At 47.2% G+C, this 230,686-nt stretch carries 197 protein-coding genes and 1 other RNA gene (2 of these 198 running past the window's edge); 92 read left to right on the forward strand and 106 right to left on the reverse strand.

Annotated features, from left to right (window positions below):
- The 3 genes from EXU85_RS11075 to EXU85_RS11085 all read left to right on the forward strand — a co-directional run.
- On the forward strand, positions 1-108 hold the 3' portion of the coding sequence (locus EXU85_RS11075; protein ID WP_142772141.1) for a threonine/serine dehydratase. The gene continues 840 nt to the left of window position 1, outside the view; only the last 108 of its 948 coding nucleotides appear in the window; its start codon lies beyond the left edge, outside the window; its stop codon occupies positions 106-108.
- A gap of 15 nt (positions 109-123) precedes the next feature.
- The gene (locus tag EXU85_RS11080) at positions 124-531 is read left to right on the forward strand and encodes a GNAT family N-acetyltransferase (RefSeq protein WP_142772142.1); all 408 of its coding nucleotides are present in this window, start codon (positions 124-126) and stop codon (positions 529-531) included.
- Positions 532-607: 76 nt separating this feature from the next.
- The gene (locus tag EXU85_RS11085) at positions 608-1,939 is read left to right on the forward strand and encodes a sorbosone dehydrogenase family protein (RefSeq protein WP_142772143.1); all 1,332 of its coding nucleotides are present in this window, start codon (positions 608-610) and stop codon (positions 1,937-1,939) included.
- An 81-nt stretch (positions 1,940-2,020) separates the two neighbouring features.
- Here the strand turns inward: EXU85_RS11085 and EXU85_RS11090 are convergent, their stop codons facing one another.
- Complete coding sequence (locus tag EXU85_RS11090) at positions 2,021-3,742, reverse strand: hypothetical protein (RefSeq protein WP_142772144.1); 1,722 nt, start codon at positions 3,740-3,742, stop codon at positions 2,021-2,023.
- Positions 3,732-4,340, reverse strand: a complete 609-nt coding sequence (locus EXU85_RS11095) for an RNA polymerase sigma factor (protein ID WP_142772145.1) — start codon at positions 4,338-4,340, stop codon at positions 3,732-3,734. The genes EXU85_RS11090 and EXU85_RS11095 overlap by 11 nt, the downstream gene beginning before the upstream one ends.
- Before the next feature lie 175 nt (positions 4,341-4,515).
- Between EXU85_RS11095 and EXU85_RS11100 the strand changes: the two genes are divergently transcribed.
- Positions 4,516-5,220 carry an SGNH/GDSL hydrolase family protein gene (locus EXU85_RS11100; RefSeq protein WP_142772146.1) on the forward strand — a complete coding sequence of 235 codons (705 nt, stop codon included), beginning with the start codon at positions 4,516-4,518 and terminating at the stop codon, positions 5,218-5,220.
- A 68-nt stretch (positions 5,221-5,288) separates the two neighbouring features.
- Here EXU85_RS11100 and EXU85_RS11105 read toward each other — a convergent pair whose 3' ends face one another.
- From EXU85_RS11105 to EXU85_RS11125, 5 genes are all read right to left on the reverse strand, one after another.
- Positions 5,289-6,470, reverse strand: coding sequence for a glycoside hydrolase family 88 protein (locus EXU85_RS11105; RefSeq protein ID WP_142772147.1), 1,182 nt, complete (start codon positions 6,468-6,470; stop codon positions 5,289-5,291).
- Positions 6,471-6,670: 200 nt separating this feature from the next.
- On the reverse strand, positions 6,671-10,489 hold the full coding sequence (locus EXU85_RS11110) for a P-loop NTPase fold protein (RefSeq protein ID WP_142772148.1): 3,819 nt from the start codon (positions 10,487-10,489) through the stop codon (positions 6,671-6,673).
- A gap of 12 nt (positions 10,490-10,501) precedes the next feature.
- The gene (locus tag EXU85_RS11115) at positions 10,502-11,275 is read right to left on the reverse strand and encodes a hypothetical protein (RefSeq protein WP_142772149.1); all 774 of its coding nucleotides are present in this window, start codon (positions 11,273-11,275) and stop codon (positions 10,502-10,504) included.
- Between the two features lie 335 nt (positions 11,276-11,610).
- On the reverse strand, positions 11,611-14,721 hold the full coding sequence (locus tag EXU85_RS11120; protein WP_142772150.1) for an efflux RND transporter permease subunit: 3,111 nt from the start codon (positions 14,719-14,721) through the stop codon (positions 11,611-11,613).
- Positions 14,722-14,827: 106 nt separating this feature from the next.
- Positions 14,828-15,967 (reverse strand): efflux RND transporter periplasmic adaptor subunit, encoded by a 1,140-nt coding sequence (locus EXU85_RS11125; protein WP_142772151.1) that lies wholly within the window; start codon positions 15,965-15,967, stop codon positions 14,828-14,830.
- Between the two features lie 471 nt (positions 15,968-16,438).
- On the opposite strand from EXU85_RS11125, the gene EXU85_RS11130 reads away from it, so the two are divergent.
- Positions 16,439-18,598 carry a hypothetical protein gene (locus EXU85_RS11130; RefSeq protein ID WP_142772152.1) on the forward strand — a complete coding sequence of 720 codons (2,160 nt, stop codon included), beginning with the start codon at positions 16,439-16,441 and terminating at the stop codon, positions 18,596-18,598.
- Between the two features lie 7 nt (positions 18,599-18,605).
- Here the strand turns inward: EXU85_RS11130 and EXU85_RS11135 are convergent, their stop codons facing one another.
- Both EXU85_RS11135 and EXU85_RS11140 read right to left on the reverse strand, forming a co-directional pair.
- Entirely contained in the window at positions 18,606-19,235 is a 630-nt protein-coding gene (locus EXU85_RS11135; protein ID WP_142772153.1) for a CoA pyrophosphatase, read from the reverse strand.
- Between the two features lie 103 nt (positions 19,236-19,338).
- Positions 19,339-20,922, reverse strand: a complete 1,584-nt coding sequence (locus EXU85_RS11140; RefSeq protein WP_142772154.1) for an NAD(P)/FAD-dependent oxidoreductase — start codon at positions 20,920-20,922, stop codon at positions 19,339-19,341.
- A gap of 288 nt (positions 20,923-21,210) precedes the next feature.
- Here EXU85_RS11140 and EXU85_RS11145 point away from each other — a divergent pair, with 288 nt between their 5' ends.
- Positions 21,211-23,178 (forward strand): DUF4350 domain-containing protein, encoded by a 1,968-nt coding sequence (locus tag EXU85_RS11145; protein WP_142772155.1) that lies wholly within the window; start codon positions 21,211-21,213, stop codon positions 23,176-23,178.
- Positions 23,179-23,415: 237 nt separating this feature from the next.
- On the opposite strand, the gene EXU85_RS11150 is transcribed toward EXU85_RS11145, so the two are convergent.
- Both EXU85_RS11150 and EXU85_RS11155 read right to left on the reverse strand, forming a co-directional pair.
- Positions 23,416-25,128 (reverse strand): GMC oxidoreductase, encoded by a 1,713-nt coding sequence (locus EXU85_RS11150; protein ID WP_142772156.1) that lies wholly within the window; start codon positions 25,126-25,128, stop codon positions 23,416-23,418.
- A gap of 32 nt (positions 25,129-25,160) precedes the next feature.
- Complete coding sequence (locus EXU85_RS11155) at positions 25,161-25,706, reverse strand: adenylate kinase (protein ID WP_142772157.1); 546 nt, start codon at positions 25,704-25,706, stop codon at positions 25,161-25,163.
- A 122-nt stretch (positions 25,707-25,828) separates the two neighbouring features.
- Between EXU85_RS11155 and EXU85_RS11160 the strand changes: the two genes are divergently transcribed.
- Positions 25,829-27,037, forward strand: a complete 1,209-nt coding sequence (locus tag EXU85_RS11160) for an acyl-CoA dehydrogenase family protein (protein ID WP_142772158.1) — start codon at positions 25,829-25,831, stop codon at positions 27,035-27,037.
- Between the two features lie 100 nt (positions 27,038-27,137).
- On the opposite strand, the gene EXU85_RS11165 is transcribed toward EXU85_RS11160, so the two are convergent.
- Both EXU85_RS11165 and EXU85_RS11170 read right to left on the reverse strand, forming a co-directional pair.
- Positions 27,138-27,569 (reverse strand): SRPBCC domain-containing protein, encoded by a 432-nt coding sequence (locus EXU85_RS11165; protein ID WP_142772159.1) that lies wholly within the window; start codon positions 27,567-27,569, stop codon positions 27,138-27,140.
- Positions 27,570-27,634: 65 nt separating this feature from the next.
- On the reverse strand, positions 27,635-28,594 hold the full coding sequence (locus tag EXU85_RS11170; protein WP_142772160.1) for a YafY family protein: 960 nt from the start codon (positions 28,592-28,594) through the stop codon (positions 27,635-27,637).
- A gap of 97 nt (positions 28,595-28,691) precedes the next feature.
- Between EXU85_RS11170 and EXU85_RS11175 the strand changes: the two genes are divergently transcribed.
- Together EXU85_RS11175 and EXU85_RS11180 are read left to right on the forward strand one after the other, a co-directional pair.
- A complete protein-coding gene (locus EXU85_RS11175; protein ID WP_371731998.1) occupies positions 28,692-28,991 on the forward strand; it encodes a GNAT family N-acetyltransferase in 300 nt (99 codons plus the stop codon).
- A 7-nt stretch (positions 28,992-28,998) separates the two neighbouring features.
- Entirely contained in the window at positions 28,999-29,955 is a 957-nt protein-coding gene (locus EXU85_RS11180; protein ID WP_142772162.1) for a polysaccharide deacetylase, read from the forward strand.
- Positions 29,956-30,010: 55 nt separating this feature from the next.
- Here EXU85_RS11180 and EXU85_RS11185 read toward each other — a convergent pair whose 3' ends face one another.
- Positions 30,011-30,757, reverse strand: a complete 747-nt coding sequence (locus EXU85_RS11185) for an ion transporter (RefSeq protein WP_142772163.1) — start codon at positions 30,755-30,757, stop codon at positions 30,011-30,013.
- Positions 30,754-31,485 carry a hypothetical protein gene (locus EXU85_RS11190; RefSeq protein ID WP_246859518.1) on the reverse strand — a complete coding sequence of 244 codons (732 nt, stop codon included), beginning with the start codon at positions 31,483-31,485 and terminating at the stop codon, positions 30,754-30,756. The genes EXU85_RS11185 and EXU85_RS11190 overlap by 4 nt, the downstream gene beginning before the upstream one ends.
- Before the next feature lie 135 nt (positions 31,486-31,620).
- Between EXU85_RS11190 and EXU85_RS11195 the strand changes: the two genes are divergently transcribed.
- Positions 31,621-32,940: a TolC family protein gene (locus EXU85_RS11195; protein ID WP_142772164.1), complete on the forward strand. Its 1,320-nt coding sequence runs from the start codon at positions 31,621-31,623 to the stop codon at positions 32,938-32,940.
- A 38-nt stretch (positions 32,941-32,978) separates the two neighbouring features.
- On the opposite strand, the gene EXU85_RS11200 is transcribed toward EXU85_RS11195, so the two are convergent.
- The 4 genes from EXU85_RS11200 to EXU85_RS11215 all read right to left on the reverse strand — a co-directional run bounded on the left by EXU85_RS11200 (position 32,979) and on the right by EXU85_RS11215 (position 38,975).
- Positions 32,979-33,893 carry a sterol desaturase family protein gene (locus tag EXU85_RS11200; RefSeq protein ID WP_142772165.1) on the reverse strand — a complete coding sequence of 305 codons (915 nt, stop codon included), beginning with the start codon at positions 33,891-33,893 and terminating at the stop codon, positions 32,979-32,981.
- A 142-nt stretch (positions 33,894-34,035) separates the two neighbouring features.
- Positions 34,036-36,264 (reverse strand): transcription termination factor Rho, encoded by a 2,229-nt coding sequence (gene rho, locus EXU85_RS11205; protein ID WP_142772166.1) that lies wholly within the window; start codon positions 36,262-36,264, stop codon positions 34,036-34,038.
- Between the two features lie 516 nt (positions 36,265-36,780).
- Positions 36,781-38,613, reverse strand: coding sequence for a M64 family metallopeptidase (locus EXU85_RS11210; RefSeq protein WP_142772167.1), 1,833 nt, complete (start codon positions 38,611-38,613; stop codon positions 36,781-36,783).
- Positions 38,610-38,975 carry a hypothetical protein gene (locus EXU85_RS11215; protein WP_142772168.1) on the reverse strand — a complete coding sequence of 122 codons (366 nt, stop codon included), beginning with the start codon at positions 38,973-38,975 and terminating at the stop codon, positions 38,610-38,612. Before EXU85_RS11215 ends, EXU85_RS11210 begins: the two co-directional genes overlap by 4 nt.
- A 247-nt stretch (positions 38,976-39,222) precedes the next feature.
- On the opposite strand from EXU85_RS11215, the gene EXU85_RS11220 reads away from it, so the two are divergent.
- The 3 genes from EXU85_RS11220 (at position 39,223) to lptC (ending at position 41,915) form a co-directional block, all read left to right on the forward strand.
- Complete coding sequence (locus tag EXU85_RS11220) at positions 39,223-40,020, forward strand: type III pantothenate kinase (protein WP_142772169.1); 798 nt, start codon at positions 39,223-39,225, stop codon at positions 40,018-40,020.
- A 28-nt stretch (positions 40,021-40,048) separates the two neighbouring features.
- Entirely contained in the window at positions 40,049-41,290 is a 1,242-nt protein-coding gene (locus EXU85_RS11225; protein ID WP_142776682.1) for a hypothetical protein, read from the forward strand.
- A 130-nt stretch (positions 41,291-41,420) separates the two neighbouring features.
- Positions 41,421-41,915 (forward strand): LPS export ABC transporter periplasmic protein LptC, encoded by a 495-nt coding sequence (gene lptC, locus EXU85_RS11230; protein ID WP_246859520.1) that lies wholly within the window; start codon positions 41,421-41,423, stop codon positions 41,913-41,915.
- A gap of 57 nt (positions 41,916-41,972) precedes the next feature.
- Here lptC and EXU85_RS11235 read toward each other — a convergent pair whose 3' ends face one another.
- From EXU85_RS11235 to EXU85_RS11280, 10 genes are all read right to left on the reverse strand, one after another.
- On the reverse strand, positions 41,973-42,392 hold the full coding sequence (locus EXU85_RS11235) for a cytochrome c (protein WP_142772171.1): 420 nt from the start codon (positions 42,390-42,392) through the stop codon (positions 41,973-41,975).
- Positions 42,389-42,976, reverse strand: a complete 588-nt coding sequence (locus tag EXU85_RS11240) for an SCO family protein (RefSeq protein WP_210422459.1) — start codon at positions 42,974-42,976, stop codon at positions 42,389-42,391. The genes EXU85_RS11235 and EXU85_RS11240 overlap by 4 nt, the downstream gene beginning before the upstream one ends.
- A gap of 49 nt (positions 42,977-43,025) precedes the next feature.
- The gene (locus EXU85_RS11245; protein WP_142772173.1) at positions 43,026-43,478 is read right to left on the reverse strand and encodes a viral A-type inclusion protein; all 453 of its coding nucleotides are present in this window, start codon (positions 43,476-43,478) and stop codon (positions 43,026-43,028) included.
- Between the two features lie 69 nt (positions 43,479-43,547).
- Entirely contained in the window at positions 43,548-45,215 is a 1,668-nt protein-coding gene (gene recN, locus EXU85_RS11250; RefSeq protein WP_142772174.1) for a DNA repair protein RecN, read from the reverse strand.
- Positions 45,216-45,333: 118 nt separating this feature from the next.
- Positions 45,334-46,236, reverse strand: coding sequence for a DUF4835 family protein (locus tag EXU85_RS11255; protein ID WP_142772175.1), 903 nt, complete (start codon positions 46,234-46,236; stop codon positions 45,334-45,336).
- 81 nt (positions 46,237-46,317) lie between these two features.
- A complete protein-coding gene (gene coaBC / locus EXU85_RS11260; protein WP_142772176.1) occupies positions 46,318-47,565 on the reverse strand; it encodes a bifunctional phosphopantothenoylcysteine decarboxylase/phosphopantothenate--cysteine ligase CoaBC in 1,248 nt (415 codons plus the stop codon).
- 153 nt (positions 47,566-47,718) lie between these two features.
- Positions 47,719-48,030: a DNA-directed RNA polymerase subunit omega gene (locus EXU85_RS11265; RefSeq protein WP_142772177.1), complete on the reverse strand. Its 312-nt coding sequence runs from the start codon at positions 48,028-48,030 to the stop codon at positions 47,719-47,721.
- A gap of 81 nt (positions 48,031-48,111) precedes the next feature.
- Positions 48,112-49,005: an outer membrane protein assembly factor BamD gene (locus EXU85_RS11270; protein WP_142772178.1), complete on the reverse strand. Its 894-nt coding sequence runs from the start codon at positions 49,003-49,005 to the stop codon at positions 48,112-48,114.
- Between the two features lie 124 nt (positions 49,006-49,129).
- Positions 49,130-49,792, reverse strand: coding sequence for a T9SS type A sorting domain-containing protein (locus EXU85_RS11275; protein WP_142772179.1), 663 nt, complete (start codon positions 49,790-49,792; stop codon positions 49,130-49,132).
- Between the two features lie 95 nt (positions 49,793-49,887).
- A complete protein-coding gene (locus EXU85_RS11280; RefSeq protein WP_142772180.1) occupies positions 49,888-51,726 on the reverse strand; it encodes an OstA-like protein in 1,839 nt (612 codons plus the stop codon).
- A gap of 32 nt (positions 51,727-51,758) precedes the next feature.
- Here EXU85_RS11280 and tilS point away from each other — a divergent pair, with 32 nt between their 5' ends.
- Positions 51,759-53,114: a tRNA lysidine(34) synthetase TilS gene (gene tilS / locus EXU85_RS11285; protein ID WP_142772181.1), complete on the forward strand. Its 1,356-nt coding sequence runs from the start codon at positions 51,759-51,761 to the stop codon at positions 53,112-53,114.
- A 143-nt stretch (positions 53,115-53,257) separates the two neighbouring features.
- Positions 53,258-55,540, forward strand: coding sequence for an OmpA family protein (locus EXU85_RS11290; protein ID WP_142772182.1), 2,283 nt, complete (start codon positions 53,258-53,260; stop codon positions 55,538-55,540).
- 81 nt (positions 55,541-55,621) lie between these two features.
- On the opposite strand, the gene EXU85_RS11295 is transcribed toward EXU85_RS11290, so the two are convergent.
- Positions 55,622-55,804, reverse strand: coding sequence for a hypothetical protein (locus EXU85_RS11295; protein WP_142772183.1), 183 nt, complete (start codon positions 55,802-55,804; stop codon positions 55,622-55,624).
- Between the two features lie 109 nt (positions 55,805-55,913).
- Complete coding sequence (locus EXU85_RS11300; protein ID WP_142772184.1) at positions 55,914-56,429, reverse strand: DinB family protein; 516 nt, start codon at positions 56,427-56,429, stop codon at positions 55,914-55,916.
- A gap of 206 nt (positions 56,430-56,635) precedes the next feature.
- On the opposite strand from EXU85_RS11300, the gene EXU85_RS11305 reads away from it, so the two are divergent.
- A complete protein-coding gene (locus tag EXU85_RS11305) occupies positions 56,636-57,472 on the forward strand; it encodes a hypothetical protein (RefSeq protein WP_142772185.1) in 837 nt (278 codons plus the stop codon).
- A 60-nt stretch (positions 57,473-57,532) separates the two neighbouring features.
- On the opposite strand, the gene EXU85_RS11310 is transcribed toward EXU85_RS11305, so the two are convergent.
- The 5 genes from EXU85_RS11310 to EXU85_RS11330 all read right to left on the reverse strand — a co-directional run bounded on the left by EXU85_RS11310 (position 57,533) and on the right by EXU85_RS11330 (position 62,276).
- Complete coding sequence (locus EXU85_RS11310; RefSeq protein ID WP_142772186.1) at positions 57,533-58,321, reverse strand: SDR family NAD(P)-dependent oxidoreductase; 789 nt, start codon at positions 58,319-58,321, stop codon at positions 57,533-57,535.
- A gap of 111 nt (positions 58,322-58,432) precedes the next feature.
- A complete protein-coding gene (locus tag EXU85_RS11315; RefSeq protein ID WP_142772187.1) occupies positions 58,433-59,629 on the reverse strand; it encodes a hypothetical protein in 1,197 nt (398 codons plus the stop codon).
- A gap of 18 nt (positions 59,630-59,647) precedes the next feature.
- On the reverse strand, positions 59,648-60,484 hold the full coding sequence (locus tag EXU85_RS11320; protein ID WP_142772188.1) for a type 1 glutamine amidotransferase: 837 nt from the start codon (positions 60,482-60,484) through the stop codon (positions 59,648-59,650).
- A gap of 50 nt (positions 60,485-60,534) precedes the next feature.
- The gene (locus tag EXU85_RS11325; RefSeq protein ID WP_142772189.1) at positions 60,535-61,632 is read right to left on the reverse strand and encodes a carboxylate-amine ligase; all 1,098 of its coding nucleotides are present in this window, start codon (positions 61,630-61,632) and stop codon (positions 60,535-60,537) included.
- A gap of 176 nt (positions 61,633-61,808) precedes the next feature.
- Positions 61,809-62,276, reverse strand: coding sequence for a hypothetical protein (locus EXU85_RS11330; RefSeq protein WP_142772190.1), 468 nt, complete (start codon positions 62,274-62,276; stop codon positions 61,809-61,811).
- 275 nt (positions 62,277-62,551) lie between these two features.
- Between EXU85_RS11330 and EXU85_RS11335 the strand changes: the two genes are divergently transcribed.
- The 6 genes from EXU85_RS11335 to EXU85_RS35635 all read left to right on the forward strand — a co-directional run bounded on the left by EXU85_RS11335 (position 62,552) and on the right by EXU85_RS35635 (position 65,192).
- Positions 62,552-63,103: an RNA polymerase sigma factor gene (locus tag EXU85_RS11335; RefSeq protein WP_142776683.1), complete on the forward strand. Its 552-nt coding sequence runs from the start codon at positions 62,552-62,554 to the stop codon at positions 63,101-63,103.
- 4 nt (positions 63,104-63,107) lie between these two features.
- Positions 63,108-63,437 carry a hypothetical protein gene (locus EXU85_RS11340; protein WP_142772191.1) on the forward strand — a complete coding sequence of 110 codons (330 nt, stop codon included), beginning with the start codon at positions 63,108-63,110 and terminating at the stop codon, positions 63,435-63,437.
- Between the two features lie 275 nt (positions 63,438-63,712).
- On the forward strand, positions 63,713-64,036 hold the full coding sequence (locus tag EXU85_RS11345) for a hypothetical protein (protein ID WP_142772192.1): 324 nt from the start codon (positions 63,713-63,715) through the stop codon (positions 64,034-64,036).
- Between the two features lie 12 nt (positions 64,037-64,048).
- Positions 64,049-64,261 (forward strand): hypothetical protein, encoded by a 213-nt coding sequence (locus tag EXU85_RS11350; RefSeq protein WP_142772193.1) that lies wholly within the window; start codon positions 64,049-64,051, stop codon positions 64,259-64,261.
- A gap of 98 nt (positions 64,262-64,359) precedes the next feature.
- Positions 64,360-64,821, forward strand: a complete 462-nt coding sequence (locus EXU85_RS35630; protein WP_210422460.1) for a transposase — start codon at positions 64,360-64,362, stop codon at positions 64,819-64,821.
- A complete protein-coding gene (locus EXU85_RS35635) occupies positions 64,770-65,192 on the forward strand; it encodes a transposase (RefSeq protein ID WP_210422488.1) in 423 nt (140 codons plus the stop codon). Before EXU85_RS35630 ends, EXU85_RS35635 begins: the two co-directional genes overlap by 52 nt.
- A gap of 90 nt (positions 65,193-65,282) precedes the next feature.
- On the opposite strand, the gene EXU85_RS11360 is transcribed toward EXU85_RS35635, so the two are convergent.
- The 18 genes from EXU85_RS11360 to EXU85_RS11445 form a co-directional block, all read right to left on the reverse strand.
- Entirely contained in the window at positions 65,283-66,926 is a 1,644-nt protein-coding gene (locus tag EXU85_RS11360; RefSeq protein WP_142772194.1) for a hypothetical protein, read from the reverse strand.
- Between the two features lie 115 nt (positions 66,927-67,041).
- Positions 67,042-69,285, reverse strand: coding sequence for a hypothetical protein (locus EXU85_RS11365; protein WP_142772195.1), 2,244 nt, complete (start codon positions 69,283-69,285; stop codon positions 67,042-67,044).
- Positions 69,282-70,475: a BatA domain-containing protein gene (locus EXU85_RS11370; RefSeq protein WP_142772196.1), complete on the reverse strand. Its 1,194-nt coding sequence runs from the start codon at positions 70,473-70,475 to the stop codon at positions 69,282-69,284. Before EXU85_RS11370 ends, EXU85_RS11365 begins: the two co-directional genes overlap by 4 nt.
- A gap of 92 nt (positions 70,476-70,567) precedes the next feature.
- On the reverse strand, positions 70,568-71,419 hold the full coding sequence (locus tag EXU85_RS11375) for a DUF58 domain-containing protein (protein WP_142772197.1): 852 nt from the start codon (positions 71,417-71,419) through the stop codon (positions 70,568-70,570).
- Between the two features lie 6 nt (positions 71,420-71,425).
- The gene (locus EXU85_RS11380; protein WP_142772198.1) at positions 71,426-72,415 is read right to left on the reverse strand and encodes a MoxR family ATPase; all 990 of its coding nucleotides are present in this window, start codon (positions 72,413-72,415) and stop codon (positions 71,426-71,428) included.
- A 127-nt stretch (positions 72,416-72,542) separates the two neighbouring features.
- Complete coding sequence (locus EXU85_RS11385; RefSeq protein ID WP_111349998.1) at positions 72,543-73,160, reverse strand: DUF4159 domain-containing protein; 618 nt, start codon at positions 73,158-73,160, stop codon at positions 72,543-72,545.
- A 178-nt stretch (positions 73,161-73,338) separates the two neighbouring features.
- The gene (locus tag EXU85_RS11390) at positions 73,339-73,848 is read right to left on the reverse strand and encodes a GNAT family N-acetyltransferase (protein WP_142772199.1); all 510 of its coding nucleotides are present in this window, start codon (positions 73,846-73,848) and stop codon (positions 73,339-73,341) included.
- 13 nt (positions 73,849-73,861) lie between these two features.
- Positions 73,862-74,536 (reverse strand): Uma2 family endonuclease, encoded by a 675-nt coding sequence (locus EXU85_RS11395; RefSeq protein WP_371731999.1) that lies wholly within the window; start codon positions 74,534-74,536, stop codon positions 73,862-73,864.
- Positions 74,537-74,541: 5 nt separating this feature from the next.
- A complete protein-coding gene (locus EXU85_RS11400; RefSeq protein ID WP_142772200.1) occupies positions 74,542-75,447 on the reverse strand; it encodes a GIY-YIG nuclease family protein in 906 nt (301 codons plus the stop codon).
- Positions 75,448-75,540: 93 nt separating this feature from the next.
- Positions 75,541-76,878, reverse strand: coding sequence for a TldD/PmbA family protein (locus EXU85_RS11405; protein WP_142772201.1), 1,338 nt, complete (start codon positions 76,876-76,878; stop codon positions 75,541-75,543).
- Between the two features lie 108 nt (positions 76,879-76,986).
- A complete protein-coding gene (locus EXU85_RS11410; protein WP_142772202.1) occupies positions 76,987-78,627 on the reverse strand; it encodes a TldD/PmbA family protein in 1,641 nt (546 codons plus the stop codon).
- 529 nt (positions 78,628-79,156) lie between these two features.
- Positions 79,157-80,524: a TldD/PmbA family protein gene (locus EXU85_RS11415; RefSeq protein ID WP_142772203.1), complete on the reverse strand. Its 1,368-nt coding sequence runs from the start codon at positions 80,522-80,524 to the stop codon at positions 79,157-79,159.
- 130 nt (positions 80,525-80,654) lie between these two features.
- Entirely contained in the window at positions 80,655-82,295 is a 1,641-nt protein-coding gene (locus EXU85_RS11420; protein WP_142772204.1) for a TldD/PmbA family protein, read from the reverse strand.
- A gap of 672 nt (positions 82,296-82,967) precedes the next feature.
- Positions 82,968-84,329 (reverse strand): TldD/PmbA family protein, encoded by a 1,362-nt coding sequence (locus EXU85_RS11425; protein ID WP_142772205.1) that lies wholly within the window; start codon positions 84,327-84,329, stop codon positions 82,968-82,970.
- Positions 84,330-84,477: 148 nt separating this feature from the next.
- A complete protein-coding gene (locus EXU85_RS11430; protein ID WP_142772206.1) occupies positions 84,478-86,118 on the reverse strand; it encodes a TldD/PmbA family protein in 1,641 nt (546 codons plus the stop codon).
- A gap of 45 nt (positions 86,119-86,163) precedes the next feature.
- Positions 86,164-86,565: a GxxExxY protein gene (locus EXU85_RS11435; protein ID WP_142772207.1), complete on the reverse strand. Its 402-nt coding sequence runs from the start codon at positions 86,563-86,565 to the stop codon at positions 86,164-86,166.
- Between the two features lie 24 nt (positions 86,566-86,589).
- The gene (locus EXU85_RS11440; protein ID WP_142772208.1) at positions 86,590-87,924 is read right to left on the reverse strand and encodes a TldD/PmbA family protein; all 1,335 of its coding nucleotides are present in this window, start codon (positions 87,922-87,924) and stop codon (positions 86,590-86,592) included.
- A gap of 141 nt (positions 87,925-88,065) precedes the next feature.
- A complete protein-coding gene (locus tag EXU85_RS11445) occupies positions 88,066-89,724 on the reverse strand; it encodes a TldD/PmbA family protein (RefSeq protein ID WP_142772209.1) in 1,659 nt (552 codons plus the stop codon).
- Positions 89,725-89,939: 215 nt separating this feature from the next.
- Between EXU85_RS11445 and EXU85_RS11450 the strand changes: the two genes are divergently transcribed.
- Positions 89,940-90,155, forward strand: coding sequence for a hypothetical protein (locus EXU85_RS11450; protein ID WP_142772210.1), 216 nt, complete (start codon positions 89,940-89,942; stop codon positions 90,153-90,155).
- A gap of 230 nt (positions 90,156-90,385) precedes the next feature.
- On the forward strand, positions 90,386-91,471 hold the full coding sequence (locus tag EXU85_RS11455) for a hypothetical protein (RefSeq protein ID WP_142772211.1): 1,086 nt from the start codon (positions 90,386-90,388) through the stop codon (positions 91,469-91,471).
- An 89-nt stretch (positions 91,472-91,560) separates the two neighbouring features.
- Here EXU85_RS11455 and EXU85_RS11460 read toward each other — a convergent pair whose 3' ends face one another.
- The 3 genes from EXU85_RS11460 to EXU85_RS11470 form a co-directional block, all read right to left on the reverse strand.
- Complete coding sequence (locus tag EXU85_RS11460; RefSeq protein ID WP_142772212.1) at positions 91,561-92,646, reverse strand: RimK family alpha-L-glutamate ligase; 1,086 nt, start codon at positions 92,644-92,646, stop codon at positions 91,561-91,563.
- A 405-nt stretch (positions 92,647-93,051) separates the two neighbouring features.
- The gene (locus EXU85_RS11465) at positions 93,052-93,498 is read right to left on the reverse strand and encodes a DinB family protein (protein ID WP_168207769.1); all 447 of its coding nucleotides are present in this window, start codon (positions 93,496-93,498) and stop codon (positions 93,052-93,054) included.
- A gap of 86 nt (positions 93,499-93,584) precedes the next feature.
- Positions 93,585-94,289 (reverse strand): esterase family protein, encoded by a 705-nt coding sequence (locus EXU85_RS11470; protein ID WP_142772214.1) that lies wholly within the window; start codon positions 94,287-94,289, stop codon positions 93,585-93,587.
- A 147-nt stretch (positions 94,290-94,436) separates the two neighbouring features.
- Here EXU85_RS11470 and EXU85_RS11475 point away from each other — a divergent pair, with 147 nt between their 5' ends.
- Together EXU85_RS11475 and EXU85_RS11480 are read left to right on the forward strand one after the other, a co-directional pair.
- Complete coding sequence (locus tag EXU85_RS11475) at positions 94,437-95,294, forward strand: esterase family protein (RefSeq protein ID WP_142772215.1); 858 nt, start codon at positions 94,437-94,439, stop codon at positions 95,292-95,294.
- Positions 95,295-95,342: 48 nt separating this feature from the next.
- Positions 95,343-96,167: a family 16 glycosylhydrolase gene (locus EXU85_RS11480; protein ID WP_142772216.1), complete on the forward strand. Its 825-nt coding sequence runs from the start codon at positions 95,343-95,345 to the stop codon at positions 96,165-96,167.
- Here EXU85_RS11480 and EXU85_RS11485 read toward each other — a convergent pair.
- The 4 genes from EXU85_RS11485 to EXU85_RS11500 are packed head-to-tail and all read right to left on the reverse strand — an operon-like array spanning position 96,161 to position 102,133.
- Entirely contained in the window at positions 96,161-98,920 is a 2,760-nt protein-coding gene (locus EXU85_RS11485) for a CHAT domain-containing tetratricopeptide repeat protein (RefSeq protein WP_246859523.1), read from the reverse strand. The genes EXU85_RS11480 and EXU85_RS11485 overlap by 7 nt on opposite strands.
- Before the next feature lie 8 nt (positions 98,921-98,928).
- Positions 98,929-100,803, reverse strand: coding sequence for a S8 family serine peptidase (locus EXU85_RS11490; RefSeq protein ID WP_142772217.1), 1,875 nt, complete (start codon positions 100,801-100,803; stop codon positions 98,929-98,931).
- Between the two features lie 23 nt (positions 100,804-100,826).
- Complete coding sequence (locus tag EXU85_RS11495) at positions 100,827-101,543, reverse strand: hypothetical protein (protein WP_142772218.1); 717 nt, start codon at positions 101,541-101,543, stop codon at positions 100,827-100,829.
- On the reverse strand, positions 101,540-102,133 hold the full coding sequence (locus EXU85_RS11500) for an RNA polymerase sigma factor (protein WP_142772219.1): 594 nt from the start codon (positions 102,131-102,133) through the stop codon (positions 101,540-101,542). Before EXU85_RS11500 ends, EXU85_RS11495 begins: the two co-directional genes overlap by 4 nt.
- Positions 102,134-102,284: 151 nt before the next feature.
- Between EXU85_RS11500 and EXU85_RS11505 the strand changes: the two genes are divergently transcribed.
- From EXU85_RS11505 to EXU85_RS11525, 5 genes are all read left to right on the forward strand, one after another.
- A complete protein-coding gene (locus tag EXU85_RS11505) occupies positions 102,285-102,746 on the forward strand; it encodes a hypothetical protein (RefSeq protein ID WP_168207770.1) in 462 nt (153 codons plus the stop codon).
- Between the two features lie 104 nt (positions 102,747-102,850).
- A complete protein-coding gene (locus tag EXU85_RS11510) occupies positions 102,851-103,150 on the forward strand; it encodes a hypothetical protein (RefSeq protein ID WP_142772221.1) in 300 nt (99 codons plus the stop codon).
- 74 nt (positions 103,151-103,224) lie between these two features.
- Positions 103,225-106,752: a LamG-like jellyroll fold domain-containing protein gene (locus EXU85_RS11515; RefSeq protein WP_142772222.1), complete on the forward strand. Its 3,528-nt coding sequence runs from the start codon at positions 103,225-103,227 to the stop codon at positions 106,750-106,752.
- Positions 106,753-106,972: 220 nt separating this feature from the next.
- Positions 106,973-107,260, forward strand: a complete 288-nt coding sequence (locus EXU85_RS11520) for a hypothetical protein (protein WP_142772223.1) — start codon at positions 106,973-106,975, stop codon at positions 107,258-107,260.
- Between the two features lie 287 nt (positions 107,261-107,547).
- Positions 107,548-109,275, forward strand: coding sequence for a hypothetical protein (locus tag EXU85_RS11525; protein WP_142772224.1), 1,728 nt, complete (start codon positions 107,548-107,550; stop codon positions 109,273-109,275).
- Positions 109,276-109,348: 73 nt separating this feature from the next.
- Here EXU85_RS11525 and EXU85_RS11530 read toward each other — a convergent pair whose 3' ends face one another.
- Positions 109,349-110,383 carry an acyl-CoA reductase gene (locus EXU85_RS11530; protein WP_142772225.1) on the reverse strand — a complete coding sequence of 345 codons (1,035 nt, stop codon included), beginning with the start codon at positions 110,381-110,383 and terminating at the stop codon, positions 109,349-109,351.
- A gap of 133 nt (positions 110,384-110,516) precedes the next feature.
- Between EXU85_RS11530 and EXU85_RS11535 the strand changes: the two genes are divergently transcribed.
- The 3 genes from EXU85_RS11535 to EXU85_RS11545 all read left to right on the forward strand — a co-directional run bounded on the left by EXU85_RS11535 (position 110,517) and on the right by EXU85_RS11545 (position 113,799).
- Entirely contained in the window at positions 110,517-110,867 is a 351-nt protein-coding gene (locus EXU85_RS11535) for a 4Fe-4S dicluster domain-containing protein (RefSeq protein WP_142772226.1), read from the forward strand.
- 353 nt (positions 110,868-111,220) lie between these two features.
- Positions 111,221-112,396, forward strand: a complete 1,176-nt coding sequence (locus tag EXU85_RS11540; RefSeq protein WP_142772227.1) for an outer membrane beta-barrel protein — start codon at positions 111,221-111,223, stop codon at positions 112,394-112,396.
- A gap of 68 nt (positions 112,397-112,464) precedes the next feature.
- The gene (locus tag EXU85_RS11545) at positions 112,465-113,799 is read left to right on the forward strand and encodes an ammonium transporter (RefSeq protein ID WP_142772228.1); all 1,335 of its coding nucleotides are present in this window, start codon (positions 112,465-112,467) and stop codon (positions 113,797-113,799) included.
- A 249-nt stretch (positions 113,800-114,048) separates the two neighbouring features.
- Here the strand turns inward: EXU85_RS11545 and EXU85_RS11550 are convergent, their stop codons facing one another.
- The 3 genes from EXU85_RS11550 to mtaB form a co-directional block, all read right to left on the reverse strand.
- A complete protein-coding gene (locus EXU85_RS11550) occupies positions 114,049-114,456 on the reverse strand; it encodes a DUF6855 family protein (protein ID WP_142772229.1) in 408 nt (135 codons plus the stop codon).
- Positions 114,457-114,556: 100 nt separating this feature from the next.
- Positions 114,557-114,919 carry a DUF1304 domain-containing protein gene (locus EXU85_RS11555; RefSeq protein WP_142772230.1) on the reverse strand — a complete coding sequence of 121 codons (363 nt, stop codon included), beginning with the start codon at positions 114,917-114,919 and terminating at the stop codon, positions 114,557-114,559.
- A gap of 145 nt (positions 114,920-115,064) precedes the next feature.
- Entirely contained in the window at positions 115,065-116,393 is a 1,329-nt protein-coding gene (gene mtaB, locus EXU85_RS11560) for a tRNA (N(6)-L-threonylcarbamoyladenosine(37)-C(2))-methylthiotransferase MtaB (protein ID WP_142772231.1), read from the reverse strand.
- Between the two features lie 88 nt (positions 116,394-116,481).
- On the opposite strand from mtaB, the gene EXU85_RS11565 reads away from it, so the two are divergent.
- The 3 genes from EXU85_RS11565 (at position 116,482) to EXU85_RS11575 (ending at position 118,764) form a co-directional block, all read left to right on the forward strand.
- The gene (locus EXU85_RS11565; protein ID WP_142772232.1) at positions 116,482-117,189 is read left to right on the forward strand and encodes a 16S rRNA (uracil(1498)-N(3))-methyltransferase; all 708 of its coding nucleotides are present in this window, start codon (positions 116,482-116,484) and stop codon (positions 117,187-117,189) included.
- On the forward strand, positions 117,186-117,845 hold the full coding sequence (locus tag EXU85_RS11570) for a DUF4159 domain-containing protein (RefSeq protein ID WP_142772233.1): 660 nt from the start codon (positions 117,186-117,188) through the stop codon (positions 117,843-117,845). Before EXU85_RS11565 ends, EXU85_RS11570 begins: the two co-directional genes overlap by 4 nt.
- Positions 117,846-117,951: 106 nt before the next feature.
- Positions 117,952-118,764 (forward strand): acyl-CoA desaturase, encoded by an 813-nt coding sequence (locus EXU85_RS11575; protein WP_142772234.1) that lies wholly within the window; start codon positions 117,952-117,954, stop codon positions 118,762-118,764.
- A 145-nt stretch (positions 118,765-118,909) separates the two neighbouring features.
- Here the strand turns inward: EXU85_RS11575 and EXU85_RS11580 are convergent, their stop codons facing one another.
- The 3 genes from EXU85_RS11580 to EXU85_RS11590 form a co-directional block, all read right to left on the reverse strand.
- Positions 118,910-119,437 carry a 5'(3')-deoxyribonucleotidase gene (locus EXU85_RS11580; RefSeq protein WP_142772235.1) on the reverse strand — a complete coding sequence of 176 codons (528 nt, stop codon included), beginning with the start codon at positions 119,435-119,437 and terminating at the stop codon, positions 118,910-118,912.
- Between the two features lie 118 nt (positions 119,438-119,555).
- Positions 119,556-121,010, reverse strand: coding sequence for a dihydrolipoamide acetyltransferase family protein (locus EXU85_RS11585; RefSeq protein WP_142772236.1), 1,455 nt, complete (start codon positions 121,008-121,010; stop codon positions 119,556-119,558).
- Between the two features lie 77 nt (positions 121,011-121,087).
- Positions 121,088-122,341, reverse strand: coding sequence for a competence/damage-inducible protein A (locus EXU85_RS11590; RefSeq protein WP_142772237.1), 1,254 nt, complete (start codon positions 122,339-122,341; stop codon positions 121,088-121,090).
- A 141-nt stretch (positions 122,342-122,482) separates the two neighbouring features.
- Here EXU85_RS11590 and EXU85_RS11595 point away from each other — a divergent pair, with 141 nt between their 5' ends.
- Entirely contained in the window at positions 122,483-123,256 is a 774-nt protein-coding gene (locus EXU85_RS11595) for a DUF4197 domain-containing protein (RefSeq protein WP_142772238.1), read from the forward strand.
- A gap of 26 nt (positions 123,257-123,282) precedes the next feature.
- Here EXU85_RS11595 and EXU85_RS11600 read toward each other — a convergent pair whose 3' ends face one another.
- Positions 123,283-123,684: a group III truncated hemoglobin gene (locus tag EXU85_RS11600; protein WP_142772239.1), complete on the reverse strand. Its 402-nt coding sequence runs from the start codon at positions 123,682-123,684 to the stop codon at positions 123,283-123,285.
- A 96-nt stretch (positions 123,685-123,780) separates the two neighbouring features.
- Positions 123,781-124,128, reverse strand: a complete 348-nt coding sequence (locus EXU85_RS11605) for an ArsC family reductase (RefSeq protein WP_142772240.1) — start codon at positions 124,126-124,128, stop codon at positions 123,781-123,783.
- Between the two features lie 167 nt (positions 124,129-124,295).
- Between EXU85_RS11605 and gldC the strand changes: the two genes are divergently transcribed.
- Together gldC and EXU85_RS11615 are read left to right on the forward strand one after the other, a co-directional pair.
- Positions 124,296-124,646, forward strand: coding sequence for a gliding motility protein GldC (gene gldC, locus EXU85_RS11610; protein ID WP_111349042.1), 351 nt, complete (start codon positions 124,296-124,298; stop codon positions 124,644-124,646).
- Positions 124,647-124,712: 66 nt separating this feature from the next.
- Positions 124,713-125,897: a thioredoxin family protein gene (locus tag EXU85_RS11615; RefSeq protein ID WP_142772241.1), complete on the forward strand. Its 1,185-nt coding sequence runs from the start codon at positions 124,713-124,715 to the stop codon at positions 125,895-125,897.
- Between the two features lie 67 nt (positions 125,898-125,964).
- Here the strand turns inward: EXU85_RS11615 and EXU85_RS11620 are convergent, their stop codons facing one another.
- From EXU85_RS11620 to ispG, 7 genes are all read right to left on the reverse strand, one after another.
- Entirely contained in the window at positions 125,965-126,741 is a 777-nt protein-coding gene (locus EXU85_RS11620) for a DUF4397 domain-containing protein (protein ID WP_142772242.1), read from the reverse strand.
- A gap of 18 nt (positions 126,742-126,759) precedes the next feature.
- A complete protein-coding gene (locus EXU85_RS11625; RefSeq protein ID WP_142772243.1) occupies positions 126,760-128,283 on the reverse strand; it encodes a SusD/RagB family nutrient-binding outer membrane lipoprotein in 1,524 nt (507 codons plus the stop codon).
- Between the two features lie 143 nt (positions 128,284-128,426).
- Positions 128,427-131,603 (reverse strand): SusC/RagA family TonB-linked outer membrane protein, encoded by a 3,177-nt coding sequence (locus tag EXU85_RS11630; protein WP_168207771.1) that lies wholly within the window; start codon positions 131,601-131,603, stop codon positions 128,427-128,429.
- Positions 131,604-131,991: 388 nt separating this feature from the next.
- Positions 131,992-132,546 carry a tetratricopeptide repeat protein gene (locus EXU85_RS11635; RefSeq protein WP_142772244.1) on the reverse strand — a complete coding sequence of 185 codons (555 nt, stop codon included), beginning with the start codon at positions 132,544-132,546 and terminating at the stop codon, positions 131,992-131,994.
- A gap of 66 nt (positions 132,547-132,612) precedes the next feature.
- Complete coding sequence (locus EXU85_RS11640) at positions 132,613-132,963, reverse strand: MmcQ/YjbR family DNA-binding protein (RefSeq protein ID WP_142772245.1); 351 nt, start codon at positions 132,961-132,963, stop codon at positions 132,613-132,615.
- Complete coding sequence (locus EXU85_RS11645) at positions 132,960-133,148, reverse strand: DUF6728 family protein (RefSeq protein WP_142772246.1); 189 nt, start codon at positions 133,146-133,148, stop codon at positions 132,960-132,962. The genes EXU85_RS11640 and EXU85_RS11645 overlap by 4 nt, the downstream gene beginning before the upstream one ends.
- 111 nt (positions 133,149-133,259) lie before the next feature.
- Positions 133,260-135,275 carry a (E)-4-hydroxy-3-methylbut-2-enyl-diphosphate synthase gene (gene ispG, locus EXU85_RS11650; protein ID WP_142772247.1) on the reverse strand — a complete coding sequence of 672 codons (2,016 nt, stop codon included), beginning with the start codon at positions 135,273-135,275 and terminating at the stop codon, positions 133,260-133,262.
- Positions 135,276-135,557: 282 nt separating this feature from the next.
- On the opposite strand from ispG, the gene EXU85_RS11655 reads away from it, so the two are divergent.
- Positions 135,558-135,929, forward strand: coding sequence for a hypothetical protein (locus tag EXU85_RS11655; RefSeq protein WP_142772248.1), 372 nt, complete (start codon positions 135,558-135,560; stop codon positions 135,927-135,929).
- 144 nt (positions 135,930-136,073) lie between these two features.
- Here EXU85_RS11655 and EXU85_RS11660 read toward each other — a convergent pair whose 3' ends face one another.
- A complete protein-coding gene (locus EXU85_RS11660; RefSeq protein ID WP_142772249.1) occupies positions 136,074-136,946 on the reverse strand; it encodes a lysophospholipid acyltransferase family protein in 873 nt (290 codons plus the stop codon).
- A gap of 136 nt (positions 136,947-137,082) precedes the next feature.
- Positions 137,083-137,955 carry a lysophospholipid acyltransferase family protein gene (locus EXU85_RS11665; protein ID WP_142772250.1) on the reverse strand — a complete coding sequence of 291 codons (873 nt, stop codon included), beginning with the start codon at positions 137,953-137,955 and terminating at the stop codon, positions 137,083-137,085.
- Between the two features lie 179 nt (positions 137,956-138,134).
- On the opposite strand from EXU85_RS11665, the gene EXU85_RS11670 reads away from it, so the two are divergent.
- A complete protein-coding gene (locus EXU85_RS11670; RefSeq protein WP_371732001.1) occupies positions 138,135-138,731 on the forward strand; it encodes a WbqC family protein in 597 nt (198 codons plus the stop codon).
- A 64-nt stretch (positions 138,732-138,795) separates the two neighbouring features.
- Positions 138,796-141,324, forward strand: coding sequence for an ATP-dependent Clp protease ATP-binding subunit (locus tag EXU85_RS11675; protein ID WP_142772251.1), 2,529 nt, complete (start codon positions 138,796-138,798; stop codon positions 141,322-141,324).
- 382 nt (positions 141,325-141,706) lie between these two features.
- On the opposite strand, the gene EXU85_RS11685 is transcribed toward EXU85_RS11675, so the two are convergent.
- The 3 genes from EXU85_RS11685 to EXU85_RS11695 form a co-directional block, all read right to left on the reverse strand.
- A complete protein-coding gene (locus tag EXU85_RS11685; RefSeq protein ID WP_142772252.1) occupies positions 141,707-141,946 on the reverse strand; it encodes a hypothetical protein in 240 nt (79 codons plus the stop codon).
- A 79-nt stretch (positions 141,947-142,025) separates the two neighbouring features.
- Entirely contained in the window at positions 142,026-143,780 is a 1,755-nt protein-coding gene (locus tag EXU85_RS11690; protein WP_142772253.1) for a GMC oxidoreductase, read from the reverse strand.
- A 117-nt stretch (positions 143,781-143,897) separates the two neighbouring features.
- Positions 143,898-144,647, reverse strand: coding sequence for a phosphatidylinositol-specific phospholipase C/glycerophosphodiester phosphodiesterase family protein (locus tag EXU85_RS11695; protein WP_142772254.1), 750 nt, complete (start codon positions 144,645-144,647; stop codon positions 143,898-143,900).
- A 188-nt stretch (positions 144,648-144,835) separates the two neighbouring features.
- Between EXU85_RS11695 and fabG the strand changes: the two genes are divergently transcribed.
- From fabG to EXU85_RS11710, 4 genes are all read left to right on the forward strand, one after another.
- Complete coding sequence (gene fabG, locus EXU85_RS11700; protein WP_142772255.1) at positions 144,836-145,582, forward strand: 3-oxoacyl-[acyl-carrier-protein] reductase; 747 nt, start codon at positions 144,836-144,838, stop codon at positions 145,580-145,582.
- A gap of 109 nt (positions 145,583-145,691) precedes the next feature.
- Positions 145,692-147,824, forward strand: coding sequence for a VWA domain-containing protein (locus EXU85_RS11705; RefSeq protein WP_142772256.1), 2,133 nt, complete (start codon positions 145,692-145,694; stop codon positions 147,822-147,824).
- Between the two features lie 115 nt (positions 147,825-147,939).
- Positions 147,940-148,110 carry a hypothetical protein gene (locus tag EXU85_RS35310; protein ID WP_168207772.1) on the forward strand — a complete coding sequence of 57 codons (171 nt, stop codon included), beginning with the start codon at positions 147,940-147,942 and terminating at the stop codon, positions 148,108-148,110.
- A complete protein-coding gene (locus EXU85_RS11710) occupies positions 148,085-148,597 on the forward strand; it encodes a DUF6169 family protein (protein ID WP_142772257.1) in 513 nt (170 codons plus the stop codon). Before EXU85_RS35310 ends, EXU85_RS11710 begins: the two co-directional genes overlap by 26 nt.
- 209 nt (positions 148,598-148,806) lie before the next feature.
- Here EXU85_RS11710 and EXU85_RS35315 read toward each other — a convergent pair whose 3' ends face one another.
- From EXU85_RS35315 to EXU85_RS11725, 4 genes are all read right to left on the reverse strand, one after another.
- Complete coding sequence (locus EXU85_RS35315) at positions 148,807-148,977, reverse strand: hypothetical protein (protein WP_168207773.1); 171 nt, start codon at positions 148,975-148,977, stop codon at positions 148,807-148,809.
- A 107-nt stretch (positions 148,978-149,084) separates the two neighbouring features.
- Entirely contained in the window at positions 149,085-149,474 is a 390-nt protein-coding gene (locus EXU85_RS11715; protein ID WP_142772258.1) for a hypothetical protein, read from the reverse strand.
- A 103-nt stretch (positions 149,475-149,577) separates the two neighbouring features.
- Positions 149,578-152,052, reverse strand: coding sequence for a helix-turn-helix domain-containing protein (locus EXU85_RS11720; protein ID WP_142772259.1), 2,475 nt, complete (start codon positions 152,050-152,052; stop codon positions 149,578-149,580).
- Positions 152,053-152,133: 81 nt separating this feature from the next.
- A complete protein-coding gene (locus EXU85_RS11725; protein ID WP_246859524.1) occupies positions 152,134-152,622 on the reverse strand; it encodes an EamA family transporter in 489 nt (162 codons plus the stop codon).
- A 66-nt stretch (positions 152,623-152,688) separates the two neighbouring features.
- On the opposite strand from EXU85_RS11725, the gene EXU85_RS11730 reads away from it, so the two are divergent.
- The 12 genes from EXU85_RS11730 to trmD all read left to right on the forward strand — a co-directional run bounded on the left by EXU85_RS11730 (position 152,689) and on the right by trmD (position 170,089).
- Positions 152,689-155,199 (forward strand): phosphocholine-specific phospholipase C, encoded by a 2,511-nt coding sequence (locus EXU85_RS11730; protein WP_142772260.1) that lies wholly within the window; start codon positions 152,689-152,691, stop codon positions 155,197-155,199.
- 101 nt (positions 155,200-155,300) lie between these two features.
- Positions 155,301-156,647: an ethanolamine permease gene (gene eat, locus EXU85_RS11735; RefSeq protein ID WP_142772261.1), complete on the forward strand. Its 1,347-nt coding sequence runs from the start codon at positions 155,301-155,303 to the stop codon at positions 156,645-156,647.
- A gap of 69 nt (positions 156,648-156,716) precedes the next feature.
- Positions 156,717-158,096: an ethanolamine ammonia-lyase subunit EutB gene (locus EXU85_RS11740; RefSeq protein WP_142772262.1), complete on the forward strand. Its 1,380-nt coding sequence runs from the start codon at positions 156,717-156,719 to the stop codon at positions 158,094-158,096.
- An 83-nt stretch (positions 158,097-158,179) separates the two neighbouring features.
- Entirely contained in the window at positions 158,180-158,962 is a 783-nt protein-coding gene (eutC, locus tag EXU85_RS11745; RefSeq protein WP_142772263.1) for an ethanolamine ammonia-lyase subunit EutC, read from the forward strand.
- 125 nt (positions 158,963-159,087) lie between these two features.
- The gene (locus tag EXU85_RS11750; RefSeq protein ID WP_142772264.1) at positions 159,088-160,110 is read left to right on the forward strand and encodes a Smr/MutS family protein; all 1,023 of its coding nucleotides are present in this window, start codon (positions 159,088-159,090) and stop codon (positions 160,108-160,110) included.
- A gap of 16 nt (positions 160,111-160,126) precedes the next feature.
- Positions 160,127-161,551, forward strand: coding sequence for a DUF4403 family protein (locus EXU85_RS11755; RefSeq protein ID WP_246859526.1), 1,425 nt, complete (start codon positions 160,127-160,129; stop codon positions 161,549-161,551).
- A 791-nt stretch (positions 161,552-162,342) separates the two neighbouring features.
- On the forward strand, positions 162,343-165,534 hold the full coding sequence (locus tag EXU85_RS11760) for a SusC/RagA family TonB-linked outer membrane protein (protein ID WP_142772266.1): 3,192 nt from the start codon (positions 162,343-162,345) through the stop codon (positions 165,532-165,534).
- A gap of 27 nt (positions 165,535-165,561) precedes the next feature.
- The gene (locus tag EXU85_RS11765; RefSeq protein ID WP_142772267.1) at positions 165,562-167,214 is read left to right on the forward strand and encodes a RagB/SusD family nutrient uptake outer membrane protein; all 1,653 of its coding nucleotides are present in this window, start codon (positions 165,562-165,564) and stop codon (positions 167,212-167,214) included.
- A gap of 131 nt (positions 167,215-167,345) precedes the next feature.
- An RNA gene (gene rnpB, locus EXU85_RS11770) (RNase P RNA component class A) lies at positions 167,346-167,830 on the forward strand.
- A gap of 157 nt (positions 167,831-167,987) precedes the next feature.
- Positions 167,988-168,692 carry a 30S ribosomal protein S16 gene (locus EXU85_RS11775; protein WP_142772268.1) on the forward strand — a complete coding sequence of 235 codons (705 nt, stop codon included), beginning with the start codon at positions 167,988-167,990 and terminating at the stop codon, positions 168,690-168,692.
- Between the two features lie 148 nt (positions 168,693-168,840).
- The gene (gene rimM, locus EXU85_RS11780; protein ID WP_142772269.1) at positions 168,841-169,425 is read left to right on the forward strand and encodes a ribosome maturation factor RimM; all 585 of its coding nucleotides are present in this window, start codon (positions 168,841-168,843) and stop codon (positions 169,423-169,425) included.
- Positions 169,415-170,089: a tRNA (guanosine(37)-N1)-methyltransferase TrmD gene (gene trmD / locus EXU85_RS11785; protein WP_142772270.1), complete on the forward strand. Its 675-nt coding sequence runs from the start codon at positions 169,415-169,417 to the stop codon at positions 170,087-170,089. The genes rimM and trmD overlap by 11 nt, the downstream gene beginning before the upstream one ends.
- A gap of 110 nt (positions 170,090-170,199) precedes the next feature.
- Here the strand turns inward: trmD and EXU85_RS35760 are convergent, their stop codons facing one another.
- Positions 170,200-170,757, reverse strand: a complete 558-nt coding sequence (locus tag EXU85_RS35760; protein WP_246859528.1) for a PDDEXK nuclease domain-containing protein — start codon at positions 170,755-170,757, stop codon at positions 170,200-170,202.
- 218 nt (positions 170,758-170,975) lie between these two features.
- Complete coding sequence (locus EXU85_RS35765) at positions 170,976-171,200, reverse strand: DUF1016 N-terminal domain-containing protein (RefSeq protein WP_246859529.1); 225 nt, start codon at positions 171,198-171,200, stop codon at positions 170,976-170,978.
- Between the two features lie 380 nt (positions 171,201-171,580).
- Between EXU85_RS35765 and EXU85_RS11795 the strand changes: the two genes are divergently transcribed.
- Together EXU85_RS11795 and EXU85_RS35320 are read left to right on the forward strand one after the other, a co-directional pair.
- The gene (locus tag EXU85_RS11795) at positions 171,581-172,213 is read left to right on the forward strand and encodes an NAD(P)-dependent oxidoreductase (RefSeq protein WP_142772271.1); all 633 of its coding nucleotides are present in this window, start codon (positions 171,581-171,583) and stop codon (positions 172,211-172,213) included.
- An 80-nt stretch (positions 172,214-172,293) separates the two neighbouring features.
- On the forward strand, positions 172,294-172,446 hold the full coding sequence (locus EXU85_RS35320) for a hypothetical protein (protein ID WP_168207774.1): 153 nt from the start codon (positions 172,294-172,296) through the stop codon (positions 172,444-172,446).
- On the opposite strand, the gene EXU85_RS11800 is transcribed toward EXU85_RS35320, so the two are convergent.
- The 5 genes from EXU85_RS11800 to EXU85_RS11820 all read right to left on the reverse strand — a co-directional run bounded on the left by EXU85_RS11800 (position 172,430) and on the right by EXU85_RS11820 (position 177,418).
- On the reverse strand, positions 172,430-173,032 hold the full coding sequence (locus tag EXU85_RS11800; RefSeq protein WP_142772272.1) for a Fic family protein: 603 nt from the start codon (positions 173,030-173,032) through the stop codon (positions 172,430-172,432). The genes EXU85_RS35320 and EXU85_RS11800 overlap by 17 nt on opposite strands.
- Before the next feature lie 22 nt (positions 173,033-173,054).
- A complete protein-coding gene (locus tag EXU85_RS11805; RefSeq protein ID WP_142772273.1) occupies positions 173,055-173,426 on the reverse strand; it encodes a hypothetical protein in 372 nt (123 codons plus the stop codon).
- A gap of 11 nt (positions 173,427-173,437) precedes the next feature.
- Complete coding sequence (locus tag EXU85_RS11810) at positions 173,438-175,696, reverse strand: transglycosylase domain-containing protein (RefSeq protein WP_142772274.1); 2,259 nt, start codon at positions 175,694-175,696, stop codon at positions 173,438-173,440.
- A 158-nt stretch (positions 175,697-175,854) separates the two neighbouring features.
- Positions 175,855-176,307, reverse strand: a complete 453-nt coding sequence (locus tag EXU85_RS11815; protein ID WP_142772275.1) for a GNAT family N-acetyltransferase — start codon at positions 176,305-176,307, stop codon at positions 175,855-175,857.
- A gap of 85 nt (positions 176,308-176,392) precedes the next feature.
- Complete coding sequence (locus EXU85_RS11820) at positions 176,393-177,418, reverse strand: RluA family pseudouridine synthase (protein ID WP_142772276.1); 1,026 nt, start codon at positions 177,416-177,418, stop codon at positions 176,393-176,395.
- Between the two features lie 67 nt (positions 177,419-177,485).
- On the opposite strand from EXU85_RS11820, the gene EXU85_RS11825 reads away from it, so the two are divergent.
- The 4 genes from EXU85_RS11825 to EXU85_RS11840 all read left to right on the forward strand — a co-directional run bounded on the left by EXU85_RS11825 (position 177,486) and on the right by EXU85_RS11840 (position 181,512).
- Positions 177,486-178,430, forward strand: a complete 945-nt coding sequence (locus EXU85_RS11825) for a 1-aminocyclopropane-1-carboxylate deaminase/D-cysteine desulfhydrase (protein WP_142772277.1) — start codon at positions 177,486-177,488, stop codon at positions 178,428-178,430.
- Positions 178,431-178,450: 20 nt separating this feature from the next.
- Entirely contained in the window at positions 178,451-179,713 is a 1,263-nt protein-coding gene (locus tag EXU85_RS11830) for an acyl-CoA dehydrogenase family protein (RefSeq protein ID WP_142772278.1), read from the forward strand.
- A gap of 71 nt (positions 179,714-179,784) precedes the next feature.
- The gene (locus EXU85_RS11835; protein ID WP_142772279.1) at positions 179,785-180,414 is read left to right on the forward strand and encodes a response regulator transcription factor; all 630 of its coding nucleotides are present in this window, start codon (positions 179,785-179,787) and stop codon (positions 180,412-180,414) included.
- A 24-nt stretch (positions 180,415-180,438) separates the two neighbouring features.
- Positions 180,439-181,512, forward strand: coding sequence for a phosphotransferase family protein (locus tag EXU85_RS11840; RefSeq protein ID WP_142772280.1), 1,074 nt, complete (start codon positions 180,439-180,441; stop codon positions 181,510-181,512).
- A 13-nt stretch (positions 181,513-181,525) separates the two neighbouring features.
- Here the strand turns inward: EXU85_RS11840 and EXU85_RS11845 are convergent, their stop codons facing one another.
- Positions 181,526-182,476 carry an L-threonylcarbamoyladenylate synthase gene (locus EXU85_RS11845; RefSeq protein WP_142776689.1) on the reverse strand — a complete coding sequence of 317 codons (951 nt, stop codon included), beginning with the start codon at positions 182,474-182,476 and terminating at the stop codon, positions 181,526-181,528.
- A gap of 121 nt (positions 182,477-182,597) precedes the next feature.
- Positions 182,598-183,065 carry a peptidylprolyl isomerase gene (locus EXU85_RS11850; RefSeq protein ID WP_142772281.1) on the reverse strand — a complete coding sequence of 156 codons (468 nt, stop codon included), beginning with the start codon at positions 183,063-183,065 and terminating at the stop codon, positions 182,598-182,600.
- Positions 183,066-183,274: 209 nt separating this feature from the next.
- On the opposite strand from EXU85_RS11850, the gene EXU85_RS11855 reads away from it, so the two are divergent.
- The 3 genes from EXU85_RS11855 (at position 183,275) to EXU85_RS11865 (ending at position 185,428) form a co-directional block, all read left to right on the forward strand.
- A complete protein-coding gene (locus tag EXU85_RS11855; RefSeq protein ID WP_142772282.1) occupies positions 183,275-183,637 on the forward strand; it encodes a YciI family protein in 363 nt (120 codons plus the stop codon).
- Positions 183,638-183,724: 87 nt separating this feature from the next.
- Complete coding sequence (locus tag EXU85_RS11860) at positions 183,725-184,132, forward strand: DUF1761 domain-containing protein (RefSeq protein ID WP_142772283.1); 408 nt, start codon at positions 183,725-183,727, stop codon at positions 184,130-184,132.
- A 21-nt stretch (positions 184,133-184,153) separates the two neighbouring features.
- Positions 184,154-185,428, forward strand: a complete 1,275-nt coding sequence (locus EXU85_RS11865; protein WP_142772284.1) for an RNA polymerase sigma factor — start codon at positions 184,154-184,156, stop codon at positions 185,426-185,428.
- Positions 185,429-185,526: 98 nt separating this feature from the next.
- Here the strand turns inward: EXU85_RS11865 and EXU85_RS11870 are convergent, their stop codons facing one another.
- Together EXU85_RS11870 and EXU85_RS36135 are read right to left on the reverse strand one after the other, a co-directional pair.
- On the reverse strand, positions 185,527-185,946 hold the full coding sequence (locus EXU85_RS11870; RefSeq protein ID WP_142772285.1) for a DUF1801 domain-containing protein: 420 nt from the start codon (positions 185,944-185,946) through the stop codon (positions 185,527-185,529).
- 18 nt (positions 185,947-185,964) lie between these two features.
- Positions 185,965-186,756 carry a DUF1801 domain-containing protein gene (locus tag EXU85_RS36135; protein WP_142772286.1) on the reverse strand — a complete coding sequence of 264 codons (792 nt, stop codon included), beginning with the start codon at positions 186,754-186,756 and terminating at the stop codon, positions 185,965-185,967.
- A 427-nt stretch (positions 186,757-187,183) separates the two neighbouring features.
- On the opposite strand from EXU85_RS36135, the gene EXU85_RS11880 reads away from it, so the two are divergent.
- From EXU85_RS11880 to EXU85_RS11895, 4 genes are all read left to right on the forward strand, one after another.
- Entirely contained in the window at positions 187,184-189,583 is a 2,400-nt protein-coding gene (locus EXU85_RS11880; protein ID WP_246859530.1) for a gliding motility-associated C-terminal domain-containing protein, read from the forward strand.
- A gap of 216 nt (positions 189,584-189,799) precedes the next feature.
- Positions 189,800-190,393: a fasciclin domain-containing protein gene (locus tag EXU85_RS11885; RefSeq protein WP_142772287.1), complete on the forward strand. Its 594-nt coding sequence runs from the start codon at positions 189,800-189,802 to the stop codon at positions 190,391-190,393.
- Positions 190,394-190,469: 76 nt separating this feature from the next.
- The gene (locus tag EXU85_RS11890) at positions 190,470-190,715 is read left to right on the forward strand and encodes a hypothetical protein (RefSeq protein ID WP_142772288.1); all 246 of its coding nucleotides are present in this window, start codon (positions 190,470-190,472) and stop codon (positions 190,713-190,715) included.
- A 112-nt stretch (positions 190,716-190,827) separates the two neighbouring features.
- Positions 190,828-192,051 (forward strand): L,D-transpeptidase family protein, encoded by a 1,224-nt coding sequence (locus EXU85_RS11895; RefSeq protein ID WP_142772289.1) that lies wholly within the window; start codon positions 190,828-190,830, stop codon positions 192,049-192,051.
- Here EXU85_RS11895 and EXU85_RS11900 read toward each other — a convergent pair.
- The gene (locus EXU85_RS11900; protein WP_142772290.1) at positions 192,021-192,740 is read right to left on the reverse strand and encodes a murein L,D-transpeptidase catalytic domain family protein; all 720 of its coding nucleotides are present in this window, start codon (positions 192,738-192,740) and stop codon (positions 192,021-192,023) included. The genes EXU85_RS11895 and EXU85_RS11900 overlap by 31 nt on opposite strands.
- Positions 192,741-192,847: 107 nt before the next feature.
- On the opposite strand from EXU85_RS11900, the gene EXU85_RS11905 reads away from it, so the two are divergent.
- Positions 192,848-193,591 (forward strand): EcsC family protein, encoded by a 744-nt coding sequence (locus tag EXU85_RS11905; protein ID WP_142772291.1) that lies wholly within the window; start codon positions 192,848-192,850, stop codon positions 193,589-193,591.
- A 196-nt stretch (positions 193,592-193,787) separates the two neighbouring features.
- On the opposite strand, the gene EXU85_RS35640 is transcribed toward EXU85_RS11905, so the two are convergent.
- Positions 193,788-194,651: a hypothetical protein gene (locus EXU85_RS35640; protein WP_210422461.1), complete on the reverse strand. Its 864-nt coding sequence runs from the start codon at positions 194,649-194,651 to the stop codon at positions 193,788-193,790.
- Positions 194,652-194,798: 147 nt separating this feature from the next.
- On the opposite strand from EXU85_RS35640, the gene EXU85_RS11915 reads away from it, so the two are divergent.
- Positions 194,799-195,974, forward strand: coding sequence for an NAD(P)-binding domain-containing protein (locus EXU85_RS11915; protein ID WP_142772292.1), 1,176 nt, complete (start codon positions 194,799-194,801; stop codon positions 195,972-195,974).
- 112 nt (positions 195,975-196,086) lie between these two features.
- Here EXU85_RS11915 and EXU85_RS11920 read toward each other — a convergent pair whose 3' ends face one another.
- From EXU85_RS11920 to EXU85_RS11930, 3 genes are all read right to left on the reverse strand, one after another.
- Positions 196,087-196,641, reverse strand: coding sequence for a hypothetical protein (locus tag EXU85_RS11920; RefSeq protein ID WP_142772293.1), 555 nt, complete (start codon positions 196,639-196,641; stop codon positions 196,087-196,089).
- A gap of 130 nt (positions 196,642-196,771) precedes the next feature.
- Positions 196,772-197,311 carry a GrpB family protein gene (locus EXU85_RS11925; RefSeq protein WP_142772294.1) on the reverse strand — a complete coding sequence of 180 codons (540 nt, stop codon included), beginning with the start codon at positions 197,309-197,311 and terminating at the stop codon, positions 196,772-196,774.
- A 319-nt stretch (positions 197,312-197,630) separates the two neighbouring features.
- Positions 197,631-197,999: a VOC family protein gene (locus EXU85_RS11930; RefSeq protein WP_142772295.1), complete on the reverse strand. Its 369-nt coding sequence runs from the start codon at positions 197,997-197,999 to the stop codon at positions 197,631-197,633.
- 104 nt (positions 198,000-198,103) lie between these two features.
- Between EXU85_RS11930 and EXU85_RS11935 the strand changes: the two genes are divergently transcribed.
- On the forward strand, positions 198,104-198,700 hold the full coding sequence (locus EXU85_RS11935; protein WP_168207775.1) for a MarR family winged helix-turn-helix transcriptional regulator: 597 nt from the start codon (positions 198,104-198,106) through the stop codon (positions 198,698-198,700).
- A gap of 214 nt (positions 198,701-198,914) precedes the next feature.
- Here EXU85_RS11935 and EXU85_RS11940 read toward each other — a convergent pair whose 3' ends face one another.
- Together EXU85_RS11940 and EXU85_RS11945 are read right to left on the reverse strand one after the other, a co-directional pair.
- A complete protein-coding gene (locus EXU85_RS11940; protein ID WP_142772297.1) occupies positions 198,915-200,042 on the reverse strand; it encodes a serine hydrolase in 1,128 nt (375 codons plus the stop codon).
- A 74-nt stretch (positions 200,043-200,116) separates the two neighbouring features.
- A complete protein-coding gene (locus tag EXU85_RS11945; protein WP_142772298.1) occupies positions 200,117-200,788 on the reverse strand; it encodes an outer membrane beta-barrel protein in 672 nt (223 codons plus the stop codon).
- A 93-nt stretch (positions 200,789-200,881) separates the two neighbouring features.
- Here EXU85_RS11945 and EXU85_RS11950 point away from each other — a divergent pair, with 93 nt between their 5' ends.
- From EXU85_RS11950 to EXU85_RS11995, 10 genes are all read left to right on the forward strand, one after another.
- Positions 200,882-201,811, forward strand: a complete 930-nt coding sequence (locus EXU85_RS11950; RefSeq protein WP_142772299.1) for an EamA/RhaT family transporter — start codon at positions 200,882-200,884, stop codon at positions 201,809-201,811.
- Between the two features lie 298 nt (positions 201,812-202,109).
- A complete protein-coding gene (locus EXU85_RS11955; protein WP_142772300.1) occupies positions 202,110-202,784 on the forward strand; it encodes an RNA polymerase sigma-70 factor in 675 nt (224 codons plus the stop codon).
- A 55-nt stretch (positions 202,785-202,839) separates the two neighbouring features.
- A complete protein-coding gene (locus EXU85_RS11960) occupies positions 202,840-203,844 on the forward strand; it encodes a FecR family protein (protein WP_142772301.1) in 1,005 nt (334 codons plus the stop codon).
- A 10-nt stretch (positions 203,845-203,854) separates the two neighbouring features.
- Positions 203,855-207,271, forward strand: a complete 3,417-nt coding sequence (locus tag EXU85_RS11965; RefSeq protein ID WP_246859532.1) for a SusC/RagA family TonB-linked outer membrane protein — start codon at positions 203,855-203,857, stop codon at positions 207,269-207,271.
- 24 nt (positions 207,272-207,295) lie between these two features.
- Entirely contained in the window at positions 207,296-208,765 is a 1,470-nt protein-coding gene (locus EXU85_RS11970; RefSeq protein WP_142772302.1) for a RagB/SusD family nutrient uptake outer membrane protein, read from the forward strand.
- Positions 208,766-208,793: 28 nt separating this feature from the next.
- Positions 208,794-210,212, forward strand: coding sequence for a sulfatase (locus EXU85_RS11975; RefSeq protein ID WP_142772303.1), 1,419 nt, complete (start codon positions 208,794-208,796; stop codon positions 210,210-210,212).
- Positions 210,213-210,438: 226 nt separating this feature from the next.
- On the forward strand, positions 210,439-212,007 hold the full coding sequence (locus EXU85_RS11980; protein ID WP_142772304.1) for a sulfatase: 1,569 nt from the start codon (positions 210,439-210,441) through the stop codon (positions 212,005-212,007).
- 160 nt (positions 212,008-212,167) lie between these two features.
- Positions 212,168-213,247, forward strand: coding sequence for a formylglycine-generating enzyme family protein (locus EXU85_RS11985; protein WP_142772305.1), 1,080 nt, complete (start codon positions 212,168-212,170; stop codon positions 213,245-213,247).
- A gap of 145 nt (positions 213,248-213,392) precedes the next feature.
- Entirely contained in the window at positions 213,393-215,024 is a 1,632-nt protein-coding gene (locus tag EXU85_RS11990; RefSeq protein WP_142772306.1) for an ABC-F family ATP-binding cassette domain-containing protein, read from the forward strand.
- A 122-nt stretch (positions 215,025-215,146) separates the two neighbouring features.
- Complete coding sequence (locus EXU85_RS11995; RefSeq protein ID WP_142772307.1) at positions 215,147-216,496, forward strand: NAD(P)/FAD-dependent oxidoreductase; 1,350 nt, start codon at positions 215,147-215,149, stop codon at positions 216,494-216,496.
- Between the two features lie 184 nt (positions 216,497-216,680).
- On the opposite strand, the gene EXU85_RS12000 is transcribed toward EXU85_RS11995, so the two are convergent.
- Entirely contained in the window at positions 216,681-217,439 is a 759-nt protein-coding gene (locus EXU85_RS12000; RefSeq protein ID WP_142772308.1) for a DeoR/GlpR family DNA-binding transcription regulator, read from the reverse strand.
- 323 nt (positions 217,440-217,762) lie between these two features.
- On the opposite strand from EXU85_RS12000, the gene EXU85_RS12005 reads away from it, so the two are divergent.
- The 7 genes from EXU85_RS12005 to EXU85_RS12035 all read left to right on the forward strand — a co-directional run bounded on the left by EXU85_RS12005 (position 217,763) and on the right by EXU85_RS12035 (position 229,723).
- Positions 217,763-220,876 carry a SusC/RagA family TonB-linked outer membrane protein gene (locus tag EXU85_RS12005; RefSeq protein WP_142772309.1) on the forward strand — a complete coding sequence of 1,038 codons (3,114 nt, stop codon included), beginning with the start codon at positions 217,763-217,765 and terminating at the stop codon, positions 220,874-220,876.
- A gap of 12 nt (positions 220,877-220,888) precedes the next feature.
- The gene (locus EXU85_RS12010) at positions 220,889-222,409 is read left to right on the forward strand and encodes a SusD/RagB family nutrient-binding outer membrane lipoprotein (protein ID WP_142772310.1); all 1,521 of its coding nucleotides are present in this window, start codon (positions 220,889-220,891) and stop codon (positions 222,407-222,409) included.
- Between the two features lie 128 nt (positions 222,410-222,537).
- Complete coding sequence (locus EXU85_RS12015) at positions 222,538-224,802, forward strand: family 20 glycosylhydrolase (RefSeq protein ID WP_142772311.1); 2,265 nt, start codon at positions 222,538-222,540, stop codon at positions 224,800-224,802.
- Between the two features lie 54 nt (positions 224,803-224,856).
- A complete protein-coding gene (locus EXU85_RS12020) occupies positions 224,857-226,503 on the forward strand; it encodes an alpha-L-fucosidase (protein WP_142772312.1) in 1,647 nt (548 codons plus the stop codon).
- Between the two features lie 52 nt (positions 226,504-226,555).
- The gene (locus EXU85_RS12025) at positions 226,556-227,014 is read left to right on the forward strand and encodes a RidA family protein (protein ID WP_142772313.1); all 459 of its coding nucleotides are present in this window, start codon (positions 226,556-226,558) and stop codon (positions 227,012-227,014) included.
- A gap of 79 nt (positions 227,015-227,093) precedes the next feature.
- Complete coding sequence (locus EXU85_RS12030; RefSeq protein ID WP_142772314.1) at positions 227,094-228,314, forward strand: aminotransferase class V-fold PLP-dependent enzyme; 1,221 nt, start codon at positions 227,094-227,096, stop codon at positions 228,312-228,314.
- 128 nt (positions 228,315-228,442) lie between these two features.
- Positions 228,443-229,723, forward strand: a complete 1,281-nt coding sequence (locus EXU85_RS12035) for an amidohydrolase/deacetylase family metallohydrolase (protein WP_168207776.1) — start codon at positions 228,443-228,445, stop codon at positions 229,721-229,723.
- A 64-nt stretch (positions 229,724-229,787) separates the two neighbouring features.
- Here EXU85_RS12035 and EXU85_RS12040 read toward each other — a convergent pair whose 3' ends face one another.
- Positions 229,788-230,686, reverse strand: partial view of a hypothetical protein gene (locus EXU85_RS12040; RefSeq protein WP_142772315.1) — the 3' portion only. Its footprint extends 55 nt past the window's final position; 899 of the gene's 954 nt are visible here — the last part of the coding sequence; its start codon lies off the right edge, out of view; it ends in the stop codon at positions 229,788-229,790.

The following is a 230,686-nucleotide window of genomic DNA, read 5'->3' on the forward strand; positions in this document are numbered from 1 at the left end:
GCCGTTCCATTGGCCGCCGTTCTGAACTACAAAGAGCAGTTTGCCGGCCAAAAAATCGGCATTATTATAACGGGAGGGAATGTCGATTTAGGAAAATTGCCGTTTTGACTTTGTTCGTAAAACATGATTTTAATTCGTTCCATCACGCCTGAGCAAACCTACCCGTTGCGGCATAATGTACTCTGGCCCGACAAACCTTTTGAGTATGTGAAGGTAGAAAACGATGCGGATGGCTATCATTTTGGGGCATTTCTGGAAGATGAGCTGGTTGCCGTAATCTCACTATTTGTTAACGACAAAGACAGCCGATTTAGAAAATTTGCTACTCGGTCTGATTGTCAGCGGCAGGGAATTGGTACGCTTTTATTAAACCATGTCATTGATGAAGCAAAACGGTTGAGAGCTATAACTCTCTGGTGTGATGCCCGGCTTGAAGCGGCAGATTTCTACCGTCGATTTGGTATGGAAGCTGTGAGTGAGGTATTCTATAAAGGGCCTATTCCGTACGCTAAATTTTCCCGAGCCTTGTGAGAATAACAGCTTTACAGGCCAAGCCATAACCAAATGAATGTACAGGCAGTTGAGTAAAGGTACAATTTACTCAACAATGAAAACAACCACATATCTGCTGACAGGCGTTGCGCTGTCGGCGCTATTTCTGAGCTGCAATCAGAAAAAAGACGCTAACCAGACTGGTGAGACGGTTACTACCGTCGATACAATAATTAACTTACCTGCGCCTTTCGCGACTAAATCGGCGAAAAACTTTAGTAATGTTACCGGCTGGCCCGAAGGCAAAACTCCCCAGGCACCAGTGGGCTTTACAGTTACGGAGTTCGCTCGTGATTTGGATAGCCCCCGCTGGATATATGAGGCTCCTAACGGCGACATCTTTGTAGCGGAAGCGAATACAGAACGAGACGGGGCCAAAGAAAAGGTCATTAATGCGGTAACCGGACGGAATAAATCCGAGCGGGAAGGAACCAGCGCCAATCGTATCACGATTTTCCGGGATACGAATAAAGATGGGAAACCTGATTTACGACAGCCATTTCTATCGGGTGTTGATCGGCCATTTGGCATGCTTGTTCTTGGTAACAGTTTCTACGTTGCTGGTACAGGTGCGTTAATGCGCTATGATTACAAACCGGGACAAACCAAGATAACGGCTCCCGGTAAGAAAATCCTGGATCTACCCGTTGGCGGCTACAACAACCACTGGACCCGAAATTTACTGGCCGGCCCCGATGGGAAGAAGATTTATATTACGGTTGGGTCAGGTAGTAACGTTGGGGAGCATGGGCCTGAGAATGAACTCCGCCGGGCTAATATTTTGGAAATCAATCCCGATGGTTCCGGTGAACGCATCTACGCCAGTGGTTTACGGAATCCCGTTGGTATGGGGTGGCAACCCACAACAAAGGTGCTCTATACGGCTGTTAACGAGCGTGACGAATTAGGTGATGACCTCGTACCAGATTATATGACGAGCGTGAAAGAGGGCGCGTTTTATGGCTGGCCTTATTCCTACTACGGACAAAATGAAGACCCTCGTCGGAAAGGTGAACGACCAGATTTAGTTAAGAAAGCCCTGGTGCCCGATGTGCCGCTTGGATCGCATACGGCTTCGCTTGGATTAGCTTTTTATGACAAAACGACGGGGTCACGCTCGACATTCCCCGAAAAATATCAAAACGGAGCCTTTATTGGACAGCATGGCTCCTGGAATCGTTCGCAACTCGTTGGTTATAAAGTCGTTTTTGTGCCGTTTAAGGACGGGAAACCCGGCAAGCCTGAAGATTTTTTAACCGGCTTTCTGGCGGGGAATAACAAAGACGTACACGGTCGACCCGTTGGCGTGACTGTACTTTCTGATGGATCAATGCTTGTAGCTGACGATGCTGCCGGGCGTATTTGGCGGGTATCAGCGGATAAGTAAGTATAAAATAGAGCGCTGATTTTTAGGATCTATCTATTACTCTAATTAGATAGACCCTAAAAATCAGCGCTCTATTCGTATTTAAAACTGGTACAGTAATCTAGCCCTTAGACTGACAGTTGTTGTATTCCGCCAGTTTTGGTCTGGCTGCATCGTTTGTGCATTGCTTTGCAGGGGTAAATTAAGGGTAGGACTTCCCTGTAGCGCCCAATGTCTACTGTGCCATTCAATACCAGTTCCCAGCGATAGGGTATTGATTAAATTAATCGACTGGGTTTTGTTGACATTTACCTGAGCAAAATCAATGCGATTTTGCTGGAAAGGGGGTAGGGGCAGCCGGCAATAAAACGTCACATTTTCTGTGTTCTGCAGATTTAAATAGGTACTAACGGTTGGTAGTAATGAGAGCGACTGGTTAAGCGGAATCCGATAACCAAGGCTTACTGGGATCTGATACCGTGTTTGACGGGTATCAATATTTAATATATCACGGAATTGATCAATTCCTGGACCAAATTCCTTTTTGAAATTACGATGTGTACGATCTTCGAAGTCATCGTCATTGGTAAACTTATTCGTATACGTCGCCTGGACAAATCCAACGCCAACGGTCAGATGCTTGCCCAGAAGCACTTCACCAAATGCACCTGCGTTCCATAAACCAGAGGCTAGTTCACCACCTACACCTAGCCGGAACTGGATTGGTAGTTGCTTAACAGGCTGGCTGGCTGGAGCCGTTTGTACCTCATCAATAACCGCTGGAGTCCAGGCCTTTCTTATTCGATTTGCTCGCTGAGCCAACATGCCATTCCAGTTAGCGGTTTTTGCCGATAAAGGGCGACTGGTAGCCAGTTCGTAACTGGCTGATGTACCACTCATAGCAACTGACTGCTCGGTTTTGGATTGCTGAGTTTGCTCGACCGAGTTAACTAGGTTTGTAGCCCTGTCTGAATAGTTAGTTTTAGGACTCCGACTATTCGTCACCATGCCGCTAGCTGGATTGGTCTGGTAAACTTCATTTTTATTTGAATACCGACCTTTCCTGAGCCGACGTTCACGGCTGGTATTGGCAAGTGGATTCGCCGATTTATCCAGCGTAACCGAAGGAGTAACGTTGTTTTCAGAACTGGTTATAGAGGTATTTTTTTCACTGGTTAAGGGAGTAGAGGAAACGCCATAGGAATCAGTTTTCTGGTTGTTAGTTAGGTTAGTAGGTTGGCGTGATGGGCTCGTAGAAACAGACGATCGACTTGTTTCCGCATATCGTTGATCAGGCGGAGTTTCTGTTCCCTGCAATGCCCGTTCATCCACAGTCTCTGATCGTGAACGGGCAGGTGGCGTAACATAGCGGGTTATGTAAACAGTATCCCGTTCACCAGAAATCCCTTGTTTCTGATTCAACGATGGCATTGATTCACGGCTTTGCACGGGCAACGGCTGACGAGCACCCTCTGTTTGGGATAGTGTCGACTGTTCCTGTCCGGGTAAGGTAGGAGCTGCCTGCGTTGAATCAGGCTTTTGTTTGAGTTGACCTATCGCCTGACGCAGGTTGTTAATTTCAGCCCGTTGCCAGATGCTAAAGGCTACCAACACAACGGTACTGATAGTTGCAGCCGCCATGAGCCAGGGGTGCGATGACCAGATACTCTGACTGAAGGGTTGCCCTGTGCCGCCTGAGCCGGGTTGGGGCGGACTAGCCTGCTGAAGCGTGGCTTGCATCCTCGTCCAGTCTTTTTCGGTAAATTCCGGCCGAATACTTTCCAGTTTTCGCCGGATAATATCGGAAAATCGGTCAGTTTTCATGATATGGAATGGTGGCACCAGGGCCAGAATTTTCGTAAAATGGATAAGCTTGTTTGATGAGTACCTGTAACTTCTGCCGGGCGCGGGCGTAGTTCGAACGCACAGTAGCCTCGTTATGGCTCAATATACCGGCAATTTCGTGGAGGGTGTAGCCATCCACTACGTGCATCATAAATACGGTCCGGTAGGTTGGTGTTAGTTGCTGAACCAGGGCCAGAATCTCTTCAGCAGCAATCTGATCAACAATATTCTCATCGAAGGCTACCTGTTCGCCCGCGTCCAGCGATGTGTGTTGTTCAAACCGATGATTTTTGCGATAGTGACTAATCGCCGTATTTACCAGAATTGTCCGCAGCCAGGCTTTAAATGGTAATGTTTCATCATAACTATCTAAATGCTGAAATGCTTTCAGAAATCCTTCGTTTAGTACATCTTCGGCTTCCTCACTACTTGAGGTGTAGCGCAGGCAGATACTCTTTGCATAGCCAAAAAACTGCTTGAACAGCGTTCGTTGGGCTCGCGGGTCGTTTACGCGACAAGCCCGAATAACGCTTAGCAGATCATTATCGGCGAAGGAAGACGATTTTCGGAAAAACAAAGTTCGATCGGATTTACGTTAACAACCTGACACTACATAGACTACGCGTTCCCAACGTATAACGTTGCAATTATTGTTTAGGTTGTTAATAATTTTTCTGTGTCCATTGCCACAGTTAGCCAGGCTGTTACGTAAAGGTAGGAAACGGGTTTATTCGCCCCGTTTTTATTGACTGATGAACGTGTTGGTAATTGGCGATGAACATACCTATGGCTTCGGCCTGTCGGGAGGAAACTTAAGTTTCGTAGGGCATTTTATTCGGCAGGTTAGCCGAGCCGGGCAACCCGTGTCGGTAGAAGCCTATGCTCATTTAACGATGGCGCAGATGTCGTCTACGCTGGCGCAACTACCCCTCAGCCGTTTCGACTTAATTGTTCTTCAACTTGACCATCGGATTATTCAGCCCGCCGTCTTCGACTCGGTGAATGTGCCTTGTTTGGCGACACCGGCGTTACCACAGTCACTGACATTGCAATCTAGGGATACAGAGGCTGGGCAACTTAGCTCATTCAAGGCAATGAGCACCTTATTACGTTCTTTCGTTCGGTCGCGCGACAAAATGGCCTTGTCTGTTTTGCTGAAACAGTTACGCCCCTTCCGTCATAATGTTTTGATACTGACTCCGTTTCCGAATCGGGATCGGATTAACCAGTGGGTTCGGCAACGGAGCCGCAACTTATTGTTACAGGAAGCGGAAAATCAATTGTTCAGTGTATTTGATTCCGATTTAGTAATTCGCCCAGAAGAAGAGTATTTTTTGGCAAATGACCCACAACATCTTAATGCTATCAGCCATGAACTATTAGGGCATTCCTTGTTTGACTTTTATTTGTCGGCTCCAACTATTGTAACAATTCAGGCTATTCGGCGCTATTACTAGATAAAGTTTTGACAGGATGAACAGGATTATTAATCCTGTTCATCCTGTCAAAACTCTTTTATACCAAATTACGACCGGAACGCTGATTTTTTCTGGAGCGCATCATAGCGGAGTAATGCTTCTAGGTAGTAATAATCAGCGTAAATGATTGGCGTATCCACTTCACTCTTTTGGGGTTTATGCCCTACGCTGTGTTTCAGAATAAAGTTATTATTCTCGCCCAAATTAGCTTTGTAAGCTGGGCTGGACAGGCTTTCCAGCATCTTCACCGCTGATTGGTAATACGTCTTGGCCGATGGACCGCCGTAGGTGCACAGCTCAAGTAAAGCTGAGGCTGTAATGGCAGCGGCCGAGGCATCCCGTTCTTCGTTGGGAATATTAGGCGCATTAAAGTCCCAGTACGGAACCTTGTCGGCGGGTAAGTTTGGATGACTCAGGTAAAAATCCGCAATGTGACGAGCGAAATCCAGGTACTTTTTGTCTTTTGTTTCACGATACATCACTGTGAAGCCGTATAAGCCCCATGCCTGTCCCCGCGCCCAGGCCGAATTATCGGCGTAGCCCTGCGCAGTTTTTTTAGCCGCCACAGTACCGTCAGGATTGTAACAAACGACGTGGTAGCTACTATAATCGGGCCGATAATGGTTTTTTATCGTATTATCGGCATGTGTGACAGAGAGGTTATAAAATTCTTTATTTCCCGATCGTTTTGCTGCCCAGAACAAGAACTCCAGGTTCATCATATTATCGATGATAACAGGATAATCATAGTTCTGAAATTTATTCCACGATTTAATTACCCCAACCTTTGGGTCGAAGCGGGTAGATAGTGACTTCGCACCCGTGAGTAATATGGGTGGGTACGTCTCATTTTTAGTCAGCCGATACCCATTACCGAAGGGGCAATAGAGCATGAAACCTAAGTCGTGGGTACCCGTATTGTATTGCTCTTTGGCCACAGCCATCGTCCATTTGTTAGCGGCAGCTTTCCAGACTGGCGCTTTGGTTCGTTCATAGATATGCCAGAGTGAGCCACCAAAGAAGCCACTGCACCACCAGTCCGATTTACGGTCGTCAGGTGTGCCGTCGGGCTTCGTAGACTGTGGGAATTTGGTAGTGTCGGGGTGACTTTTAAGCATTAGCTCATACTGTTTGGCAGCAAAGGCAAATTCTTTATCGACGTTTAAGGGTGTTTGAGCGAAGGCAACCGGCCCAAGTAATAGCAGAAAAAAATAGAGATAGCGTTTCATGCAGATTCGTGCGAAGAGCCAATGGTTGGTGAAAGATGGCCCAAAAGGAAAGAAGGAAAAAGAAGGAAATTTATAACCGATGAGAGCACTTTTTTGTAAAAATGATGGAAAATTGAATTAACTCTAAGAAGAGCGGCCAGCTAACCTTGCATATTTATTGTACTAGAACTGATGGTCAATTACATGATGAAAATTTCGACCTATCGGGATTCTGTCTCTCTTTTGCCGGGGATTTTTAGTCGATAGTTCTCCAGGGCGTAAGTACTGGTATAGAGTATATAGGAATGCCATTCTAATTGTTCGAGCCATAGCGCTTTGCGAGCTTCCGTTACCGCGGATTCTAGGGAATAGCCGTCAACTAATGCCTGATAAAATTCTTTTGTGAATAAAATAGCGGTCTTATCAGGTATGGGTTCCGTATTGGCAACAACGGCGGGTACCCCTTTTTTTACTAATGTTCCGGCAGTTCCAGTACTTACTGCACGGTCCACAGGGGTAGCCGTATGACAGGCGTTTAAAAAGGCAATATTAATTTTATATGTATCAAGTAGTACACTCAGTTGGTCAGTTTCCAGAAATTCGACAGCCCCATTCTCTTCATTTTCCAGTACGAGTTTGCCTTGTGCCCCATGCCCAATAAAGTGAAAAATTTGGGGTTGGAAAATACGGAGAGTTCGCTGTAATTTCTCAATGCTGGCATGTTCGAGAATGTATATTTCAACCTGGTTTCTGTCGACAGCCTCTTTTAAGGTGTTACTGATGATATCTCGTTCCTGGTTGTATTCCAAATAGGGCGCATCTTTAGGACTGGCAATGACCACTAAAATTTTGATAGGTGCGTCAAAGTCATTCTGTTTTCCTGCTTGTGCGAGCTGCGTATACCGTATTAAGGAAAACTTTTGTGTTATACTGATAAAGGTATTTTGTTCGGGCAGATACATCGTTTCCCAAGGAACGGGAAACAAGCTTTCGTCTTTTAATTGTAAAATTATCCGCAGTTTATCTGATGAAAGAGCGCTAATGAGTATTTCGTTTAGCGCTCTATTGTCTGTTTGCTTTCCGCCCAGTAAAGTGTTCCAGAGCCAACTTCCGAAATCTTCGGGATTTTCAGTAAGTTCTTCTGACAAACCTAACCCCCGGGTATTTATGCTTGATAGGACGGGTTTCTGAAAGCGGACGCGTCCCATTCTTGCTAAAATTTGCTCTGCATTGAGGATTGTGTTAGTCGTGGCCTCTTTTGTGTCAAAGCTTAATTTAACCGTATGAGTAGGTAGCTGTGCCGGTATAGGAGTTCCTAGTTGTGGAGGTTCAGTTGAGACTAGGGTTTCGACCGAAACCAAGAGGGACTTAAGCTGAGATTTATCACTGATTAGTGCTGGGGTGGAATTAGGTGTCGCAGTGAGTCCTGTCGTTTTTTCTTCATTAGGGGAGGCTTTAGCACTGAGTTGAGAAACGGCCAGATATTTATTGATTGCTATATCAGGCATGTCTCTGAACAAGGGTTCTAAGGCCAGAAAACGCGTTAAGGCCTCATCTTGCAGATATGTTTTCAGACCATTAAAGACGGGTAACGACTCCTGATCGAAGCCAGATTCAAGCGCTTTTAGAAACACGCGCCCATATAAGCGAGTTTTTTGGCCTAACTCCGGCCATTTATAGTCCAGATTATCTAGCTTAGCAATAGTGCGTAAGTTTTTGAAATAATTAATAGCTGTAAAGCGAAGCTCTAGACTTTTCGTAACAAATTCTTTTTCAGAGCTTTCCTTTTTATCCCAATTCTTATATAGATCGTAGGCAATTTTATAATTCTTGTTTTCACTTGTATTCTGAAATGTTGGATCTAATATTATCGCTGGCAACCCCTCTGCAATTGCTTGTTTGAAATAGATTACTTCCTGACGGAGTATGGTTGAAAGCCTAGGAAGTTTAATAAGTTGATCCTTCAGTTCCAAAAAGGAAATATGATCATTTTGGGATGTTGTCGGACTTGCTTTGGTAGCCTGTAATTGAGTTAATATTGTTTGCAGGCCTTCGGGAATTCCAGAAATATCTTTGTTATCTGCCAGTAAGAATTTTGGATTATCAACTAATTCTTCAAGCTCTATAACTGCCTGTGGCCATTTGTCATTTTCAGCTATTTGAAAAAAGTAGTCGTTTATTTCTGGAGGGTTATTTTGATGAAAGTCAACTAATCTTGCCAGATTGTCAATCATCATATTGCTAGCTAAGAAACCTACTTTCGATATCTCATAAATTCTCTTAAAAGTAGGATCAGACGTTTGGATCATTCCGTTCTGCAATGGACTTGTATGAGCGAATTTGGCGAATGTTGCCACCTGAACCGAATCGAAAGTAGAAAAAAGTGGTTCCTCATTGAAAATACCAAGCAAGGGCGATATATCAGTAATAATTTTATAAAGTGCTACGCATGAGCAGCTGTCTAAAGATTGGATTGCTTCGGGAATGGGGTTGTCTGGCTCTGTGATTTTAACCCACTTTTCCAGTTCAAGCATACTCTCTTTAAATTTCAAGGTGTCCAGTAACTCAGCTAATCTACAGATCTCTGAGGCACATGGTAAGGACCAAGCAGAGAGTTGTACCATTTTATTTAGAGCTTCCGTGTCATCGGGCTTACTCGTTGCTTTATCACTAGTAGGTTCGTTCAGCTTCAGCTGATACACCATAAAATTATACGTGAGTCGATTGCAGTATTGTTTTAGCCGACGAGGGTTACTGCCAATTGCTGCCTGAATTATATCAGTAGCAGGCATCCATCTGGGAAATTGAGCTGTGATAAAACTATGAGTTTGTTCACTTGTTTTAGGGGGAACCCGAATACCGAACTGAATGATTTTTTCGAAATATTCTTGCCCTTTTACCGCCAGAAGAGATTCTATTCTTGCCTGATCAATATTGCCAAATAGTTCTTTATACCGGAGCCGTAATCCTTGTCCGATTAGATTGTCATCAGCGGCAACAATAAATATGCAGGGGATATCATTGAGAAAGATTTTAATCGCTTCCAGAATGTCGAGAGCGACATCTGGCAGGCACCGATCCAGATCATCAACAAAGACAAAAATTTTTGTGTCCTTCGTTTGTTCATTGAAGATTTTACGCAATAGCCGACGAAACTCATCAATTGATTCGATCAACTTGCGGGTTGCTACATTTTTTTCTTTTTGAAAAACATTGGAAAGGTCAGGTTTGAATTCCATACCAAAAAGACTCCTCACTAACTTCACCAAGGGTGAAATAGTGCCTAGTGTTTCTAGGGCACCTTCTACAATTGTCGTCAGAGCAACTTCATGGTTAAATTGATATTGTAAGCCTGTGTCTTTGCTAATACTGCCATACGCTGTGTCATCCAGACTAGCGAGTATAGTTTTATAGTCGGCAAGGTCGTCTTTTTGTTCGGGAGGCCTTGAGAATATGACCAGGTCAGATGCTAAAAACTTCTTTAAGCGACCCCAGGTGGATTCTTGTGCAGGCTGTTCGATTACAGTTTCCTGCGGAAGCTTGGCCTTATAAAGCGTTTGGGTTATCTCTAATACCAGCGCTCGCCATATCGTATCAGACGTTGTATAAGGCCAGGCTGAAAAATAAATAAATTGAATGTGTTCCTGTGGTGAGAAATTTAGAATTTCATCGATTTGACCTCCCTGGAAATTGAGGTTTTGTAATTTCTCAGTGAGCAGCTCTTTTGTAGTATTGTGCTTTTCGTTTCCTGATAATTTTAATGAGAGTAATTCTCTTAGCGCAGCATTTGGTAAAGATGGGTGTTGTTTTGCCAGTAGATTTGTTAGTTTCTTTTCAGAAATTTTTTGTGTGAGATAATACTGGATTAATCGTACAAAACTGGTTTTACCTGCACCCCACTCGCCATAAATGCCAAGCGTGAAAGGGGGACTGGCTTGTTCGATAAAATGAGCAAGGTTTTCTGCATAAAGTCCTGCACCCAGAAGGTCGTTATCTGGTACTGTAACAGGTTCATCAAACTTTCTGAATTCGGTGCTCATTTAGTTGCCTAGTCAAGTTGAGGAATCGCGTGGTATAAGTAATAAACCAATAAACAGAACCATAATGCTAATAAAGCCAATAACTGCTAAGCCAAAGGCTTCGTACGCAAATAGAATTGCTAGTAAAGCAACTGTTCCATAAAAGACCACACCCAAGCGCCATTGAAAACTATTTTCCCCATCTTTCCAGCGTAGAAATAGATATAGAACCAATAACAACACACCAATATTTAAAGCAGTCGTTTGAATAATATTCTTTTGCAGCCTATTAGCAGCTTCTTCATGCGCTCTTTTCAACTGTTGCACAGCCGCTTTTGCTGAATCCGCTTTCGCTGTGGTCAAACTGAATAGCTGTTCCTGTAGGTTGGCTAATTGGCTATCTATATGGCTTATTTCTATTGCTTGAAATTGGACTTGCTTTTTTGCTGCTACATATTGATCTTTTATTATAGTAGTAAGTGGAGTGGGTTGGATTGGCTGGCCACGAGATAGCCATGGCTCTTTTGCTTCCAAGGCAACTAAATTTATTTCTGTCTCAAATTGCTGCGTCTCTTTTTTCTGGCGTATTTGCTTGTATTGGTTGATTTTACTTTCTACCCGTTCAATCTGTATTTGTTGTATGAAGCGTTTTTTCTTATCAATATAGTCCTCTGCCTTTGGCGTAGAGCTAGATTTTTTTTGATAGTATTCCTTAGTGAACTTATATAAACTGACTCCCGCTAAAACCATGGTAAGGATTACAATAGCTTCAATCCAGCGAAGAGAAGTAGTACTAGGAGTAGCCATTTAAAGTAGAAATAATATCGAATTGATTGGTCGTATAATTTAATTAAGATAACGTAGAGAGATAATTTAGACGTTGTCATGCCCTCAATGCTGTATGTGCAAAGACAAGGTGCCTGATTAATTAGGCGAATATTCTGCATAATTATAATAAATATTGGTATTTTACTATAATTATTTAATTAGGTCCATAAAATTTGTAAGTGAAAAGGTGTCAAAGATCACTAAGTGATGCCCAGATTAATCAGAGAGTCTTTATGTATCTATTAGATGACAAACAAAAAGAGCCACTATGACGTCATAGTAGCTCTTTTTGTTTGTTCTTGATAACCTCATTCCTAAGCGGGTACGCCCACCTGCTTAGGCTTCATCGTATTGTCTGTTTGTGGCTCGTCCGGTGTTACATCCTTCCTGCGGCTCAGATAAGTATAAATAACGGGTACAACATAGAGTGTCAAAATGAGGGAGAATATTAATCCGCCCACAATCACAATACCCAGCGGAACCCGACTTTTCGATGCCGACCCTAAAGCCATGGCTAGTGGTAAAGCCCCAAAGGCAGCTACGAGCGTAGTCATTAGAATTGGACGAAGCCGCATGGCTGCCGATTGGGCTGCCGCTTCAAATTTATTCTTACCCTCCAATCGCTGTTCGTTGGCGAACTCTACAATCAGAATGCCATTTTTTGTAACTAAGCCCACTAGCATGATGATACCAATCTGACTGAAAATATTCAACGTCTGGTTAAACATCCACAGAGAGAATACGGCTCCGGCGAGGGCTAGCGGTACGGTAATCATAATAATAAGCGGATCGATAAACGAATCGAACTGGGCGGCCAATACCAGATAAACCAGAATCAGGGCCAGACCAAAAGCGAACAGCGTGTTAGACGAGCTTTCAGCAAAATCGCGTGAAGGGCCGGAAAGTGCTGTCTGGAAGCTTTGGTCGAGGGTTCGAGCGGCAATAGCCCGCATAGCCTCAACGCCGTCGCCAACCGTTTTGCCTGGAGCCAAATTGGCCGACACCGTAGCTGATTTGAATCGGTTAAAGTGATACACCTGCGGTGGACTACTCACCTCCTGGAATTTCACCAGATTGTCTAGCTGAATTAACTGACCTTGATTCGAACGGACATAGAACGAAGCTAAATCAACAGGGGAGTCACGATCGGCCCGGTCTACCTGCCCGATTACCTGATACTGTTTCCCATTCATCAAGAAGTAGGCCAGGCGACGATTACTCAAGGCTAGCTGGAGCGTCTGGGCTACGTCTTGTACTGAGATGCCAAGATTGGTCGCTTTCTCGCGGTCGATACTAATGTTCAGCTCGGGCTTGTTGAATTTCAAGTCCGTATCAGGATTCACGAATGTAGGATCTTTCTGAACCTCCTCCAGAAATACGGGTAGCTTCTCCCGTAGTTTCTCAAAATTCAGATTCTGAATCACGAATTGAACGGGCTGTCCACCCCCTCGGCCTACCTGAATCGTTTGATCCTGATTGGGAAACATACGGGCTTCATTGAACCTTCTAAGGTTTTTGGTCAGTAAGTCAACAATGTCCTGCTGCGACCGTTTGCGTTCGGAAGGGTCAACCATGTTTACCATCACGAAGGAGGAGTTAACCGCCCCCGCTCCCGAAAAACCAGGTGCTACCACACTAAATGCCAAACGGGTTTCAGGTATGGAGTCGAGCACAAACTGCATAACCCGGTCGGTCATGGCAGACTGCGCTTCAAAACTGGTGCCTTCGGGCGAGGTGATCGAAATACGCGTACGGCCCCGGTCTTCCAGCGGAGCCAGCTCAGATTTAAGCATTGACCCTAATCCGAAAATCAGTGCTAAACAGGCAACAATCATGACGAATGCCCAACCGCGCTTCCGCATGAAACCCGTAAGCGACTCCCGGTATGAATCATCGAGCCAGTTAAAAAACGGTTCGGTTTTTCGGTAGAACCAGGACTGGCCGTGATCTTTACTGGTTAGTTTTACGCTCAGTACCGGCGTTAGTGTGAGTGATACAAAGGCTGAAATCAGTACGGCTCCAGCAACAACAATCCCAAATTCTCGGAACAATCGACCCACGAAACCTTGCAGGAAGATGATCGGCAGGAACACGATAGCCAGGGTAATAGAGGTAGAAATTACCGCGAAGAAAATCTCGTTGGAGCCTTCTCGTGCGGCCTCCTCGGTATCCATTCCCTGCTCGATCTTCTTGAAGATATTCTCCGTTACCACAATACCATCATCCACCACGAGCCCCGTAGCCAGAACGATTCCAAGCAGCGTCAGTACGTTGATACTGAAGTCGGCCAGGTACATGATGAAAAACGCACCGATAAGCGATACCGGAATGTCTATCAGGGGGCGGAACGCAATGAGCCAGTCGCGGAAGAAGAAGTAAATGACCAATACGACCAGTACGAACGAGATAAGCAGGGTTTCACCTACTTCCTCAATGGCTCGCCGAATGAAAATACTCCGGTCGGTACCAATGCTGACAATAATGTCGCTGGGGAGATCTTTCTTTAGCTGTTCGAAGCGTTTGTTGAATTCATCAGCAATGCTGACATAGTTGGCACCCGGCTGCGGAATCAACGCCAGAATTACACCGACCGCGCCATTTTGTTTCGAAATTGTTTCTTCGTTTTCGGCCCCAAGCGTTGCATAACCAACATCTTTAAACCGAACAATCTGATTGCTCGTCTGACGCAGAATCAGATTGTTGAAATCGTCTTCCGTAGTCAGCCTGCCTACCGCTTTTACGGTCAGTTCTGTATTGTTGCCATATACTTTTCCGCCGGGTAGTTCTACATTTTGCGCCGTTAGTGCAGCCTGAATATCCTGTGACGTTAGCCGGTAGGCAGATAATTTGATGGGATCAATCCATAAACGCATAGCCTGACGTTTGAGACCATAAATATTGGCCTGACTAACGCCGGGAATGGTTTGTAACCGTTCCTGAAGTACATTCTCGGCATAGTCCGACAATTGTGTCGGATTGCGCGTAGTACTCTGAACTGTCATGAAAATGATTGGATCGGAGTTAGCATCCGCCTTTGTTACCACAGGTGGTGCATCAATATCTTGCGGTAATTGCCGTTGAGCCTGGGCAACTTTATCGCGTACGTCGTTAGCCGCCTGTTCCAGGTTGGCATCCAGGTTAAATTCAACGGTGATCGTACTGGCACCCAGGGCGCTGTTCGAGGAAATCGTCCGAATGCCTTCGATGCTGTTCAGCGATTTTTCGATAGGCTCGGTAATCTGCGATTCGACGATTTCGGGGTTAGCCCCTGTATAGTTCGTGCGTACGGAGATCACCGGCGGGTCAATAGCCGGGTATTCGCGAACACCCAGGAATGTGAAGCCGATAACGCCGAACAACACAATAACGATGGACATCACCATCGCAAAAACAGGTCGGTTCAGACTAAGTTCGGGAAGACTCATGTTTGTTGAGTTTGCTTTTCAGTTTACGGTTTGAGGTATATGGTTGGCTACTACAGAAAGAACGTCAAACCGTACATGTCAAACCTCAAACAATATCAGTTACTTGCTACATTCGGGCACTATTCGATAGTGTGATAACCTTACTCACCTTAACGGGCGAATCGGGTTTCAGAAACAACAGACCTGTAGTTGCAACGGTATCGCCTACCTGTAAGCCCGACAAAATCTGGATTGTGCCAGCCGTACGGAGCCCCGTTGTAACATCTTTAAACACTGCTTTGCCATTTTTCACAAGCACCACCTGATTCGTGCGGGTTTGCGGAATAACGGCCTGGGTCGGAACCACTAGACTTTGGTTATTCTGAATCGTAAGCGTGACACGAGCAAACGTACCCGGCCGAAAACGGGCCGACGTATTATTAACACGCGCCCGAATGCGAAGGTTACGGGTTTGTTCTTCCACCCCCGGCTCAATGGCGTAGACGACTCCCTGGCTCGGCTCTTTGCTTCCATCCACTAAAAACGAAATCTGGCTGCCATTGTGTACAGCCTGCCCATATTTTTCAGGAATTGAAAAGTCGAGTTTAAGCGACGATATCTGTTGTAGTCGCGCGATGAGTGTACTTGGCGATACAACCGCTCCTGAACTCACATTACGTAAACCAATAACACCCGAGAACGGAGCCCGGATTTCGGTTCGTTGTAGGTTGGCTTTTACCAGTTCGATGTCAGCCAACGACGACCGTAAATTGGTCGTCACAATGTCATATTCCTGTTGGCTTATACCACCCCGAGCCAGTAATTGTTTGTTACGTTCCTCAGTACGCTGGGCATTGTCGGCCTGCGCCTGAAGTTTTAACAACTGCGCCCGCAAGTCGGCGTCGAAGAGCTTAACTAATAACGCACCTTTTGTTACCGGCTGACCTTCATGGATATTCAATTGTGTAATCCGGGCCGAAATTTCAGGATAGATGTCAACCTGTTCCGAAGCCAGCAACGAGCCACTGGATACAATATCTTCCTGAAGACGTTTCGATATGACCACAAAGCCATTGATGTTGGCGGGACTCCCACTACCACCGGGGCCACCTTTACCGCCAGGGCCTCCTTTGGCATCAGCTCCACCTTTACCGCCACCTCCGGGTCCACCGCCAGCGGCTCCGGGAGCAGGATGTAATACTTTATTGTAGTAAATGATCCCGCCGAGTACAGCCGCAACGAGAATGAGAGCAATCCATCTTTTCACAGGGTAATAATTTGCAAGAGAAAACTTAATTTTTAACGGTTAAATGTCCGCGAAGGTTCTTAAACTGCAAAGCTATTAACGTTGACGACTTTATCAACCGTAGCTATCTGAAAGTGAGTGGTTTTTTGTAGAATATATAGAAGCTTATATAACGCTGATTTGCCCGTAAAAATCCTTATTCATGTACGAGTTACTCAGCCGATTTGCTTGCACTAAACAACCATTGATTGCTAGTAATGAACAAGATAAGGGGTTGTTGGTGTAAGAAATTAACCTGTATTTCTAATAGCACCATTCAGGAAGTACTTAGTTTACTTAGTACTTCCTGGCTAGAAAAAAAGTATTGCCCTACAAAATCTGCTTCTGGCATTTGTTGAGCAACGAAACTGAAGTCTAAAATCAGGTAAGTAAGTAATGATTTGGGAAGTAGTAGTTTATTGGGTTCTTTGCCAGGGTAATCACGTTTGTTGTATGATTAATCGGTTCTTTTTACTGAGTGTTGTTATCGTGGCGACGAGCCTTACCACTCGACCAATCCTTCACAACACTAATCCTCCAGCGCGCATTGACCGAAAAGCGCTGGTTAGTCGGCATAACGTTATCGTTACCCGATTCGATTCAATGCAGTCTTTATCGGTCGGGAATGGTGAATTTGCCGTTACGGTCGACCCAACGGGCTTACAAACGTTTCCTGATGTTTATCAGCAGGGTGTTTCGCTTGGCACCCAGTCGCAATGGGGTTGGCACAGCTTTCCAAATACGCAACAGTATCGTCTTGACGAGGTTTACAAAGAGTATCAGGCGCATGGGCGCGGTGTGTCCTATACGTATTCGTATGCAGCACCTGAGCGAAAAAAAGCTGCATCCGATTGGTTTCGGGAAAACCCGCATCGACTACATTTGGGTCAAATCGGTTTTGGATTGACGAAAGCCGATGGTTCGATGGTGAAACCTCAGGATTTGCGGAACATCCGGCAGGAACTGGACTTGTGGACGGGCGAGATTCGCAGCCATTTTGAGTTGGATGGCCAGCCGGTAGATGTAATTACGGTGGGCCATCAGAGCCAGGACCAACTAGCTGTGCAAGTACGCTCTCCTTTGGTTAAAACCGGACGAATCACCATTACACTTCGCTTTCCGTATGGTTCTGGTGATTGGGAGAATGCGAGTGACTGGACCAAACCCCAGCGCCATAGCTCACGTCTTGAATACACAACCGGGCGTGGTGCGCTCATCGAACGAACGCTCGATACCACACGCTACTCGGTTAGCCTTGGCTGGAGCGAAAGGGCCTCACTGATGCAGCCCGAAAAGCACCATTTTGTTGTAAAACCAATGGGGAAGGGCGATTCATTTTCGATGAGCTGCCGGTTTTCGAACCGAACGATCAAGCAGGCACCGGCAACCTTTGAGGCTACCTTAGCCAATAGCCGCCAAAGCTGGGAGCAGTTCTGGTTATCGGGTGGCGCAGTCGACTTGTCGGGTAGTACCGATAAGCGTGCGGCTGAGTTGGAACGGCGGATTGTGTTATCGCAATACCTGACCAAACTGCAATGTGCTGGCTCCGCACCACCGCAGGAAACGGGGCTTACCTATAACAGCTGGTATGGAAAGCCCCACCTCGAAATGCACTGGTGGCATGCGGCCCATTTTGCGCAGTGGAACCGGATCGATTTGCTGGAGAAAAGTCTTGGCTGGTATAAATCGATCCGGGCAAAAGCACAGGCTATTGCCACCCGGCAAGGGTTTAAAGGGGTTCGATGGCCTAAAATGGTTGATCAGGATGGCAACGAAAGTCCGTCGACCATTGCGCCGTTTTTGATCTGGCAACAACCGCATTTTCTGTATTTTGCGGAGTTGTGTTATCGCCACCATCATAACCGGGCAGTTCTGGACAACTACAAAGATCTTGTTTTCGAAACGGCCGATTTCATGGCGTCTTACGCCTACTTCGATCCCGTAAAAAAGACCTACATTTTGGGGCCAGGCTTGATTCCAGCGCAGGAACGATTCAAAGCGGAAACGACCATGAACCCAACCTACGAGCTTGCCTATTGGCGTTGGGGGCTGACCATAGCGCAACAGTGGCGACAGCGGCTGGGATTGCCCCGAAATCAACAGTGGGACGATGTACTGGCAAAACTCTCGCCCTTGCCTGTGCAGGACGGCCTATACCTGGCTGCCGAAAGTGCTCCCGATTCGTACACATTCCAGCCGTACATGACCGACCATCCGGCTGTATTGGGAACGTATGGCTTTCTGCCCGCATCCTCCCAGCTCGACCTGCCAACCATGCAGCGTACCTTCGATAAGATCATGAAAGTCTGGCATTGGGAGGAAACCTGGGGATGGGATTACCCGCTGGTTACCATGACAGCTGCGCGCTTAGGGAAACCTAAAGATGCCGTTGATGTGCTGCTGATGAAGGTAACAAAAAACACATATCTGCCTAATGGGCATAATTATCAACGTAATAACCTCCGGATTTACCTGCCTGGAAACGGAGGGTTATTAATGGCAGTTTCCATGATGTGTGCTGGTTGGGATGGCTACAAGGGCGATCCAAATCCCGGTTTTCCTAAAGACGGTAGCTGGAATGTAAAGTGGGAGGGGCTAGCGCCAATGCCATAAAGACTAATTAAGCGTCCAGTATTACCAACAACTCGCTGATCATCATGGCTGTGGCTCCCCAAACCCGGTAGCCTTGAATCTGATAAAAGGGGGCGTCTATTAGCATCCCTCGGACTTCAATCTGGCTATCACCAACGATAGTTTCGTCGACAAGTGTTTCCAGGTCTACCTCTACAACGGCTTCGACTTCGCGTGGGTCGGGGTAAAAGTCTGGACGGTAGGGGAGAATGCCGACGACGGGCTGTACATAAAAATTACTTGGGGGAATAAATAACTCCGTCAGCAGCCCCAGTACTTTCACATCCGATACCCTGATCCCCACTTCCTCCTGAGCTTCCCGCAGGGCTGTGCGCGTCAGGTTTTCGTCAATCCGTTCCATGCGTCCACCCGGAAACGCCATCTGGCCAGCATGAACACCATCGTATTGAGGGCGAAGAATGAGGGGTAAATAAATCGAGTTCTGGTACGGATAAAAACAAATCAACACCGCCGACCGACGTGTTCGCTCATTGGGCTTAACACCCTGCCGATACCGAGCTGCTGATGCCATTTTCTGGTGGGCAGGTTCGCCTGGAAGCGGCTTTTGCAGCCGCTTTCTCAGATCTTCGGTAAAGCTATTAAACGACGTGTCGATCATTATTGGTTTGAGGTTTGAGGTACATTGTATTCGGTTTACGGTGGGCTGGCGTAAGACTTGCTGCCACTGCTTCACCGTGAGCCAAATACTGTAAACTGTAAACCTATTTATACATCTTAACTAATTCCTCTGCACATCGTTCACCATCCATGGCGGCCGATACAATACCGCCTGCGTAACCGGCACCCTCGCCACATGGAAATAACCGCTTCACCTCCACATGCTCGCAGGTTTCCCGATCACGCGGAATACGAACGGGCGATGACGTTCGACTTTCGACACCAATGATTTGGCCATCGTTGCTGAGGTAACCGCGCATCTTTTTGCCAAAATCGCGCAGGCCCTGTCGCAACGGTTGAGCAATATGATCGGGCAGCACATCCACCATATCGACCGATGCCAGACCCGGCTGGTAGGAGGTAGGCAGTAACTCATTCGAGACGCGGCCATCCACAAAGTCGACAATGCGTTGCGCGGGTGCCGTCTGAGAATGTTCTGCTGCCGTTAGATTCCCCATCGTACAGGCCCAGCGTTCCAAATCCTGTTGTAAAGCTAAACCCGCTAAGGGACCTTCATCAGCATAAGGCCGTAAATCCTCATCAGCGATAGCTACGACCAGCCCCGAATTAGCGTACTGCGAATCGCGACGGGACGGCGACATGCCATTGACAACCAGCTCACCAGGCGCGGTTGCCGCCGGAACGATAAAGCCACCCGGACACATACAAAACGAAAATACGCCCCGTTCTACCCCTTTAAACCGGGTTTGGGTAACAAGACTATAGGAAGCCGCCGGTAAGTAATCACCCCGATCGGGCCGATGGTATTGAAACTGATCGATCAACGACTGCTGATGCTCAATGCGAACGCCCATAGCAAACGGCTTCGCTTCGATACGAACGTTTCGGTCGTGTAACAGATAAAAAATATCGCGAGCCGAGTGCCCCGTTGCCAGAATAACCCCAATGCCCGTTACGGTTTCTCCATTCGCGAGAACAACACCTTTTAATTCATGATCAGTCAGAATTAGGTCGGTCACCTTGGTGTCGAACCGAACTTCGCCCCCGGCTTGCAGGATGCTTTCGCGGAGATCGGCGACAACATTCGGGAGTTTATTCGTGCCAATGTGTGGGTGCGCATCGACCAGAATCTGCTCAGTTGCTCCGTGTGCAACGAAGATTTCCAGAATACGCCTAACATCGCCCCGTTTGGTGGATCGGGTATAGAGCTTGCCGTCGGAATAGGTACCTGCTCCACCTTCTCCAAAGCAATAGTTCGATTCAGGATTAACAATATGGTCTTTGTTGATGGCTGCCAGATCGCGTCGGCGGGTGCGTACATCGCTGCCCCGTTCGAGCACAATGGGCTTAATGCCTAGTTCAATTAATCGAAGGGCGGCAAATAATCCGGCTGGTCCGGCACCTACCACAATCGCTTGTGGGGCACGGCTTACGTCAGTTTGTGGTTTTTTGTATTGAATGAGTTGGGGAGGAGCTTCACCGGCAAATACATCAGCTTCCACCTGCACTCGTACCTGTCGGTTGCGGGCATCGATGGACTGTCGACGTTTCCGAACGACAACGTCTTCTGTATCAGGTAAATCAAGCTGTGCCAATACCTGATTCCGAAAAGCCTGTTCATTCAGGGCTAACTCGGGTGGTAAAGCAAGCGAAAGTTGATGAATCATGGTAAAATGGACTGTTCTACCAGCCGTCATGGCTATCGGGCAGAACAATAGGCGAAAGTACTTAAAATTGCTCCATTGGTAACAGGGGTAGGCTGATTTGGGTTCTTTTCGATTAGTTGAAAATTTATTGGCCAGGAAAAGAGTATAGGTTTAGTCTGGCTATCTATTTCCTTTATTACGATAAGAGGCCGACTGTTTAGACGATCGCTTTGAACGGTAACCCACTAAAACGCTACGTAACGTAGGCTACATACTTAACCCACTATTAATAGTATTAAAAAAGACAACATGACAACAAAAGGAAGCTTCTTAGGCGTTTTGCTGTTATTCAGCCAATGTTTGCTGGCGCAGACGCCCTGGTCTCAGCGCATGGTTGCCTCTATCATGGCCAGTAACCCCGACTCCATTTCGTATAAACGAGAAGATGGTACCAAAGGCGTTGCTCATTGGGAATATGAAACGGGCGTTCTGTTAGAGGGGGTTAAGCAGGTATGGTACCGCACCGCCGACGATCGCTATTTCAACTACATCCAGAAACAAATGGACCGGTACGTAACTGCCGATGGCGACATTCGTACCTACCGACTGGAGGACTATAACCTAGATTTCATTACGCCCGGCCGGTCGCTGTTATTGCTTGCTCAGCAGTCTTTACCGGGTAAGGAAAAATATCGGAAAGCCGCCGATCTGCTGCACAAGCAACTGATGCAACAGCCCCGCACCAAAGAGGGGGGCTTCTGGCATAAAAAACGGTACCCCTACCAAATGTGGCTCGATGGCCTGTACATGGCGGAGCCATTCGCTGTCGAATACAACTCGTTATACGGAGATACGAAACATTATGACGAGGTTATCAATGAGTTTGTATGGATGGAAAAACACGCCCGCGACGAGAAAACGGGCCTTATCTATCACGGTTGGGACGAAAGTCGGGAGCAGAAATGGGCTAATCCCAAAACGGGCAACTCGCCTAATTTCTGGAGTCGTGCTATGGGTTGGTACGCTATGGCGCTGGTCGATGTGCTGGATTATATTCCGCAGTCGAATCCACGTCGGGGCGAGTTGGTGGCTATTCTGCAACGGTTTATGCCCGCTCTGGTGAAGTACCAGGACCCCAAATCGGGCTGCTGGTATCAGGTAACCGACCGCATGGGCGACAAAGGGAACTACCTTGAAGCGTCGGGTTCAGCCATGTTTGTGTATGCATTGGCAAAGGGTGTTCGGATGGGGTATCTGCCTGCTTCGATGATGGCTACCGCCCACAAAGGTTATGATGGTATGCTAAAAACCTTCATTTCAACCGATGCGAAAGGCTTGATTCACCTAGAAAAAACCGTTGTTGTTGGCGGACTGGGTGGCACGCCTTACCGCGATGGTAGTTACGAGTATTACCTGAGCGAACCCATCCGTCAGGATGATTTGAAAGGCGTAGGTCCGTTTATTATGGCCAGCGTTGAAATGGAGATAGCTGCCGAAAACGGCCTTGGTAAAGGGAAAACAGTTGCCGTCGATAACTACTTTAACCATGAATCCCGGAAGGGCTATACCCATACTGATGGATCGGTTGAGCAGGAGCCATTTCACTATACCTGGGATGACCGTCAGCATTCAGGGTTTTTCTGGTGGAAGACTATTTTTAACAATCTGGGAGCTAAAACGACGACGATAGAAGGTGCGCCCACGTCGACTTCGTTGAAAGGTGCCGATGTGTACATCATCGTTGACCCCGATACACCTAAAGAAACGCCAAAGCCTAACTACGTGAGCGAGGCCGATATCAATGCCATCGCCAATTGGGTGCAAGCCGGTGGTACACTCGTGCTGATGGCCAACGATACCTCAAACTGTGAGCACAAGCACTTTAACCAACTGGCAGCCCGATTTGGGATGCAGTTCCTTCCTAAAAATCGGAACATGGTACAGGGTGATCATTTTGAGCAGGGCAAAATTAGTATACCGGCTGGTAACGCAATCTTCCCGAAAACCAGAACGGTTTATATTAAAGAATTATCGCCCCTTGATGTCAAGGCTCCTGCTAAAGCTGCTGTAACCGACGCAGGTGATGTAATTATGGGCGTTGCCAAAGTAGGGAAAGGAACCGTTTTCGCTGTAGGCGATCCCTGGTTATATAATGAGTATGTAGACGGGCGTAAAATTCCGGCGATCTACCAAAATTTCCAGGCCGCTAAAGACTTGGCAACCTGGTTGTTACGTCAGGGGGCGTCGGCTGCAAGTTCTGCTTCGAGTAAGCAGTAGTTAATTTTCAGCCCACGGTTTATTGGGTTGACGTAATTAACCGATGAAAAGTCCATCTATCAGCCCACAGCTAATTGACTTGAAGAAATTAACCGCTGTTTTGCTAGTCTTCAAACCCCCATCCCCTGAACTTCAGTGGGTTGGGGGTTTTGAAAGCCCAAAAAGGCAAGTTTTATTTAGGCGGTTATTTGATTCACATCAATAAACTGTGGGCAAACATAAAACATACGCAAAGCTCTACAACGCCAATGATTTCATCTGTTTCACCGCGTAGTTAGCGGCTCTGGCGGTGAGGGCCATGTAGGTCAAAGATGGGTTCTGGGTGCTGGTTGAGGTCATGCAGGCACCGTCGGTTACGAAAACGTTTTTGCAGTGGTGCAATTGATTCCAGCGATTCAGTAAGGATGTTTTTGGATCATGACCCATCCGAACGCCCCCCATCTCGTGGTTTTCGCTGCCGGGTAATCGTCCCGTATCCTGCGTGCGAATGTTTTTGAAGCCTGCCTTCGTGTACATCTCGGTAAACTGCCCGAAGAAATCCTTCAGAATTTTCTCGTCGTTCTCATCGTAACTTACCGACACCCGCAACTGCGGGATGCCCCAATTATCTTTCAACACCGAATCAAGTCGTACGGTACTGCTGGCTTTGGGAATGGTTTCGGCCATCATTGCCGAACCCACCTGCCAATCGCCCAGGGTAGGGTTGAGCAAGTTCTGTTTCAAGGATGCGCCAATGCCTTCCTGATTTTGAAGCTCCGCTCTTGACGAATAGAACGTAGCAGCATAGCCGCGCAGAAAATCGGTTTCCTGCTTATGAACATTCCGGAAACGGGGAATATAACTGCTATTCGGTCGGCGACCGTCGGTGGTAGAGTCAAGGTTACCATCGTAGGTTGCCGTAACCCGTCCCCGATAACTATGAAATGCCATGTGTGTGCCGAGCAACCCACTGTCATTCCCTAATCCGTTTGGAAACCGGTTAGAGGTCGAGTTCAACAGAATCAAGTTGGTGTGCAGCGCCGATGCATTCACGAAAATAATGCGGGCATAGTACTCGGTCATCTGGTGAGTTTTGGCATCAATGACCCGAACGCTCGTTGCCTTATTAGTTTTCTCGTCGTAGATGATAGAATGGACGACTGAGTCGGGTTGGAGCGTGAGTTTTCCCGTACGAAGCGCCCATGGAATGGTGGAGGCATTGCTACTGTAGTAGCCTCCGTATGGACAACCGCGTTCACAAAGGGTTCGGTGCTGGCACCTTGCGCGACCTTGTTGATAATGAATCGGTTGAGGATCTGTGAGGTGAGCTGCCCGGCCGATAATAACATGCCGGTCAGTATAATGAGACGCGACCTGCTTCTTAAAATAGGTCTCCACGCACGACATTTCATGGGGTCGCAGAAACTCGCCATCGGGTAGGGTAGCCAGACCGTCTTTATTGCCCGTAATACCCACAAATTTTTCAACATGGCTATACCAGGGCGCAATGTCAGCGTAGCGAATGGGCCAATCAACGGCAAAACCGTCGCGGGCCGGACCGCTAAAATCGAAATCGCTCCACCGCTGCGTTTGTCGGCCCCAGGTCAGTGACCGACCACCCACCTGATAGCCATGAATCCAATCGTACGGCTTCTCCTGCACATAGGGCTGATCGCTGTCTTTGGCGAAAAAGTGCATCGTATCTTCATGGAAGGCATAGTTTCGGCTGGCAATCGAGTATTCCTGTCGAATGTGGAGTGGTACCTGCCCGCGGTGTTCTAACTCCCAGGGGTTCAGGTTGGCGGTCGGATAATCGGTTACGTGCTTGACCTCCCGACCCCGTTCCAGCAACAGCGTGCGAAGTCCACCTTGAGTAAGTTCCTTAGCGGCCCAGCCGCCACTCATACCCGAGCCGATGACAATGGCATCGTAGGTGCGGGTTTTGCGACTATCAATGAGCAGAGTAGACATAGACGCTAAAGCGTAGAGGCCAGTCTTTTTAACTATGATTCGTATGCTGCCAGTCGCTTTATCACGGCTTCCAATCGCTCCTGAACTGAATAATCTCCACGCAATTCGAGAATTGGGCAGGTCAATTTTTGCATCCAGTTTTCATGTACGACCAATGATCGTCTGCTTGATGAAGGATCGTCGTAACCTGATGCCCAGTCAATGAATTCTTCGTATAATTTATGTCGATGTTCGTTCTCATAAATCACGTTTCCGTACCGGGCAAACTCTCTTTTTCGCAACCGATCGATTCGAATATCGGGTGGTATCCAGAGAAAAACGGCTACATCGAAAGCGGAGACCCACTCATCGCCCCAGCTTACTAACGAGCCACCAACGATCCAGCTACTATGTTTTTGTAGTTCGCTACGCAACTGATTGTTGCGTTCAGTAGGATTTCGCTTAACCGTAAACGGCGGATCGGATGGTTCCCAGAAAAAATAATCCGTGTCAAAATAGGGCAAGTTGGTTTGATCAGCCAGGGCATTTCCTAACGTAGTTACCCCCGAACCCGAAGCGCCGAAAATATGGACTTTCATACGTGCTAATTTATGCCGTCATTGGGCAAGAAAACTACTTTTGGTGCCTCTAAGCTATCCTCGTTAAATTGACAAAAATAGCCATTCCTACAACAAGCGAGCCCTTTTACTGTTAAACTCCTATGCAAGCCCCCTCCCTAACTCCGCCCCGAAATAAGGTTGACTCCTTTGAGTCGCCGGATTTCTACTGCATTGATGATCTGCTCACGGCCGAACACAAATTAGTTCGGTCGGCCGTTCGTACGTTCGTGAAACGTGAGATTACACCCATTGTCGAAGAGTGCGCCCAACGGGCTGAATTCCCTGAGCATATCGTCAAGAAATTTGGACAGATTGGTGCCTTTGGTGCTACCATTCCCGTTGAATACGGTGGGGGAGGACTGGACCAGATTTCGTACGGACTGATGACGCAGGAAATTGAACGGGGCGATTCGGGTATGCGCTCATGCGTATCGGTGCAAAATTCGCTGGTGATGTACCCGATTTTCACTTTCGGCTCAGAGCAACAAAAGAGAAAATACCTGCCTAAACTGGCGAAAGGTGAATTGTTAGGCTGCTTCGGCTTGACAGAACCGAACCATGGATCTGATCCGGGTGGTATGGAAACCAGCTTTATCGAGCGTAGTGACTACTATTTGCTCAATGGATCAAAGCTTTGGATCACCAACGCCAACATTGCCGATATCGCGATTGTGTGGGCCAGAAATGATCACGGAAAAGTCCGGGGTCTGATTCTGGAACGGGGCATGGAAGGGTTTACAACCGCCGAAATCAATAACAAATGGTCGCTACGGGCGAGCAGTACGGGCGAACTGGTTTTTCGGGATGTACAAGTGCCTAAGGAAAATATACTGCCCGAGGCTTACGGTCTAAAGAGCGCCCTGAAATGTCTGGAACAGGCCCGTTATGGTATTTGCTGGGGTGCTTTGGGAGCCGCTATGGAATGCTACGAAGTTGCCCGACGATACGCCCTCGAACGAATTCAGTTCAATAAACCAATTGCCAGCTTTCAATTAGTGCAGAAGAAGCTCGCTGAGATGTTGACCGATATTACGCAGGCGCAACTGCTCTGCTGGCGATTGGGTACGCTCAAAAACGAAGACCGGGCGACAGTAGCACAGATTTCGCTGGCTAAGCGCAATAATGTTGAAATCGCATTGCGGGCCGCTCGCGAAGCACGCCAGATTCTAGGCGCCATGGGCATTTCGGGCGAGTACCCGATTATGCGTCACCTGATGAATCTCGAATCAGTGAGTACCTATGAGGGTACGCACGACATTCAGCTGTTGATTCTGGGGGCGGAAATTACGGGTATTCCAGCGTTTAAATAAATAGTCATTAGTAGTCAGAAATGGTCATTGATTGTCAAGGATTGTTTGATAGCGATACTTGACAATCAATGACCATTTCTGACTACTAATGACAATAGTTTTACCGCTCCGCTAGTTCCTTGATCTGCTTCAGAAACGCGCCCATGCCGTTTACCGAGTGGTTATAGCCTTCCTCGGTGGTGTAGCCCTGTTGTGTCCAGGTAAATTCGGTTTGATCGTCTCCTTCGGGTCTTAGGGTGTAAGTGATTGTCGAATAGTTTTCGGGCTTATCTTCTGCGCCGGAAAAGCCGCTCCAATAGCTGTAACTAAGGAGCCTATTAGGTACGTTTTCGAGGATAATGCCTTTGTCCCGGTAGGTTTGCTCTTCGTATTCGCCCTGAAAGATGATCTCACTGCCAACTTTCCAGTCGGTGACAGTTTCGGTGCCAAACAGGTATTCCTTGATCAGGTCAGGCGTAGTCAGTACTTCCCAAACTCTGGATGCAGTGGCAGTAATGTCGATGGATTGAGATACGATTAGGTCGTTGCGCATGGTCGTTGACAGATAATGATAGCGAAGATCAGGGCCTATACTGACAACAGTATGTCAGTAAGATTCTAGCCAATGACAGGGTGAGCTGAATAATGCGTTTGTAGCTCATCAGCCAGTTGTTGCATCATTGTTCGTAGTGATTCAGGATGCTCAATGGTTATCGAGTTGCCGTACATGAGCAGCCAACGGGCCAGCCCTTCTATATAAGGCGTTTGGAAATTTACCCGAAAGTAGTCACCGAGGTCGTCTTCGCTGACAAAACCATAGGCGTATTTCTGTTCCTGCATGAACCGGGCAACCGACTTCGGGAATAAAACTGTCGCGTTATCTACCGGCCAGTCTGCCCCCATCCGATCAATATACTCCTGTAAAGACAGGCGTTCGGGACGAGCGAATCGCTGCCCTGTATTAGTAAGCTGACGAATACGATCCACCCGAAAATCGCGGTAATCCTGACGAGTACGGCAAAACGCAATCAGGTGCCAGCCCATGCGGTAGTGATGCAGACCAACCGGCTCGACTTCGCGTTCTGTTTCCGTATCGTTGTATTGCGAATGATACTGGAGTAAAAGAACCTGATTCTGGGCGATGGCGTGCTGAATGTGCGTCAATAATCCATCCGAATACGGCTGGCGGCTTCTGGGTGTTGCCACGTGAATATGCGCTTCCAAATCATCTAATCGCTCCTGATCCGTGCGTTTCAATACCGATTTTATTTTAAAAAGTGCCGACTCAAATTCGGTACGAATCGACTCGTCAGCCCATTTTTCAATTAACTTGCCACCCAACAGGAGTGCGCTGGCTTCGGCACTGGTAAACATGACGGGCGGTAAGTGGTAGTCGGTCAGGAAATAACCGACACCGGCTTCGGCCCCAATGGGAACACCGGCTTCTTCCAGCGACCGAATATCACGGTACACCGTTCGAAGGCTGATATCGAAGCGTTTAGCTAACTCCTGGGCGCGAACAACCCGTTTGGTTTGCAGATGAATCAGGATGGCAGTCAGGCGGTCAAGACGGTTCATGGTAGCATTTGTACGAAAGTCAATCGCAAATTACGATCCTTCATTTGAACAACTAGCCCTTTTTTTGCGTAGAGAGAGAACATAAACCCCAATGAACATGAGCACCATTCATAACAACACCCACCGGCACCGCTTTGAACTGGAAACAGAGGGTAAGATTTCCTTTGTGGAATACCAACGGGTAAATGATGAAACGCTTGCACTGGTCCATACGGAAGTTGATCCAAGTTTAGAAGGACACGGTATTGGCTCGACGTTAGTAGAAGGGGTGTTAGAGTATGTTGAGCAACACAACCTGACCATTGTGCCGCTTTGCCCATTCGTTTCGGCCTACCTCAAACGCCACCCCGACTGGAATCGGATTGTCTCCACATCGTACACGGCTACTGGGTTCTAGACGGGAGATGAATCGTTTTTTTTGTGTGTTAAGTTTGTTCGTGTTGAGCAGCCTCAATGCGCTCGGACAGTTAACAGACTATCGCGTATTTTTTGGGCTGACCAACCCGCAACCGCATCAGGTCATCCTGCGGCAGTGGCAGCAGAGCGGTCAAACTCGCTATCTGACGCTCAATCCGCATACCCTCAAAACGGCTGTTGTCAATCTTCCGCCAGCCAGTGTTCGAGCCTTACCCTGGGTGAGTGTGGTGGATCAACTTAGCCAAACGCCCTATGCGCGAATACTTCAGCTAGAGCAGACGCGGGACTACAATTTGCAGGATGCCGGCATCGAGCGTGCCGATACAACCGAGCGTGGCTTCAGCCTGACCATTGATCTTTGTCCATCCACCAAGCCGTTGACGCGTTTGGTATTTGAGCAACTGATTCGTGCGTTTGAGCCCGAAGAGAAGCCGATTCCAGTTACCATTACCATTACGGGGCTCTGGATGGAGAGCCATCGGTCGGATTTAGCTTACCTGAAAAACCTGGTTAGTCGAGGTGATCTGGACATTACGTGGGTCAACCATTCGTACCATCATCGGTATAATCCCCGGTTGCCGCTGCCGATGAATTTCCTGCTCGAAGGAGCCACTAATCTAAATGATGAAGTGTTGCTAAACGAGCAGGCTATGCTCAAAAATGGCCTGACGCCGTCTATCTTCTTCCGCTTCCCGGGCCTCGTCTCCGATAAAGCCGTCTTTGGTCGGGTACTGGCTTTTGGGTTATTGCCCATCGGCAGCGATGCTTGGTTAGCCAAAAATCAGCAGCCCAAACAGGGCAGTTTAGTCCTCATTCATGCCAACGGTAACGAACCCCTGGGCATTACAGATTTCATAAATCTGATCCGCCAGAAATCACCGGCCATCGAAAACAAAACCTGGCTGCTGTATGATTTACCAGCTAGTTTGGTGAAGAGAAGGTGAACTGATGTATGATGTAAGGTTTATGACTTACAGCTAACTACTTTTATGTCATTCATCATACGCCAGACCGTTTCTCCAGCTCTTCTATTTTATGCTTTAACTGCCGAACTTCGCTGATCAGGATTTTCATGTCGTTGTCGGTTTGTTCCTGCTCATCTTCCACAAAAAAGTTGGCTACATAGCCAGTAAACGTTCCAAACAGCCCAACGCCGGCAACCATCAATACAGCCGCAATAAGTCGCCCGAATGTTGTGACGGGGAATTTGTCGCCATAGCCAACTGTAGTGATGGTGACGAATGCCCACCAGAGAGCATCGGAAGGTGTTTTTATGTTGGCTTCGGGTACGCGTTCGGCGTAAAGAATGGCTACCGCCCCAAAAATCATGAGCAGGACTGAACTCAGTAGCACAACCGCCAACGTACCATTGGCCCGGTTGCGGAAAAGGTAATTCAGGAAGTCACGGATAGATCGAAACGAACGAACCATCCGCAGGATTCGGAATACGCGTACCAACTGCCCCAGCCGAAACCAGTCGAGAGCGGGAATGCTGGCTAGTAAGTCAATCCAGCCCCATTGAAGAAATTTCCATTTGTTAGGTGCCTGATAGAGCCGGAGGAAAAAATCGTAGAGAAAATACAGGCAGATACCCGTGTCGATCTGGTCGAGCAATTGCCGGGTTTGCTCATGCATTGGTACCAGTTCACGAATAAGCAAGGCCAGAACAACATAGACCGATAACACGAGCATGATAACTTGATGCAGCGTTATTCGGGGTGAACCAGGCTTTCTATGGCTACTCATGGTTTGCGGGGCTGGGGTGGGTGCAAAGGCGAAATTCGGTCTTTTTTTCGTACCCACCGCCAGATATCTGTCGCTAATGCCGGGTAAATTGATACACCAATGCTATAATAACTCCCATTGAAATTCTGGTCAATAGCCGTTTGGAAGACGGAAATCCGGTAGCCGATCTGGGCGCTCAAGCCAACCCAACGCGTTGCCCGCCATTGTCCGTAGGCACCAATCTGGAGCGGTACGAAAAAATCCCGTCGTGACCGATCAACCTGAACATTCTGGCTCAGATTAAGCGGTAACGCATAAGCAACCCCACCGCCGAGTTCAACAGGTAGACTGACCAGCCATCGTTTATTATTAGTCAGATTCCACCAATACATAAGGCTCGTAAACCACATATCGGTACGTGTATAGTAGGCGAGATTAATGCGCTGGGCGGCATTTCGTCGCCAGTCGATAAGTCGCAGGTAGGTAGCGTAATTAATCCAATAATAACCCAGCGTTACTTGATGGCGTTTACGACCATAGGTAAACCCCGCATTTACTCCCAATACATTGACATGCTGACTTTCGAGAAAAGAATCCCGAAAATCGAGATTAAACGCTGGTTTCAAAGCCGGATGTTTTGCCCGAACTGAATCGATCGGAGCCGTTGAGTCGGGCTGGGCTACCAAAAGTGAACAGGCAACGAGAAAAGCAGCAACCATAATGCCTACTAACCGGAAAATTGCCTTCACGGTTAGAATTCCCTATTCGGCCCGTGCAAACAATCGATTTTTAAGAAAGAATTAATAATCCTTTAACAACCCCTTAACCATTGCGGAACTACTTGCGGGCACATCAGCCAGTTTAGGCTATTCTGTTTTTAACGTATGTTCCGTTTTCGATTAGTTACTAGCTGCATGATCGGCTTCCTTCTTTTCTGGCTGGGAACCGTATCTGTATTTGCGCAGCCTACCGTTTCTGTAACCGATACCATTCGGCAAAGTTTACCTCAGCTTGAACAGCAATTTCTGGATCGTAACTTTCAGTTGCTGGCTCAGCGTTACCAGATTGACATTGCCGACGCAGCTATTACGCAGGCGGGTTTACGACCAAACCCTAATCTGTGGTTTCAGGGTAATTTATATAACCCGCAAACGCATCGTTTTTTGCAATATGCTCCTCCCTCTCAAGCCGATAAAGACGCGGGCCAATATAATAGCGGCTATTATGCAGTACAAATTCAACAGGTTATTCTGCTCGCTGGTAAACGTAATAAGTTAGTGGCACTCGCCGAAAGTAATCGGTCACTGGCCCGATTAGCGTTTCGTGAAGTACTACGGACGCTGCACTACCAGCTTTATTCAACCTACGCCAATCTGTATTATGATTTGCAGGGGCTAAAGTTATTTGAGGATGAGCTTGCCCGGCAACAACGCCTGCTCGAATCCTATCGAATTGCGGTGCAATCGGGTGGAGTGGCCCCTTATGAAGTAACTCGCCTTGAAGTAGCTCTGCGGGATCTCCAGGCCAACAGCGCAAATTATCGCACCCAAATTGCCGACGAGCAAGCCACCTTACGAATATTATTACGTCAGCCAGCCAGAACATTTATAATGCCCACCGACTTGCCTACTGTTGCAACGAATCCGCCTGCACTAGCCGTTGCCCTTGACTCGGCACAGGCTAATCGGCCCGATCTGGCATTGTCGCAGGAACAGATAAATAATGCCCAACGCAGCCTGACACTAGAGCAGGCCCGGCGCACACCAGACCTAACAACGGGCTTATATTTTGAGAAATATAGCAGCGCTTACGATAATTTCACCGGGTTTCAACTAGCCATGGACTTGCCTGTTCGAAATCGAAATCAGGGAGCTATCCGATCGGCAGAAACAACGCTGAAAAGTGTTACGAGCGGACTGGAAAATCAGCAGACTGTGGTACAAAGCGATGTGCTGAATGCCTATGACAAACTCAATACATACTATAGTGAATTAAGCGCCCGTCCCAACGGTTATCTGGACCGTATACAGAACATTTCAATAGAAGCAACCAAGGCTTACAACGCCCGTTCAATTGGTTTGCTCGATTATTTAGACAAAATTCGGACCTATCAACAGGCGCAGTTGAATAACATCAACTTGCTAAACAACGTTTTTCAGTCACAGCAGTTGCTGAACTTCACGACCAATACACGGTTCTTTTAACTCACATCGCTGAGAGTACAGGGCTTGCTAATCAGAAATCAAACAGGGGTAACTTCAGAGCCTTGTTTGTGTTCCTGATTGGCCAGCCTTTTTTGTGTTGCCCGAAGTTGCTTCGTTGTTTGCCGTGATCCATCGTGGCTCCAGCCAGGAGGCCCGAAAATATAGCCCAATGCCGCGCGGATTGAGCCTGCCCGTCGAATATCCTGCCCAATAGATACCCATTCATGAAAGGCAATTCGGACTGGATTATGGGAATCAATATTGGTGGTGAGGCCATAAGTAGGTCGCTTCTGCTCAAGTTCAAACGTGCCGAACATACGGTCCCAGATAATTAAAACACCCGCGTGATTTTTGTCCAGATAATCCAGATCGGAGCCATGGTGTACCCGATGATGCGAGGGGGTGTTGAAAATAAACTCAATTGGTTTTGGAAACTTGTTGATAAGTTCGGTATGAATCCAGAATTGATAAAGTAAACTAATGGACATCATAGTCATAATGGCTATTGGTGAAAACCCAATCAGTGGTAACCAAAGCCAGAAAATAAAGGCGCCTGAGAGGTTGCCTGTCCAGGTTTGGCGTAGCGCTGTGCCCAGATTGTATTTCATTGATGAGTGATGAATCACGTGCGAAGCCCAGAAATACCGGCTGCTGTGACTGGTCCGATGAAACCAGTAGTAGCTGAAATCCTCCGCAAAGAACAGAATAACCCAGGCCCACCATTGGGTCATGTCAATCGTCAACAGTCGAACCTGATAAACTAGTGAAAGAGCACCAAATACCAGCGCTTTTCCAATAATAGCGCTAATGATGACGTTACCAATTCCCATCGACAAACTACTGGCGGTGTCTTTGGTTACATAAAAATCTTTCTGTTGCCTGACCGTTACAAGAATTTCAGCCACCAGGAGGATCACAAAACCAGGAATGGCATATTGAATCAGATCTCTCATAATTTTTCTGACTTTTATGCAAGTTAAGATTTACCAGAGATGTTTTCAATGAATTGAAAATAGAATTAAACACAGAGCCACAAAGAGCATAGAGACTAAAAACTCTGTGCTCTTTGTGGCTCTGTGTTTAATCAAAATATGTTTACCGGTTCATCGACGTCAAAAACTCTTCGTTGTTCCGGGTGCCTTTCATATGACCAAGCAGGAAGTCCATGCCTTCCATCGCATTCATATCGGCCATGTGCTTCCGTAGAATCCAGACACGCTGCAGCGTCTCTTTGTCTAGTAGCAGATCTTCCCGACGAGTACCTGAGGCCATAACGTCAATAGCTGGGTAAACGCGCTTGTTGGCTAATTTACGGTCCAGTTGAAGTTCCATGTTGCCGGTTCCTTTGAATTCTTCAAAGATCACCTCATCCATTTTTGAGCCTGTATCGATCAGGGCTGTAGCGATAATGGTCAGCGAACCGCCATTCTCTACATTCCGGGCAGCACCGAAGAATCGCTTAGGTCGGTGGAGCGCGTTGGCATCAACACCACCTGACAGGATTTTGCCGGATGAAGGGACAACGGTGTTATAAGCCCGTGCCAGACGAGTGATCGAATCGAGCAGGATAACAACATCGTGGCCACATTCAACCATCCGTTTCGCCTTTTCAAGTACCATGCTCGACACTTTTACATGGCGGTCGGCCTGCTCATCGAAGGTAGATGAAATGACTTCAGCATTCACGCTACGGGCCATATCTGTTACTTCTTCCGGGCGTTCGTCGATCAGAAGTACGATTAGATACACCTCTGGGTGGTTACGCGTAATGGCGTTGGCGATCTCTTTCAGCAGAACAGTTTTACCTGTTTTAGGTTGAGCGACAATCATACCGCGCTGTCCTTTACCGATAGGCGCGAACAAGTCCAGAACCCGCGACGAATAGTTATCGGGACGGTTACTGAGATGTAGTTGCTCTTCTGGGAAAAGGGGGGTCAGGTATTCGAAAGGAATCCGGTCGCGGATCTCTTCCGTTGTCTTCCCATTTACGGTCGATACGCGCAAAAGAGCAAAGTATTTCTCTCCTTCTTTTGGTGGACGGATGGCGCCACGAACAGTATCCCCGGTTTTCAGGCCAAACAGTTTGATCTGCGAGGGTGATACATAAATGTCATCGGGACTGGCCAGGTAGTTATAGTCTGCAGACCGTAAAAAGCCGTAGCCACCGTCCTGCATAATTTCCAGAACACCCTCATTGTCAATAATACCATCGAATTCACGAATGTGCTGGTTATACTGCCGCCGGATACGATTCTGGTATTCCTGAGCTTCACGGGCAGGCTGGCTTAGTTGTGGTTGAGGAGCCTGATTCGTTTCGGATTGTGCTGGCTGATCTGCCTGAGTTTCGGCAGGTGCCTCCGTTGTTTCAACCGCAGCAGATGTGACTGGGGCAGTTGCTTCGGCCGGCGTCTGCATATTGGCTGTATTATCGTCCGAAACCACGGTTGGTGTCAAAAACTCTTCGTCAGCCTGTCCCCCGTAATTCAATCCCGTTTCATCCGTTACAACACGTTGGGTGCGTGGACGTTGATCACGGCGTTGGTTAGTATCCCGCAAATCTCGTGAGCCGTTGGTTCCCTGGCCACCATCATTGCGATCTCGAGTATTATCCAGCCGTTGCCGACTATCTCGTTGATTGTCCGTCCGCAGATTTCGTTGCTGATTCTGATCGGGTCGGCCATTTCGGTCTCTATCATTCCGGGGAGCACCTTGCCGGAAAGGGCGTTCGGAAGAAGAAGTTCCTTCTTCGCCATCACGTCGGTTGTCAACACGATTGCGAACGGGCTGATTAAATTGACCATTACGCTGGCCACCTTCCCGGTTTTCGCGGGGTTGAGGAACGGTCTGGGGCGTATCTGTTGGGATCGATGTCTCAACGGCAACGGCTGCTGGTGTTTCTACAGGGATACTTTCGGGCGTTACCGTACTCGTATTGTCAGGCGTTGGAGCCGGAGTTGCATCGGTTACTGCGGCTGGTTCACTTTGTTTTGGCTCAACATCAGTGCGTTCCCGTTTGGCACGCTGACGGGGCTGGGGGCTTGCCGGGCTAGGCGTAGGTTCAGCCAGAACCGGCTGAGTTTCCTGTACGGGAGTAGCCTCAGGAGCTGCGGCAACCGCCTTTACACGCCGACTGCGCTTAGGAGCTTCATCAGCCTGAGCTGTGTTTGTATCGTCAGGCCGTTTAGCCTGTTCTCCCAATATTTTTAGGACAAGTTTACTTTTATTTTCTTCGCTATACTTGGTTGTGTCGCGAATGCCGAATTCGGCAGCAATGGGTTGAAGTTCTGAAATAGACTTCGTACTTAAATCTTCCTTGTTATACATAGAGGTCAGGTTAGCGATAAACCTAAATAGGACCGCCGGGGCGGTAAGGATGAAAGTTGGGGATTTTTGAAACTAAGAAACCGCTGTTTTGGTAGGCGTGTTAAGAGACCCATGTTGGCCTAAAGTGGGGCTATTGATTAATAAACCAAACTAACCTCAACAGATTCAAGTAATTACGTATTGAAAATAAATCAAAAATATGAACTGGAGTGGTTGCCTGATCCAAACATAACCGTCTGGTGGGGCCAGATGTGATGGTTATTAAAACGTTTGGAAAATGGCGGTTCGCCGTGGCGATGATCTGCTGTAGTTATGAGCTTTCTCGTTGCTGAATGAAAACCCTACCTGCCAACCGGATTGATAGTAACAAAGGTAATAATTTGTTGCGGTATTGTCAAGAGAACGTTATTCTACAAGAAATGTTTCCATTTTTCGATTAAAAAGATTTTAATCGAAAAGTTGCTTGTAGAGTTCTTACGTGCTTGCCAGGATATGGTCATGTGCTACCTGGTAGAACTAATCCACAATTAACTTACCCGTAAGTTGCTGCTGGTCATTACCAACGCGATAAAAGTAGACGGCCTTGGGCAAATGGTCAATGGGTAGTTCGGTAGTTCGGAAAAAGGATTTTTTTGCGACTTCATGGCCTGTGGCATCCAATAACGTAAATTCAAGTTCGCCCGTTAGCGTTGCCTGAATTTGTATGCGGTTTTTACTTGGGTTTGGAAAGACCCAAACAGATTCAGCTGATGCATTGGTCGTGGCTAGCAATGGGCTAATTGTAACAGTCGTCTGCGCTTTACTCATACAATCAGTTGCTGATGTGACAACAACGGTGTATGTTCCGGCCTGGGTTATTTTTGCAAATGAAATAACTGGGTTTTGTTCTACTGATGTGAAGTTAGCTGGCCCCATCCAGGTATAGTTGGTACCCCCTTTAGCCATAAGCTGAATGGATTGGCCTTCAACATAAGGTCCAGTATTAGAAACCTCTGCCACAGGAAGCGGAAAGACTGATAAGTTAATAGCCGCCGTTTGGGAGCTGGCATCGGTTCCGTTACACAGTACCGAGTAAGTGGTAGACTGCGTTGGTGACACGCTGATGGTTGTACTGGTTGCACCTGTTGACCAGCTAATTGATCCAGCACAATTTGCGGCTGTGAGCGTAGCAGACTCACCCATGCAAAGCGAACTTTTTGAGGATGTGATCGCTACTGTTTGAGCAAGAATTGCTTTCTCAAGCGTCCAGCGGTAGGTATAGGTGTGTTGCTGACGATGGCTTTCCGATCGAATATTCGTCGTGCTGTCGAATACAGAAACACTCAACGTGCTGACTAGTGTGGTTAACTGACTATTTGTAATTGTCACGTGACCAGAATCCAGCTTAATTGGCACATCGTTCAAACGCCATTCCACATTGAGCGTATTAGGGTTTGGTTTTAACAAGGTCAGCCGAAAGGTCTCGGGTTGCTCGTTGATGGTAATTCGCGAATCAGGTAAAGGCTGAACATTCTCGACTGGTTTAACCACTTGTAGTATTTTGTTCGTTGTAGCTTCCCGACAAACGGCACAAAAAGGTTTTGATAACAGTTCCATCAGGCAATTGCCGGTTGTTGGTTTGTACCAGCCACTAGCCGTTGACTCGCCAGTATGGGGGAAAATTCCGACATTAAACTGATTGAGCCAGTTTTTCCAGATGACCGATGAGGGTGTATTGATCCGGGTCATATTAGCAGCTTCGCGTGCATAAACCAGGCCAGCCCAGTATTCATCTGTTAAGGAGGAAAAAATATGGCCAATTTCGTGAGCACCAATCAGATTTGCCTGCACGTTCAGTGTAAACGTTGCCGGATTACCACCTGATCCACCATAATAGGGTGAATTTACGATCATTACCGCGAGGTCATAGCTGGGAAAGTTAGTTGCCATAACGTTGGTAAACGCCTGATAATTTTTGATGGCAACTAACCGATTGATATTAGCAGTACCAAATGACGAGCCAAAGTAGGTGTCTTTCGTTTCAACGGGTTGGCTTGGGTCGCGGTCGGGCGCTGTTCCGGGGTTTGTTGCTCCACTTTCCTTGGATGGAACCCGGATAGAGAAAAAGTTGAAGTAATTCGTGTAGGCATTATAAGGTGAGTAACTCAAAAAAAAAGCCATGAATTTTTTGGCTTCCTGATCGAATTTAGGGAGTTCACTTTGTGAGAACCCATCGCCCAAAAGAACAACATTGATTCGTCGGTTGAGTGGACCGGTTTTCTGAAGGGTATCGACCTGAAATTTTTGGGCTGGACAGATGGTACAAACCCCTAGAAAACAGACCAGAAATGGTGTAAAGAATCGATTCATGGTTTCAACAACAAGGTGTAGATTTTCTGGGTACCCTTGTCCGGAGTGATACTGTACAACTCAATTTTCGATAGCGCAGGTGTATATGGAAAACGAATCGAGAGATGACCTTCCTGATCACTGGTTAATTTACGACTTAATGTGCCATCCGTGTCTGCAATTTCGATTGACCGGAAAAGTGGATGGGTAAAACTAGCTACTTTGGGGAGTTGCTTATCGTTGTAGTACTGTTGTAACTTGATTTGGTAGGGTGTATGGACTACCTCAGCTAGGTTTTTCAGTTCGCCATTACCCATGATGGCGTTCATCAGGGTTACTTTTTCCGGTTTTTCTGGATCATCTCGGCTAATGGTGAAGTCCATAAAGATTAGTCGGTGTTCTGCCTTCGGATCGTAGTTTGGCAGTGAATGGACGCTTACGTTCTGTCGTGAAGAAGCACAGCCTACAATCAAACTTAGGAAAAGACAAGCTAAAGGAGCTGCAAGTGAAGGCATATAGGAACGACTGACACAGTTGGGCCAATACATGGAGGTGAAAAGCCGTTAAAAATCCTTAAAACAAAAACGAATTACAAATTTTGTTCCCTTGTTGGACGTTGCAATTTTGTATATGAAAGGAACAGATAAGCATCCAATTCGGTTCAAAACGTCTACAAGCCTGGTTATTGACTGGGGCAACACTAGCCTGAAAACGGGCTGGTTTGCTGAGTCAGTATTAGTTGAAATGAATCGGTATGCTTCACCAACTGAGCTATTGGCTGACCTTGAAAATCGGCCAGTTGAGCATGTGTTAGTTTCTTCTACGAGTCAACCAGCCCAGGAGATTCGTACGGGATTGACAGGATTGGCGAGCGACTTTTGGGTGTTGGATAGTCAAACGCCTGTACCTATACGCAAGGCATATGATACGCCTACTACGCTTGGGGCCGACCGGGTAGCGGCCGCAGTTGGCGCTATGACGTTATTTCCGGATCAGGATTGCCTGGTTCTGGACCTGGGTACCTGTGTAACTGCCGACCTGATTGACCGTGAATCGGTGTTTCAGGGGGGACTAATTTCGCCAGGATTACGCATGCGATTTCGGGCAATGCACGAGCAAACCGAACGGCTGCCTTTAGTGTCAGCACCTGATGAGTGGCCTGGCCTTACGGCTAAAAATACACAGGCAGCCATGCAAAGTGGAGTAATGAATGGATTGACCTTTGAACTGAATGGAATTATTGAGTTATATCGTCGGGAACGACCGGGTATTGTGGTGATACTATGTGGGGGAGATGCTTCCGCCTTTGAAAGTCGTCTTAAACCCCCGATATTTGCAGTGCCTGAATTGGTGCTTACTGGATTGAATCGAATTTTACGCTATAATGTTGAGAATTTACAAGCGAATACGCCGGACGTTAACGCATAGTTTGCTGGCTGTTGCCGCGACATCGCCGATGGTATTGGCGCAGGGATTGGGTAATTCACCCTATTCGTCTCTGGGCATCGGAGAGTTGTATAGCCCCGCCAACGTGACCAATATGGGCATGGGTGGTGTGGGTATTAGTAATGCCAACGCTTTTTACCTGAATCTGCAAAACCCGGCACTGTTAGCCCGGCGGACGCGCTTTACGGTTTTTGAAGTTGGTTTAATTGGTCAATCAAAAGGACTCTCTCAGAACATAAGTAACACGGAGCGAAATCAGAGTAACGTAGCTGGTAACCTGGCTTACCTGGCATTGGCGTTTCCTGCTAACTCGCGCTGGAATATGTCCATCAGTCTAAAACCTTACTCCTATGTAAATTATAACACACAGCAGTACGCAACTGTACCGGGGACTGCTTATACCGGTGTTTATAACTATACCGGGCGTGGAGGATTAAATAAGGCCACGTTCGCGAACGGGATTCGAGCAACTAAAAATATTTATTTAGGTGCGGAGGCTTCATTCTTATTTGGAAATATCACCTATTCAGCGGATTCAAGGGCCTATCAGGGCTCCGTCACGAGCAATGCCGATTTGCTTGTAACCCGATTAAGCCGGGTCAACTATAGTGATGTCGTCTTTAAATTAGGAGCAGCCTGGCGTCCTAAGTTGAGCGATACCTGGACACTTAATCTGGGCGCTACCTATGATCCCAAAATGAGGATTAAGGCTCAGCAAACGGATATTTACCAGCAAACAACGTTATCCGGTCAGGCGTTAACCGCACCGGATACCTTGCGCCTTAACTCAAATAGCCAGGCAACGCTTCCTCAGCAGATGCATTTTGGGATAAGCGCAGAAAAGGGAAATTCACTCTTATTTGGCGTTGATGTTGGATTTCAGAAGTGGAGTCAGTATCGTACGCCAGATAATAAATCCGGTAATTTGTTCGACGCTATGAATGTTGCGGCTGGTGTAGAATATACACCCAAACCTACTTCAAACCGTTACCGTGATCTGATTACATACCGTGCAGGCTTCCAATACAATCAAATGCCTTATAAACTAGGCGGCCAGGCAATAAATGATATCAACGGTAGCCTGGGGCTATCTCTACCACTAGGATCTTATTTAGTTAATCACGTAACCCTATCTGTAGTAGCTGGCCAGCGGGGTGTACTGACTGCCAATCAGATTCGGGAGCGTTATGTGCAGTTTGCACTGGGCTTCTCGCTGAACGACTGGTGGTTCCGTAAAACGGTGATCGACTAATTTTAAATGAAGAATGAAGAGTGAAAAATGTAGAATAGTAGATAAAATAAAGGGGCCTTCCAGTAAATCTGGTTGGTTGCGTATGATTTTTTATTCATTATTCATCATTCTTCATTCATCATTCCTTTTAATGTCTTGTGGTGAGTCGAAACAGGCAAAAAAAGTGTCGCCGTATACTGGCCCCATTGAAGAAATCAATGATGTGAAATTGCTCTATAGCGAGGCTGCTTTATTGAAGGTGAAGCTGGAAACGGCTAAGCAACTTCGCTATATCAACGATAATCGCCGTTATCCAAACCCCGTTCATATTATCTTTTTTGGACCTACCGGAGAGGAGGTAACAACCATTAATTCGGATTCTGGACGCTACGATAAAGCTAAAGACATATACGTAGTTATGGGCCACGTAGTGGTCATCAATAAACAGAAACAGGAAAAACTTCTCACACCCGAACTGACCTGGAACCCGGTGACCAAAAAAGTATATACCGACAAGCAGGTGACAATTTTAAGTCAGCTTACAGGCGAAAAACTATATGGGATCGGGTTAGATGCCAACCAGGATTTTTCTAAATACGCCATCCGAAAAGTAACTGGCGTTTTCAACGTGCAAACCGGGATTTAATCGTAGGTAGGGATAATTCGCTGGCACGGGTGAATACACACGCCAACTGATAACCTATTATTGTACGCATTTCTCCAAAATTGGCTTAACCGTTTTCACATCCGTCAATTTTGTTTCATTCCCCCACTCATTGTAAATATAGGTAGCTAGCTCGGCTACTTCGAGGTCGCTCAGTTGCGGCTGGGGCGGCATGGGGCGATTGTAAGGTTTCCCATTCACAACAATTGGACCCTGCTGGCCATACCGAATCAGGCAAATAACCCTGTTTTTGTCTTTCAGGAAATCCGAATGAGCAATTGGCGGATAAAGGGCAGCAAGGCCTTCGCCTTTGCTTTGATGGCAATTAGCACAATTGTTTTTATACACAAGAATGCCTTCGGTAATGTAGCGCTCCCGTTTCATCTCTTCCTCGCTTTGGCAGGAGAATAAACTAACAAGAGTAACAATCAGTAGTAACCCTTTGGGGTATTGAATCATGGTTTGTACTCGGCCAGGAGCCGGTCCATATCGGTCATTAATTTATCGACACCTGCTTCGGTAGTGCCGTCATAAATGCCCCGGATGTGTTTGTCTTTGTCAACTAGAATAAAAGCACCGCTGTGAATAACTCCCCCCGGTGCCGTGCTATCGGCCTGGGCTGTCACCATATAGCTGGTCTGGCCTAGCTCGTAAATTTTGTCCCGGTCGCCGGTAACGAATAGCCATTGCCGCCCGGTTACGCCGAGGTTTTGAGCAAATTCCTTTAGCACAGATACCGAATCATGAACCGGATCAATCGTGTGCGATAGCAGCATTACATCGGGATTTCCCTTGAATCGCTCGTAAACCCGTTTCAACTGCACTTTCATTTTTGGGCAGATAGTAGGGCAACTGGTGAAAAAGAAGTCGGCCACGTAAATTTTATGGTCGAGTGTTTTTGCTGTTACTGTATCGCCATATTGGCTGACGAATTTAAAATCAGGGATGGACTGGTAGACGGAATCTGTAACCGATTTACCATTAACGGTTTTTGTTACGGCCTCACGCTGGCCTAAAATAGGGAGTTTATCATTCCCGGACATACTGCATCCCCATAGGAACAAGACTACTTCAGCCAGAAACAACCAACTGCTATTTTTTGCCCAGAAACTGTTTGGTCTGTTCGAGGCTGGTATTAACTTTTTTCTTGACATCAGTTAGGAAATCTTTTTGTGCCGCCAGATAATTCAATGCTTCGTCGGATGAGAGCTTGGCGAGTGTATCGCCGTTATAATGAGCCATCCACTCGGTCATCAGGCTATCGGCAATCGTTAGGTTTTGGTCCAGTCGGGCTGCCTGTTCCTTATCTTCATCTACTCGCAGGCTGGCAGCTGCTGAGCCGCTTGATTTCAGGCTATCGAGCGAAGTAACGCGCTTTTTTAGTTGCTTTTTTAATTTCACAAGGTCGCCCATTACCTTGGGCATAATCTCATCATGAAGCGCAAATACCTCATTTTCGGCATCTTTAACCGCATCATCTCCTGATTTACAGGACCAGAATGCTCCACTAATGGCAAGTAATACGGCAAGGGTAGTTTTATTCATAATTTGAAGGAATGTATGATGTAGGATATATGATGTATGTGAGGTGAAAATACATCATATATCCTACATCTATTTGGCTGTTACGCGTTGTTTCAGAATTTCTCGGGCGTTTTTAAGGGCGCTGGCCGATGGATTTTTGCCCCCTATCATCTGGGCTATTTCGTTAATACGTTCATCCAGTGTCAGTTTCTTGATCCGGCTAACCGTTTTATCGGCTGAGTGATCTTTATAGACAAAATAATGTGCTGTGCCTTGTCCGGCTATCTGGTGAAGATGCGTGATCGCAATAATCTGGTGACTATGCGACATTTCGTGCATCATGTTACCCATCTTAATGGCAATTTCGCCGGATACACCTGTGTCAATTTCGTCGAAAATAATTGTCGGTAACGACCGCTTGCTGGCGAGAATGTATTTGATTGCCATCATCAGCCGTGAGAATTCACCACCTGAAGCTACATTTTTTAACTGCTGTGGCTTCACACCCTTATTGGCACTGAACAAAAAGGAAATGGTATCTACGCCTGTGGGTGTTGGTTTACTTGTTTCCGCCTGAATCTTCAATGACGCATTTGGCATGCCAAGGTCAAATAATAGAGACCCAATTTCTTGCTCGATAAGCGGCAATACCGCCTTTCGTGAAGTTGATAAAGCATCTGCACTGGTTTGAAGTTGTGCGTAAGCAGTTGCGGCCTGGGCTTTAGCTTCTCCGAGCGCATCGTCCAGATTAAGTACCTTACTTACTTTCTGACCTAACTCGTTTCGAAGAGCAATCAGGCCATGTACGTCTTTCGTTTGGTGCTTTGTCTGGAGTTGATATAGCAGGTTCAGTCGTTCTCGTATGGTTTCAACACGGTTATCATCAACCTCTACCTTATCTTGTTCCGAGCTGATTTCGTCGGCTAAGTCCCGTAGTTCGATCAGGCTACTCTGTGCCCGTTGCTGCAACTGCTCGTACTGGTCAGACAGCTTACTGATATAAGCCAGATTACTAACCGCACCTTTTAAAAAGTCAATAACTGATTGCTCTGTATTGTCTAAATATTCGTAGGCTAATTGAAGCCGTTCTTTAATTTCTTCGGCATTTTCGAGAATTGTCAGCTCCTGTTCGAGTGACTCCTGTTCATCCGGTTGTAATTGCGCTTTAGTCAGTTCTTCGTACAGAAAATTGTTGTAATCAAACTCTTTTCGCATAGCAGAGGCTTCTGCCTGTAGCTGATCGTAAGCCGTTTTTTTAGTTCTATAAGATTGATAATCAGATCGATAACTGCGTATAAGAGCATCATTCTGGGCGTAAGTGTCAACAATTTCCAGTTGATATTCATTGGAGCCCAGTAAAACGGAATCATGCTGGGAATGAATGTCCATCATCTGGCTTGTAACCCGGCGGAGGGTTTCCAGATTGACCGGTGTATCATTGACAAACGCCCGCGATTTGCCGCTTACACTGATTTCTCGGCGTACAATGCACGTACTTGAATAATCTAATTCTTCTTCCTCTAAAATGCGTTCAATCGTATAACCCGATACCCCAAATGTACCTTCAATGACACACTTCTTTTCGGGGTTGTATAAAACGCGTGTATCGGCCCGATTACCCAATAGTAATCCAATAGCCCCTAGCATGATCGATTTCCCGGCTCCTGTTTCGCCCGTGATAATATTTAACTCACGGTCGGGCATGAGTTCGAGTTCGTCGATCAGCGCATAATTTTTTATTAGTAAATGCGATAACAAAATCAGAAACAGTTAACAGTGAGCAGGTATTCTTTTAAGTGAGTGTGTGTCTAGAAGACATTGTATACGTACAAAGTTACGGACTGTTTGCGGGTAACCGCCAGCCACTATTGACAACTCACTGGATTAATTTTCGGTAATTTTCGGTTTTTGCCGGATCCAGATAGGAAAGTAAATCAAAGGCTTTTTGGCGTTCGGCCGGTGTTCCCTCAAAGAGAATATTATAGAGTTCCTGCGATTTGGCGTCAAAAAACGAATTGATTAAAACCGAATTAGGAAGCTGTAAACCAATTGTACGAATTGTTGTGAGTAAATCGAGCGTTTGTTTGCGAACCTGCACAGGGTTGGCCGCAAAAACATCTAACCCTAAGCGATGGTAGGTATAGAGCCCATCGCGAAACGGGATCAGTTGCTGATTTTGTAAATTCTCAACAAGCCAGTACCGGTTACGACGATCGCCCCCGGCTTGCCAGGCTCCGTTGCCTGATCCTTGCTGAGCCAGGTTGGTGATTGTATAGGCTCGTTGTACAAACTGGCTACCCCCTTCTTTACTGAATGTGTCGTAATCGACAGCCAGGATCACGTTGGCGTAGAACGCTAATAGAGACGTTAGATCATCTGAAAACTGATTTTCCCGAAAGTAAACCGGTGTTGTTGGGAGATAAACAAAGTTAAAAGCCCGATCTACATAACTGAAGATGGTCGTTTCGTAATTAGTGCCATACACAGGCCGGGTTACAACAACCTGTGCGGTTGCTTCAAATACCCCCTGCGAAATTGATTTCACCAAGTTGATATTTAGCGAGCAGTTAATTCGCTCGTTAACCGCAAATTGATCATTACTCCAGCGTCGGTTATTCATAAACTCAGTGATGATACCCTTCAACTGGCTTACGTAGGAAAAATCAGTTTTCTGCTGGGCAAACAATTGGTCGGAGTTAATCGTCACCTGACAATTTAACTCCTGTGCTTGGGCAACGCCGACAAAGCAGCTTAAAATGACTAAAAGTATCGCTTTCATAGGTAGTAACTCTGTGGCGTTTCCAAGTTGGTTTTCACAGAGAATGATCTAAATGGCAAAAGCCGGGTAAAAACAGCAGATTCACAAAGACCTTAGTTTTTCACCGATCAGATTCACTAAATCCTGGGCTACTTCATCCTTTGGTTTTAGTGCAAATTCGTGCGTTTGCCCATCTTTGTCAATAACGGTAATCTTATTCGTATCGTGCCCGAAACCGGCCCCTTCATCGCGTAGTGAATTTAATACAATCCAGTCTAAATTCTTGGCATGAAGTTTCTTTAATGCATTTTCAACTTCATTATCTGTTTCGAGAGCAAAGCCCATCATCAATTGGCCCGGTCGTTTCTGGCTTCCAAGTGTGGCTGCAATGTCGGTGGTTTTGGTGAGTTCGAGAGAAAATACGGCTTCTTTTTTCTTAATCTTCCGATCGGCAGGGTGAGCGGGTGTGTAATCGGCAACGGCTGCGCTCAACACAACAATATCAGCTTCAGAAAAAGCCGCTTGTGTAGCTACAAACATTTCCTGAGCCGAACGCACCTGAATGCGCTGGATGGCAGGGGCGGGGAGGGGGAGTGTCGTTGGGCCACTAACTAAGGTAACGGTTGCGCCGGCCTTATGTAAGGCTTTGGCAATTGCATACCCCATTTTTCCCGTTGAATGGTTGCTGATATAACGCACAGGGTCAATCGGCTCCTGCGTTGGCCCCGCCGTTATCAGTACGCGCTTCCCCGCAAATACACTCTGCTCCGAACGCCTTGCCCCTTGCCTATCTGCCCAAAACTCATCCAGCACCTGAAGAATCGTTTCTGGTTCGGCTAATCGACCTTCCCCAATTAAACCACTGGCTAACTCACCATGCTCAGCCTGGATAATGTGGTTGCCAAATGATTCAAGTCGGCGTAGGTTTTCAATGGTTGTGGGGTGATGGTACATATCGACATCCATGGCTGGAGAGAAAAATACCGGACATCGGGCTGACAGATATATTGCCGACAACAGGTCATTGCATAAACCAGTAGCGCAACGAGCTAGTGTATGGGCAGATGCGGGAGCAACGACGATGGCATCTGCCCATAAACACAACTCTACATGATTATTCCAGCTCCCATCACCTGGTTGCCCGGATTCAGTGTTAACAAATGCCGATAGTACAGGCCGCTTCGATAACGTGGCTAGGGTTAATGGTGTAATAAATTCCTTGGCTGCCTGAGTCATGACCACCTGCACATCGGCTCCAGCTTTCACCAACAGCCGAACCAAAAGGGCTGATTTATAAGCTGAAATGCTGCCCGTTACACCCAGAAGAATTCTCTTACCCGTTACTGACATGAATTTAGGTAATCTATTAATCTATAAGTGTCAGTAAAGGCTGGTTAAAACAAGTATAGGCCTTAATGAACTGACATCTATGGATTTGTTTTAACACCAAAAACCGCACGGCGAATTTACCGTGCGGTCATAAAAGTAAGAAGAGGACCGACCTTAAGGCTGGGTCTCGTCGTTATAGCGCCAGTAAACTTTTCCTTCCAGAAACTCATCCGTTGCAATAGAAGTTGGCTTCGGCATACGCTCATAGAACTTCGAAATTTCGATTTGCTCGCGGTTTTCGAACACTTCTTCGAGGTTATCGACTGCCGAAACGAACTCAGAGAGTTTGTTGCTTAATTCTTCTTTATTTTTGGTTGCAATCTGCCGGGCACGTTTAGAAATGATCGAGACCGATTCGTACAGGTTGCCGGTTTGAGCCGCAATCTTATCGTTATTACGGGTGATAATTGATTGATTTGTTGCCATGTATTGATTTACGATTTACGACTTCCGAATTACGATTTAAAGGCCGACTAAAGTCAAACCTCGAACCTCGTAATTCGTAATTCAGTTTGCTGCCGTTACTTTGGCCGGGGGATTCTTAAGTTTTTCTCTTTCCTTTTCGCGTTCCTGCTCCAGTTTGTCCAGACGTTCGATTTCTTTTTGACTGGTTTCGTACATCTTCTCCGACTGCTTCAGAAACTTGCTATTAGGATACTTATCAATAAACGCCTGATGATAACTTATCGCTTCCTGATAACGTTCCTTTTGCTTGGTTTCCAGACTGTTTTGCGCCAGACTAAACTCGGCATCTACTTTTAGGAACGCTAGTTCTTCATTATATTCAGAATCAGGAAATTCTCGCTGAAAATTGTTGATCGCAATGACCGACGATTTGTACGAGGCAATATTAAAGCCGCTGGTTTTGTAGTAAAGCTTAGCTTTTTCATATGCTTTCCGCTCTAACTTTCCGCGCAGATCCAGAATCTGTTTCGTCGCATCATCGCGATACTTACTGTCTGGATAAGCATTGATGAAATCCTGTAATGCCGAAGTAGCCGTTAAAGTATTCGACTGATCAAGATTGAAGGAGGGCGTATCTCTATACAGTGAGTAGGCATACATATACATGGCCTCCTGCGCATAATCTGACCGGGCAAAGGTCTCGTAGAATTTCTTAAATAAAGTAGCACTCAGCAGATACTGGCCCTGCTGATACTGCGTATAGGCATAATAGAACTGTGCTAGCTCCGATTCGTTACTACCTTTCAGTACAGGAATAAGTTCTTCGAACAGCAGACCTGCCCGATACCAATCTCCTTTTTTGTAATACTCGAGGGCCCCTTTGTACTTAGCATCATCGTTGCCGCTTTTCTGCAATTTCGAGAAAGGGCTACACGAACCCAGTAAAAACACTACTCCAATTCCCAGCAGAATCTTACCAATATGACGTTGTTGCATATGCTTGCAAAGATACAAAAAAAATACAGGCTACACCGTTTTAACGACGACGCAGCCTGTGATAGTGCCGAAAAGAGCCAGCAATTAACACTGTTTAAACTATTTTAACAAATTGTATCCGCTACTACTGATGGCGAACAAGTAGGCGTTTAGTCGCTACTTTCTTTCCATCAACGGTTAGTTGATACAAATAATAACCAGTATCTAATGGCCGGGTAACGATTCGAACTTTACGATCATTTCGCTCAAGATCTATTTGCTCATAACCCGGTACAGGTGTGCCCAGTACATTCAGCAAAACTAGTTTGGCTTCGGTCACTGCACCTGTAAACTGATAATCCAGCTCTGCCACATCGTCGGCAGGATTGGGGTAAGCGTTCGAAATCCAGAGTTTATCGTTAGCAAACAAACGGTTATCGCTCTTGCCTTCCTGAGAAGGTGATTGCCGGATTTCGCTGGCTGGAGATGATGTCTCTGCTGCTGAGGTCCGAGCCGCTGCTTTGCCACTCGCATGAGGTAGCAACAACGACCGATAGTGTTCGTTAATAGCTGAATTTTTATTGAGCGTTATCGACCGATCGAGTCCTGATAAGGTCGGATTAGGCATGATCGAAAACCGCTGAGTCGGTATTCGTGATGCGCTGGTTTTTTGTGGCGATGACGTTCGGCCCAATTCGAGTCGGCTTCCTTTCTGGCCATCCGTATCCCGAAGAGCGACCTGCGCTCTGAGCGGGATAGTTGCCGTTAGCAAGCCCGTCAATACACCAATAAGTATAATTTGTTTCATGTAAGTCCACTTCAGGTACACACCTATTCACCACAAACCTATTCAGCTTAAAAGACAAAGTCAACTGTCTATTGTCTAAAAAATTGTTAAAAGTCTCAATTATTACCTTTTCGAACCAATTTTTGAGCCAAAGGTTTGTTTTGGCTCTTAATTTTTAATGGTTTTTTCACCGCAGGCTTCTCGGCCGGTGGCGTTTCGAGCCATAAAACCTGACCCTTTGTTGGTTTTTCTGCATCGCGCCACCGAAAACCGTCGAGTTCCTGCGTTTCGCCAGTTATTTCTTTAGGCGGAATAAGTTGCGAATCTGGATGTCCATAAAATCGAATTCGGCCAACTTTGTTGTCGTTAAATTCGATATTCATCCGGCTACATTCAACATGATTCAGGCCAATCATTTTATTTTTTTCGTTGAGAGCGTAATAAATACTTTGCCCATTGCCATCAACAAGTACCCGATCAAGCGTTGTTCTCTCCTGAAGCCGTACAGTATCAGAACCTGTTGAGCCAGTTCTTTTTTCTGTTACGCCTTTAGGTAGGGTATTCGTTGCAGAAGCCGTTGCATTTTTGATGTTATTGACTGCAGAAGATAGCTTTTTGTCAGACTTAGCCCTAGGCTGGTCCTCTGAAAGCGTATCTGGATTGACAAGTTTTGTGGCGAAATATGCCGTGATTGTACGCCCTTTTATCTGGTTGAAATTTTTTAGCGTATCGAGCGAGATAACGAACGATTTTGTTTTCAAAAACATGGTGTGAATCCGATTACTTTTGAGCAAAACCTTCATCGAATCGGCTTCCATCTGGTACTTGTTCTGGCTCCAGAGAATCGGTTTTTTGTAAAAATAAATGGTTGAATCAGCCGTGTCATAAATGAGAGAATCGCACTTGCTTTGTATGTCCGATTTATATAAAAAGACGTTTTTCTGACCCAGCAGTCGGCGGGTATTGGTAAGTTTGTTGTCGAAGGAAAATAGCGTATCAGCTCGAAGATAAAGCGTGTCATTTGTCGTCTCATTCGCAAGGCTTTTGGCAACCGCATGGCCCGTAACCCGCGAAATTCCGGCTTTCCCATTATAGCGAACATGGTCGCCGGTAATAACGGCTTTACGATCTTTGGCAACCATAATGACACTGCCTTTCGCAATCCCTAGTTCGGATACATTGTCATAGTAGAGTGAATCACCCGTTAACCGATACTTGGGCGTCTCGACAGTAGCCCGACGCTGAAAATTAGAAATGCCCGATGTAGTATTGTATTGCCCGGCAATGGCCGTCAGAACCCCATCTTTATTTTTGATGCGCGTTGGCCCCTGAAAGGTTGCGATTCGGGTGAGCGAATTATACAGCAGCGAATCGGCGGTGAGCGTACCTTTGGTATTCACTAAACGTACATTCTGACGAAATGTAAACAGTTTAGTGCGGGTGTCATAATAGCCTTCCTTGCTGGTCAGAACGTTTTCTTTGTCGACAATACGGCCTGGCGTTGGATAATGGGCAATACCCGACAGCATATCGTAGTCGAGTTGAGCGGTTGTCAGGGTCATTTTACGGTCATGCATAATTACATGACCACGCATATTTGCCTGACGCGTATTGCCGTAATAAAACATAGTGTCACCCCGCACGTTAATCGTATCGCCCTGAACAAGCCGGACATTACCGTAGGCTTCGATTACATTGGTCGTCACGTTCTGAATCGCGAGATTGCAGTACATGAGTACACCTTTGTGCCGTAGCCGGACGTTATTATATAATTTCCGAACCGCCTGACCAGGTATATTTAGGACGACTAAACTATCGGCATGAAATAACTCGACTTTATCGCCAGTGCCCGCAGCTACAGGCGCACCCCCAACTTGCGCCAGTGTATCCGTAGAGGGCACTAGTAAGCAAACGCAAACGGCAACAAATAAAAAGCGGGCAAACAAACGAATCATGTGACAAAACTACGGCTTTGGGCCGACACCGGATGTTGGAGCAGAATTTTTTAGCATTTATTAACGACAATCAACTATTCGGTCCCAGCGATCGTGTGCTGTTGGCCGTAAGTGGCGGCATTGACTCAATGGTACTGGCTGAACTAGTTTATCGTATCGGGCAGCCATTTGCCATAGCCCATGTCAACTTCGGTCTACGTGGCCAGGACTCAGAGAATGATGCCTTGTTTGTTCAGAACAAGGCTGAATACTATGGGGTTCCGTTTCATCTAACACACTTCGATACAACTGCTGTTGCTAAGGAACAGGGCATTTCTATTCAAATGGTTGCCCGAGATCTCCGGTATGCCTGGTTTGCTCAGCTTCTTCAGGACTATCAATATTCCTGTGTAGCAACGGCTCATCACAAGAATGATGTATTGGAAACGCTGTTGCTCAATCTCACCCGTGGCACCGGCTTAGCTGGCTTACATGGTATTGCGAGTAGCAAGAACGGAATAATACGTCCACTATTGTTTGCGACTCGCCCCGAGCTGGCTACCTATGCCGATGAACATAACGTGCTCTACCGGGAGGACAGTTCTAATTATAATGATACCTATGCTCGTAACCGGATTCGGCACCATGTTGTTCCGGTTCTGACCGATCTGAATCCGGGATTATGGCAAACATTACCCCGTACAATTGAGCGGCTGCGGGCTGCAGAAACGCTGATGCAGGCTGAACTTCAACGTTCCTGGCAGGAAACGGCAAGGCAAGATGGAGAACAAATCATACTACCTGTCAATAAGCTACAGGCATTACCTGAACCCGTGTTCCGACTAACAGAATGGTTCAAACCATTCGGATTTACTGACAATCAGGTGGAGCACATGGTTGAATCCTTACATCAACCTGTTGGGCAGGTATTCTCGTCAACTACCCATCGGATCAGTCATGAACGTATAGGTTTGGTACTTGAACCCTTAGTAAAGAAGGCAGACTACGAAATTATGCTACAGGATTGGCCTGATGGACCAGTGGAAGTAGACTCTGTGTTTACGCTTACGTTGGAGAGACAAGAGAAATCCGATGACTTCCGTCCATTGCCAGATTCAAGTGTGGCTTGCCTGGATGCAGATCGACTGACGTTTCCGCTTACCATTCGCCCCTGGAGACAAGGTGATCGGTTCCGGCCCCTGGGCCTAAATGGGCATAAGTTAGTTAGTGATTTGCTGAATGACCTGAAGCTTAGCCGTACTGAGCGTGAACAAACAGCAGTACTGCTCTCGGGTGGTCAGATTGCCTGGGTCATTGGCCATCGGATAGACCATCGCTTTCGCGTTCAGGCTGAAACGAAGCGAATTGGTCGATTTTCGTTGAGTAGAAAAAGGAAATTTAATCGTTGATAGCTACTTGAAAATTGTATTTTTAAGATACCATAACAAAAAAAGTAGCGCTTTAGGGGGGCGATACCAATTAGCTTATAAAGTTGGCATTCTATTTGTTAGGTTTCTGGCGAGCCCATAGTTTCTACTAACTCTCTAATACCATGAACCGAATTGTACGTGTCCTATTACTAACAGGACTAGCCTTCTGGAGTCTGAATGTTCAGGCACAAAGTGCGCGTTTACGAGCGGCTAACAAGCAATTTGATAATCTCAGCTATGTCAGCGCAGTGCGGGCGTATGAGGAATTTCTGCGGGCCGACAAAAAGAAAGATCCAGCCGAAACGCGCGATGCACTTATTAAACTTGGGTACAGCTACCGAAAGTTGCAGGATACCCGCAACGCAGAGCGTGTGTATGGCGAACTGGTAAAATCCTATACCGATCTGGATAGCGAAGTATACCTATACTATGCGCAGTCGCTGGCGGCCAATGGTAAATACCGGGAGTCGCAGAAAATGTATAGCCAGTACGGCGAAAAACAGGGCCAAGACCTCCGTGGACGCCGATTTACGGTATCTTACATGGATATGAGCCGGTTCTATCAGGATTCGTCTTCCTACCGGTTGTACAACCTCCCGATCAACTCCCGGCAGGCCGATTTCAGCCCGATGTACTATAAGGGTGGGATTGTTTTCGTATCAGCTCGCGATGAATCGGGTGTAGTGAAGCGCGTATTCAACTGGAATCAAACCCCCTTTCTGGATCTCTATTTTCATCCGGATACGAATCAACTGCGTGTGCCGGGTGCTGATCTGACCCGCTCGATTAATTCAGCTGTATTAGGTGGTGGTAGCGATGCAAAAACAGCCGGTACTGAAGTTACTGCTGAGAATCAACCCTTATCGAAAGCTGAGATTTTTAGCCGCACACTCAATACCAAATACCATGAAGGTCCAATGACCTTTACGAAAGATCAGAACTACATCGTCTTCACCCGTAACAATACGAGTAAGGGGAAAGCGGGTAAGAGCTCAGATGGGGTAAAAAAATTGAAATTGTATTCTTCCGTGAATAAGAACGGTAAATGGGTCGATATTCAGGAAGTTCCTTTCAACAGCAACGAATACTCCGTTGGTCACCCCGCTTTCTCGGCCGATAATACAAAAATGTATTTTGCTTCGGATATGCCGGGCGGTTATGGCGGTACGGATATCTACGTAGTTGAATTCAACAATGGTCAGTGGGGAACGCCCGTAAATATGGGCAAAGAAATTAATACCGAAGGCAACGAAATGTTCCCGTTTGCTTCTGAAGGAGATGATTTATATTTCTCATCTGATGGGCATGAGGGCCTGGGTGGTCTGGACGTATTTGTGGCCGAACTGAAAGACGGTATTGCTTATAAAGGCGTTCAGAACGTAGGTGCACCGATCAACTCCGAAAAGGATGATTTTGGGTTCATCACGGATAAGAATCGTACAACAGGTTTTGTGAGCAGTAACCGTAAAAAAGGTGTAAGCGATGATGATATCTATTCGTTCCGCCGTGCCTGCAAGCAGCTTAACATTCTGGTGTATGATGCCAAAACCAATACGCCACTTGAAAATGCGGATGTTCGGATTTTGCGGAATGGCATCAATCAGGATCTTCGTTTAACCAACGTGCAGGGCCGTACCGATTTATGTGTCGACTCGAACACCGAATACGAATTTAAAGCCATTAAAGAAGGCTACGCCATGAACAGCGTTCGTTTCTCAACCCTGACGCAGTCGGCTAAACCGGTCATGAACGTATCGATTTACCTTGAGAAGTCGGAAAATACGTTAGTGAAGGGTGTAATCAAGACGGAAGTAAACCAGCAGCCCGCAACGGGTGTGAAGGTGACCTTGCGGAATGAGAAGGATAAATCGGAACAAACCGTAACGACTGGTCCAGATGGCGGCTATGAGTTTGATGTGAAGCCAAACGCACCTTATACGATTACAGCTCAGAAAGATCGCTACGCAACCAAAAAAGCGCAGTATGGCAAAACGAAGCGTAAATCGAAAATTGTTACGGACTCCCTGGGTTTGTATGGCGTAGGGGATGTATTTCAACTCAAGAATATTTATTACGACCTGAACAAGTTCTTTATTCGTGCTGATGCTGCACAGGAACTAGATCATGTACTGGCTATTCTTAAGGAGTACCCACAAATGCAGATCGAACTTCGGTCACATACCGATGCCCGTGCTACAGACACCTACAATATCCGGCTATCGGAGAGTCGTGCTCGTGCGGCAATGGATTATCTGGTGGCTCGGGGGATTCCCGCCAGTCGCCTGGTGGCGCGGGGCTATGGTGAATCCGAGATTCTCAACGGCTGCGTAGATGGCGTGAATTGTACGGAAAGCGAGCACCAGCAAAACCGCCGGACCGAGTTTAAAGTATTAGCTGTACAATAAAAAGCTTCGCATTAATACCCATAGTTGTGTAACAAAAACGGCCCGTCGAAAATGGGCCGTTTTTGTTATGTTGATCAGTCATTACGATTGCTTAACATGCTTCTTATGGACCGATGAAGTCATCGTTTTTGATTTCGATGGCGTAGTCTTCTTCACAGTCGTTGTTGTTTTAGATACTGGTTTGTCTTGTGAAGGCGTGTTGGCAAACGAGATATTGACACAAAGAGCGGCTACCGCAAGGGCTGCCAATATTGACTTTTTCATGAGCTTAAGAATGGTTTTTAGTGAAAGAACCCCGCCTTTCTGGCGAACTTCCTAAATGAAAGGTCGACTAGTAGGATGAAGTACTAATGAATGATAACTTAAAAACCAGTTAAACTGTTATCACGCGCACCGTAACCGAGAGTTGACCTACATGGCGCATCGTGTGTTCGGCAGCGTGCGTCAGTAAACCAATCAGGGTAGAGGGGAGTTGCGCCCGACCCACTCCACGTATTTCAGTCAGAGCTTGTTCATCGGTCAAACGGAGTTGGGCTAATGCTTTTTCAACCTGCTCAGTAAACAAATTAACTAACTCCTGAACAGAAAGGGGCGACTCACCTGGCTTACCTTCTGATGCTAAGAATGCTAGCTGATCAGGCGAAAGCGCTTCCTGGCGTGCGTAGGTAAAGAGCCGATCCAATACGCCTGCCAAGTGTTGCAGGTGATAGCCCACCGATGCCACGTTCGCTGGTCGCTCCCAAAGTAATTGGTCTGGAAAATCATGCATGAGTGTGCTCACCTCTTCGCGGGCCTGCAGCAGTGCGTGTGCTATGGGCTGGAGTAGGGGTGGCATAGTTGAGAGAGGGCCACGTAACCAGACTTCGCGTGTTTCAACTGGGGGTTGCATAGGTACTTACTAAGTTAATTCGCCTTTCAGGAGCTCACCAATACCCGCCTGCAAACGCTGTTGCATAGGTACTTACTAAGTTAATTCGCTAATCAACGATAGACAAAATAGGGACAAAAATTTTATTATTTACGACTTTCCTTTTCACCCTTCGGCCTATATAGCTAAACAACGTCTGATAATTTTACCAGTTTAACATCTGTAGTATGCGACTCAATTTTAGCATTTGGCTTCGTGTTTTAGCACTTTTTATTTTATTGACTTCCTGTGAAGATCACCGAATTCCAGCAGCTCAGCGGTTTCGAATTAAACGTGTTTCGTATAAACACATAAATGACACAAACCGCTCGTATAACACATTTAATTATTCTATCGAAGGTCGTTTAGATAGTATAACTTCTGGATATATAGGCACCAATTGGATTTCTGTGAATGGTAGAAAACTACTGTATTATAACGAGCAAGGTAAGCTCATAAAAATAGAGAGACAATTTAAAGCTGGTACTGGAATGGCGGTATATACCCCAGGCGAATACGTTGCTGATATGAGGTATTACTATACCTATGATGAGGGTGGTAAGCTTATCTCAGTATACACAGAGCAGGTGAGTGACATCGATAAATTTGCCCGCTTTGCGGGTCAGTGGAATTTTGACTATAAAGACGGGGATAAAGTTCCGAGCCGAGTGACATCAATCAGTGGTGGGCCTGTATCGTCTGGACGAGCCGTATATGCTTATAATTATTATACCTATGATAAGGGGAATGTTGTTACAAGGGAACAAAGTAATCAACCTAAGTCTGGTATTTACCCTCCTGAAACGTTTCAATATGACGACAGACCTAATCTTCTTTACGGATTAATGTATGGCGTGTTCTACACACATGATTTAATCGATTTATATGATGATATTAGGGCTTTTAGCCAAAATAATGCTATGCTAAGCCATGAAATTTACACGTATGATTCGAATGGCTTACTGACAAAAGCCACCCAACGTGATGGTAATTATGAGATCATTTATGACTATGAATCTTACTAGATTACTAACAAGGCCAAAACAGGTTCTTTACCCCTGATTATGAGAGGAAGGCTTGACTAGTTAAATCACCGTTCCGCCATCCGCATAAAACAAGCTCCCTGTGCTATAGGATGAGGCATTAGATGCCAGAAACAACGCCAGTGGGCTGATTTCGTCGGTTGTACCCATACGGGCAATCGGGATTCGCTTGGTGAAGTGATCCAGAATCTTCTCATCCTGCCAGAGGGCCTGACTAAATTTGGTTTTGATCAGACCAGGACAAATGGCATTCACCCGAATCCCGTCAGGACCCCATTCTTTCGCCAGTACCTTTGTGAGCATATTCAACGATGCTTTACTGACACTGTACATACCTAAGCCGGGGTCGGGTGTATGACCAGCAATACTGCTGATCATGATGATACTACCTCCACCACGGGCTTTCATGCTGGGATAGCAAAGCTTACTTAACTCAAATGGTGCCTTCACATTGGCCTGCATGATCTTGTCAAAAGCCGCACCATCGCAGTCGAGAGAGGGGCCGAAAACGGGGTTCGATGCAGCGTTGTTAACTAAAATATCAATGCCTCCGTAAGTAGCAATGCTTTTATCAACTAATTGCCGAAGCTGATCCATATCGCCTACATGAGCGGCAATGCCTGTGGCATCGCCACCCTGCGCCCGGATGTCGCTGGCGAGGGCGTCGCAGGCATCCTGTTTGCGGCTACTCACAATAACTTTAGCACCGAAACGGGCAAATACACGCGCCATGTCTTCGCCAATGCCTTTGCTGGCTCCAGTTATAATGGCCACTTTTCCGGTCAGGTCAAACATGGCTTTTTCGGTAGTGGGTTGGAGAGAGTTTTCCATAATAGATAAAAAGTTTGAGGTTCGTAGTTTGAGGTTTGACGTTAGATAACACCTGAGTTACCGATGCGCCCAGTAACGTCAAACCACAAACTACGAACCTCAAACAATCTTTTACTTTTCAAAGAAGCAGACTGAACCACCTACCCAGTCTTTATTTTTATTGAAATTAACCCCAATCATTTCGCCCCGGCTCAAGCGACTCAGATTAGTGACCAAAGTGGGTTTGGGGTCTTCTTTAGGCCAGATAAATAACATACGAATCTCGCATTTAACTAACCCATCCGGCGACTGAATAACAGGTTCATATGTAACCTTCCGTTGGAGCAAATAGCCGTCACGTTGATCGGCGGGAATGGCATCAAGGTCGGCGGAGGTGATGTTTAGTTTAACGCCACTACCCGCAAACGAGAAGAGCGGCTTCAATACGTAGTTTTCCAGATCAGCAGGATACTCGCTCAAGCTTGACAGGTAGTAACTGGCAGGAACGTACGGGCTTTTCAGCAGGGGGAGTGTGTATTTGCTAATGCGGAAAAACCAGTTTGGATGACCAACCCACTCTACGTCTACATCATCGGTGAGATGAAAATCAGTTTGCAGGTCAGGGAAGTTTTGTAAATCGTCAAAAATCAATCGGTTATAGATGCGTTTGATACGTACTTGTCGACCGTCTTTTTCGTAAAACAACGCACGACCTTCTTTCCTGATTTTGGTCAGACAAACGGACGCAACGCCCAATGCCCGCTCGGTCAGTACAAAGTCGATGCGGGTTTTTTGCTTTTCAGGGTAAATTTCCAGTAAAATAACTTCCTCTGGCTCACAATCACCCACAATCATCTGTCGAAGCCGTTCCAGGTAATCCGCATTTGTTTCGACGTTGAACAAATGTGAGAGGTTATCGGGAATCTGATACGTTGTGCGGAATAGATTCGCAAGGAAGGGTTGAAAACTGTAGAGCGACGGAAATCCCTGCAATTCAATCAATTGCGGGGTAAGTTCCCCGCCGTCATTCGTACATACCGCGAAATCTACCGCCAGAAACTGGGTGTGCCCGTCTTCATTAGGAACCCGTTGGCCTTCTGGAATTGCCTTTTCTGTAAGCGCGTTAAAATCATCACGAGTAATAACGCTTACAATATCATCGCAGGCTTGTAGAAGCTTGTCGGTCAGTACTTTTGGGACAAAAATCGGCGTTTCAGCCACGCGAAAATCTAGTTGATCGGGTAGCTCTGTATTTATTTTATCCAAAAAAGCCCGGTAGCGTTCCGGGCTAAAAGTTTGGTTATAGGTTTGGCGAACGGATTGTATCATAGATTTCTTAGGACAGGGTTAATGCTGTTCTATAAACTGTTCGGTCAGAGCCAACGACTGAATGGCCTGGCTCAAAAAGCTGGGTAAAATGATCGACTCCGTCAGCGCAATTTTGTCTGGGTCCTGCAAATAAGCGACCATGTCGTTGTACTTTTCCTGCCCGAAATTCGATACAATATGATTCCGTTTTTCGTCCTGTAGGAAGTACCGTAACATCCCTTCATTATCGGCTTCGGGATGGAACTGGGTGCCTAAAATCTCAGGTGAAAACCGAATGGCCATCACTGCCCGGTCAAGCAGCACGTGCGGGCGAATTTTCTCCAGACAAAGAATTGTCGCCCCCATTTCGTCCAGACGGTCGGCATTCGGCTCGGTAATCTGATAATCTCGTGAGTCGACCGCAAAAAATGGGTCAGGCAGGCCTTCCAGTAACGTTTCTCCCAACCCTTCGTCGGTTTTATGAACCGGAAAAATACCGAATGATGTTGATCGGCGTCGGCTCAGCAAACCTAGGTCGAGGTGACGAACAACCAGTTGAAACGAGTGGCAGATCAAAAAGACAAATTTCTTACGCTCGTTGTGCAGGTTCCAGTCAATTATCTGATCGATCAGGTCAAAATAGCGGGCCTCCCATGGCTCCGATGAGGCAAGAGGGCTGCCAGGCCCACCTGACGAAATAAATATATCGTACTCTAAATCAGGAAGTTCATTTTTAGATCGAACATCGAAAACATCATAAGATAGTTCCTCCTGTACATTCCCCTGCATGTTCCGAATCTGGTGCAGAATACAACGCATTCCTTCATTGGCATGGTTGTTATTCATATCCAGTACGGCAATTTTTACTACATTCATAGGTGTCGGTTACGGCTAATTAGTTGATGATAGTCGTTCTAAAATAACTGTCAGATACCCAAAGAAGTTTCTTCGATAATGTAATCCATAACCTTCTTCAGGTCATTGGTCTCTTGAAAAACAGCTAGTTGACGGTCGGCACCAGTGCCCATTTCCAGAATTTTGAGTACGTATTCACACTCAGCCCGGCTACCTAATTCATCCACAACATCGTCGATAAAACTGAGTAGCTCATGAATAAGCTGATGGGTCGGTACCTCTTCCTGCTTACCGAAATCAATGAGTTTCCCTCCAATACCGTACCGGGCAGCCCGCCATTTGTTTTCATTGATCAGAATACGTCGGTAGGGCCGGAAGTTTAAATTTTGTTTGTGCAGTTTATAGATTTTAGCCACCAATGCCTGCATAATGGCGGCCAGACAAATGGTTTCGTCAACACGCATCGGTACATCGCAGATGCGGAACTCAATGGTATCGAAAAAGGGGTGTAGGCGAATATCCCACCAGATTTTCTTGCCGTTGTCGATACAGCCGGTTTTAATCAGCAGGTTTATGTACTCATCATACTCAGCCGCCGATGAGAAAAAGTCAGGAATACCCGTTCGTGGGAATTTGTCAAATACCTTCGACCGGTATGATTTGAAGCCTGTATTACGTCCGCGCCAGAACGGTGAGTTGGTGGAGAGGGCGTAGATATGGGGTAAAAAATACCGTACCGCATTCATAATTTGAATGCCCTCATTCCGATTTTCGATACCTACGTGGACGTGCAGGCCAAAAATAAGGTTCGAGCGGGCTACATCGCGCAGTTCTTCAATGAGCCGGTCGTACCGTTCGTTGGGGGTAATGAGTTGTTCCTGCCAATCAGAAAAGGGGTGGGTTCCGGCAGCCGCAATTTTTAGGTTCTGTTTCTCGGCCAGTTCAATAATCATTTTGCGGAGGTAGGTAACCTCCTGCCGGGCCTCCTGAATATTGGTGCAGATATTGGTGCCAACCTCAACGACGGCCTGGTGCATTTCGGCCTTTACACGTTCCTGAAGGACAATCTGGCCACCGTCAACAATCTTGGACATGTGCGAACGCAACTCGCCCGTAGTAGGGTCAATCGTTTGAAACTCTTCTTCAATACCGAGGGTGAAAACGGGCATAGGCGTTATGTGTTAGGAAAAGCAGATTCGTATGGGTTGAGAATTGAAGAGGTAAGATACTAGTTTTTCGATTGGTGCGCTATGGACAGCAACGACAATTCATTTTTTTGTTAACCAACGATGAACAATAGCGAGTGACGGATTATGTGTTCAACACAATGAAGGTAGCTCCGGCATCAGAGAGTTGGAATAAGCTTAAATTTTCGATCAAGTGCATAGTAAACCGTATCGGCTGTCTTTACATTGCCTATTGTGGCATTTAGATAGGTTTTTGAGTAATAGTAGATTTGAGGGTCCTGCCATCTGTTCGCGATTGCTAAGGTGGTCAGCGAGTCCAGTTTATCATAATAATTTGCCGAGTCTAAATCGGCTTTTGCGCTATTGCCCGAAGTCGTATAACGCGTTGAAAAATAAGTGATTTTCTTTCTGTAGTTTTCCTTACTAAGCGTATCCAATCGACCTGCACCAATCATAACAAAGCCTGTCGTTTTTAACGCATGGATAGTCAGGTTTTTGTTTGCCGTTGATGCTGATTTTTCAAGATAGCTGCGAATACTACTGTCAATTTCGCCACAAACTTTCTCTTTGGCTGGAGCACAGGCTACTACTAATACGAAAAAATAAAGTGAATAAATGGGTTTCATAGTGGTTGGTTGCAACTCAAAACGATGAGCAGATCAGGCAAATTACTCCATTGTTTCCGCAATTGAACTACTCAATCGAAAAGGCATTGCTATTTTTAACACCTGCATAGCAACCGATCATCGTTAGCCACGACCTTCCATTGATTTAGCCGTTATATGGCCCGATGGTTTTGCACTTATTGGATCTGCTCTGGGTTTCTCAGACAATGCCAATCGTTTTTGTACATTGGCCAAACAACCCGTTCACCAACTCATACAGCGTCTGGTTTATTAAGATGGCTGAGCCAGCTAAACGAAATATCATCGAGACAGTTAAGCAGTACGGAAATCGGCTGTCGCGCTTTATTCGTGGGCAGGTAAAAACCGATGAAGATGCTGAAGATATTTTGCAGGACGTTTGGTATCAACTCAGCAAAGTGGTTGATCTGGACGGAATCGAAAGTATCAGTGGCTGGTTGTTTCAGGTGGCACGCAATCGGATAACGGATACCTATCGAAAGAAAAAAGAAGATCCTTTATCCGGTTTGATGATTGAAGATGACGAGGGTGATATCAGTTTCCGGGAAATCCTGTTAGCCGATGCCCAAACGCCCGAAGACCAGTTTTTTAAGGATATTTTCTGGGACGAATTGATGCGGGCGCTGGACGAACTGCCCGAAAATCAGCGCAGCGTGTTTATGAAGAATGAGTTGGAAGACCTTACCTTACAGGAAATTGCCGACCAAACCGGTGAAAACCTGAAGACCATAATTTCCCGAAAGCGATACGCCGTGCAACATCTACGCAAGCGACTACAGACTCTTTATAACGAACTCGATAACCTGTAAACCAATGAGAAATCACTATGGCCGAAGACGATTACGCTTCTTCTTCCCAGTATTTATACTGATGGCCTTATTCTTCTTTTCGTTTGCTGTGTACTGGCTCTGGAATAAAGTGCTGGTAGCAGTGGTGCCCGTGAAAGTCGTAACCTATTGGCAGGCAATGGGATTATTAATTTTAAGCAGAATATTGCTGGGAGGGGTTAAAGCCGGGCCTGGTGGTGGCCGATCACCCGAAGGTGGCGGTCCGCCCTGGCGGGAAAAATTTCGGCAAATGAGCGACGAAGATCGGGCGAAATTTAAAAACGAATGGCGTAGACGTGGCGAAGACAGGTCGTAATCATCTTCATTATACTTATATCTCATCAGATGATTTTGATGAGATTTTTTTATAGGCAGAAGTTCTCGCTTGGCTTCGCCGAGTGAGGCATATTCGTTCAAGGGCCTCTGGCCCGTTTTTGATATAATACTCCGGCCAGAGGCCGTTAACCTAATAGCCCTCACTCGGCGAAGCCAAGCGAGAACGCATATGAGAAAAATCTTCACGCCCACTAAAGTAATTTCTCGTCTGATTCGTCATCCCTTGTATAACAACAAGTAAACTAGACAAATACGATGAACAATAACCTGTTAAAATCAATTCTGGCTGGCCTATTGGTAGGAGTAGCTTTATTCATCATGCCATTTTTCCTGATTCGGCTGGTGTTTTTCGTCCTGATCATCGGCGCTTTACTTCGACTTTTTGGCGGTGGCCGTTTCCGCCGGGGATGGAGGCAGGGGCCTGGGTACGGTCAAATGCCCGCTTTCGCTGACCGGATTCGTCAAATGAGCGACGAAGAGTATAACCAGTTCAAACAGCGTTTCAATCAGGGTGGCCGATGCGGTGATTATGAAACCCGAAAGGCAACCGACAAACCAACGAACGAAACAACCTTATAACGAACCGAACCGATGAGACAACGCTTAAATCCATGGGTCGTGGTATTAACCGCAGCCCTCACCTTTGGGAGCCTGATGGCTCTCGTAGGCCCTCGTTCATTTGGGCATCATGGCTGGGGTCATCGTGGCTATTATGGACATCAGTATCAATATAATCATGGCAGCTGTGATAGCCAACATGCCGACAGATCGACTGATAAAGGCGATTCCAGCCTAAAACGGTAAAGTCCTAAGAAGCTGTCTGAAAACCCTCTGAAGATAGAAAAAGGCATCCGGTAAAAGGGGAATTTTGTAGCGACGAAACTGCAAAAACTCCTTCTCAGATGCCTCAGTACAAAGCTAAACAGAAAGCCCCTAAAAAGTACCCAACGGAACTGTCTAATCAACAATGGAAACGCTTGAAATCTATTTTGCCAGCCCCTAAAAAACAAACTGGTGGTCCCGGACGCAATCCCTTAGACCTACGTGAAGTAATCAATGGGATTTTGTACTGGATGCGTTCAGGTTGCTCGTGGTCATTGTTGCCCAATGATTATCCTAATCACAAAAGTGTCTATCACTATTACAACCTCTGGAGTCAACATGGAATATGGGAGCAGATCCATGTTCAACTCGTTTCCAAAGCTCGTAAAAAGGCTGGCCGCAAGAAGCGACCTACGGCGGGTTCAATTGATTCGCAAAGCGAACCGCCCAGACAGGCGGTCAAGAACGTGGCTATGATGCTGGTAAGTCTATTAAAGGCCGGAAGCGATTTATTCTGGTGGACACAATGGGCTTCCTTTTAGGGGTCAGGGTAGTGGCTGCAAGCATCTCTGAAAAAGCGGGGGCAATGCTACTGATTGAAAAGATTTGGTCACAAAGCCTGTTGAAACAACTCTGTGGTAAGATGGAGTTAGTGTGGGTTGATTCGGGCTATCAAGGGGATGATCTATACGATTGGGTAGCTACCTTAACAGGCTGGATCTGGCAGGTCGTCAAGCGTAGCGACGATCAGAAAGGGTTCAGGATATTGCCTCGCCGTTGGGTCGTTGAACGAAGTTTTGCCTGGTTGAGTTTTAACCGTCGGTTAGCCAAAGATTACGAAAGGCTTATCCGAAACAGTGAATCAAACCTTTACATTGCCATGTTGCCGATGATGCTCCGAAGGTGCAAATAACCTTTTTCAGACAACTTCTAAGATCAAGTCCATAGTCGACTAAGAGCGTGCATACGAACGGCAATCCAAAAACGGGTTGCCGTTTTTGTTTTAGCTGATCTTGGGTTCTACCCAAAGAGCAGTAAAACAGGCAAGAAGAAGCAGGAGCCAGCCCCAATTTGGCAATTGAGCAGTACTTGTTTGATCAGAGGTTTCACCTCCAATCAATGAAACTAGCGAGTGGGCCTTTATAAATTGGCTGACAAGTGCACGGCCCGCTATCGGATCATCGGCCCGTAACGGATTGACGTACATCGCCAGTGAATCCTGTATAGGCTGCCAGCCTGCCTGTCGAAATGACGACGTACCGACAGCTGAACGGTCGTTGATGGGTGAATAGGTTAAGCGAAGCGTATCCTTCCCAATGCGAAGACTGGTCAGTCGATTCGAGGGGTTATTAATTAAAATGGCCTGACGAATGCCGCTGTACACAGGTGCATCAACCTGAACCGTGTTCTGATTCGATTCAGATAAACGAGCCAGCACCGCCGTCCACACCCGCGTATATAGCAGGCTATCGCCACTGAGCGCTAAGGGATAGGTTTCGCTAAGCAGGCTAACACCCACGCGTCCGGCAGTTTGTTGGGCGGCTATCGGGTAGCCCGAAACCACGAACTGAGTTGGATTATCGGCAAAACGATAGGGGAGGGCATTCAGTCCGTTGCCCATCGGAATCAATGGTTCGTTAGAAAATTTGCGTACCTGCCAGCGCGTTCCTAACGACTGATTGACGACCCGGCTATCTGTTTCCGGATTAGTCAGGTTGATGAATAAGACAGACTTTCCATCGGCAACGGCTTTGCGAACAATTGGATTGGCGGCATTGACAGGTTCTGTAATGATGAGGTCGGGCGCACTTTTGCCCGCCGATTTACCCGCCTTATTGATGCTAATCTGGCTGCTTATATCTTTGGATAGCGTGGCCGAAACAGTAACGGTATGCCCTTGCTTCCCCAGCCAGTCGGCCAGAGTCTTGCTCTCAAAATCAGGGCTGTTCAACAGAAACTGAATTGTAAGCGGTTCAGTTGGTCGGGAGAAAAAGTGAAGCGTATCCAGGGTGGTAGAGCCCAATGCTAATTCTGCCTGACTTTGGCCTTTCACAAAGGCTGGAAATTGAAACCTAAACGCATTGTTGCCTTCGTGAAGGGCCACACTATCTAATGTTTTGTTGCCAAACCGAAGCCGAAGTACTTGCTTTTTTGACGACTGTATCTGGCCAGTAACGCGCTGCATTTCACCCTGCCGTACAACCCCTTTCCAGTGGATATCCTCTAGCTGGTCGGGTTGGTTGTAGGGAATCCATTGCAGAGCGGAATTACTGAGCTGAGTCAGTGTTTCAGTTGGAAACTGTTGACCAACAAGGGTTACAGAATCGTATTTCGCTTTAAAGGTTCGGCTGGAAAAACTATCCTGAATATGGAGACTGTCTTTTAGTTGTCGGACAAGGGCAGTAGGTACATTATCGCTAATGAGCAATGCGTGGGTTGCAGGTCGGGAAATGGGCCAGTGAAGTTGCAGAAAATAACCAACCAGAATTAGCCAAAGTACCCCATTTAATACTCCCCGAACCCATTTTCGACCCGTAGAAAGTGACTCATTACGGACGATGAACCAAAGCTGAACGAGTAGCAGCGTGAACAAGGCCAGTGCGATAAGCCAGGAAATTGGGCTAGTCCAGTTGATGGTTGTTTGCATTTTATTAATGAATAATGAAAAATGGATAATGAATAATCAGGGCCGCCCATGCGGTACGATGGATAATGCAGGATGCGAAGGCTTGCATTATCCATCGTACATTATTCATTTTCCATTATTTCAAATGTCGCCAGAAGGCCTGTTGCAGTTTACGGTCGCTTACATACGATGCACCCGTTCGCTCTGAGGCTCCCGTGAGGGCGTATAATTTCGTTTTTAGAGTAGTTTTCTCGGCGTCTGAAATTGACTTACCGCCCACCAACTTTTGTAAGATGGCTAATACAGACCAGTTTTGCAGACCACCGTTTATGGCGGGATCCGCCAGGGCATTGCCAAGCTGTTGCGTTGTTTGCCGTTGCTGGTTGGTGAGTTTAGGTAAGTCGAGATAGCCAAGCACATCGGCTACCATCGCTTCAATCCGTTGCTGGCTGTAGCTACGTTCCTGCTTAAACGCATCGGTTACGTTTTTGAACTCACCCGTCAACCGGGTTTCTTTTTCTTTCGTTTGGGGTGGATCGAAGCCGGTTTTCTTCACATATGAACGGGCTTTTTGCTGCGAGAGTTTTAAGTATTTAAGTGCTTCCTGTTCATAAGGCAGGGCTTTTTCGGGTTCATACATTCGAAGATGTAACTCAGACTGCCACATATTTTCCAGGGCTGTTTTCAACAATGCCCGCGTAGATTGTTCATGAAAAGTATTCGTTTCCGCATCGTCATGATTGTGGACATACTGCTCCATTAAAGCTGCTAAAGGGTCTTTGCTGTCGTCGGCTGCTCCGCCGTGGCTGTGTCCATGATCGTGGTCATCATCGTCGTCATGATGAGCCTGCGTGGGTCCACCGTGATCACCTTCTCCTTCATCGTGTTTGTGCGTGTAGGCTTCAACGGCGGCCATTCCCGTTAGTGCAGCGCCATCATTGGCAGGAGGCCCACCACCCCCAATAGACTTTTCAAACTCTTCGCCCAGAAACTGACCGTAGCGTAAGCGTAAGGCTTTTTGATCGAAACCAATTTCATTCGACTGACTTTTGAAGGCGTGTGTTGGGTTGGCCTTATCTGCCATTTTCTTGCGGGTGGCAATCAGTTTTTCGGTGTCGATGATGATCTGCCGCTGGCTTCGGAAATACTCCGGCATGATGTTCACGGCCATCGTCGCCAGTTCACTCTCTTCAACCTTCGTTGTGTCTTTATAAACCACGAAATAGGTATCTGACTTCGTGAAATTCGGTTCTGGTTGCCGATTATCGAAGGCGGCCCAATAGTAGTAGAGTTCGTCGCCTGGGGTAAAATTCAGCGCTTTTAGGTCAATCGTTTTCGTGAGCCTGGCCTCTTTGAAATTGCTTGGACTCAGAGGAAACTTCATCTCCCGGAATTTCACATTTTCGCCAGAACCTCGCGCAACGGTTGCCACAATAAAGGCCTGTGTAACACTGAAATCGTCGGAAAATTTGGCTCCGATGTTCAGCATTTTCGGGTCTTTCAGGTAGTGGAACTGATATAATACTTTGGAATCGGGCTCAATCTTGGGAGCGAGATCAGGTTTGGCTTCAAGTCGGTAAAAATCAGATTGATAAATAACCGAATCTTTGTTGTCGGCAGTGCGCCAGTAGGCTTTGATCGCATACAAACCTGAGTTGACCAATCGATCCTGATAAGTAAATGCATCGCCCGCCTGCTTGAACGCCAACTCCTGGCCGCGGCTACCTACCAACTTCACCGATACCTGTTGTGTGTGGCTGAACTCGACCCGCCAGGATAGGTTTGAACCGACAATAGACGACGCGTTTAAATTCGCCGAATTCGTTTCGGGAAGCTTGGTATAAGCAGGTGGTTGAATACGAAGGGTAGCCGACTCGAATGTAGGCGGAACGGGTTTGCTTTCGGGCATAATAGCTGCCAGAAAGCCACTCTTCTTCGGATCAGCTTTGGAGCCGTTTTTCAACATCGGAAAGCCAATATACACAACCAGCGCCCCCAATAAAAACAAGCCATAGGCACCCGCTTTCGACAGCACGACAACGGGTATCTGAACGTGTTGTACCTGCTGATTCAACCGGTCGAGTTGGAGTTGCTCGGCCAGGTTAAGCTGGGGCTTAGTTAGCAACGGCAGACTGTATTCCGTATCGCCAACAGTTTGGTGAATAAGCCGAATGGCAACCGGCTTTTTGTCCTGATACAGTTTGTTGAGGACGGCACCAGCACCAAACCCAACTAGTCCTAGTAAACTAGGCCAGATGGAGGGTCCCGTAAACGTGACTGTCAGCAAATAGACCGACGCTGCCAGCAACAGGCAACGCAGCAGGGCGTTGGCGTAAAGCTGGTACGTGACCGACGAGATAAGGCGTTTCAGTTCGTTCATGCGTTTTTTGTCAAGGCAAGCCAGCGTTCGAGTACTACTAAAACGATAAACAACAGAAGAAGTGCGTTTTGGAGGCTCGCATGTTGCGCTGTTGTTGGTTTGGTTGAGGGAATGAATACGGTTTTGAGGTCACGCTGGCTCAATGGTTGAGCATTGGTAACTATATTATAGTGCCTAAGCAACTGCTCTCCCAGCCATTCTGGCAATTGCCCTTTTTCAACGCGCCCGGAGGTTTGGGGCGTCAGTGTTTCATTCGTGTAAATGACGTTGGCCAGCGCCGTAGGTTGCCTACCGCCCGAACTAATAAAGAACGTTTGCGGGAATGGCTTTGCGGGTAACTGATCCGTGAATACCCAATCGTACACCTGATTCGGTGCGGCTTTATCCTCAATGACTAAATCAAGACCATAGACATCGGTCAAGGCTGCGAGGGCCGCTTTAACGCTCTGACTTTCTCGTGCGTTCCGATAGGTGACCAGCGTTTTAATTGGTCCCGAATGAATGGGTTCCGATTGAAACTTTAGCGATGGGTCCAGTGACGGGCTGTTGGTTAGTTTCCCCGCTCGATTAACAAAGAGCTTTTTTCCGTCTTTTAGGGACAGATAGGCACGTGGCTGGCTGGCAGAGTCAGCTATAGCGTGTAACTGAAACCGGGCGGGTACCATGATGGCCGGGACATCGGCTAACGCCTGACTATTGCTGATGTACAGATGCAGCTCATTATGTTGAGCATCGACCTGATTAATGGCTGTTTGCAGACGTAATGGGTCAAACCGAGTTGAGTTTTGAAAACTGTACGGTTTATCATCCATTTTCTCCAGATGCTCATCTGCCCACACAACTTTTTCGCCTTTCTTGATCGCTTCTGTCAGTTCAAACTTGAAGTTATCGGCAACTACCGAATTGGGTTGTACTAAATGAATTTTCTGGACTTCTGATGGCCTTGTAAACCAGTTCAACAGCGGTTGAGCGAGTAAAATAGCCAGCAAAATCAGCAGTAAACACCGGATTATCAGTAAGGGAATATTGTCGAGTTGTAGACCTCTGCTTTGTTGCTGCTGCTTTTCAACGAGCCATTGTGTAGCCGCCCAGGGCAACGGCTTGCCATGCTTCTGATGCCAGAAGTGAATGATGACCGGAATGACAACGGCCAGCGCACCCCACAAAAAAAATGGCTCAACAAAGGGCATTTGGGTTCAACGTTTGAAGTTTGAAGTTTGACGTTTGAAGTTGCTGGCGTGTCATGAACGTCAAACCTCAAACTATAAACTTCAAACAAGTGTCAACTTGTCAAAAACTGTTTTAGAATTAATGCGATCGGATCGCTTAAACGAACACGAATAAGCCGAACATGCGGTATTCGTAGGCTTACCTCCAGATTGGCCAGGTAATCGGCTGCCCGCTGGCGAACGGTATCCCGAATGGCATCGGCCTGTAGTTCAATTTCTTTTCCCGATTCAAGATCCTGAAACCGATAAAATCCACGGATCGAGAAATCGACTTCCTGGTCGCCTAAAATCTGAAAAATGATGATTTCCCGCCTAGGCCCGGCCACTTTCTGAATTAGATTGACCCATTCATCGTCCACTTGAAGGAAGTCGGAAGCAATAATGAGCATCTCACTTTGCTTTCGACTGAACTCCGGGAACGACGTTGCCGTACTTGTCCAGGGACCGGTTGCCTGAGCGGCTTCAAGCGTTGCGACAAGCTTGAGAAAAGCCTGCTTCCCCGCCGGAACCAGCGTTTGTATAGCGCCCTCGGTCAAGCTGTACAGACTTATCTGATCGCTCTGTCGATTGCCCAGATAAGCTAGTGAAGCCAGCAGAATTTTAGCGTACTGCAATCGACTGACACCTGCTTCGGTGTAGTTCATTGAGCCCGACAAATCAATCACAAAGCGAATCTGCTGGTTACTCTCCGTTGCGGATTCACGAACCAGGTATTGATTCGATTTTGCAAATAATTTCCAGTCTATCCGCTTCGGATCGTCGCCCGGTGTATAGTGCCGGAATTGTTCGAACTCCGTTCCAATACCCGATCGCTGGCTGGCCTGAATACCCAATAATGACTCATCGCTGACTAATTTTCCAGCCAGTTGCAGATTATTGAGCTTGATGAGATCAGTTGTGAGCATAAATCTTTACGCCAGTCTTAGCTCCGTTAACAACTGCTTGATCACCTTATCGGTCGTAATGCCTTCGGCTTCAGCACGGAAATTAAGCGCAATGCGGTGACGCAGAATGGGGTAAGCCAACGATTGAATATCTTCGGGAATTACCGAAAAACGTTCGTTTAATACGGCACGGGCTTTCGAGCATAATACCAGGGCCTGCCCGGCACGAGGGCCAGCTCCCCATTGACACCATTGCTTGACAAAGGATGATGGGGAACCATCGGGGCGAGTAGCCCGCACAAGCTTATTGATATAGCTAATCAGTTCATCGCTGATATGCACCTCGCGGGTCAGTTTTTGCAACTGAATGATATCCTCGTCGGAGAGTACCGTTTTTAACTCAGGCCGGGCGGTGCCTGTCGTGCTTTTCAGGACGTTTAATTCCTCAAGTTCACCCGGATAGCTAAGTTTGATGTACAGCAGAAAGCGGTCTAACTGGGCTTCGGGTAGGGGATAGGTACCCGCCTGTTCGATCGGGTTTTGCGTAGCAATGATCAGGAACGGCTTCGGCAGTGGATAATTTTTGCCGCCGTAGGTAACCTTATACTCCTGCATGGCCTCAAGCATAGCCGCCTGCGTTTTAGGTGGAGTCCGGTTGATTTCATCGGCCAGCACGACGTTGGCAAAGATTGGACCCTGATTAAAGACGAAGACTTTATGACCCGTTTCCAGATCGTCTTCCAGAATCTCCGTCCCGACAATATCGCCGGGCATCAGATCAGGAGTAAACTGAATACGCTTGAAGCGCATGGCCAGTGCATCCGACATGGTCTTCACCATCAGTGTCTTCGCGAGTCCAGGAACACCTTCGAGCAGGCAATGACCACCTGCCAGAAGCGAGATCAGGACTTCGCCAATCGCATCTTCCTGTCCAATAATGACCTTTCCAATTTCTTTTCGTAGCTGAGGCAACTTTGCCACCAGCGCTTTGTAGTGAGTTAAGTCTGTTGATTCCAACTTGCTATGTGTATCAGGTTGTATGAAGGAGTGTAAAAATGAATAATGTAAAATGTATAATTAATAATGTGTCAGCCATGGCACCGTTGTTCATTAAACATTAGTCATTATTCATTGTACATTACTGTTAAGCAGTCAATGCGTATGTTACTATATTGACTCCAAATTTGGTATTGTCTTCGGCCAGGAAGCGCTTGTTTCGGAAGTCGTAATCCCACTCGCAGCCGTAATCTTTGTTGCTGTACAAAACGCCGATTCGCCCGTTGATCATAATGGCTTTCAGGTAGTCGTGGACAAGATCATCACCCCAGCCATTTAGCTCGAATGAGGTTGTTGGCGGGCCTTCGGGGAACTTGAAAAAGCAGGTATAGATAGGGTGTGAATTAGGTATTTTCTGCAAGGCTTTGGGGCCAAATGTACGGGCCATTTCCTGCTCGAACGATTTAGCAAATAGCCCGTCGACGTCATGGTTACAGTCGTCTACAAAGACGAATCCGCCGTTCTGAACATAGCGTTTGAAGTGGTCGCGTTCCTGTGCCGAAAACTCAACCAGCTTGTGTCCACTGAGGTAACAAAATGGGCTTTTGAACAGGTCGGGACTACTCAACTGCACCACTTTTTCTTTCTGATCAACCGGCAGTGTCGTATACTCTACCAGCGAGTGCATCAGGTTCGATGGCATCCGCTGGTCGGTTTCCCAGTCGCCGGAAGTGTATTGGATTCGGGTGAAAAAAAAAGGTTTCAAGTGCGTTTGATGAAGTAGAAACTATGCCAATATACCTACCGCCGATTAGTACCTTATCCGTCGATATTACTATTAGCAGTTAATATTATATTCATTTTAGTGGCTGTTTGTAAAAGGTGGATAAACAGCCCAAAACATACATTTTATGCTTAAAAATACAGATTTTGCCGTTAAATAACTAAGGAATTAACGGTTTTTCCATCACATAATCTTCCATTAGGAAGCCATCACCAATATCGATGTCTTCAGTACCAACTATCAAAAATCCCATTCGTTCGTAGAATTGAATGGCCTTGTTATATCGATTGACATTTAAGCCCAGGCGGGTATTCTGATGGGCTAGCGCAATAGCACCAACCTGATCAATAAATAATCGGCCGACGCCTTTCCCCTGGCTGGCGGGAAGCAGGTATATTTTGTGGATTTTGGTGAGGGGTTTGCTCGTATAATTTAACTCGTAGGAGACGTAGCCGAGGTACTCATTCGTGTCGGTGTTTTTAGCAATAAGAAACACGTGCTTTTTCTCATTGATCTGAGTGTTTAGTGCATCCTGGCTGTACATCATTTCCAGCATGTAACTAATCTGGGCGGGCGACAAAATCTCCCCGAATGTAGTGGGCCAGGTCTGGTAGGCGATGTCGCGAATGAGGGGTAAATCTTGTTCGGTGGCTTGGGTAATGGTGATCATTGGGGGGAATCAATCAGGCAGATTTTGCCATTAAAACTCGCAACGTATCGAGGTTACTTTGCTTATCGAAAATTGCTTGAACTGGGATCTGAAAACCAGGGATTGTCAGTGCGGTAAGGGTGTCATTTATATAGAGGACTGCAACAGAAGCAAATGCCATTGTGGGTTCATCCAACTGATATTGTTCAATCGACTTTCGGACAGGATCAATGATCCAATATTCCTGAACCCCATGTGCCGCATAATCTTCAAACTTGACTCCTCGGTCGCGTCCAGTAGTACTTTTTGACAGAATTTCAACGATTAAATCTGGGGCAGGATGCTCCATCTGGTCATCCTCGAATGAGTTTGCCGTTTCGCTATTCCAGTAGCAGATATCCGGTTCGTAATCATTACGGGTTAGTCCAACGAGGGCCTTCTCTGAATCGACAACTCCCAAATCATTGAGTAGAACAAAATTTTGAAGCAGATTTTCTAGGTATTTAGATGCATCCAGATGCCGACGTTTGACGGGCGAGTGCATAATGACTTCGCCGTTAATGAATTCGGCTTTAATATCATCGCGAATCCATTCTCGAAAAGCCCGACGACGTTGGGCTTCGTCGGCTAAAATAGCCTGCGCCCGTTCGATAACCAGTTTGGCATCGGGGGCTTCTAGGAGGTCGGCAACACGAGATTCGAGCATCATAATTCTTAGAGAGGGGAAACTACGGCTTCTAATTTGGTTATACTACTGGTAACAAACGCAGTTTCATCTGCTTCAAATCCTTTCAAGGTTCGTCCAACTGATGTTTTCCATTCAATTAAACCATTGGCGTTTCGCCCCATAACGATAGCAGCAGCCGTTGACGGGCTACCAAATATATAATCATCAGTAAACTCAAGACAATCATTGACTACAGATAACACACCTTTTTCGATAAGATCCTGTCGAAGTTTTTGTGTAGACAAAGGAAATGAAGGAACCGTATTGGTAGCTGCTCTTGATCCTTTAAAAACTACGAACCCTTCTGATGTAGGAACTCCCAGCGCATTAGACCCTCGTGCGGAGTTAATCTGAAAAACTTCTTGTGGTTGCTTTGTTTCTGGTTTTGCTTCTCGTTTTTCCTCAAAAACCTTGTGGCCAAGTGTGTTAACTAAAAGCTTAATATTTTCCAGAAACTCTTCCATTTCAGCCTTATCTGATTCTGATATAGCAGACTGAGTAGGTGTATTTCCATTTTCAATTTTATAGCGGTTCGCACTTTTAGCGATGCTGTGAAGTCTGTTCTCTAAATATTTAATATGGGCTTTGTTAAGGTTTTCATCCTTACTTATAAAGACAATAGCCTCATTCCAAAAATCTTTTTCTTTGTGTTGCGGCAATCGCTCTAACACAGATTCTGCTTCACCTATATAAACCTGTTCAGTGCCTATTTCATTACGACCAAGTAAGAGATAAATACCAGTTTTACTTAACTCAGATCTATCAGAACAATCTTTTATTCGAACACGCGGAATCTTATACGCTTTACCTGTCCAATTGGAAAGCTCACAACTCATTCTGCCGTTAGGGTCGCCATCTATTAGAAAGATTTTAATTGTTTTGCCAAACTTCATTTTATAAATGGCTAATTGATCTTTTCTAAAGATACGAGTTTGCGTTTAGTCGTGAAATTATAGAACGGCCTTTTCACGACTAAACGCATAATATTATACCGCGTCGGACAAACTGGTAAACGTAAACTCCCGAATTTTCATTGGTGGCACCAGGTAGTTACGATCCGTTTCGGTGCTGACCACCCGCTCTGGTTTGCCCAACGATTCGAGGTTGTTGAGCATGATGATCGGGCTTTCGTTGAAACGGAAGTTCTTCACCGGGTGCTTGATCTTGCCGTTTTCGATGTAGAACGTTCCGTCGCGGGTGAGGCCCGTGAGCAGAATTGTTTGTGGGTCAACCTCCCGGATGTACCAAAGTTTGGTGACGAGAATACCGCGCTGGGTGCTCTTGATCATGTCTTCCAGGGAGGAATTGCCGCCCATCATGATCATGTTATTCGGATACGGAATGGCTTTTTTACCTTGCTTCTGTGCCCAATAGCGCTCGTAAGAGAGGTTTTTGACAACTCCTTTTTCAATCCACATCATTTTCTCCTGCGGACGACCATCACCTGACCAGGGCGATGCGGGTAATTCAGGATTGGTAGGGTCGGAGTAAATGGTGACACGCTCATCTACGATCTTGTCGCCGATGCGCGATTTGCCACCTGCCTTGCTGAAATAGGACCGACCTTCATCGGCCGGCCGGGCATCCATGTTGAAATAGATGTTTTCGAGCAAGACGACAGCTGCCGTAGGTTCCAGAATAACGGTGTATTTACCTGGTTCTATGGCTCGTGCTTCGGCCGACCCCTGTGCTTTCTGGATGGCGATACGCGTTGCAGCTGCTGTGTCGAGCTTGGCGTAATCGCTGTATCCACGCGCTACATAACCCGATCCTTTGCCATCGGGCGTACGGACAGTCAACGAGAAATTGACGCTTGTGCTGGGATAATAAGCAAACAACCCCTTGGAGTTCATCATGGCGGTGTAGCCATAATTGTCCTGCAAAAATCCAGCAGCTGTTAAGTTTTTCTCCCGCGAGAGTTGCAGACTTTTATCAACGGCAGTGGCACGGGTATCGGGCGTGATTTTGGCCGTAGAATCAAAGAAACCACTCGATTTCATGTATTGTTGTGGCCCCAGAATGCCCACGTATTCAGGATTTTCGGGAGCTAGTTTCGCTAATTCTTCGGATCGACGTACGACTTTTTCGAGCGACGCATCGTCGAATTCATCGATGGTTGCCGTACCAACGCGTTTGCCATAGGCCGACTGTACCGCTAAATTTTTATTAATGAGCGAGCCGCTGGTCGATACTTCATTGCGGGCGTACCGGAGATTTCCCCGTTCTTCGCCCAGAAGGTTCACCTCGCACTCGTCGGCTTTCGAGTAGCTGAGAACTTTAGTGAGCAGTGCTTTCGCTTCTGCTTCAGTAAGGATGATTGCCATTGTTTGTCTGTGGTTTACGGTTTACAGTATTCGGTTTACAGTTGGCTGGCACGAGAATAGGCTTGCGCCAGCTAACTGTAAACCGAATACTGTAAACCGTAAACTCTTTTAAATTTTTCGTGCTGTATTGATCACATTGACACCATTGAACCGGGCGGTGCTGCTACCGTGCGAAACGGCGCTCGATTGCGGGGGTTGGCCCTTGCCATCGAAGAAGGAACCACCAAGCCGGTAGTCGCTCTCGTCACAAACGGCCACGCACGAATTCCAGAATTCCTGGGTGTTCGACTGGTAAGCTACGTCTTTCAGCATGCCAGCAATTTGACCATCCTTAATTTCGTAGAACAACTGGCCACCGAACTGGAAGTTATACCGTTGTTGGTCAATCGAGAATGACCCATCGCCGATGATGTAAATGCCTTTTTTGACATCCTTGATCATATCCTGAACCGACAAAGGCGTTTTACCCGCGGCTAATGATACGTTGGCCATCCGCTGGAACTGCACTGAACTCCAGCTATCGGCATAGCAGCAACCCTGCGATTCTTTTTCACCGATGATATGCACCTGATCCCGAATAGCCTGGTAGTTTACTAGCGTGCCGTCTTTCACTAAATCCCATTTCTTGGTACCGACGCCTTCGTCATCATAGCCAACGGCACCTAATGAACCAACCTGTGTTTTATCGGCGATGAGGTTCACTTGTTTGCTGCCGTAGTTGAAGTTTTTCGACTGCCATTTATCCAGTGTAGCGAAACTGGTTCCGGCAAAATTGGCTTCGTAACCCAGCACGCGGTCAAGCTCCAGCGGGTGACCCACCGATTCGTGAATCGTGAGCCAGAGGTGAGATGGATCTAAAACAAGGTCGTATTTACCGGCTTCGACCGACTTTGCTGTATGCTTGGCGCGGGCCTGTTTGGCGGCTGAGGTCACATCTTCGAGCATGTCATACCCTTTGTTGTAGCGGGTTGTGATGCCCGTTACTTTGTCGGCAGGGTTCACTTGCAGATAATCGTAACCCATACCCATGGGCGCACTTAGGGCATTCCGCGTTTCAAATTTGCCGCTTTTTGGGTCAATGGCCGTTACATTGAAAATCGGCCAGATTCGGTGAATATCCTGATCGGCGTAGGTGCCATCGGTCGATGCGAAGTACTTCTGCTCATTGACCATGAACAGCACCGAGTTTACATAGTTGGCTCCGTTTTGTAAAGCCGACGCATTGACGGACAGAAGTAGATCCACCTTTTCCTTGATGGGTACTTCAAAGGCGTTCCGTTTGATCGGCGCTTTCCAGCTTACTTCGCCATAGCCTTTTTGCGGAGCCAGTTGAACGGGCTCCTTCATGAGTTTGGCATTCGCTTTCGCAATCGCTACGGCTTTTTCAGCAGCCTGGGCCGTGTCGGCCTCACTTTTGGCATCTACTACAGCGGCAAATCCCCAGCAGCCATCGGCAATGACACGAACCCCAACCCCGTATGATTCGGTGTTCACAATATTCTGCACCTTATCTTCGCGGGTGATCACGTATTGATTCAGGTAGCGCCCGATGCGGACATCGGCGTAGCTCGCGCCTTTACTTTTAGCCGCATTCATAGCGGCATCGGCCAGACGTTTCTTTACAGCTACATCAAGGCCGGGCTCCAACAGTGCTTCTGGACTGACGGTACGGGAAAAGGCGGGCGGTTTAGGCAGCAGGATACCAGCGGTTCCCATGCCTATAAGTTGGTTGAAATCTCGACGATTCAATGGTTGGTTCTCCTATTTTATTGGTTATTAGTTATTGTGTTATTGGTTATTGGATTTTTAACCAATAACGTAAGTGAAGCCTAATCAAAAGCACGACCAAGATACAGGTTGACGCCTGAAATCTAGAATTTAACACCAGAAATCGCATCAATTGCCAATGGTTATTGATGCATTGCGAATAAAAGCCAAATCGGCAAAATTTGCTCAACTTAAGTTTTGGATGGTGAAAGATTAATTTAAACGGCAGTTTAGGGTAAAAAATAAGGGAGCCGTACTGTTTGTACGACCCCCTTATCTTACGTTCTCGCTTGGCTTCGCCGAGTGAGGAGTATTCATTCAAGGGCCTCTGGCCCGTTTTTGATGTTATAATAATCACACCGGCCAGAGGCCGTTAAACTAATAACCCTCACTGGTACGCCAGCCCGGTCGGCGAAGCCAAGCGAGAACTCAGGTACACAGAGAGCGCAAGAGGCACAGAGAACACAGGGAAAAACACACTGTGTTCTCTGTGCCTCTGTGGACAATAAACCTACACAGCGTCTGATAAACTCGTGAACGTAAAGTCGCGGGCTTTTACGGGTGGAATCATGTTGCCATTGACCCGAATTGGCGCGCCTAACGCTTCCACATTATTCAACACGATGACTGCGCTTTCATTGAATCGGAAGTTCTTGATCGGGAACTTGATCTGACCATTTTCGATGTAAAAAGTACCATCCCGCGTTAAGCCCGTTTGCAGCAAGGTTTTTGGATCGACCATCCGAACGTACCAGAGCCGGGTCACTAAAATACCCTTATCGGTACTTTTGATCAGATCGGCCAGTGATTGGTTGCCCCCTGCCATAATAAAACCCGTGGGTGGGGGAATGGCTTTTACCCCTTTCTTATCGGCCCAGAAACGGGAATAGCTCATGTTTTTCACGACCCCATTCTCGAACCACGTTATTTTCTCCTGCGGACGACCGTCGCCAACGGCACCACCTCCACCCAGGAACGAACCCGTGCGGTTTCGGCCTTCACCAGCGAAGGGTTCGCTTGGAGCATCAGGATTCATTGGATCGGAGTAAATGGTTACCCGTTCATCAATGAGCTTTTCGCCTAAGCGGGTGCCGCCCCCTTTTTTGCTCAGAAAACTCCGGCCTTCATCGGCCAGACGTGTGTCCATACCCGACATCATGCTCTGCAACAATGTACTCATGGCGGTAGGCTCCAGAATGACGGTATACTTGCCTGGTTCTAAAGCTCGTGCATTTGTAGAGGCCAGCGCTTTCTGCATGGCAATGCCCGTTACCGAACGGGTCTTCAGTTTCGATATGTCATTGAAGTCACGGGTAACATAGCCTGAGCCAGTTGCGTCGGCCGTTCGAACTGTAACCGAGAAATCGACCGAGGTAGCTTTGTTGTAGCCGAATAACCCTTTGCTGTTGGCAATGGCCGAGAAACCAGTTGTATCCTGCATGAACCCGGCTGCACTAAGGTTCTTTTGTTCACAGGCGTCAACGCTGTCGAATGCGACCTGAGCCCGATATTCAGCGTCCATCTTCGCCGTATTTTCTGAATACATCGGCGTTTCGAGGTACGTCTGTGGCCCGATCATGGGCATATATTCAGAGTTTTCGGGGGCTAGTCTGGCAATTTCTTCGGCCCGCCGGACGGTTCGTTCAAGTGCCTTATCGTTAAACTCATTGATCGTTGCCGAACCCATCCGTTTACCGATACCCGCTGTAACCAACAGCGACATATTGTCTGATTCACCGCCGGAAGAGACACTATTGAGCGCATACCGAATATTACTGGTCCGGCCGCCACCCAGGCTAACACTCATTTCATCGGCTTTGGAAAAAGACAATGCTTTTTCCAGAATTTTCTTCGCTTCTTCTTTAGATATATTGGACATAAAGAGTTTTCGGTTTATGGTTTACAGTTTTCAGTTTTTGGTTTACGGTTGGCTGACGCATGAGTTACTGACGCCGGTTCGCCGGTGTGGTCAGCCAACCGTAAACCAAAAACTGAAAACCGTAAACTGTTTAAATTTTCCGTCCCGTGTTGAGTACGTTTACGCCGTTGAACCGGGCCGTTGAGCTGCCGTGCGAAACCGAATTGATTTGAGCGGGCTGGCCTTTACCGTCGAAGAAGGTGCCCCCCATTCGGTAGTCGCGTTCATCACACACTTTCACGCACGAGTTCCAGAATTCCTGCGTATTGGACTGATAAGCCACATCCCGAAGCATGCCAGCAATCTGGCCGTCTCTGATTTCGTAGAATAACTGGCCGCCAAACTGGAAGTTATAGCGTTGTTGGTCAATGGAATAGGAGCCATCGCCAATGATGTAAATGCCTTTCTTAACATCCTTGATCATTTCGTCGACTGTGAGCCGCTCTTTGCCCGGCGCTAACGAAATATTGGCCATCCGCTGAAACTGAACCGTGCTCCAGCTATCGGCATAACAGCAGCCCTGCGACTCGGTTTCGCCCAGCATATGCACCTGATCGCGGATGGCCTGGTAGTTGACCAAAATGCCATCTTTAATAATGTCCCATTTCTTAGTTTTCACGCCTTCGTCGTCCCAACCTACATCGCCCAGCGAACCTGCTTGCGTTTTGTCGGCGAAGAAGTTAACGTCCTTGCTGCCATAATTGAAGTTTTTCGACTTCCACTTATCGAACGTTGCAAAGGAAGTACCGGCCAAATTGGCTTCGTAACCCAATACCCGGTCCAGTTCCGTTGCGTGTCCGACCGATTCGTGGATCGTTAAATAAGTGTGTGACGGGTCCAGCACTAAGTCCCATTTGCCGGGCTCTACCGACTTGGCTTTTAACTTTAAACGGGCCTGTTTAGCGGCTGCTGTTGCATCTTCGAGCATGTCGTACCCCTGATTATAGCGGGTAGTCACACCCGTCAGACGGTCGGGAGGGGCGGTTTGTAGGTAGTCGTAACTTCGGCCCATTGGCGCACTCAGGGACTCTCGGGTTGCCATCAGCCCGCTCGCTTTATCAACAGCCGTAACAGTGAAATTTGGCCAGATACGGTGGACATCCTGATCGATGTAGGAGCCATCGGTGGAGGCAAAATATTTCTGCTCATTGATCATGAACAGGGTTGAATTCACAAAATCGGCACCATTAGTCATGGCTGCCCCATTAACGGCTAATAGCAAATCCGTTTTTTCTTTGACGGGGATCTCAAACGAGTTCTTCGTGACTTTTGTCTTCCAGGACACTTCGCCAAAGCCTTTTTGGGGGGCAAGCTGCACGGGCTTTTTCATGAGTCTGGAGTGAGCTTTGGCAAACGCAACCGCTTTTTCGGCTGTTCTGGCTACATCGTCTTCACTTTGTGTTTCGCCCATAGCCGCAAATCCCCAACAGCCGTTGGCAATGACACGTACCCCCACGCCAAACGACTCCGTGTTGATGATGTTCTGCACCTTGTCTTCACGAGTCATAACGTACTGATTCAGGTAACGGGCAATTCGCACATCGGCGTAGGTGGCCCCTTTGGCAGTGGCGGCATTTAAGGCAACATCGGCCAACCGTTTCTTAATGGCTACATCCAGACCCGGCTCCAGTAGCTCCTCTGCGGTGACGCTTCGGGCAAGGGCTGGTGTTTTGGGCAAAAAAAGCCCGGCAGCACCCAACCCTAGTGTTTGCGTAAAATCTCTACGATTCAAGTTGTATTCCTCCTATATGGTTAAGTAAGCGAAAATGAGTAGTCAGCTTTAATCTAAAATGGAGGTGGGATGATTTGTGTTATATTCTAATTGAGACTTAAATTATAGAATTTAATATCTATAAAAAATAGATTACTTATAATTAATTTTGAAATAATGTATATAGGCAATTAATTGTTTGTTTATTGATAAAATCAAAAATTGGTAGCCGGTAACCTATTCGTTCAAGTAACTTTAGGCAGTCAATTGAGCCCCTATAATTCATATTTCGTATAGTAACTTACTTGCTTACAGATAATTACTTATGGATCTTCGTCGTCTATTCTAAGAAGATACTAAACCCCTAAATCCCCTGATTGATTTGTATTAAATAATCGCCTAAATAAAAATTATCCTTTTGGGCTTTTAAAACCCCCAACCCCCTGAAGGGTGCTTTTCTCCCCAGTGAACTTAGCCCCCTTCAGGGGGTTGGGGGTTTTGAAGACTAGCAAAACGGCGGTTAATTTCTTCAAGTCAATCAGGGGACTTTATCCGCAAATAAGCAAAGTCCCCTTCAGGGGATTTAGGGGTTTTTAGGCTGATAAAAGCTGATTTTTACGTATTCCTACAAAAGCAAAGGCCATTATCTTTCGATAACGGCCTTTGCTTTTGTAGGCTATGAAGCGATTACTCCTATACGGCGTCTGATAAGCTCGTGAACGTAAAGTCCCGAATCTTCATTGGGGGAATTAGATTACCGCCCACTCGAACCGGTTTTCCCATTGCTTCAAGGTTATTGAGCATGATAACCGGGCTTTCGTTAAACCGGAAATTCTTCACCGGAAACTTAATCTGCCCGTTCTCAATATAGAACGTCCCGTCGCGGGTAAGGCCGGTATACAATTGGGTTTGCGGATCAACCGCGCGGATATACCAGAACCGGGTCACCAGAATGCCCTTATCCGTGCTCTTGATCAGGTCGGCCAGGGATTGAGTACCACCCAGCATAATGAAACCGCCTGGAGCAGGGATCGGCTTAACCCCTTTCTTATCAGCCCAATAGCGCGAATAATACATGTTCTTAACAACGCCATTCTCGATCCAGGTCCGTTTTTCCTGCGGTACGCCATCGCCACCACCGCCACCAAAGCGACCCTGACCACCGCCACCACCTCCTCCGCCAAAGGGCGATAAAGGTAACTCAGGGTTCATTGGGTCGGAGATGAAGGTAACGCGCTCATCGAAGAGTTTCTCGCCGAGCCGGGTACCGCCCCCTTTCTTGCTCAGAAAGCTGCGGCCTTCGTCGGCATTCCGGGCGTCCATACTGCGCATCATGTTTTGCAGTAGTTCAACGGAAGCGGTTGGTTCCAGAATAACGGTATACTTGCCGGGTTCCAACGCGCGCGCACTCGCCGAGGCCAATGCTTTTTGCATGGCTATTTCGGTGGTTGCTTTGGTGTTAAGCTTGCTAACGTCGGTTACGTCTGGGTTGGCATAGCCTGAGCCTAAGCCATCGGCCGTGCGGACGGTGATTGAAAAGTCAACACTAGTGGCCCGGTTATACCCAAACAGCCCTTTACTATTGCCAATGGATGAGAACCCGGTTGTATCTTCCATGTAACCCGCTGCTGTCAGATTCTTTTTTCGGCAGGGATCGATGCTATCAAAAGCCGCTTTAGCCCGAAATTCAGGGTCAATTTTAGCGGTGCTTTCGGCATATGTACTGGTTTCCAGATACGTTTGTGGGCCTAGCATCGGCATATACTCTGGGTTCTCTGGGGCCAGTTTGGCAATTTCTTCAGCCCGCCGAACGGTCTTCTCGAGTGATGCGTCATCAAACTCGTTGATCGTGGCCGTACCCGAACGCTTGCCATAAACAGACGTTACAGCCAGGGAAATGTTATCGGATACACCGCTGGTTGAAACAGAATTTCGGGCGTAGCGAATGTTGCCTGTGCGGTTGCCCGTTAGGCTAACACTCATTTCATCCGCCTTCGAGAACGCCAGCACCTTATCGATTATCTTTTTTGCTTCTTCTTTTGTTAAGATTGCCATGTTGATTTTAGTGTATTTAGTGCAGTTGGTGAAGTAGGTGTAGTAGGTGTAGTGAGTGAAATAGGTTGAGTGAGGGAAATAAAACCCACTGCACCGATTTCACTTACTCCACTCATTTCACCAACTGCACCTACTTTACCAATAATGACTAGATTTTACGAGCTGTATTGATCACGTTGACACCGTTGAAGCGAGCGGTTGCGCTACCGTGTGAAACGGCGCTCGACTGCGAGGGTTGGCCTTTTCCATCGTTGAAAGCACCACCCAACCGGTAATCGCTCTGGTCACAAACAGCAGCGCAGGAATTCCAGAATTCACGGGTATTGGCCTGATAGGCAACATCTTTCAGCATGCCCACGATCTGCCCGTCTTTAATTTCGTAGAACAGCTGACCACCGAACTGGAAGTTATACCGTTGCTGGTCAATAGAGAACGACCCATCGCCAATAATATAAATGCCTTTTTTGACATCTTTAATCATTTGATCTACCGACAAGGGCGTTTTTCCAGCCTCCAGCGATACATTGGCCATCCGCTGGAACTGTACCGAACTCCAGTTATCGGCATAGCAGCAACCCTGCGACTCTTTCTCGCCGATGATGTGAACCTGATCCCGAATGGCCTGGTAGTTTACCAACGTACCGTTTCTGACCAAATCCCATTTCTTCGTCTTCACACCTTCATCGTCCCAGCCAACTGCGCCCAGCGAACCCACCTGTGTTTTGTCGGCCACCAGGTTTACCTCTTTACTACCATACGCGAAGTCTTTTGACTTCCATTTATCGAGGGTGACGAAGGACGTACCGGCGTAGTTTGCTTCATAACCCAATACACGATCCAGTTCGAGGGGGTGACCAACCGATTCGTGGATAGTGAGCCAGAGGTGGGATGGATCGAGAACAAGATCATATTTGCCAGCCTCTACCGACTTCGCAGTCAGTTTCTCTTTGGCTTGTTTAGCCGCTGCGGTGATGTCTTCCATCATATCATAACCCTTGTTATACCGGGTTGTGATGCCACCTACTTTGTCACTTGGGTTGACCTGCAAATAATCGTAACCCATGCCCATGGGTGAACTCAATGAGTTACGAGTAGCAAATTTGCCACTTTGCGTATCAACCGCCGTCACCGTAAAGCTCGGTCCAATGCGGTGAATGTCCTGATCGGCGTAGGTGCCATCGGTGGAAGCAAAATACTTTTGCTCATTCACCTGGAACAATACGTTATTCACGAAGTTCGCGCCGTTTTTCATGGCCTCCGCGTTGGCTGCCAGTAGCAAATCCACCTTTTCCTTGATGGGCACTTCAAAGGCATTTTTCTTAATAGGGGCTTTCCAGCTTACTTCACCGAAGCCTTTCTGAGGGGCCAATTGTACCGGTTCCGTCAAGAGCCGGGCGTTGGCTTTTGCAATCTGTACAGCTGTTTCGGCTGCTTTTGCAACGACGGCCTCATCACGGGCATCGCCTACAGATGCAAATCCCCAGCAACCATTGGCAATCACCCGAACGCCAACACCGTAGGACTCGGTATTGATAATCCCCTGCACTTTGTTCTCGCGGGTGAGGACGAACTGATTCAGGTACCGGCCAATGCGCACATCGGCGTAGGTAGCACCTTTCGATTTGGCTGCGTTCAGAGCCGCATCGGCCAGCCGTTTCTTCATAGAAACATCAAGGCCGGGTTCCAGCAGGGCTTCGGGCGTAACAGAGCGGGAAAAAGCGGGCAGAGAGGGCATCAAAATGCCGGCTGTCCCCATGCTTAGTAATTGGTTAAAATCTCGACGATTCATGTGTTTTTAGTTGGGTCACAGAGATGCACAAAGACGCACGGAGATTCACAGAGAAAAATTTGTAAATCGTTTAATGCCATCGCGCAACATCTTGACGCGGAAATTAATAAGTAAGCCTAATCGGTAATTTCCAAATTTTAAGTAGGTCAGTAATTGAGCCATGTGTAAGTCGTTCAATTCCTCAACGGTTTTGAGTTCGACAACTAACTTATTTTCAATCAATAGGTCCAACCGATAACCATGTTCTAAAACGACGTCTTTGTAAACAATAGGCATTGGTTTCTCTCGCTCAACATAAAGGCCGGAGACCTGAAGTTCATAAAACAAACATTCCTGATACGCTGATTCAAGTAGGCCCGGCCCTAGTGCTCGATGTACCTCAATAGCTTTTCCAATTGTAATGGTTGCCAAATGATCCTCTGTGGTTCTCTGTGCGTCTCCGTGCATCCGCTTCGGCGGTCCGATCTGTGGCTATACCGCGTCTGACAAGCTAGTAAAAGTAAAGTCTCGGATTTTGAGTGGCGGTACCAGATTACCCCCGATACGAACAGATTTTCCCATTGCTTCGAGGTTATTGAGCATGATAACCGGACTTTCATTGAACCGGAAATTCTTGACCGGAAACTTGATCTGCCCGTTTTCGATGTAGAACGTCCCGTCGCGGGTAAGGCCGGTGTACAGCAGCGTTTGCGGATCGACCGGGCGGATGTACCACAGACGCGTTACCAGAATACCTTTCTCCGTACTTTTAATCATGTCGGCCAGCGACTGGGTGCCGCCTTCCATAATGAAGTTGCCGCCTGGAGGAGTGGCATGTACGCCTTTCTTTTCGGCCCAGTACCGGGAGTAAGGCATGTTTTTTACCACACCCTTTTCGATCCATGTTACTTTTTCCTGCGGCCGGCCGTCCCCACTGAAGGCACCATTGGGTACTTCGGGATTGGTTGGATCGGAGTAAATGGTGACGCGTTCATCGAAGAGTTTTTCGCCGAGTCGGGTGCCACCGCCTTTCTTACTCAGAAACGAACGGCCTTCATCGGCATTCCGCGCATCCATGGATCGAACCAACGCCACCATGAGGGATGCATCGACGTTCGAGACCAGGGCGGCAGGTTCAAGAATAACCGTGTACTTGCCAGGCTCCAACGCGCGGGCACTTGCCGATGCCAGCGCTTTTTGCATGGCGACTTCGGTCATGTTTTTGGTACTCAGTTTCGATACGTCGGTAACGTCCTGCGTCGCGTATCCTGAACCTAAACCGTCAGCCGTACGGACGGTGATGGAAAATTCAACGGATGTTTCGCGATTATAAGCCGATAACCCTTTGCTGTTGCCGATTGCATTGAAGCGGGTTGAATCTTCCATATACCCAGCCGCCGTCAGGTTCTTTTTCCGGCAGGGGTCAAGGCTCTCGAAGGTAGCCTGTGCCCGGAAGTCGGGGGTCATTTTAGCGGTACTTTCGGCATAGGGGTCTGTCGACAGATACGTCTGTGGCCCCAGCATCGGCATATACTCTGGGTTCTCTGGGGCCAGTTTGGCAATTTCTTCGGCCCGCCGAACGGTTTTTTCCAGCGACGCATCATCAAATTCGTTGATAGTAGCTGTACCGGATCGTTTGCCGAAAACGGATGTTACCCCGATAGAAAGATTCGTGCTTTCGCCACTGGTCGAGACCGAGTTACGGGCATAGCGAATATTTCCCGTGCGCCCTCCCGACAGATTGACACTCGTCTCATCCGCTTTCGCGTAGGAAAGCACTTTGTCAATTATCTTTTTTGCTTCTTCTTTGGTTAGGATGGTTGCCATTTTTCTTAGTGTATTAAGTGCAGTTGGTGGAGTTGGTGTATTAGTGCATTAGGTGGAGTAAGTGAAGTGAGTGGAGTAAACCCACTACACCAATTTCACTTACTAAACTCACTACACCTACTTCACGAACTCCACCAATGACTATATTTTCCGTCCGGTGTTGATTACGTTGACGCCGTTGAATCGGGTGGTTGCGCTACCGTGCGAAACGGCGCTGACCTGCGAAGGCTGGCCTTTCCCATCGAAGAAGGAACCGAAGGTGCGGTAGTCGTCTTTGTCGCAAAGCTGGGCGCAGGAGTTCCAGAATTCCTGCGTATTGGACTGATACGCTACATCATCGAGCATACCCACGATTTCGCCATTCTTGATTTCGTAGAACAATTGCCCGCCGAACTGGAAGTTATAGCGTTGTTGATCAATAGAATACGAACCCCGACCAATGATATAGATTCCTTTGTCAACCCCTTTGATCATATCGAAAACCGAGCGTTTTTCTGTACCGGGTTGCAAGGATACGTTGGGCATCCGCTGAAACTGCACTGAATCCCAGTTATCGGCATAGCAACATCCGTTCGATTCTTTTTCGCCCAGAATAGCCGCCTGATCGCGGATGGCCTGGTAATTGACCAGTATCCCATCTTTAATCAAATCCCATTTTTTGCAGGGAACGCCTTCATCGTCGTAGCCAACGGTTCCCAAGGTATATGGCTGGGTTTTGTCTGCGACGATATTTACTAATTTACTGCCGTAATTGAAGTTTTTCGTCTTCCACTTGTCTAAGGTGGCGAAACTGGTTCCGGCATAGTTGGCTTCGTAACCGAGTACGCGGTCGAGTTCAGTAGGGTGGCCAACCGATTCGTGGATGGTTAGGCCCAGGTGATTGGGGTCGAGTACGAGGTCGTATTTGCCCGGCTGGACGGTCTTGGCGGTTAGTTTTTCCTTCGCCTGTTTAGACGCCATAATGGCATCCTCGACCATATCGTAAGAATTTCGATAGCCGACAAGGCCGTTTGGCGCCTTGATTTTCTCCGAATCCAGACCCTCCAGGTATTCATACCCCATACCCATGGGTGAGCTGATGGCATCGCGGGTTTTAAATTTCCCGGCGGCCCGATCAACAACGGATACCGTAAAGGTTGGCCAGATCCGGTGAACATCCTGATCAATGTAAGAGCCATCGGTGGAGGCAAAGTATTTTTGCTCGTTGATGAAAAACAGGTTCGACGTAACGAAGGCGGCTCCATTTTTCATGGCTTCGCCGTTCACGTTCATCAGCAAGTCGATCTTCTGCTGAACCGGGATCTCGAAGGCATTTTTCTTGATCGGCGTTTTCCAGGTTACTTCGCCAACGCCCTTTTGGGGAGCCAGTTGAACGGGCTCGGTTTGGAGTTTGGCATTCGCCTTGGCAATGGCTACGGCTGTTTCGGCACATTTGGCAATGGCATCGGGCGTAACGATGCTGGTGGCGGCAAAGCCCCAGGTTCCATTGGCAATAACCCGAATACCGACCCCAAAGGATTCGGCACTGGTAATGTTCTGCACCTTCGTCTCGCGTGTAAACACGAATTGCTGAAGGTATCGGCCAATACGGACGTCGGTATACGTAGCTCCTTTGCTTTTGGCCGCGTTAAGGGCAATGTCGGCTAATCGTTTCTTGGCGGCTGTGTCGATGCCAACACCCCGGCCACTGGCTTCACGCAGGTATTCAGGAGATACTGCATTGCCAAATACCGGAACACCAGCTGTCAGCAGGCCACCAACGCCTAAGCCAGACAACTGGATAAAATCTCGTCTTTGCATGTACTAAAAAGAAGATGTTCGTTGATGATTGTACAGATTGCACGCTCAGTAAAAGCACGAATATGGCTAAAAAAGACGAACAGATTTATATTGGTGTTTTAATTTGTGACAAACGGTAGAGGGGAAGGGCTCCATTCTGCCCAATAATATTCGGTAAAAATGCTTATAAGCAATTGATTCCTTAAAAGGTGAACAAACCGCTACAAAACGTACCTATGACTACCTATACGCAACAGCTGGAAGACTTTATTCAGGATGTGCTGATTACTATACACGCCAATATTCGCGATCTGGAAGAGAAACGGACTTTTGCCGATCCTGAAGAACACAATTGCATTGATGGCCGACTGTTTAGTTACGTGGAGATGCTGGCTATCCTGCGAGCCTCTGCGCGGGACACAGGTCTTGATCCGAAGCAGTTAGGATTTTAAAAGACTGGTGATAAGTACTCAGACAAATAAATTTTCGTCAATTAGTTCTTACCGCACTGCGGCTCCTCCTATTTTGCCTTCGCTGCCTACTAACCTCCAGCCCGGTAGTTTGCCATTTTTTACCGTTCAGTAAGCGGTAGTATAGGCTTTATGTATGAATACGTCATTTTTGCGCCTGGGTGCTTTCAGTAGCGCGGAAACAGTTCAGAAGTCTTAGTTACCATTCACAGATGTTTGCATATAGTTTCTTTTTTATAACGGCCTTTTTTTACATTGGCCTGGGCTTGTTTACTGCGTCAAAACCCACACTGGTTGGCGACAGTGCCATGGGTTATGGTCTGGGCCTGGCATTTTTGGGTGTCGGTTTTGCGATAAGCAGTTTGGTACTGACAATTAGTGTTCATGCGAAAGGTGGATTTGACTGGGTTGGGCCAGAAACGGGTATACGCACAACGCTGGTCATTTTATCCTGGCTGCTGGTAGCGTTAGCAACGTTCTTTTGTGCGGCTTTCAAATGGGAATGGCATACTGACACCGTATATCCCCAGTTTTTACATTGGTTAGCCGTACACCATGGCCAATTGTGGATACCCTTACTATGGCTGACGGCGTGTTTTTTCTCACTGAATGCAGGCTTACAATCGACCGTTTCACCTCATGCGTTTACCATTCCGTTTTGGGTGGGTTTGGGTAGTAGTGCCGTGTTTTGTACGGGCTTACTTGTTGGCTATTTCCGGGATACATTAAAGACTGTTGAGACCGAAGTGGCCAGCCAAAACAGACAGCAAGACGAGTGGCACCAGAAAAATTTAGAGACGATTGCCGCTCATAAACCCGAAGACCCTATTTTCAATCTCCTGAGCTATTCAACTCAATACCGACCTGAAGATATAAAGCGGGCTGCGCTCGCCAAAATTAAAGCTAAGCCAAACTGGGAAACCGAACTTCTGGAGTTGCTAACGAATAAAAATACTTATCAGGAAGTGTATTATTTCCTGGATGGCAATCGGGTGGAGCATCCTGAGCAGTTTGCCGAACCGCTGAACCAAAGCATTTTATGGTTATCGGCAACTATAATAGATGATATTAAGGATAGTAATAACTTACAACACTGGAGTTTTGATATGTACGGAATAGATCGACTATTAAGAGCTATTGACGATCAGTTTCTGGATCAGCGTGTTGATTTTTACCCAAATGTGGTCAGGCTAAAACAAGCGCTGGATACCCCACCACCTGAGCGATTCAAAGGGGTTCGTTTTTCTATAACCGGAGTAGTGAATACGTGGCTGAAAGAGCATAAAAAGATTAACTAGCCGGTTCAGGGCTGTTCAGGTAAAACTCCCCGAATAGCTAGACGGGTACGCCTGACCATTCGGAGAGTTTTTATCGTAATTTTCGTCACTTATTTCTTGCCTTTCTTCGGCTTATCCTCTTTTGCTTTCTCGGCTTTAGGTGCCTTTTCAGCTTTAGGCGCTTCTTCCGTTTTAGCACCTTTCGTCGACTTTGTTTCTTTAGCTGGAGTTACTGGCTCCTGACTCATCACCGATCCACGCACGAACGTTCCCCAGGTTAGATTATTTGTCCCTTTCTGTGCTTTTTTGGCCCGATCAATGGCCATATTGGCAGCTGCTTCCACTACCCAATCAAAATTTGCCTGTCCAACCGAATGTACGTCGGCATCAGGAGCGGGATTACAGAAGTCAATCGCGATGGGGATGCCATCACGTACCGCAAACTCAACCGTGTTGAAATCATACCCAAGGCCATGATTTAATTTCAGTACATAGTCGGTCATAGTGGCCAGTAATTTCTTACCTGCATCGCCGGTGGTTTGCATCTGGGCAGCATAGCGTAGGTGATGCGGGTTACGTGGTTCGTAGGGCATAATGAGCACATCTTTACCACCAATGCAGTAGCACCGGAAATAATCGGTAAAATCAATGGCTTCCTGATACAGCATGACTAACTGGCCCGTTTCGTCATAGGCTTTAAACATCTGCTCGGGGTTGTCTACTTTATAGACACTTTTCCAGCCACCTCCGGCATGGGGTTTCATAAAGGCAGGGAAGCCAATGTGCTGAAAAATTCCATCCCAGTTCATGTGCTTCAGATTGCGGAACGAGTTATGATTGGTATCGTCAGGCCGTTCCTTTGAGGGCAGTAAAATGGTCTTAGGAACCGGAACACCAAGTTGAACGGCCAGCGCATTGTTAAAAAACTTCTCGTCGGCACTCCACCAGAAAGGATTGTTGACAACGGCCGTACCCGTCAGTGCTGCATTTTTAAGAAAGGCCTTGTAAAACGGCACATCCTGGGAAATACGGTCGATAATAACCGCGTAATCTGTAGGGACGCTTTGCTCAACCTGATCAATACTAACAAACTCAGCCAGAAATGTACTTTGCTTTTCGTTTACTCGATCAACAAACGCTTGCGGAAACGTATTTTCCTGGCCAAAGAGGATACCTATTTTTGATTTTGTGCTCATAATGAATTAGTTAAGTGCTGAGTAAAGCAATGTTGATAAAATGATAGATGACCAACCTGATAGGTTGATACTCAATTAACCGGAGCAAGTTGCAGTTGTTAGGCCAGAAAAACAAAAAGCCCTGTTAGAGATAACAGGGCTTTTTGTGGAATTTGACTACCATCAATTATACAATAATGAGCAGACATAGCTGCTCAAAACGAGCCCGTGATCATTATGCCGTTGGACATACATATGCAAACCATTCGCCGTTGGGCGAAAATTTGGACGGACTAGTGTAAATGTTAGCATGACACAACTTTGAGTTTAAGGTGAGATTGTATACTAAATTCAATAAGTGGAACTAGTTAATGCTACTAAGTTAGGTAAATTGATTAAAAAAATAGATATAAATAGAGTTGAAGTTTATAATAAATTTTTTAAATGGTGTTCTAGATGAACAATATAATCTTCAATAAGCCAGGCTAATGATTTTTGTTCTATAAAGTCACTGAATTGTTTAATTTGAATCTGTGAGTCTAAAATCTCGGCCGGAATTGCTTCTACAACCGCTAAAATCTGCGTGTTTAAACTAGCCCAAAGTGTTAGTAAGTGGAAGAGGGGGAGGCTCTGGTATTGATTGACAACAACTAATTGATCCTGCTGGTAGGGTTGAATCAAATACGGACCATCGGCAACTTGCGCATCGGTAAATCGCTTCAGGTTATTAATAGCAGAGTCAATCAAATGCCCAAGGATCTGTTTTCGAGACCATTTGCCAGGGGCATGTTGTGTGAGTTCGTGTTCCGACAGGGTTGTCAGATGGGCAGGCACTTCGACAAGATGGTTGCGAAGGCGACTGAGGGCATTCATAGAGAGGATGTATGATGTATGATATTGGATATATGGTGTAGGGTTGAGATAAATACATCTTACATCCAGTATCATACATCTTTTAATCAAATCATACTTAAATACCGTGGAAACTGGTCTTTCCAGACTGGCCAGTCATGGTTACCCCAAGGCGTTACGTCTAGTTGGTGACGGATACCTTTACGGCTCAAAATACCTGACATCTGGTAGTTGTCGTCTTTGCAGAAGTCATACTCCGAAGTGCCCAGTACAATATTCATGCGATGAAACTCATTATTCTGAGCATTGGGCATGAAATCGGGTGGATTATTGAAATAAACGTTATCATCATAATACCCACTCAGGAAGGATCGGATATTGAAGGCTGCTCCCATGGTTAGCAAATGCCCTACCTGTTCTGGATGCCGGAATGCAAAGTTCAGGGCATGATACCCTCCGAAAGAAGCGCCTGACACCCCAATTTTCTGAACATTACACTCCCGCTGAATGCCCGGCACCAATTCTTCATGCAGAAACCGGTCATATAGAACGTGATTCCAGATACGGGCACCAGGGTGGAGGTGTTTCGCATACCAGCTATCGCGATCTATACTGTCAATGCAATAAAGCTTTACCTTGCCCGATTCAACGAACCAACGGGCTGTTTCGGTTAAACCGAAGTCTTTATATTCATAATAATGGCCCATAGAGGTTGGAAATAGCAAAATGGGATAACCCCAGTTGCCATACACCAACATCTCAATATCCCGGCCGAGATGATGCGAATACCATTTGCGATAATCTTCCTGCACGATGCTGTCTGGTTGATGAAAACGTTGAAAATTTCGGTTGAAAATAGAACAAATAGGCGGCTCTGACAAAAAAGACCGGGCCATGAATCGAAAAAAATACCTACTTTGTCGTTTGTGAAGCTTATACTTTTGTTTCTTTTTGTGCTTATGGCTGACCTTATACCAGCTCAAACGTGCGCCGAACCACCCACCGTAACAGTCCGGCCTGACGATTCATTATACTCTGTTCCACTCAACCGAATCGTTCATTTAGATATCCTGTTACCACCTGGTTATCATGCGTCTACTAAAACGTACCCAATTCTATACCTCAACGATGGGCAGGATTTAGGACGGCTGAAAATGACGGCTATATTGGATTCGCTCTACCAGAAGCGAGCTATTCAGCCATTTGTGCTCGTAGCCATTCACGCAGGCGATCGGATTCAGGAGTATGGAACAGCCGCGCAGGCCGATTATATGAACCGGGGCAGCAAAGCAGGTTTATATACCGATTTTGTGCTAACTGAGTTGATTCCGTACATCAAAAAACAATACGCTGTCAGCACAGACCCCGCACAGGCAGTATTTGCCGGATTCTCGCTGGGAGGTTTATCGGCCTTCGATATTGTCTTTCACCACCCCGACCGATTTTCCAGGGCAGGCGTATTTTCAGGTTCGTTCTGGTGGCGTAGCAAAAGTACGGCCGATGGCTACCGCGACGAAACTGACCGGATCATGCACGATCTCGTTCGAAAAGGGAACTTCCATAAACAACTCAAATTCTGGTTTGAAACCGGAACCGAGGATGAAACGAGTGACCGAAACAACAACGGCATCATCGACTCCATCGACGATACCATCGATCTAATTGATGAGCTGGTTAAAAAAGGCTACCACTATAACGCCAACGATTCTCGATCATCTGACATTCGTTACGTTGAAATCAACGGCGGAAAACATAATCAGGAAACCTGGAGTGCAATTATGCCAGATTTTCTGACATGGGCATTTCCGGCCCAATAGTTGACTTGATCGATATTGTGTGCAAATGAACAGCTAAACCCTTGCCCGATGAAAAACCTTTTGCTGCTGAAGACTTTTGCGATTGCGATTTTACTTGCCTGCAAAAGCCCTGATGTGATCATACCGGATGCTAAAACGAATAGTGTCGTGGTGCCCAAACTTATCTGGTCTGACGAATTTAATGTGAATGGTCTACCCGACTCAACAAAATGGGGGTATGATGTAGGGGGCAACGGTTGGGGGAATAATGAACTCGAATACTATACCGCGAAACGACTTGAAAATGCCCGTATTGAAAATGGGAAACTCATTATCGAAGCTCGAAAAGAAGCCTATGAGGGTAAAAATTATACATCGGCCCGTCTGCTGACCCGGGGTAAAGTGGAGTGGAAACATGGCCGGATTGAGGCCTTGGCTAAGTTGCCTGCCGGGCGCGGTACCTGGCCCGCTATTTGGATGCTGGGTTCTGATATCTCGACAGTAGGCTGGCCACGCTCCGGCGAAATCGATATTATGGAACACGTTGGTTTCGATGAAGGCGTTGTTCACGGAACCATCCATACCGAAGCTTATAACCACGCTAAGAAAACGGAGAAAGGGAAAGCTATATCCATCAAGAATGTGTCAACCGCCTTTCATCTGTATGCCATAGAGTGGACGCCTGATCAGATCGATTTCTTTGTTGACGATCAGAAATACTATACTGTACAGAAATCGGTGTTGGGGAGCGAGGTAGCGCAATGGCCTTTCGAGCAGCCATTTTACCTGATCTTAAACGTAGCCGTAGGTGGTAACTGGGGAGGCCAGAAAGGTGTTGACGAAAGCATCTGGCCGCAGCGTATGGAAGTAGATTATGTACGCGTGTATCAGTAGGGTTGGGGCGGGCGTTTTCGCCGACGAAACCACCACCAGACACTGCCTAAGGCAATAATAATCAGGCCAATACTCCAGACACGCAGCTTCGGACTCGTTTGTAGTGGAGTAGTATTGCCAACCAGTAGCAGCCCTGCCCACCGATTCGGCAACTGACCTGATAAATCAACGTTGGCTAAGTAATCGAGTTTGGCTTGCTGAAGGGCGAGGTCTTTAGGCAGTCCCTCGGCTAGTTTGGCGTAGAACCGTTCGGTCAGGTCATACGTGGCCTGGCTCTCTACATTCCATAGGGTAGTGAGTATGCTTGGAACGCCCAGTGAAGCAAAGCCACGAGCCAGACTGAATACGCCCTCGCCCCGCTGGTGGGCACCTACCCCGGTTTTACAGGCCGATAGCCCCACTAATTCAACAGGAAGTAATTCGGCGCTTGTCAATTCTGACAGCCGAAGTATCGAGTCGGTGAAGAACAGTGCTGGTTCAAGTCCGGTGCTATCAGCTTCGGCATGGGTGAAGAGCTGAATAACTTGATGATCACGAATCTGTTGCCCGAATGCCTGCCGGGTAGCATCATGCCCAGTAAGTAGGCTGGCCGACGAAAACCGATTGCCAATTCGGGTAAGGGCCGCATCGGACCCAGCCAGCGGTACCTGATTCAGGTTGGCCGAAAAATGAACGGGAGCCATTCCCAGAAACGACTGTGATCGGCCGAACCAATGCCCTGACTGAGAGCGCATTTCCTTGAAGAGCTGATTTAGCGAATAAGCGTAACTAAAAGCATATTGGTGAATTAGAAAATCGGGTCGACTGGCCGATGTGCTTAAGGCCTCAAATGGTAGCAACACGCCATCAGGCGATACAATAACGCGCCCTGGCACGAGGGCTAACGGTTTTAGTAACTGCTGGTAAAGTTGGTTGGATACCGTTAGGTAATGCGTAAACTGTTTATTCTGTGCTTCGGAACTGGCATTTAGTGCCAGAAGTTCGCTGGCCTGTTTTGTGTAGACTGCTGCTGACAGGTGTATCAGTTTTGTGCTGCCTGGGGTGACCCCCAGTGCATACAAACTGCTGTCACCCAAGAAATAGGTTACCAAGGATGCCTTTTGATCCGCCAGATGCTGCTGTACCTGCGTGAGTGAAATTACATCATTGTTGTATTTATAGCGGTAATAGGCTGGATTGGTGTGCTCTAATTGATGGACAAACGTTTCCTGCGCTTCCTGTGTGCTATGCAGGCTATCAAGCGCTTTTGTATACGTACTTGTGCCGTGTTTTTCGCCGGATAATTTTGACTGCCAATCAGTTACACGCTGTCGAAGCCGCTGCTCTTCCGCTACCTGACTGGGGGTAAGCTGTCGGTTGGCACCCAGTTCGTTCAGTTTGTCGTTGAGCAGAACAGCCCGGCTTTTTTCGATGAACCGAAATGCACTGGTGGCATCATGGAGCAGAAAACAGGTTTCAATCGCTGATTCATAAAGCCGATGTGTTTTGTCACGCCAGAATAGCTTTGATTGTTGACCGGTATGTTCCCAACGCATAAACTCGATCATAGAATCGGCTAAGGCATAGGTTTTCTGGGCATTTCGGAGCCGGTCGGGATTATTGCCTGTGCTTTTGGCCCATTCGAGCCAGGTATCGGCTTTGTCCTGGACAAGAAGTAGTAGTGAATTTTTTTGGGCTACCTGGCGAATCTTACGTGCGTCAGGTAGCGAACCCATAGTAGCACCTTTATAGTCAGGTAATAACGAATTGAATCCCTGCTGATAGAGTCGGTATGCCCGAGAATAGTCGCCAAGTTTTGCATATGTTAACCCTAGGCGATCGAGAAGGTTAATTTTGCTGAATTGACTTTTGTCGATAGTTAGCCCTTGCTGATAATAGTAAATAGCTTTTTGGTAATTTTTATCCTTAAAGTAGTGATGCCCAATGCTGTTTAAAAAGTCAGAAAGATTGGCATGCTGATTTTTTTTTGCAATCTGATAAGCTATTTCTAATTCTTTTAATTCGTTGGCAGGCTGGCCGAGGGCACGTAGAATAGTACCTAAGAGCCGATGCTGATTGGCCACCGAAAACCAAAGCTGGGGGTAATTTTGAAGCAAAGAAATTGCTTTTTCGACAGCGAGCTGTGCTTCCTGATAGCGATGTAATTCGCTCAATACCTGCGCTTTTTGCTCCCAGATTTTAGCTGAAGTTATTGTATCGTTGACTGACAGGGCCAAATTACCTCCTACATCAGCATGAAGCAATGCACGCTCAAAATCACCCTTGAGCAAATAGGCGTAGATTAGATATAAATGACTATTGGCTACAAAACGTTTAGCCTCCTTATTATCCTTGCCAAGCTTAATGGCGCGCTGGAGAAAATATATCGCTTTAGCGCTATTGTCATTGCTGCTATAGTAAACGCCGATCCGGTAATAGACTTTGACTAGATCGCTCGCTTTGAGTGCCGTATAAGACTGCCTGTACAGGGGTAGAACCAAGTTGGTTGTGGCTATCGCCTGCGGATATTTCCCCTCATAAAATTCAGCTAGTCCTAGTTGAATAAGTGCGCTTGCATAGGTTGAGTCCGTTGCCGGATAGCATTTTTTCCAATTAATTAACCAATTGTGCAGAGCAGATTGTTGCTGATTAACGGGTTGCCTGGCTGATATTTTTTGTAATAACTCATAAAAAGAACTTCTTTCGGGGCATTGCGCCCTGCTGGATGCCCCGAAAGAAGTACACAAAATGAGTAACCAACCCCAGCGAATCATATAAATTTCTAGGTGTAGTGAATGAGCCGACCTTCCTGAATTCCATCGTGCTCAATAGTACCAGTAAACGTTAGATCTGCCAGCGCCTGTGCTCTGGTAGCTGTCGGATTATTTTTTAGATAGGCAGCCAGTTTGGCCGAAAACAAGGCGGCAGTAAATGATGTAGCATGCAAATCTGGGCTTTTAGTCGCATACTTAAAGACATGATCAAAAGGCCCTACTACACCTACATTGACAAAATCTTTTGAGTAATTATGAATTGCTTCATAAGAAGCTGGCACAATAGTAAAAGCACGCCATGGTATATTCAGCGTATTAAGAATGGCTGTGTGCTTTTGAGGGGTTAAGGGCCAAACTATATGTTGGCGTTTTTTCGATAATCGATGAATGATTTTATAGGATACCACATGAACGCTTGTGACCGTAATTACATTTAATCCCTTATCGTTACTGAAACAAGCTGGAAACAAGTTTAACTCTTGATTGTCCATTGGAACAAAACCAGGAGTAAAGTTTACAATTAGTTCCTTACCTCTGTTTCCCGCTGCTGCTATTGCCCAAATACCCCTATTGTTAAGGCAAACAAATTTATTACGTAAAATAGAATAAGATTCCTGATGCAAAATCCCGGCGAAACTTAAATTGACTACCTTGATTGAAGGACATACCTGGTGGCAATCTAATACATACGTAAGCCCACATAGTACATCAAATAGGGTTCCATTGCCTCCCTGGTTAAAAACCTTTACGGGTAATATTGCCGTAGTCGAATCAAGGTTATAAGTAGTTGGTGTATCCTCCTGATAAACAGTATACGTATTGCTTTTTTGATTAATAAGGGCAGAAATCGTGGTCCCATGACGACCTTTCATCTCATGCTTGTCCTTATATACTTTATGGAGCAAATGATCATCGTAGGGAGATTTCTTAATATCGGTCTTGGTAATTGAAGTAAGAGGGGTATACTCTGTAACGTCTACATAAGGACGGTCTTCTGCAACATTTGCCAGCTTAGATTCCTTACTTGCTCGCAAATACTCTGTCACAGAGCAGTAACCTTTTTTATACTGGTCGTTTCTTGGAACTTCAGCTAGTTTAAGTTTTCTGTTAGAACCAGTTAGAGGGGGATACTCATTGGTAACCGTTATGTTTAGTCTACCATTGGCCCGTGAATGATATTCAAACGAGGTTTTTATGCCAGTATCAACCACTGCAATTACAGGATCTGAGCTTGTGCTAAATTGAATATCTCCTTCGGGAGAGCCAGCACTAAAATCAGTTGTCCGTACACTAAAACCATCTGGAGTTGTGTCTTCGAGCGCAGCAGTAACAGGAGGGCCAGGTTGGCTATAAGGTGGGTCTTGTATGACAAGATTATCCGTTTGTGATGATGAGACAATGTCTGAGTGGTCAAAACGGCCAAAAGCTGGATTCTGTTTTTTCCATTCGATCAACACCGTAACAGTAGGTTCGCCATATTCATCATCAGGGTTATCAAATTCGCAAACGCGCAGTACACGCACATCAATGAGACGTGGAGCTTCTCCGTAAGGAAAAAAAGTTATCGGAGCGGTATTGCCTTCTGCCGAAAAGTCTGAGCTACTTTTCTTTACAATCAGAATTTTCTGATAAGGAATCGCATATACATTCTTAAATTTAGGAATAGATTCCACTGGGGCCCATTGACCTAAGAGCTTCCTCACTTGAAGCCATTTTTCATCAGGAGTATCGGCGACGGAATCAGGTATTGGTTTGGTTTTTCCAAGAATGTCAATTGGGTCTTTTATTTTGATAGTAATCTTTGTTGGGTCTCCAATCGGTAAACCAGGAATAAGAGGTTTCTGAAATTCATTCAGAATACTGAAGGATAGATTTTTTGCCATGGTGTAGAGTGGTTAACGTAGGTTTATAATTTTTCAATTAGCTCTTTAGCCCCCTTTCTGCCTTCCAGATTCTGATCGATTACCGTTTGCAGCAATTGCCGGGCGGTTACTTTATCCGTTGGCTGGCTTCGTTTCAAATAGGCCAGCGCTTCGTAGAACAGGCCGGGGTTTGCCCGTAATTCAGTACGTTGACCCAGACGATGGAACTGCACAATGGCTTGGTCGTAATTTCCTTGCCGGAGGGAAACAAGACCTGCTATTTTTAGGAAGTCGGAGTTGGTAGAGTCGCGCGTTAGCTTAGCTAGTACAATGGCTTCAGCAGCATCAAATTGGCCTTCATTGTACGCTTGCGAGGCTAGTTGCAGACTATCAGGCTGGCTACCCATCGTTACAGATAGGGTGGTCAGGTGATCCTGAATGTACTGGTTGGCCAGTTGTTTGGTAGAGGGTTGGGGCCAGAACAAAAAGAACCCCAGTACTAACAGCACGCAGGCAGCTGCTGCATACGCAATAGGCATCCATACCCGGCGACTGGCCTGAGCTTCCTGTTGTCGCAAGGCAGCCCATTCTGTCTTTCGTTGATCCAGCGCTTCGGAGCGGGCCATCTGCTTGGCCTGCACATAAAATGAAACGGCTTCGGCCAGATCAGGATCGGCCACAATCTGCTGCTCGAAACGTGTTTTTTCGACATCTGGTAACTGACCCGCAAAATAGTTTTCAATCGTTTCCAGGTCGTTCATTTTTTCGTCAGATTATAAGCTTCCCGCAACCGCTCCAGGCACCGAAGCCGACTGGTTTTGGCAACCGAAGATGTATTGTAACCCATTCGTTGCGCTATTTCTTCGTCGGAATAACCTTCTCCCCAGGCTAATAGCATTTGCTGACACTTATCGCCAAGATTACGTAACTGTTGATGAAGCCGCTCCTGCTCAGCCTGCTCCATCAACTGCTGGACAACCGATCGGGCCGGGTCGGGTAGTTGTAGGAATGTATCGTCAAGTGAAACAGCGTTGTGTACCTGCTGCCGATTAGTCGTTTTTTTTCGGATTAGGTCAACACATTTATTTGTAAAAATCTGATAGAGATACGTTTTGAGCTCGGACTTGCCCTCAAAACGCCCATTGCCAATGTGCTCTATTACGGCTAATACTGCGTCCGCATAGGCTGTAGCGCAATCATCCTCGGAGAGTTGGTGTTTTCGTACACCGCTACGAATAAAAGAAAGGTATTTTGTATAAAGTCGGTTTTCGGCGGAGGTACGGGTCAATCCACCCAGGCGTATCCCAGCGATAATGTCGGTATCCGGCAAGTGTCTGGAAAAAAGGCTCATAGCGTGGATTTTGCGGCTGTAAAGTACAAGAAAATTAGGGTTTTCAAAAAAAAATCAGAAGAAGTGTTTCCGGCAATTCCCAAAGCGCGACTAACAGAACAGAGTCAATTAAAAGCAAAGCTTTCCGCTACTATTCCACCTCTTTATGAAAATGCATACAATAACGATCCAGTATTTGGAGAAAAATCAACGCAGACTCCATGTTATCCTGTTGTTTATGTTGATTGGTAACTTCTTCTCTGCTTGTAAACAGGAAGAGAATACCCCTGTAACCCCCGACCCGCTTGCCAATGCAGCAGGCACGTATACCGGGTCAATGGCCGATAATGGTAAAATCACTCAGGGAGTTAAAGCTACCGTAACAAAAACAAAAGATAGTTATGGTAAACTCTACATTTCGTCCGTCGGATTTTCGGGTACGAATTACCAATTGGTATTGACCGGAAATTGTTCTGGCTGTCTTGCTGCGAAACAGAATGGATATGATTACCGCGACGATCAGGCATCTGCCGATGGAAAAACACTGAATGTGCGTGGGCGATATACGCCAACCGGTTATTGGGACCTTTCCTCAACAATATACCGTGACTTTTCTTTCACCGGTACCCGCTGAAGTAAAAAAGCGGATTCCTGACCAGGTGTTTGGGATAGCATCTGGCTGTCGTATATGGGTCACGTGTTAGTAAAGGGACAGAGCTTGTCTATGACTTAACGGGAATGACCTCGGCCCAGGTTACTGGTTCTGCTTTCTTTACCTATGTCAGAACGGATGTGTCTAATGCCGTATGGATTTCGTTGCCAGGAACCAATCTTTTTTCAGGGCGAACCTACAATGTCGCTGTTAATTCAAGTACTATACGCTTGTACATCAACCGGACATCGGGAACCGGGTCAGAAACATTCACAGCTACTCGAGTGGTCGTTATTCCTGTTAATGATCTCAGAAACGGCCGTAAAGCCGCTGTTGACTACACCGACTACGAGACTGTAAAAGCATTCTATCATTTGCCTGATTGATACTCCACAGAAAGCGAGCCTGATTTTTCAACAGCTTTTTTATAAGTCTTAACCCTACCTATTTCTACATTTTCATGGAAACGAATGTACTTTCTTACTCTTTCCAGAGCACAACGCTGGCTAATTCAAACGGTAGTATGGTGGCAGCAGCAACCAATTTACTACAGGTAGCAGGCCCAGGTAATTCACGTTTAGGTGATCGCTCCCAAGCTCTGCGGTTTGGGGTAGGATCCTGGGCTTCGGTAACGGTTTCCCCAGGGAGTGTCAATCCACAACAATTCTGTGTTCGTGTTTTGTTTAAAGTAACTGCTTCGGTTAGTGGGCGGCAGAATCTGATTGAATCAACAGCGTTACCATTTGCTGTTTTTCTGGAGCCGGGACAAGCGCCAAATCCGTTTAACATTGTTGCGGCCATTCAAGATACAACTGTAGGCTGGGCATATGCCAGTACAGTTAATCGCCTTACGCTAGCACTTAATCAGTGGTATCTGGTTGACGTTATTTACGACCTGGATACACTGGCCGTGCTGGTTGACGGGACTGTATTGGCTGTAACCGCTTTCCCTAATGGTAATATAGCAGGTGGCAGTGGAGACCGGCTTTTTATAGGAACTTGGGTTGATGGGGTTCGCTATCAATTTCTGGGTGACATGGCTGGGTTAGAACTCTACTCGGGTATTCCGATGGCCTTGGAAGCGCTGCTTGATGCCAGACGAACTTCGCCCGAATGGTTCCTTACATTAAAATACAATGCAATTCGACCTCAGTTGAATATGGGAGGCCGTACTGCCGATTTCTATTACGATGCGGCCAGCCGGTGTGTAGTCCAACCCTTTGAGCATGGTCAGATTATGTTCAATTCGTTGGTAGGTGCAGCCTTTGACATTTATGGCGCTATTTATGAACTCTATAAAAACGACGCCAATTTACGCTATGCGCTAGGGCCAATAGTGAGTGATGAAATCAATGGAGCGCAGCCTGGAAGCCGAAAGAATTACTTTGAAAAAGGAGCTATTTATTGGTCGGCGGGTACGGGAGCACAACCCGTGACCGGTCAATTGTATCTGGATTACGAAGTCCTGGGCGAAGGACGATCCGCTATCGGTTTGCCAATTCGCAAAGCAGAGTTCATTCGTGATGGGGTACAGCAAACATTTCAGTCCGGTAAGATGTATGCCAAAGATGGGCTATCTAATGCCTTTGAAGTTCACGGAGATATTCTTGCCAAATTTGAAGCAACGGGTGGTATAGAACGGTGGGGCTACCCGGTTTCTCATGAATCGGATGTTCGGCAGGGAAATTCCGTGATCGGTAAATTCAGCAGTTTTGAGAACTGCACAATTTACTGGAGTCCGGCTACAGGGGCACACGTTGTTTATGGTGATATTCGGGAGACCTACCGTAATCAACTCCAGGGGCCATTGGGGCAGTTGGGGTTTCCAATTTCATCAGAAGAAGATATTCCTGGTGTGGAGGGCCCAGCCCGGTACAACACCTTTGAGAACGGTTGTATTACCTGGTTTAATGGGGAAATTCACATCTGCTATCCGTTTAAAATTGCGCTGGGGAGCCTCGATACGAAAGAAGAAGATCGGGATTGGGCACCAATTGTAGGTGATTTGGATGGTCAAAATGATATTTATGCGCAACTCAAGATCAGTACGAATGGACGTACCGTTTTTGAGCGAAAGATTCCGGAAGGAACCACACATTACCCGAGCGCCAATCGGTTCGATATGAATTACACGATCCCATACAGGATCGTACCAAACGACCCAAATGCGCAGCTAAAATTTGAGACAGTTATCTGGGAAACCGATTCTGGAAACATCTTTGGAGGAGGAAACACGCAGCTTGGGACGCTAAGCAAAAATCTCTCAATCAGTAACGCATGGGGATTACGGGAAAGTAGAGACGGGCTTTTTTCGGCTGGCGCTATTGGGCCCTGGGTAAATGACCTCCGTTGGTCGATTAAGCCGGAGCAACTTCCTAATGCCCCCCGTGACTTTTTTGGGGTATCAAATACAGCAACACCAACGGTTGATTCGCATGAGTATGCGGAAGCGTTTTCAGACGTAGATCCCGATTTTGAGATTGGGCTGGATCTGGGTTTTATTGACAATGGTCTTAAGGCGCTCTATTATGAGTTATTTGTAAAAGGGGCTGCCAGCAAGGGAAATTGTTTTGGTATGTCTCTGGAAGCAATCTATGCTCAGAAAGGCAACAGCCGCCTTGGCGCTCCACTTAAACGGTTTACAAACTGGAACTCCGTTGAGAACGACTTCAATGTAAAGCACATTTATCAATGTGGGGCCGACCAGATTTACTGGTTTGTAGGCCAGTTCTTATCCGGTAGAACACACGATCCTGTTTCGGTATTTAATCAGTCGTGGGATTGTTTTAACCGGGGTATGGACCCGGTGATCTCATTGGCCCAAAATTATGACTTTACGGGAGCACCTCATTGTATTCTACCCATTGAGTGGCGCCGACCGGCTACTGGGAATTGGGAAATCCGTTGTTTTGACCCCAATTTTCAGAATTTCATCCAAACGATTTACATTGATCCGGCGGCTAATACGTTCCGATATTCGGCGGGGAATACGTATACAGGTGGGGCATGGAACGGTGGTCGACTGCACTATACGCCATTTAGTGTATTGAACCACCGGACCCGAACCCCTATGTCTGATCTGTTCTCACTTTTTAAGGGAGCACTTCTAGTTTTTGTTGGCGATGCCGCTACTACCGTATCTCTTACAGATGAATCAGGTAAGGATATAAATGGCGTCAATGATACATCTGGGCAGATAAAATCACTTAAAAATAAGTTTGTGTCGTATAAAGGCACCTATGGCTCCGGTGCCTTCCAGGGTGAGTTGTTTCTGCGGCAAATGGAGTCATCATCGGTTCGAAGATTGTTGCCTGCTGTTGCCAGCGAACAGGTCCTGACCAAGGTTGCGACTTTTTCCCGGAAAGATCTGTCTATACTGTCAAAACATGCTTCACTGGCGTTAAATGCGCCACTTAGCCAGGGCATTGGTACGATTGGATCTGTCGTAAACCCTCTTATAACTAGCCGGAATTTTACCCATAATTTCATTGGAAATAAAAATGGAAACCTGGCTTATTACCTGAAACAGCCCTTTATGGGCCTGCAATTGAGTAGTGCTATTTCGACAGGTGAGATCGGAAAAATTAACACCAGAGATTTTGGAACAATTGATAATCGGGTTCTTCTGGAAACCCAGCGGAATAAGCAGGTTATGCTGGAAGCATACAACCAATTAGGTGCCAAAGGTGATGTGCTACGTGTTTCAGTCACAGGCATTGCTGCTACCACAAATGCACCACTCGAAGTACATCTCGAACCAGGTTTACGACAGATTGACTTCATGGCAGGCGGTGACCCTGTTGAGGCTAAAATTACGGTTGAATCGATCAGTAACGGACAGAAAAGGCAAACTGCTTTCTCGTCCCGAATCGAAGGCCCCAGCCGGATTATTTTGACGGATGCAATGAATTCCGATCAGATAAAAATCGGAAAAATCGATTCGTTAATGGGTGGACTACATGATGCAAGAATCATACGGAATCACTAATCAGCAAACTCTCACAGCTATGAAACCGCAGGATTTATTTACACAAAAAGTGCCTTTTTATGTACTGCTAGTGTTTACAGTGGTACTCTCGCAGTGTGTTTGCTGCCCTCCTCTTTCGCGAGAAAAGGTCTCGTTTACAGGTTGTTGGCAAACAGAATATGCCAGATCAAGGGGGAAGGACGATCCTATCAAAGATGACATAATTAGGAGGGAAATACCGATGCAAATCAACGTGAATGCAGACGGTACTATCAGCGGTATATGGTGGGATACTTTAGAAAATACAACGGGAACATTGACTGGGCAGGTAGAAGAAGGTAAACGGGTACGTGGAAAATGGGGCATTGAACCCGAGCGAGATATAGACTTTCGACTTGCTGAAAGCGGACTAACCTTTACAGGAGAGTATGGGCCTCCAACGGCCTGGGGTACGAGTCGACGTTTTTATTGGAACGGTACGAAAATTAGTAATTGCGACTGTCCCAATTCCATTTATACTAAGCCCTAGTCCTAACTGCATTGTACTTGTCGCTGCCGAAACGAAATTCTTAGTCGCTAGGAATCTATAGAAACGTTAAGCAGGACTTATCTAACTTAGATCCTATAGATTCTTTTGATTCTATCGTGTTGATAATCAATGCCAATAGGATCAAAAGAATTTATAGGATCTGCTAGAATCTATTTTACCAAAGCACTAGTGTAGGAGTGCTATTTTTTAGCTAAAATTACCAGGAAGCCTCGTTGATACTAGTAAATTCAGTATCTTACCTGCTGACAATCAACCTGAACTTCCTCATGAAATATCCGCTACTCATCTTACTTGGGTTGCTCTCCGTTGTTGCTATAGCCCAGCCAACTGTAGGCCCTGTTACCTTCTCGGTTACTTTCCCCGCAACACAGTCAACCCAGGCTATCGATGGACGCGTCTTGCTTATTCTAGCCAAAACCAATAAACCTGAACCCCGTCAGCAAGTCAGTGATGCAGTCGAAACGGCTCAATTATTCGGCATAGATGTCAATGGGCTGAAACCTGGACAAGCTACTATAGTCGATGCCAGCGCATTCGGTTATCCGAAACGAAGTTTGAAAGACCTTGTACCGGGTGATTACTATGTGCAGGCGGTTCTGCATAAGTATGAAACCTTCAACCGTAGTGATGGTCACACCGTTAAATTGCCGATGGATAGGGGAGAGGGGCAGAACTGGCGCACTGCTCCGGGCAATCTGTTCAGCAAGCCCCAGAAGATCAACATTAAATCAGGCGCGAAACAGTCGTTCGCTGTAGTGATGGATCAGGTAAACCCAGCCATTCCCGAACCGAAAGACACGAAATTTATTAAGCACATTAAAATCCAGAGTAAACGCCTGACCGAATTCTGGGGGCGCCCCATGTACGTAGGGGCCAATATTTTGCTACCCGCCGGATTCGATGAACATCCTGATAGCAAATACCCACTCTGCTTATTTCATGGCCATTTTCCTGCTGATTTCGATGGCTTTAGTGAAACGCCACCACCTGCCAATATGGATACGACTGATTACATCGAGCGGTTTCATATCCACGGATATAAGAAAATTGTGGCACAGGAAGCCTATGATTTCTATAAAAAATGGACAAGCAAGGAGTTTCCGCGCATGCTGATTGTCGAAATCCAGCATGCTAATCCGTATTACGATGATTCGTACGCGGTCAACTCCGAAAATCTCGGCCCCTATGGCGACGCCATTATGTATGAGCTCCTGCCCGAAATTGAAAAGCGGTTTAGAGGCATAGGGCAGGGTTGGGCACGATTTACTTATGGTGGTTCAACCGGTGGTTGGGAGGCTTTGGCTGCGCAGGTGTTTTATCCGGACGAGTTCAATGGCTGTTTTGCGGCTTGCCCTGACCCCATTGCGTTCGATGCCTATACGGTATTTAACCTGTATAAAGACAAAAACGCGTATTATTCTGAAGGCCCATTTCGACGGACACCGCGCCCTAGCCAGCGTAACTACCTGGGCCAGGTGAAGGTAACCATGGAGGAAACCAACCACCGCGAACTGGTGATCGGTACCCATAATCGCTCGGGCGATCAATTCGATATTTGGGAGGCCGTTTACTCGCCTGTTGGTGCAGACGGTTACCCCAAACGAGTCTGGAATAAACTAACTGGCGAAATTGATCCAACCGTTGCAGCTTATTGGCGTGAGCACTACGACCTGATGCATATTCTGAAGCGTGACTGGAAAACACTAGGTCCAAAAGTGGCCGGTAAGATTCATATTTACTGCGGAGACATGGATAATTATTATCTCAACAATGCAGTCTATTTGATGGAGGATTTTCTGAAAACTGTTAAAAATCCCTCGGCTGCTAGCGAAGTAGCCTATGGCGACCGGGCCGAGCATTGCTGGAATGGCGACCCTACGCAGCCCAATTACATTAGCCGATTACGCTACAATACGATGTACGTAGATAAAATCCTGAAACGTATCGAAGAGTCTGCACCAAAGGGAGCCGACTTAAAAAGCTGGCGGTATTGAATGAATAGGGTCCACCCGTGCGGATGAATAATGAATCTAGCGCCAGCATCATTCATCATTCATCATTTATCATTCATAATTCTTTTAGAAACGCCATCGTATCTACACCATCGGCATAATCGCTTAGGCCAGGACGTTGAGTTTGTCCAAACGAGACACTACCCGGATACCACGCATTTGCTGAGGCTACTACCTGAATCTGATGGGCATGACGGGTAAGCCAGGCTGATGCATCGGCCTGCGTTTGATACGTCTGAAAGTACAAGACAGAAATAGGGGAGACCAATCCAGCATTTTCGGTCACCAGTAAAAAGCCATTATCCAGATGGGCAACCCCATTGATGAGGTAAACGGACTTGTTGTAATCGTAGTTGTTCTGGTACTTATGGTTGTTCAGATAAATAGAAGCCTGTGGCTCCAGGGCTCTTAATAACGGTATGAAGTCATAACCTTCTGGTACGAGTAAAGTCGATACGTTCCGGCAACCAAGCCCGTAATAATCTAAAATGTCATGGCCCAGCTTCAGGAATTCGTCTTCATGCTCCTCGCCCATCAGTAAGCCTACCGACGTCCGATTTTTACGTATAATATGCGGTTTTTTGGCAAAGTAGTATTCAAAATAACGAGCTGTATTATTACTGCCTGTAGCGATATAGGCATCGGCTGCATTCAGTCGTTCTGCTTCCTCAATCCAATTAGTAAATTCAGGATTAAGCTCTTTTAATTTTTGTATTAAATAGTGAATTAGTACAAAATCCGGTGTACTCAGCTTTGCCAGTAATTTATGGCCACTCATTAGCACACAGAGTAAATCATGGAAGCCAACAGCCGGAATATTACCGGCCATGACGACACCAATTAAACGGGGTGTAACGTTCAGGGCAGCAGTTTGATCGGGCTGATAGTGCTGGAACCAGGCTGTAAGTTTGTCGACTGACAGAAACTGGTCGGCAATGGCCCGTAACGCATTTAGGGAATTGTCGGGCGTAAAGAAGTTATTTTTGTGATGAGCCCGTTGGGCAATTTCCTCAAGTTCGGGTTGCGCACTGGCGGAGCGAAGAAAGTTGCCCAGGGCCACGAACGTTTGCAGGCGTTCTGATTGAAGCATGAATTAGATAAACAAATGGAATACACCATCAACTAATGTAATGAAATATTAGTTTGCTGTCAACCTTTAAATAGTTATATTTGTTGTTCAATTTAGGAAGACACATTTTTAGCGTATATAAATCAGACTGCTCATGGCAATCATGATCACCGACGAGTGCATCAACTGTGGTGCCTGCGAACCCGAATGCCCGAACACAGCCATCTACGAAGGTGGAGTAGAGTGGACCTGGGGTGGAGGAACCGAATTAACCGAAGTCGATTTTGGCGATGGTACAGTTGTGAGCGGTAAAGCTCCGCAAGCTCCCGTTTCAAACGAATTTTACTATATAGTATCGGATAAGTGTACCGAGTGCATGGGCTTTCATGAAGAGCCTCAATGCGCAGCTGTGTGTCCGGTAGATTGCTGTGTGCCCGATCCTGAGCATGTAGAAGAAGAGGAAACACTGCTCGCAAAGAAAGCATGGCTGCACGCCGAAGCGTAAAATTTTAATAAACGAGGAATACCTGGCAATGCCCGATCAGCGAACTGATCGGGCATTGCTGTTTTATGGACTTTATTACCTTACTATCGCCTGGTTAAGGCTCAAAAAAGGCTAACTTAGTATAAGAAGAATATTTGGCAAATCGCTTATACAGCCAAATAAATTAAAAAATTTTATTTTAAGCTATTTTCGGCATTTATAGTGTATTTAATAGTATATTTTCAATAATATTGACTGAAAAACACAAAAACAAGTAATTATTTTGGACTATTACTTGCGTGGGATTATTTATATCACAACATTTGCTTCGAAATACAACCTGAGTTGGAACATTCACTCGCCAAATTATTAGTATGAAAAAAGCAATTTTACTTATTAACTGTTTGTTTCTTGTTTTTGCTGCCCAAGCGCAGGATTCCACCACCGCAACACCAGGAAAATTTACGTTCTCTGGTTACATGGATACGTATTATTTCGGCAACTTTAACAACCCTAAAAGCCAGTCGAACTTAGGGTTGAATGGGTCGAGTGTTGGTAATGCACGAGCGTTTGACCAGAAGGCTGGTCAATTCGGGATTGGCTTGATTCAGGCTAAAGCTGTTTATTCGGCAAGTAAGGTCGATGCTGTAATGGACCTGACATTTGGGACATTTGCTGACCTGGGCAACTATGGTAACAATGTTGGTTTACTGGGTACACCAGGGTCAACTGCGTTAGCCATTAAGCAAGCGTACATCGTTTTTAAAGCAACCGACAAGCTATCGTTTACGGCGGGGCAATTTGGTACCCATATTGGCTATGAAGTTATTGACGCTCCGCTTAACTATAACTACTCGCTGTCTAACCTCTTTAATAACGGACCTTTCTATCACATCGGCCTGAAAGCGCAATATGCCTTCAGCGATAAGGCGTCGTTAATGTTAGGTCTGGTGAACAACGTTGATAACCTGGTTGACAACAACAAAAAGAAAGGGTTAATCGGTCAGTTCTTCTTCTCGCCGGTTTCTGGCTGGAATGTGTACCTGAATGGTATTGTATCGAACGAAGCGTCGAAAGACATCACCAACCCGAATAATAGTGTGGCTGTTGCGGCTGATGATGCGATGTATCAACTCTTTGACCTGACAACTACCTATCAAATTTCACCAAAGTTTTTCCTTGGCCTGAATGCGGCTACTGGCTCACAGAAGGGTGATTATCAGAACTATGGTGGCCCTGCTACCTCGAAAAGCTGGGGTGGTGTTGCGGTGTACACGAACTATGCCTTTACCGATAAATTTGGCTTAGGTGCCCGTTACGAAACGTTTGATAACAAGAACGGTGCCCGTGCCCTGACGGATGCTGCTGGCCTTGGTGCGAGTGTTAACTCGATCACAATTACAGGAAACATTACGGCTGCAGATGGTCATGTGCTGCTCAAGCCCGAACTGCGGATTGACAGCTATTCAGCTAACAAATTCGAGAAAAATGATGGTTCACTGACAACCTCGCAAGCTACGCTTGGTATGGCTGCCATCTTTAAGTTTTAACTAAGCTTTCCCCGTTTTCTTAACCTAATTTCTCAATTAATTCAGTACAACAAAAAACCTCGATTACTATGCAAAAGCCCAGTTACATTCCTTTAGTTCTGTTGGGAATTGTCGCCATTCTCGGTGTAATTCCCGGTTTTAACTCTGTTCCAACGCAAATTGTGACGGAAGGCATCAACTCCGGTGATACCGCCTGGATGCTTGTTGCTACAGCTCTGGTTCTGCTGATGACGCCTGGTCTGGCGTACTTCTACGGTGGGATGGTTAACAACAAAAACGTTATCTCTACAATGCTTCAAAGCTTTGTAGCGATGGGTGTTATCAGTATTTTATGGGTTGTTGTTGGGTTTAGCCTGGCATTTGGAACCTCTATTGGTGGTTTCGTTGGCAACCCAATGGATCACTTCATGTTTAAAGGAGTACTGGATGGTAAGCCCTGGTCATTGGCTGCTTCGATCCCACTGGTTGTATTTGCTTTCTTCCAATTGAAGTTCGCTGTAATTACACCTGCTCTGGTTACGGGTTCGATGGCCGAGCGGATCAATTTCCGTTCGTACGTGCTGTTCATGATTCTGTTTAGCCTGTTCGTATATGCTCCACTGGCGCACATGACCTGGCATCCAGAAGGTATCCTGTTCAAATTAGGTGTTCTTGACTTTGCGGGTGGAACGGTTGTTCACATGTCGGCAGGTTGGGCTGCCTTGGCTGGTGCCTTGTATCTGAAACGTCGTAAGTCGCACCTCGAAGCCAGCTATTTCCCACCAGCAAACATTCCGTTTGTCCTGTTAGGTACGGGTCTGCTGTGGTTTGGTTGGTTTGGTTTCAACGCGGGCTCTGCTGTGGCAGCGTCGCCATTGGCAGCTTCGGCGTTTGCAACAACAAATACGGCTGCTGCGGCTGCTGGTCTGGCCTGGGTATTGTTTGATGCAGCTAAAGGCAAGAAAGTATCGGCTCTGGGTTTCTGTATCGGTGCAGTAGTTGGTCTGGTAGCTATTACGCCTGCCGCTGGTTTTGTAACGATCCCGAATGCTATTTTCATTGGTACGGTCGGTGCAATGGTATCGAACTATGTAGCTCACCTACGTTCGAAATCTACGCTTGACGATACGCTTGATGTATTCCCTTGCCATGGTGTTGGTGGTATGGTTGGTATGGTTATGACTGGTATCTTCGCTAGCAAAGGTGTTAACTCGGCGGTTGTTGACGAAGGTCTTGCGTTTGGTCAAACGACGCTGTTCATCAACCACATGATTGCGCTGGTTGCTGTGTCGGTCTTTGCTTTCGTTATGTCGTATGCACTACTGAAAGTAACGGATCTGATCCTGCCACTGCGTGTTACGGAAGAAGACGAGAAGTCTGGTCTGGATGTCAGCCAGCACGACGAGTTCCTCATCGAAGCATAAATTAGGTAGATGTATGATATAGGATAAAGACTAAACGTCTCGCATCCTATATCATACATCCTATAAAATACGATTAATAGATCTCTACAAATAGCTTATAAAAGTAGATCATACATAGTACGTTATACAGCGACAGAGCCACAGGCACCTGTCTGGCATAATACCTGGCAGCTTTATCTGTGGTTTTGTTGTACTCATGGAGCCGTTCCCATTTGGGAGCGGTTTCCTATTTTATAGAGAGTTGAGTTTCTAGATCGCCCGCATCCGATTGTTTTTGGGATTATGTTCCAGTTCGGCTAGTCCAAGCGCTTCCATTAATGGGGGCACATACATGCCAAAACGCCCGCGAAGGCCTTTTTTTAGACCATACCATCCTCCAACGGGATTCTCTGCCGAACGCCCCCAGGCTTCAACCGTTCCTTCTTTGGCGGGCTTCTGTTCGTCGGCAGCTCCCAGGTCCACCCAGTCGCCGTGTTTTTTTAACATGTCGTGCAGATCAGTAAGGCAACGATACTCATAGTGCAAAACGGTTTTGCCTACAGTACATACTAAAATTTCGTTACCATCTTTTTCTGCCTTATACATGGTGTACTCGGCCGTACCGGGTGGCGTTTTCAGTTGCCAGGGATTCTCCTTTGTCCCGTCTCCTTGTGTCATGGCTATCTAATAAAGAAGTGATTAGAAGAATTAGAGTATATGGCTGGTGTGACCCCGATAGGGTCACACCTAACCCTACATTTCGGTGATCTGCTATAAGTTAAGCTAGTAACAAAGCAAGTAAGGCCAGAATGGCAGGCATTGCCTGCACAAAGAATATGGATTTTTGGGCTGTTAATGCACCAAATATACCGGCAACAAGTACGCAGCCCAGGAAAAATACGGCAACGTTTATACGCCAGGCGCTATCCTCAATCAGTAAGGACCAGATCAGGCCGGCGGCTAAAAAGCCATTATACAAGCCTTGGTTTGCAGCTAGTGATTTTGTCGGCTCAAACAGGTCAGGCGGGAAAGATTTGAAGGTTTTCCGTCCTCGGGTGGTCCAGGCAAACATTTCCAGCCATAAGATGTAGATGTGCTCGATGGCGACAATACCAATCAGAATTTCAGCGATTAATTTCATATAGGCAGGAGATAAAAGGTGATTAGGCAATGATTGGAATCAATGAGTTATCTGTTGAACGATCAGCTACCTGGTAGGGAAGACAATACGAACAAACGTAAACAAAAAAGGCCGGTAACGATTACCGGCCCAAGTTGCAAAAGAGTTAGTGTTTCTCCAACACAGGTTCGGCCTCCTCAACTTCCATAAGCCCTTCCGAATTTATTGTAGTCAATCGAACCGGTAAGGTTTCATTTATCAGCAATGGATCATATTGGGCCACCACTCGTACATAATTTTCGGTGAATCCCTGCATCATACCGTTTGCTATGTCTTCCTCAAACAATACTGTCGCGTCGCGGCCAATCTGTGAGTCGTAGAAAGCCCGGCGTTTTTTATCCGACAGAATATGCAGCATCTTCGACCGTTCGGCCCGTACATGACCGGGTACTGTTGGCTTAATACCTATTGCGGTGGTATTGGGGCGCTCAGAGTACGTGAATACGTGCAGATAGGAAACCGGGAGTTCATTCAGGAACAGGTAGGTTTCCTTAAACTCAGTGTCGGTTTCGCCGGGATGACCTACTATTACATCCACACCAATGCAGGCATGGGGCATCAATTCCTTTATTTTTTGTACCCGCTCTGCGTAGAGTTCGCGCTTGTACCGGCGACGCATCAGGCCCAGTAACCGGTTGCTACCCGATTGCAGAGGGACATGGAAATGCGGCACGAATCGCTTGGATTGCGCAACAAACTCAATAATCTCGTCGGTAAGCAAATTCGGTTCAATGCTCGAAATACGGAATCGTTCAATGCCTTCAACGTCGTCTAATGCCTGGACTAATTCGAAAAACGTTTCCTGACGCTGGCCATCTATCAAGCCGAAATCACCGATGTTTACACCGGTTAGCACAATTTCTTTCACTCCCCGGTCGGCAATTTCATGCGCAGCGCGTAGTACGTTGGAAATCGTATCGGATCGGCTTTTCCCACGCGCCAGCGGAATCGTGCAATAAGCGCAGGGATAATCGCAGCCGTCCTGCACTTTCAGGAATGTACGGGTTCGGTCGTTGAGCGAGTAGGAAGCGTGGTACTCGATGGCTTCCTCAATGGGCGAGTTGAATACCTGCGCTGGTTGGCCAGTTGGCACTTTCTCAAACGTAGCCATGAGTTCGTGCAGCCGGAATTTTTCGGAAGCGCCCAAAACAGCGTCGACCCCCGGAATTTCCGAAATCTCTTTCGGTTTCAGCTGGGCATAACACCCCAGAATGGCTACGTAGCCGTCGGGGTTGATTTTCTGCGCTTCACGGACAATTTTTCGACATTTTTTGTCGGCATTATCCGTCACAGAACAAGTGTTGATGATGAAGATGTCCGGCTGCTGATTGAACTCCACACGCTCGTAACCATGCTGTTCCATCAGGCGGGCCAGGGTTGAGGTTTCGGAGAAGTTCAGTTTACAACCGAGTGTATAGAAGGCGACTTTTTTCACAATGAATCATATATCCTGTAAAATTACAAAAAAATGACGGGTAGGGTTCCGATGGGTACGGTTCTAATAATCTACTTTTGTGTTACTTATGCATTTGTTCTATCAACCCAGCCTGAGTCCGCCCACTGCTGTCGATTTCTTAAGCGAAGATGATTCGCGTCACGCCGTTAAAACCCTGCGTTTGGGAATTGGTGAGATTATTGCAGTTACAGACGGACACGGAAACCAACATACTGCCGTTATTACAAAGGCCGATGCCCGACGCTGCACATTTCGGATAACGGATACGAAAACAACGTCTCCGCGCCCATTCTCCGTTCGAATTTGTGTGGCACCAACCAAAAATCTGGACCGTATCGAATGGTTTGTGGAAAAGGCTGTGGAGGTTGGTATTGAGCGTATTAGTTTCTTTTTCGGACAGCATTCCGAACGCCGGGTGTTAAAGCTAGAGCGATTAGAAAAGATTGCTGTTTCGGCTATGAAGCAATCATTACAATCATTTTTGCCTATATTGGATGAAGCAATTCCGTTTAGTGAACTAGTGAAAACCATTCAAGAAGAGCAACGGTTTATCGCTCATTTACCGACCGATGGTCCACCTATAAATTTGGCTAAAGCCGCCACGCTCACTGGGAAGTATGCTGTGTTGATTGGGCCGGAAGGAGATTTTTCAGAAAAAGAGATTCAACAGGCCGTTGCAACTGGTTTTCAGATGGTGACACTTGGCCCCAACCGATTACGTACCGAAACAGCCGCGCTGACGGCTTGTCAGCTATTGAACTTTATAAACGTATGAAAAAGCTGCTTATCCTGTTCTTCATTCTCCATTCTTCAGTCTTCATTGCCAAAGCGCAGTATGCTTATAAAATTGCCAAGTTGAAATACAATGGTGGTGGCGACTGGTATGCCAATAAAACATCACTACCGAATCTGATTAAGTTTGCCAATGCCAACCTTCGAATGAATATTTTCCCGGAGGAAGACATTGTAGAGCCTGGGAGCCCCGATATATTTAGCTATCCCTTTGTGCACATGACCGGCCACGGCAACATTACATTTAGCGATGCCGACGTACAGAATATGCGCCGGTATCTGATGTCGGGTGGATTTTTGCACATCGACGATAACTATGGCCTGGATAAGTTTATCCGCCGGGAGATGAAAAAAGTGTTTCCCGAACTCAACTTTATTGAGTTGCCTTTTAATCATCCGGTGTATCAACAGAAATTTAAATTTGCCAGTGGCTTACCAAAAGTACACGAGCATGATGGCAAGGCTCCGCAAGGTTTTGGACTGATTTATCAGGGCAGATTGATCTGTTTTTACAGTTATGAGTGTGATTTAGGGAATGGTTGGGAAGATCAGAGCGTTTACAACGACCCCGAACCGGTACGTCAACAGGCTTTGCGTATGGGCGCCAATCTGTTACAATATGCCACGACCACAAATTAATTAAAGTATTATTTTGAGAAAGAAACCCAAACCGGTCGGAAAATCGTTAGTTTTGTAGTAATATTCTCAGTGACTCGTCTCGTTCACCTTTTAATTAATCAAGATTGTGATTGTACTGGCCGCATTTCTTGGACACTGGTATCTGTCCCTGTTTTGCCAAACGTTTTTTCTGCACCGTTATTCTGCCCATAAAATGTTCTCAATGAGCAAATTCTGGGAGCGTTTTTTCTATACGTTGACTTACTTATCGCAAGGCTCATCGTACCTGAGCCCACGGGCCTATGCCGTGCTTCACCGGATGCACCATGCCTTCAGCGATACTGAAAAAGATCCTCATTCTCCCCATCATACGAAGAACATTTTTACGATGATGTGGAAAACAAAAGATATTTATAATGCTGTTCTGCACCGCAAACAAGCCATCGAAAAGCAGTTTGACCGGAATTACCCCGAGTGGAATTTCATCGAAAAACTAGGTGATTCATGGGTGTCTCGTGCGGGTTGGGGTGTGCTTTATACCGTATTCTATGTCTTTGCATTTTTCTACTTAGATATGCACTGGGCATTTTTCTTCCTGTTGCCTGTTCACTTTGTAATGGGACCTGTACATGGCGCTATTATCAACTGGAGTGGTCATAAGTATGGTTATTCGAACTTCGATAATCAGGACAAATCGAAAAATTCATTGATACTGGATGTGGTTATGATGGGTGAGTTATTCCAGAACAACCACCACAAACGCCCGAACTCAGCAAATTTTGGTGCTAAGTGGTTCGAGTTTGATCCTACCTTCCCGCTCATTGGTATCCTCCACAAACTGCATATCGTTCGGTTACGCCCATCGGCTGAAGCCAAAAAGGCACAATTTGAAGTTGGCCATGATCGTCGGGTTGAGGTTGAAAAGGAAATTGAAGCTTAATTAAGTCAAATCCCAGCAATAAAAAAGGCTCCGAACATTCGGAGCCTTTTTTCATTTTTTTCATTCTGACTTTAGAAGGAATCTCAAAGTCCATTAAATGCCAAGCTTAATATTACTCCTAAAATCGGAATGACAAAAAAAGAAACTATAGTAGCACCTTTGCTACATCCTGCCAGGATTTCACGCGCCGGAATTGAGTATCATGCCGATTATGCAAGGCATCGAACAACAATCCTTCTCCCTGAAATGTATGGAGGTTTCGGGGTAAGTCATCAATCAGATAGTCCGTATTCAGTACGCTCTTGTCGCCCAGAAAAATGTAGTGATGCCACGATATTGCTGGAAAATGCTCCTGTAGCCAATCCCATTTTTCACGCAGCGAGTTCGGGAATTCCTGAGCGGCTGAGGCTACGAAAACATCATATTTCTGCATAAGGTCGGAAATCACGTCCTGAGCACCTTCCATGACTGGAATATCACTGAAGAAACCTGGTTCATAGACCCGCTTTGAAATGGCTTCATATTCATTCTCGTCGAATAATTCGTGAAACGATTTCTCTTTTAATTCCTCAAGCGTGTAGCGAGGCATTTCGCCTTCCAGATAAAGCCGGATAAATTTGGCGTGGGTGTCGGCCATGACATCATCCATGTCAATAGCAATGCGTTGTTTCATAAGGTTGCCTGAACCGGGATTAAGCTGATTTAGGGATTAAACTGATTTTTTCTTATGATTCGCTTCGAAGAAGCGCAATCAAAATCGGCTTAATCCCTAAATCGGCTTAATCCCGGTCTCAGATAGTTTGGTTTATATCAAATTTTTCTAAATAATCGGCGACGCGCCGTACGAATTGGCCACCCAACGAACCATCCACAACGCGGTGGTCGTAGGAGTGGGAGAGGAACATCAATTGCCGGATACCGATAAAGTCGCCTTGTGGGGTTTCAATCACGGCTGGCTTTTTTACAATAGCTCCGAATGCCATAATAGCCACCTGAGGCTGCACAATTATAGGCGTACCCATGAGGTTGCCGAACGTACCGATGTTCGAGAAGGTATACGTACCACCCGCTAAATCGTCGGCAGTAAGTTTATTTTCGCGGGCACGTTTGGTCAGGTCGTTTACTTTTTTGGTTAAACCAACAAGGTTATATTGGTCGGCGTTGTGGATGACTGGAACAATCAGATTACCACTGGGCAGCGCCACTGCCATTCCGATATTAATTGCTTTTTTTACCAGAATTCGATCACCATCAACTGATATGTTAATAAGCGGAAAATCCTTGATGGCTTTCACAATAGCATCAACCAGAATCGGGGTATAGGTCAGATTTTCGCCGGTTTGCTGCTTAAATCGATCTTTAATCTTGTTGCGCCATTCCACAACGGGGGTTAAATCGGCTTCCACAAACGAGCTGACGTGGGGTGAAATCTGCTTCGACTCCACCATCCGCTGGGCAATCATTTTTCGCATCCGATCCATTTGAATAATATCAGACTGACCGTTTACGGAGCGATGAGCAGGGGGCTCGATGCTCGGTGCAGGGGGCGCGGAGTTCGGCTGCGAGTCGATCACTCCCTGCCCCCTGCTCCCCGCTCCCTGTTCCCCGCTGATCCTGCCTTCAGCGCGGTCAATGACGTACGATAGAATGTCTTTTTTCGTCACGCGGTTTTCAGCACCGGAACCGGGAATACGGTCGAGTTCGTCGCGCGAGATACCTTCTTCTTTAGCAATATTCAAGACTAAAGGAGAATAAAAGCGTGTGTGAAAAACGCCTTCGCTGCCTGCAGGTATCGGCACTGGAGCTGACGTGACCACCCGGCTGCTCATTGCTGAAATAGTGGCTTCAAGTTCACGGGCTGACTCGGTAACGTCAATGCTTTCTGGTTCGGCCGGAACATTGGCTACATCACCAATGCCCTTAGGTGTTTGGTCAGGATTATCAGCACTCGTTGCATTAGAATGCCCTCCTGCCACGTCAGGCTCAGTGCCGGATGAAACAGGCTTATCTGCTTCAATACGAGCTATTGGGGCACCCACAGCCACTACATCGCCATCGTTTACCAGTAACTCTTTCAGAATACCATTACAGGGAGCCGGTACTTCCGTATCTACTTTGTCAGTGGCTACTTCCAGTACTGATTCATCGGCTTCAATACGGTCGCCAGGCTGTTTGAGCCAGGTTATAACCGTGCATTCCATTATACTTTCGCCCATTTTGGGCATAACCATATCGATGAGAGCCATTTCTTTTTAATGTAGAATGAATGATGAAGAATGTACAATGAGCAGCTAGTTATTATTCATTTTACATTCTTCATTATTCATTGGTTAAGTAATTCTTCCCGCAACATGTTGAGTAAATACGTTGTGGTGAGTTGAATATTCTGGTCGCGGTATTGGCCGAGTTTAAGTAGTCGCGTAACCGTGCGTTGATCGGTTGAGCAGGCAATCCAGATTGTACCGACTGGTTTATCGGGTGTTCCGCCGTCGGGTCCGGCAATGCCACTGGTGGCAATGCCTACATTGGTACCAAGCGCCTTCCGAACTCCTTCGGCCATTTGCCGAATCGTTTCTTCGCTTACGGCACCGAATTGGTCAAGCGTTTCGGGTTGAACACCCAACTGGGTTACTTTAACTGCGTTGCTATAACTAACAATACTGCCCCAAAAATAGGCCGATGCGCCCGGAACTTTGGTGATTTGTGACGACACATAACCGCCCGTGCAGCTTTCGGCTATCCCTAAGGTGAGATTTTTCTCTTTCAGGAGCGTGCCAACTACGTTTTCAAGTTCGTCGTTATCAAAACCATATACGCTTTTTTCAATCAGGGGCATTACCTTTTCCACCTGCTCCGCTAATTCACGATCGAGTACAGCATTATCATCACCCGTAGCCGTTAGTCGTAGTTTTACACCCCCAAAGCTGGGTAGATAGGCTAACTTGATATGATCGGGGAGGGCATCTTCCCAGGCTTCAATACGCTCAGCCAGAAATGACTCCCCAATGCCAACCGTCCGAATCATCTTGTGTTTGATGATCGGCGTTTGGAAGTGTTCGGCCAATTTAGGCAGAAACCGATTTGACATGAGGTGTTTCATCTCAAACGGAACACCCGGCAGCGATATATACACCCGACCTTCGTGCTCAAACCACATCCCTGGTGCCGTTCCCCAATCGTTCTGGATATAAACAGCGTTGGCTGGTAAATCGGCCTGGGCCCGATTGAGGTCGGTCATGGCACGGCCACGTTTCTCGAAAAAGCTCGTTACTAGTGCCAGCGCCGTTTCGTTACGAACCATCCCGACACCAAAATAGGTGCAGAGCGTTTTCTTCGTAATGTCGTCTTTCGTGGGCCCGAGTCCGCCGGTAATAATGATGACATTCGCCCGTTGATGGGCTTCGTGCAGAATTTGCAGGATGGCATCGGCCTGATCGCCAACGGACGACTTACGAAAAGGGCGGATGCCGATATTGGTTAGTTCGGTTCCAATCCACTGTGTGTTGGTATCGGTGATTTGTCCGAATAGAATTTCGTCGCCGATGGTAATGATTTCGGCACGGATCGTGTTGGTCATTCGCGTTACGTGGATCGTACGATCCAGTCTTAAAGTAGCTAGAACGAGTTCGATTAAACCTTCGTTTCTGGTAGCGGTCAAAAGTACGAAAAAACGATTTAGCGCCATTGACCGTTATAAAATGGCAACCTCATTAATTTAGTGATGAAAAAAAATGTTCTCGCAGCCGCATTGCTGGCCCTGACCATGAGTCAAACCAGTTTCGCCCAGGATTCAACGGGCCGTCCACAGAAATCTACTGGTGGCGGGATATTTGGTAAAATTCTGGATGCCGTTTCCCAGCCGTCGGCAGGTACAGCGGGTGGACTTACCAGTAGCGATATTGCAACGGGTTTGAAAGAAGCCTTGCGTGTTGGTGTAAACAATGGCTCTGCAAAGGCGTCGGCTCTGGATGGTTATTTTAAAAACCCATTGCTGAAAATTGCATTTCCGCCCGAGGCACAAAACGTAGCGACCAAACTTCGGCAAATAGGATTCAGTAAGCAGGTTGACCAGTTTGAGTTATCATTGAACCGGGCTGCCGAAGATGCTGCCAAGAAAGCCGCCCCTGTGTTTGTTAAGGCCATTACATCCATGAGCATTCAGGATGCGGTAGGGATTCTGCGGGGGCAAAATGATGCTGCCACCCAATATCTCCGCCGGACATCGGGCCAGCAGTTGGTAACAGAGTTTACGCCTATTATTGATAGTACGTTGAAGAAAAACAATGCCACTAAGTATTATGCTGATCTGGTAAATACTTACAATAAAATACCATTCATCCAGAAGAAAGTTAACCCCAACCTAACGGAGTACGCAACCGGCAAAGCCGTTGATGGACTGTTTGTACTTGTAGCGCAGGAAGAACAAAAGATACGGGAGAACCCAGCCGCACGGGTAAGTGATATTTTGAAGAAGGTCTTTTCGAAACAGTAATATGTAACGTGGACCTCTGGTCCACGTTACCCCTCCATATACGAGTCATTATTTAGATACTCGAGCTTACTACTCCAGACGAGCGCAATCTGCGTAGCCCGTTGCCGAACCTGTTCGGCTATTTCGCCCGTAAAGTTTTCGGTAACCGTTTGGGAAAACAATTGCAACCAGCGCTCAAAATGATCAATGGTGAGGGTGTGTTGCTGATTGACGATCAGATGCGGTCGGAATGGGTGACCATCATAGGCATTGTTACCCAGAATAATCGACTCCCAAAAAGCGTACATCTTGGGTAAATGCTTTGACCAGTCAACCTGAGCAACGTCCGTAAAAATGGGACCAATCAGAGAATCAGTCTGTACTTTTTCGTAAAACGAATCCACCAGTAACTTAACATCTTCCGGGGAATCCAATAGCCTTCTGGACATAGTGATACGATTTTAGTTTTCGACAGGATTTACAGGATGAACAGGATTTGATTTCGTATATAGTAAATCCTGTTCATCCTGTCGAGGCACGTCAAGTCAGTTAGAAAATGTTTCAGTATAGGTGTCGGCCTTGAACCCCAGTGCCACGATCTGCCCCGTTGATTCAATCAGGGGACGACGAATTACGGATGGTTTTTCAATCATCAAAGCGATTGCTTCTTCCGCGTTGGTTGGCTTTTTTTCATCGGGAAGCTGCTTCCAGGTCATTCCTGCCCGGTTTACAAGCTCCTCCCAAGGTTTCTGGGTAAGCCAGTGTTCAATTGTTTTCCGGTCGATGCCTTGTTTTTTGTAATCGTAAAATTGATAGGCAATACCGTGTTCAGCCAGCCAGGTGCGGGCCTTTTTTACGGTATCGCAATTTGGAATAGCATATAAGGTGTACATACGTTCAGACTGCTTTGACTGCGAAAGTACCCGGTTTTTTCTGATCGATCAAGCAAACTGATTACGATCATGTTGTGTTCTCAATCGTCTAAAGAGGTAATTGGATTGCCTCAGTATTCTAATCTACTTACACTATATTTCCCACCCACGTTCCGTATTTTTGTCCTATGAAAAAATCAGACATTCACTTTTCGGTTGAGCTAGATAATCAGAATATCCCCGAAAAAATCTACTGGGAAGCCACCGACAACCCGAACGAGGGACTTAGCGATACCCGAGCCATTGCCATTGCACTTTGGGATCACTATCATAACAGCACGCTTAAAATTGACCTCTGGACAAAGGAGATGGAAGTGATTGACATGAAACGCTTCCTGATTGAAATGATGAGCGGCATTGCCGATACCGCCATTAACGCAACGGGCGATAAGCGCATGGCCACCGACATCGAAAACACCTGCCGGGTACTCAGTAAACGACTTGAGGAGGAAATTAAAGAGCAGCAAAAACAGCAGTAGTAGGCACGAAGCCTGGACATTGGCCGTTAATTTGCTGATGCCTCTTTACCAATGATTTTACGATTCATGAAAAAAATTCTTCTGCTGCTCTTTGTGGCTACGAGTGCCCTTGCGCAAAAGGGAGTTGAGTTTAAGTCAGTGCCGGTTGAGCAAGTGTTTCAGGAAGCACGTCGGGCTGGTAAACCCGTATTTGTGGAAATCTATTCGCCAACCTGCCATGTTTGCCAGAGCTTTATTCCAACGCTGGCTGATATTCGTGTCGGTAAGTTTTACAATAGTAAGTTTATCAGTACCAAAATAGATATCAACCAACCTGCAACGCAGGCCTTCCTGAATAGCCGCCGGTTGTTTGTTCCCTCCTTGCCGTTGTTTCTTTACTTTGATCCACAGCAGAATCTGATCCATTTCGCGATGAGTAATAACTCAACGGATGAGGTCATTCGCCATGGCAACACGGCATTGGATACTAAGGCGCGTAGCCAGACGATGAAGGCACGTTATCAGCAGGGCGAACGGTCTGCAAATTTCCTGATCGACTATGCTATGTACAGCCGCGTAACAAAAGATACGGTTGCGAATATGGCGGCTATGACTGATTATGCCCGGCAACAATCCCCGGCAACCTACGCCAACCAAACAAATTGGCTGGCCTTGCAAAAACTCGTACTCGATTCTGAGAATCCGATGTTTCAGTATATGGTTGGCCATATGGATGCGTATCGCAAAGCATATGGAGCCAAGGAAGCACAGATGGTGGCCGAAAATATCATCATGTCATCGTTGTTTAGCGGTCGTGGCGCACAGTTTCCGATTTCTCGAATTTTGCAGATTCGGCAGGACCTGGTCAAAATTGGAATTGATCCTAAAGTGGCGGCTAACCGAACATTATTACCCGAAGTTAATGCGTACTTCCGGGCTCATCAAACGGCCAAGGCTGTTGAGCGGATGGATAATCAGGTGAATGCAAATCAGTTAATCGTACCCGAATACATTTATATTACGCACCTTTTTAACCGGGCTAGTCCGGATGCCACTGATGCACCAGCGGTTGTGAAATGGGTTAACAAGGGGTTGGCCCTTAAACCTGGCCAAAAAGAACAGGCTGATTTATACTATGAGTTAGCCGAAGCGTATCGACGGAGTGGTAAATCGGCAGATGCTCAGAAAGCCGCACAAAAATCGATGGAACTGGCCCAGGCAAGCCACATTGACACTCGCCGGAATGTGGAACAGATGGGGAAATTGAAATAAAAACTTCCGTCAATTGATAAAAAAGGGCGTTCCTGCTGTAGGAACGCCCTTTTTTATCAACATATCACTACCGATTTATTGTGTTGGCGTTACCTATTCCATTGATACTAACAGCTTTGGTACCTGTTCCACCCACAACTCCTCTGGCAATAAACGTATAAGAACGACCCGCGTAAGGTTGTAGAGTAGTGGAGGCTGTTACAGTTGTTGTGCTGGTTGGTCGGACCTGCACGGTTACTGCCGTCGCGTTATAACCAATGGAGGGAATAGCAACAAATGTAGCCGCTCCTTTTAGCGGGGCAACACCCATTACCACTGGAGATCCGTTAACAAGCAAATCGTAAGTAGCATTCGCATCGTCTCCCGACACAAAGTTCAGAAAACGAATATAGGCTTTCGTAGGATCAGCAGGCGTTAAATTGTCGGTTAGCGTCAGTGTACTATAGGTTGGCGCCGTGCCGTACAAAAACACCGAATAGTAGGTATCAGCCTGAGTTGTCAGATCAGTTGTGGCTATGGTCGCATCTGTTGAGGCTGTTGTGCTGGCTGGCACTACAATTTTTACTTTAACGGTGCCAGGAGTCAATATAGCGTAGTCCTGAGCCGGAAACGAATTGGTATAGCTCAATGGAACTGCCACTGCTGGAGGAATCGTGTTGACACCCGAAAATTTCTGGTCGTTTACATAGACGTCAACACCGGCCAAATCTGGAGCCAGATGATAAAATCTCACCCGTGCGCCCGTGGCAGGCGTTACTGAGTCGAGGAAGTTGGCCTTATCACCACAGGCCAGTAGGAGCAGCCCGGTGCCGAAAAGCAGAACGTAGTTAATGATATGTTTCATTGATGAATGACAAAAAAATTATTTCTGAGAAAACCAGGGTTCAACCGTATGATAATCGAGTGCATTGCCGCCGTATTTATCCAGCGAGGCCCGGTTCCATACATACTCTGAGTTGTAGCGAGGACGTACCCGATAAGCTAGTTTGCCATTGTTGTCCGGGAAAAGCTGCGTACCGCTTGGTGGGGTGAAGCCAACATAAACGGATGGATCGTAATGATATCGGCGCATGTCTACCCAGCTTTCAATAATGCCATGACCTACCAGCGAAAGGTATTTCTGCATCATGATATCACTGATTTTTAGCTCACTGGCCGATTGCGCTACCGCAGCACTGGCCAGAAACTTCGCTTTGTCGGCTGCGGCTACACCCGCGTAGTCGAGGGCGGCCCCGATGCCTGCCTGATAGGCACTTAGCGCCATTGCTTTATCGCCTTTGATAAAGGCCGCTTCAGCTTTGATGAACTGAATTTCCGAATACGTCAGAATTGGAAGTGGAACTCCGTCTTTGTACACGTATTTGCCCGGCGTTGTACCGGCTACAACCAGGTTCGGCAATTCACCCCATAAGGTCGGAATGCGCTTGGTATTGCCATTTACGTTGTTGGGATCGCCCTGTGTGGGCAGAACACCCCGATAGACGCCGTCTGGAGAAGCAGTTGCCAGAATTGGCAGGCGTGGATCAGCTACACCGTTAAAGACCCGGCCATCCAGTAAACTCACCAGGAAATCGGTTTGCCGATAGGTACCCAGGTTGCTACGGGTAGGACCGAAGAAGTTAGCCAGCGCTGAGTTTCCTCCCGCCGTGAACGGCACATTGAAGTTGTCTGCATTACTAGCCAGCGACTTATTGCAATAATCAATAACGACGTCAGGCTTGTAAGTGGCTTTGTTGTTAATGTGGTTGGCGTTACGAGCCAGTACACCGTATACAAACTTAATCCATTTGCTGCGGTCACCCGCATACACCAGATCACCTCGTGCCAGCGATGCCTGCGACACATTCCCATCCGTCCGGTTCAGGTCGGTGAGGGCATCGTTTGCCAGTTTCTGAACATAGGCATACACTTCTTCCTGAGTATCATAATCGAACACATAACGGTTTGGCTCGAACGCTTCTTTCAGGATGATTTCGCCATGGTAGTCAGTTGTGGTCTGCCAGCTCCAGGCAAACATGGCTTTGGCAACCCCACTGTAATCCCATTTCTGTTTGGCTGTAGCATCGTCGAGGACAAGCTGAACGTTTTGGCCCAGGTTCCAATAGTGTACCCGCCAGATCAGCCCGGCATTATCGGAACCAGCATCGTAACCCATCCGATCCCAGGTGCTGTTGGCTGTGGCTTCACCCCAGTTCTGGATGTATTTGCCGATAAAACGGGAGTCGAACTGCTCCCCAAATGCCATCTGGGCAATCATTGGCGGCAATAACACGTACCCTTCCGCGATCTGCGGATTCGATGGGTCTCGGTTTATATCAAGGTATTTCTCGCAGCTGCTCAGCGTCATCAGGCAGAACAGAAGGGCGAGTATAGTAAGTTGTTTCATTGATGTATGATATGAGATGTAGGATGTATGAAGTAAGATATATGTTGTAGGATGTAAGATATATATTGATTTCGCTGGCCTGCTGCGTTGTCAATTATATCATATCGTACAGTATATGTCATCTATCATGCATCATATATAAATTAAAATCCTACGCGTAGACCAGCTGATAATCCGCGGGGTACCGACAACGTACCAAAGTCGATGCCACCTGCACCAACGCCACCCGAGGTAGCGGTTGTACCGTTTACGTTCGGGTCAGCACCGGTGTAGTTTGTTAGCAGAAAGAGGTCGGTTCCGTTCACAAAAACACTGGCTTGCTTGAACACCTTCGATCGGCTTAGTAAGGCTGAGGGAAGTACATAACTGATCGTGACATCGCGTAAACGTAACCAGTTAATGTCTTTCTCAACAAACTCCGATTCGGGAATCGAACTGTAATAATCCGTCGAGCGTAGCGACGGAATCACCTGAATCGTGTTCGGTGTTGGCGTGTTGGAATCTTCTTTTCCATCGCGTAAAATACCTTTGAAAACTACCGGTGTATCACGATCAAGGGTTTTCTTGCTCAACCCGGAACGCCAGAGGTACATAGCCGTTCCATTGAATACGTCGCCCCCTTTACGGATGTCGAGCAGGAACGATAGACTCAGCGATTTGTACCGGAACGAGTTTGTTAAACCAATCGTAAAGTCTGGGTTACGATCACCAATGGGCAGGAAGTTGGCGTTCGTGATAGGTAATCCATTGGTTGGATTCACCAGAATATCGCCGTTTTTATTTCGGGCATAGCTATAGCCACCAATGGCCGTAGCTGACCCACTTCCGCGCTGGTAATAATTGAAATTATAGCTCCGATAGGCTACGTTGGTACTAGGGAAGTAGTCTTGTAGATTACTCACAAACGCACTGGAACGAGCGTTACCATAAAGCCAGGTATCTGAGTTGTAATATTCCGGTACGTCGGCCGGTAAATTCTTTACGTCAGTTTTTAGCTTCGAGAAGTTCAGAATCACATCCCACCCAAAATCGGCCTTCTTCACCGGCGATCCCTTTAGCTGAAGTTCGACACCCCGGTTATTAAAGGTGCCACCGTTGAGCAGACCGAAAATGAAGCCCGTTCCATAGCTAAGGCGCTGGGTAACAATTTGCTGCGATAAGGTCTTGTTGTAATACGCGAAGTCAAGCCCTAACCGCCCTCCGAAAAACATCAACTCCGTTCCAATTTCATAGCTTTCGCCACGCTCTGGTTTCAGGTTAGGGTTACTGCCGTAGAAATCATAGGCGAACCCCCCGCCGGTCGAGGTCTGTGGAACCAAAGTTGCAGCCACTTTATAGGGTGGTGCATCCCGGCCTGTTTGGCCGTAGCTGGCCCGGAACTTACCATAATAGAAGGTGTTCCCACGGGCTTTAAGCGCTGGCAGATCGGAGAAGTTAAAGGCTAATGAAGCCGCCGGGTAGAAGAAACTCCGGTTGGCAGCGGGGAGCGTACTCGACCAGTCATTCCGGCCGGTCAGGGTCAGAATCAATAACTCGTCGTAGTTCAATGTCAAGCTTCCCAGCACACTTTGCAGGCGTTGTTGCGTCTGGGTGTATTTGTTGCGCTGGGTCGTTGGGTCCGTGTTGTTGGTCGAATTGAAATCGGGCAGATACAGTTTCTCCCCGTAGGCCGTCGTCACCTTATAATTGCGGTCGTCGATGGTGGTACCAAGCAGTAAAGACGTATTCAGCTTGCCAAAATTTTTCTTGACCGTAGCCAACAGATTACCATTCAGCAACTGGCTGTTTTCCAGTGCATTTTCAACCGAGCCCTTCGTAGAAAAACCACCCAGTGTAACATCCGTTCCCTGCCACGATTCAGGACTCAGGAACAGATTGCTCTGGGTTGAGTACAAATCAGCGCCGAAGCGTCCAGTCAGGTTCAGCCAGGGTGTCGGGTTGTAGTTCAACTGAAAGTTGGTGATAGTCCGGTTGGTAACGTCACCACTTTTGTTCTTATTAACTGAGAAGAACGGGTTGTCCGTTTCGCCCTGGTTAATGCTACCGCCCAAGATCCGGCGCGTACCATCCGGATTGAGGTAGTTCGTGATGTCGTCGTTGGCAGGCCAGGCAAGTAAACTAATCACAAACCCATAATTTCCCCGGATGGCTTTCGTCACCTGCGAATTCACGTAGTTAAACGAAGTCATCACGTCTAGTTTTGGGCTAATACGAGCCGTACCCGTTAACCGTACCGACAATCGTTTATAGCCCGTAGTGGGGACAACACCGGTTTGGTTGGTGTAGTTGGTTGATAAGCGATACGTGGCTATATCACTGCCGCCTTCAAAACCGAGGTTATGCACCTGGGTAAATCCTTTCTGGAAAAAGCTGTGAATATTGTCGTAGAGAGGGGCGTCTGCTGCGTACTTAGGCCCGAAATAGGCGGGAATCGTAGCCGCACTTGGATTGGCGTAACCCAGGGCACCACGCCCATAGACCGTTTGTACTTCTGGAAAGCGATAGACTTCTGTACTCTGAAAGCGATTGTCATAGCTCACACGAGCAGCTCCTTTGCTGCCTTTCTTAGTCGTGATAACAATAGCTCCCGATGAGGCATCAATCCCATACAGAGCCGCAGCTTCGGGGCCTTTCAGTACCGTAATACTTTCAATGTCGTTCGGGTTAATGTCGGCAGCCCGGTTCAGGTAATCATTGTCGCGGTTAGGGCGATTAGACACCAGCGCACCCTGATTGAACGTACGGTTATCAATGGGCAACCCATCGACAACAAATAGGGGCTGGTTATTGCCACCAATCGAACTGGCACCGCGTAACTGAATCATGGCCGATGATCCTGGTGTTCCCGAGGTGGTGGTCATGGTTAGCCCTGCCACGCGTCCCTGCATGCCAACCAGGAAGTTATCACGCTGCGCGTTGGAAATGTCGGAGCCTTTTACTTCACCTACCGAGTAGCCTAACGCTCGTTTCTCCTGACGAATACCAAGCGCTGTGACAACCACCTCGTTCAGTTCAGATTCTGACTCGACTAATGTAACATCAACCTGGCTTTTTGAACCGACCTCAATGGTTTGAGCAACCATACCAATCAGGCTGATTACCAGGCTTGCATTAGGGCCAACAGAGAGTTTATAATTTCCGGCGCCGTCGGTGGTGGTACCACGAGTGGTGCCTTTTAACTGCACGTTTGCGCCGGGTAGGGCACTGCCGTCTTTGGCTAAGGTAACCTTCCCGGTTATAACCCGATCCTGGGCATACACCTTAGGTAGCATTAGCAAACCGAGCAACAGCAGGAAGCTACTGCGTACAAGTAATTGCATAAGCAGATACGTTTTAGAATGAGTGATGAAATGAATTAAAAGGGCATTAAACGGGCAAAGAAACAAAAATATAGGCTAACTAGGATAAGTGAATTTCTATAAAAAGAAAAAAAGCAAAGGGGGCTAAAATGGGCTATTACTTAGTTGGCTGATAATGAGTTTTGTGAAATTCTAGGTAGATAGAGGCCGAACTCACAGAGATATTGATTGGCTATAGAATGTTACCCGATTGATAGAAGGAACTATAGTATGAGCGATCGAATGCACTTTCTGGTGTACATCCGTTAAATTCTAATGGATCCTTCTGGTTCTATTTTATTAATAATCAGCGATGAAAACGCCAGTAGGATTACTAGAAGTTAAAGCAGAAAGGACTGATGCTACTTGCTTAAGGCCTTTGGTACACTGGCCGGGTAAATGGCGGCAGAAGGAGAATATGAAACGAATTTTCGTCGCCAAGTAAGACGGCCCGGCGGAGGTCATTTTCGGCCTGGGGAAGTTGGCGAAGCTGAATGCGCGCTAAGGCCCGCCAGCGGTACGCATCAGGCTGTTCATCTCGATAAAACCAGACGGCCTTATCAAACTCACGGAATGCCTGCTGAAACTCGTTGGTATAATAAAGCGCAATACCCCGATCCAGATAGCACTCAGCCAGGGTATTGTCACGGCTGATGGCTTCAGTCAAGTCGTAGATGGCGGAATAGTAATTCTCCTGGGCAAGCTGGCATTTACCCCTATAGGCGTAAGCAATAGCCGACTTGGGATACTGCCGAACAGCATCGTCGAAATAAGAATAAGCTTCTGTACTATTTCGATTTTGAACCAGTTCAATCCCTTTTTTAAACCGTTTTCGGTCTTTATCCGATACGGTATCATGGTCGACCATGAAATACCGGATGGTTAGGTAAATGCCGAAAAGTAGCCCTAATCCTACAACTTCCATATCTCAGTCTGGGTTTTCTCCCCTTGCGAATTTAAGTCTTTTAGGTAGTTTGAACAAGCAATACGCTCAGATCAGGCCTATTTGTAAAGCCTTCGGCAAACTTTTTTTGACCAGTTCATACGAATGGTCAATCCATTCCTGCACGTCTGCCGTTCGCACGCGGCCATCAATCGTAATGGTGTTCCAATGGGTCTTGTTCATGTGGTAACCGGGTGTTACAGCACTATGTTCTTCCCGAAGTTGAACAGCCCGTTCAGGATCACATTTTAAGTTAATTGTGGTGGGCTGACTCTCTGTAGCCAGCAGGGCAAACATCTTGCCGCCCACCTTAAACACCAGGGCATCGCCACCGAAGGGAAATGATTCCGTAACACCCGGTTTGGCAATACAGTAATCGCGTATCGTTTCGGTATTCATCGGACGCAGTGGCGGACGGTATAGACAATAACGGCAAACAAAAACATAACAATGGAGATCCGATTGATGCCATGCATCATGCGGAGGTTTACACTCGTCGGCTGATTTGGGTCAGGTTTGCGGAATACCCGCAGGAAATACGAAAAGACAGGCCCAATTTTGAGGTAATCGATGAATCTGTTCACGAGGAGAATTAATGGATAATGTAAAATGGATAAAGAATAATGATACTACTCACCTACATAACAAACATGATTGCCAGAAAATTTTTCTTGGCGACCATTATCCATTTTACATTATTCATTGACTAAGCTGGGTTCAATCCATCGGTCGTCTTCGCGAATCAGTTCGATTAGTTCATCAACGGCACGATCGGCAGGAACCGATTTTTTGATCACCTGCTGACCCCGGTAGAGAGCAATTTTATCCCGCCCGATTCCTACATAGCCATAGTCGGCATCGGCCATCTCGCCCGGCCCGTTTACAATACATCCCATAATGCCGATTTTAACCCCTTTCAGATGATCGGTTCGTTGGCGGATGTGTGCCGTCGTTTCCTGTAAATCGAACAAAGTCCGTCCACAGGATGGACAGGATATATACTCGGTTTTCGTAATGCGGGTTCGAGCTGCCTGTAAAATGCCAAAGGACAGACTATTTAACGTTTTTAATGTATTGGGTTCGGACTGCCCGGTTGCTGAAAGCATAATCCCATCACCCAACCCATCAATCAGCAAACCGCCCACATCCGTTGAGGCATAGAGCGGAATGTCTTCCGAAGGTATTTCTGCATAAGCTCGTTGTACAACAACAGGGGTTGTTAGTCCCTGGTTAATCAGCTCAACAAACAGTCTCCGCAACTCCGGCATGGCGTGTGCATTATCGGTTTTAATGAGTAGCACAACGGTACGGTCGGTGCGCAGTACGTCAAGCAATTCATCAGACAACTCGGGCAGTGATACCTGAACAAAGTTCAGGCGTACCTGTAATGACCCTTTGTTTACATGACTCTGTAAATACGCATCAGCAGTCAGCAACGGAAACGTATTAACCTGGTCAGAAACGGTTTGCCAGGCAGCAAAATCCAGAATCTGTTTCAGACCATTAGGCAACATAAATTGCGCCGGTTGCGAACCTGTATAGATGTAATCGGCACCCAAATCATTCATCCGCCACTTGTCAGGCTCGGGCAGATAAAAGTGGCCAATCGGATGGAGATCTTTATGTTCTGTAACGAGTGTCTGACTGAAATCAGCAATAACGCGTGGTACATTCTGTCCACCGAAGTTGACCACGTCGTGGGTTGTTCGGCGGGTGTACTGAAACGGATTAATGGGGTAATTTTCAATGGCAGGAATAGCTTTGCTTTCAGACGTCCGATGGGTATAGCGATCAATTAACGCCTGAGCAACGGGCGCTTCCCGCTCCGGTTCTTCCGTCAGCGATACGCGAACCGTGTCACCAATACCATCTTCCAGCAGCGTACCAATCCCCAACGCCGACTTGATGCGCCCGTCTTCGGCCTCGCCCGCTTCGGTCACGCCGAGGTGCAAGGGGTAGGGTTTCAGTCCTTCTTCGTCCAGCCGTTGCACCAGCAACCGGTAGGCTTGCACCATCACCTGCGGGTTGCTCGACTTCATCGACAGGACAATATTGTAATAATTCTCGTCCTCGCAAATCCGTAAAAACTCCAGTGCCGATTCTACCATGCCAACCGGCGTATCGCCATAGCGACTCAGAATCCGGTCGGAGAGGGAACCATGGTTAGTACCGATGCGCATAGCCGTACCATATTCTTTACAGATACGTACCAGTGGCAGAAATTTCGCCCGAATCCGATCCAGTTCGGCGGCATAGGCGGCATCGGTATAGTCAATAAATTCAAAGCGTTTACGATCGGCGTAATTACCTGGATTGATGCGGACTTTCTCCACGATCCGGGCCGCCAGCTCGGCCGCGTTGGGCGTAAAGTGGATATCGGCCACCAAGGGTGTGGTATAACCCCGGGCCCGTAATTCCTTACGGATATTCTCCAGGTTCTGGGCTTCCTTCACGCTCGGAGCCGTAATCCGAATGTACTCACAACCAGCCTCAATCATCCGGATACTTTGCGCTACGGAACCAAGCGTATCCATCGTGTCGATCGTTGTCATCGACTGCACTCGGATTGGGTAACCAGAGCCCATTGGCACATCACCAATATTGACCGTTATGGTTTGCCGACGGATGTACTGCGTAAGCGAAGGCGTGTAGAGAACGGGAGAAGCAGCCAATGTGGCTGATGAAGAAGGAGTAAGCAGCGAATCGAGCATACAGATAGCGGCAGAGCCGTTTGACAACACAAAGGTACGGAAAAAGCGGCTTTCCGGTTTGGATTATGTGTACTTGGCTAACGTTAGGGTTAAGGTAAATGTTCGCTTATGGGAGGTAGTATCGAAACACAAATCAGGACTGGTAGTGAGTTCGTTAAATCGAATTCAGCAAACAAAAACACGGGTAAGCGGTTGAATTAACAGTGTGCCATCCTCACGGTTAATTAACCGGGACGGGTACGCCTAAAAGAAGACACAACCTATTGCTAACTCAAGAACGTTATGAAAACCAAGCTATTGAGTGTATTTGCACTCGCTATGATGCTGACTGTTGGTGCCTACGCACAGGACAGTACAGCCATGAGTAAGAAAGAAATGCGGAAGCAGGAAAAGGCCGAGCGGAAAGCTCGCCTGAAAGATGACCTTAAAAATACAAGCCGGGCTGCCGGTGAAACGACCAGGGAAGTGGGGCAGGGGATCAAGAGCAAAGCAAAAGTTGCCGGTGAGGCAATTGATACTACCGCTCAGCGAACAGGGCGAGCGGTGAATAGGGGATTAGACAATGCTTCTGATGCCATTTCAACCGAGGCTAGAAAACTGAAAGATAAACGGGATTCGACCAGAGCCGAGAAAGCCCGTCGGGATTCGTTGTAATTCTTTAATAATATCTAAAAACCTCTAAATCCCCTGAAGAGGACTTTACTCTTGCTTAGATAAAGTCCTCTTCAGGGGATTTAGAGGTTTTTAGTTGGCTAAAGTGCTAATTTTCAGGCACTTTCATAGAAGTATGACATAGCTCTATGTTAGTTTGGCACCTACTTTGGCATACTTTCCGCGCCAGTGTTTCCAGCGTTTATGGGACCAGAGCCAGTCGGACGGGTGTTTACAGATACTCTTTTCCAATTTATTCCTGTAGCTCTCCAGAATGGCTCCTTCCGATAAGCACTTGTACGGTGGTTCGGCAATGAGCGAAAAGGTGCCTTCGTAATAACCCCGGCGCACTCGGATTAACTCCAGAAAGAATACGGGCAGGTTCCGGCTCCGGGCCAAACGTTCGGTGCCGGGGTAAAATGGGGTATCGCGGTATAGGAAATCCATCCAGTACCCCTGCTCGGGTACATCGGGAACCTGGTCTGCCACCAGCGCAATTACACGCGGGATATCTTTGCGCACGACCATCTGACGGGGCAGAAGGTTCATGGGAGTTGGAACCGCGCCATGGCTGGCCCGCACCTCCTGCATAATTTTCTCCATGTTTGGGCTAGTCAACGGCTTATACACACTGTCGACCGGTATACCAATAACGACCGCGGCCGACGGAACCCATTCCCAGTTACATTGATGCGAGCCGGTGCAGATAACAGTTTGACCAGCCGTCAAAAAATCCTTTATTACTTCCGGATTTGTATACACAAACCGCTTCTTTAACTCGCAGGGAGAGATACTGGCTAGTTTGATGGTTTCAACGAGAATATCAGTCAAATTACGGTAGAAGTCGTTCGCAATCAAGCGAATATCTTCGGGAGACTTGTCAGGGAATGAGCGCTTTAAATTTTCCAGAATAACTTGTTCCCGGTATCGAAATACATAACGAATGAAGAAGTATAAGACATCCGAAATACCATAGAGAACAGGGAATGGCAAATGGGATAAGAGTCGAAAAAAAATCATCTAGGTGAGCAGCCCGAATAGCGAGATAAACCTATTGGCTGCCCTAAATATAAAAAATACTAATTTAGTTACCGAAAATTATATGGTAAAAGCCTTGAATTGATTCTTCTGGTCTCTGGAAGTCTACTGGTTAACCCTACGTCAGTTTGGCGCCTACTTTGGCATATTTTCCACGCCAGTGTTTCCAGCGTTTATGGGACCAGAGCCAGTCGGACGGGTGATTTCGGATGGTGGTTTCTATTTGATCCCGATAGCGTTCTAAAATAGTACCAGGTGGTAAATCTGTGTAAGGGGGCTCAGCAAGAAGCTTTACGGAAACTTCGTAATACCCCCGACGTACACGAACTGGCTCCATATAAAATACCGGCAGGTTCCGGCTGCGGGCCAGCCGTTCTGCACCGGGATAAAATGGAGTATCCCGATGCAGAAAATCAGTCCAGTAGGCCTGTTCAGGCACATCAGGTACCTGATCCGACATAAGGCCAATCAAGCGGGGAATATGCTTTCGGGCGGCCATCTGCCGAGGTAAGGTATGCATTGGGGTTGGAACAGCTCCGAAACTAGATCGGATCTGATACATCACCTTCTCGAAAAATGAATTGGTTAGGGGTTTATAAATGCTGTCGACGGGGATCCCCTTCTGCACAAAAGCCCCTGGAATCCACTCCCAGTTTCCCTGATGAGATGTCATGCCTATAGCCGTCTGACCTGCGCGTATCTTTTCCTGAACTAACTCTGGATTAGTGACCCGAACACGTTTCTGTAATTCATCGGGTGAAAGAGCGGGTAACTTGATGATTTCAACAAATAAATCCGCTAAATCCTGGTAAAAACCCTTCATAATCTGGCGGATTTCGGAGGGGGATTTTTCCGGAAATGAGAACCGTAAATTTTCCAGAACAACTGTACGCCGGTAACGAACTATATGGAGAAGTAAAAAAGCCAGTACATCAGAAATGCCATATAGTATACCAAGTGGCAGACGCGATAATAGCCGAAAAAATTTCATCTGGATAACGTAGAGCGGGCAGAAGCCGAAAGCACTGCTTTTGCCAAAAATTAAAAAAATACTAAAACTCGTTGGTGGTATTGAATTTTTGCTTTATTTGTGAACGGATACTTAAGTTATCATTGGAAACGCATTGGTTAGGGTCTCGTTTGACCGGTTTAGTAGTTGAATTACACTATTTGCCCTGTTTAGATTATGTGTCGGGGCTAATGCGGTTTGGAGGAGTGCAAATCGAAGCCCATGAGCATTACCAGAAACAAAGCTATCGAAACAGGTGCTATGTTCGGACAGCTAACAAAATTGATACGCTAACAGTGCCCGTACAGCAGAGAACGCACCATCAGCCCATTCGTGATCTTCGGATAGCGAACGACCAGGCCTGGCAGATGCACCACTGGCGATGCCTGAAGGCGGGTTATGGGAAAGCCCCATTTTTTGAATACTATGCGCCCTATTTTGAGCCGGTTTATCAAAAAAAATGGACTTTTTTATTTGACTTGAATCTGGAACTGCTGACAATTTGTCTGAAATTGATGCAGCTACGGATACCAATAAACCTGACAGAATGGTATGATAAAACAACACCGGTCGGTCTATTTGACGCTCGATCGAGGTTGAATCCGGGAAATAGACCGGAAACGTATATATTCCACCAGCCGGTAGAATACCCGCAAAATTTTGGCGTTGAATTTGTACCAAACCTAAGTATTATAGACCTGTTGTTCTGTCAGGGACCGTCCGCTGCGGACGTGTTAAGGGCTGGCCTACGGGAGTGAACAAATCCTTAAAACTCTTCGTTAGGCACAGTATAGTAGCTTACCTAAGGAGACCCTAAAACGAATGGAAGCAAAATTCTCAAACCGCGTAAAGGAAGTCATCACGCTGAGTCGGGAAGAAGCCTTACGCTTAGGCCACGATTATATCGGCACAGAACACCTCTTGCTGGGTATGATTCGTGAGGGTGAGGGTGTAGCGGTGGGCTTACTGAAGAAACTCGGTATCTCACTCGACGAACTCCGGGTCACAATTGAACAGGCCACGAAAGGAACAGCCACCAACAACGTGAAAAATCTAGCGAATATTCCTCTGACCCGTCAGTCGGAAAAGACGCTGAAAATCACCTATTTGGAAGCTAAGATTTTCAAAAGCCCGCTCATTGGAACGGAACACCTGTTACTGTCGATTCTGCGTGATGAAGACAATGTCGCCACCCAGATTCTCAATAAATTCAATATTAACTACGAAGTCATTAAGGAGATGCTCGAATATCAATCTTCGGGAACCCGCCCGGTGATGGGTCCCGAAACCGACGATGACGACAACGACCGTGGCATGTTTGGCGGAAGCAGTTCCGGTTCAGGCAAAGATCCAAAAGGTACCGAGAAATCACGGACACCTGTACTGGATAACTTTGGCCGAGACCTGACCAAACTTGCCGAAGTTGGCAAACTCGATCCCATTGTTGGTCGCGAAAAAGAAATTGAACGGGTAGCTCAGATTCTGAGCCGCCGGAAGAAAAACAATCCAATCCTGATTGGTGAGCCAGGGGTTGGTAAAACGGCTATCGCCGAAGGACTGGCTCTGCGCATTGTGCAGAAGAAAGTTTCGCGGGTGCTATTCGGTAAGCGTGTTGTTACACTTGACCTTGCATCGCTCGTGGCAGGTACAAAGTACCGCGGACAGTTTGAAGAGCGGATGAAGGCCGTGATGAACGAGCTTGAAAAATCGCCGGAGGTTATTCTGTTCATTGATGAGTTGCACACGATAGTTGGAGCAGGTGGTGCGTCGGGTTCACTCGATGCGTCGAACATGTTCAAACCGGCATTGGCGCGGGGCGACATTCAATGTATCGGTGCTACCACACTTGATGAATATCGTCAGTATATCGAGAAGGATGGAGCCCTGGCTCGTCGTTTCCAGATGGTAATGGTGGATGCCACATCGATTGACGAAACCATCGAAATTCTGAATAACATCAAGGATAAATACGAAGATCACCACCATGTTGACTACACGAAAGAAGCTATCGAGGCTGCTGTGAAGTTGTCAGAACGGTATATCTCGGATCGATTCCTTCCTGATAAAGCTATTGACGTAATGGACGAAGTGGGTGCTCGTGTACACATTTCAAACATTACGGTTCCTGAAGATATTCTGAGACTCGAAGAGCAGATCGAGAACATCAAGAAGGAGAAAAATCAGGTTGTTAAGAGCCAGAAATACGAAGAAGCCGCTCAGCTTCGCGATAAGGAAAAACGCCTGATCGACCAGCTTGAGCGCGCGAAACAACTTTGGGAGGAAGACACCAAGAAACGTCGCTATAAGGTTACCGAAGAAAACGTGGCTGAAGTAGTAGCCATGATGACCGGTATTCCAGTGACGAGCGTATCGAACGATGAAGGCAAGAAACTTGTCAACATGGGCGATGAACTGAAAGGCCGTGTAATTGGTCAGCAGTCGGCCATTGACAAACTAGTGAAAGCTATTCAGCGGACGCGTGTTGGTTTAAAAGATCCTAAGAAACCTATCGGTTCGTTCATTTTCCTTGGCCCGACGGGTGTAGGTAAAACAGAACTTGCCAAAGTGCTGGCTACTTACCTGTTCGACAAAGACGATGCGCTGGTTCGTATCGATATGTCGGAATACATGGAGAAATTCAGCGTTAGCCGTTTGGTTGGGGCACCTCCAGGTTACGTGGGTTATGAAGAAGGTGGTCAGTTGACCGAAAAAATTCGTCGGAAGCCTTACAGTGTCGTGCTGTTGGATGAAATCGAAAAAGCCCACCCGGATGTGTTCAACATCCTGTTGCAGGTGCTTGACGATGGTATCCTGACCGACGGTCTGGGTCGCCGGGTTGATTTCCGGAACACAATCATCATCATGACCTCCAACATCGGGGTTCGTGACCTGAAAGATTTTGGTGCGGGTATCGGTTTCGCAACCAAGAAGAGCGCGGAAACACAGGATGATTTGATGAAGAGCACGATTCAAAGTGCACTGCGTAAAGCGTTCTCGCCTGAGTTCCTGAACCGTTTGGACGATGTGATTGTGTTTAACTCGCTCTTGCGCGAAGACATCCACAAAATCATTGACCTGATGCTGGGTAAACTGCTGGGCCGTGTTACCAACCTGGGTTATACTGTTGAACTGACAGAGAAGGCGAAAGACTTCCTGGCCGAGAAAGGGTATGATCCGCAGTACGGTGCCCGTCCGTTGAGTCGCGCTATCCAGCGTTACCTTGAAGACCCCGTTGCTGAAGAAATCCTAAAAGGTGAACTGAAAGACGGCGACGTCATTCTGGCCGACTACAGTGGTGAAGGCGAAACGCTGACCATTACGGTAAAGAAGCCCGAAGCAGTGGTTGAGTAATCGAAAATTGATTTATATAAAGAAGGGGCCTGACGTTCGAACGTCAGGCCCCTTCTTTATATAAATCAATCAAGTTCAGCAAGGAGTTCGTCAAGTTCCTTTGGGTCTAGATTTTCCTTTTCCGCTTTATCGTAAATGGTTAGTAAAATTATAGTTGTCTGAACAATGTGTAAATGAGTGATGACTCGTGCACCGCCACTTTTACCTTTGGCTTTACTCTTTATTGCTAACCTTACTTTATAGCAATTTTTTCCTAACGATGTCCCTGTATGTTGGATCTTCCTGTAAAGATGTAAACAATGAAGCTACATCTGTTTTTAGGGATGGATACTTTTTCGCTAAGCGTTTTAGGAGTTTATCAAATTTCTCAGTACTGAGAATACTATAGCTCATTTAAAACCTCCCATGCCGACCGTAGCTGTTTTTTGCCTTTCTTGAATTGATTGACCTCCTCGATAGCTTCTTTCAAATCAGTTTTCAGCTGTTCTTTAGTTACTGGTTTGTCATCGGCCTGTAGTAAATTGACAAGCTCTTGGCGCTCCTTAGGTGGCAATTGATTTCGAATAATACTGGCTAATTCAGCAATGCTTAATCGCGTATTAAAATGGACTGTAACGCTCATACAAAACACCGTTAGTTCTAGCCAAATTTACAGAAAATACATGTAAAGCGTAACAAGGCCTACAACAATAGCCTTACCATTATATATTCTTCTGCTTCACCTGATCAATCAGATACTCACTCGTCCGCATCGAACTAGCCAAGATCGTCCAGGTTACGTTTTTATCGCCCTGCGAAACGAAGGGAGCGGCATCAACTACGAACAGATTCTTTACGTCGTGAGCCTGCTGAAACTTGTTCAGCGCTGACTTTTGTGGGTCGTTTCCCATACGAACCGTACCTACCTCGTGGATAATACGACCGGGAGCTGCCAGTCCGTAACCATGAGCCGTATCAGGACCAGGCTTTGGGCCCAGTGGAGTGCCACCCATGGCATGAATGATCTCCTCGAACGTATCCTGCATGTGTTTGGCCTGCTTCACTTCATAATCCGACCATTTGTAGTGGAAGCGGAGTGTCGGGATGCCGTATTTATCGACTTTATTAGGATCAATTTCGCAGAAGTTCGATTCTAAAGGAACTGGCTCGCCCCGCCCCGACATGCTAACATAAGCACCGTAGAATCGACGGTAATCATCTTTCAGGCCTGCTCCATACCCGCCAGCGGCTTTTAGTTTGCCATCGCGACCGGGAATCGAACCGTTCTGAGATTCGATGCCTCCGCCATAGCCAGCACCGGGCATCCCCATACCACCACCGTACTCAATATGGTATCCACGTGGGAAATCTAATTTCTTATTATCCAGCCACCAGGGCGTAAACACGTGCATTCCGCCAACGCCATCTTCGTTGTAACGCTTGCGATCCATGAGGGCTGGTATAAAGCCAGATCGGCTGGCACCCGTCGAGTCATTCAGGTATTTGCCCACTACGCCACTGTTGTTGGCTAATCCATTGGGGAATCGTGGCGATTTAGAGTTCAGTAGTATCCGGGCCGATTCGCAGGTACTGGCTCCCAGCATGACTGCTTTAGCCTTTACCGTAATTTCCTCCAGCGTAATGTTATTTACATAGCTCACACCCGTGGCAAGACCTGTTTTCGAATCAGTAAGCACTTCGCGTACCATGGCACCATTTACAAGAGTAACATTCCCCGTCTTGACGGCGGGAATACAAAGTACCGATGAGGCCGAAAAGTCGGCATATGCCTGGCAACCCCGATTACACTGACGGCAATAGAAACAGGAGCCCCGGTCTTTATTGATAGGCTTGGTCAGAATACTCAGGCGAGACGGAATAACGGGAATGCCAATACTTCTGGCACCTTTCCGAATCATTAGCTCGTGCAAACGAGGCTTTGGTGGAGGCAGAAAAATACCGTCTGGCTCATTGGGGAAATTCTCGACTGAGCCAAAAACGCCGATAAGGCGATCTACCCTGTCGTAATAGGGTTTAAGATCATCGTAGCCAATAGGCCAGTCATCGCCAACACCCGAAAGCGAACGACGCCGGAAATCGTCTGGGCCGAAGCGCATAGAAATACGACCCCAGTGATTGGTTCGTCCGCCAAGCATTCGGGACCGAAACCAGCCAAACTCGGTACCTGCTTTGGCTGAATAAGGCTCTCCATCAATTTCCCAACCACCCCAGGCCGCATCAAAGTCTCCACCAGAACGGAACTCGGTACTTGCTCCACGCCGTGGTGATTCCCAGGGCCATTTTAGTTGCGTAATGTATTTGGGATCGGCTGGATCGTAGTAGCCACCGGCTTCAAGCAGAATGACTTTTGCGCCTGCTTTGGCTAACATGTACGCAGCCATGCCGCCACCAGCACCCGAGCCCACAATAGCTACATCGTAGATTATAGGGTCTTTTTTGATTTGTGGGATGTCCATTCAGAAAGGAAGAGTTAGGAACGCTATTAAATACTGATTAAAGGAGGGTACGTATGGAGTTTACTGCTTATTGACTCGAAAGGGCTATCTGATGTGAAACAACAATACTGAGTAGACCTACCGCATAGCCTCTACACATTCCGCAACTTTATCGGTATTAATAATATCGACCCCTAGTTTCTTCAACTGTTTCCAGCCATTAGGTGTATCAGGAATTGCCCAGAAACGGATAGACTTGTTATCGCTATGAGCACGTTTGATGACCCGTTTAAGTTTATCACGGTCTGCATCAGGTATATCGCCAACACCGTCCCAACGGGAATAGGACCGGAAATTATCGCTGATAAAGGCCACTAACCGAAGCGTTTCTTCATCATATACCTCGCTGGGGCGTCCATCGAACTGAAGGAGCGGGTAGTCGAAATAGTTCTGGATCTTAGGGCGATCACCACTAATAATAACCTGAACTGCTTTTGCGTTAGCCGCCCGGTTGAAGCAAGTGAGATTTTCTTCTAATAGTTTTAACAAGATAGGCAGTACGTCGGCAGGACTGGACTTTACGTCAATCACTAAGCCAAACGTGTAATCGCGATCGGGACTTGGTTTGTCCTTATACTGCTGAAACAGTCGTGCAATAGGTTTCAGATAAAGCGAATCAAGGGTTGGGGAACTGACCGTTGGCTTCTCAGATGAAACGACCAACTTGCCGTCCTGTAGCCAAACGTCGGCCTCGATAAAGTCGGCACGCTTTTCGTACGCATTCACAAAAGGCCTGGGTTGTGCATGATCATTGTTGGCATGAATTTTTTGGGCAAAAGTGACTGACGCAGTCAGCCAAAGCAAGGTGAGTAGGAAGTAGTAGCGCATAATGAATGGCTTAATTTTGGGTAAAGTAACGTAGCTTACGCACTAAACCAAAACCAGTAGCTACCTTGCCGTTTCCGACCAAACTACTAATTTTGATAAAAACATGAATGGATAATGGATAATGCACAACGGATAATTAAACGTTTCCTATTTATTATACATTATCCATTTCTCATTATTCATTAAAAATGGATTTACTGAAAGGAAAAGTTGCCCTTATTACCGGAGCCTCGCGCGGAATTGGGCGGGCCATGGCCCAGAAGTTTGCGCAGGAAGGTGCTCACGTTGCCTTCACCTATTTATCAAGCGTTGAAAAAGGGCAGGCCCTGGAAGATGAACTTCGGGCATTTGGCGGTCAAGTGAAAGGATACCGCTCAGATGCATCGGATTATCAGGCTGCCGAGGCCTTAGTTAGTCAGGTCATTGCCGACTTTGGTAAACTCGATGTGCTCATCAATAATGCCGGGGTTACGCGCGATGGGCTGCTCATGCGTATGTCGGAAGAACAATGGGATACCGTAATTAACGTTAATTTAAAGTCGGTGTTCAACCTGACGAAGGCGGTTACCAAACCCATGATGAAAGCGAAATCTGGTTCCATCATAAATATTACATCGGTAGTAGGCATCCGGGGCAACGCGGGGCAGTCTAATTATGCGGCTTCAAAGGCGGGCATCATTGGGTTTACCAAGTCGGTTGCACTGGAATTGGGGTCACGAAATATTCGCTCCAATGCCATTGCACCAGGATTTATCGAAACCGAAATGACGGGCGAAATCAATGAAAAAGCACTTGAAGACTGGAAACAACAGATTCCAATGAAGCGTGGAGGCCAACCCGATGAAGTTGCTAATTGTGCCGTTTTCTTAGCGTCTGATCTTTCCAGCTATATTTCCGGCCAGGTACTTCAGGTAGATGGCGGAATGCTTACCTAAAAAAGGGAGGAAGAAGAAAAGGGAAGAAAGGACGAAGGGAGGATAGCCCATGAACGTTTAATCCCTTCTCTCCCTTTCGTCCCCTTCCTCCTTTTTCTCCTTCTAATCTATGACCTTCTTCTTTCAATCTTCGCCCTGGTGGATTTTTGTTTGCCTGCTCGTTGGAGCGGTCTATGCATTTGCCATGTATCAGCCTTTACCTCGTTTGGTAGGGAGTGGTGCAACAGTCGGCGGATTCGACAAACGAACAACATATGGGCTTGCCGCACTGCGGTTTGTTGTGGTCAGCTTTCTGTGTTTTTTGTTGCTGAACCCACTGATCCGCAGCCTCAGAACGCTCACGGAGAAACCCAAAGTTGTATTGGCAGTTGATAACTCGGAGTCGGTGGCGGCTGCTGGGCGGCCGGCACTCAATAAGGCGCTGACCGGGCTGCAAACACTTCGGCAACAATTGACTGATAAAGGTCTGGACGTAACCGTTCGGACATTTGGAGACAGCATTACCGACGCTGACCTTACCCAAATCCCGTTTACCCGACGCACCACCGATCTGTCGGCACTATTATCCGGCATTCGATCCGACTATGAAGGCCGTAATCTGACAGATGTAGTACTCGTATCGGATGGTATTGTTAATCAGGGCGTTTCGCCCACGTTTGGCCAGTATCCATTTGCTGTACAAACGATTGGATTAGGGGATACAATTCCTAAGAAAGACATTCAATTAAAAGGCATTGTAGCGAACCGAATTGCGTATCTAGGCAATCAATTCCCAGTACAGGCCGAAGTCGTTAGCAATGGATTTCAGGGCCGAACAGCAACGGTTGTATTGCGCCAGAACGGGAAAGAACTCGGGCGGCAATCGATCAATTTTGGCAAAAATGATACGTTTAATCAGCTGACCTTTCAGGCGACGGCAACGCAGAAAGGCGTTCAGCATTATGTGGTGGATGTATTGCCGCAGCCTGGCGAATTCAGTACGCTAAATAACCGCCAGGATGTGTATTTAGATGTTATCGATGGGAAAGAGAAAGTGTTACTGTTGGCATTAGCTCCTCACCCGGATATAAAAGCAATTCGTAACATTCTGGAACGAAACCAGAATTATGAACTGGACATTCGCATACTGACCGGAACACCTGCCGAAGCAACCGCGTCGGCGGACCGTCCCCCAGCCGATAAAACCTACGATCTGATCATTCTGCATCAGATCCCTGATAATGGAGGCATTGGAAACCCGGTGATTCAGCGGTATCTGGCGAAGAATACGCCGGTCTTGTTTGTGCTGGGTAATCAATCCGCACTCGGACCATTCAATACATCGAATCCGGTAATACAGGTGGCTGCGCAGCCCAACCAGAGCGACAAAGTAACCGGTGTATTTAACCCTGAATTCAAACAACTGAACTTCGATCCGGCCAAGCTTGATATTCTCTCAAAACTGCCTCCTCTGTTAACACCATATGGTGACTACAGATTACAGCCCGGTAGCGAAGTTGTCCTGTGGCAGCAGGTGGGAAGCATTCGCACAACGAAGCCCTTACTGGCCCTGAACGTAACCAGTCCGCGCAAAACAGCTGTGCTGGCAGGGGAGGGTATATGGGCGTGGCGGCTCGAAGAATACGCGCTGACTGATAAGCAGGAAGTGGTGGATGAACTGATCCAGAAAGTAATTCAACTGATTTCGGTAAAAGAAGATCGGCGCAAACTCCGGGTGTATCCGATTCGGAATGAGTTTATTGCGGGCGAAAAAGTTATTTTCGAGACGGAGCTTTATAATGACATTTACGAGCGACTATATGATAAACCCGTTCGCTTGGAAATCAAAGACGAAAAAGGAGTGACTCGTTCATTCAACTACACGCCTACGGCCTCCAACAGCCGTTTTGAGATCAGCCGACTACCCGAAGGTGCCTACAGCTTTAAGGCCACCGTAACAGTTAACAATAAGGCTGAGCAATCATCCGGACAGTTTGTGGTTCGTGACCTGCAACTTGAAGCCCTGAATACGACTGCCGATCACGGCATGCTCCGACAACTGGCCCAGCAAACGGGCGGGCAATTTTTCACCGCAAATCAGACCGACGAACTCGTTCGGAAGCTGACCGCTCAGTCGCACCCGGCCCGGTTAACGAGCACCGAAGAAATGAATGAGCTAATCAACTGGCGTTGGTTGTTCTTTGTGGTGCTGACGTTAGCCGCTATTGAGTGGGGGCTACGGAAATTTTATGGCGGGTATTGATACCGCTAGCTTTGACGCAGTATAGGTTCTTAAACTTTTTCATGTAAAACCAGTGTTTTCTGCCTATAAGCGGAGACCTTAACTCCTTATTTTCGTCTCAAAACCAATGACTACGATGGAAACGACAACCAAGCCCATGACCGCCCGCGAAAAGATCCGCAAACTTGTGGAAGTAAAAGAACAGGTGCAACGGGAAGCGCGGGAAAATTATCGAAATAGCCCTGATATTCAGGCCGCTGTTGAAGAACTGAAAAAGAAAAATGCCCAACGACGCCCCCGTAAATAGTTACGAGTTTAGATTTTTTGGTGGAGAACAAAATTCATACTTCTTCACTACCAGACAGGAGATTATCTATCAAATTAAGTTCGTTCCGTCAGCCTATTTATTTGTAGACTATATTGACGGCCATGTCAATGCTTTTGAAATGGTTATTGCTGTGGCGGATAATCCAACCGGTGGACGCATCGCTTATGACCCGCTTACAGAAGATACGATACGGGCTATTTTCACAGACTTCTTCTGCTCACTGGATCATGTGATTGTCTATATCTGCGACAGCTCGGATGGGCGCGAGCAAGCCCGATTCCGGAAATTTACTAGTTGGTATTACAAGGATATGGATGCTATGCCAGCGGATCTATTCAAGATGGATGCCTACCTTCCCGACGGCGATCGAACCACTATTCTCTCGGGTATTCTGAGTACGAGGCATCCCTACTTCAGCCAGTTCGTTGAACTCTTCAAAAACCTATCGGAAGCGGATAAATACTAGCTACACCGCTGTTGCTTCCAATTGCTGCCGCTTCCCGGCAAAGTAAACCTCCCAATCTGTTATCTGGCTAATAGCCTGATAGGTCTCCGACTCCTACAATGCCTGGACATCCGATTGTAGCCGAGTGGTGAGGGATTGTACCTAGGAGTTGGCGGTTTTAACGAGGGCGGTGGTGGGTTTTTGGGCATAGATTTACAAGCAGTGATGGATTACCGCTTTAGTTTTTCTCTTCGGTATTCAAGACTTTGAATCATCAATTCGTTCGCTTCAGAAGGCTGTTGTTGCTGACGGTGTCGTAGCTGTTTTAACTGCTCGTCCGTTTGGCGTATACGCTCGGTCGATAAGGTCGCCAGTCGCTGTTTAACTTCGCGTAATGACATGTCTGCTAAGTCGATACGTTTAACTCCATTACTAATTCAATGATTCCTTTGGGAAACCCGTTTCGGTCTGTGCCGAATTGGTTCGTCCAGTAAGTTACTAATTCCTTTTATTGGGCAGTATCATTATTCAGCAAAAAATAAGAATCAGTTTGGTATGTCTGAAACGCATTTTGAGCAAATAACGGCTCAAATAAGTCTTTGTTCTGCCGTATACTAGCTTCGTCGTCTAATAAACTCAATATATCAACATCGTTAGGATTAAGCTTATTTGTCGTAAAACTTCCATCAATCCATAATTGCCAGCTACCCGTATAGGTAACTTGATTTAATGTGTCACCTAAAGCCTCAATGTATTCGAGCAAACCCGTATAGATGGAAAGACGCGTACCAGAAAGTGGGAAGGGAGTTACGAATATCTGCTCAAATTCTTCCAGAGAATCAATGCGGATAAGTTCATAGGGGCTTAAGTTGCCACGAACATCGAAATTATAAGTCATTCTAAAACCTGAATGAGGGCGATAGGGTTTTGTATATGGTTGATAGAAAGTTGACGGACAAATTAGCCTCTAGTTTCACCAGATGATAAGACGGTTGCTTTACTCATTCTCCATTCCCTCCAGCCTCCGCCCGCATGGCGTATTGCACAAAACGGATTTCACTAAACGATACATCAGTACCTAAGCCCTGCCGAACTTCGCTTAGGGATTCGGATGGATAATTTTCCAGGTACGACCGAATACTTGCGATTTTTTTAGTAGGTAATAATGCATCAACAGCCAATTCGCCCGTGCCAACATATTTTACTAAATGGCTTTCCACAGTTGAGACCGCTAAGCTGCGCTCGGCTGCAATCTCTGCAATTGTTTTACCAGACTGGAAAAAAGCCAGCGTGATGGCAGGTGATAGCTCTTTGGGTTCCTTTGGCGGTTTGGGAGCTTTGGATACTTTCACTTTCGGGGTAGTCGAGCTGGCTGCCCGGCCTGCTGGATTTTCCTGAACGATACGCAGAATTTCGGCACCAATTTGCCTCACTTTGGTTTTTCCAACCCCTTTAATGGCCAGTAATTCAGCCTCCGTTGTAGGACGCGCACGCGCCAGTTCAACAATGGTTTTCTGTGGTAAGACCATAAAGCCAGAGGTGTTGTGTTCTCCAGCCATATCATTCCGCCATTTCATCAACGCACCGTACAAGCCACCACGCGAAGAACCCTCCGAAGCGGGTATCTCGGCAACTTGTGGCTCAAACTTTTTGCGTTCGGGCTGGAAGTCCAGTTCAGCACGATTGCGGGCTTGCAGATAGGCTAATGCATTGAATCCGTCCCGACAACTCTCGAAACTGCGTAGCTTACTAAATAGCTCTTTCTCCAGTTCGTCCAGCGCTTCCAGCAGCAGGTCACGCACTTTCTTATTGTCGCAGTCGGTGGGGAAACGGTGCAGGAGTGGTAGAAATTCGGAACCAAGTAAGGTTTGAAAATAGGTTCCTGCTTTACGGACTCGATCCTGTAGTGCCTGGTTGTATTCGGGTAAATTTTCGTTGGCAAAATAACTGGGAAGTTGTTGCTGGAAACGTCCCGACACATCACTGGCTTTCTCGCGTAATTGGTTGGTGAGTTGCGTCAGGATAGCGGAGCCTTCGGCATCTAAACTACTGGCGTGTTCATTCACGACCCGGCGACAACGGTAGAGTAGGGAATTGGCTCGTTCAAACGAAAACAATTCGCGAATCAGGTTTTGCTGGTTCGTGAGTTTTGCCTGGTGTAGATGCTGTTCGTTCGGAGTTTGCCGCTGAACTTGTTCATGAAAGTCCTCTAACTCCAGTTCTGTTTTGATACTATGAGCTGGAATAGGCGATCGGAGTACAAGCCCATTTAGGGTTTTACACCGGCTGAGGGCCACATACACCTGACCGTGGGCAAAGGCCGATGACACATCGAGAATCGCCTTATCGAAGGTAAGTCCCTGGCTTTTGTGAACGGTAATAGCCCAGGCCAGTTTCAGTGGAATCTGCCGGAAGGTACCAATCGGTTCGCTCTTGATTTCTTTGGTGGTTGGGTCCAGAGTATATTTGATATTGGTCCAGTCAACCGGATAGACCACAATTTCTTCTCCATCCTGCTGACTCTTCACATAAATGGCAGAGTCATCCATGTCCGTAATTCGCCCGATTTTGCCGTTGTAGTACAGCTTATCACGGGAAATATCATTTTTAATGAACATCACCTGAGCCCCTACTTTTAGCTCCAGGCTGGCTTCGGTTGGGTACGTGTGCGCCGGAAAGTCACCTTCTACAATTGCCGTAAAGGTGCGGGGCTTTCCTTTCAGGGCCAGTAACTTCTGGCTGTTTAGTTGCTGGGCAGCTGTATTGTGGGTCGAGAGCGTAATGTAGCCTTCATCGTCGCTGGGAGAAAAATCCGGGATATAGCGTTGATTCAAATTATCCAATTGTGCCCGGGTAACGGTCTTCTCGCGAATGCTATTAAGCAAATCAATAAAACGCTGATCGGATTGCCGGTAAATATGCGTTAGTTCAATGGGAACGTAGGACGTCTGCCGAAGGGCCTTGCTGCCGAAAAAATAGCCAGTATCATAGTAAGGTTTTAATAATGCCCAGTCTTCGTCTTTTATAACGGGCGGCAACTGTTGCATATCACCAATCAGCAATAACTGAACACCACCGAAGGGGGCTGAATTGGTCCGGTACCGCCGAAGTACTTCATCAATCCCATCCAGCACATCACTCCGAACCATACTGATCTCATCGATCACCAACAGGTCGAGTGTACGGAGTAAATTTATTTTTTCCTTATTGAATTTCTTGCCTTCGCGTTGCGTGGTACCCGGCGTTAATGGACCAAACGGAAGCTGAAAGAGCGAATGAATCGTAACCCCACCCGCATTGATTGCGGCTACACCCGTTGGGGCTACTACAGCAAGTCGCTTGGCACTCAACTGCTTAATCTGCTGTAGGAACGTTGTTTTACCCGTTCCAGCTTTACCGGTCAGGAAAATATTCTGGTTGGTATGCAGGACAAAGTTATGGGCGAGGTCAAGCTTTTCGTTTACGGAAACGGTCATAAAAACGCACTGGAGATAATGAACAAAGATACTCGATTTGTAGACGAGTTCTTAGTCTAATCGTCATCGGTCTACCGTTAGCTACTCCCTGGCTACAGCAATCATCACGGCTCCTGCGGCCATTAATACGGCACCAATAGCCACCTGCCAGCTTATTTTTTCTTTCAAAAAAACAGATGCCAGAATGACGGCGAACACTAATGAAAAGTTGGTTATGGGAGATACCTGCGAAGCATTCCCCAACTTGAGAGCGCGGAATGAAAGTAGAGACGACAGGCAAGTAACCACGCCCGCAATGATCAGGTAAATCCAGACTCGTCGGTCAATGCGGGCCACATCGGGCAAGTTTCCCTGCATGATAACCACGCTCCAGGAAACAATCAGAATAAGAACTGATTGAATGGCGAAGGCCAGGCTTGAATCCACATGCTTGACACCTACTTTAGATAGCGTAACCACAATAGCGGCTGATAAGGCGGCTGACAAGGCAAAGACAATCCACATGGCGTTGATGAAGAACGTATAGCCTATAAAGTCAAAAGTGAGCTGAAATGATTTAAATACTAGCAAAAAATAGGTTAAAATGGGTACTTTTCGGCCTATTCGCAGTATCTTGATAAACAGTTACTGAACACAATGGATTCAAGACGGGAGTTTTTAAAAAAGGCAGCTTTGCTCTCAACAGGGCTTTCAGGTGTATTGCCCGAGTCAATTCAGAAGGCGTTTGCTATTGATCCCCAACCAGGCACTACCTTTCTGGATGCAGAGCATGTGGTGATTCTGATGCAGGAAAACCGCTCGTTCGATCATACATATGGCACGCTTCAGGGCGTACGAGGTTTCAATGATCCCAGAGCCATTGACCTGCCCAATAAAAATAAAGTCTGGTTGCAGACCAACGCAGCCAAGGAAACCTACGCTCCGTTTCGACTCAATATCAAGGACACAAAGGCGACCTGGATGAGTTCGCTACCGCATTCCTGGGAAAATCAGGTAGATGCCCGCAATGGAGGGAAGCAGGATAAGTGGCTGGATTCTAAGAAGTCAGGTAATAAGGAGTACGCCAAAATGCCCCTGACGATGGGGTATTACAATCGGGAGGACTTGCCATTTTATTACGCATTGGCCGATGCTTTTACCGTTTGCGATCAGAACTTCTGTTCATCACTAACGGGCACTACCCCCAACCGCCTGTATTTCTGGACGGGCACCCTGCGTGACCCCCGCGATCCTACTGCAATGGCGAATGTCCGCAACGAAAATGTGGATTATGATTCGGAGGTGAGTTGGACAACCTTTCCAGAGCGCCTGGAAAATCTGGGTATTTCCTGGCGGGTGTACCAGAACGAAATCAGCTTGCCAACCGGCCTGGAAGGGGAGGCTGATAACTGGCTCGGTAATTTTACTGATAATCCCATCGAGTGGTTTTCGCAGTACCATGTTCGCTTTCATCCGGCCTACTATCCCTTTATTCAGCAGCAGGTAACTATCCTTCCCGAGCGCATACAGGCACTGGAAGCCAAGTTGAACGCATTGCCCGAAACCGATAAAGACTACACAAAAACCAAGCGGGATTTAGCCAATCAACAGCAGTGGCTGAAAGCTATTAAAGACGATTTAGTCAACTACACGCCCGAGGCCTACAAAAAGCTCTCTCAGCAGGCCAAGAACCTGCATGAAAAGGCGTTTACCACCAATGTGAACGACCCTAATTATCGCTCGTTGGCTCCATTAGCGTACCAGGATGGGGAGACAAAACGAACGGTCAATGTACCTAAAGGGGATGTGCTACACCAGTTCCGGGCGGATGTTAAAAATAAAAAGCTACCTACGGTTTCCTGGTTGATTGCCCCCGAAAACTTCTCCGACCATCCGGGTGCGCCCTGGTACGGTGCCTGGTACATTTCGGAGGTGATGGATATTCTGACACAGAATCCCGACATCTGGAAAAAGACGATTTTCATTCTGGCTTACGACGAAAACGATGGGTATTTCGACCACGTGCCGCCGTTTGTTCCGGCTCATCCGGACCAACCTGAATCCGGACTAACCAGTAAAGGCATTGATACGCGATTGGAGTTTGTAACGCAGGAGCAGGAGAATAAACGCCCGAATAAAGGACGTACAGGGCCAATTGGTCTCGGCTTTCGGGTACCGCTCGTGATCGCTTCGCCCTGGAGTCGGGGGGGATATGTTTGCTCAGAAGTATTCGATCATACCTCTACGCTTCAGTTTCTGGAAAAATTCCTGAGTCATAAAAAAGGCCAGAAACTAGAAGAGACCAACATTAGCCCGTGGCGCAGAACCGTTTGTGGCGACCTCTCGTCGGCCTTCCGACCCTATCAGGGGGAAAAGATAAAATTGCCAGCCTTTGTTGCGAAAGATGCCTTTATCGAAAGTATACACAAGGCCCAATTCAAGCCGGTGCCAACGGGCTACAAAGCCTTCAGCCCCGAAGAAATTCGCCAGATCAATCAGGACCCGGGGGCTTCTGAGCATTTGCCTACTCAGGAAAAAGGCATCCGGTTAGCCAATGCCCTGCCGTATGAACTCTATGCTGACGGACGTACGGATGGCAACGCATTTATGCTGACGCTGGCGGCTAAAAAGGACGCCTTTGGCAAACAGGCCGTTGGTGCCCCATTCCAGGTGTATCAGGTTTTAAAAGACGATGTGAACATTCGCTCGTACACCGTTGTGGCTGGTGATCAACTCACCGATTCCTTGCCGTTGACTGAGCCGTACGAGTTACGGGTATATGGCCCTAATGGGTTCATGCGTGCGTTTAAAGGTGCATCAGGCAACCCCGCTATTGAGATTACCTGCGGGTATGAGCAGGATATAAAAAAACAGTTTACGGGCAATGTGCTGGTAAAACTCAAAAATACGGATTTGCAGAAAACGTATCAGGTGCAACTGGTTGATAACGCGTACCAGGCTAAAGGTGAACAAAAAACACTGGATAAATCGGGGACAAAGGGCGCCCAGCAGAGCGTGATACTCAACCTGAAAAGTAGCCACAATTGGTACGATTTCAGTGTGAAAGTAGCGGGTTTCGATGCGTTTGAACAACGCTATGCCGGTCGGGTTGAGACGGGCAAGCCTGGATTCAGTGATCCACTTATTGGAAAATCGGATAAAGTGTAGGACTGAGATAATGAATAATGGATAATGTAAAATGGATAATGAGCCGCGTGCTCGTAATTATTCATTATCCATTATCCATTTACATAATATATATTCCCCATATGACCGACGAATCTCAGGCATTAAAAAAGGCGTTGAGTCCCATTCACTTGTGGGCTATTGGTGTTGGACTGGTTATCTCGGGTGAGTACTTTGGGTGGAATTATGGCTGGGGCGTGGCCGGAACAGTGGGTCTGCTAATTGCTACCCTGGCGATCACGCTGCTTTATTTTACATTCATTTTTAGTTTTACCGAACTTACAACGGCCATTCCGAATGCAGGAGGCCCATTTGCCTATGCCCTGAAAGCCTTTGGCCCAATAGGGGCGTTGGTGGCTGGTTATGCAACCCTGATTGAGTTTCTGTTTGCTACACCGGCTATTGCCTTAGCACTCGGGAGTTATGTTCACTTTTTGTACCCTGCCGTTCCGGTAGTCTGGTGCTCGGTTGCCTCCTTCGTGGTATTTACCTTCATCAATCTGCTGGGCATTAAAGAAGCGGCCTGGTTTTCGCTGATCATGACAATCATCGCCATTGGCGAGTTATTGCTTTTTATTGGCGTCGTGTACCCGTATTCCAGTCTCGATACGTTTCTGCACAATCCAATGCCGTTTGGCTGGCCAGGTGTTTTTGCGGCATTACCGTTCGCTATTTGGTTATTTGTTTGCCTCGAAGGTATGGCCATGGTAGCCGAGGAAGTGAAAGATGGAAAAAACGCCATTGCTAAAGGCTACATATCGGCAGTGTTGACCCTTGCGTTTTTGGCTTTAACCGTTATGATTAGTGTGGGAGGTATTACGCACTGGGAAAATCTGGACCACCTTGATTACCCCATGCCGGAAGCTATTGCTATTGTGTTAGGTCGCCAAAATCCACTTACAAAATTCTTCGCCAGTGTTGGTTTATTTGGATTGATCGCTTCGTTTCATGGTATCATTATCAGTTATTCCCGGCAGATTTTCGCGCTGGCCCGAAGCGGTTACCTACCTCATGGATTGGCCAGGGTGAGCAGAACCCGGAAAGTGCCCGTCTGGGCATTAGTAGTTGGGGCTATCTTCGGGATCATTGCCCTCATTTCGCTTGATACCAGTAAGTTAGTTGTTCTGTCAACCATTGGGGCAGTTATCGTTTATATAGTAAGTATGCTGTCGTTGTTCCGGCTCCGGCAAACGCAGCCCGCTATGCCGCGTTCGTTTAAGGCACCTTTTTATCCGATCTTCCCGGCTATTGCCTTACTATTGGCGGTTGTGACCTTAGGGGCTATGATTTATTTTTATAGCTGGTTGAGTCTGCTATTTTTTGGGGGGCTAGTCCTGATCATGGCCATATTTTACATGTCAGGCCGATATCAGAAAATCAAGCAAGAGTGGGAGGGAGAGATGATCGTAAGTCAAAGTCATGTTGAGTAATTAGCTTAGCCCCTCCCCTTATTTCAAGGGGAAGGGTTGGGGTGGGGTAAAATTTAGCTAATACCAAAAATGGCCTATCAATGCACTGTTGGCAGCTTTACCTATCGATTCGCAGACCTGAAAGAACTTCTGGCCAGGGCGAGTCCACTGCGTTCTGGCGATGTACTGGCGGGCTTAGCCGCCGAGAGCTATGAAGAACGGGTAGCCGCTCAAATGGCTCTGGCCGATGTGCCGCTGGTCACTTTTCTGACTGAAACGGTGATTCCGTATGAAACGGATGATGTTACACGACTAATTATTGATACCCACGACAACGTTGCGTTTGCACCAATCAGCCACTTTACAGTGGGTGACCTACGCGATTGGCTACTAAGCGATGAGGCCGATACAGGTATGCTTCAGCAGGTTTCTTCGGGTCTAACGCCAGAAATGGTGTCGGCCGTCTCAAAACTGATGCGAAATCAGGACCTGATTGTAGTGGCAAAGAAATGCGAAACAGTTACTCGATTCAGAAATACGCAGGGATTACAGGGCCACCTGTCGGTTCGATTGCAGCCCAATCACCCAACGGATGATGCAAAAGGCATAGCGGCCAGTATTATTGATGGACTGCTCTACGGGAGTGGTGACGCCATGATTGGCATTAATCCGGCAACGGATAGCCCGGCGGCTACATCGCGCTTGCTGTATATGATTGATGAAATACGGGAGCGATTTTCCATACCCACCCAGAGTTGTGTATTAAGTCATATTACCACCACGCTTCAACTTATTGAACAGCAGGTACCTGTCGATCTTGTTTTTCAATCTATTGCTGGTACGGAGAAAGCAAATGCCAGTTTTGGCGTTAGTCTTTCGCTGTTGCAGGAAGCCTATGAAGCGGGTTTATCTTTAAAACGGGGTACAATTGGCAACAACATTATGTACTTTGAAACAGGACAAGGCAGTGCGTTATCCTCTGGAGCGCATCATAACGTCGATCAGCAAACCTGCGAAGTGCGGGCGTATGCCGTTGCGCGGCAGTACAACCCGTTTCTGGTCAATTCAGTTGTGGGCTTCATTGGTCCTGAATACCTGTTTGATGGAAAGCAGATTATACGGGCCGGGCTTGAAGATCATTTCTGCGGCAAACTGATGGGCTTGCCAATGGGTATGGATATTTGCTACACCAATCATGCCCAGGCTGACCAGGACGACATGGATACACTGCTGACGCTTTTAGGTGTAGCCGGGATCAACTTTATCATGGGAATTCCCGGTGCCGATGACATTATGCTGAATTACCAGTCGACGTCTTTTCACGATGCACTTTATATCCGGCGGATACTTGGCCTGCGACCAGCTCCCGAGTTTGAAAACTGGCTACTCCGGCAGGGCATTATGGACTCGTTGGGAAACAGACTATCGAGTGGAGCACAAAAACAATTTTATACGGCCTTAGTGAGCTAAGCTGGGAGCGAGGTGCAAGGGATTAGGTTAAACTCCCGGCACCATGCTTCCAGCACCATGCTCCCAGCTCCCCGCTAATTAGCATGAACGAACTGAAAAAAACAGGTATTGAAGCCGATGACTGGGAATTCCTGAAAGCATATACAACTGCTCGGATTGCGCTTGGCAAAACGGGGGTTTCTATCCCGCTAAAGGAATCGCTACAGTTTAAAATGGCTCATGCGCATGCCAAAGATGCCGTTTACTCCAGTTTAGATATGGCCGCTTTACAGGCTGATTTATCCAGTGCGGGTCTTCCTATTTATACGGTTCATAGTCAGGCGGAGAACCGGGATATCTATCTACAACGCCCCGATCTGGGTCGTCTATTAAGCGCCGATTCTGCCGAACAACTGCAACAACTTAACAGCCCTTCTGCCGATATTAGTATTATCATCGCTGATGGTCTTTCAGCGACAGCCATTATGGAAAATGCGGTGCCTGTCGTGCGTTTATTGGTTGAAAAAGCACAGCAAGCAGGTTATGCGTTGGCTCCAATCCTACTCGTAGACCAAGGTCGTGTGGCCATTACAGATGCAATTGGCGGAATTCTAAACCCTCGCTTGGCTATCATGTTGATTGGTGAACGGCCTGGCCTTAGCTCCTTTGACAGCATGGGTGCATACATTACCTATGGTCCCCAACCCGGCCTGACGGATGAACGGCGGAACTGTATTTCAAATATTCGCCAGCAGGGGCTGTCGCCCGCTTTTGCCGTGGACAAACTCATGTACCTCATCCAGTCGGCGTTTCGCTTACAAATTACGGGTGTTGCCTTGAAAGATAATGGCGACCCAGAACAGGATAGAATCCTATTGAATAGTTAGTACGCAAACCCCTCTCAAAATGATTTAAACCTGATGGAAGCTATTTCTGTGTATATGCGTTATACTTTTGAACAGAAATAGTCATTCGAACTAGATTGACTATGGACTCTTGACGAACGACGATTATGAATATTGGTGATAAAGTCCGGCTGCTACGGGCAAAAGAACAGGGGGTAGTATCGCGGTTTTTGCCGGGCGGTATGATTGAAATAGAGATTGAAGACGGTTTCCGTATTCCGGTTATGCGTTCAGAATTAGTGCTTGTATCGCCTATGGAAGCCGAACGCTTGCTAAAAACGAGCGTTTATGCCCCACAAAAAACGGTGGCTCCGGCCCCGCCGACAATCGTATCCAACCAGGGTATATATCTGGCTTTTGCACCGGTTAACGATCGTGAATATACCTTACACCTGATCAACAATACCGATTGGGAGTTTCCGTACGTGTTAGGCGAAGAGTCGGCAGGTGCTGGGGGAGGAGTACAGTTTCGGGGAGTACACAGTGGAGTACTTAAGCCCAAATCGCAGCAGAAAATGAATGATCTGTATGCACACGCCAAATTTGAGGAATGGCCAACATTTGTGGTGCAAGGGTTGTGGTTTAGAGCTGGAAAATCATCGTTACGGCAACCGTTGATCAAACGGTTCAAAGCACGAGCCGCTACGTTTTTTAAGCATAAAACAACACTTCCTGTCCTGAATCAGCCCGGCTTTCTGACGCAGTTGGATGAAGCGGTTGAGCAACCTCAAGCAGTAACAAGCCCGCCTATCAACCCACCGAAGCCCATAACCATTCGTCCCGAGGAGTTGAAGGCTGAAATGTTCAAACCGAATGCAGAACTGGCGGACGTTTCAATTGAACGGCCAACGGCAATTGTGGACTTACACGTCGAGGAACTGCTACCCAAAGGCGCTGGAAACCGTACACCGGCCGATTTGCTAAAACTACAACTCGATACGTTTGAGAAAACCCTGGAGAATGCAATCGCCAGTGGCATGAGCGACATTACGTTTATTCATGGGGTTGGCAGCGGCTCCTTACGAACAGAACTACACAAACGACTGGGAAAGCATCCGAATGTTAAATTCTTTGAAGACGCTCAGAAACAGAAATTTGGCTATGGTGCCACGAAGGTTACGATTAAGTAGACACAAGGCTGGAGCTTTGCGCCATCTTAGCCATCTGATTTTACTCTGTGCAACTCTGTTTTATACCTTTTTCCTGCTAAGTTGCAGCCAGCCATCGAGTAATCACCTGAATCCTAAAGCGCCTAAAGAAGCCTACAACACTACCGAAATGGAAGTCCGAAATGAACGCTTTTTATCGACCGTCCACGTTCCTGTTTCCATTGCGCTAAGTGATGTTGAGCGGCAAATTAACGCCCAGGTCAACGGCCTTATTTACGAGGATAATAGTCTGGACGATAATAACCGTGATCAGTTCATGGCGAAAGTCTGGAAGCGGGGTACTATTCTCGTTACAGCGGAGGATAGTCTGTTTCATTTTACCGTTCCACTAAAGATCTGGGCTAAAGCGGGTGTATCTGTCTTAGGTTTCACACAGTATAAAGAAACTGAGTTCGAAATTGATCTACGATTCAAAACCAAGTTCGATCTAGATAAAGACTGGTCGGTTCATACCCAAACTCAGGCGGATGGCTACGGGTGGGTGCGTCGACCAACGGTAAACGTGATTGGGGTGAATATTCCGATAACGAATTTCGTAGGGCGTATGATCGACAAAAATCTGGGCAGCATTACTAAAACCATCGATCAGCAGGTACGTCGGAATGTGGACCTCCGTACCCCCGTTCTGAAGGTCTGGAATACGCTTCGCCAACCTTATCTATTGTCGGAAAAATACCGAACCTATCTGCAAATTGTTCCGAAACGAGTCCTTATTACGCCTTTGCGGTTTGAAGGGCGGGTGATCCGGGCGACAATTGGGATTGAAGGATACACCCTCACAACTACGGGTGCCAGGCCGGAGGTGCACCCAGCGGTGTTGTTGCCCGATTTGACGGTCGTTTCATTGGTGAAGGATGATTTTCAGATTGGCCTGCTGAGCGAAGCGAGCTATCCTGAAGTAGCAAAAATTGCCGCCGAAGAATTCGTAGGTAAATCGTTTTCCTTCAGTGATAATCGCTATACCATCACTATCACAAGTATGGACTTATACGGTCAGAATGAAAACCTGATTATTAAGGCTGGCCTTAAAGGAACGATCAACGGCGATATTTACCTGCGTGGACGCCCATACTATGATGCCCATGACCAGACCATTTCCCTGAAAGACCTTCAGTTCGACTTAGATACGAAAAATGTGTTGGCACGGTCGGCGGGTTGGCTACTGAAAGGCACCTTTGCCCGAACGCTTGAAAAGCAGCTCACAATTCCGGTGGGCTCGCAGATTGCCGATATGCAGAAGTTATTGCAACAGCAACTCAAAAATAATCAGTTAGTGAAAGGTGTTGTTATTAATGGGCAGATTGATGAAATTAGACCCGATCAGGTCTATTTAACGCCAACTGCCCTACTCGCGGTTGTGAACGCCCATGGCCGGATTGATGTGAAAGTAGAGGGGCTTTAATAGACCTAAGCCTGAGAGCACCTGGATGCTCATAGAATCAGGATTATCAGTTGTACTCGTTTTGTGAGGGGCTGTCTGGACCATGATCCAGACAGCCCTTTTTGTTTTATAGGCTTAATTAATCGTTAATAAGGCCTGATTGATTGGCCCCAGAACCTGTTCGTCTAAACCTTCCTCTGAATCATTCGGACAGAAAGGAGCAACTGTATGTTAACCAATGTCAAAGTTTACCCGTCAATTGACTTATAATAATACCTAGATAAGTAGAGTCATTGCTTGGATTGACTAGCGTTCGCCAATCCAAGCAATGTGGAGGTGATAATGTATGTATATAGTCCTATGTGAAGTACAATATTAGTTGATTTAGTTAATTGCAAAATTTTTAAATTAAAATCCTGTTAAAATTCAATTAATTCTTTGGTTTGAGATAAAAACTGTTATTTACATGAGTATAAATACTTATTTTTAGTAAGTAGTATAGTGATTATTTGTCGACAATATATTTGGATATTTTTTATAAATAGTACTATGAAATATAAGATAATTCAAATTTTAACTAAATTGTATACAAGGCTAATAATTGATTTATAATTTCAAATTATATGGTATTTTCGTAATAATAATCTGTATTAATAGCTACATAAGAATTATATTCTGCAAACCCCCTAAAATATAAATTGAAGAAATATATAATATTTTCAATGTGAAGCTTTTGAATTTAACATTGCACCAACTACTTTTGAAGAATCGTTTTAGTTGAGTAGTATAACTTAATCAACAATAACTTGTATATGAGGAAAAATTTACTGTTGAGCCTCCTGTTGGTGTGCTCAACCTGCGTAAGTCTCTGGGCGCAGGACCGAAAAATTACTGGTAAAGTATTTTCTGCTGAAGATGGCAGCGCTCTGCCGGGTGTATCGGTAGTTGTTAAAGGGACCACAGTTGGGTCCGTCACTGACGGTGAGGGTAGCTACTCACTAGTTGCTCCTGCAAAAGGTTCTTTAGTATTCTCCTTCATTGGCATGGCTACGAAGGAAGTTGCCCTAGGCGCGAGTTCGGTTGTGGATGTTAAGTTAACAACGGACACCAAGCAACTTGCTGAAGTAGTGGTAACCGGGGTCGGCGTTGCAACCGACAAGCGCAAAATTGCTATTTCGGTTGAATCGGTTTCTGGAAAAGATTTACCGCAAACGCCTTCGGCCTCTGTCGATCAGGCCCTGATCGGTAAAATTCCGGGTGCGCAAATCACCAGCCGGAGTGGTACACCTGGTGCAGATGTAAATATCCTGCTACGTGGTATTAATACGATTAACCGCGGTACACAACCAATGATTCTGATTGATGGGATTCAGATGGGCGCTACCAGCCTTCAAACCATTGATTTAAATTCGATCGAGCGCGTTGAAGTCGTTCAGGGTGCTGCTGCGGCTACCATTTATGGTGCTCAGGGCGCTAATGGGGTTATCCAACTGTTTACCAAAAAGGGTAAAAACGGTCAGATGAACATCGACTTTTCGTCGAGCGTTGCCGTAAACACCTATTTAAACAACGGCGGTGTGAGCAAAGCACAATACCACGCGTTTGCTACCGATGCCAGCAATAACATTATCGGTTCGTCAGGAAAGCCAATTGTATATGATGCCATAAATGGGATTTATTCGGAGAACGTCCAGTATAATTCGACAGATCCAACGGCTACGAATAGCAAGCCCTACAACGCTAACCTGCAATATCACGATCACTTTGACTATTTCTTCAAGCCAGCCAACACTATAAACAATAGTGTTGCTATCACCGGCGGAAGTGCGAAGGCTGACTTTGGTCTGTCGGCTTCCAATAGCCACCAGGAAAGTAATATTCGGGACAACGGCTACTGGGATCGGAGCAACCTGTCGGCTAACATTGGTGCACAATTGGCGAGAGGGCTTACCCTTCGTTCGATCACGCAATTGGCCTACACAAAAAGCACATTGAAGTCCAGTGATCGAACCATTCTGTATAATTTATTGAATGCGTATCCATTAGCTGATTTCGACCTAACCACTACAGATGGGTCTATTCCGCTCAATATGAACCAGACGATTGGGATCAACGCATCGAACCCATCCTATCGCCAGGCTTATACCCGCAATAATGATAATAAGATTGACATCATTCAGAATTTGAACCTTAACTATAAGTTTCCGAAGTATGTTGATCTTGATTTGAAATACGGGCTTAATTTTCAGACTCAAAACCGTGACCTGGAATATGCGAACCAGGCCAATAATGCCAATAACAAATATTGGTTAACCCAGGGGTCAACGAATTATATTTCGAATTATAATACCACGAATACTGGTGATCTGACGAAGTATACCAACAGCAAAGTGTTCCAGAACTTCCTGGCTACCGCTACGGCTACCTTTGATTTTAAAGAGGATTTTCACCTGAACATTCCCATCAAATCGTCTACACAGGCCTTGTTTGACTGGCGTAATAGTCAGGTGAAAGAGTATACCAGCGCGGCTATTGGTCTGCCCGCAGCGTACACACCATATAATGCGGCCAATACAACCTCGTGGCGCGTGTACCGCGATTATTCGGAGCCATTTATCACGTATGGTTATCTGATTAACCAACGGTTTGAAATCGGTGAATTTGCCGGTTTTTCGGGCGGCTTCCGAAGTGATTACTCGTCAGCATTTGGTCAGGGTTCCAAGCCCTTTACCTTCCCCCGTGGCGATGCTTATCTGCGTTTATCAGCTCTTAAATTCTGGGAAAATAGCCCTGTAAATAGCTTTTTGCCTGAGTTAAAGCTCCGGGCCGCTTATGGACAGGCAGGTATTCAGCCCCAACCGTTTGACCGCTACGTGACCATTACACCAACAACGGTAGGTAACACAACAGCGTTCTACTATGCCAACCAACAGAGCAATCCAGCCCTGGGCGTAGAGGTATCAGAAGAATTAGAAATTGGTACCGACATGGTATTCAGCTTATTTAAAGGCAGCAGCTGGTTAAATGCTATTGCGCTATCGGCTACGTACTGGGATCGGAAAACGAAAGATGCTATCTACCAGGTCGATGTGGCCCCTTCTGTCGGACTTGGAAAGTTGACAGATAACGCCTTTACCTTAGGCTCGAATGGGCTTCAGATGTCGTTAAATTCGACGGTTTATCAGGGCTCCAATTTTAAATGGAATACAACGATCAACTTTGGTAAACAGAGCTCTCAAATCCTCGCTGTTCGCGGAGATGCGCCGATTGTTGTTACATCCAATGCCGGAAGCACAAACTATGTTCTGAAAGCAGGTGAGAAAATCGGTCAGTTGTACGGCTATAAATCAATTCATAGCGTTAACGAGCTAGGTCCGAATGGCACTCCGTTTATTCCTGTGGGAGATCAGGAACAGTATACCCTGGCCAGCAATGGATATGTGGTGAATAAAACAACCAAGCAGCCGTACTTTACGGCCGACAAATTCAGTTTTGGCGATCCAAACCCAAAGTTTAACATGTCGTTTATCAACGACGTTACGTTCAAAAACTTCCTCACCTTTGGTGTTCAGTTTGATTGGGTCAATGGTAGTCACCTCTACAACCAGACCAAAGAGTGGATGTATCGGGATGGTATTCACAGTGAATATGCGAACCCCTTTACTATTGATGGACAAACGGGTGCCTGGACGGCCTTCTATCGGGGTGTTTATGCCCAGCGTACAGCCAACGGTACAAAAGATTATTTCTACGAAGATGCTTCATTCCTGCGTCTAAGAAACATTTCTATTGGCGTTGATCTGGCTAAAGCGTTCAAGATACCGGCTGTTAAACGACTTCAATTGGTTCTTTCGGGACGTAACCTCTGGACGCTTACCAACTATACGGGTTTCGATCCGGAAATCAGTTCCGGAACGTCGAACTCGGCTTGGGACCGTGGAACGGATCACAGCACGATGCCGAACTTTAAATCGTACCAGGCTTCTTTAAACTTTGGATTTTAAGGAACCCCATCTCAAAAAACTGATCGTATGAATAAGTTAAAAATATATGCTTTAACACTGGTGTTCGCCGGATTTATGGCGTCCTGTAAAGAACAATTGGACGTTCAGAACCCAAACCAGCCATCTTCTCCAGCGTTGAAAACCGAAACAGGTCTGATCTCGTTTGGCGAAGGATTCTACATTACTGGATTCAAGGATGTAAAATACTACGATGGCGTTCCGGGTTATTTTTGGTCGGGAGCTATTGGTAACCACGAACTAATGGGGGATGTGATCGGAACAGACATTGCCAACGTCTTTATTAATCAGATTGGCGCCCCCAATCAGGTTACGCTCGACGATGGTAGCATTCTGCTGAATCCAAACTCGCCGAACAAGCAGATCGACTTTCTTCGAATCACAGCGAATGTTAACTCGACGGGTTTCCAAAACTCAACCTATTATGAGTGGGCATACATGTACAACATGAACAATGCGGCTAATACACTGTTAGCCAACATTGATGCAACTACATTCTCGGGCGAAGTCGATACCAAAAAAGGCGTTTTAAAAGCCTGGGCTTACTGGTGGAAAGGCTATGCCTACTCGCGGATTGGCTCGATGTATTATGCGGGCATCATTAACAATAAGGCAAACGGCGAAGCACTGAACGGCACCAATGGCAATTATGTAACGAAAGAAGCCATGATTGCAGAAGCCAACAAGAACTTTGATGAAGCAGCTAAAATTCTGGGTGGCTTAACGGCCAGTGCCGATTATACGGCAACAATGACGGGTTTAATTCCGAGCTTTAACCGGGTTGGCAAAGGAGGGATATTAACACCAGCCATGTGGGTGCGCAATATCAATACGATGAAAGCCCGGAATATCCTGGTCAATACGCGGCTTAATGCAATGACTGCGGCTCAATGGGCCGACATTCTGACGCTTACTAATAATGGCGTACTAGCTACTGACTTTGTCTTTACGGGTCGTTCCAATGCGGCTGGCGACTTCCTGGCGCCGACGACGGGCACTGTATCGGCAAAAACAACAGGTGCTAACAACACCTATAAAATTTCTGAACGGTTGATTCAGGATTTTAAAGCGGGCGACCTCCGCTTGTCTAATAATTTCCAACAACGCAGCTCAGCATACATCGGAGAAACCTCACGGGGTAATGCGTTCTTTACCCGTTTTAACCTGATTAACCGGGGAGCAGTTGGCTCAGAAGGTAGTGCCTCTGTTATTACGTATTCAAATACGAATGCAGGTGGTACCGAATTGTACCTGGCTAGCACATACGAAGAAAATCAGTTAATGAAAGCGGAAGCGTTGATTTACACAAGCAAAATTGAGGATGGACTTGCGCTTATCGACGAAGTTCGTAAGGCACAGGGAGCTGGTCTGGCCGCTGTGGCTGGAACAGGCCTGACACTTGATGCCGCCAAAGAAGAACTGCGTCGGGAACGACGGATTGGTTTGTTGTTCCGGGCGTTAGCGTTCTACGACGCACGGCGCTGGGGCATACTGGAGACAGGACGGACCAATGCTGTTGCCCTAAGCCGCACGGGTGTTGTAAGTACTAAGGCAACCATCAACTATGGTTATCTGGATTATTGGGATGTGCCCGATAATGAAATCGCATATAATCCACCAGTTAGTGGCAGTGCAGCAACGAAAAATCCAAAAACAAACTAATTGGATAACTGTCTGAAGCGAATAACAGATTAACTAAAAACTCCCGGTATCTGTAGTAGATCACTACGATCCGGGAGTTTTTAGTGTGTTGAGAAACCACCACCATCATCGTATATTTGCCCTCCCTGATCAATACGAGTTGGCTTATCGCGTCTGAGCAATTGGGCGAGGAAAGTCCGGGCAGCATAGGGCACCCTACTTCCTAACGGGAAGGAGGATGGTTGGGAACGACCATTCGACAGCCAGTGTCACAGAAAATATACCGCCCGTACTTAATGTATAATTGACAATGTAAAATGAATAATGAAGGCTATTGCTGGGATTATTCATTAACCATTATACATTATTCATTAAGTAGTGGTAAGGGTGAAAAGGTGGGGTAAGAGCCTACCGCCCGACGGGCGACCGGCGGGGCAGGATAAACCTTAGGGGCTGAAAGACCAAATAAGCGTCGGATGTGGGGCGGCCCGTTCCCGTTTCGGAGAAATCCGGATGCCGACGCGGGTAGGTCGAACGAGGTGGCCGGTGACGACCATCCCAGATAAATGATAAGCCATCTGATGAGCCGAGAGGCTTACTTGGAGGACAGAACCCGGCTTATAGACTCGTATTGGGAAGGGTTTTTTATTATTGTTTGAGGTTTGTAGTTTAAAAGTTTGAAGTTGATAACATAACTTCAAACTTTTAAACTACAAACCTCAAACTTTTTTTGTACCTTTGCGGCCACGTTTTACAAGGGGGATGCGTCTCCCATCAAAACCAAACAAGCACAAATGAGTGTTAAAATTCGTTTAGCGCGTCGTGGACGCAAAAAAATGGCGATTTACGACATCGTAATTGCAGAGTCAACCTCTCCTCGCGATGGCCGGTTTATTGAGAAAATCGGTTCGTACAATCCCAACACTGACCCTTCGACGGTCGTATTAAAGTCTGATCGGGCCGTTTATTGGCTTATGGTAGGTGCTCAGCCGACCGATACCGCGCGTTCGGTATTGTCGCATGAAGGCATCATGTATCGTAAACACCTGCAGGTAGGCGTCAACAAAGGGGCCATCACGCAGGAACAGGCTGATGAGAAATACACGACCTGGCAGGAAGGCAAACAAAGCCGTAAAGCAGGAGCTGCTGATACCAAATCGCAAACCAAAGAGCAGGATCGTGCTGCTCGTCTGGAAGCTGAGAAAAAGGTAAACGAAGCTCGCGCTGAAGCGATCGCCAAGAAAAACAAAGTAGAAGAACCTGTAGTGGAAGCTCCGGTTGCCGAAGTTGCCCCTGCTGTTGAAGAAGCTCCTGTAGCTGAAGCGCCAGCGGTTGAAGAAACTCCAGTAGCTGAAGTAGCAGCCGCTCCGGTTGCTGAAGAGGCTCCTGTAGCTGAAGCCGCTCCCGCTGTTGAAGCAGCCGCCCCGGTTGCTGAAACTCCAGTAGCCGAAGAAGCTCCTGCTGCTGCAAGCACGGAAGAAAAACCAGCTGCGGAATAATTTTCGACTGCTTCGAAATGCTGATGATTCGGCATTCCGGTAAATTTGCTAAGAAAGAGCCTGTTCGTTTCTGAACAGGCTCTTTCTGTAAGTAACGCGGCCAGCCGCGCTCAATAGCTTTATAGTTGGCTTTCAGCTATGTTAGATTATGACAAAAGAAGACTGTTATCAAGTGGGTCATATCACCAAAACGCACGGCGTTAGTGGTGAATTAGTGCTGTTTTTGGACGTTGACAACGCAGCGGAGTACGCTGATCTGGAATCGATTCTGCTGGAAGTGAAGGGAGAATTGATTCCATACTTTATCGAATCGATCGCCATTGTAAAAGGTAGCCGGGCAATTATTGCCTTTGAGGACGTCGACACAATCGAGCAGGCTGAGCGTTTAATCAACTGTGGCGCTTACTTACCGCTTGATGAACTGGAGCCCATTACCGATGAAACCCGGTTTTACTTCCACGAAATTGTCGGCTATCAAATTGTTGATGCCGTAGCCGGTGAGTTGGGTATTGTACGTGGTGTATATGCCATGAACGCGCAGGATCTGATTGCCATGGATTATCAGGGCAAAGAAGTCCTAATCCCGATCAATAGCGATATTGTTCGGACGGTGGATCGCACCCAACAGAAGCTTAATGTAGCACTGCCTGATGGTCTTCTGGAAATTTATATGGAAGACCCTAAAGACAAGCCAGAAACGAACGGCGACGAGGACGATACCGATGAGGATTGATATTATTACCTGTCTCCCCAGGCTTCTGGATAGCTTTTTTGCCCATTCAATTCTGCAACGGGCGCAACAAGGTGGGTATGTAGAGGTAGTTGTGCACGACCTGCGCGATTATACAGCCGATAAGCACCGACGCGTGGATGACTATGCGTTCGGGGGTGGTGCCGGTATGGTTATGCAGATCGAACCAATTGCCAATTGCATCCGAGCATTACAGTCCGACCGTGCCTACGATGAGGTAATTTATATGACCCCCGATGGTGAGCGGCTGAATCAGCAAACGACTAATTCGTTATCGCTACGACAGAACCTTATTATTCTGTGTGGCCACTACAAAGGCGTCGATGAGCGGGCCCGAGAGTTGTTCATAACCAAAGAAATCAGCATCGGTGATTACGTATTGTCGGGCGGTGAACTGGCGGCTTGCGTGTTGTCGGATGCCATTATCCGTTTGTTGCCCGGTGTTCTGAACGACGAAACATCAGCCTTAACCGATTCTTTTCAGGATAATCTGTTGGCCCCCCCTGTATATACCCGCCCGGCCGAATTTGAAGGGCATCGGGTTCCGGATATTCTGCTGTCGGGCCATGAAGCTAAAATTGATGAATGGCGCCACGAAAAGGCCCTTGAACGTACTCAGGCAAGGCGGCCCGATTTACTGGATTAACATCGGGTCGATACGATGGAAAGAGTAGAAGCTTTGGGATCGTTAATGGGTTGTTTTACGTGCCAATGGTGATGAGGTCATAGATAAGCCTGGTTGTTGAGTTTTACTATTTAGTTCACTTGTTCGCTTTGAATATAGGCGTAGAGTTCAGCCAGTTTTTCGGCCAGTAATCGTTTGTCAATCAGTTGCTGTGTATAGTCGGCTACGAGTGTTGGTGATAGGCTACGGCTGAGCGCATACTCAACTACCTGGCTATCTTTGCTGGCACAGAGCAGAATGCCAATACTTGGGTTTTCATGAGGCAGTCTGTGGTCTCGGTCAAGGGCTTCCAGATAGAAGTTGAGCTGACCAATATGTTCGGGTTTAAAGGCGGTTACTTTCAACTCAACCACCACAAAGCATTGTAGGGATCGGTGATAGAGCAACAAATCAGTGTAAAAGTCCTGATTACCTACCTGCACGCGGTAATTTTCGCCCACAAACGTAAAATATCGCCCGGCTTCGAGCAGAAACTTACGCAGGTTTTGGATTAGTGCAGTCTGTAAGTCGGCTTCGCTATGACGATTGGGCAAGTCCAAAAACTCCAGTACGTAGCTATCTCGAAATACATTAGTTACGTCTTGGGGCAATTGGCGTACTGCGGGAGGCAACTGTGCATTGGCCAGCATAGTGCGCTCAAATAGATGGCTGTCAATCTGGCGTTCGAGTTCCCGCTTGCTATACTTCTCCCGGACGGTCAGAAGCAGGTAAAACTCCCGTTCTTCCGGGGTTTTGCATTGTGATAAATAATGAGGTGGTTTGTCCAGCTAATTTGTGACACCAGTGGTGACACTTTTTCGTAAATCGGCCGATATGTCTCGTAGAATTGTTTCATCCGGTAGAGACCTCATCGGTTAAAGCCCCGTAAGTCGGGTTGTTGTTGCAGAATGAAATCGGCGAGCTGATCGACAGTTTGGCTACCCCACTCGGTAGACGCAACTTTCGCACTAATATAAGCACCGACGTGCCAATAGAGATCAATTAACTCACGATTGACCCGCTGCATAACCCGGCTTCGAGCCTGATGAATTAAGGTAACAACTTCGGTGAATTGGTCAGATAGATCAGCCATATATCAACTTAGAGTTAGTATTAACTGGTTGATAGCCATGGATTAATCAAGGGGTATTCGGGTAATCGTTCTTAGGCCCAATTCGGTTAAATTAGCCTTTGTTTGGGCTTCTACAGAGACTAGTTCAACTTTCGTAGCTGCCATAGCAACGAGTATTCCTTCTCAAATGTATTATTTAACTTAGAATAGTAAGGTTAAAATCGTTTATGGATTTGTTATTAATAGTAAGCTTAATAGCGCCCAAACCGGTTTAGTTACTAGACTCGTATAAGTAAGGCGAGACTAATACGCAGTGGACATTTACAAAATTACTAGCTAGTAGCTTTGTAACATTATAGTGAATTTTGGGTTAGAGATATAACCAAAATCAGCCATTTTTTATGCAATTGCTAGTCGTAGGTGCCACCGGAGGGACCGGGTTACAAATCATTGAGCAAGCTCTTCAGCGCGGTCATTTTGTCACGGCTTTCGTACGAGATCCCGCTAAACTGCCTGTAAAGCACCCGAACCTAACCGTGGAAACTGGCGATGTGCTAAAACCGCAGACACTACTACATGCCGTGCGTCGGCAGGATGTGGTGATATGTGCGCTCGGTAGCCGACCCGGCCAGCATGATGAGGCTGTGGCCGATGGTACGAAAAATCTGATTGCGGCTATGCGGCAGGCTGGCGTTCGTAGACTATTGGTTGTATCGTCATTGGGCGTTGGGACGAGCTACGAAGAGGCATCGCTACCAAGTAAACTAGTTATAAAAACACTGCTTAGCGGAGTTATTGCCGAAAAGGAAAAACAGGAACACGCCATCCATACAAGCAAACTTGACTGGGTAATTGTGCGCCCAACCCGCCTTACCAATGGCCCTCTTACAGGCAAAATTAGACTAGGTGAACATTTGCCATTTCCACGATTTTCGATACCCAAAATTAGTCGCGCCGATGTAGCTGCTTTCCTGCTAGATCAACTTGATAATGACCAGTATCTGGGTAAGGCCGTGACGATAACCGGAAAATAAGCCTTTCTTTACTAACTTTAGGTGTTAGAAAAAGGATACCTCAGACGCGACATGAGCGCTAAAAATCTTATCTTTATAAAATGAAATCAACAGAAAAAAAAGCAACCATATCGGCTATTCGATCTGATATTTTACGGTCAGCGATTGCTTCCTTTTGTATTGAGAAAATAACTATTTCAACAGAACAGGCAGCTATTGCCTTGCGAAAAGCAGAAACTACGTTGGGAAAATAATTTCGATGATTTGCCTCATCGGCTCATAGTCTTGATCGGCTGCACGTTGCACGGCCATTACATAATTGGCAAAACGGATACTGGCTCCCTCGTTAGGCTCTATCTTTTCCCAATGCGGAGCGTTTAGTCCCTGTTTTCGGCACATCAAATTCGCTATTAGTCGTGCTGTCCGGCCATTCCCTTCCCGAAATGGATGAATAAATAACAGTTCAGCATGAACTACAGCCAAATCATGGATGAGCTGATGCGTAGCCGAGTAGCGATTAGGGAGTTTCGCTAGAATATCAGTTTCAAATGAAGCCATTACGGCTGGTAAAAACTGAGCCATCGGGAAAACAAATCCGCCTTTTGATAAATTGACATCCCGCCATTTACCTGCAAACGAATAAACTTCGCCTAAGGCTAGTTTATGAACTTTCTGTATATAGCCACTTGAGAATCTGGTTCGATTAGTTAGTTCGTCAGTCAATATAATTTCTGCCTTTAGGAATCCATCAAACTCCGCCAAGGCAATTGCTTCCGCCGAATTCAGGCCAAGTTGATTCGGTAGGAATTCATTTTGGTCATGTGGGATTTGGTACTTCATAACCCAAAAGTCCTTTACTAACTTACTTCACCGGATGCGAGCTAACAATTGTACAGTCACAGCGCTTCGTGTTGGCAGGTAACGTGACTGGCTTATCGAAACTGCTATTGGGGGCCAGGGTGCGGCTGAAGGTTGTGAATTTTTCCTTGAGTGCCGTCCCGGCTTCATCGAAGGCAATGATTTTTACCGACACGTCCTTGTGAGAACGGGATGACAAATTCTTGACCACCACGTTTACTGTCGATGTCACCAGTACATTGTCGACTTCAGAACAGTCCACAGTTAAATCAATCGTTTGGGGCGTAAGCGACGTATGGTTCAGTTTTGACACCACGAAAAGAAGAATACCGCCAAGGACAACAACAATCAGGATCAATCGAATCAATGCTTTCATAGGAGTTCCTGTTATGGGTTACTATCTTCCAGCGCCTTTTTTGCTTCCTTCTCTCGTCTTTTTTGTTCGCGCCGTTCCTGGCGTAATTGCTTACGGGTTTTAACGGTATCTGCTGGCGCGGGTTCATTCGTGATTACATCAGGAACAGCCCGACGTTCTGGTTGAACAGTGGTGGCTTCTTCATCGTTACGTTTCTCATCGTTCTTCTTACCCTTAAAGAGCCGACGAAAAAAGTTGCCAATACCGGTGCCGCCTTCGTCTTCATCGTCTACATCCGTATCCACTGGGTCTGTCATCAGGCTATCACCCTGGAATAATGAATCGATTGGGGATACCTGTCGACGAAGCCCTTCGCGTAATCGAACGTTATAAAAACCATAGGCTCCTGAATCGGGAGTGGTCAGCCCACGCCGGGCCATAATACGGCCAATTAGTTTAAAGTAACCCCGTACATTACGAACCTGAAGGGTTCCGTCTGGAACAAACCAGTTTAAGGCCGCTTTGGGGCGAGGTACCACAAAAGCCAGAAAAATGCTTTCGCCAAGGTTTAAATCGGAAGGGCTTTTGGCAAAATAGTAGCGGGCTGCTTCGCCAATGCCATAAATATTTTTACCCCATTCAATGATATTCAGATAAACCTCATACATCCGCTCTTTCGGAACGATGTGCTGATTCTCAATGAGCCAGACAATCAAGATTTCTTCGACTTTACGCGAAAGTGTCTTGTTACGGCTCAGAAAGACGTTTTTGACCAATTGCATCGAAATCGTACTGGCCCCTCGTTTGAATGATTTCTCCTTAAAGTTTGTGGCAATCGACACCCGGAATGCTTTTTCGTTGAACCCATTGTGCGTAAAGAAATTATAGTCTTCTGAGGTTAACAAGGCATTACGAAGATCAGGCGAAATCTGATTAATTGGGGTATAATCCGGATTCTCGGGGCCGACAATGATATTCCGAACGGGCTTACCTTTCTCGTAGGGGGTGTACACAAATGGCTGGTTGATAGCCGCAAAATCAGTGCGGCCCATTTGCAGAATCTGAAAGCCTTCCGAAGTTAATCCAGAGTCAAATTTTACCGAATCGGGGAGGGATGAATCAAGCTGAAATGCTACATCATATTTTAGTTTGCCAGCTACCTTCATGCCCTCCAGGGACTCAAACAAGCCTTGTGGAAACGAATTGAATAGCGCCTGAGCATCTATAAGCCCCGTGTGCAGCTGTACCTCGTAGATCTTCGTTGGCTTAAGCGTATATTTTACAAACGGATGGGCGCTCACCTGGCCAAGATGCAATGTCGACGAACTATCAACGCCAACATAATTTTCGCCAACGAACAGGTGGGCATCCATGGCTGCCAGCGGAACCAGTACATCGGTACGGGCAATAGCCGGGTGGTTAATCCGAAGGTTTCGAACCGAACCTGCTCCTTCGAGTCGAAACTCGCCCCCGGAGCGGTCAACATCATGGAGTTCAGCCCGAAGGGTATCTGCCTGGAGTACTAAGTTGAATTTTTTCTGAATATAGGGAAGCTCAATGGGCTTTGGGCGACCATTATGGCCTTCTGCATATAAAGCCAGGTTGTACTCCCGGTCAGCGGGGTCAGCAGTACCGGTAACGTGCCAGGTTGCCTGATTGCCATTTAGTTTCAGGGTCGAGCTAACGTCTTCATTTTTAATGACAGCCGTTTGGGTAAGCAAACTGAGCGTATCATTATTATCCATAGCCCGAAACTCCAGATTGCTGATATTCAGATCGTCGGGAATTTTAGATAGGATATTATCGATCAGATTTTCGGTTACGTCGGCCAGATTGGTGCGCTTCGTACTTTCTGTTGAGGGCTCATCAGTGGCTGTTGAATCGCGCTTCTTATGCAACAGAAAGTCAATGTTCGTCAGCGAGTCACGCTTAATGACTTGAACCAGTCCGTTTTCGAGTGTCATGCCCGACAACCCGATTTTCCCTGCCAGTAATGGCCAAAACCGGACTGCCAGTTCAACCCGTTGGATACGCGCCAGGCTATCGCGTTTTTCGGGCACAACTGAAATATCCGTAAATGCAAGCGAACTCAGGCCGGTAAATTTAGCCGAACCGATGCGTACATCCAGGTGATAATCCCGCTTTGCCTTGCGAATTCCCCGTTCAAGGGCGGTTTTTAATAAACTTTCGCGCTTGAAATAAGCAATCCCGCCACCTACACAGGCCAATAAAAAAATACTCAGAACTATCCACCCAGCGATACGCAGGGCTTTTCGTTGACGATACGTCATGCTTAGTCACTATTCTCGAACCGCAAAGATAGGGAATTAGAGGGAGGAAAGGGACGAGAGGGAGGAAGGGGAGGAAAGGGATGTACTATTCTTTTGTCGATTTTCTATATCTTCATTCCTCTCCTCCCTTTCTTCCCCTTCCTGCCTTTACTCCATTTTTAAAAATCTAAATGGCAGTTTGTCCAGCCGTCATCGAACCGGGTGCCGAATTGTTTGTAGAAGCCAATAGCGGGTTCATTCCAGTCTAATACCTGCCACATCATGCCAGTGCATTGTGTTTCGCGGGCGGTCTCAATTGTAGCGTCCAGAAGGAGTTTACCGACGCCAAATCCCCGAAAAGCTTCGGTTACAATGATGTCTTCCAGATATAAACGTTTGCCTTTCCAGGTGGAATACCGATAGAAGTAGAGGGCCATACCAACGATATTCTTGCTGTCGGAGTCTTCAGCCATAATCATCCCGAAAAGAGGATTTGGTCCAAAGCCATCCAGGGCCATTTGTTCAACACTGTTGGTAACCTGATCGGCAGCACGTTCGTAAACGGCCAGTTCCATAACTAAAGCGAAGGCTTCCGGTATATCTTCGAGGGTGCCAGGGCGGATTGAAATCATTGTATCGGGTTAGTATAGTAAGTGTAGTGGTAAGTAAGTGTATTAAGTGAAATAAGATGCAAGATACTCAATTAACAAACTGCACTCACTCCCCAACAAACTTCCTCCACTTCGTAAGGGCGGCTTGAAAATCGTCGGGCAAGGCTGAGTCGAACTGGAGCCATTCTTTGGTACGGGGATGGGTAAAGCCTAATGATTTGGCATGAAGGGCTTGTCGGGGCAGTAGTTTGAAGGCATTTTCTACAAATGCTTTATAGCTCCCAACCGGGTTACCGCGTAGAATCCGGTCGCCACCGTACATCGCGTCGTTGAACAATGGATGACCGATGTGCTTAAAATGGGCCCGAATCTGATGCGTACGGCCCGTTTCCAGATTGCATTGTACTAAAGCAACATAGCGAAGCGCTTCCAGGGTTTTGTAATGGGAGATGGCCCACTTACCCTTCGATTCATCGTCATAAATTACCTGCACTTTTCGGTCTTTTACCGACCGGCCAATGAAGCCGGTAATGGTACCATCCGCAGGCTCGGGAATGCCCCAGGTCAGGGCGTTATACGTCCGTTCAATGCTGTGCTCAAAAAATTGCCGGGCCAGGTGCGTCATGGCAAATTCGGTTTTGGCAATCACCATGAGGCCCGACGTATCTTTGTCAATCCGATGCACCAGGCCGGGTCTGATCTCGCCATTCCGCGAGGTGGGCAGGTTTTGAAAATGGTAGACCAGCGCATTCACCAGCGTACCATCCCAGTTGCCGTGGGCGGGATGGACTACCATACCCGCTGGTTTATTGAGTACCAGCAACTCATCATCTTCAAAGACAATGTTAAGTGGGATGTTCTCTGGCTTAACGTCCGTATCACGGGGCGGATGGGCCAATGATACCGTAATGACATCCAACGGCTTAATTTTGTAGCTGGCTTTGGTTGGCTTATCATTCACCCGAACGGACTCTGCGTCGATAGCCGCCTGAATTTTGGTACGGGTTGCATTTTGCAGCCGATCCATCAGGAAACGATCAATCCGCAGCAGCCCCTGGCCTTTATCCACCACAATACGGTGGTGTTCGTATAATTCGTCCTCTTCAGGTAATTCGTCGTCTAGTTCCGCCATTTTCTCAAAATAAACCTATGAGGTTTCCCCAAACCTTATAGGTTTGTACGGTACAAAACTACGGATTATGGACGAACTTGCCCGGCAACTGGCTCATTTGGTAGGTAACTCACCGGTTCAACGGCTTGATACCCCATTTCCTGAACCCGTTCCTATTCGTCTGCTACTGAAGCGTGACGATCTGCTACACCCAAAAGTTTCGGGCAATAAATGGCGTAAACTCAAATATAATTTATTGGCCGCGCGCGCTCAGGGCTTTACTACGTTACTCACCTTTGGCGGAGCTTACTCGAATCATTTGTATGCTACTGCTTCGGCAGGAAAGGTGTTTGGCTTTCGAACGATTGGCGTTGTTCGGGGCGACGAATTAGCTGGGAAACCACTTAACGAAACCCTTCAGTTTTGTCGAGACAGCGGAATGCATCTGCACCTTGTTAGTCGGGCCGACTATCGGCGCAAAGAAGACCCCGATTTCCTCGCTGAGTTGACGAAGCAATTTGGCCCCTGTTACATCTTGCCAGAGGGAGGTACAAACGAGTTAGCTATTCAGGGTTCGGCAGAGATTATTCCCGAACTAGTGGCTCAACTGGGTTATGCACCCGATTATGTATGCTGCCCGGTAGGCACAGGAGGTACGGTAGCGGGATTGGCGCAATCGGCACCCGCAGAAACGAATGTGATGGGATTTGTTGTGTTGAAAGGCCTTGTCTGGGACAAGCTTCCGCCTGGTCACTTGTCACATCATAATGGCCAAGGGGAAGCTTGCCCCAGACTTATTCACGATTACCACTTCGGTGGCTATGCCAAAACCACACCAGAACTGATGCGCTTTATTCATGAAGTTGAACAGAAAACGGGCGTATTGCTAGAGCAGGTCTACACTGGAAAGATGCTCTATGGCATCTACGACCTTGCCCGAAACGGATTCTTTCCAGAGGGCACCACGGTAGTGGCAGTGCACACAGGTGGGTTGCAGGGAAGGAGTAAAGTGTTAGATGTGGTCAATCGGTAAAAATCCCATAAATTGCTGATATGGATACGATTTTCACTACCGAGCGCGTCAGACCCTTGCTGGCACAGGTTCGCGAATTTGTCGAAACGGAATTGATTCCGCTTGAAGCTGGCTTCTCGCACAACAAACTAGCTGAACTGATCCCTATTCTCGATCAGAAACGGGAACTGGTTAAAGCCGCCGGTTTATGGGGACTTCATCTGTCAAAAGAAGATGGCGGGCATGCATTGACTCTTTGTGAATTCGGACAGATCAGTGAAGCGCTGGCCCATGCACCGTTTTTTGGGCATTATGTATTTGGGTGTCAGGCTCCCGATATCGGAAATACCGAGCTGCTTCACCGATTCGCATCCGACGAGTTGAAAGAACGCTATTTGAAGCCCCTAATGGCAGGTGAAATTCGTTCCTGTTTTTCAATGACCGAACCCGATTTCGCCGGTTCAAACCCTACCCGAATGGCAACGATGGCCGTTCGAAGCGGGGATGAATACGTGATCAACGGCCGTAAATGGTTCACCTCGTCGGCCGATGGAGCTGCCTTTGCTGTGGTGATGGCAGTTACCAATCCGGATGCAGCGCCCCACCAACGAGCCAGTATGATTATTGTTCCGACTGATACGCCCGGCTTTACCATCGAACGAAATATTCCCGTGTTTGGGGAAGCTGGTGAAGGCTGGTTCAGTCATGCCGAAGTGAGTTATACTGACTGTCGGGTGCCGGTATCGAACGTGATTGCAGGTGAAGGAATGGGTTTCCGGCTGGCGCAGGAGCGGCTTGGACCGGGGCGCGTTCACCATTGCATGCGCTGGATTGGTAATGCCGAAAAAGCACTGGATCTCCTGTGTAAACGGGCAGCTACCCGGGAAATTGAAGACGGTGTTATGCTGGGCGAGAAACAGTTTATTCAGGATTTCATTGCCGAAAGCCGCGCTGAAATTGACGCTAGCCGACTGTATGTTCTTAATACAGCTCACATGATTGATACGGTTGGTGTGAGCAATGTTCGCGACGCTGTTTCAGCCATTAAGTTTTATGTTGCCAACGCGTTTCTACGAGTGCTTGACCGGGCTATTCAGGTACATGGTGCATTGGGCGTTACAGACGATACCGTGCTGTCGGCTATGTATCGGCATGAGCGGGGTGCACGCATCTTGGACGGAGCCGATGAAGTACATAAGCAAAATCTGGCTATCAATATCCTGAAAAAATATGGCCTGGATATCAAACAGAAAGCGAAAGAATTGCGTCAGTTTCGCCAGCTAATGACGGCTGAACAACTATAAACCGCGGGTTCGCCACATAGTGCAACGTAGTTCATACACACCAGGTCAGTTGTTTACTAAGCAGAAATAGTATGCCCATACGACTAATCATAGCGGACGATCACCCATTATTAATTGACGGAGTAAGGGCGGTGATTGAGGAAATGGACGATGTGGTATTATTGGATTCTGTCACCAATGGTCGCCAATTAATGGATCGCCTGCTAAAACAACTAGTCGATATGGTGCTGCTCGATTTGAACATGCCCCATCTGGATGGTATCTCGACTCTGACGATCCTGAAAGAGAGGCAGCCTCATCTAAAAGTTATCATCTTTACCAGCTATGATCAACCCAAACTGATCAAAGAAATCAAATCGCTGGGGGCCGACGGCTATCTGTTAAAAACCAGCAGTTCCAGTGTTCTGAAAGAAGCGATTATAGCCGTGGCTGCTGGCGCAACCTGGTTTCCAGATGAAGTAGTGGCTTCGTCTACTCCTGAGTTATTAATTGACGATTTCACGATCAAGTACCAGATTACGAAGCGGGAAGTCGAAATTATTAGGCTCATTGTACAGGGGTTTTCGACCCGGCAAATCGGCGAGCGGCTGTTTATTAGCGAATTCACTGTGAATTCGCATCGCCGAAATATAGCCCGCAAGCTGGGCATCGATACGCCAATTGGTTTACTCAATTTTGCCAAAGAACAGGGCTTGATCTAATTTTTTGCATAAATCTTACAAAACATGCTTGCTCCCGATATACCCCGCTCAGTTCGTTCGGGTGAAGAATTGGCTATAAATCGCTTAAACGAATACCTGCATGAACAGGCACCAGAAGTAGGACTAGTGCTGGAAATCAGGCAGTTTTCGGGAGGGTTCTCCAATTTGACCTATTGGCTCAAAACGGAACGGCAGGAATATGTCCTCCGCCGACCGCCCGCTGGGGCCAACATCAAAGGGGGGCACGATATGGGCCGGGAATTTCGGGTATTGTCGTTGCTGAAAGGGCATTACGATAAAATCCCGGATCCAATCGTTTACTGCGAATCGGCAGATGTGCTGGGCGTACCATTCTATATTATGACACGCGTAGTGGGCGTGATACTAAGGGCCTCAATGGCGCCAACGCTTACTCTTGATCCGGAGCGCATGCGGCAGTTATCAGAAGCTTTAGTTGATAATCTGGTAGCTATTCATAACCTGGATATTCAGTCAACGGGCCTAAGTCAGTTAGGTAAACCCGAAGGGTACGTACAGCGCCAGGTGGAGGGGTGGAGCAAACGGTACCGAAATGCCGAAACCGACTCAATTCCCGCAATGGATCAGGTTGGCAACTGGCTGCAACAGAACTATCCTGCTGAACAGGCTCCCGCTTTTCTGCACAATGATTACAAATTCGACAATGTGCTGCTGGCTGCCGATGAATCTACAGGCGATCCGATTCCTCTGATCAAAGGCGTGCTGGATTGGGAAATGGCGACTGTTGGCGATCCACTTATGGATTTAGGTGCCACCTTAGCCTATTGGTCAGAAGCGAACGATAGTCCAGCTTATAGAAACTTCAACCTAACGTGGCTTCCGGGGAATCTGACCCGGCAGGAAGTTGTAGCCCGCTACGCTGCCCAAAGTGGTCGTGACCTGACCGAAATTCTGTTCTACTATGTATTTGGGCTATACAAAAACGCCGTGATTGCGCAGCAAATCTACGCTCGTTGGAAACAGGGGCATAGCCAGGATGCCCGCTTTGGTCATTTGTTGCCAATGATTATTGAACTGGCTAGTAAGGCCGTAGGATCTATTGGGAGTGGGGAAGTGTAGGAGAATTTGACCCTTACTGCACACTCGCCCGGCGAAGGCGGTCGTTCATGGCCCAGCCTAGCCCTTCGTTGGGTAAGGGCTCAGCATAAATAACGTCGATGGGTAACGCGTCCAGGGCACGCAGATGAGCAAAGAGATTTTTGGCTGCTTCGTTGAGGTCTCCAGTGGGGGAGAGGATACGCTGATTTTCAGGGAGAAAGCCGCCAAAGGCTTCGCGAAAAACCAATGCCCCGGCCCGTTCGCTGGGTTGTGGAGTTTCGCCGGGTGATACGAGAATAAGCGGTTTTCGGGGAGCATAGTGGCTGCTCAACATGCCCGGAGCCTTCGGATTTGAGGTCGAATGCGTTTGCACGGAAACGGAGCCAATTATTTTCTCAATCTGATCCAAAGCCATTCCCCCAAGTCGAAAAACAGTGGCTTTGTTGTTTTCAAAGCCAACAATCGTCGATTCAATACCGACGCCTGCCGGGCCACCATCCAGAATGTAGGGAATCTGATCGCCCAGTTGATCGGCAACATGGTGCGCCGTGGTTGGACTGATATACCCAAATGGATTGGCACTCGGAGCCGCCAGTGGGAAATCGAGCGAACGTAGCAGAGCCAGCGTAAGGGGGTGATTCGGGATACGAACCGCAACGTTGGGTAAACCTGCTGTAACCAGGTCAGGAATCAGGTCGCGCTTAGGGAGGAGCAGTGTCAGTGGACCGGGCCAGTACGCTTCTGCCAGTTTACGGGCTGGCTCAGGAATGTTAGTTACGAACTGATCGAGTTTATCGAGTGAGTCCGTGTGTATAATCAGCGGATCGAAAGAGGGCCGGTTTTTTACCCGAAAAATTGTTAGAACAGCATCTGGATTGAATGCATTACCTGCTAGTCCATAAACGGTTTCGGTAGGTATCCCCACCACATTTCCCGCTTCTAAAAATGCCTTTGCTGCCCGTGTATCCGTACCAATCTGTGCCATGACTTCGTGGCGCAAAGATAGGGGAAAAGGGGATAAAAGGAGGAGAGGACGAAAGGAAGGAAGGGATTCATGCGTCAGCAACCCTTCCTCCCTTTCGTCCCCCTCCTCCTTTCTCCTTTTTTTAATGATGCCCTCCGGGGCCGTGGACGTGGCCATGAGCCAGCTCGTCGGCGGTGGCATCCCGAACGTCCAGCACTTCAACATCGAAATACAGATTCTGATCAGCCAGCGGATGGTTGGCGTCAACGGTTACTGTATCGGGTCCAACCTCGGTTATGGTAACAACCTGACCTTCGTTGGTTTCAAATTGCATTCCTACTTCAAGCTCCTGTCCGCCAAATGCCCGGCGAGGTACAGCTTCTACCAGTTGCGGATCGCGCTTACCGTATCCTTTTTCCGGTGTTACATCTAACTGGAGATGATCACCTTTTACGCGGCCTTCCAGCCCTTCTTCCATACCCGGAATAAGGTTGTTAGCCCCATGCAGATAATATAACGGATCGCTACCCTGGCTGGAATCCAGCACGTTACCACTGCTATCCCGCAGGGTATAATGGATGGCGGCTACTTTGTTTTTTGTAATATTCATACCGGTTTTCTTTTGCGCTGTGTCGATCCCTTACCGATATCCAGCGAAGTTGCAATGGTTCTTGAGTTTTAGATTTAATTCATAAGGTCTCTTAGCCCTGATAAGTTTGATTAATTAATGTTTTTTTTTCAATCGTTGTCCGATTTAAGCATTGTCGTTCGTCTAAGTGACGAAAACAAATTAATAACCAGTATAACCAATCAACTACAATGGACAAATTTATGCTTGTATTCCATTCGCCTTATTCTCAGGAAACCGCCTTCGCCGAAATGTCGCCTGATGCCATGCAGGCCGAGATTCAAAAATGGAACAACTGGATAGGAGGAATAGCAGCTCAGGGCAAACTGATCGGTACAGATGCACTGGCGCCTGTTGGCAAACAAATGACCAGGGGCGGGCAGGTTATTACGGATGGCCCATTTACCGAAGGGAAAGAAATTGTAGGGGGATACCTGATTTTAACCGCGGCTTCCTTAGATGAAGCTGTTGAGCTGGCTCATGGATGCCCTATGTTCGAGACCGATGGGACTGTAGAAGTTCGGCCAATCATTAACTTCGAGAACTTCGAGTAAGGCCTGGGTCCCCTCTTTTTTTTAAAAAAGGGGGGACTCTCAGTACATCTAAAACGTAAACTTGTATCGTTCCTGACGCAAATTTTTATGGATATTTCAACCCTTAACTGGCCAGCTATTTTAGTGGCTACACTGGCTAATTTTTTAATTGGTGGCCTATGGTATTCTGCCTTTTTATTTGGTAAACCCTGGATGGCTGAAAATAAGTTTTCTGAACACGAACTGAGGCAGAGTAACATGCTGAAATTGTTTAGTCTAACGTTCCTTTTTTCATTGGTGATGGCTTTCAATCTGGCCATGTTTTTAAATGACAGTAAGACCACAACAAGTTGGGGGGCAATGGCTGGTTTTTTAGCGGGCTTTGGCTGGGTAACCATGTCTTTATTTGTTATTGGGCAGTTTGAACGGAAAACCACTCGATATATGCTCATTCATGGTGGATACGTAACAGTTAGTTTTGTGGTTATGGGGTTAATTTTGGGAGCCTGGCGCTAAACTATGAGCTGAGAGACCCTAATGCCTGATATCCCTTCTTCATTAACTGACTCCAACCAACTAGTTGCCCATCTGTTTCGGCATGAAGCAGGACGAATAGCCTCCGTGTTAACCTGTATGCTTGGTTTTGACCGGCTCGATCTGGCTGAGGATATTGTGCAGGATACCATGGTAAAAGCCTTGCAAAGCTGGCGCTTTCAGGGAATTCCTGATAATCCCAGCGCCTGGCTCTACCGGGTGGCAAAAAACAACGCATTAGATGTAGTTCGGCGTGAAACCCGATTGCGGCAGATTAGTCCGGAAGTCGAGTACCTGCACCAACAGGAAGCCACCGAAATAATGGGCAACGTTTATTTCTTCGACGACGAAATTACCGATAGCCAGTTACGGATGCTGTTTGCCATATGTCATCCAGCTATTGGCATTGAGTCACAAATGGCTATGTGCCTGAAAATTCTTTGTGGGCTGAGTGTTCGGGAGATTGCCGGGGCATTTTTGACCACCGACGAAACCATCGCAAAACGCATCTACCGCGCGAAAGAGAAAATTCGGCAGGAGGAGATCCGGCTCGAAGTGCCAATGGGGCAACAACTGGCACCCCGCCTGGACTCGATTCTGAAAAGCATCTATCTCCTATTCAATGAAGGCTACAATTCATCGCATCCCGACCAGTTGATTCGCCAGGATATGTGCCAGGAAGCCATGCGATTAGGCCTGTTGCTCACCCAAACGCCACAGACCCAGCAACCCGCCGTTGATGCCTTGCTGGCACTGATGTGTTTTCAATCTGCCAGGTTCAATGCCCGTACTGATGATGCGGGTGGCATTATCTTACTGGCCGATCAGGATCGAAGCCGCTGGAACCAGGATTTAATTCGGCGCGGTCATTTGTATCTGAATCGTTCGGCCGAAGGGCCAGCGCCAGGTGAGTATCATCTTGAAGCCGGTATTGCCATGCAACATTGTATCGCTTCGTCCTATGAAACAACTGATTGGCCCACAATACTGCTCTATTATGATATGCTGATGATGCGAAAACCGTCGCCCGTTGTTGCGCTGCATCGTGCGGTAGGAGTCGCAAACGTGAAGGGGCCGGTAATGGCTATTGATGAGGTAGTGACACTATCGGGCCTGGACTCCATGCATCATTACCACGCTATTCTGGGAGATTTATACGAGCAGAATGGACAGCCGGAACCAGCCCGGACTCATTACCAGCGGGCTATTCAGCTAACGACATCCATAGCTGAAAAGGCACTGATCGAACGAAAACTAAGCCGACTGCAAGCGGACTAGTTCACTTGTATTTTAAATAAGCATTTGATCGTCAGAGACAACAGGGGGCATAGAATCAAAAAAAAACTATCTGATTACAGCACTAGAGCAGACTTATGTCAAGCTGAATAAGTGGTTCGTATATGACTTGTAGACCGGTCAATCAGCTCTTTAAGGACATCCAGATCAATGTCTTCGAGTTTTTTAACGTATACGCAGCCTTTCCCGGTTTTGTGTTTCCCCAGTTTTTCCAGTAACTCTTCTCTTTCCGTAAAATAGGCCGAAAGATAAAATGTAAGTGCATCCTTTCTAGGCGAAAAGCCTATGAGTGGCGCATCCCCTTCGTGTCCACTGGCATAGATATAATGGTAACTCCCAAAACCAACGATACTGGGCCCCCACATTTTTGGGTCAAGTCCCGTTTGCAGTTTTATGAGGTCAATAACGCTAAAACTGTCTTTCCGTTTCCCTTCATCGGCAATCGAATTGACAAAGTCAGTTACGCTGTTTTCTGTTTCGGTCGTTTTATTTTTTGCCATCGTCCAGTAGTTGTTGATTTACCGTTCCACAAGTTTCAGCCACTCCTTTATGACATGTTGCAATTGGGTTTCTTTTGAACGAATGTCATCCATGTCCTTAAAAATGACTGTTCGTCTACCGTCTTTATAATCTCCTTCAAGAAACCCGGTTGAGTCGTTTACGTTGGCTCCACTGGGAAAAACCAGCATCACTCGTCCTTTGTGCAGGTTGAACACCACCAGTTCCCGTTTATATTCTTTGGGGTCAAATGGCTTCATGTCCCCTGTATAATAATAGCTTGGGTTATTCCATTTAATCCGTTCGCCAATTTCGGGGTCGGTGCTTAGAATGACTTGCCTAAGTGCTTCAACAAGCAGGCCAATTTCAGGATCAAGTTGTTGAATATGCTCGGTTACCTGTTCCTGGTCGGAGCGTTTTTTGGGTTTTGCTGAGCTTTTCTGTATGGCTTTACGTGCTGCCCGTTCCAGATTTTCTGTCACCCTGAACCTGGTAATTTTGGCAATAAGGTCAAGAGGGAGCGGTTTATCGATTGGAAATTGAATTGACCCTTTGGCTCCTTTATAACCAGCGAGTTCACTCTTGAAGGCTTCGATGCCTGTTGGTGCCGGATAGAATCCGATATGCTGTTTAAAGGCGGCAAAATGAACCAGATTACCATTTAAGGTTAACGTCGGCATGCCATAGTTAATGGTTTCTTCTGCGTCAGGAGCTGCCTGGTTCAGGGTTGACCGCAGTTGGTTCAATAGGTCTTGCGTGTGGGTTGGAAAGCTTGCGATATACGCATCAATATCGGTCATATTGGTTGTCATAGTCACTATGCTTTTGACGTAGTAAAAGGTAGTTTTTTGCCGATCTCTACCCAGATTCTATTCCCTTGCCTAGCCTTTTTACATTTCCGGGCTGTAGGGATCAACCGAAAGACTCACAAATGAAAATCCTTATCTTTGCTATATGAATGAGCGGTTCAAATTTTGGCTCAAGCGAGTTGGCTGGCTGGGTTTTCTCTTCTTTCTTGTCAAAGGCCTTCTCTGGCTATTGATTCCATATCTGATTGCAAAAGGTTTTTTTTCTAAGTAAACAGTCCTGTGGCTTACCAAATAGCCTGATCACCTTGTGCCACAAGACCACTCAATAATAGAAAGTGGACTGTTTATAGGCCTATTCCAGAAGTGTGAGTATATTCATTGCAAGTTTTTGAGGATGGCTTATTGAATCCAAAAAGCAGGTACGGGTATTATGCAAGTCGCGAGTGGAGGAATGGTTCGAGGAGGTAGAACAGGTCTGTTGCTGATCATTGCCTGGCTGTTGTCGGTAGGCGCTCAGGCAGACCACATTATCGGGGGCGACATGAGTATGCGTGCCGTTGGCACAAAGCCTGGTTTATTTCGAATCCAGCTAAATCAGTATTTAGATGAAAATAAAACGGTTTCCGGGAATCGGGATGCCTTTGTGATCTTACGGATTTACCGGAAGCAGAACCCTGTCTTGATTGAACGACTTACCCTTTACATTAAAGAAACTCTACCGCTCACGTTCAATAATGTTGCCTGTGCCAGCCTTCGGCAATTAAGCTTTACGCAAGCCCGTTATTACGATAACCATCAGTTCGATCCCAATTTATATACCGATCCAGGTGGCTACTACATCGTTTGGGAGCGGTGTTGCCGAAACGATGCCCTCACGAATGTGAACACGGCTGCTGTGGATGGGGTAGCCATGACTTTTTATCTGGAGTTTCCGCCCATGTTGAAAAAGGGCATAAACGTTACTAATTCTGCCCCTGAATTCCGAGTGCCTAATGGGGATTATATCTGTATCAATAAACCCTTCACCTTCGATGCAGGAGCAACTGACGCAGATGGAGATCAACTGCGCTACTCGCTTGTAACACCCCTGAATGGATATACAACCAGGTTAGCGCCTGGTTATACGGATGAAACGCCCAGAAATAGTTACCCAACCATTAATTGGGGGCCAGGGTACAGCTTAGCCAATATTATTCCGGGAAGTCCACCCCTAAGTATTGATCAAAATACGGGGAAGTTAAGTGTTAAGGCCTCTGCCCAGGGACTCTATTTATTTACGGTGCAATGTGAGGAGTTCAGGAATGGTGAGCGTATTGGCGTTGTACGACGGGATTTTCAACTACCTGTTGTGGATTGCTCAAAAAATACGCCCCCTCCAGCCGTTGTGATGACCAGTGGAAAAGTAGCGACCGATCTTTCCTGGTGCGGTAGTCAGCCGTTGGTGCTATCTGTCGAGAAAAATTCAGACTGGGCCTATCAGTGGCAGAAAGACGGTACAAGTCTCCGCGGTTCTACCAGCGATACCCTACAGGTACGAACACCAGGGGTTTATTCCGTCGTAAAAAGCCAGGCGAAAGCGTGCGCGAATGACACCACCTCGCAGGCAGTTAAGGTTACGTTTACAACTGCTCCTTCGGTCAAGGTATCGTTAACAACGCCAAAGCCTTACTGTGCAGGGGATACACTTGTGCTAAAGGCCGATGGGCAACCAGGTTATAAATACCGATGGCAGTATAATGGGAAAGATGTTGCGGGCCAGCAGGCGACGCTACAGATATATCAGGCTGGCAATTACGGCGTATTTGCCAGAATCGCTGATATGGGTTGTGAAGGAAAAGATAGTGTAAAGGTTACCATTGAGCCACGCCCTACGGCTCAGATCAAGCCGTCGTCGTTGACGTTTTGCACTGATGGCACCATTCAACTTATGGCTGGGAATACGACTGGTTATCAGTACCAGTGGCAACAAAATGGCAATAAACTTACCGATACAACAAGTCAGCTCGTGGTAAAACAGGCTGGAAACTATCAGGTTACGGTTAGCGCACCAACCGGTTGTACCGCTACATCGCTTCCTGTTACACTCACCCAGTATGCCCGTCCAGTCATTCAATTTGATTCTATAGCATCCGTTTGCCTTGACAGTAACGCTACCGTTGCCTTGACGGGCCAACCTACTGGCGGAACCTATACAGGGCAGGGCGTTCAGGGGAGCCGCTTCGATCCAATGAAAGCAGGTGTTGGGCGTCATGAGCTGACCTATACCATTACATCAGACAAAGGATGCCTGGCCGAGCAGAATCGTTGGGTTGAGGTGTTGCCTAGTGTTAATTTAACCGGTCAGACTACGTATATTTTAGCAAAAGGGCAGAGTGTTCAACTCCTGACCCGATCTGACCAGCCCATCAGTCGATACCAGTGGAGTCCAGCTACCTATTTAAGCCAGCCGGATGTAAGTAGCCCAATTGCCATCCCATCTGAAACGACCTTGTATGAGGTGACGGCCATGAGCGAGGCTGGTTGTACGGATAAATTGTCCATTCTGGTTGACGTAGCCACATTACTTTATTTCCCATCAGCCTTCTCGCCTAATGCGGATGGGCAGAATGATGTATGGGTGATTCCAAACATCAGCTCGTTTCCACAAAGTGAAGTCTCCATCTACAATCGCTGGGGACAACTGATTTTCTTCTCACGCGGATATACCCAGCCCTGGGATGGTACTTACCAGCAGGAACCCGTTCAGGCGGGGGTCTATACCTACCAAATCCGTACGGGAACCGGCCCGCTAGATACCACGTATCGGGGGCAGTTAACCGTTATTCATTAGTTGACTAGTTAAGTAAGGCTTGCGGTTTCATAGGCCATATCCTGGAGATATGGCCTATGAAACCGCAAGCCTTTTTGTCCCTTTCGCTCAAATTCTAAGCCTTTGGGCAATTTACAAGTGCTAGCCTACCGTTTACTCAATAAATCGGAGCGGGTTGCTTCGGGCTTGTCGGTGCGATGAGTCGTAGGTTTCATTTTCTAACTATACTCAATTAACATGAACAGGAAACTCTTTTTGAGCTGGGCAATGGCATCTATGCTACTCCCCGGCCTATTTGCGTCTGTTAGTGCGCAAACTCAGAATTCGGCAGGACAAACCGCTACCACTACCTCAGATGCCAGCTCTATGCCCAAAGTAAGTCATACGACAACGGGTAAAGACCTGGCTATCAGTGCGGCCAAATCTGCCAATCACACGGTCTTATTCAGAGCTCTGCGCGCATCTGGCCTAACGGAACAAGCTGGTGGCAAAGGCCCTTATACGGTGTTTGCGCCCACAAATGAAGCATTTGATAAACTTCCCGCTGGAACAATGGACGATTTATTGAAGCCAGAAGCGAAAGCAAAATTGATGAAACTGCTGGCCTATCACGTTGTGAAGGGTAAATACACTGCCGACCAGCTTCAGGACGGACAGAAACTAAAAACGGTGACGGGCGGAACACTAACCGTTGGTAAACAGGGCGATTCGCTGACTATTACGGACGGAGCGGGCAACACCGCAACCGTTGATCAGTCGGATGCCGAAGCAACCAATGGGATGGTGTATTCGATTGATTCGGTGCTGATGCCAACAGCAGGCGGGAAATAAGTTGTTTGCAAACAATACGTTAGTTTACTGGTTTGATAGACTAAAGGTTCGATAGACACTTGACACGGAAAGCGTTATGGAAAATCAGGAGAAAGAAGATATCATCCGGGCTAAGCAGGCTATTTCGCCCGCAGGTCTTGCTAATCAGTCAGTAGAAGGTACCAGTGGACCTGGCAGTCAGATTGATGCCGAGGAGTTGGAACCAGACGCGTTGGAAGAAGACTACATGGATGGCGATAAGTTAGCGGCCAATGTGCGCGTGACACACCCAAACCGAAATCCCAATCCCAAACCGGATATTGACAAGCCAGCCTATAGCTAACCAACAAAAAGGGCAACCCGTAACAGAGTTGCCCTTTTTGTTGCCTGAATAGTCTGCCAAAAACAATGGCGAGTCTGCTTCGTTTTATACATAGTAATACTCAACGATACGAATGGATAAACGAAGGATTGGAATTGGCATTGCAGTGGTAGCGGGTCTGGTCATCCTGTTCTTTGTAGGTAAATGGTTTTTTAAACAAAAGTCGGTAAAGCAGAAGCGGACGCAGGTTGAACAGGCGCGTAAACGATCGGAAGAGGAGACGAAAGAAGCTTTACTCGCCCTGCATGGACTATGCCGGTATGCCGATTCAGTTGGGGTCGATACAACTCGATTTGGGGTTAAATCGGTAAACCAGGTCACCGAAATAGAGGCAAAACAGGCCGATCTGCTGCTGGAAATTCGCTACGGTAAAAAGCCTTCCCGACTGGAATTTAGTGGATTAAAGGAGGCCGTAGACTCAAGTTGGGCCAAAAATGCGGATGGGGCCAGCCAGCCCGAATCACTGGCAAAACTTGCTCCGTTTGGGCCCTATAACCAATTGGTGGGCCATTATAGTCGGCTTCGTAAACTAGCTAAATCAAATCCGGCCATGGCCGATTCATTGCGGGTGATTCGGCAAACATTGAACTTCTATCGGTATGTCAATCGCTTCGATGCCGATAAGTTTGTTGTTGTCAATATTCCCGCCGGTGAGTTAAATGTCTTTGACCGAACGGGTAAGCGGCTACTTCCTATGCAGGTTATTGCTGGTAAACCCGATAAGCGAACCCCCTGCATGACAACGTATATTCAGGATATTGTGGCCTATCCCTATTGGAATGTGCCCCGCAATATCGCTCTGGACGAAATGCTGCCTCGAATGAAGCGGAACATTGCCTTTATTTACAATCAAAATCTCCAGATACTGGATGAGAAAGACAAGGAAGTTGACCCTGAGGAAATTGACTGGGATGGTTTATCGACAACTAATTTCCCGTATCGGGTTCGTCAGGCGTCGGGCTGTGAGAATTCACTGGGCTTGCTAAAATTCAACTTGGCAAATCCGTTGGCCATTTATCTGCACGACACCAATAGTCGGGACTTGTTCAAGCTCACCAGCGATCGCTGGCGGAGTCATGGATGCGTACGGGTACAGAAGCCGGTCGAATTAGCTAACCTGATTCTGGACGCCCAAACGTTCGATAAAGCGTTTCTGGATAAATGTTTGATTGATCAGAAACCCCGGACACTACCTATCCCAAAGCCGTTTCCGGTGTTCATCACCTACAACATTGCCGATGTGGACGCAACTGGGAAGCTTCGATTTTACAAGGATGTGTATGGGCTGGATAAATAGGCCGATTGCTTCAGGTAATCGGGATTGGGCGCGTAGACAAACAGGCATGTACCGCCTTTAACAGCCTGAATGATGCCTTTGGATTCGGCATAAGGGACGGCTGGGCATCCCTGGCTACGACCAAGTCGGCCCGTTTTGCGAATGATATCTTCGCAAACATAATCGGCACCATGTAGCACAATGTTCCGATTATAGACATTGTCGTTAAAGCCTTTTTCCAGGCCTTTCAACTGCAACGAAAGGCCATGCTTACCCATGTAGGTATTGAGCGTCTGGTAAAAGCCTAAGCTGCTCTGGAACGACGATTGGGTGTTCGAAAATTGATTGGCAGTTAAATCACCAGAGTTACGCCCGTGTGCAACATAGGTGTTAAAAACCAGCTTTTTATTGAACAAATCAACAACGTATAGCCGTTTATGGGTTGATGGCTGGCTCAGATCAACAATGGTAAGCATAGACTTAGCAGAATCTATTTTCTGCCAGCCGCGCAGGGCATATTCGAAAACAGTTCGCTGCAAACCAGTCTGGCTTAAGTTAAGCTCATCATAAACAGCAAGGCGACCAACAGATTTAACCGTTTTTGGGGCCGCGGTTGGGGCTGCTATAACAACGTTACGGGAAGATTTGGATCCGGTGCTGGCAAAATAAATAACTACCAAACCAACCAGAAGCAAAAGAACATTCTTCATACCGACAAATAGGCGTGTTTATGGGTTTATGAGGATGTAGAATGATAACAGTCTCATACCTGTTTTAATTCGATGAAGATACAACTTTTCTCTAAAATAATCACCTTATGACCGCTTACGAACAAGCTGTCCGCAACGAACTGGTTCGCTGGCAACAGGCTATGCAAAAGCCGCCATCCGCCTTCGGACGGCTCTCAACATCGCTTCAGCACCGGATTAATCGGATCATTCCCGATCGTGTACATACCGTTATTACGGCCACAATCAAGCAAATGACGCGAGCTGTTTTATTTGGGGCGGAATTTCTTACCCGTACACCTGTAGTAGGCCAAACGCTGACTCAGCGTGATGCCGCTGTAGCCAGACGAATTGATTTCTACCGGAAAACGAGCGCTGCCGAAGGAGGTGTTACGGGGGCAGGTGGGTTTTGGCTCAGCATGGCCGATTTCCCGATACTGCTTAGTTTGAAGATGAAAATGCTATTCGAAATTGCCGGTCTGTATGGGTTCTCGGTGAGCGATTACCGCGAACGGGTCTATATCCTTTATATTTTCCAGTTGGCCTTTTCGAGCCAGGAGCGCCGAAAGATAATTTACGATTACATTGCCAATTGGCCGGAACATAGCCGCCAACTGCCTGAAGACATCAACCAGTTCGACTGGCTGACGTTTCAACAGGAGTACCGCGATTACATTGATCTGGCCAAAATGGCGCAATTGATTCCGGGTATTGGCGCTGCTGTTGGCGTTGTGGTCAACTACCGACTTGTAAATCAGCTTGGCCGCACTGCTATGAATGCCTACCGGATGCGACTACTCGCCGAAAATCCTGCCTTATTGGCAAACCAGTAATGTCTGGCAGGTGTCAGTTATTTATTGACATGATATACGAACAGACTCCCACCTGTGCTTTGCCAAACTAGTATCTAAATTAGACGAGCGCTAGCCGTAAGCATAGTACGACGACTGCCTTGTATAAAAGTAAGCTGTTCTCGAGTTGCGTACAGGTTGATGGTTAGTTCGTGTAAGCTGAGTTTGTTGGTACGGGTCAAACTTTCCTGGCTGTTAGTGTAAGGGTTGGCTCCTGAATGGTTAATGAACGTACGTTACTATCCACGATATCAAAAGTTATCGTGACAGACGGGGCTCCATTGTACGTAAATACGTTTCTGGATTTCTGATACAAAGCACCGCCCGATTTCCCTAACTTCCCCAATGATAGTAATTTTCGCAGATTCATTTTGATACTAAATCCATCTGATGGGCCTTCCCCGTACTTATAATCGCCCAGATATTTTTCTTTCTCGACGGCCTCCATTGGAATATCTACTTCCTGGTACCCGGCGTTCCCAAGCCCCTCCAGGTAGTCAATTAGCTTGCTGCTAGTATTTTTTTGCTCATTCGTAAGTCCATCGGCTCGGAGACCATTTTTTGCGTGTTGTAACAAGCTAATGCCATGTGGACCAGTAATACGCTGGACGCCGGGAGTGGCTTCTACCATCGCTTTTACTGTGTCATAGCTTCCCAGCATAGCATAGGTGAATAGATCTGGGCGTGCCCCTTTACTTAGTAGAAATTCGACAATATCTCTTCTCCCTACGTGCGATGCGGCTCCAATGGCTGTTTCCCAGTCACCGAAAGCCCAATCCCACGTTGCCCTTGCCAGTTCAGGGCGTTGGTTTACGAGCACTTTCACCCGGTCTAGGTTGAAATGAGAAGCCCCCACTACTTCGGCAACAACATCATCTTCAATGGCAGGATACCGACGTAAGTGCTCCTCAGCAATGATTTTTTCTGAATCCAAATCGACCACCCCTTTTGAAAAACCTATGCTCGGGATGGAAGCTGTTAGAAATCCGAAAATTGAGCTTTTAACAACAGCTCGTCTTGACAGTGACCCTTGAGTATCCATGTGTCTGGATCGTGTTGGTGAATTTTATTTCTGACTCCGCAATTTCTTTAATCGTTTGGTTCCGCAGTGTCTTTTTGTAGATAGCCCACATGACTCCTGCTATTTATTAATTTTAACACAGATTGCCTAAAGCCTTAAACCATTCTTATGAATCAGTCAACCGATACGCTCATTGTTGGTGCAGGTCCTTTTGGTCTTGGGCTGGCTGCTTATTTTCAGAAGCGTCGGCACGATTACCAAATCGTGGGTAAACCAATGGAATTCTGGAAGCAGCATATGCCAACGGGCATGTTGCTCCGGTCCAATGTCAATTGGTACCTCGACCCAGATCACCACTGGACTATCGACCGTTTTCTGACTAGTCATTACCCTTCCCGATTGTCGACAGATCCCATTTCCAGGGAACAATATATTGCCTACATGGATTGGTTCAGACAGCAAGCCGGCATTTCCGTGACCCCAAGCTATGTTTGTCTGTTAAGCCAGGATGAACACGGGTTTGTGGCCAAACTGGATAACGGCAATACCGTTCAGGCGAAGCAGGCGGTGATCGCCACTGGCTTTCAATACTTTGCTCATTCTCCCGCTACTCTGGTGACGCTATTACCAGCGGGGCGTTACCAGCATAGCTGCGATGCCGTTGACATGGATGTGTATAAGGGTAAGCGGGTTTTGCTGATTGGTGGACGACAAAGCGCGTTTGAGTCGGCGGCTTTGTTACAGGAAGCGGGTGCTTCGCATACTCACATCAGTTACCGCCATGATACACCCCGTTTTGAGGAAGCGGATTGGTCGTGGGTTGAAACCCTGGTCGAACACATGGTTGACCAACCGGGCTGGTTTCGTGAGTTATCGGCTGAGGAGCAGGATCAATATCGGTACAAGCTTTGGGCCGAAGGACGGCTAAAAGTAGAGCCTTGGCTCGAAAAGCGTGTTTGCCTGCCTGGCGTAACGCTGCATCCGCACACGGAGGTCGTATCAGCCATTCTGCAACCTGACCATTCGCTACGAATAACGTTGAGTTCCGGAGAGCAGATTGACGTCGATGAAGTCATACTGGCGACTGGTTATCAGGTCAATGTGGCGCGGTTGCCTTTTTTGTCGACATCGCTCCAGGATGTATTGGTTACCCGGAACGGATTCCCCTTACTCGACCTGAATTTCCAAAGCAGCATCTCAGGCCTGTATTTTAGTAGCTTTCCGGCTGGTCAATCGTTCGGACCTTTCTTTGGCTTTACGGTAGCTGTACGCACGGCTGCACAACTGATTGGCCAGGCCCTTGTATCAATTGAAAAACGTCAACTACCCAGCGCGAAAGCCTGAGTGCCCATTCTTTAATTAGGTACGTGTAATCTGGGAAGCACACTATAAGCCACTCTGGGTACCACGATCCTATAAGTCAAGGCTTAGTGGTTAGTTCTAGTTGGCCAAAGCATCACTTCCTGTAAAAACTTGCAGATATAATAGCGCGATTTAAGCCTCGCCACGTCATTGTGGGTTCACCCAAAACAGTTTCAACGGAGAAATTATCACCGATCAGGCCAATACTTTGCAGATAATCCACCTCCTGAGGTATCAGGGTAACGCCGGATTCTTTATAGGCAAAGTTTAAAAATAGCGTTCCTTTTGACTTGGGGTCGTTTTGACGCGGCCACAGTTTAGCTTTGATTGGGTACTCCGTGGCTCGAAACTGTAGGGTGCCTTCTAGTTCAAGAATGCGGCCATCAATCTGTTTTGCCGATGAAGGCCACAGGTTAAGTGTTGCTACATCCTGAAGGAGTGTGTCTTTTGTGATCCCCGTTGAATAGTAGACCGGAACCAGATTCTTATGACTGACCTGAGCTTGCCGAATCTCCCAGGTTCCTACGAGTTGTGGCCTTAATTCGTCAACAAATTTAATTGTCAACTCAGTGGGAGTAGGGGCATTTCCATGCTGGCGGCATTGACTGAAACAAAGGCACACGGCCAAAAGGGCAAGTCGAACATCCATGATTGAACGAATTTAACGGTTGTGGCTTTGCGCAACTATAAGAATCGATGATATATGTTGGTTTGTTTATGAAAAACCGCTCTGGATATATCTCATTTGCAATTCGTTACTCAATTCTATTGCCAATGCACTAGGTAGCGTTCGTATTTTTGGCAATTTCAATAATGTGGTTGATGAAATCGCTGGCTTTACGTTCTTTCAATTGCGCATATTTCTTTCGGTCTTGTTTTGCTTCGTCGGCAATTTCATATTTCAACGTTTGATAGTAAATCCTCGCTTCTTTATTTCTACTAAGATAATCTCTAAATAAAATATGTTTTTGTAATTCTTCACTATCTGTTGGGCAAGCGTATAGGTGATGGCTGATGAAATCTAATACAGGATGCTTTGCAGTAATTGTGTCTCGCTTAAACACTTCCCGATTAGGAATGCCTTGATTTCCATTATGATAGTAGCCAATTTTTCTTAATCTTTTGGTTAGTTCATGAAATTCTAGCCTGCTGCTAAAAACTAGATCGATATCAATAATTGGTTTTGCGGCTAATTCGGGAATTGAGGTACTACCTACGTGTTCTATGGAAACGGTTAGATCAAATAAAGCCTCATGGAGTACTTTTTTTAATTCATTGAAATCTGTTAGCCAATCCGCTGTATAGTCTTGAATCAACATGGTTTAGTTTAAATTGCAGTACCCGCCAACTTGCTTCAATAGGCATAAGCCAGCACATTGTTCTGGGCCTCGTCAAATGAGGAACTAGCATTTGTTTTCATTGTAATAGACTAAGTAGCCAAAGCAACATGATATACATCGTGTTGCCAGGTGCTGGTGAGGACGTAACTCGACTGAACACCCGAAAATAACCCCACGCGGAGCGAAACACAAAATCGGCCTAATAGCTTATGAAGTTAGTACAATCAGCCCCTTTGTCTGACTAATACGCATCAGATCCAGATGGAGGGTTGTGCCAACTTCATAAGTTTATCTGTTGTTATTGCTTCTTGTCCATCCAAAAGCGCAGTATGTTGCCATCAGGATCTTTGAAGCTAGCTATATAAGCTCCATCTCCTAAGTCCATAATAGGATGAATCATCTTAACGTTGTGTGTGGTTATAAAACGATCTATATCATCCACAGCGAAAGAGAGTACGATATTCTCGTTTGGCTGCTCGTTCACTTTTCGTTTAAGTACAGCATAATGGATGCCATTATAATCGCACTCCCAATGGTCGGGCGTGTTCCCATGACGATTAAGTGCCAATGGGATACCTAACACTTCGTTGTAAAATTTGACTAACCGGTCCGGCTCAGGCGATGACATAATTATCCCTGTTAAACCTTTTACTTTTAAATCTTCCATATTATATCATGTATGATGTTATTTTTTTTCAAATTTACAGCATAAATGATTAAAGATAATCATTTATGCTGTTTTTTATTATATTTACATCAAATATGATCTATATGAATAAGACTGTGGAGTTGATTAACCTATGGGCGAAGTATGAGGAAGAAAACCCCAAGGCTGAACTAAGCCAGTTTTGTCAAGACTACCTGGTTAATCAGGAGCAGAAAACCAAAAAGGTTACCTTTTGGCAATCTCCCGTTCCACCTGACAGCGCCAGCATACTCACGAAGCTGGTAGGTAGGATTGCCAGGCTTCATAATCTATATGTTATGGGAGCCTTTAAGGACTGCGGTATCAGTACGTTCGACGAGTTTTTATACCTCAACTCCATTGCCAATACGTCAACTCCAAAGAAAACGGATGTCATTTTGGCCAATTTCAACGAGCTGTCATCAGGCTTGTTGATTCTCGACCGATTAAAGAAAGCTGAACTAATCGTAGAACAGGGTGATAAGCTAGATAAGCGGACCAAGCGGTTAGAGCTGACCAAAGAAGGGGCAAGCGTATTAGCCGCCTGCTACCAAAAGTTGAGTGAAGTGAATGAAATGTGTTTTGGCGGATTAGCCGAAGAACAAGTACAGTTGTGCATCCAATTGCTACAGCCCGTTGAAGCTTCGCTTGCCAAACAGTGGTTAGAGGATAAAAAAAAATAACGAAAATGGATAGCACCTGGTGGTTGGGCGGTTCTTTCATCGCCCTACAGCCAGGTGCCCCTTCACACCCTGTCTCGGATGTGCTGTGTGTTTTTAACGACCTGATAATCAATAGGAGAAAACGTAAAGCTTTTGGGGGCTTGCTCGCTAGAACATGGTGGTGGTTGGGCTTCAAACCCGCCTTCGGGGCGTGATTTTGTTACAGCCTACATGCTTATTGGCCCTTTCTATAAGGCTTATAGCCCAAAAACGAAACCGTTGTTGGGGAAAATCCCATCAGCTGCTGGCTAATGTCGCTTATCAAACTTAAGCCGTTGGTTGAGTTTGTAAAATAGACCACGGCATCCTGGCTTTTCGCGCAGCCGGTTACGTAGCATTTGTAGGTGTCGTTGTCGCCCCAGTGCCAGAAATAATCGGCTTTTGGGCTGTGTTCCAAGCCAAATCCTAATCCCCAGCTCAACGTTGATGAAAGCGAGTCAGACCTACCTGAAAACGTTTTGGGTAACCGGCCCTGAGAGGTAAGCATCTGGTTCACTGTCGTTACTGTCAAGCCCCTGGGCGTTAAGATAGCCAGTAGAAACCGGGCATAATCGTCGGCGGTAGTTTGTAGAGAATAGGCTGTATTGGCCTGATTGGATTTGTATTTGGGTTCTGGTTTCCCTTCCTGATCGTGCGGGTAAGCAAAATTAGCGTCGAACGTGGGTTGCCAGACGTAACTACTGCGGGTCATTTGCAAGGGAATAAATACCCGTTCTGTCATCAGGTCATTCAGCGGTTTTCCGGTAATTTTTTCAACCACTTTTTGCAGATAAACGAAGCCCTCGCCCGAGTAACCAAAGCGTTCGCCGGGTGCCCAGCGCATGGCTAGTTCCGATGATCGCCTGTTTTTACGCCAGTTCGGGAATCCCGTCCGATGGCTCAATACCATTCGGGCTGTAATCTTTTTGTACCGTTCGTCGGCAGCAACGTCTGGGTAGGGGAGGTATTCATAAAGCGGCTTATCTAAATCAAGCAAGCGCTCTTCCACCAGTTGTAGTACGGCGTATGCGAATACGGGCTTGCTTAACGAAGCCGCATCGAAGATGGTGGCCGATGTCACGGGTTGCGTTGAGTCGGCTTTAGTGAGGCCGTAGCCTTTGCTATAGACAAGTTTATTCGCGCGAATAATAGCTATCGATAGGCCCGGCACGTTGGCGCTATCCATATGACGGGTAATGAACTGGTCAACCTGGGCGGGCTGGGGATCAGGCAGCTTGTTCTGAGCCTGAAGCATTGGGCCTGTAGACCAGGTCAGCATCACCAGCACGCTAGTTTTGAGGGAAAGCCAGAAACGCGTTTTCATAAGCCAGGGAAGTGTGTTTATGCGTAAAAGAGTCAACGAGTAGCCTATTGTTGCGTCAGTTATTTGCCAATCTGTTAAAATGTATACCCCACCTGCGTCTGTAAGCTAAATTCAACTGATGAATCATTTACGCTGGCTCCTCCTAATTGCCCAAACTTGTAGGTCCAGGTGGGTTGCGCTATGAGTGTGTACCGACTCGTTAGTTTATACCGGATCCCGGCACCCAGCATTCCATGAAAAATGGGTCGGGGAGTTGATAGGAGCCGAAGGTATTGGGTTGACTCACCAGTGCGCATGACAACCACGCGTGAGGTTATTGGCAAATCGACAAACAGGCCTACCGAAAAATAAGGTGATAGACGCTGGGTCGAGGAATAATAATTCAGGAGCAGAGGAAAGCGAATAACCCGATTTCGTAGAGAAACGGTACCTTCGCCCGCTACAGCCTGTCGCGCCTGTCGGAGGGAAAGTTGCTGAAACCAGATACCCGACGAAACCGACCAGCCGGGTGCGTAGGTATAGTGCACCGATGCACCAATTGAATACCCAGTTGACCAGCGACTGCCACTAATATAGACAGGCTCCACAATCTGCCCATCGCTTTCCGGATAAAAGTACCGGTAATTGTATAAGGTGTGGGAAAATGTTGGCGATAGCATCGCCGACACCGAAAGCGTCTGCTGTGCTAACGATTGACTAATTGAACAAAAGAAAAGGGCAACCAGAAAAGTCAGCTTCCTGTTCATCGTAAAACGGCCAGTTGAGGGATGGAAAGATACACTTACAACCGAATCGACCGGTTAACTTAGCCCCAAAATTACCAGACCACAACTACACTCATGCTCTTTTTAGGTCTTAGCATCGTGCTTTCGGTGCTGCTGCTGCTGAATTTTCGGGTGTTTCCGCGCTACGATGTCAATACGTTTCAGGCTATCGTGTTCAACTATCCGGTTTGCTTTCTGACGGGACTATTGCTGTTGCCCGCTGGTCAATCCTTCTCAATCGATTTTTCCCAAACCTGGACCTGGCTGGCCTTCGGTCTGGGCGTTGGCTTTATTCTAACCTTTCTGCTGTCGGGTGCGTCCACCCAGCGCATGGGCATTACAGCTACGTCGCTGGCCAACAACCTATCTCTGGTTATTCCGGTCTGTTTCAGTCTGTTCATTTTTAAAGCGGGCGGCAAAACGTTCGATGCACTGAACTACCTGGGATTAGTAATGGCTGTAATTGCTGTGGGATTGAGTACCTATAAAAAAGAAGCGCCAGTTGCTAAGTCAGACTTGCCAACGACATCAACTTCTCGTCGGCTAGGCGCTAATGTATTATTACCCGTTGCGGTGTTTTTGTTCTACGGAGCTACCAACACCATGATCAATTACATGAATATTCATTACATACCGTCGGCTGATAGAACTATTCAGGTAACCCTGACGATGGTGCTAGGGGCCATTGTCGCCGGTTTGCTGATGCTGGTGATCCGATTGATTCAGGGCAAGGAAACCTTTCAGTCGCGCAACCTGATTGGTGCGGTTACGTTAGGCGTGCCCAATTTTCTGAGTTTCTATACGCTATTGCTAGCCCTGTCGGCCTTTGGCAGCAATGGCGCTTTTGTGTATCCGCTCTATAACATCGGAGTAATTGTGCTGGCTGCGCTCGTGGCCGCTTTGTTTTTTCGGGAGCAGCTCTCAACGGCGAATAAGATTGGCCTGGCGCTAGCCATTTTGGCTATTGGGCTGATCTCATGGCAGGAGCTGGCAGCACTTGTGTAGATAGACTCTCATGAATTGTAGAACTAAGGCCCTCTTCTAGCTGAACTGATGGAATTGGTAGCGCTTTGCCCGTTCGAATGGCTTGTCTGAACTTAAAAATTTGGTCCATAATCTGCAGTGGGCTCAATGAAAAAGGCCTTAAGACGCCAATTAGGGCTGGTTCGTGCTTATTTGCTAAGTAGGTGAAAATTTTTATTGAAAATATCCTGTTTACCTTAAGGGTTTCCTGGTAGCGATTGTGTCTTTATCTATGAGCGGTCATTGTTTTCAGTAACGCATACGGTTAATTATACAGAACATGCAGCTAACCAGCACCTGGCGATCCTACACAGCTACCGATTCGGGGACTTCACGTACTATGGATTCATCATCACCGGATGAGCTGGAGCCGCTGGCTTCCGATAAAGAGCTGTTTATCCGCCGGACTTTCGAGACCGATGCCCGAATGGGCTGTGAACTGCTTTTTCGGCAACATTACGTCGCCCTGTGCAGTCATGCTGTCCGGTTTGTTGGATCAAAAGCCATTGCTGAAGATCTGGTCGCGGATATGTTCTGTCAGTTTTATGAGCAGCAGATTTTTGCGACCATTTCCACATCCTATCGGGCTTATCTGTACAAAACGGTTCGTAATCGGGCTTTCAACTACGTACGGCAGACATTCCGGCGCGACGTACCGCTTGACGAAGCGCAGTATCAGGCCATCACCGAAACGCAGCAGCCGGACGCGATTACGCAGTATGATGAACTGTACCAGGATGTTGAGAAGGCCATTGAGTCGTTACCGGTTCAGCGTCGGCGCATTTACCTCATGAATCGGTTCGAAGGGAAAAAGTACGGTGAAATTGCGGGCGAACTTGGGCTCTCAACCCGAACCATCGAAGTGCAGATCCGGCTGGCCAGTCATGCTTTGCGCGAGTTACTGAAAGGCCGCTGGTTTTTACTGATTCTGTTGGGAATTCGTTCTCTGTTTTGACCATCATTTAAGGGATTTTGGCGGCTAATGTGTCCTACTGAAAAGACAAGCTATTATGAACGAACTCATTAATAAACAACTCATTTTCGACTCCTTTGCGGGTAGGGCAACCGCCTTGCAGCGGAAGTTGATCGATGAATGGTGCCAGGACCCGCGCCATGAAGAACTGTTTTATGAGTGGCTTGAAGAATGGGAACAAACTCATCTGCAATACGTAGCCGATAAGCAGGCCGGACTAAATCGATACCACGATTTTTTAGTCAACCTCCGTCCGGCGGACACGTATGCTGATGATACCCCAATCGTACCGCTGTATTCACGGCGAAACTGGTTGATTTGGGCGGTAGCGGCATCGGTAGCGATTCTGGTGGGTTGCTGGAGTTTTCAGAAGCAATTGCTCAACCAGACCTACGCAACAGCCTACGGGCAAACGCGCCTTGTTCGGTTGTCGGATGGTAGTCAGGTGACGCTGAATGCCAATTCGATTTTACGGGTACCCCGCTTTGGGTTTGGCAGTAAAACGCGCGAAGTATGGCTGGAAGGGGAGGCCTTGTTCTCGGTCACTCATACCGCTACTAATCAACGTTTTGTTGTTAAGACAGATAACGGGGCCGACGTAGTTGTACTGGGTACGGAATTCACGCTATATGCCCGACCCCGTGGTACCCAGGTAGTCCTCCAACGGGGTAAGGTCGAATTCCACTACCAGCAGGCGGGCCAGGAAATGCGCCAGATAACCATGAAGCCCGGCGATTTGGTTGACCTGAAAAAAAATGGAGTCGCTCGTCTAACGCCAACAGCACAACCAGCCAACTATGCCGCCTGGAGCGATCATCGCTATGTGTTTAATGAGACCTCCCTGCGCGAAGTGACTTATTTATTCCAGGAAAATTTTGGTATGACGCTCGAAATTTCCGATCCCGAAACAGCCGCGCTGACGGTATCGGGCGCTTACCCGGCCCAAAGTGCTGACGAACTGCTTCAAATTATTGCTGAAGCCTTAAACATTCAGATTACCCGGCAGGGCGACAAGGTTCTGCTGGCTCCTCAACCCTTATAACCTTTTTTCTATGTTTTCCTTTTTACCTAACCTCCCGACCCTGGGTCTGGTGGTTTGCCTGACCCTACCCGGTCAACTAGGCACCCCTGTGGCCTGGGCAGCCCCACAACCCGACCGTTCGCCCGCCAGAACAGCCGATAACACGATGCGCTTACTGACAGATGCCCTACATGAGCTCAAGCAACACTATGGGGTGGATATTCTCTACGGAGATCGGTTGGTTCGCGGGCTAAGTGTTCCGGTCAACGCTATCGATCAGAAAGCTGATTTGGAAGAGAACCTGAAACTAGTCTTGAAGAACACAGGTCTTCAATTTCGTAAGGTTAAAAATGGTGCCTACGTAATTACGGGTCACCGAGCCGACAAAAAGCTGACATCCAGCACGAAGGGATTGTCCGATGGCATTACGTCGACTTCGCTGGTGGAACTGGTAGCTACAGAAACCAATGCCAGGCCACTCACAACAACACCATTGGCCTCAAGCCTTCAGGCGGCTGATCAGGTGATTAAGGGGCAAGTAACGGGAGAAACCAGCGAAGGACTTCCCGGTGTGAACGTCGTGTTGAAAGGCTCCACGCGGGGAACCACAACGGATATTGAGGGACGCTATCAGCTAAATCTGCCCGAAACGGGAAGCACGCTTGTGTTTTCGCTCGTCGGCTATACCTCGCAGGAAGTCGTTGTTGGCTCCCGATCAACGATTGATATTCAGTTAGCACCCGATAATAAGACCCTTTCCGAAGTGGTCGTTGTGGGCTACGGGACGGTCAAAAAAAGTGACGTTACCGGGTCGCTGGGTTCGGTATCGGCCAAAGAACTGACAGCCTATCCAACCATCAATGCCGTGCAGGGGCTACAGGGGCGAACGCCCGGTGTACAGGTACTGCAAAACTCCGGTGAACCAGGCTCGAACCTGAGTGTACGGATTCGGGGCGGCAACTCGCTGCAAGGCAGCAATGAGCCGCTATACGTAGTAGACGGCTTTGCTTTATCGGGCGCACCGAATGCTATAAGTCCTAACGACATTGAGTCGATGGAGGTCTTGAAAGATGCTTCGGCAACGGCTATTTATGGATCCAGAGGGGCTAATGGCGTTATCTTAATTACGACCAAACGTGGCAAGGCTGGCAAAACGCAGGTGTCGCTGGAAAGCTATTATGCCGTGCAGCAGGTGAATAAAAAAATAAGCCTGATGAACGCCCAGGAATTTGCCACGCTGGCGAATGAGCGGGCAAGCAACGATGGCTTTGCTGCTTATTTTACGCCCGATCAGATTAGTGCCTTTGGACAGACACCGGGGACGGACTGGCAGGATGTGATTTTTCGAAAAGCGCCGATGCAGAACCACACCGTTTCGGTATCGGGCGGCAATGAAAACACGCAGTATGCCGTATCGGGCAACTATTTCGGGCAGCAGGGCATTATTCGCGGATCGGGCTATAACCGGGAAAATTTCCGGGTGAACCTGAACCAGAAGCTTGGGGGCAAAGTGCGCCTGTTTTATAATGCAGTGTTGACCAATACGGATCGTTCGCAGTTGTTGAATGACAATGGGCAAAAAGGAAGTACGGTAATATCGGCCGCTTTGGGATCACCACCTACCATTGGCCCCTATGATAATACAGGGAACTACAGCTACATAAAACCCTATGCCTTTAGCCCAAATAGCCTGGAAAATCCCCTGGCGCTGGCGGAGGCCCGGCATCAGAAGAACAACGAGGTGTATGTGCTAACTAATTCAGCAATCAGCTATGAGCCCGTTAAAAACCTGACGCTACGCTCATCGGTTGGTATTGAGAACAGTTCGCTCCGGGGCGATTTCTATTCCCCTTCTGTGATCACCACCACGCCCGCTGGTTCGGCAACCATTACGTACGGCAGTCGATTTAATTTTCTGAATGAAAATACTGCTACGTATATCCCTCAGCTTTCTAAGGATCATGATCTGACCTTATTGGGTGGTGTTACCTATCAGCAGGAAAAAGGACGCTCATTTGCCACCAGCTCCACCGGCTTCAATTACGAAGGGCTGGAGACCGGAAATATTGGTGTCGGCAGTAATCCCGGCGTGCCCACTAGTACGTCGTATAAGTGGGTTTTGTTTTCCTATCTGGCTCGGGCTAACTATTCTTATAAAGGCCGCTATTTGTTTACCACTAGTATTCGGGCAGATGGGTCCTCCCGATTTGGCGTTAATAACAAATGGGGTTATTTCCCTTCTGCAGCGGTTGGCTGGCGCATTATCGATGAGCCCTTTGCCCAAAATTTACGTACCATTTCGGATCTGAAACTTCGCCTTTCCTACGGAGTTACGGGCAACACGGCCCTTTCGCCCTATCAAACGCTATTTACGCTAAGCCCCGTTAATACGGTCTATAATGATCAGCTTTATGTGGGTCAACTAACGGGTGCCCAACTCACAAATCCCGATTTGAAATGGGAATCGACCGCACAATGGAACGCAGGCCTGGATATTGCGATCTTACGGAATCGGGTTTCATTCACATTCGATTATTACCTGAAAAATACGCACGACCTGCTGGCAACAGTGCCCCTTCAGCAGTCGACGGGCTACACCAGTACGATTCAGAACATTGGGCAAATTCGTAACAGCGGGATTGAGCTGGGGTTGAATGCAACGTTGGTCAATACCAAAGCGGTTAAATGGGATGTAAACGTAAACCTGTCCCGAAACCGTAGTCAGGTGATTCAACTGGCAGGGGGGAGTGACGTATTCGGAACCCTTCTGCAACAACCCTTATCCGTAGCTGTGAACCTGATTCGGGTTGGACAGCCAGTGGGTGTTTTCTATGGCTATCAGGAAAATGGCCTGGATGAAAAAGGCGCCATTAAGTACAAAGATCTGAACGGTGATGGCGTCATCACCCTGGCAGACAAAACGGTGATTGGCAACCCGAACCCTAATTTTCTGTACAATTTCGGGTCGACAGTTTCCTATAAAAACTTCTCGCTCAATATGTTCTGGCTGGGCAAGCAGGGAGGGGATATCTTCAATGCTAACTTAACCAACCAAGCTAGCAGCATGTATTTCGGCGAAAACCAGATCAAAGATGTCTATACCAATCACTGGACGGCTGCCAGCCCGAATCCGAACGCTAAATACCCGAAAATAAGCGCTAATACGTCGTTTAAAGAATCGGATCGATACGTAGAAGATGGCTCATTCCTGCGCCTGAAGTCCGTTCAGTTGGCCTATACCATTCCAACCGTCAAGTGGGATCTCAAATGGCTCCGGACGGCGCAGGTTTATGTGAGCGGCCAGAATCTGCTGACCTTCACTAAGTACTCCTGGTATGACCCCGAAGTGAATACACTGGGTGGATCGAATTCGATTTCGCTGGGCATCGACCAAACAGGTTACCCCTCCGCCCGAACCTACACTCTTGGTGCCCGTATTGGTTTCTAAACCCTACTTTCCTACGCACAAGCCATGAAAAAATTTGCTATAGTTTGTCTCCTCAGTACGAGTTTGCTGACCCTTTCCTGTAACGATTTACTCGTCGAACATCCCGAGAGTTTGTTAGCAACCACGAACTTTTACAAAAATGCGGCTGATGCCAATTCGGCGGTAAGTGCAATATCCAGTACGCTCCATACCACTACGTTATACGGTTTCCGCTACGTGGCTCATACGACGGCCCTCGAGGATTATGCATCCGGTCAGGGGTTTTACATTCCGATGTCGCAGTATCAGATTACGACGCCCATCATTTCGGTAACGGACCAGTTTTGGGCGGGTTTTTACAAGACCATCGACGCAGCCAATCTGGCCCTAAAGTATGTTCCCGCCATTTCGATGGACGAAACGCAAAAAAAACAGTTGCTCGGTGAAGCCTATTTTTTACGGGCGCTGGCCTACTACAACCTTGTAAAAAACTTCGGTGGTGTTCCCATTCGGACCAAACCAACGCAGGATCTGACCGCCATTGGTGGCAAGCGTGAAACCGTTGAGGCTGTTTATGCCCAGATTATAGCCGATTTGAAACTAGCGGAGACGAATCTGCCGCTGACCCAATCGCTGGCTGGCAAACCCACATCGGGTTCAGCTAAAACGATGCTGGCAGATATTTATCTGGTGCGGGAGCAGTGGGCAAATGCTCGCGACAAAGCCGAAGAAGTGATTGCTTCACAGGCATACTCGCTGGTCAACGTGAAGCAATCGTCTGATTTTGAGACTATTTTTGGGGCAGGTGTTGTTACTACATCGGAAGAGGTTTTCTCCATTAAATTTCAGCGCAGTGTTGCGGGCGGTTCTGCGCTGCCCCAATTTTATCACTTGCCCACCAGCCTCTGGGCCACAAACGGATTCGGTACGTTCTTCGGTTTTCCAACCTATCCACTGTTGCGTGACTGGGCCGACGCGGATTTACGGAAAGGGTATAATCTGTATACAGCTGGACCCAATAAAGCAGGTGTTATTGTCGCAAATAGTGCTTCCCAGCCCATCCGATTTGGTAAATTTAAAGATACCGGCGCTCCTGCTTCTATCGCCAGTGGCAATGATTTTCCAATTTATCGCTATGCCGATGCGCTGCTGATTTATGCCGAAGCGGCTAGTCAGGCCAGTCAGGGGCCAACGGCGCTGGCACTGGAACGACTCAACATGGTTCACCGACGCGCCTATGGATTTGCACCGGGTAGTCCGTCATCGGTCGATTTTACAGTAGACGGCCAGACAGCGGCCAGTTTTCGGGAGCTGGTCCTGAAAGAGCGGGCTTACGAATTCATCGCAGAAGGGAAACGCTGGTATGATCTTATTCGTAGCGGAACCGTCAAACAGGTCATTAAAGCGGCTAAAGGCATCGACATTTCGAATACGGTTCTGCTGATGCCGATTCCAAAACAGGAAATCGATAATAATCCGGATATTGCCCCGGAAGACCAGAATCCAGGCTACTAAACACTACACATTTTACTTATTTCAACGCATGATAAATCGTCTTAATACCCGTTTTTGGGGAAGCCTTCTCCTGGTACTTTCGGGCTTTCCGGTTCTGGTTCAAGCGCAGAAAGCACCTAATATTATTGTTATTCTGGCCGATGATCTTGGGTATGGTGATCTGGGATGCTACGGCCACCCAACTATTTCAACGCCTAACCTGGATCAAATGGCTACTGAAGGTATGCGCTTCACCGAGTTTTATTCAGGAGCAGCCGTTTGTACACCCAGTCGAGCCGCTTTGCTCACGGGCCGACTTCCGGCTCGCACGGGTGTGTATGGAAAAGGCGATGTGTTTCGGCAGAATTCGGCCAGCGGTTTGCCACTGAGCGAAGTGACAATAGCCGAGATGCTCAAGACGAAAGGCTATGCAACCGGATTGATCGGCAAGTGGCACTTAGGCCATCTAAAGGAATTCTTGCCGACTAGACAGGGCTTCGATTACTGGTTTGGAACGCCCTACTCCAATGATATGGGGAAAGTCTTTACCACGCGCAAAGAGGGCGTCTATGGTATACCGCCGGGTCCTCGTGCAAACGCTCCGGCTTTACCTTTGTATAAGAATGAAACCATTATTGAAGAAGAACCTGATCAGCATTTTCTGACCAAACGGTATACCGACGAAGTCATTCAGTTTATCAAACGGAGCAAAGACAAGCCGTTTCTGATGTATTACGCCAGTAACTTTCCACATACGCCCCTGTATGCCTCGCCTGATTTCGAAGGGAAAAGCCCACGAGGTTTGTATGGTGATGTTGTGGCGGAGTTAGACTGGAGTGTGGGGCAAATCCTGAAAACGCTGAAACAACTTAAATTAGATCAGAACACGCTGGTTGTGTTCACCAGCGACAATGGCCCCTGGTTGCCCCAAAAAGATCATGGTGGCTCGGCGGGGCTGCTCTTTGAAGGTAAAAATTCAACCTACGAAGGAGGCATGCGCGTTCCGGCTATTGCCTGGTGGCCCGGCAAAATTAAAGCCAACGTGACCACTACCGCCTTAATGAGCAATATGGATTTGCTTCCAACGATTGCTACGTTCGCAAAAGCAAGTTTACCCAAAGACCGAGTACTCGATGGCATTGATCAATCGGGCGTATTGTTCGGCCAGAAGGAAAAAGCCAGAGAATTAATACCTTATTACATTAATGAGCAAGTTTATGCCATTCGTAAAGGCGCCTGGAAAGCCCATTTTATGACCCACCCGTCCTATTCGCCAGTGGCCCCGGAAATTCACACAACCCCGTTGCTCTACAATATTGATAATGATCCCAGCGAAAAATACGACCTGGCAAAAGACCATCCTGATATTGTGGCAGAGTTAACGAAAGAATACGAGAAACAGAAGGCTGCTTTTGTGCTGCCACCTTCAGAAATCGAAAAGGTGCTGCCCAGCCCAGAAAAGCAATAGATACCCCGTGCTGTTGCCCAGCGAATTGGGTATTTGCCGAGTGCGGAAGTGAAGATGAAGACGTGAGTCGCGCTGAAATGTGTTCAGCTAATCAGGCGTTCCAGAAAGTAAAAGCAGAGATAAGCGTGCTTATTTATTCGTAAAGAACGTAAAGCAATGGACTAACTTTGCGTTCGCTGCATATTCCTTTGCACCCTTTGCCAGTTCGCTGATGCGGTTTAAACACATGAAAAAAAAATTCGTCTATTCCATTACTGGATTATTGCTGGGCCTGGCTTTGCTGGCTATGATTGGTCATGGTACTAAAAAAGAGGAAGTTGCCCCACCAGCCAAACCTAACATTATTTTCATTATTTCGGACGATCATACCTCCCAGGCCATTAGTGCCTATGGAAGTAAATTGGCTAAAACACCCAACATTGACCGAATAGCTCGCGAAGGCGCCATTCTTTATAACAATGTGGTAGCCAATTCCATCTGCGGGCCTAGCCGGGCTACGTTGCTGACAGGTCAGTTTTCGCACCGGAATGACTATAAATTCAATGAGAAGGTGTTTGATATCAATCAGCCCGTTTTTACGGAGGAGCTGCAAAAAAATGGCTACCAGACCGCCTGGGTTGGCAAAATGCACCTGGGGAGTCTGCCACATGGCTTCGATTATCTGAACATACTGCCGGGACATGGTAGTTATTACAATTCCGATTTTGTCGACTCCAATAATAAGACAACCCGACGCATGGGCTATGTTACCGACGTGGTAACGAGCTTATCCACCGACTGGCTTGATCACCGGGATGCCTCAAAGCCATTCTTTCTGGTCGTGGGTCATAAGGCGACGCATCGGGAATGGTTACCAGCCATCGAAGATCTGGGCGCTTATGATAACGTCACCTTTCCGCTACCCGCTACGTTTTATGACAAATACGAAGGACGTACGGCGGCACAAAAGCAGGACATGAGTATTGATAAGACCATGATCCTGAAGAATGATTTAAAGGTACATGCCGATTATGACGCCAAAGGGGCCATGGCTTCCTATAATCGGTTTACCGCCGAGCAGAAAAAGCCATTTTACGAATATTACGAAAACAAAATCAGTAAAGAGTTTGATGAAAAGAAGCTCAGCGGCAAGGCGTTAGTCGAATGGAAATACCAGCGCTACATGAAAGATTACCTGTCGGTGGCAAATTCATTGGATCGAAACATTGGTAAGTTGCTCGATTACCTGGATAAAAGCGGACTGGCGAAAAACACGATTGTCGTTTATACGTCGGATCAGGGATTTTATCTGGGCGAACACGGTTGGTTCGATAAGCGGTGGATCTACGAAGAATCGTTGAAAACTCCCTTTGTTATTCGGTATCCAGGCGTCATCAAACCGGGTAGCCAGGTACGGCAGGTGGTTTCCAATGTCGACTGGGCACCCACGCTACTCAATTTAACCGGCACCGCTATCCCAGACTATATTCAGGGCGAATCGTTTCTGCCCTTGCTGAAAGGCTCAACGAAAGGCTGGCGCGATCAGGCCTATTACCATTATTACGAATACCCGCAACCACACCACGTAGCTCCCCATTTTGGATTACGAACCGATCGTTACACCCTGGCTCGTTTTTACGGGCCCGATGATTTCTGGGAGTTGTATGACATCCAGAAAGACCCGCAGAATTTAAAGAACCTCTATGGCGCGAAGGGGTACGAAGCCATAACAGCCTCGCTGAAAACGAAGCTGAAAGAGCAGATCGTGAAATACAAAGACGATGAAGCACTGAAGCTGTTTGAGAGTAAGCTTTGATAAGCGGAGTTTTTTATCTCGTTTTTTTGTCATGGCTCCGGCCACCCGGCTCGACGCAAGGAGAGATCTCAAGCTGGCCGGAGCCATGACAAAAAACTGAAAAGATCACTTTCTAGCTGTTAAACGTGGTAAGTGTTTAGCCGCTAATTGAATAACTGATATGTGTGGGAAATATGTTATAGCTGTTTTAGTAGGATTTACACTTCTAGCCGGATGCAATTCAACGGATCAGGCATCGAAAGAACAGGCTGCAGCCGACTCTGCGGCAGCCTGCATTGCAAAAGGCATGCCGTCTCGGTCGGCCGCTATTCGAAATGCAGCCACTGGTACCGGATCGGGAGCAGGTAGTACGGCCGGGATGGTGTTGATTCCGGGCGGTACGTTCTTGATGGGAGCCGATGAATTTCCGGATGCACGGCCGGTTCACTCGGTTACTGTAAAAGGTTTCTGGATGGACGAGCATGAAGTCACCAATGCCGAGTTTGCCAAATTTGTCGCGGCAACAGGCTACAGAACCATCGCCGAACGCCCGCTGAATCCGAGTGACTATCCGGGTGTTCCGGCTGAGCAACTCGTACCAGGATCGGCTGTTTTTACGCCACCTGCTCAGAAAGTATCGCTGGAAAATCCGTTACGCTGGTGGGAATATGTAAAAGGCGCAAGCTGGCAGCATCCTAAAGGCCCAAACAGTTCTGTAAAAGGCCATGAGAACGAGCCCGTTATTCATGTAAGTTACGACGACGCCCTTGCCTACGCGAAATGGGCCGGGAAACGCCTGCCCACCGAAGCCGAATGGGAATTTGCCGCCCAGGGTGGCAAAGGCAACCACACCTACTATTGGGGCGATGAGTTAAAGCCTACCGGCAAATGGGTCGCTAACATCTATCAGGGCAGTTTCCCCGATCATAACACGACCGAAGATGGCTTTGTGGGTGTTGCGCCCGTGAAATCTTTCCCGGCTAATCCCTATGGTTTATACGACATGGATGGCAATGTGTGGGAATGGTGCCAGGATTTTTACCGGCCTGACTACTACACAAAATTGGTTAAAAATGACCCGCAAGGCCCATCGGACAGCTACGATCCCGACGAACCCGGTGCCGTGAAGCGTGTGCAACGGGGCGGCTCGTTCCTGTGTAGCGATGAGTATTGCATTCGTTATAAGGCAGGTAGTCGGGGTAAAGGCGAGGTAAGCAGCGGGAGTAATAATCTTGGGTTTCGCTGCGTGCGGGATAAGTAAAAGAATGGAACGCGGATCTGTATGATCATTATGATTTTTATCCGTGTAAATCATAATGATCATACAGATCTGCGTTCTATCACTCCCCCAGAATCCCGCTAAAATTTAGTATCTTTGCAGTTCAATCTGAACGAAAAATCACGTCATGCTATCGGTACAAAACGTCTCACTTCGCTACGGTAAGCGGGTGCTTTTCGACGACGTAACTATAAAATTCACATCCGGCAACTGTTATGGCGTTATCGGCGCTAACGGAGCGGGTAAATCAACCTTATTAAAGATTCTGTCGGGCGAAATTGAACCCCAAACGGGTAATGTGTCCCTGTCACCCGGCGAGCGGATGTCGGTGCTGAATCAGAATCAGTCGGCATACGATGAGTTTCCGGTGCTGCAAACGGTCATTATGGGCAACAAACGCCTGTATGACATCATGCAGGAAAAAGATATCCTCTACGCAAAAGAAGAATTTACGGATGCTGATGGCGAAAAAGCAGCCGAACTCGAATCAGAGTTTGCCGAAATGAATGGCTGGGATGCCGAATCGGATGCGGCTACGCTACTATCGGGTCTGGGTATCAAAGAAGACCTGCATTATTCGTTGATGAGCGATCTGAATGGCTCAGAAAAAGTACGGGTTCTGTTGGCTCAGGCGCTCTTCGGCAATCCCGATGTACTCCTGCTTGACGAGCCGACCAACAATCTTGATGTAGAATCGGTAGGCTGGCTCGAAAACTTCCTGGCGAATTTCAACAATACGGTTATTGTGGTTTCGCACGACAGGCACTTTTTGGATCAGGTCTGTACCCAAATCGTCGATGTTGATTTCAGCAAAGTGAAGCTCTTTGCGGGGAACTATTCATTCTGGTATGAGTCGAGCCAGCTGGCTCTGAAACAACGCCAGGACCAGAACAAGAAAACGGAAGATAAGCGTAAAGAACTCGAAGAGTTTATCCGGCGCTTCTCGGCCAACGCATCGAAATCCAAGCAGGCGACGAGCCGGGGTAAATTGCTCGAAAAACTTACGCTTGAAGATATTCAGCCTTCATCCCGGAAGTATCCGTACGTAAACTTCAAAGCAGAACGCGAACCCGGCGATCAGATTCTGACGGTCGAAAATCTGACCTATACGGCTGAAGACGGTACGAAACTGTTTGAAAATCTGTCGTTTACCATGAATAAGCAGGACAAGATTTTCCTGTTTAGTCGCGACGGACTGGCGGTGTCGGCCTTAATGGATATTCTGGCGGGCGAACGCAAGGCTGATTCAGGTTCGTTTAAATGGGGTGTCACGATCACCATGTCGTATTTCCCGACGGATGCTGAAAAAGAGAAATTCTTCAAAACCGACCTCAACTTAGTCGATTGGCTACGGCAATATTCGGTGGAGAAAGACGAGAGCTTTATCCGGGGTTTCCTGGGCCGGATGCTGTTCTCGGGCGAAGAATCGCTGAAGAAGGCAACCGTTCTGAGCGGGGGTGAAAAAGTGCGGTGTATGCTGTCGAAAATGATGCTGTCGGGCGCTAACTTCCTGATGCTCGACGAACCCACCAACCACCTTGACCTCGAATCCATCGAATCGCTTAACAATGGTTTGATTGACTTTAAAGGACCGATTCTGTTCACCTCGCACGATCACCAGTTCGTACAGACGGTGGCTAACCGCATCATCGAAATCACCCCAGCGGGCATCCTCGATAAACTAATGACCTACGACGAATTCCTCACCGACGAACGCGTGAAAGCGCAGCGCGAGGAATTGTACGCAGCGGTAGCGTAAGGCATAAACTAACAATTCAGAAAATGGGTAATCCGGCAAAATTTGCCAGATTACCCATTTTCTTTTTAGCCACTGAGGTGCGTTTGGTAGTTATACCCTACAAAGCTACCAGTCATTACTCTATGCAGTCGTTTGATCTTGTTGTTATTGGTACGGGCTCGGCCGGAAAAACAGTTGCGGAAGCCGCTCGTCAGGCGGGTAAAACCGTGGCCATCATTGATAAATTACCCTTTGGCGGCACGTGCTCGCAGCGGGGATGTGATCCTAAAAAAGTACTGGTGGGAGCCGCCGAAATCATTGCCCGGTCGGAGCAACTGGTTGGCAAAGGGGTTCAGGGCAAGGCGTCTATCAACTGGCTTGACCTCATTCAATTCAAAAAAACATTCGTAGAATCTATACCGGAGCGAACAGAAAAGCAATTTGCTGATGAGGGGATTGTCATCTTTCATGGAGCGGCTACCTTCGTATCTGAAAACACGGTTCGTGTTGATGATCATGTCCTACAAGCGAAGCACATTGTCATTGCTACCGGTCAGCGACCAAAACCACTTGGTATTCCTGGGGAAGAATTACTGACCGATAGTACCGGTTTTATGGAACTTGCTGATCTTCCAGAAGAAATCGTCATGATTGGGGGAGGCTACATTGCTTTTGAATTTGCGCATGTAGCGGCTCGTGCCGGATCAAACGTAACGATTCTTCACCAGGGTAAACGGCCATTGGAAGGATTCGACGCTGATTTAGTTAAGCTGTTGGTGAAGGCAATGGAAGCAGTTGGAATTAAGATTGAACTGGAAGCCAGTGTAACTGAGGTAAAAGGCGATGCGGGTAAGCTTACCGTAGCCTATAAGCAAAAGGGGAAAGTTCACGCTGTTTCAACCCAATTGGTTGTTCATGGAGCTGGTCGGGTTGCCGATGTGGCCGAATTGGCATTAGAAAAGGCTGGCGTTGAGGTGAATGAAAAAGGGGTAACCGTCAATGAATTCCTGCAAAGCGTGTCGAATCCGGCCGTTTACGTTTGCGGAGATGCATCTGACAAAGGACTGCCACTTACGCCACTGGCTTCCTATGAAGGCAAGATTGTGGCGGAAAATATCCTGAATGGAAATAAGCAAACCTATACAAATGACCCGGTTCCATCGGCTGTTTTTACCATACCAACGTTGGCGTCTGTTGGCTTAACGGAAGAACAGGCAAAGGAACAGGGTCGAAACGTAAAGGTGACCTTTCAGGAAACGACGGATTGGTATAACAGCCGACGTATTAACGAGCAATTCACAGGCTTCAAAACGCTGGTCGATGCTGAAACCGATCAGATTCTGGGAGCGCATCTACTGGGTTCCGGTAGCGATGAACTCATCAACCTGTTCACGCTGGCGATGAAACATGGTATCTCGGCAAGAGAGCTGGGAAAAACGTTGTTTGCGTATCCCACACATGGATCGGATTTGAGTTCGATGCTGCCGGAGTAGTATGCTGTTTTTTGTCATTCCGACGCAAGGAGGAATCTCAAATTCGCCTGGTGCTAGAGATTCCTCCTTGCGTCGGAATGACAAAAAACAGCATCTGTAATTTTAAAATAATGCGAACTATAGCGCTTAATTGGCTCATAGTCAGAAATAAGACCCTATAGCTCGTGTTAAAATAGGCTCTATTCTACAACACTTCCGTCTTACCCGTCTTATACGGTGCCAGTTGCACTGAGTCGGCGGGGAGTTCGGTGATCAGGTAGTCGATTTGGCTCAGGTCGGCCACTTTCATGCGCATGACGCTGTTCATCTTTTCGGAAATGGCCAGGATCACGATCTTCTCCGCAGCCCGAATCATAGTCTTTTTGGCCTGAACCGTTTCCCAATCCGAATCGGTCAGCCCTTCTTTCGCGTCGATGGCGTTGGTGCCCATGATGCATAGATCAACGCGCAGTTCCGATAGGCGCTGGTACACTTCGCCCCCCACACTCATCTGGCTATAGCGGGAAATCTGCCCGCCAATCATGATGATTTCCAGATTGGGTTTGTCCAGTAACTCAACGGCTGTCAGGGGGTTAACCGTAATGAAGGTCGCCTTCAATTCCGTCGGAATCATTTTAATGAACTCCCGAATGGTAGTACCTCCACCCATAAGAATGAGCATCCCATCCTTCAGCAGGGTCAGTGCTTTCTCGCCAATGATCCGTTTGCTCTGATGGGCATACGTTTCCTGCAACTGCGACGAATGGTGGTAGGCCTTCGACATAGCTCCCCCGCGAATTTTTATCAGCTTCCCTTCGTCGGCCAGGTCATTTATATCGCGTCGAACGGTGTCTTCAGATACGTTTAGCGTAATAGCCAAATCGGTCAGGTTGATTCGCGTATGAAGGTTTAATTGGTTGATAATTAAATCTTTACGCTCGTCTTTTAAGAAGGCAATTGACATGAGAGAATGGTCCGTTCGGTTACTAAACATAAAAGCAAAATAAAGGTAAAATCTTACCTATCAGAAATCGGGCCCTGCTGACCATACACGAATGAGTTAGTGGCTTTCGGAATACACTTTGCATAATTCTCATATATGCCGTATAAACAGGATGAAAAAAATATTATTTGCATATAAAACCCACATTTTTGCCTGTTAAAAGAAATATTGTTTGCAAAATTGCAACATCGACCGCTATATTGCGCAAGAATTGCATTAAAAGATTGCAAAATTTGCAAAGTGGACTGATGAGTAATCTTAACTTAACTAATCAATCATAACTTATGGACTGTACTTTACTACGCTGGCCGACTCATTTGGGGAAGCTGCTCACGATGCTCTGGCTGCTGAGTGTACCTGTTTTAGCACAGACGATTTCGGGGAAAGTGACAAATACCGGCGATGGTGCCCTATTACCGGGCGTGACCATTGTCGAGAAAGGATCTACGAAAGGAACGGTTACGGATAGTCAGGGGAAATACTCGATTAGCCTGTCGAGTTCGCAGGCAACCCTGATTTTCTCGTACATCGGGTTTGTGGCCCAGGAAGTTACCGTGAATGGTCGCTCTGTAGTTGATGTGAGCCTGAAAGAAGATGCTACGCAACTTGGTGAAGTGGTGGTAACGGCACTGGGTATCACGAAAGACAAGAAAGCCCTGGGTTATTCGGTGACCGAAGTAAAAGGGTCTGAGTTTACGCAGGCCCGTGAGAATAACGTAGCCAATGCGTTGTCTGGTAAAATAGCGGGCGTCAACGCAACGGGTCTTTCGACGGGTCCGGGTGGTTCCAGCCGGATCATTATCCGGGGCAATGGTTCCCTGACGGGCGACAACCAGCCGCTATATGTAATCAACGGGATGCCCATCGACAACACGGTACCGGGCGGAAGCGCCACCACGAATGGTGGTCAGGGTAACGTGGACCGGGGGGACGGAATTGCCGGTATCAATCCCGATGATATTGAGTCGATTAGCGTGCTGAAAGGTGGTACGGCTGCCGCGCTATATGGTTCGCGTGCGGCTAACGGCGTTATCCTGATAACGACCAAAAAAGGAAAAGCACAGCGTGGTATTGGTGTTGAGTATAATTCGACCTTTACCATGGAAAATGCCGCTGTATTCCCCGATTGGCAGTACGAATACGGTCAGGGCGACGGAGCCGCTAAGCCAACGACGCAGGCCCAGGGCATTGCCTGGGGACGCCGTTCGTGGGGCGCTAAAATCGATGGTTCCGACTTTGTGGCTGCCGATGGACAAACGCACCCCTATAGCGCCCAGAAAAATAACATCAAGAATTTCTACCAAACCGGCAAAACCTTTACGAATACGCTGGCTTTTACCGGTGGGAATGAGAAAGTTAACTATCGTTTTTCGCTGTCCGATCTGGATGCCAAAGGGATTCTGCCCACCAACACCTACAATCGCAAAACCGGAAACCTCAACATTAATGGATCATTCGGGGATAAGATAGCGCTGGAAGCCGTGGCTCAGTATACCCTCGAAAAGGGGCATAATAAGACCGGCGCTGGCGACGCACTCGGCAACCCGAACTGGACACCCTACATGATTGGGAACACCTCCGACATTCGGTGGCTGAACCCAGGATACGATGCCAGCGGCAATGAAATTGCCTGGAACGATGCCGACATTGCTTCCAATAGCTACTTTGTTGTCAATAAGTATCAGCAGGACGATAGCAAGAATCGCTTTATCGGTCAGTTGGGGCTGACCTACAAAATCCTGAAAAACCTGTCGGTGAAAGGAACCGTGAGCCGGGATTTTTATAATTACAACTATCGCTACATTCTGCCAACCGGTACCCGCTACATTCCGAATGGCCAGTTCAATCAGTTGAAAACGGATGTGAGCGAAACCAATAGCATGCTCACCGCAAACTACAACACCACATTCGGTCACTTTGGCGTTTCGGCACTGGCCGGGATGAACCAACGGAATTTCAGCTATAATCAGTTGAATTTGACAGGAGCAACCTTTACAATTCCGTTCTTTTATAGCTCTACCAACCTCGCTACGTCGAGTACCATACCGCTCAATCAGCACACCCGCACAAATTCGGTATTCGGCTCGGTTGATCTTGACTATAAGGGTATTGCGTTCTTAACGGCTACAGGTCGGCAGGACTGGTTTTCGACGCTGAGTCCACAGAATAACACCATTTTTTACCCATCCGTTGGGGGGAGTTTCGTACTGTCGCAGGCGTTCCAATTGCCTCGAATGGTGGATTACGCCAAAGTTCGCGCTTCGTGGGCACAGGTGGGTGGCGCTACGCCCGATCCGTACGTGATCAACCTGACTTACTCGATGATTCCGAGTTCAGGACAGCCCCTGCAGAATGTGACTACCAATGCGACAGCTGCATCAGGTCTGACCAACGCTGGCCTGAAGCCACTCACATCGACAACCTTCGAGGCTGGTATTGACTTACAGTTTTTCAATAAAAAAGTCGGTCTTGACCTTACCTATTACAATCGGGCAACCACAAACGATATTGTTCAAACCAGCACCTCGCCAACGTCGGGTTACAACTCGGTTTACCTGAATGTGGGTAAATTGAATAACCGGGGTATCGAAGCACTGGTAACCGTGATGCCTGTCCGTACGTCAAATTTTGGCTGGAATCTGAGCTACAATGTGGCCTATAACCAAAGTAAAGTGGTAAAACTGGCCGACGGCATCAATTCCATGCAGATGGCGACGTCGGTCGGTAACTGGGCCTATATCAACTCTATCGAAGGCAGTTCATACGGAACCATTGTTGGCACAACACGCGTGCGCGATGCCAAGGGCAACATTGTGTATGACCCAACGTCAGGGTTTGCGCAGAAATCAGCCCTTCAGGAATTGGGAAAAGGCGTTCCTCCGCTCACTATGGGCTTGACCAACGAATTCAGATACAAAAATTTCTCGCTGAATATTCTGTTGGACGGGAAGTTTGGCAACAAAGTTTTCTCGGTGATGGAAGTATATGCCAATCGAATGGGAAAACTGAAGCGGACGCTGGATGGGCGCGAAAATGGCCTTACCCTGACAGGAGTGACACCGACTGGCGACACCTACACGCGTACCGTTGCCAAAGAAAACCTGCGGGTCTACTATGACAACGATAAAAACTACACCGACCTGTTCCTGCACGATGGCAGCTTTGTGAAACTACGTCAGGTCATCTTCAGCTACAATATTCCAACGAGTGCTCTCAAATTCGTGAAACTACAGTCGGCCAGTATCTCGTTTGTTGCGCGTAACCTCCTGACACTCTACAAGCAAACCGACAATTTCGATCCCGAGCAGAGTTTTACCAATAGCTCGAACCAGGGCTTTGAATCGTTGGGATTACCCCGTACCAGAAGTTATGGCGCGAACCTCATCGTAAAATTCTAACGACGACATTCCATGAAAAATCGATTCTATAAATTTACCTATTGCCTGTTGGCGCTCTGCACCCTGCAAAGCTGCGACAAGGGCCTGGAAGAACTCAATATTAACCCCGACGCATCCAGTACGGTCAGCCCCGATTTCGTATTCACCAAAGCGCAGTACGATGCGGTGGGTAACATGATCACCGGCTTGCAGGGAACGATGCAGTACACAACCAGCTACAACGACGTAGCCAGTTGGGGTTCAAAGTATATTTTCAACCAGGGCACGGCCCCGTACACCGTTTTTACCAATGCCTATCCGAACGAAATCAATGAAATCGGCGAAGTGATTCGGGCGTTGGAGAAAGATCCTGCGCAGGTCAATAAGCTGGCCATTGCCAAAATATGGCGTGCATACAGCTTCTCCAAAATCACGGATCTGTATGGCGATATTCCCTACAAACAGGCGGCTCAGGGCTATACCCAAAGCATTTTCAAGCCAGTTTACGACCCGCAGAAAGATATTTATGCCGATCTGCTCAGCGAACTGGAAAAAGCGATCGCTCTGTTCGATGCCACGAAATCAACCTTTGGCGCTGCCGATCTGATGTATGGTGGCGACATTGCCAAATGGAAGAAGTTCGCCTATTCGCTGATGCTGCGGATGGGAATGCGCATGACCAAACCCGATGTAGCACTGGCCGAAACCTGGGTGAAAAAAGCCATTGCCGGAAGCCTGATCACAGAAGATGGAGATATGGCGAAGATCGTCTATTTGTCTTCTGGTCAGGTTGTTAATCAGAATCCGTTGGCGTATTGGATGCTCAATAGTGATTACCTGAAAGCCGACGGCGTAAGCAATCCGGAAGGTGGGAAGTACTACGATACGTTTATCAATTACCTGAAAAAGACGAACGACCCACGCTTACCGGTGCTATCGGTGGTGTATGTAAATGGTAAACCCAGCACGGATGTAAGCCTCCAGAAAGGAATGGCGGCCACGATTCCCAATACCAAACCCGCCGACTTTGTCACGTATTCGGAGCCGAACCAGAACACCATTCTCAAACTGAACGCGCCGATGTTGGTGCTGACCAATGCCGAGGTTAATTTTTACCTGGCTGAAGCCGCTATTCGGGGTTGGTATACGGCTAAGACACCAGCAGCTTTGTATGATCTGGGCGTCAAAGCCGCTATGCGTCAGTGGGCATTATACGGTGCCGATGGCGTGATTTCGCAGGCGAACATTGATGCGTATGCAACGGCGAATGCCCTTGTTACGACAGCTACGCAGGCGCAACAGCTAGAGCAACTGTATACCCAGTTCTGGGTGTCGATCTTCCCGAATTCGCAGGAGGTGTTCCTGAACTGGCGTCGGACTGGCTACCCGGCTTTGGTGCCTAACAACTACACGGGCAACATCACAGGAGGAAAAATATTCCGCCGGATGCTTTACCCTGCAACAGAAGAAAACCTGAACAAAGAAAATTATTTAGGTGCCGTTGCCCGTCAAGGCGAAAACACATTCCTGACGCAGATGTGGTTGGATAAATAATTCGGTACAAACTAGAACGCTGATTTTTATGATCATTAGGATTAAATATGATTTAGCCCGGATTTGCGGAGAAAAAGTTAAAATCATCCTTGATCATACACATCATAAAAATCTGCGTTCTATTCCCAATGAAACATATTGCACTATTCCTCCTCGGTTTAGGAAACCTATTCGCCCAAAGCGGACTGATTCCTGAACCAGTAATCTTTCGCCAGACAGCGGGGCAATTTCATCTTGGTACTCAAGTTGGAATTGCGCCCGGTGCTGGTGTTTCCGGGCAATTTGTGGCGCTGGTTCAGGCGCAATTACGGGCATGTACTGGTTTATCCCTGTCGGTAAAAAAGGCGAAACCTGGTATTGACCTGACGATTGATCCCGGACTTGTTAAACAGCCAGAAGGCTATCAACTTCAGATTAACCCGCAAAAAATTAGCCTGATCGGTCACGACGAGGCTGGCTTATTCTACGGATTGCAATCCCTAACCCAACTTTTTTCTCAATCGAAATCGGCTACGATTGGGGCCTGTGACATTACGGATTATCCCCGGTTTTCGTATCGGGGTATGCACCTCGATGTGAGCCGCCATCTGTTCCCGGTTGCGTTCATTAAGAAATACATCGATGAACTGGCCCTGTATAAATTCAACACCTTCCATTGGCATTTGACCGACGATCAGGGCTGGCGGATCGAGATCAAGAAATACCCGGAATTACAAAAAACGGCTGCCTATCGGCGCGAAACGCTGATTGGCCATAAGAAAGAGTTGCCGCATCGGTTCGATGGTAAACGCTACGGCGGTTACTACACCCAGGCCGAAGTCCGTGACATTGTCCAGTATGCCACGCAGCGCCACATAACGGTTATTCCCGAGATTGAAATGCCGGGCCATGCGCTGGCCGCGTTGAGTGCCTATCCGAAATTAGGTTGCCTGAAGCCAGATGGTCAGCCGGGCGGGCCGTATCAGGCAGCTACGTTCTGGGGCGTCTTCGAGGATGTGTTCTGTGCCGGGAATGATAGCACATTTGCCTTTCTGGAAGGCGTACTGGATGAAGTCATTGACTTGTTCCCTTCGACGTACATTCACGTTGGGGGGGATGAGTGCCCGAAAACCCGCTGGAAAACCTGTGCAAAATGCCAGGCGCGCATCCGTAGTGAACATCTCAAGGATGAAGACGAACTCCAGAGTTATTTTATCCGGCGCATCGAACAGCATGTCAATAAGAAAGGTCGGCAAGTGATTGGCTGGGATGAGATTTTAGAAGGAGGCTTGTCACCGGGCGCTACGGTTATGAGCTGGCGGGGGATAAAAGGTGGTATCGAAGCCATTCGGCAGAAGCATAACGCGATCATGACGCCCGAAAGTCACGTTTATTTCGATTACTACCAGTCCTTATATCCAGAAGAACCCCTGGCCGCTGCGGGCTACACACCCCTAAGTAAAGTGTATGCCTACGAGCCTGTTCCGGCTGATCTCGGTCCAGAGGAAGCCGTTTATCTGAAAGGGGTTCAGGGAACGGCCTGGAGTGAATATTTTGACAGTCCAGAGAAGGCGGAGTACATGATTTTTCCGCGCGCAATTGCCGTCGCCGAAATTGCCTGGAGTCAGCGCCAACACCGGAATTATCCCGATTTTTTGCGAAGACTTCGGTTGCAGGAACCCTTGCTGAAACGCCTGACAATTCAGTACGCCAATCGCTTCGACGAACTGACCGATTCGGTATCCGTTAGTCCGACAGGCACCGTGCAACTGCGGCTTTCAACGACATTGCCCGGTGCTGTAATTCGCTATACAACCGATGGGACAAACCCGGTGCTCACTAGTCCTGCTTATGATCAACTAATTGATATTGAACATACTATGAACCTAAAAGCGGTTGCCTTTCTGGGTAATCAGCCACAGGGACGGGTATTTCAAAAAGCGATCACGGTCAGTAAAGCAACAGGGAAATCTGTCACGTTTACCACAGAACCTACTGGAGCCTACCGACCCGCCAGTCCATTGGTGGCCGTCAATGGGGTAGCCGGAACCAGCCGCTACAATACGGGCGAGTGGATCGGTTTTCAGGGAAAAGACGCAGATGTACTGATTGATTTACAAAGCACACAGTCTATATCGAGCATCGGTACGCACATTCTAAACTATCATTGGCAGCGGATGTGGGCGCCCGATACACTCCGCTTTGCCGTGTCGGAAGATGGCAAAACGTTTCGCGAGGTGTATGAGCAAACCCAGTTCCCGGTTAATGGCATTAACTCCGTAAACGCTACGTTTCCGCCGACTCAGGCGCGATACGTGCGGATACAGGCAACAAACAAAGGCATCATTCCCTCCGGTGAATACGGAGCTGGAGGCAAAGCCTGGCTTATGCTCGATGAATTTCGGGTAGATTAAATTTTTATGATCCCCAATTAGGATCGCTGTAAGTCAATTAGTTATAGTTTAGTTATGCGTACACGACTTTTTGTTTCTTTCCTCCTGCTTACTTTCCTCGCTTTCTCTACGTTCGCGCAAATTGGGGCTAACCACAATAAACCCCAGCGCGAGGAGTGGCTGAAAGATGCTGGTTTTGGGATGTTCATTCACTGGAATGTGGATACGCAACTGGGTGTCGTGATCAGCCACTCGCTGGTGGGGGCCTCACCCGACTACGTTGAGCGATATATTTCAGAACTTCCCAAGACCTTTTACCCCAAAGATTTTGACGCCGAGCGGCTGGTGATTCTGGCCAAAAATGCGGGCATGAAATACATCATGTTCACCACCAAACACCATGCTGGTTTCTGTATGTGGGACACAAAAACCACTGATTTTGGGGTGATGAATACCCCTTATAAAAAGGATATTGTTCAGCAGTATGTTGATGCCTGCCGGAAGTGGGGACTGGCAGTTGGATTTTACTACTCACCCGAAGATTTCTCGTTTGCGTACCGAAATGGCATGAAGGACATCACCCGCGATGACCATTGGGAAAAAGCCAAACCGTTTCAGGCTAAATACAAGCAGTTTGTGGAGGCCCAGTGTCAGGAGTTGATGACTAAATACGGCCCGGTTGATCTGTTTTTTATCGACAGCGACGTGTTGCGGGAAGAAGTCAAAGCGGTTGTCTGGAAGTACCAGCCGAACTGCCTCATTACCCGTGGTGTGCTGGAGACCCCAGAGCAATACCTGCCCGGAGAAACCCTGACGACGGCTTGGGAAAGCTGCATGACAATGGGGACAGCCTGGAACTACAAACCAACCAACGAACACTATAAGTCTGGTACAGAGTTGATTAATATTCTGATTGAGTCCCGCGCCAAAGGGGGTTCGTATCTGCTTAATGTTGGGCCAACGCAATGGGGGCAACTGAACGAAGGCCAGCAGGGACGTTTGATGGAAATTGGTGCCTGGCATTTTATCAATCAGGAAGCCGTGCATAACGTACGTCCCTGGGTCGTGCGTAACGAAGGGGATATCTGGTTCACCAGGTCAAAAGAGGGAAATACCGTATATGCCTATTTGACCAATATGCCCGACTGGCCACGGGGCGAACGCCGGACGTTTCTGCTTCGGTCGCTCAAAGCGACAAGATCAACCGAAATCAGCGTATTGGGGCAATCGGGGAATGTGGTTGAGTACCAGCCGGCAAATGATGGTAAAGCGCGGTTTGAACAAACGCCTGACGGGCTGAAAATTTCGGTGGTTCGCGCCCAGCGAATTTATAACAATCACAAATGGCCAAACCCCATCGTGGTGAAGCTAACAAACGTACAGGCTGCTCTTGAACCCGCGAATGTCAGGACCCTTAAAGCCGAAAAGACGTCGAATGGTAATCTGAAACTAACCGCCGATCTCACCAAATTGGGCAATGGGCAAGCCTACCGCCTGGGCTTCGAATATCGTCCGGTCCAGAGTTCGCTCAATGAGGAGTTCAATCAGAAATGGACCGAAACGGATGTTTATCCCATTGCTCAGCCAGGCGAACGGAGTCTGGAAATTGTTAGAAACAATATCAAATCGTACGATGAAATTGAGTACCGGGCTATTCTGTATCAGGATGGGTTGAAGATAGAAGGCAATACGCAGAAAATCAGTAAGCTACGGCTAGACTAGGGGGTATACGCAAAACCACTATAACATAATCATTTAACTTGTCAATGCACTTATGGAAACACAACGCAGATCTAGTTTAAAACGCCTTTTTGCATCGGTAGCGGGCATCGTTGGGTTAGGCGCGACTACCAAAGCAATGGCCGAGCCTGCGCCAGAAAAAGAAGTGTTCAATGTAGTTACTCAGCAGGATGTACCCCTGTTTTCGGGCTCGACTAAACTAGGCAACCTGGTTTTTGTAGCCGGTAAAGGCTATCACAAAGAGGGCGACATTAAAGTACATACCGATGAGGTGCTTAAAGAGCTTGAAAAAGAGTTGATCAAAGCGGGCTCGTCTATGGAAAAAGTCCTGAAAGTAACCGTCTTCCTGCATGACCTGAACGACTACAAAGCCATGAACGAAGTCTACAAAGGTCGGTTTGGCAGCAAGCCGCCGGTTCGAACAACAGTAGCGGTTTACGGGGGCGTACCCGGCGAATCGCTGGTGGAAATGGACTGTATTGCGTATATCTAAAAATTACCCCATCCCAACCCCTCCCCTTGAAATAAAGGGAGGGGTTGGGGTAGCTCTCTTTTTTTAACCAACTACTTCCATGTTAAGCAGACGAAAACTCATTAAGCGCTTATCCAGCGTTCCGCTTTTGGGCGGACTGATTGGTGGACTTCCATTAACCGCAGATGCCGCGCCACTGGCTGCTCCTAAACGGGATCTATTCAAAGAACTGGGTATCCGGACATTTATCAATGCGGCTGGTACACTCACCTATATGACGGGTTCACTCATGCACGACGAAGTGCTCGATGCGATCAATGGCGGTGCGAAAGAATTTTGCCTGCTGGATGAGATTCAGGACAAAGTGGGCGAAAAAATTGCTCAACTCGTGCATTCAGAAGCGGCCGTTGTGACCTCGGGTGCTTTTGCCGGTATGACGCTGGGCTTGGCTGGTATCCTGACCGGCATGGATCAGAAGAAGGTGGAAAAGTTGCCGCATCTGGACGGCACTGGTATGAAAACGGAAGTGATCTGCCAGAAAGCCCATGACATTGTGTACAATCATGCGCTAACCAATACCGGCTGTAAGATTGTGGTCGTTGAAACGGCTGAAGATGTTGAACGGGCGATCAACGAAAAAACGGCACTCATGCACTTTTTGCACATCGAAGCCGACAAGGGTAAAATCATGCATGAAGAGTGGGTTGCGTTGGGAAAGAAGCACAACATTCCCACTTCCATCGATATTGCCGCCGATGTGCCACCCGTTGAGAATCTATGGCGCTTCAACGATATGGGCTTCAGTTTCGTGGTCATTTCGGGCGGAAAAGCCATGCGTGGTCCCCAAAGTGCGGGCATCCTGATGGGTAAAAAAGACATTATCTCGGCCGCTCGATTGCATATGCCGCCCCGTGGCTTCAATATTGGTCGGGGAATGAAAGTCAACAAAGAAGAGATTCTGGGGATGTATGTCGCCCTCGAAAAATTTATCAACGAAGACCACGATAAAGTCTGGAAAACCTGGGAAGAAAACACGGCCTACATTGAGAATACAGTGAAAGCGGTACCCGGTGTGCAGATTGACGTACATGTACCACCGTTAGGTAACCACACGCCCACGCTCCGCATTTCCTGGGACCCGGCTAAACTACGAATTACAGGCAAAGAGCTACAGGAATCATTACGAAAAGGCGACCCGTCAATTGAAGTAGGTGGGGGCGGTCCAAGTAACATTGGCGTCACGGTCTGGATGATGAAACCCGGTCAGGAAAAGATCGTTGCCAGACGGATTAAGGAGGAGTTATCCAAAGCTGCCGTTTAAGTTTTTCGACAGGATTAACAGGATGTACAGGATTGCAATTACTTCAATCCTGTACATCCTGTTAATCCTGTCGAAAAAACTAGCCTGGATTTGCCAAAATCTAACTTGTCAACTTCAAGAGTTTCCCAATGTTGAAAAAACTAGTTCTTGGGCTGTTTGCGATCTTGTTAAGCAATCTGGTAGTTGCCCAGACGTATAGCATCCTCATAAAAGGCGGGCATGTTATTGATCCCAAAAACAGACTTGATGGCATTCTGGATGTAGCCATCAGTGAGGGGAAGATTGTGCAAATCGGCCGAAATCTTGATCCCAAAGAAGCCATTCAGGTAGTCGATGCCAGAGGACTGTATGTGACTCCCGGCTTGATCGACATGCACACGCATGTGTTTTTCGGTACTAATCTGGATCAGACATACAGCAACGGCCCAAATGCACTGCCACCCGATGGCTTTACCTTTCGAAACGGTGTAACAACCATTGTCGATGCAGGTTGCTCGGGCTGGCGAGATTTCGAAACGTTTAAAAAACAGACGATTGACCGGTCGCAGACGCGGGTGCTGGCGTTGCTCAATATTGTGGGCAGTGGCATGCGGGGTAGCAAGTTTGAGCAGAACGTGGACGATATGGATGCCAGCCAAACAGCGGCTATGGCGAAGCAATATCCCGACTACATAGTTGGGTTTAAACTCGCCCACTTCAGTGGCTACAACTGGACACCCACCGAGCGCGTTGTTGAAGCCGGAAAACTGGCAAATCTGCCCGTCATGATTGATTTTGGAGGGAGTACACCCACTTTGTCGCTCGACGAGTTATTCACGAAACACCTCCGTCCGGGCGATATCTACACCCACTGTTTCGGGCAGTTAAAAACGCGTGAGTCGATTCTGGATGTTGCAACAGGGAAAGTCAAACCCATTGTTTGGGAAGCCCAGAAAAAGGGAATCTTGTTCGATGTGGGGTACGGCGGGATCAGTTTCGCCTTTTCGCAGGCGATTCCAGCGCTGAAAAGTGGCTTTTACCCCAACACGATTAGTACTGATATTCACACAGGCAGCATGAACAATGCCATGAAAGACATGCTCAACGTGATGTCGAAATTCATGGCAATGGGTATGGAGTTGAAAAGCGTGATTCAGGCCAGTACCTGGAACCCAGCCCAGGCCATCCGCCGACCTGAACTGGGTAGTCTTTCAGTCGGGTCCGTAGCCGATGTGGCCATCCTGGCTATTCGCAAGGGGAAATTCGATGCCAGAGATACGGGCTACTTCGGCTTCGTTGATTACACCGGCTACAAAATTGAGGGCAAGCAGAAACTGGAGTGCGAAATGACGATCCGAAACGGCAAAATTGTCTACGATCTTAATGGAATTGCTAACCCGGCTGTGGTAGTGCCAAAGCCTAAATCGTGACAGACAATAGAGCGAAGATTGATATGATTATTAAGATTTTTTAATCACTCCAAAATCATATGAATCACGAAAATCTGCGCTCTACCAGACGATACAAAAGCTCAAGCCCGATTCCGGTTGTCAGCATTCGTTCCTTTTTATTCTGGAGGAGTTGCTGCGTCCAGTCAACAAAACCACCGTCACCAATCTCGATGGTTTGGTCCTGAACAGTTATGCTGATTTTGTACTGCAATCCCTTGTAGTAATTGTTGTCGTTAAGGCCGTCTGTCATCACTTCAATAGGGCAATCAGGCTGTTGCTGATGTAGATAATCGCTTAGCTTGCCAATAAACGCAACAGGATCCGGATAGCCTTTTCGGGGGTACAACTGAAATGACAAGTCGTAAATCTGCAACGTATCCCGGAAGAAAGCTGTCATCATGGCGATGTGTTCGGTCAGGGCTACTTTCTCAAACTGGTAGTTACCTGTATCCCTCCCACCTGTTACAAAGCAGGCAATCTTGAAGTGGGATCTCATCCCCGGGATGTTAGGTAGTGTGGGTGTCCTAACATGACGATGGATGGCACTAAAACGAAGGAGGTCTGATGCCGAAGTGATCGCGTTTCGTTTGCCGTCCCGCAAATCGGCAATATGCAGGGCCAGGGCGTTGGTCGCGTCGGCAACTACTTCAGTCTGGCGAGTTGCTGAGAGGATTTTCTTTTGATCGGCGGTGGCAACGACAGAACAACTACCCAAAGGAGCTACCGGAGAGAGTTCAAGGGGTATAAAGTCAAAGTCGCTGGCAACCGAAATTACCTGATCTTCCAGTGCCCGCAGTCCAACCATATCTACATCCGCTGGTTTTACAAACCGATTGGTCTGGTAAACACGTAACAAGTCAGCAGGGGATAATTGCTCTGTTTTTCGACTGAAGACCTCAAGCAAAAGCGATGTCAGTTCAGACCCGGTCAACTCAGTGGTCA

The sequence above is a fragment of the Spirosoma sp. KCTC 42546 genome (genome assembly GCF_006965485.1).
Lineage (GTDB): Bacteria > Bacteroidota > Bacteroidia > Cytophagales > Spirosomataceae > Spirosoma.

Bases quoted from the DNA above. Each gene is read 5' to 3' on its own strand.
- EXU85_RS11080 (WP_142772142.1), top strand. From the start codon at position 124: ATGATTTTAATTCGTTCCATCACGCCTGAGCAAACCTACCCGTTGCGG.
- EXU85_RS11085 (WP_142772143.1), top strand. From the start codon at position 608: ATGAAAACAACCACATATCTGCTGACAGGCGTTGCGCTGTCGGCGCTA.
- EXU85_RS11090 (WP_142772144.1), bottom strand. From the start codon at position 3,742: ATGAAAACTGACCGATTTTCCGATATTATCCGGCGAAAACTGGAAAGT.
- EXU85_RS11100 (WP_142772146.1), top strand. From the start codon at position 4,516: ATGAACGTGTTGGTAATTGGCGATGAACATACCTATGGCTTCGGCCTG.
- EXU85_RS11105 (WP_142772147.1), bottom strand. From the start codon at position 6,470: ATGAAACGCTATCTCTATTTTTTTCTGCTATTACTTGGGCCGGTTGCC.
- EXU85_RS11110 (WP_142772148.1), bottom strand. From the start codon at position 10,489: ATGAGCACCGAATTCAGAAAGTTTGATGAACCTGTTACAGTACCAGAT.
- EXU85_RS11115 (WP_142772149.1), bottom strand. From the start codon at position 11,275: ATGGCTACTCCTAGTACTACTTCTCTTCGCTGGATTGAAGCTATTGTA.
- EXU85_RS11120 (WP_142772150.1), bottom strand. From the start codon at position 14,721: ATGAGTCTTCCCGAACTTAGTCTGAACCGACCTGTTTTTGCGATGGTG.
- EXU85_RS11130 (WP_142772152.1), top strand. From the start codon at position 16,439: ATGATTAATCGGTTCTTTTTACTGAGTGTTGTTATCGTGGCGACGAGC.
- EXU85_RS11135 (WP_142772153.1), bottom strand. From the start codon at position 19,235: ATGATCGACACGTCGTTTAATAGCTTTACCGAAGATCTGAGAAAGCGG.
- EXU85_RS11140 (WP_142772154.1), bottom strand. From the start codon at position 20,922: ATGATTCATCAACTTTCGCTTGCTTTACCACCCGAGTTAGCCCTGAAT.
- EXU85_RS11145 (WP_142772155.1), top strand. From the start codon at position 21,211: ATGACAACAAAAGGAAGCTTCTTAGGCGTTTTGCTGTTATTCAGCCAA.
- EXU85_RS11150 (WP_142772156.1), bottom strand. From the start codon at position 25,128: ATGTCTACTCTGCTCATTGATAGTCGCAAAACCCGCACCTACGATGCC.
- EXU85_RS11155 (WP_142772157.1), bottom strand. From the start codon at position 25,706: ATGAAAGTCCATATTTTCGGCGCTTCGGGTTCGGGGGTAACTACGTTA.
- EXU85_RS11160 (WP_142772158.1), top strand. From the start codon at position 25,829: ATGCAAGCCCCCTCCCTAACTCCGCCCCGAAATAAGGTTGACTCCTTT.
- EXU85_RS11165 (WP_142772159.1), bottom strand. From the start codon at position 27,569: ATGCGCAACGACCTAATCGTATCTCAATCCATCGACATTACTGCCACT.
- EXU85_RS11170 (WP_142772160.1), bottom strand. From the start codon at position 28,594: ATGAACCGTCTTGACCGCCTGACTGCCATCCTGATTCATCTGCAAACC.
- EXU85_RS11175 (WP_371731998.1), top strand. From the start codon at position 28,692: ATGAGCACCATTCATAACAACACCCACCGGCACCGCTTTGAACTGGAA.
- EXU85_RS11180 (WP_142772162.1), top strand. From the start codon at position 28,999: ATGAATCGTTTTTTTTGTGTGTTAAGTTTGTTCGTGTTGAGCAGCCTC.
- EXU85_RS11185 (WP_142772163.1), bottom strand. From the start codon at position 30,757: ATGAGTAGCCATAGAAAGCCTGGTTCACCCCGAATAACGCTGCATCAA.
- EXU85_RS11195 (WP_142772164.1), top strand. From the start codon at position 31,621: ATGTTCCGTTTTCGATTAGTTACTAGCTGCATGATCGGCTTCCTTCTT.
- EXU85_RS11200 (WP_142772165.1), bottom strand. From the start codon at position 33,893: ATGAGAGATCTGATTCAATATGCCATTCCTGGTTTTGTGATCCTCCTG.
- rho (WP_142772166.1), bottom strand. From the start codon at position 36,264: ATGTATAACAAGGAAGATTTAAGTACGAAGTCTATTTCAGAACTTCAA.
- EXU85_RS11210 (WP_142772167.1), bottom strand. From the start codon at position 38,613: ATGAATCGATTCTTTACACCATTTCTGGTCTGTTTTCTAGGGGTTTGT.
- EXU85_RS11215 (WP_142772168.1), bottom strand. From the start codon at position 38,975: ATGGACTTCACCATTAGCCGAGATGATCCAGAAAAACCGGAAAAAGTA.
- EXU85_RS11220 (WP_142772169.1), top strand. From the start codon at position 39,223: ATGAAAGGAACAGATAAGCATCCAATTCGGTTCAAAACGTCTACAAGC.
- EXU85_RS11225 (WP_142776682.1), top strand. From the start codon at position 40,049: ATGGTATTGGCGCAGGGATTGGGTAATTCACCCTATTCGTCTCTGGGC.
- lptC (WP_246859520.1), top strand. From the start codon at position 41,421: ATGTCTTGTGGTGAGTCGAAACAGGCAAAAAAAGTGTCGCCGTATACT.
- EXU85_RS11235 (WP_142772171.1), bottom strand. From the start codon at position 42,392: ATGATTCAATACCCCAAAGGGTTACTACTGATTGTTACTCTTGTTAGT.
- EXU85_RS11240 (WP_210422459.1), bottom strand. From the start codon at position 42,976: ATGTCCGGGAATGATAAACTCCCTATTTTAGGCCAGCGTGAGGCCGTA.
- EXU85_RS11245 (WP_142772173.1), bottom strand. From the start codon at position 43,478: ATGAATAAAACTACCCTTGCCGTATTACTTGCCATTAGTGGAGCATTC.
- EXU85_RS11255 (WP_142772175.1), bottom strand. From the start codon at position 46,236: ATGAAAGCGATACTTTTAGTCATTTTAAGCTGCTTTGTCGGCGTTGCC.
- coaBC (WP_142772176.1), bottom strand. From the start codon at position 47,565: ATGTCAGTAACGGGTAAGAGAATTCTTCTGGGTGTAACGGGCAGCATT.
- EXU85_RS11265 (WP_142772177.1), bottom strand. From the start codon at position 48,030: ATGGCAACAAATCAATCAATTATCACCCGTAATAACGATAAGATTGCG.
- EXU85_RS11270 (WP_142772178.1), bottom strand. From the start codon at position 49,005: ATGCAACAACGTCATATTGGTAAGATTCTGCTGGGAATTGGAGTAGTG.
- EXU85_RS11275 (WP_142772179.1), bottom strand. From the start codon at position 49,792: ATGAAACAAATTATACTTATTGGTGTATTGACGGGCTTGCTAACGGCA.
- EXU85_RS11280 (WP_142772180.1), bottom strand. From the start codon at position 51,726: ATGATTCGTTTGTTTGCCCGCTTTTTATTTGTTGCCGTTTGCGTTTGC.
- tilS (WP_142772181.1), top strand. From the start codon at position 51,759: ATGTTGGAGCAGAATTTTTTAGCATTTATTAACGACAATCAACTATTC.
- EXU85_RS11290 (WP_142772182.1), top strand. From the start codon at position 53,258: ATGAACCGAATTGTACGTGTCCTATTACTAACAGGACTAGCCTTCTGG.
- EXU85_RS11295 (WP_142772183.1), bottom strand. From the start codon at position 55,804: ATGAAAAAGTCAATATTGGCAGCCCTTGCGGTAGCCGCTCTTTGTGTC.
- EXU85_RS11300 (WP_142772184.1), bottom strand. From the start codon at position 56,429: ATGCAACCCCCAGTTGAAACACGCGAAGTCTGGTTACGTGGCCCTCTC.
- EXU85_RS11305 (WP_142772185.1), top strand. From the start codon at position 56,636: ATGCGACTCAATTTTAGCATTTGGCTTCGTGTTTTAGCACTTTTTATT.
- EXU85_RS11310 (WP_142772186.1), bottom strand. From the start codon at position 58,321: ATGGAAAACTCTCTCCAACCCACTACCGAAAAAGCCATGTTTGACCTG.
- EXU85_RS11315 (WP_142772187.1), bottom strand. From the start codon at position 59,629: ATGATACAATCCGTTCGCCAAACCTATAACCAAACTTTTAGCCCGGAA.
- EXU85_RS11320 (WP_142772188.1), bottom strand. From the start codon at position 60,484: ATGAATGTAGTAAAAATTGCCGTACTGGATATGAATAACAACCATGCC.
- EXU85_RS11325 (WP_142772189.1), bottom strand. From the start codon at position 61,632: ATGCCCGTTTTCACCCTCGGTATTGAAGAAGAGTTTCAAACGATTGAC.
- EXU85_RS11330 (WP_142772190.1), bottom strand. From the start codon at position 62,276: ATGAAACCCATTTATTCACTTTATTTTTTCGTATTAGTAGTAGCCTGT.
- EXU85_RS11335 (WP_142776683.1), top strand. From the start codon at position 62,552: ATGGCTGAGCCAGCTAAACGAAATATCATCGAGACAGTTAAGCAGTAC.
- EXU85_RS11340 (WP_142772191.1), top strand. From the start codon at position 63,108: ATGAGAAATCACTATGGCCGAAGACGATTACGCTTCTTCTTCCCAGTA.
- EXU85_RS11345 (WP_142772192.1), top strand. From the start codon at position 63,713: ATGAACAATAACCTGTTAAAATCAATTCTGGCTGGCCTATTGGTAGGA.
- EXU85_RS11350 (WP_142772193.1), top strand. From the start codon at position 64,049: ATGAGACAACGCTTAAATCCATGGGTCGTGGTATTAACCGCAGCCCTC.
- EXU85_RS35630 (WP_210422460.1), top strand. From the start codon at position 64,360: ATGCCTCAGTACAAAGCTAAACAGAAAGCCCCTAAAAAGTACCCAACG.
- EXU85_RS11360 (WP_142772194.1), bottom strand. From the start codon at position 66,926: ATGCAAACAACCATCAACTGGACTAGCCCAATTTCCTGGCTTATCGCA.
- EXU85_RS11365 (WP_142772195.1), bottom strand. From the start codon at position 69,285: ATGAACGAACTGAAACGCCTTATCTCGTCGGTCACGTACCAGCTTTAC.
- EXU85_RS11370 (WP_142772196.1), bottom strand. From the start codon at position 70,475: ATGCCCTTTGTTGAGCCATTTTTTTTGTGGGGTGCGCTGGCCGTTGTC.
- EXU85_RS11375 (WP_142772197.1), bottom strand. From the start codon at position 71,419: ATGCTCACAACTGATCTCATCAAGCTCAATAATCTGCAACTGGCTGGA.
- EXU85_RS11390 (WP_142772199.1), bottom strand. From the start codon at position 73,848: ATGATCACCATTACCCAAGCCACCGAACAAGATTTACCCCTCATTCGC.
- EXU85_RS11395 (WP_371731999.1), bottom strand. From the start codon at position 74,536: ATGATGCTCGAATCTCGTGTTGCCGACCTCCTAGAAGCCCCCGATGCC.
- EXU85_RS11400 (WP_142772200.1), bottom strand. From the start codon at position 75,447: ATGAAGTTTGGCAAAACAATTAAAATCTTTCTAATAGATGGCGACCCT.
- EXU85_RS11405 (WP_142772201.1), bottom strand. From the start codon at position 76,878: ATGGCAATCATCCTTACTGAAGCAGAAGCGAAAGCACTGCTCACTAAA.
- EXU85_RS11415 (WP_142772203.1), bottom strand. From the start codon at position 80,524: ATGTCCAATATATCTAAAGAAGAAGCGAAGAAAATTCTGGAAAAAGCA.
- EXU85_RS11425 (WP_142772205.1), bottom strand. From the start codon at position 84,329: ATGGCAATCTTAACAAAAGAAGAAGCAAAAAAGATAATCGATAAGGTG.
- EXU85_RS11430 (WP_142772206.1), bottom strand. From the start codon at position 86,118: ATGAATCGTCGAGATTTTAACCAATTACTAAGCATGGGGACAGCCGGC.
- EXU85_RS11435 (WP_142772207.1), bottom strand. From the start codon at position 86,565: ATGCACGGAGACGCACAGAGAACCACAGAGGATCATTTGGCAACCATT.
- EXU85_RS11440 (WP_142772208.1), bottom strand. From the start codon at position 87,924: ATGGCAACCATCCTAACCAAAGAAGAAGCAAAAAAGATAATTGACAAA.
- EXU85_RS11445 (WP_142772209.1), bottom strand. From the start codon at position 89,724: ATGCAAAGACGAGATTTTATCCAGTTGTCTGGCTTAGGCGTTGGTGGC.
- EXU85_RS11450 (WP_142772210.1), top strand. From the start codon at position 89,940: ATGACTACCTATACGCAACAGCTGGAAGACTTTATTCAGGATGTGCTG.
- EXU85_RS11455 (WP_142772211.1), top strand. From the start codon at position 90,386: ATGTTTGCATATAGTTTCTTTTTTATAACGGCCTTTTTTTACATTGGC.
- EXU85_RS11460 (WP_142772212.1), bottom strand. From the start codon at position 92,646: ATGAGCACAAAATCAAAAATAGGTATCCTCTTTGGCCAGGAAAATACG.
- EXU85_RS11465 (WP_168207769.1), bottom strand. From the start codon at position 93,498: ATGAATGCCCTCAGTCGCCTTCGCAACCATCTTGTCGAAGTGCCTGCC.
- EXU85_RS11475 (WP_142772215.1), top strand. From the start codon at position 94,437: ATGGCTGACCTTATACCAGCTCAAACGTGCGCCGAACCACCCACCGTA.
- EXU85_RS11480 (WP_142772216.1), top strand. From the start codon at position 95,343: ATGAAAAACCTTTTGCTGCTGAAGACTTTTGCGATTGCGATTTTACTT.
- EXU85_RS11485 (WP_246859523.1), bottom strand. From the start codon at position 98,920: ATGATTCGCTGGGGTTGGTTACTCATTTTGTGTACTTCTTTCGGGGCA.
- EXU85_RS11490 (WP_142772217.1), bottom strand. From the start codon at position 100,803: ATGGCAAAAAATCTATCCTTCAGTATTCTGAATGAATTTCAGAAACCT.
- EXU85_RS11495 (WP_142772218.1), bottom strand. From the start codon at position 101,543: ATGAACGACCTGGAAACGATTGAAAACTATTTTGCGGGTCAGTTACCA.
- EXU85_RS11500 (WP_142772219.1), bottom strand. From the start codon at position 102,133: ATGAGCCTTTTTTCCAGACACTTGCCGGATACCGACATTATCGCTGGG.
- EXU85_RS11505 (WP_168207770.1), top strand. From the start codon at position 102,285: ATGCATACAATAACGATCCAGTATTTGGAGAAAAATCAACGCAGACTC.
- EXU85_RS11510 (WP_142772221.1), top strand. From the start codon at position 102,851: ATGACCTCGGCCCAGGTTACTGGTTCTGCTTTCTTTACCTATGTCAGA.
- EXU85_RS11515 (WP_142772222.1), top strand. From the start codon at position 103,225: ATGGAAACGAATGTACTTTCTTACTCTTTCCAGAGCACAACGCTGGCT.
- EXU85_RS11520 (WP_142772223.1), top strand. From the start codon at position 106,973: ATGCAAATCAACGTGAATGCAGACGGTACTATCAGCGGTATATGGTGG.
- EXU85_RS11525 (WP_142772224.1), top strand. From the start codon at position 107,548: ATGAAATATCCGCTACTCATCTTACTTGGGTTGCTCTCCGTTGTTGCT.
- EXU85_RS11530 (WP_142772225.1), bottom strand. From the start codon at position 110,383: ATGCTTCAATCAGAACGCCTGCAAACGTTCGTGGCCCTGGGCAACTTT.
- EXU85_RS11535 (WP_142772226.1), top strand. From the start codon at position 110,517: ATGGCAATCATGATCACCGACGAGTGCATCAACTGTGGTGCCTGCGAA.
- EXU85_RS11540 (WP_142772227.1), top strand. From the start codon at position 111,221: ATGAAAAAAGCAATTTTACTTATTAACTGTTTGTTTCTTGTTTTTGCT.
- EXU85_RS11545 (WP_142772228.1), top strand. From the start codon at position 112,465: ATGCAAAAGCCCAGTTACATTCCTTTAGTTCTGTTGGGAATTGTCGCC.
- EXU85_RS11550 (WP_142772229.1), bottom strand. From the start codon at position 114,456: ATGACACAAGGAGACGGGACAAAGGAGAATCCCTGGCAACTGAAAACG.
- EXU85_RS11555 (WP_142772230.1), bottom strand. From the start codon at position 114,919: ATGAAATTAATCGCTGAAATTCTGATTGGTATTGTCGCCATCGAGCAC.
- EXU85_RS11565 (WP_142772232.1), top strand. From the start codon at position 116,482: ATGCATTTGTTCTATCAACCCAGCCTGAGTCCGCCCACTGCTGTCGAT.
- EXU85_RS11570 (WP_142772233.1), top strand. From the start codon at position 117,186: ATGAAAAAGCTGCTTATCCTGTTCTTCATTCTCCATTCTTCAGTCTTC.
- EXU85_RS11580 (WP_142772235.1), bottom strand. From the start codon at position 119,437: ATGAAACAACGCATTGCTATTGACATGGATGATGTCATGGCCGACACC.
- EXU85_RS11585 (WP_142772236.1), bottom strand. From the start codon at position 121,010: ATGGCTCTCATCGATATGGTTATGCCCAAAATGGGCGAAAGTATAATG.
- EXU85_RS11590 (WP_142772237.1), bottom strand. From the start codon at position 122,341: ATGACCAACACGATCCGTGCCGAAATCATTACCATCGGCGACGAAATT.
- EXU85_RS11600 (WP_142772239.1), bottom strand. From the start codon at position 123,684: ATGTCCAGAAGGCTATTGGATTCCCCGGAAGATGTTAAGTTACTGGTG.
- EXU85_RS11605 (WP_142772240.1), bottom strand. From the start codon at position 124,128: ATGTACACCTTATATGCTATTCCAAATTGCGATACCGTAAAAAAGGCC.
- gldC (WP_111349042.1), top strand. From the start codon at position 124,296: ATGAAAAAATCAGACATTCACTTTTCGGTTGAGCTAGATAATCAGAAT.
- EXU85_RS11615 (WP_142772241.1), top strand. From the start codon at position 124,713: ATGAAAAAAATTCTTCTGCTGCTCTTTGTGGCTACGAGTGCCCTTGCG.
- EXU85_RS11620 (WP_142772242.1), bottom strand. From the start codon at position 126,741: ATGAAACATATCATTAACTACGTTCTGCTTTTCGGCACCGGGCTGCTC.
- EXU85_RS11625 (WP_142772243.1), bottom strand. From the start codon at position 128,283: ATGAAACAACTTACTATACTCGCCCTTCTGTTCTGCCTGATGACGCTG.
- EXU85_RS11630 (WP_168207771.1), bottom strand. From the start codon at position 131,603: ATGCAATTACTTGTACGCAGTAGCTTCCTGCTGTTGCTCGGTTTGCTA.
- EXU85_RS11635 (WP_142772244.1), bottom strand. From the start codon at position 132,546: ATGGAAGTTGTAGGATTAGGGCTACTTTTCGGCATTTACCTAACCATC.
- EXU85_RS11640 (WP_142772245.1), bottom strand. From the start codon at position 132,963: ATGAATACCGAAACGATACGCGATTACTGTATTGCCAAACCGGGTGTT.
- ispG (WP_142772247.1), bottom strand. From the start codon at position 135,275: ATGCTCGATTCGCTGCTTACTCCTTCTTCATCAGCCACATTGGCTGCT.
- EXU85_RS11655 (WP_142772248.1), top strand. From the start codon at position 135,558: ATGAAAACCAAGCTATTGAGTGTATTTGCACTCGCTATGATGCTGACT.
- EXU85_RS11660 (WP_142772249.1), bottom strand. From the start codon at position 136,946: ATGATTTTTTTTCGACTCTTATCCCATTTGCCATTCCCTGTTCTCTAT.
- EXU85_RS11665 (WP_142772250.1), bottom strand. From the start codon at position 137,955: ATGAAATTTTTTCGGCTATTATCGCGTCTGCCACTTGGTATACTATAT.
- EXU85_RS11675 (WP_142772251.1), top strand. From the start codon at position 138,796: ATGGAAGCAAAATTCTCAAACCGCGTAAAGGAAGTCATCACGCTGAGT.
- EXU85_RS11685 (WP_142772252.1), bottom strand. From the start codon at position 141,946: ATGAGCGTTACAGTCCATTTTAATACGCGATTAAGCATTGCTGAATTA.
- EXU85_RS11690 (WP_142772253.1), bottom strand. From the start codon at position 143,780: ATGGACATCCCACAAATCAAAAAAGACCCTATAATCTACGATGTAGCT.
- EXU85_RS11695 (WP_142772254.1), bottom strand. From the start codon at position 144,647: ATGCGCTACTACTTCCTACTCACCTTGCTTTGGCTGACTGCGTCAGTC.
- fabG (WP_142772255.1), top strand. From the start codon at position 144,836: ATGGATTTACTGAAAGGAAAAGTTGCCCTTATTACCGGAGCCTCGCGC.
- EXU85_RS11705 (WP_142772256.1), top strand. From the start codon at position 145,692: ATGACCTTCTTCTTTCAATCTTCGCCCTGGTGGATTTTTGTTTGCCTG.
- EXU85_RS35310 (WP_168207772.1), top strand. From the start codon at position 147,940: ATGGAAACGACAACCAAGCCCATGACCGCCCGCGAAAAGATCCGCAAA.
- EXU85_RS11710 (WP_142772257.1), top strand. From the start codon at position 148,085: ATGCCCAACGACGCCCCCGTAAATAGTTACGAGTTTAGATTTTTTGGT.
- EXU85_RS35315 (WP_168207773.1), bottom strand. From the start codon at position 148,977: ATGTCATTACGCGAAGTTAAACAGCGACTGGCGACCTTATCGACCGAG.
- EXU85_RS11715 (WP_142772258.1), bottom strand. From the start codon at position 149,474: ATGACTTATAATTTCGATGTTCGTGGCAACTTAAGCCCCTATGAACTT.
- EXU85_RS11720 (WP_142772259.1), bottom strand. From the start codon at position 152,052: ATGACCGTTTCCGTAAACGAAAAGCTTGACCTCGCCCATAACTTTGTC.
- EXU85_RS11730 (WP_142772260.1), top strand. From the start codon at position 152,689: ATGGATTCAAGACGGGAGTTTTTAAAAAAGGCAGCTTTGCTCTCAACA.
- eat (WP_142772261.1), top strand. From the start codon at position 155,301: ATGACCGACGAATCTCAGGCATTAAAAAAGGCGTTGAGTCCCATTCAC.
- EXU85_RS11740 (WP_142772262.1), top strand. From the start codon at position 156,717: ATGGCCTATCAATGCACTGTTGGCAGCTTTACCTATCGATTCGCAGAC.
- eutC (WP_142772263.1), top strand. From the start codon at position 158,180: ATGAACGAACTGAAAAAAACAGGTATTGAAGCCGATGACTGGGAATTC.
- EXU85_RS11750 (WP_142772264.1), top strand. From the start codon at position 159,088: ATGAATATTGGTGATAAAGTCCGGCTGCTACGGGCAAAAGAACAGGGG.
- EXU85_RS11760 (WP_142772266.1), top strand. From the start codon at position 162,343: ATGAGGAAAAATTTACTGTTGAGCCTCCTGTTGGTGTGCTCAACCTGC.
- EXU85_RS11765 (WP_142772267.1), top strand. From the start codon at position 165,562: ATGAATAAGTTAAAAATATATGCTTTAACACTGGTGTTCGCCGGATTT.
- EXU85_RS11775 (WP_142772268.1), top strand. From the start codon at position 167,988: ATGAGTGTTAAAATTCGTTTAGCGCGTCGTGGACGCAAAAAAATGGCG.
- rimM (WP_142772269.1), top strand. From the start codon at position 168,841: ATGACAAAAGAAGACTGTTATCAAGTGGGTCATATCACCAAAACGCAC.
- trmD (WP_142772270.1), top strand. From the start codon at position 169,415: ATGAGGATTGATATTATTACCTGTCTCCCCAGGCTTCTGGATAGCTTT.
- EXU85_RS35760 (WP_246859528.1), bottom strand. From the start codon at position 170,757: ATGCTGGCCAATGCACAGTTGCCTCCCGCAGTACGCCAATTGCCCCAA.
- EXU85_RS35765 (WP_246859529.1), bottom strand. From the start codon at position 171,200: ATGGCTGATCTATCTGACCAATTCACCGAAGTTGTTACCTTAATTCAT.
- EXU85_RS11795 (WP_142772271.1), top strand. From the start codon at position 171,581: ATGCAATTGCTAGTCGTAGGTGCCACCGGAGGGACCGGGTTACAAATC.
- EXU85_RS35320 (WP_168207774.1), top strand. From the start codon at position 172,294: ATGAAATCAACAGAAAAAAAAGCAACCATATCGGCTATTCGATCTGAT.
- EXU85_RS11800 (WP_142772272.1), bottom strand. From the start codon at position 173,032: ATGAAGTACCAAATCCCACATGACCAAAATGAATTCCTACCGAATCAA.
- EXU85_RS11805 (WP_142772273.1), bottom strand. From the start codon at position 173,426: ATGAAAGCATTGATTCGATTGATCCTGATTGTTGTTGTCCTTGGCGGT.
- EXU85_RS11810 (WP_142772274.1), bottom strand. From the start codon at position 175,696: ATGACGTATCGTCAACGAAAAGCCCTGCGTATCGCTGGGTGGATAGTT.
- EXU85_RS11815 (WP_142772275.1), bottom strand. From the start codon at position 176,307: ATGATTTCAATCCGCCCTGGCACCCTCGAAGATATACCGGAAGCCTTC.
- EXU85_RS11820 (WP_142772276.1), bottom strand. From the start codon at position 177,418: ATGGCGGAACTAGACGACGAATTACCTGAAGAGGACGAATTATACGAA.
- EXU85_RS11825 (WP_142772277.1), top strand. From the start codon at position 177,486: ATGGACGAACTTGCCCGGCAACTGGCTCATTTGGTAGGTAACTCACCG.
- EXU85_RS11830 (WP_142772278.1), top strand. From the start codon at position 178,451: ATGGATACGATTTTCACTACCGAGCGCGTCAGACCCTTGCTGGCACAG.
- EXU85_RS11835 (WP_142772279.1), top strand. From the start codon at position 179,785: ATGCCCATACGACTAATCATAGCGGACGATCACCCATTATTAATTGAC.
- EXU85_RS11840 (WP_142772280.1), top strand. From the start codon at position 180,439: ATGCTTGCTCCCGATATACCCCGCTCAGTTCGTTCGGGTGAAGAATTG.
- EXU85_RS11845 (WP_142776689.1), bottom strand. From the start codon at position 182,476: ATGGCACAGATTGGTACGGATACACGGGCAGCAAAGGCATTTTTAGAA.
- EXU85_RS11850 (WP_142772281.1), bottom strand. From the start codon at position 183,065: ATGAATATTACAAAAAACAAAGTAGCCGCCATCCATTATACCCTGCGG.
- EXU85_RS11855 (WP_142772282.1), top strand. From the start codon at position 183,275: ATGGACAAATTTATGCTTGTATTCCATTCGCCTTATTCTCAGGAAACC.
- EXU85_RS11860 (WP_142772283.1), top strand. From the start codon at position 183,725: ATGGATATTTCAACCCTTAACTGGCCAGCTATTTTAGTGGCTACACTG.
- EXU85_RS11865 (WP_142772284.1), top strand. From the start codon at position 184,154: ATGCCTGATATCCCTTCTTCATTAACTGACTCCAACCAACTAGTTGCC.
- EXU85_RS11870 (WP_142772285.1), bottom strand. From the start codon at position 185,946: ATGGCAAAAAATAAAACGACCGAAACAGAAAACAGCGTAACTGACTTT.
- EXU85_RS36135 (WP_142772286.1), bottom strand. From the start codon at position 186,756: ATGACAACCAATATGACCGATATTGATGCGTATATCGCAAGCTTTCCA.
- EXU85_RS11880 (WP_246859530.1), top strand. From the start codon at position 187,184: ATGCAAGTCGCGAGTGGAGGAATGGTTCGAGGAGGTAGAACAGGTCTG.
- EXU85_RS11885 (WP_142772287.1), top strand. From the start codon at position 189,800: ATGAACAGGAAACTCTTTTTGAGCTGGGCAATGGCATCTATGCTACTC.
- EXU85_RS11890 (WP_142772288.1), top strand. From the start codon at position 190,470: ATGGAAAATCAGGAGAAAGAAGATATCATCCGGGCTAAGCAGGCTATT.
- EXU85_RS11895 (WP_142772289.1), top strand. From the start codon at position 190,828: ATGGATAAACGAAGGATTGGAATTGGCATTGCAGTGGTAGCGGGTCTG.
- EXU85_RS11900 (WP_142772290.1), bottom strand. From the start codon at position 192,740: ATGAAGAATGTTCTTTTGCTTCTGGTTGGTTTGGTAGTTATTTATTTT.
- EXU85_RS11905 (WP_142772291.1), top strand. From the start codon at position 192,848: ATGACCGCTTACGAACAAGCTGTCCGCAACGAACTGGTTCGCTGGCAA.
- EXU85_RS35640 (WP_210422461.1), bottom strand. From the start codon at position 194,651: ATGGATACTCAAGGGTCACTGTCAAGACGAGCTGTTGTTAAAAGCTCA.
- EXU85_RS11915 (WP_142772292.1), top strand. From the start codon at position 194,799: ATGAATCAGTCAACCGATACGCTCATTGTTGGTGCAGGTCCTTTTGGT.
- EXU85_RS11920 (WP_142772293.1), bottom strand. From the start codon at position 196,641: ATGGATGTTCGACTTGCCCTTTTGGCCGTGTGCCTTTGTTTCAGTCAA.
- EXU85_RS11925 (WP_142772294.1), bottom strand. From the start codon at position 197,311: ATGTTGATTCAAGACTATACAGCGGATTGGCTAACAGATTTCAATGAA.
- EXU85_RS11930 (WP_142772295.1), bottom strand. From the start codon at position 197,999: ATGGAAGATTTAAAAGTAAAAGGTTTAACAGGGATAATTATGTCATCG.
- EXU85_RS11935 (WP_168207775.1), top strand. From the start codon at position 198,104: ATGAATAAGACTGTGGAGTTGATTAACCTATGGGCGAAGTATGAGGAA.
- EXU85_RS11940 (WP_142772297.1), bottom strand. From the start codon at position 200,042: ATGAAAACGCGTTTCTGGCTTTCCCTCAAAACTAGCGTGCTGGTGATG.
- EXU85_RS11945 (WP_142772298.1), bottom strand. From the start codon at position 200,788: ATGAACAGGAAGCTGACTTTTCTGGTTGCCCTTTTCTTTTGTTCAATT.
- EXU85_RS11950 (WP_142772299.1), top strand. From the start codon at position 200,882: ATGCTCTTTTTAGGTCTTAGCATCGTGCTTTCGGTGCTGCTGCTGCTG.
- EXU85_RS11955 (WP_142772300.1), top strand. From the start codon at position 202,110: ATGCAGCTAACCAGCACCTGGCGATCCTACACAGCTACCGATTCGGGG.
- EXU85_RS11960 (WP_142772301.1), top strand. From the start codon at position 202,840: ATGAACGAACTCATTAATAAACAACTCATTTTCGACTCCTTTGCGGGT.
- EXU85_RS11965 (WP_246859532.1), top strand. From the start codon at position 203,855: ATGTTTTCCTTTTTACCTAACCTCCCGACCCTGGGTCTGGTGGTTTGC.
- EXU85_RS11970 (WP_142772302.1), top strand. From the start codon at position 207,296: ATGAAAAAATTTGCTATAGTTTGTCTCCTCAGTACGAGTTTGCTGACC.
- EXU85_RS11975 (WP_142772303.1), top strand. From the start codon at position 208,794: ATGATAAATCGTCTTAATACCCGTTTTTGGGGAAGCCTTCTCCTGGTA.
- EXU85_RS11980 (WP_142772304.1), top strand. From the start codon at position 210,439: ATGAAAAAAAAATTCGTCTATTCCATTACTGGATTATTGCTGGGCCTG.
- EXU85_RS11985 (WP_142772305.1), top strand. From the start codon at position 212,168: ATGTGTGGGAAATATGTTATAGCTGTTTTAGTAGGATTTACACTTCTA.
- EXU85_RS11990 (WP_142772306.1), top strand. From the start codon at position 213,393: ATGCTATCGGTACAAAACGTCTCACTTCGCTACGGTAAGCGGGTGCTT.
- EXU85_RS11995 (WP_142772307.1), top strand. From the start codon at position 215,147: ATGCAGTCGTTTGATCTTGTTGTTATTGGTACGGGCTCGGCCGGAAAA.
- EXU85_RS12000 (WP_142772308.1), bottom strand. From the start codon at position 217,439: ATGTCAATTGCCTTCTTAAAAGACGAGCGTAAAGATTTAATTATCAAC.
- EXU85_RS12005 (WP_142772309.1), top strand. From the start codon at position 217,763: ATGGACTGTACTTTACTACGCTGGCCGACTCATTTGGGGAAGCTGCTC.
- EXU85_RS12010 (WP_142772310.1), top strand. From the start codon at position 220,889: ATGAAAAATCGATTCTATAAATTTACCTATTGCCTGTTGGCGCTCTGC.
- EXU85_RS12015 (WP_142772311.1), top strand. From the start codon at position 222,538: ATGAAACATATTGCACTATTCCTCCTCGGTTTAGGAAACCTATTCGCC.
- EXU85_RS12020 (WP_142772312.1), top strand. From the start codon at position 224,857: ATGCGTACACGACTTTTTGTTTCTTTCCTCCTGCTTACTTTCCTCGCT.
- EXU85_RS12025 (WP_142772313.1), top strand. From the start codon at position 226,556: ATGGAAACACAACGCAGATCTAGTTTAAAACGCCTTTTTGCATCGGTA.
- EXU85_RS12030 (WP_142772314.1), top strand. From the start codon at position 227,094: ATGTTAAGCAGACGAAAACTCATTAAGCGCTTATCCAGCGTTCCGCTT.
- EXU85_RS12035 (WP_168207776.1), top strand. From the start codon at position 228,443: ATGTTGAAAAAACTAGTTCTTGGGCTGTTTGCGATCTTGTTAAGCAAT.